This is a genomic window from Aeromonas sp. 2MA4 (genome assembly GCF_029237305.1).
Taxonomy (GTDB): domain Bacteria; phylum Pseudomonadota; class Gammaproteobacteria; order Enterobacterales; family Aeromonadaceae; genus Aeromonas; species Aeromonas salmonicida.
In genome coordinates this window covers 114,221-344,906 of sequence record NZ_JAACFY010000001.1, presented here as the reverse complement: position 1 = coordinate 344,906, position 230,686 = coordinate 114,221, and the positions used below count along the sequence as shown (strand labels likewise).

The 230,686-nt window shown below is 56.4% G+C and carries 203 protein-coding genes, 2 tRNA genes and 1 riboswitch (1 of these 206 only partly in view); of the genes, 138 read left to right on the top strand and 67 right to left on the bottom strand.

Annotation, left to right across the window (positions count from 1 at the left end):
- Window positions 1-15: 15 nt before the first annotated feature.
- Both rssA and GWQ31_RS01575 read right to left on the bottom strand, forming a co-directional pair.
- Window positions 16-882, bottom strand: a complete 867-nt coding sequence (gene rssA / locus GWQ31_RS01580; RefSeq protein ID WP_011898481.1) for a patatin-like phospholipase RssA — start codon at window positions 880-882, stop codon at window positions 16-18.
- Window positions 883-915: 33 nt separating this feature from the next.
- Window positions 916-2,469: a sensor domain-containing diguanylate cyclase gene (locus GWQ31_RS01575; RefSeq protein ID WP_099994736.1), complete on the bottom strand. Its 1,554-nt coding sequence runs from the start codon at window positions 2,467-2,469 to the stop codon at window positions 916-918.
- Between the two features lie 209 nt (window positions 2,470-2,678).
- Here GWQ31_RS01575 and GWQ31_RS01570 point away from each other — a divergent pair, with 209 nt between their 5' ends.
- The 4 genes from GWQ31_RS01570 to GWQ31_RS01555 all read left to right on the top strand — a co-directional run bounded on the left by GWQ31_RS01570 (window position 2,679) and on the right by GWQ31_RS01555 (window position 9,851).
- The gene (locus tag GWQ31_RS01570; protein ID WP_275908485.1) at window positions 2,679-3,728 is read left to right on the top strand and encodes an efflux RND transporter periplasmic adaptor subunit; all 1,050 of its coding nucleotides are present in this window, start codon (window positions 2,679-2,681) and stop codon (window positions 3,726-3,728) included.
- On the top strand, window positions 3,728-6,847 hold the full coding sequence (locus GWQ31_RS01565) for an efflux RND transporter permease subunit (RefSeq protein ID WP_111587447.1): 3,120 nt from the start codon (window positions 3,728-3,730) through the stop codon (window positions 6,845-6,847). The genes GWQ31_RS01570 and GWQ31_RS01565 overlap by 1 nt, the downstream gene beginning before the upstream one ends.
- A gap of 94 nt (window positions 6,848-6,941) precedes the next feature.
- A complete protein-coding gene (locus tag GWQ31_RS01560) occupies window positions 6,942-7,313 on the top strand; it encodes a hypothetical protein (RefSeq protein WP_021138812.1) in 372 nt (123 codons plus the stop codon).
- Window positions 7,314-7,451: 138 nt separating this feature from the next.
- A complete protein-coding gene (locus GWQ31_RS01555) occupies window positions 7,452-9,851 on the top strand; it encodes a YgiQ family radical SAM protein (protein WP_275908484.1) in 2,400 nt (799 codons plus the stop codon).
- Between the two features lie 109 nt (window positions 9,852-9,960).
- On the opposite strand, the gene GWQ31_RS01550 is transcribed toward GWQ31_RS01555, so the two are convergent.
- Both GWQ31_RS01550 and GWQ31_RS01545 read right to left on the bottom strand, forming a co-directional pair.
- A complete protein-coding gene (locus GWQ31_RS01550) occupies window positions 9,961-10,686 on the bottom strand; it encodes a hypothetical protein (RefSeq protein ID WP_275908483.1) in 726 nt (241 codons plus the stop codon).
- A gap of 251 nt (window positions 10,687-10,937) precedes the next feature.
- Window positions 10,938-12,104, bottom strand: coding sequence for a hypothetical protein (locus GWQ31_RS01545; RefSeq protein WP_275908482.1), 1,167 nt, complete (start codon window positions 12,102-12,104; stop codon window positions 10,938-10,940).
- A gap of 624 nt (window positions 12,105-12,728) precedes the next feature.
- Between GWQ31_RS01545 and GWQ31_RS01540 the strand changes: the two genes are divergently transcribed.
- Window positions 12,729-12,872 (top strand): hypothetical protein, encoded by a 144-nt coding sequence (locus GWQ31_RS01540; protein ID WP_212539084.1) that lies wholly within the window; start codon window positions 12,729-12,731, stop codon window positions 12,870-12,872.
- A gap of 268 nt (window positions 12,873-13,140) precedes the next feature.
- Here the strand turns inward: GWQ31_RS01540 and GWQ31_RS01535 are convergent, their stop codons facing one another.
- The 3 genes from GWQ31_RS01535 to alaE are packed head-to-tail and all read right to left on the bottom strand — an operon-like array spanning window position 13,141 to window position 15,764.
- Window positions 13,141-14,298, bottom strand: coding sequence for a cysteine desulfurase family protein (locus GWQ31_RS01535; RefSeq protein ID WP_212539032.1), 1,158 nt, complete (start codon window positions 14,296-14,298; stop codon window positions 13,141-13,143).
- A gap of 6 nt (window positions 14,299-14,304) precedes the next feature.
- A complete protein-coding gene (locus GWQ31_RS01530) occupies window positions 14,305-15,291 on the bottom strand; it encodes a hypothetical protein (protein ID WP_275908481.1) in 987 nt (328 codons plus the stop codon).
- A gap of 11 nt (window positions 15,292-15,302) precedes the next feature.
- Window positions 15,303-15,764, bottom strand: a complete 462-nt coding sequence (gene alaE / locus GWQ31_RS01525) for an L-alanine exporter AlaE (RefSeq protein WP_169045663.1) — start codon at window positions 15,762-15,764, stop codon at window positions 15,303-15,305.
- A 542-nt stretch (window positions 15,765-16,306) separates the two neighbouring features.
- Between alaE and GWQ31_RS01520 the strand changes: the two genes are divergently transcribed.
- From GWQ31_RS01520 to aqpZ, 4 genes are all read left to right on the top strand, one after another.
- A complete protein-coding gene (locus GWQ31_RS01520) occupies window positions 16,307-16,453 on the top strand; it encodes a hypothetical protein (protein WP_212539085.1) in 147 nt (48 codons plus the stop codon).
- Window positions 16,454-16,505: 52 nt separating this feature from the next.
- Entirely contained in the window at window positions 16,506-17,417 is a 912-nt protein-coding gene (locus tag GWQ31_RS01515; protein WP_275908480.1) for a Gfo/Idh/MocA family oxidoreductase, read from the top strand.
- A 182-nt stretch (window positions 17,418-17,599) separates the two neighbouring features.
- On the top strand, window positions 17,600-18,121 hold the full coding sequence (ruvC, locus tag GWQ31_RS01510) for a crossover junction endodeoxyribonuclease RuvC (protein WP_017412842.1): 522 nt from the start codon (window positions 17,600-17,602) through the stop codon (window positions 18,119-18,121).
- A 346-nt stretch (window positions 18,122-18,467) separates the two neighbouring features.
- A complete protein-coding gene (gene aqpZ, locus GWQ31_RS01505) occupies window positions 18,468-19,154 on the top strand; it encodes an aquaporin Z (protein ID WP_265421108.1) in 687 nt (228 codons plus the stop codon).
- A gap of 67 nt (window positions 19,155-19,221) precedes the next feature.
- Here aqpZ and GWQ31_RS01500 read toward each other — a convergent pair whose 3' ends face one another.
- The 3 genes from GWQ31_RS01500 to GWQ31_RS01490 all read right to left on the bottom strand — a co-directional run bounded on the left by GWQ31_RS01500 (window position 19,222) and on the right by GWQ31_RS01490 (window position 22,892).
- Window positions 19,222-19,983, bottom strand: coding sequence for a lytic transglycosylase domain-containing protein (locus GWQ31_RS01500; RefSeq protein WP_265421224.1), 762 nt, complete (start codon window positions 19,981-19,983; stop codon window positions 19,222-19,224).
- Window positions 19,984-20,138: 155 nt separating this feature from the next.
- Window positions 20,139-21,536: an alpha-amylase family protein gene (locus GWQ31_RS01495; protein ID WP_275908479.1), complete on the bottom strand. Its 1,398-nt coding sequence runs from the start codon at window positions 21,534-21,536 to the stop codon at window positions 20,139-20,141.
- A gap of 192 nt (window positions 21,537-21,728) precedes the next feature.
- On the bottom strand, window positions 21,729-22,892 hold the full coding sequence (locus GWQ31_RS01490) for a M23 family metallopeptidase (protein ID WP_275908478.1): 1,164 nt from the start codon (window positions 22,890-22,892) through the stop codon (window positions 21,729-21,731).
- 473 nt (window positions 22,893-23,365) lie between these two features.
- Here GWQ31_RS01490 and GWQ31_RS01485 point away from each other — a divergent pair, with 473 nt between their 5' ends.
- The gene (locus GWQ31_RS01485; RefSeq protein ID WP_159166855.1) at window positions 23,366-23,806 is read left to right on the top strand and encodes a GNAT family N-acetyltransferase; all 441 of its coding nucleotides are present in this window, start codon (window positions 23,366-23,368) and stop codon (window positions 23,804-23,806) included.
- 4 nt (window positions 23,807-23,810) lie between these two features.
- Here GWQ31_RS01485 and GWQ31_RS01480 read toward each other — a convergent pair whose 3' ends face one another.
- Complete coding sequence (locus GWQ31_RS01480; protein ID WP_005316771.1) at window positions 23,811-24,353, bottom strand: DUF1439 domain-containing protein; 543 nt, start codon at window positions 24,351-24,353, stop codon at window positions 23,811-23,813.
- A gap of 96 nt (window positions 24,354-24,449) precedes the next feature.
- Here GWQ31_RS01480 and cls point away from each other — a divergent pair, with 96 nt between their 5' ends.
- Window positions 24,450-25,931: a cardiolipin synthase gene (cls, locus tag GWQ31_RS01475; protein ID WP_265421111.1), complete on the top strand. Its 1,482-nt coding sequence runs from the start codon at window positions 24,450-24,452 to the stop codon at window positions 25,929-25,931.
- Between the two features lie 95 nt (window positions 25,932-26,026).
- Complete coding sequence (locus GWQ31_RS01470) at window positions 26,027-27,289, top strand: DUF945 family protein (RefSeq protein WP_058393397.1); 1,263 nt, start codon at window positions 26,027-26,029, stop codon at window positions 27,287-27,289.
- 69 nt (window positions 27,290-27,358) lie between these two features.
- Here GWQ31_RS01470 and purU read toward each other — a convergent pair whose 3' ends face one another.
- Window positions 27,359-28,195: a formyltetrahydrofolate deformylase gene (gene purU, locus GWQ31_RS01465; protein ID WP_059113012.1), complete on the bottom strand. Its 837-nt coding sequence runs from the start codon at window positions 28,193-28,195 to the stop codon at window positions 27,359-27,361.
- A gap of 209 nt (window positions 28,196-28,404) precedes the next feature.
- Window positions 28,405-28,564, top strand: a riboswitch (FMN riboswitch).
- A 104-nt stretch (window positions 28,565-28,668) separates the two neighbouring features.
- On the opposite strand from purU, the gene ribB reads away from it, so the two are divergent.
- Both ribB and GWQ31_RS01455 read left to right on the top strand, forming a co-directional pair.
- The gene (ribB, locus tag GWQ31_RS01460; RefSeq protein ID WP_005316761.1) at window positions 28,669-29,322 is read left to right on the top strand and encodes a 3,4-dihydroxy-2-butanone-4-phosphate synthase; all 654 of its coding nucleotides are present in this window, start codon (window positions 28,669-28,671) and stop codon (window positions 29,320-29,322) included.
- Between the two features lie 225 nt (window positions 29,323-29,547).
- Window positions 29,548-29,790 carry an Lpp/OprI family alanine-zipper lipoprotein gene (locus tag GWQ31_RS01455; RefSeq protein ID WP_005334342.1) on the top strand — a complete coding sequence of 81 codons (243 nt, stop codon included), beginning with the start codon at window positions 29,548-29,550 and terminating at the stop codon, window positions 29,788-29,790.
- A gap of 152 nt (window positions 29,791-29,942) precedes the next feature.
- On the opposite strand, the gene GWQ31_RS01450 is transcribed toward GWQ31_RS01455, so the two are convergent.
- Window positions 29,943-30,791: a tetratricopeptide repeat protein gene (locus tag GWQ31_RS01450; RefSeq protein ID WP_275908477.1), complete on the bottom strand. Its 849-nt coding sequence runs from the start codon at window positions 30,789-30,791 to the stop codon at window positions 29,943-29,945.
- Window positions 30,788-31,510: a 4'-phosphopantetheinyl transferase superfamily protein gene (locus GWQ31_RS01445; protein ID WP_275908476.1), complete on the bottom strand. Its 723-nt coding sequence runs from the start codon at window positions 31,508-31,510 to the stop codon at window positions 30,788-30,790. Before GWQ31_RS01445 ends, GWQ31_RS01450 begins: the two co-directional genes overlap by 4 nt.
- Window positions 31,511-31,808: 298 nt before the next feature.
- On the opposite strand from GWQ31_RS01445, the gene GWQ31_RS01440 reads away from it, so the two are divergent.
- The 3 genes from GWQ31_RS01440 to GWQ31_RS01430 all read left to right on the top strand — a co-directional run bounded on the left by GWQ31_RS01440 (window position 31,809) and on the right by GWQ31_RS01430 (window position 34,333).
- Window positions 31,809-32,273 carry an NlpC/P60 family protein gene (locus GWQ31_RS01440; RefSeq protein WP_059113016.1) on the top strand — a complete coding sequence of 155 codons (465 nt, stop codon included), beginning with the start codon at window positions 31,809-31,811 and terminating at the stop codon, window positions 32,271-32,273.
- A gap of 150 nt (window positions 32,274-32,423) precedes the next feature.
- Entirely contained in the window at window positions 32,424-33,380 is a 957-nt protein-coding gene (gene rlmF, locus GWQ31_RS01435; protein WP_275908475.1) for a 23S rRNA (adenine(1618)-N(6))-methyltransferase RlmF, read from the top strand.
- A gap of 245 nt (window positions 33,381-33,625) precedes the next feature.
- The gene (locus GWQ31_RS01430) at window positions 33,626-34,333 is read left to right on the top strand and encodes a MaoC family dehydratase (RefSeq protein ID WP_275908474.1); all 708 of its coding nucleotides are present in this window, start codon (window positions 33,626-33,628) and stop codon (window positions 34,331-34,333) included.
- A 136-nt stretch (window positions 34,334-34,469) separates the two neighbouring features.
- On the opposite strand, the gene GWQ31_RS01425 is transcribed toward GWQ31_RS01430, so the two are convergent.
- On the bottom strand, window positions 34,470-35,468 hold the full coding sequence (locus GWQ31_RS01425) for a DUF481 domain-containing protein (protein WP_275908473.1): 999 nt from the start codon (window positions 35,466-35,468) through the stop codon (window positions 34,470-34,472).
- 30 nt (window positions 35,469-35,498) lie between these two features.
- Window positions 35,499-36,416 carry a L,D-transpeptidase family protein gene (locus tag GWQ31_RS01420; RefSeq protein ID WP_275908472.1) on the bottom strand — a complete coding sequence of 306 codons (918 nt, stop codon included), beginning with the start codon at window positions 36,414-36,416 and terminating at the stop codon, window positions 35,499-35,501.
- A 453-nt stretch (window positions 36,417-36,869) separates the two neighbouring features.
- Here GWQ31_RS01420 and GWQ31_RS01415 point away from each other — a divergent pair.
- Window positions 36,870-36,959: transfer RNA gene (locus GWQ31_RS01415), tRNA-Ser, on the top strand.
- Between the two features lie 231 nt (window positions 36,960-37,190).
- Here GWQ31_RS01415 and GWQ31_RS01410 read toward each other — a convergent pair.
- Together GWQ31_RS01410 and GWQ31_RS01405 are read right to left on the bottom strand one after the other, a co-directional pair.
- A tRNA-Thr gene (locus tag GWQ31_RS01410) sits at window positions 37,191-37,266 on the bottom strand.
- A gap of 87 nt (window positions 37,267-37,353) precedes the next feature.
- The gene (locus tag GWQ31_RS01405; protein WP_021138408.1) at window positions 37,354-38,094 is read right to left on the bottom strand and encodes a phosphatase; all 741 of its coding nucleotides are present in this window, start codon (window positions 38,092-38,094) and stop codon (window positions 37,354-37,356) included.
- Between the two features lie 466 nt (window positions 38,095-38,560).
- On the opposite strand from GWQ31_RS01405, the gene GWQ31_RS01400 reads away from it, so the two are divergent.
- From GWQ31_RS01400 to GWQ31_RS01385, 4 genes are all read left to right on the top strand, one after another.
- Complete coding sequence (locus GWQ31_RS01400; RefSeq protein WP_021138409.1) at window positions 38,561-39,214, top strand: TetR/AcrR family transcriptional regulator; 654 nt, start codon at window positions 38,561-38,563, stop codon at window positions 39,212-39,214.
- 48 nt (window positions 39,215-39,262) lie between these two features.
- Window positions 39,263-41,587, top strand: coding sequence for an acyl-CoA dehydrogenase (locus tag GWQ31_RS01395; RefSeq protein WP_275908471.1), 2,325 nt, complete (start codon window positions 39,263-39,265; stop codon window positions 41,585-41,587).
- 173 nt (window positions 41,588-41,760) lie between these two features.
- Window positions 41,761-44,826, top strand: coding sequence for an efflux RND transporter permease subunit (locus GWQ31_RS01390; RefSeq protein WP_275908470.1), 3,066 nt, complete (start codon window positions 41,761-41,763; stop codon window positions 44,824-44,826).
- A 15-nt stretch (window positions 44,827-44,841) separates the two neighbouring features.
- The gene (locus GWQ31_RS01385) at window positions 44,842-45,888 is read left to right on the top strand and encodes an efflux RND transporter periplasmic adaptor subunit (RefSeq protein WP_275908469.1); all 1,047 of its coding nucleotides are present in this window, start codon (window positions 44,842-44,844) and stop codon (window positions 45,886-45,888) included.
- A gap of 60 nt (window positions 45,889-45,948) precedes the next feature.
- On the opposite strand, the gene pyk is transcribed toward GWQ31_RS01385, so the two are convergent.
- A complete protein-coding gene (gene pyk, locus GWQ31_RS01380) occupies window positions 45,949-47,388 on the bottom strand; it encodes a pyruvate kinase (protein WP_017412636.1) in 1,440 nt (479 codons plus the stop codon).
- Window positions 47,389-47,551: 163 nt separating this feature from the next.
- Complete coding sequence (locus tag GWQ31_RS01375; protein ID WP_165484139.1) at window positions 47,552-48,406, bottom strand: MurR/RpiR family transcriptional regulator; 855 nt, start codon at window positions 48,404-48,406, stop codon at window positions 47,552-47,554.
- Window positions 48,407-48,755: 349 nt separating this feature from the next.
- On the opposite strand from GWQ31_RS01375, the gene glk reads away from it, so the two are divergent.
- Complete coding sequence (glk, locus tag GWQ31_RS01370) at window positions 48,756-49,724, top strand: glucokinase (protein WP_005319365.1); 969 nt, start codon at window positions 48,756-48,758, stop codon at window positions 49,722-49,724.
- A gap of 362 nt (window positions 49,725-50,086) precedes the next feature.
- Here the strand turns inward: glk and GWQ31_RS01365 are convergent, their stop codons facing one another.
- The 5 genes from GWQ31_RS01365 to GWQ31_RS01345 all read right to left on the bottom strand — a co-directional run bounded on the left by GWQ31_RS01365 (window position 50,087) and on the right by GWQ31_RS01345 (window position 57,904).
- Window positions 50,087-51,472: an ATP-binding protein gene (locus GWQ31_RS01365; protein ID WP_275908468.1), complete on the bottom strand. Its 1,386-nt coding sequence runs from the start codon at window positions 51,470-51,472 to the stop codon at window positions 50,087-50,089.
- Window positions 51,472-52,146: a response regulator gene (locus GWQ31_RS01360; protein ID WP_169045685.1), complete on the bottom strand. Its 675-nt coding sequence runs from the start codon at window positions 52,144-52,146 to the stop codon at window positions 51,472-51,474. The genes GWQ31_RS01365 and GWQ31_RS01360 overlap by 1 nt, the downstream gene beginning before the upstream one ends.
- Window positions 52,147-52,275: 129 nt before the next feature.
- Window positions 52,276-54,453, bottom strand: coding sequence for a type I secretion system permease/ATPase (locus tag GWQ31_RS01355; RefSeq protein WP_275908467.1), 2,178 nt, complete (start codon window positions 54,451-54,453; stop codon window positions 52,276-52,278).
- A 2-nt stretch (window positions 54,454-54,455) separates the two neighbouring features.
- Entirely contained in the window at window positions 54,456-55,820 is a 1,365-nt protein-coding gene (locus tag GWQ31_RS01350) for an HlyD family type I secretion periplasmic adaptor subunit (RefSeq protein WP_275908466.1), read from the bottom strand.
- Complete coding sequence (locus GWQ31_RS01345) at window positions 55,817-57,904, bottom strand: peptidase domain-containing ABC transporter (RefSeq protein WP_275908465.1); 2,088 nt, start codon at window positions 57,902-57,904, stop codon at window positions 55,817-55,819. The genes GWQ31_RS01350 and GWQ31_RS01345 overlap by 4 nt, the downstream gene beginning before the upstream one ends.
- Window positions 57,905-58,213: 309 nt before the next feature.
- On the opposite strand from GWQ31_RS01345, the gene GWQ31_RS01340 reads away from it, so the two are divergent.
- The 4 genes from GWQ31_RS01340 (at window position 58,214) to GWQ31_RS01325 (ending at window position 74,484) form a co-directional block, all read left to right on the top strand.
- Window positions 58,214-58,612 (top strand): peptide chain release factor 1, encoded by a 399-nt coding sequence (locus GWQ31_RS01340; RefSeq protein WP_275908464.1) that lies wholly within the window; start codon window positions 58,214-58,216, stop codon window positions 58,610-58,612.
- A gap of 85 nt (window positions 58,613-58,697) precedes the next feature.
- The gene (locus GWQ31_RS01335; protein WP_275906663.1) at window positions 58,698-59,093 is read left to right on the top strand and encodes a toxin-activating lysine-acyltransferase; all 396 of its coding nucleotides are present in this window, start codon (window positions 58,698-58,700) and stop codon (window positions 59,091-59,093) included.
- 17 nt (window positions 59,094-59,110) lie between these two features.
- Entirely contained in the window at window positions 59,111-73,636 is a 14,526-nt protein-coding gene (gene rtxA, locus GWQ31_RS01330; protein WP_275908463.1) for an MARTX multifunctional-autoprocessing repeats-in-toxin holotoxin RtxA, read from the top strand.
- A gap of 380 nt (window positions 73,637-74,016) precedes the next feature.
- Complete coding sequence (locus GWQ31_RS01325; RefSeq protein ID WP_275908462.1) at window positions 74,017-74,484, top strand: GNAT family N-acetyltransferase; 468 nt, start codon at window positions 74,017-74,019, stop codon at window positions 74,482-74,484.
- Between the two features lie 148 nt (window positions 74,485-74,632).
- Here GWQ31_RS01325 and rimO read toward each other — a convergent pair whose 3' ends face one another.
- A complete protein-coding gene (gene rimO, locus GWQ31_RS01320; RefSeq protein ID WP_275908461.1) occupies window positions 74,633-75,961 on the bottom strand; it encodes a 30S ribosomal protein S12 methylthiotransferase RimO in 1,329 nt (442 codons plus the stop codon).
- Between the two features lie 292 nt (window positions 75,962-76,253).
- Here rimO and GWQ31_RS01315 point away from each other — a divergent pair, with 292 nt between their 5' ends.
- The gene (locus tag GWQ31_RS01315; RefSeq protein WP_275908460.1) at window positions 76,254-77,390 is read left to right on the top strand and encodes an HD domain-containing phosphohydrolase; all 1,137 of its coding nucleotides are present in this window, start codon (window positions 76,254-76,256) and stop codon (window positions 77,388-77,390) included.
- 39 nt (window positions 77,391-77,429) lie between these two features.
- On the opposite strand, the gene GWQ31_RS01310 is transcribed toward GWQ31_RS01315, so the two are convergent.
- Genes GWQ31_RS01310 through GWQ31_RS01300 form a run of 3 tightly spaced genes read right to left on the bottom strand, consistent with a single transcriptional unit; the run spans window position 77,430 to window position 78,426 of the window.
- Window positions 77,430-77,612, bottom strand: a complete 183-nt coding sequence (locus tag GWQ31_RS01310; RefSeq protein ID WP_275908459.1) for a hypothetical protein — start codon at window positions 77,610-77,612, stop codon at window positions 77,430-77,432.
- Window positions 77,597-78,121, bottom strand: coding sequence for a NifB/NifX family molybdenum-iron cluster-binding protein (locus GWQ31_RS01305; protein WP_212539053.1), 525 nt, complete (start codon window positions 78,119-78,121; stop codon window positions 77,597-77,599). The genes GWQ31_RS01310 and GWQ31_RS01305 overlap by 16 nt, the downstream gene beginning before the upstream one ends.
- On the bottom strand, window positions 78,118-78,426 hold the full coding sequence (locus GWQ31_RS01300) for a DUF134 domain-containing protein (RefSeq protein WP_275908458.1): 309 nt from the start codon (window positions 78,424-78,426) through the stop codon (window positions 78,118-78,120). Before GWQ31_RS01300 ends, GWQ31_RS01305 begins: the two co-directional genes overlap by 4 nt.
- A gap of 251 nt (window positions 78,427-78,677) precedes the next feature.
- On the opposite strand from GWQ31_RS01300, the gene GWQ31_RS01295 reads away from it, so the two are divergent.
- The 31 genes from GWQ31_RS01295 (at window position 78,678) to GWQ31_RS01145 (ending at window position 107,886) form a co-directional block, all read left to right on the top strand.
- Window positions 78,678-79,046, top strand: a complete 369-nt coding sequence (locus GWQ31_RS01295) for a helix-turn-helix domain-containing protein (RefSeq protein WP_021138432.1) — start codon at window positions 78,678-78,680, stop codon at window positions 79,044-79,046.
- A 198-nt stretch (window positions 79,047-79,244) separates the two neighbouring features.
- Window positions 79,245-80,021 (top strand): hypothetical protein, encoded by a 777-nt coding sequence (locus GWQ31_RS01290; RefSeq protein WP_021138433.1) that lies wholly within the window; start codon window positions 79,245-79,247, stop codon window positions 80,019-80,021.
- A 194-nt stretch (window positions 80,022-80,215) separates the two neighbouring features.
- Window positions 80,216-80,533, top strand: a complete 318-nt coding sequence (gene fliE, locus GWQ31_RS01285) for a flagellar hook-basal body complex protein FliE (protein WP_011898507.1) — start codon at window positions 80,216-80,218, stop codon at window positions 80,531-80,533.
- A 46-nt stretch (window positions 80,534-80,579) separates the two neighbouring features.
- Window positions 80,580-82,289, top strand: coding sequence for a flagellar basal-body MS-ring/collar protein FliF (fliF, locus tag GWQ31_RS01280; RefSeq protein WP_005319335.1), 1,710 nt, complete (start codon window positions 80,580-80,582; stop codon window positions 82,287-82,289).
- On the top strand, window positions 82,282-83,343 hold the full coding sequence (fliG, locus tag GWQ31_RS01275; protein WP_017412370.1) for a flagellar motor switch protein FliG: 1,062 nt from the start codon (window positions 82,282-82,284) through the stop codon (window positions 83,341-83,343). Before fliF ends, fliG begins: the two co-directional genes overlap by 8 nt.
- Window positions 83,344-83,411: 68 nt before the next feature.
- Window positions 83,412-84,218, top strand: a complete 807-nt coding sequence (gene fliH, locus GWQ31_RS01270; RefSeq protein ID WP_111587482.1) for a flagellar assembly protein FliH — start codon at window positions 83,412-83,414, stop codon at window positions 84,216-84,218.
- A gap of 52 nt (window positions 84,219-84,270) precedes the next feature.
- Window positions 84,271-85,602, top strand: coding sequence for a flagellar protein export ATPase FliI (gene fliI, locus GWQ31_RS01265; protein ID WP_005319328.1), 1,332 nt, complete (start codon window positions 84,271-84,273; stop codon window positions 85,600-85,602).
- A 26-nt stretch (window positions 85,603-85,628) separates the two neighbouring features.
- Window positions 85,629-86,069, top strand: coding sequence for a flagellar export protein FliJ (gene fliJ / locus GWQ31_RS01260; RefSeq protein WP_005319326.1), 441 nt, complete (start codon window positions 85,629-85,631; stop codon window positions 86,067-86,069).
- Between the two features lie 93 nt (window positions 86,070-86,162).
- Window positions 86,163-88,082 carry a flagellar hook-length control protein FliK gene (locus GWQ31_RS01255; protein WP_275908457.1) on the top strand — a complete coding sequence of 640 codons (1,920 nt, stop codon included), beginning with the start codon at window positions 86,163-86,165 and terminating at the stop codon, window positions 88,080-88,082.
- 57 nt (window positions 88,083-88,139) lie between these two features.
- A complete protein-coding gene (fliL, locus tag GWQ31_RS01250) occupies window positions 88,140-88,658 on the top strand; it encodes a flagellar basal body-associated protein FliL (protein WP_021138437.1) in 519 nt (172 codons plus the stop codon).
- 9 nt (window positions 88,659-88,667) lie between these two features.
- Entirely contained in the window at window positions 88,668-89,738 is a 1,071-nt protein-coding gene (gene fliM / locus GWQ31_RS01245; RefSeq protein ID WP_005319319.1) for a flagellar motor switch protein FliM, read from the top strand.
- A gap of 49 nt (window positions 89,739-89,787) precedes the next feature.
- Window positions 89,788-90,180: a flagellar motor switch protein FliN gene (gene fliN, locus GWQ31_RS01240; RefSeq protein ID WP_017412373.1), complete on the top strand. Its 393-nt coding sequence runs from the start codon at window positions 89,788-89,790 to the stop codon at window positions 90,178-90,180.
- Window positions 90,181-90,241: 61 nt separating this feature from the next.
- Window positions 90,242-90,625, top strand: coding sequence for a flagellar biosynthetic protein FliO (gene fliO, locus GWQ31_RS01235; RefSeq protein WP_005319315.1), 384 nt, complete (start codon window positions 90,242-90,244; stop codon window positions 90,623-90,625).
- The gene (gene fliP, locus GWQ31_RS01230; RefSeq protein ID WP_034523503.1) at window positions 90,612-91,391 is read left to right on the top strand and encodes a flagellar type III secretion system pore protein FliP; all 780 of its coding nucleotides are present in this window, start codon (window positions 90,612-90,614) and stop codon (window positions 91,389-91,391) included. The genes fliO and fliP overlap by 14 nt, the downstream gene beginning before the upstream one ends.
- 27 nt (window positions 91,392-91,418) lie before the next feature.
- Window positions 91,419-91,688, top strand: a complete 270-nt coding sequence (gene fliQ / locus GWQ31_RS01225; RefSeq protein ID WP_021138440.1) for a flagellar biosynthesis protein FliQ — start codon at window positions 91,419-91,421, stop codon at window positions 91,686-91,688.
- Window positions 91,689-91,770: 82 nt separating this feature from the next.
- Window positions 91,771-92,568 carry a flagellar biosynthetic protein FliR gene (gene fliR, locus GWQ31_RS01220; RefSeq protein WP_275908456.1) on the top strand — a complete coding sequence of 266 codons (798 nt, stop codon included), beginning with the start codon at window positions 91,771-91,773 and terminating at the stop codon, window positions 92,566-92,568.
- Between the two features lie 86 nt (window positions 92,569-92,654).
- Window positions 92,655-93,785, top strand: coding sequence for a flagellar biosynthesis protein FlhB (gene flhB, locus GWQ31_RS01215; protein ID WP_265462458.1), 1,131 nt, complete (start codon window positions 92,655-92,657; stop codon window positions 93,783-93,785).
- A 107-nt stretch (window positions 93,786-93,892) separates the two neighbouring features.
- The gene (gene flhA, locus GWQ31_RS01210; RefSeq protein WP_275908455.1) at window positions 93,893-95,995 is read left to right on the top strand and encodes a flagellar biosynthesis protein FlhA; all 2,103 of its coding nucleotides are present in this window, start codon (window positions 93,893-93,895) and stop codon (window positions 95,993-95,995) included.
- 16 nt (window positions 95,996-96,011) lie between these two features.
- The gene (flhF, locus tag GWQ31_RS01205; protein ID WP_021138444.1) at window positions 96,012-97,430 is read left to right on the top strand and encodes a flagellar biosynthesis protein FlhF; all 1,419 of its coding nucleotides are present in this window, start codon (window positions 96,012-96,014) and stop codon (window positions 97,428-97,430) included.
- The gene (locus GWQ31_RS01200; protein WP_034523505.1) at window positions 97,423-98,307 is read left to right on the top strand and encodes a MinD/ParA family protein; all 885 of its coding nucleotides are present in this window, start codon (window positions 97,423-97,425) and stop codon (window positions 98,305-98,307) included. Before flhF ends, GWQ31_RS01200 begins: the two co-directional genes overlap by 8 nt.
- Window positions 98,300-99,019: an RNA polymerase sigma factor FliA gene (locus tag GWQ31_RS01195; protein WP_021138445.1), complete on the top strand. Its 720-nt coding sequence runs from the start codon at window positions 98,300-98,302 to the stop codon at window positions 99,017-99,019. Before GWQ31_RS01200 ends, GWQ31_RS01195 begins: the two co-directional genes overlap by 8 nt.
- A 111-nt stretch (window positions 99,020-99,130) precedes the next feature.
- Window positions 99,131-99,514, top strand: a complete 384-nt coding sequence (cheY, locus tag GWQ31_RS01190) for a chemotaxis response regulator CheY (RefSeq protein ID WP_005319295.1) — start codon at window positions 99,131-99,133, stop codon at window positions 99,512-99,514.
- Between the two features lie 12 nt (window positions 99,515-99,526).
- On the top strand, window positions 99,527-100,267 hold the full coding sequence (locus tag GWQ31_RS01185; protein WP_005319293.1) for a protein phosphatase CheZ: 741 nt from the start codon (window positions 99,527-99,529) through the stop codon (window positions 100,265-100,267).
- Window positions 100,268-100,278: 11 nt separating this feature from the next.
- Complete coding sequence (locus GWQ31_RS01180; RefSeq protein ID WP_265421138.1) at window positions 100,279-102,447, top strand: chemotaxis protein CheA; 2,169 nt, start codon at window positions 100,279-100,281, stop codon at window positions 102,445-102,447.
- A 32-nt stretch (window positions 102,448-102,479) separates the two neighbouring features.
- Window positions 102,480-103,595, top strand: coding sequence for a chemotaxis response regulator protein-glutamate methylesterase (locus GWQ31_RS01175; protein WP_125596671.1), 1,116 nt, complete (start codon window positions 102,480-102,482; stop codon window positions 103,593-103,595).
- Between the two features lie 2 nt (window positions 103,596-103,597).
- A complete protein-coding gene (locus GWQ31_RS01170) occupies window positions 103,598-104,335 on the top strand; it encodes a flagellar motor protein (RefSeq protein ID WP_034524367.1) in 738 nt (245 codons plus the stop codon).
- A 2-nt stretch (window positions 104,336-104,337) separates the two neighbouring features.
- The gene (locus GWQ31_RS01165) at window positions 104,338-105,255 is read left to right on the top strand and encodes a flagellar motor protein MotB (RefSeq protein WP_265462460.1); all 918 of its coding nucleotides are present in this window, start codon (window positions 104,338-104,340) and stop codon (window positions 105,253-105,255) included.
- Window positions 105,256-105,259: 4 nt separating this feature from the next.
- Entirely contained in the window at window positions 105,260-106,054 is a 795-nt protein-coding gene (locus GWQ31_RS01160; protein WP_275906674.1) for a ParA family protein, read from the top strand.
- On the top strand, window positions 106,051-106,923 hold the full coding sequence (locus tag GWQ31_RS01155; RefSeq protein ID WP_275906675.1) for a chemotaxis protein CheW: 873 nt from the start codon (window positions 106,051-106,053) through the stop codon (window positions 106,921-106,923). The genes GWQ31_RS01160 and GWQ31_RS01155 overlap by 4 nt, the downstream gene beginning before the upstream one ends.
- A 69-nt stretch (window positions 106,924-106,992) precedes the next feature.
- Window positions 106,993-107,481: a chemotaxis protein CheW gene (locus GWQ31_RS01150; RefSeq protein ID WP_005298836.1), complete on the top strand. Its 489-nt coding sequence runs from the start codon at window positions 106,993-106,995 to the stop codon at window positions 107,479-107,481.
- A gap of 18 nt (window positions 107,482-107,499) precedes the next feature.
- On the top strand, window positions 107,500-107,886 hold the full coding sequence (locus GWQ31_RS01145; protein WP_043134707.1) for a DUF2802 domain-containing protein: 387 nt from the start codon (window positions 107,500-107,502) through the stop codon (window positions 107,884-107,886).
- Here GWQ31_RS01145 and GWQ31_RS01140 read toward each other — a convergent pair.
- Window positions 107,881-108,036: a hypothetical protein gene (locus GWQ31_RS01140; RefSeq protein WP_155601922.1), complete on the bottom strand. Its 156-nt coding sequence runs from the start codon at window positions 108,034-108,036 to the stop codon at window positions 107,881-107,883. The two genes, GWQ31_RS01145 and GWQ31_RS01140, sit on opposite strands and share 6 nt — an antisense overlap.
- A 14-nt stretch (window positions 108,037-108,050) precedes the next feature.
- On the opposite strand from GWQ31_RS01140, the gene ccmA reads away from it, so the two are divergent.
- The 10 genes from ccmA (at window position 108,051) to GWQ31_RS01090 (ending at window position 116,171) form a co-directional block, all read left to right on the top strand.
- Window positions 108,051-108,686, top strand: a complete 636-nt coding sequence (gene ccmA / locus GWQ31_RS01135) for a cytochrome c biogenesis heme-transporting ATPase CcmA (RefSeq protein ID WP_275908454.1) — start codon at window positions 108,051-108,053, stop codon at window positions 108,684-108,686.
- Window positions 108,687-108,690: 4 nt separating this feature from the next.
- Window positions 108,691-109,359, top strand: a complete 669-nt coding sequence (ccmB, locus tag GWQ31_RS01130; RefSeq protein WP_021140844.1) for a heme exporter protein CcmB — start codon at window positions 108,691-108,693, stop codon at window positions 109,357-109,359.
- A 163-nt stretch (window positions 109,360-109,522) separates the two neighbouring features.
- The gene (locus GWQ31_RS01125; RefSeq protein ID WP_275908453.1) at window positions 109,523-110,263 is read left to right on the top strand and encodes a heme ABC transporter permease; all 741 of its coding nucleotides are present in this window, start codon (window positions 109,523-109,525) and stop codon (window positions 110,261-110,263) included.
- A gap of 2 nt (window positions 110,264-110,265) precedes the next feature.
- On the top strand, window positions 110,266-110,472 hold the full coding sequence (ccmD, locus tag GWQ31_RS01120) for a heme exporter protein CcmD (protein ID WP_005319258.1): 207 nt from the start codon (window positions 110,266-110,268) through the stop codon (window positions 110,470-110,472).
- Window positions 110,469-110,960, top strand: coding sequence for a cytochrome c maturation protein CcmE (ccmE, locus tag GWQ31_RS01115; protein WP_005319256.1), 492 nt, complete (start codon window positions 110,469-110,471; stop codon window positions 110,958-110,960). Before ccmD ends, ccmE begins: the two co-directional genes overlap by 4 nt.
- Window positions 110,961-111,042: 82 nt before the next feature.
- Window positions 111,043-112,998 (top strand): heme lyase CcmF/NrfE family subunit, encoded by a 1,956-nt coding sequence (locus GWQ31_RS01110; RefSeq protein ID WP_275908452.1) that lies wholly within the window; start codon window positions 111,043-111,045, stop codon window positions 112,996-112,998.
- Window positions 112,995-113,525: a DsbE family thiol:disulfide interchange protein gene (locus GWQ31_RS01105; RefSeq protein ID WP_275908451.1), complete on the top strand. Its 531-nt coding sequence runs from the start codon at window positions 112,995-112,997 to the stop codon at window positions 113,523-113,525. The genes GWQ31_RS01110 and GWQ31_RS01105 overlap by 4 nt, the downstream gene beginning before the upstream one ends.
- An 11-nt stretch (window positions 113,526-113,536) precedes the next feature.
- Entirely contained in the window at window positions 113,537-114,016 is a 480-nt protein-coding gene (locus GWQ31_RS01100; protein WP_275908450.1) for a cytochrome c-type biogenesis protein, read from the top strand.
- Window positions 114,013-115,281: a c-type cytochrome biogenesis protein CcmI gene (gene ccmI, locus GWQ31_RS01095; RefSeq protein WP_275908449.1), complete on the top strand. Its 1,269-nt coding sequence runs from the start codon at window positions 114,013-114,015 to the stop codon at window positions 115,279-115,281. Before GWQ31_RS01100 ends, ccmI begins: the two co-directional genes overlap by 4 nt.
- A 77-nt stretch (window positions 115,282-115,358) precedes the next feature.
- On the top strand, window positions 115,359-116,171 hold the full coding sequence (locus GWQ31_RS01090) for an MlaA family lipoprotein (protein ID WP_005319235.1): 813 nt from the start codon (window positions 115,359-115,361) through the stop codon (window positions 116,169-116,171).
- Between the two features lie 116 nt (window positions 116,172-116,287).
- Here the strand turns inward: GWQ31_RS01090 and sodB are convergent, their stop codons facing one another.
- Window positions 116,288-116,872, bottom strand: coding sequence for a superoxide dismutase [Fe] (gene sodB / locus GWQ31_RS01085; protein WP_005319233.1), 585 nt, complete (start codon window positions 116,870-116,872; stop codon window positions 116,288-116,290).
- A gap of 286 nt (window positions 116,873-117,158) precedes the next feature.
- Here sodB and GWQ31_RS01080 point away from each other — a divergent pair, with 286 nt between their 5' ends.
- Window positions 117,159-117,503, top strand: a complete 345-nt coding sequence (locus GWQ31_RS01080) for a Grx4 family monothiol glutaredoxin (protein WP_005319230.1) — start codon at window positions 117,159-117,161, stop codon at window positions 117,501-117,503.
- A gap of 66 nt (window positions 117,504-117,569) precedes the next feature.
- Here the strand turns inward: GWQ31_RS01080 and GWQ31_RS01075 are convergent, their stop codons facing one another.
- Window positions 117,570-118,781: an RsmB/NOP family class I SAM-dependent RNA methyltransferase gene (locus tag GWQ31_RS01075; protein WP_058395689.1), complete on the bottom strand. Its 1,212-nt coding sequence runs from the start codon at window positions 118,779-118,781 to the stop codon at window positions 117,570-117,572.
- A gap of 210 nt (window positions 118,782-118,991) precedes the next feature.
- On the opposite strand from GWQ31_RS01075, the gene GWQ31_RS01070 reads away from it, so the two are divergent.
- From GWQ31_RS01070 to GWQ31_RS01040, 7 genes are all read left to right on the top strand, one after another.
- Window positions 118,992-120,968, top strand: a complete 1,977-nt coding sequence (locus GWQ31_RS01070) for a reprolysin-like metallopeptidase (protein ID WP_275908448.1) — start codon at window positions 118,992-118,994, stop codon at window positions 120,966-120,968.
- Window positions 120,965-121,288 carry a hypothetical protein gene (locus GWQ31_RS01065; protein ID WP_059113936.1) on the top strand — a complete coding sequence of 108 codons (324 nt, stop codon included), beginning with the start codon at window positions 120,965-120,967 and terminating at the stop codon, window positions 121,286-121,288. The genes GWQ31_RS01070 and GWQ31_RS01065 overlap by 4 nt, the downstream gene beginning before the upstream one ends.
- Window positions 121,289-121,449: 161 nt before the next feature.
- The gene (pdxH, locus tag GWQ31_RS01060) at window positions 121,450-122,088 is read left to right on the top strand and encodes a pyridoxamine 5'-phosphate oxidase (protein WP_275906682.1); all 639 of its coding nucleotides are present in this window, start codon (window positions 121,450-121,452) and stop codon (window positions 122,086-122,088) included.
- 47 nt (window positions 122,089-122,135) lie between these two features.
- On the top strand, window positions 122,136-122,750 hold the full coding sequence (locus GWQ31_RS01055) for a glutathione S-transferase family protein (RefSeq protein WP_275908447.1): 615 nt from the start codon (window positions 122,136-122,138) through the stop codon (window positions 122,748-122,750).
- The gene (locus GWQ31_RS01050) at window positions 122,750-124,384 is read left to right on the top strand and encodes a GNAT family N-acetyltransferase (protein ID WP_275906684.1); all 1,635 of its coding nucleotides are present in this window, start codon (window positions 122,750-122,752) and stop codon (window positions 124,382-124,384) included. The genes GWQ31_RS01055 and GWQ31_RS01050 overlap by 1 nt, the downstream gene beginning before the upstream one ends.
- A gap of 32 nt (window positions 124,385-124,416) precedes the next feature.
- Window positions 124,417-124,926, top strand: a complete 510-nt coding sequence (locus GWQ31_RS01045) for an N-acetyltransferase (protein ID WP_265421151.1) — start codon at window positions 124,417-124,419, stop codon at window positions 124,924-124,926.
- Window positions 124,927-125,558: 632 nt separating this feature from the next.
- Complete coding sequence (locus GWQ31_RS01040) at window positions 125,559-128,426, top strand: hypothetical protein (RefSeq protein ID WP_275908446.1); 2,868 nt, start codon at window positions 125,559-125,561, stop codon at window positions 128,424-128,426.
- A gap of 134 nt (window positions 128,427-128,560) precedes the next feature.
- On the opposite strand, the gene GWQ31_RS01035 is transcribed toward GWQ31_RS01040, so the two are convergent.
- The 10 genes from GWQ31_RS01035 to GWQ31_RS00990 all read right to left on the bottom strand — a co-directional run bounded on the left by GWQ31_RS01035 (window position 128,561) and on the right by GWQ31_RS00990 (window position 140,238).
- Window positions 128,561-129,691 carry a cupin domain-containing protein gene (locus GWQ31_RS01035; protein ID WP_059113931.1) on the bottom strand — a complete coding sequence of 377 codons (1,131 nt, stop codon included), beginning with the start codon at window positions 129,689-129,691 and terminating at the stop codon, window positions 128,561-128,563.
- 164 nt (window positions 129,692-129,855) lie between these two features.
- Window positions 129,856-131,226, bottom strand: a complete 1,371-nt coding sequence (purB, locus tag GWQ31_RS01030) for an adenylosuccinate lyase (RefSeq protein WP_021140595.1) — start codon at window positions 131,224-131,226, stop codon at window positions 129,856-129,858.
- A gap of 175 nt (window positions 131,227-131,401) precedes the next feature.
- Window positions 131,402-132,013 carry a high frequency lysogenization protein HflD gene (gene hflD / locus GWQ31_RS01025; RefSeq protein ID WP_017412872.1) on the bottom strand — a complete coding sequence of 204 codons (612 nt, stop codon included), beginning with the start codon at window positions 132,011-132,013 and terminating at the stop codon, window positions 131,402-131,404.
- A gap of 198 nt (window positions 132,014-132,211) precedes the next feature.
- A complete protein-coding gene (gene mnmA / locus GWQ31_RS01020) occupies window positions 132,212-133,318 on the bottom strand; it encodes a tRNA 2-thiouridine(34) synthase MnmA (RefSeq protein WP_275908445.1) in 1,107 nt (368 codons plus the stop codon).
- Between the two features lie 318 nt (window positions 133,319-133,636).
- Entirely contained in the window at window positions 133,637-134,116 is a 480-nt protein-coding gene (locus GWQ31_RS01015) for an NUDIX hydrolase (RefSeq protein ID WP_034524276.1), read from the bottom strand.
- Entirely contained in the window at window positions 134,113-135,087 is a 975-nt protein-coding gene (locus GWQ31_RS01010; RefSeq protein WP_275908444.1) for a pseudouridine synthase, read from the bottom strand. The genes GWQ31_RS01015 and GWQ31_RS01010 overlap by 4 nt, the downstream gene beginning before the upstream one ends.
- 70 nt (window positions 135,088-135,157) lie before the next feature.
- Window positions 135,158-135,925: a PTS sugar transporter subunit IIA gene (locus GWQ31_RS01005; RefSeq protein ID WP_265421156.1), complete on the bottom strand. Its 768-nt coding sequence runs from the start codon at window positions 135,923-135,925 to the stop codon at window positions 135,158-135,160.
- Window positions 135,926-136,231, bottom strand: a complete 306-nt coding sequence (locus GWQ31_RS01000; protein ID WP_058394255.1) for a PTS fructose transporter subunit IIB — start codon at window positions 136,229-136,231, stop codon at window positions 135,926-135,928.
- A gap of 213 nt (window positions 136,232-136,444) precedes the next feature.
- Window positions 136,445-137,851, bottom strand: a complete 1,407-nt coding sequence (gene uhpT / locus GWQ31_RS00995) for a hexose-6-phosphate:phosphate antiporter (protein ID WP_169045718.1) — start codon at window positions 137,849-137,851, stop codon at window positions 136,445-136,447.
- A gap of 479 nt (window positions 137,852-138,330) precedes the next feature.
- Entirely contained in the window at window positions 138,331-140,238 is a 1,908-nt protein-coding gene (locus tag GWQ31_RS00990) for a fructose-specific PTS transporter subunit EIIC (RefSeq protein ID WP_275908443.1), read from the bottom strand.
- Between the two features lie 782 nt (window positions 140,239-141,020).
- Between GWQ31_RS00990 and GWQ31_RS00985 the strand changes: the two genes are divergently transcribed.
- From GWQ31_RS00985 to GWQ31_RS00965, 5 genes are read left to right on the top strand one after another with little or no spacing between them, the layout of a single operon-like run.
- Window positions 141,021-141,539, top strand: a complete 519-nt coding sequence (locus GWQ31_RS00985; protein WP_265421159.1) for a NifB/NifX family molybdenum-iron cluster-binding protein — start codon at window positions 141,021-141,023, stop codon at window positions 141,537-141,539.
- A 30-nt stretch (window positions 141,540-141,569) separates the two neighbouring features.
- A complete protein-coding gene (locus GWQ31_RS00980) occupies window positions 141,570-142,562 on the top strand; it encodes an SLAC1 anion channel family protein (protein WP_265421160.1) in 993 nt (330 codons plus the stop codon).
- Window positions 142,563-142,568: 6 nt separating this feature from the next.
- Window positions 142,569-142,910 carry a carboxymuconolactone decarboxylase family protein gene (locus GWQ31_RS00975; RefSeq protein ID WP_265421161.1) on the top strand — a complete coding sequence of 114 codons (342 nt, stop codon included), beginning with the start codon at window positions 142,569-142,571 and terminating at the stop codon, window positions 142,908-142,910.
- The gene (locus GWQ31_RS00970; protein ID WP_265421162.1) at window positions 142,910-143,347 is read left to right on the top strand and encodes a PaaI family thioesterase; all 438 of its coding nucleotides are present in this window, start codon (window positions 142,910-142,912) and stop codon (window positions 143,345-143,347) included. The genes GWQ31_RS00975 and GWQ31_RS00970 overlap by 1 nt, the downstream gene beginning before the upstream one ends.
- Window positions 143,337-143,828, top strand: coding sequence for a Dps family protein (locus GWQ31_RS00965; protein ID WP_058394249.1), 492 nt, complete (start codon window positions 143,337-143,339; stop codon window positions 143,826-143,828). Before GWQ31_RS00970 ends, GWQ31_RS00965 begins: the two co-directional genes overlap by 11 nt.
- A gap of 184 nt (window positions 143,829-144,012) precedes the next feature.
- Here the strand turns inward: GWQ31_RS00965 and GWQ31_RS00960 are convergent, their stop codons facing one another.
- Entirely contained in the window at window positions 144,013-146,112 is a 2,100-nt protein-coding gene (locus tag GWQ31_RS00960) for a hypothetical protein (RefSeq protein ID WP_275908442.1), read from the bottom strand.
- Between the two features lie 607 nt (window positions 146,113-146,719).
- Here GWQ31_RS00960 and GWQ31_RS00955 point away from each other — a divergent pair.
- On the top strand, window positions 146,720-147,262 hold the full coding sequence (locus GWQ31_RS00955; RefSeq protein WP_275908441.1) for a metal-dependent hydrolase: 543 nt from the start codon (window positions 146,720-146,722) through the stop codon (window positions 147,260-147,262).
- A 629-nt stretch (window positions 147,263-147,891) separates the two neighbouring features.
- On the opposite strand, the gene GWQ31_RS00950 is transcribed toward GWQ31_RS00955, so the two are convergent.
- From GWQ31_RS00950 to GWQ31_RS00895, 12 genes are all read right to left on the bottom strand, one after another.
- Complete coding sequence (locus tag GWQ31_RS00950; RefSeq protein WP_275908440.1) at window positions 147,892-148,257, bottom strand: hypothetical protein; 366 nt, start codon at window positions 148,255-148,257, stop codon at window positions 147,892-147,894.
- A gap of 313 nt (window positions 148,258-148,570) precedes the next feature.
- Complete coding sequence (locus tag GWQ31_RS00945; protein ID WP_275908439.1) at window positions 148,571-148,918, bottom strand: hypothetical protein; 348 nt, start codon at window positions 148,916-148,918, stop codon at window positions 148,571-148,573.
- A gap of 364 nt (window positions 148,919-149,282) precedes the next feature.
- The gene (locus GWQ31_RS00940) at window positions 149,283-149,669 is read right to left on the bottom strand and encodes a hypothetical protein (RefSeq protein WP_275908438.1); all 387 of its coding nucleotides are present in this window, start codon (window positions 149,667-149,669) and stop codon (window positions 149,283-149,285) included.
- Window positions 149,670-149,859: 190 nt separating this feature from the next.
- Entirely contained in the window at window positions 149,860-150,141 is a 282-nt protein-coding gene (locus tag GWQ31_RS00935) for a CPCC family cysteine-rich protein (RefSeq protein WP_275908437.1), read from the bottom strand.
- Window positions 150,142-150,205: 64 nt separating this feature from the next.
- Window positions 150,206-150,619: a hypothetical protein gene (locus GWQ31_RS00930; RefSeq protein ID WP_275908436.1), complete on the bottom strand. Its 414-nt coding sequence runs from the start codon at window positions 150,617-150,619 to the stop codon at window positions 150,206-150,208.
- 73 nt (window positions 150,620-150,692) lie between these two features.
- Window positions 150,693-151,172 (bottom strand): DMP19 family protein, encoded by a 480-nt coding sequence (locus GWQ31_RS00925; protein WP_275908435.1) that lies wholly within the window; start codon window positions 151,170-151,172, stop codon window positions 150,693-150,695.
- Window positions 151,173-152,266: 1,094 nt separating this feature from the next.
- The gene (trpA, locus tag GWQ31_RS00920) at window positions 152,267-153,073 is read right to left on the bottom strand and encodes a tryptophan synthase subunit alpha (RefSeq protein WP_219597536.1); all 807 of its coding nucleotides are present in this window, start codon (window positions 153,071-153,073) and stop codon (window positions 152,267-152,269) included.
- Entirely contained in the window at window positions 153,070-154,263 is a 1,194-nt protein-coding gene (gene trpB / locus GWQ31_RS00915; RefSeq protein ID WP_131729796.1) for a tryptophan synthase subunit beta, read from the bottom strand. The genes trpA and trpB overlap by 4 nt, the downstream gene beginning before the upstream one ends.
- Before the next feature lie 85 nt (window positions 154,264-154,348).
- A complete protein-coding gene (trpCF, locus tag GWQ31_RS00910) occupies window positions 154,349-155,857 on the bottom strand; it encodes a bifunctional indole-3-glycerol-phosphate synthase TrpC/phosphoribosylanthranilate isomerase TrpF (protein WP_275908434.1) in 1,509 nt (502 codons plus the stop codon).
- Window positions 155,857-156,870 (bottom strand): anthranilate phosphoribosyltransferase, encoded by a 1,014-nt coding sequence (gene trpD / locus GWQ31_RS00905; protein ID WP_275908433.1) that lies wholly within the window; start codon window positions 156,868-156,870, stop codon window positions 155,857-155,859. The genes trpCF and trpD overlap by 1 nt, the downstream gene beginning before the upstream one ends.
- A 10-nt stretch (window positions 156,871-156,880) precedes the next feature.
- Complete coding sequence (locus tag GWQ31_RS00900) at window positions 156,881-157,495, bottom strand: aminodeoxychorismate/anthranilate synthase component II (protein WP_275908432.1); 615 nt, start codon at window positions 157,493-157,495, stop codon at window positions 156,881-156,883.
- Window positions 157,488-159,146, bottom strand: coding sequence for an anthranilate synthase component 1 (locus tag GWQ31_RS00895; RefSeq protein WP_275908431.1), 1,659 nt, complete (start codon window positions 159,144-159,146; stop codon window positions 157,488-157,490). Before GWQ31_RS00895 ends, GWQ31_RS00900 begins: the two co-directional genes overlap by 8 nt.
- Window positions 159,147-159,569: 423 nt before the next feature.
- Between GWQ31_RS00895 and GWQ31_RS00890 the strand changes: the two genes are divergently transcribed.
- The 6 genes from GWQ31_RS00890 (at window position 159,570) to tesB (ending at window position 164,886) form a co-directional block, all read left to right on the top strand.
- Entirely contained in the window at window positions 159,570-160,451 is an 882-nt protein-coding gene (locus GWQ31_RS00890; protein ID WP_087755304.1) for a PHP domain-containing protein, read from the top strand.
- Window positions 160,452-160,587: 136 nt separating this feature from the next.
- Window positions 160,588-161,208 (top strand): L-threonylcarbamoyladenylate synthase, encoded by a 621-nt coding sequence (locus GWQ31_RS00885; protein ID WP_275908430.1) that lies wholly within the window; start codon window positions 160,588-160,590, stop codon window positions 161,206-161,208.
- Complete coding sequence (locus tag GWQ31_RS00880; protein ID WP_170946482.1) at window positions 161,201-162,085, top strand: ScpA family protein; 885 nt, start codon at window positions 161,201-161,203, stop codon at window positions 162,083-162,085. Before GWQ31_RS00885 ends, GWQ31_RS00880 begins: the two co-directional genes overlap by 8 nt.
- 98 nt (window positions 162,086-162,183) lie before the next feature.
- Window positions 162,184-162,753 (top strand): SMC-Scp complex subunit ScpB, encoded by a 570-nt coding sequence (scpB, locus tag GWQ31_RS00875; protein ID WP_219590219.1) that lies wholly within the window; start codon window positions 162,184-162,186, stop codon window positions 162,751-162,753.
- Window positions 162,754-162,895: 142 nt separating this feature from the next.
- A complete protein-coding gene (gene rluB, locus GWQ31_RS00870; RefSeq protein ID WP_021139995.1) occupies window positions 162,896-163,819 on the top strand; it encodes a 23S rRNA pseudouridine(2605) synthase RluB in 924 nt (307 codons plus the stop codon).
- Between the two features lie 203 nt (window positions 163,820-164,022).
- Window positions 164,023-164,886, top strand: coding sequence for an acyl-CoA thioesterase II (tesB, locus tag GWQ31_RS00865; protein WP_275908429.1), 864 nt, complete (start codon window positions 164,023-164,025; stop codon window positions 164,884-164,886).
- A 63-nt stretch (window positions 164,887-164,949) separates the two neighbouring features.
- On the opposite strand, the gene GWQ31_RS00860 is transcribed toward tesB, so the two are convergent.
- The 3 genes from GWQ31_RS00860 to GWQ31_RS00850 all read right to left on the bottom strand — a co-directional run bounded on the left by GWQ31_RS00860 (window position 164,950) and on the right by GWQ31_RS00850 (window position 167,759).
- Window positions 164,950-166,128, bottom strand: coding sequence for a dicarboxylate/amino acid:cation symporter (locus GWQ31_RS00860; RefSeq protein ID WP_275908428.1), 1,179 nt, complete (start codon window positions 166,126-166,128; stop codon window positions 164,950-164,952).
- A gap of 117 nt (window positions 166,129-166,245) precedes the next feature.
- Window positions 166,246-166,914: a class I SAM-dependent methyltransferase gene (locus GWQ31_RS00855; RefSeq protein WP_275908427.1), complete on the bottom strand. Its 669-nt coding sequence runs from the start codon at window positions 166,912-166,914 to the stop codon at window positions 166,246-166,248.
- A gap of 203 nt (window positions 166,915-167,117) precedes the next feature.
- Window positions 167,118-167,759, bottom strand: a complete 642-nt coding sequence (locus tag GWQ31_RS00850; RefSeq protein ID WP_275908426.1) for a TetR family transcriptional regulator — start codon at window positions 167,757-167,759, stop codon at window positions 167,118-167,120.
- A gap of 143 nt (window positions 167,760-167,902) precedes the next feature.
- Here GWQ31_RS00850 and GWQ31_RS00845 point away from each other — a divergent pair, with 143 nt between their 5' ends.
- The 29 genes from GWQ31_RS00845 (at window position 167,903) to GWQ31_RS00705 (ending at window position 205,375) form a co-directional block, all read left to right on the top strand.
- Window positions 167,903-169,084 carry an efflux RND transporter periplasmic adaptor subunit gene (locus tag GWQ31_RS00845; RefSeq protein WP_058394242.1) on the top strand — a complete coding sequence of 394 codons (1,182 nt, stop codon included), beginning with the start codon at window positions 167,903-167,905 and terminating at the stop codon, window positions 169,082-169,084.
- Between the two features lie 17 nt (window positions 169,085-169,101).
- Window positions 169,102-172,251: an efflux RND transporter permease subunit gene (locus GWQ31_RS00840; RefSeq protein WP_275908425.1), complete on the top strand. Its 3,150-nt coding sequence runs from the start codon at window positions 169,102-169,104 to the stop codon at window positions 172,249-172,251.
- Complete coding sequence (locus GWQ31_RS00835) at window positions 172,244-173,650, top strand: efflux transporter outer membrane subunit (RefSeq protein WP_275908424.1); 1,407 nt, start codon at window positions 172,244-172,246, stop codon at window positions 173,648-173,650. Before GWQ31_RS00840 ends, GWQ31_RS00835 begins: the two co-directional genes overlap by 8 nt.
- A gap of 768 nt (window positions 173,651-174,418) precedes the next feature.
- Window positions 174,419-175,519 (top strand): dTDP-glucose 4,6-dehydratase, encoded by a 1,101-nt coding sequence (rfbB, locus tag GWQ31_RS00830; RefSeq protein WP_265421175.1) that lies wholly within the window; start codon window positions 174,419-174,421, stop codon window positions 175,517-175,519.
- Window positions 175,519-176,463 carry a dTDP-4-dehydrorhamnose reductase gene (gene rfbD / locus GWQ31_RS00825; RefSeq protein WP_265421176.1) on the top strand — a complete coding sequence of 315 codons (945 nt, stop codon included), beginning with the start codon at window positions 175,519-175,521 and terminating at the stop codon, window positions 176,461-176,463. The genes rfbB and rfbD overlap by 1 nt, the downstream gene beginning before the upstream one ends.
- Window positions 176,464-176,527: 64 nt before the next feature.
- Window positions 176,528-177,409, top strand: a complete 882-nt coding sequence (gene rfbA / locus GWQ31_RS00820; protein ID WP_265421177.1) for a glucose-1-phosphate thymidylyltransferase RfbA — start codon at window positions 176,528-176,530, stop codon at window positions 177,407-177,409.
- A 178-nt stretch (window positions 177,410-177,587) separates the two neighbouring features.
- The gene (locus GWQ31_RS00815) at window positions 177,588-178,877 is read left to right on the top strand and encodes a nucleotide sugar dehydrogenase (protein WP_265421179.1); all 1,290 of its coding nucleotides are present in this window, start codon (window positions 177,588-177,590) and stop codon (window positions 178,875-178,877) included.
- Window positions 178,878-179,174: 297 nt separating this feature from the next.
- A complete protein-coding gene (locus GWQ31_RS00810) occupies window positions 179,175-180,236 on the top strand; it encodes a Gfo/Idh/MocA family oxidoreductase (RefSeq protein WP_271774549.1) in 1,062 nt (353 codons plus the stop codon).
- A gap of 2 nt (window positions 180,237-180,238) precedes the next feature.
- A complete protein-coding gene (locus GWQ31_RS00805; RefSeq protein ID WP_265421180.1) occupies window positions 180,239-180,820 on the top strand; it encodes an acyltransferase in 582 nt (193 codons plus the stop codon).
- A gap of 2 nt (window positions 180,821-180,822) precedes the next feature.
- A complete protein-coding gene (locus GWQ31_RS00800; RefSeq protein ID WP_275908423.1) occupies window positions 180,823-181,887 on the top strand; it encodes a DegT/DnrJ/EryC1/StrS aminotransferase family protein in 1,065 nt (354 codons plus the stop codon).
- A gap of 158 nt (window positions 181,888-182,045) precedes the next feature.
- Entirely contained in the window at window positions 182,046-183,092 is a 1,047-nt protein-coding gene (locus GWQ31_RS00795) for a TDP-N-acetylfucosamine:lipid II N-acetylfucosaminyltransferase (protein WP_265421182.1), read from the top strand.
- Between the two features lie 125 nt (window positions 183,093-183,217).
- Entirely contained in the window at window positions 183,218-184,105 is an 888-nt protein-coding gene (locus tag GWQ31_RS00790) for a formyltransferase family protein (protein WP_265421183.1), read from the top strand.
- Between the two features lie 2 nt (window positions 184,106-184,107).
- Window positions 184,108-185,238, top strand: a complete 1,131-nt coding sequence (rffA, locus tag GWQ31_RS00785) for a dTDP-4-amino-4,6-dideoxygalactose transaminase (RefSeq protein WP_265421184.1) — start codon at window positions 184,108-184,110, stop codon at window positions 185,236-185,238.
- Window positions 185,235-186,635 (top strand): oligosaccharide flippase family protein, encoded by a 1,401-nt coding sequence (locus tag GWQ31_RS00780; protein ID WP_275908422.1) that lies wholly within the window; start codon window positions 185,235-185,237, stop codon window positions 186,633-186,635. The genes rffA and GWQ31_RS00780 overlap by 4 nt, the downstream gene beginning before the upstream one ends.
- Window positions 186,636-186,686: 51 nt before the next feature.
- A complete protein-coding gene (locus tag GWQ31_RS00775; protein WP_345893579.1) occupies window positions 186,687-188,123 on the top strand; it encodes an O-antigen polymerase in 1,437 nt (478 codons plus the stop codon).
- Between the two features lie 66 nt (window positions 188,124-188,189).
- Complete coding sequence (wecB, locus tag GWQ31_RS00770) at window positions 188,190-189,248, top strand: UDP-N-acetylglucosamine 2-epimerase (non-hydrolyzing) (protein WP_271774553.1); 1,059 nt, start codon at window positions 188,190-188,192, stop codon at window positions 189,246-189,248.
- A 65-nt stretch (window positions 189,249-189,313) separates the two neighbouring features.
- Entirely contained in the window at window positions 189,314-190,429 is a 1,116-nt protein-coding gene (locus GWQ31_RS00765; protein WP_271774554.1) for a glycosyltransferase family 4 protein, read from the top strand.
- Between the two features lie 4 nt (window positions 190,430-190,433).
- On the top strand, window positions 190,434-191,237 hold the full coding sequence (locus tag GWQ31_RS00760; protein WP_271774555.1) for a glycosyltransferase: 804 nt from the start codon (window positions 190,434-190,436) through the stop codon (window positions 191,235-191,237).
- Window positions 191,238-191,272: 35 nt separating this feature from the next.
- The gene (locus tag GWQ31_RS00755) at window positions 191,273-191,692 is read left to right on the top strand and encodes an FdtA/QdtA family cupin domain-containing protein (protein WP_271774556.1); all 420 of its coding nucleotides are present in this window, start codon (window positions 191,273-191,275) and stop codon (window positions 191,690-191,692) included.
- On the top strand, window positions 191,670-192,134 hold the full coding sequence (locus GWQ31_RS00750) for an acyltransferase (RefSeq protein ID WP_275908420.1): 465 nt from the start codon (window positions 191,670-191,672) through the stop codon (window positions 192,132-192,134). The genes GWQ31_RS00755 and GWQ31_RS00750 overlap by 23 nt, the downstream gene beginning before the upstream one ends.
- Window positions 192,135-192,165: 31 nt before the next feature.
- The gene (locus GWQ31_RS00745; protein ID WP_275908419.1) at window positions 192,166-193,272 is read left to right on the top strand and encodes a DegT/DnrJ/EryC1/StrS family aminotransferase; all 1,107 of its coding nucleotides are present in this window, start codon (window positions 192,166-192,168) and stop codon (window positions 193,270-193,272) included.
- Window positions 193,273-193,310: 38 nt separating this feature from the next.
- Window positions 193,311-194,267 (top strand): SDR family oxidoreductase, encoded by a 957-nt coding sequence (locus tag GWQ31_RS00740; protein WP_275908418.1) that lies wholly within the window; start codon window positions 193,311-193,313, stop codon window positions 194,265-194,267.
- Window positions 194,268-194,270: 3 nt separating this feature from the next.
- A complete protein-coding gene (locus GWQ31_RS00735; RefSeq protein ID WP_275908417.1) occupies window positions 194,271-194,834 on the top strand; it encodes a sugar transferase in 564 nt (187 codons plus the stop codon).
- Window positions 194,835-194,882: 48 nt separating this feature from the next.
- On the top strand, window positions 194,883-196,844 hold the full coding sequence (locus GWQ31_RS00730; RefSeq protein WP_275908416.1) for a nucleoside-diphosphate sugar epimerase/dehydratase: 1,962 nt from the start codon (window positions 194,883-194,885) through the stop codon (window positions 196,842-196,844).
- Between the two features lie 189 nt (window positions 196,845-197,033).
- Complete coding sequence (gene rfbC / locus GWQ31_RS00725; RefSeq protein ID WP_275908415.1) at window positions 197,034-197,585, top strand: dTDP-4-dehydrorhamnose 3,5-epimerase; 552 nt, start codon at window positions 197,034-197,036, stop codon at window positions 197,583-197,585.
- A gap of 51 nt (window positions 197,586-197,636) precedes the next feature.
- Entirely contained in the window at window positions 197,637-198,695 is a 1,059-nt protein-coding gene (locus tag GWQ31_RS00720; protein ID WP_275908414.1) for a Wzz/FepE/Etk N-terminal domain-containing protein, read from the top strand.
- Between the two features lie 96 nt (window positions 198,696-198,791).
- On the top strand, window positions 198,792-200,501 hold the full coding sequence (locus GWQ31_RS00715) for a Wzy polymerase domain-containing protein (protein WP_275908413.1): 1,710 nt from the start codon (window positions 198,792-198,794) through the stop codon (window positions 200,499-200,501).
- Window positions 200,502-200,654: 153 nt separating this feature from the next.
- Window positions 200,655-201,308, top strand: a complete 654-nt coding sequence (locus tag GWQ31_RS00710) for a DUF480 domain-containing protein (RefSeq protein ID WP_059112648.1) — start codon at window positions 200,655-200,657, stop codon at window positions 201,306-201,308.
- A 224-nt stretch (window positions 201,309-201,532) separates the two neighbouring features.
- Window positions 201,533-205,375, top strand: coding sequence for a DEAD/DEAH box helicase (locus GWQ31_RS00705; protein ID WP_275908412.1), 3,843 nt, complete (start codon window positions 201,533-201,535; stop codon window positions 205,373-205,375).
- A 173-nt stretch (window positions 205,376-205,548) separates the two neighbouring features.
- Here GWQ31_RS00705 and GWQ31_RS00700 read toward each other — a convergent pair whose 3' ends face one another.
- Window positions 205,549-206,442 carry a DNA replication terminus site-binding protein gene (locus GWQ31_RS00700; RefSeq protein ID WP_275908411.1) on the bottom strand — a complete coding sequence of 298 codons (894 nt, stop codon included), beginning with the start codon at window positions 206,440-206,442 and terminating at the stop codon, window positions 205,549-205,551.
- 521 nt (window positions 206,443-206,963) lie between these two features.
- Here GWQ31_RS00700 and GWQ31_RS00695 point away from each other — a divergent pair.
- From GWQ31_RS00695 to GWQ31_RS00665, 7 genes are all read left to right on the top strand, one after another.
- Window positions 206,964-207,173: a DUF1127 domain-containing protein gene (locus GWQ31_RS00695; RefSeq protein ID WP_042870650.1), complete on the top strand. Its 210-nt coding sequence runs from the start codon at window positions 206,964-206,966 to the stop codon at window positions 207,171-207,173.
- 280 nt (window positions 207,174-207,453) lie between these two features.
- Entirely contained in the window at window positions 207,454-208,479 is a 1,026-nt protein-coding gene (gene astE / locus GWQ31_RS00690) for a succinylglutamate desuccinylase (RefSeq protein WP_275908410.1), read from the top strand.
- A 274-nt stretch (window positions 208,480-208,753) separates the two neighbouring features.
- Window positions 208,754-209,848 carry a pyruvate dehydrogenase (acetyl-transferring) E1 component subunit alpha gene (gene pdhA / locus GWQ31_RS00685; RefSeq protein ID WP_275908409.1) on the top strand — a complete coding sequence of 365 codons (1,095 nt, stop codon included), beginning with the start codon at window positions 208,754-208,756 and terminating at the stop codon, window positions 209,846-209,848.
- Window positions 209,849-209,950: 102 nt separating this feature from the next.
- A complete protein-coding gene (locus tag GWQ31_RS00680) occupies window positions 209,951-210,937 on the top strand; it encodes an alpha-ketoacid dehydrogenase subunit beta (protein ID WP_265421201.1) in 987 nt (328 codons plus the stop codon).
- Window positions 210,938-211,031: 94 nt separating this feature from the next.
- Window positions 211,032-212,132 carry a dihydrolipoamide acetyltransferase family protein gene (locus GWQ31_RS00675; protein ID WP_275908408.1) on the top strand — a complete coding sequence of 367 codons (1,101 nt, stop codon included), beginning with the start codon at window positions 211,032-211,034 and terminating at the stop codon, window positions 212,130-212,132.
- Between the two features lie 205 nt (window positions 212,133-212,337).
- Window positions 212,338-212,547: a cold-shock protein gene (locus tag GWQ31_RS00670; RefSeq protein WP_005331438.1), complete on the top strand. Its 210-nt coding sequence runs from the start codon at window positions 212,338-212,340 to the stop codon at window positions 212,545-212,547.
- A 104-nt stretch (window positions 212,548-212,651) separates the two neighbouring features.
- Window positions 212,652-212,957, top strand: a complete 306-nt coding sequence (locus GWQ31_RS00665) for a hypothetical protein (protein ID WP_265421203.1) — start codon at window positions 212,652-212,654, stop codon at window positions 212,955-212,957.
- Here GWQ31_RS00665 and GWQ31_RS00660 read toward each other — a convergent pair.
- A complete protein-coding gene (locus tag GWQ31_RS00660; RefSeq protein WP_005320240.1) occupies window positions 212,944-213,192 on the bottom strand; it encodes a TIGR02647 family protein in 249 nt (82 codons plus the stop codon). The genes GWQ31_RS00665 and GWQ31_RS00660 overlap by 14 nt on opposite strands.
- Window positions 213,193-213,443: 251 nt before the next feature.
- Between GWQ31_RS00660 and GWQ31_RS00655 the strand changes: the two genes are divergently transcribed.
- Together GWQ31_RS00655 and GWQ31_RS00650 are read left to right on the top strand one after the other, a co-directional pair.
- Complete coding sequence (locus GWQ31_RS00655) at window positions 213,444-214,001, top strand: hypothetical protein (RefSeq protein ID WP_125607448.1); 558 nt, start codon at window positions 213,444-213,446, stop codon at window positions 213,999-214,001.
- 94 nt (window positions 214,002-214,095) lie between these two features.
- Window positions 214,096-214,488, top strand: a complete 393-nt coding sequence (locus GWQ31_RS00650; protein WP_005320236.1) for a DUF2750 domain-containing protein — start codon at window positions 214,096-214,098, stop codon at window positions 214,486-214,488.
- A 94-nt stretch (window positions 214,489-214,582) separates the two neighbouring features.
- Here GWQ31_RS00650 and GWQ31_RS00645 read toward each other — a convergent pair whose 3' ends face one another.
- Window positions 214,583-216,451 carry an extracellular solute-binding protein gene (locus GWQ31_RS00645; RefSeq protein WP_275908407.1) on the bottom strand — a complete coding sequence of 623 codons (1,869 nt, stop codon included), beginning with the start codon at window positions 216,449-216,451 and terminating at the stop codon, window positions 214,583-214,585.
- Between the two features lie 131 nt (window positions 216,452-216,582).
- Window positions 216,583-217,476 (bottom strand): EamA family transporter, encoded by an 894-nt coding sequence (locus GWQ31_RS00640; protein WP_275908406.1) that lies wholly within the window; start codon window positions 217,474-217,476, stop codon window positions 216,583-216,585.
- 354 nt (window positions 217,477-217,830) lie between these two features.
- Here GWQ31_RS00640 and GWQ31_RS00635 point away from each other — a divergent pair, with 354 nt between their 5' ends.
- Window positions 217,831-218,013: a hypothetical protein gene (locus GWQ31_RS00635; protein ID WP_275908405.1), complete on the top strand. Its 183-nt coding sequence runs from the start codon at window positions 217,831-217,833 to the stop codon at window positions 218,011-218,013.
- On the opposite strand, the gene GWQ31_RS00630 is transcribed toward GWQ31_RS00635, so the two are convergent.
- Complete coding sequence (locus tag GWQ31_RS00630) at window positions 218,010-219,206, bottom strand: HD-GYP domain-containing protein (RefSeq protein ID WP_265421208.1); 1,197 nt, start codon at window positions 219,204-219,206, stop codon at window positions 218,010-218,012. The genes GWQ31_RS00635 and GWQ31_RS00630 overlap by 4 nt on opposite strands.
- 173 nt (window positions 219,207-219,379) lie before the next feature.
- On the opposite strand from GWQ31_RS00630, the gene rsuA reads away from it, so the two are divergent.
- A complete protein-coding gene (gene rsuA / locus GWQ31_RS00625) occupies window positions 219,380-220,072 on the top strand; it encodes a 16S rRNA pseudouridine(516) synthase RsuA (RefSeq protein ID WP_275908404.1) in 693 nt (230 codons plus the stop codon).
- 35 nt (window positions 220,073-220,107) lie between these two features.
- Here rsuA and GWQ31_RS00620 read toward each other — a convergent pair whose 3' ends face one another.
- Window positions 220,108-221,013: a DMT family transporter gene (locus GWQ31_RS00620; protein ID WP_275908403.1), complete on the bottom strand. Its 906-nt coding sequence runs from the start codon at window positions 221,011-221,013 to the stop codon at window positions 220,108-220,110.
- 240 nt (window positions 221,014-221,253) lie between these two features.
- Here GWQ31_RS00620 and GWQ31_RS00615 point away from each other — a divergent pair, with 240 nt between their 5' ends.
- Both GWQ31_RS00615 and yfcE read left to right on the top strand, forming a co-directional pair.
- Window positions 221,254-222,906 (top strand): peptide ABC transporter substrate-binding protein, encoded by a 1,653-nt coding sequence (locus GWQ31_RS00615; RefSeq protein ID WP_275908402.1) that lies wholly within the window; start codon window positions 221,254-221,256, stop codon window positions 222,904-222,906.
- A gap of 11 nt (window positions 222,907-222,917) precedes the next feature.
- The gene (yfcE, locus tag GWQ31_RS00610) at window positions 222,918-223,460 is read left to right on the top strand and encodes a phosphodiesterase (RefSeq protein ID WP_021139252.1); all 543 of its coding nucleotides are present in this window, start codon (window positions 222,918-222,920) and stop codon (window positions 223,458-223,460) included.
- Between the two features lie 43 nt (window positions 223,461-223,503).
- On the opposite strand, the gene GWQ31_RS00605 is transcribed toward yfcE, so the two are convergent.
- From GWQ31_RS00605 to flgA, 3 genes are all read right to left on the bottom strand, one after another.
- Complete coding sequence (locus GWQ31_RS00605) at window positions 223,504-223,920, bottom strand: flagellar protein FlgN (RefSeq protein ID WP_059168701.1); 417 nt, start codon at window positions 223,918-223,920, stop codon at window positions 223,504-223,506.
- A complete protein-coding gene (flgM, locus tag GWQ31_RS00600) occupies window positions 223,917-224,237 on the bottom strand; it encodes a flagellar biosynthesis anti-sigma factor FlgM (RefSeq protein WP_275908401.1) in 321 nt (106 codons plus the stop codon). Before flgM ends, GWQ31_RS00605 begins: the two co-directional genes overlap by 4 nt.
- A gap of 90 nt (window positions 224,238-224,327) precedes the next feature.
- Window positions 224,328-224,933: a flagellar basal body P-ring formation chaperone FlgA gene (flgA, locus tag GWQ31_RS00595; protein WP_265421228.1), complete on the bottom strand. Its 606-nt coding sequence runs from the start codon at window positions 224,931-224,933 to the stop codon at window positions 224,328-224,330.
- A 222-nt stretch (window positions 224,934-225,155) separates the two neighbouring features.
- On the opposite strand from flgA, the gene GWQ31_RS00590 reads away from it, so the two are divergent.
- The 7 genes from GWQ31_RS00590 to flgF all read left to right on the top strand — a co-directional run.
- Window positions 225,156-226,067, top strand: coding sequence for a chemotaxis protein CheV (locus GWQ31_RS00590; RefSeq protein ID WP_021139249.1), 912 nt, complete (start codon window positions 225,156-225,158; stop codon window positions 226,065-226,067).
- An 18-nt stretch (window positions 226,068-226,085) separates the two neighbouring features.
- On the top strand, window positions 226,086-226,910 hold the full coding sequence (locus GWQ31_RS00585; protein WP_265421213.1) for a protein-glutamate O-methyltransferase: 825 nt from the start codon (window positions 226,086-226,088) through the stop codon (window positions 226,908-226,910).
- A gap of 63 nt (window positions 226,911-226,973) precedes the next feature.
- Complete coding sequence (gene flgB, locus GWQ31_RS00580) at window positions 226,974-227,372, top strand: flagellar basal body rod protein FlgB (protein WP_005320212.1); 399 nt, start codon at window positions 226,974-226,976, stop codon at window positions 227,370-227,372.
- On the top strand, window positions 227,372-227,791 hold the full coding sequence (flgC, locus tag GWQ31_RS00575; RefSeq protein ID WP_005320210.1) for a flagellar basal body rod protein FlgC: 420 nt from the start codon (window positions 227,372-227,374) through the stop codon (window positions 227,789-227,791). Before flgB ends, flgC begins: the two co-directional genes overlap by 1 nt.
- Window positions 227,792-227,806: 15 nt before the next feature.
- On the top strand, window positions 227,807-228,535 hold the full coding sequence (locus GWQ31_RS00570) for a flagellar hook assembly protein FlgD (RefSeq protein WP_111587566.1): 729 nt from the start codon (window positions 227,807-227,809) through the stop codon (window positions 228,533-228,535).
- Between the two features lie 10 nt (window positions 228,536-228,545).
- A complete protein-coding gene (flgE, locus tag GWQ31_RS00565; protein ID WP_159166758.1) occupies window positions 228,546-229,874 on the top strand; it encodes a flagellar hook protein FlgE in 1,329 nt (442 codons plus the stop codon).
- Between the two features lie 144 nt (window positions 229,875-230,018).
- A protein-coding gene (gene flgF, locus GWQ31_RS00560; RefSeq protein ID WP_005320205.1) for a flagellar basal-body rod protein FlgF crosses the window boundary here: on the top strand, window positions 230,019-230,686 show its 5' portion. 79 nt of this gene lie beyond the right edge of the window; only the first 668 of its 747 coding nucleotides appear in the window; its start codon is at window positions 230,019-230,021; the stop codon falls past the right edge of the window.

Here is a 230,686-nt window from a genome sequence, read left to right as displayed (position 1 = left end):
GGTTGGCACCTGGCGTCAAATCAAGCCGAGGCGGGAAAGCTCATCCTTGAGTTGCTCCATGTTGCGTTCGACACAGGCTTCCCCTTCGTTGATGGCATCGGAGGCCCGGTGGAAGTCCATGATGGAGAAGCTGCCAAGGCGCGGGCAGAGCTGGATTTCGGGAGGATCCCCCGCCATACGGGCGCGGGTGATGCGTTCCTGCATTATGTTGATGGAACCCGTCATTACGCTCCACATCCCAGGGGTATTGGGGCCATCACCCCGGTTCAGCCACTGACTGAAGCGGTTGCCGGTGACGGGCTCGTCCGGTTCATCTGTCCAGGGCTGGTGCATGTCGGCGTTGAGGTTGACGGCGATCACCACCTCGGCACCCATGGCGCGGGCCAGCGAAATGGGCACGGGGTTGACCACGGCGCCATCTACCAGCCAGCGATCCTCGACCAGGGTGGGGGTGAGTATGCCAGGCATGCCGCAGGAGGCGCGCACACACTGGCGCAGCGGCCCCTCTTTCAACCAGATCTCGCGGCCGGTATCAAGCTCGGTGGCAACGCAGGCGAAAGGAAGGGGCAGGCTCTCGATGACGGGGTCGCCCAGGTGATTGGCGGCGATGCCAAATACCTTTTCCCCGCGAAACAGCCCGCCGGAGAGGGCGGGGTCGAGCAGGCTGACCACCTGCAACCGGCTGAAGCCGCGCACCCAGGACTCCAGCTTGTCCAGCTCGCCAGCAGCATAGGCGGCACCGACAAAGCTGCCGATGGAGCAACCTGCCACCAGATCCGGTTTGACGCCCAGGCGCTCCAGCGCCCGTATGATGCCGATATGGGCCCATCCTCGGGCAGCACCACTGCCCAGAGCCAATCCCACGCGGGGTTTTCGTGACACTTTGTCTCTCCTGAGGTGAGTGAGGCTCCCAGCTTACCCCGTGTTTTTGGCGCCGTCATCCTGCCAGCCTTCGCTTCGATTGCGTCCATTGGCTTTGGCTTGATAGAGGGCGAGATCCGCCCGGTGGATAGCCTCCTTCAGTGGAGTCCCGGCACGGCAATGGTGATAGCCCAGACTGATGGTGACCGCAAGATCTGGCGCTATCTCCTCCCATGGATGTTCTGCTATTTGCAGGCGCAGCCGCTCGGCCAGTTGTTCGAGGGGCTCGCTCCCTCTGGCGAGCAGCAGAAATTCCTCGCCACCCCAGCGGATCAGGGCATCCTCTTTCTTCAGCAGCGGCTGGCAGAGTGTGACCAGCCGGATCAGCACCTGATCGCCAACCTCGTGACCGAAGCGGTCGTTGACCTGTTTGAAGTGATCGCAATCGAACATGACCACTCCGACTTCACGGGCTTTGGCTCGCAGATGAAGGCGCTCGAATTCATCGAAATAGTGGCGATTGTAGGTGCCGGTCAGGGCATCGTGACTGGATAAATAGTCGAGCTGCCGGTTCAGACGACGGGCCTTGAGGCTGGAGAGCGCCGCCCACATCATGAAGAGGATGGTGATCAGGGAAGGGAGTGAATGCCAGAACAGGGCCTGGGTGAGTGCGGTCAGCGAGATACGGTGGATCAGGGTGAGTTGCGTATCAGGAATAGTCTGGACCAGTTGGAGGGCTCCTTGCCGCCACTGGTAACCATGCCTGTCAGTCTGGAACTTTGGGACAAAGTCAGCCCCCTGCGCGCTGCTGGCCAGGATCTGCTGGTATTGGTTGACCAAAAACAGGCTGCCAATGGCGGGGGTGGATTCATGCAGCAGCCGATCGAGTCGCGTGAGCAGCACATCTATGCTGATGACCCCCACCAGCGTTTGATCCTTCACTATGGGTTGTGACAGAGAAATCATCTGCCCCATACCGGCAAAATCTTCGTAGGGGCGCGATACGATGGCGCGCTGGCTGGGGTTTTGCTGTTTCAGGGCATCCTGCCAGTAAGATTTCAGATAGATGGCGCGATGAAAGCGAAACTCGCTTGAGGGGATCCAGGGGTAGAGATAGATAAAGTCATCTACCCCGGTGAAATAGACCCAGGCGACTTTGTCCCCCAGCAGCTTGCTGGCGGTGGAGAGCAGGGGTGACAGACTGAGCGCCAGATGCAGTCTGGCTTCTCGCTCGCTGCCAGGGGCAGGCAGTCGGCCCAGCCCGGTCAGATTGCCGCTGAGCCCGGCGGGCAGGTTGGCGGGAACCTTGTCCAGTGAGAATCCCTGCTCAGGATCTGTGTGCAGGGCTTGATAAAGCTGGCGAGTCAGCGCCGATTGCGGATTGCTGCGCAGCCGCTCCTCGGCCTGGCCACGCATGGCCTCGAGCACGGTTTCCATCTGCTGGAATTGGGATCGCAAACGGGCCGCGATGTTGAGGGTATCGCGCTCGTTGAGTTCGGTGACCTGTTTCAGAGTCTGATGGAGGGTGAGGGCAAGCAGCAGTATGACGAGGGAGCCCAGCAGCCATTGCAGGCGGCGTGTGACGATATGGATGCGTTTCTCTGGCATAGGCGGCCTGGCCTGATCTGGACTGGTTCGGTTCATCAGTTTAGGGCAGAACCATCAAGAACGTCTCCTGTGGCGACGATTTCGGTGATCTTCCACCGCTTCTGTTACGTTTTGTCACATTTATACATAGTCACGGCATAGTCAGGGGGTAACATGATGCCCATCATTGATGAAGTGCCTCCTTTTTCCCTAATTTCATGGATTGCTTGATGAAAATGCGTATGTGGCTGTCGATCGCCTGTCTCTCCCTGCTGATGCTGGGTGTCTGGTATTACCGTAACGGTGAAGCTGTCAGCAAACCCCAGCCCAAGCAGGTCAATATCAGGGCGCAAACGGTCAAGCAGAGTCTGGCTGAACCCTCCATCAAGCTGGTGAGCAAGCTGGCCGCCAATCGCTCCGTGGTGATAAGCCCCGAGGTGACAGGGCGTATCGTCAAGATAGCGGTGCGCTCCGGTCAGCAGGTCAAGCAGGGCGATACCCTGATAGCGCTGGATGCAGGCAAGCAGCAGGCGGAGCTCGCCGAGCAGAGTGCCAGTGCGCGCGATGAGGCTCGCAAGCTGCGGGACATGCGCCGGCTGGTGGCGCGCGGCGCCGTGACCCAGTCTGAGCTGGAGGGGCAGGAGGCTGTGGTTGCACAGGTACAGGCAAGGGTGGATGCCGCACGTTACGAGCTCTCCTTGCGCACCCTGCAAGCGCCGTTTGACGGCTCCGTCAGCCTCATCGACTTGAGTGAAGGGGCCCTGGTCAACAGTGGTGACACCCTGCTCCATCTGGATGAGCTTGCCAGGCTGCGGCTCGATCTGGCGGTGCCCGAGCGCTACCTCTCCCTGCTGCGCCCCGGCATGGCGGTGACAGCCACCAGCTCGGCCTGGCCGGAACAATCGTTTCATGGCGTGCTGGAGACCCTCGACAGCCGGGTGTCCAACGATACCCAGAACATCAAGGCCCGAGTCATCATTCCCAATCCTGACGGTCAGTTGCGGCCCGGCATGCTGCTCAATGTGGAGCTCTCCCTGCCGCCCCAGAAGATGACCCTGATCCCCGCCCAGTCGGTGGAGTACGCCGGTGAACAGCGCTTCGTCTATCGCCTCGAGCCCGATGGTCGGGTCAAGCGGGTGGCAGTGGTGCTGGGGGATACCCATGGTGAAGAGGTGTGGGTCACGGAGGGCTTGAAGGTCGGCGATCGCATAGTGGTAGAGGGGTTGGTCAATCTGCGTGACGGCATCAGTGTGCACGATCTGGCGGAGGTCAAAGGCTGATGTGGCTCTCCGATGTATCTGTCCGTCGCCCCTTGGTGGCTGTGGTATTGAGTGCCCTCTTGACCGTGTTCGGTCTGGTGGCTTTCAGCAAATTGACGGTGCGCGAGATGCCGGATGTGCAGACGCCATCCGTCTCCATCACCACCATGTACGAGGGGGCGGCACCCGCCGTCATGGAGAGCCAGGTCACCAAGCCCATCGAGGATCAGCTCTCCGGCATCAGCGGTATCAAGAACATCAACTCGGTGACCCGCAAGGGGCGTTCCGTCATCACGGTGGAGTTCAAGCTCGGCTGGAACATGGTGGAGGGCACCTCGGATGTGCGCGATGCCCTCTCCCGTGCCCGGCCCAGGCTGCCGGACGACGTGGATGAACCCATGGTCACCAAGGACAACGGCAACGGCGATGTCGCTGTCTGGCTGAACTTCAGCAGCACCCAGATGGACCGTACCGCCATGACCGACTACGCCAACCGCGTGCTGGTCGACCCCTTGAGTCTGGTGGACGGGGTGAGCGAGGTGGCCCTCTCCGGCGATCTGACCCAGGTGATGTACGTGCGGCTGCGCCCGGCGGACATGGCGGCCCGTGGCATCACGGTGGCGGACGTGCAGGATGCCCTCAAGCGGGAGAATATCGAGCTGCCGGGCGGCGAAATTCGCAACAACAGCATGACGATGGCGGTGCAGATTGCCCGCCTCTACCACACAGCCGCCGATTTCCAGGCCTTGCAGGTGCGCAGTGCCGACAACGGTCAGAGCATCTATCTGGCGGACATCGCCGATGTGGAGGTGGGCGCCAAGAACGAAGACAGCGCCTATCAGCGCAATGGTCGCGAGAGTCTGGGGATCGGCATAGTCGCCCAGTCCACCGCCAACCCCCTGGCGGTGGCCCAGGGCATCGAGCTGAAGGTCGCCGAGATGCAGCGCTTCCTGCCGGAAGGGGCCAAGCTCGAGGTCGACTATGACTCCACCATCTTCATCAAGCAGGCCATCGACGAGGTGTACGAGACGCTGGCCATCAGCGCCGTGCTGGTGGTGGCCGTGCTCTATCTGTTCCTGGGGCAGGGGCGCACTACCCTGATCCCGGCCATTACGGTCCCTGTGTCGCTGATCTCCGCCTTTATCGGTGCCTGGTATCTCGGTTTTTCCATCAACCTCATTACACTGCTCGCCCTTATTCTCGCCATCGGTCTGGTGGTGGATGACGCCATAGTGGTGGTGGAGAACATTCACCATCACCTGCAACGGGGTGAGCCACCGTTGATGGCGGCCTGGCACGGCACCCGTGAGGTGGGCTTTGCCGTGGTGGCGACCACGGCCGTGCTGGTGATGGTGTTTGTACCCATCGCCTTCATGGATGGCATGGTGGGGCGGCTCTTTACCGAGTTCGCCATCCTGCTCTCCCTGGCCGTGCTCTTCTCCTCCCTGGTGGCACTGACCCTGACGCCGGCCATGGGCTCCTGGCTGATGCGCTCCGTAGACAAACCCAATGTGCTGACGGCGGCGCTCGATCGCGGCCTCGGCTGGGTGGAGAAACACTACCGACGCCTGCTGGGCTGGGTGCTGCGTCGTTCGGCCTGGACGCCGCTGGTGCTCTTGCTCTGCCTTGGCGGCATCGGCGCCCTGTTTGGCCAGTTGCCCACCAGTCTGACCCCCACCGAAGACAGGGGTGTGCTCTATGTGTTCGTGAAGGGGGCCGAGGGCACCAGCATAGAGCGGATGAAGCGCAACATGCAGCAAGTGGAGGCCGCCATCATGCCGCTGCTGGGCAAGGGCGTGGTGCAGGCCATGAGCTTCAGTACCCCGGCCTTCGGTCGTGGCGGCGATCAGACCGGGATGGCGATCATTCAGCTCACCGACTGGGCCGAGCGGGACGAAACCGCCACCCAGTTTGCCCAGTCCCTGAGTGGACGACTGGCGGGGATCCCTGATGTGATGATCCGCACCTTCCAGCCGGGCTTTCGGGGCGGCTCCACCGCGGCCGTCCAGTTCGTGCTGCAGGGCTCCGACTATGCCGAGCTCTACCAGCAGGGGCTGGCTTTGAAAGAGGCGGCGGCCCAGAGCGGCCTGATGTCGATGCCGGATCTCGACTACGCCGAGAAGACCCCCGAGCTGCAAGTGACCATAGAGCGTGACAGGGCCAGCCAGCTCGGCATTCCAGTGTCGACCGTGGCCAGTTCGTTGCAGGCCCTGCTTGGCGGCGTGAGCCAGACCACTTATGTGGACAGGGGCGAGGAGTATGACGTCTATCTGCGCGCCAATCAGCACGACTTCAACGGCGTGTCCGATCTCAGCCGTATCTATCTCAAGGCTGCCAGTGGCGAGATGGTGAGTCTCTCCACCCTGGCCACCGTCAAACAGGTGGCAAGCCCGCAGCGGCTCAACCACTACCAGCGGCAGAAGGCAGTGACCCTCACCGCCGATCTGGCGCCGGATCGCACCCTGGGCGAGGCGCTGGACTTCCTCGATGGCTGGGCCAATGCCAATCTGCCGAGCGGCATGACGGTGGATTACGCCGGTGAGTCCAAGGATTATCGCGATAACCAGGGCGAGATGGTGATGGTGTTCGGTCTGGCCCTGCTGGTGGTCTATCTGGTGCTGGTGGCTCAGTTCGAGAGCATGCTGACCCCGGCTGTGGTCATGGTGACGGTTCCCCTTGGCATCTTCGGTGGTCTGCTCGGCCTCTGGCTGACAGGACAGGAGCTGAGCATCTACAGCCAGATCGGCATGATCATGCTGATCGGCATGGTGACCAAGAACGGCATCTTGATCGTGGAGTTCATCAACCAGCTTCGCCAGCGTGGGGAAGCGTTCGATGAGGCCATCATTGCCGGCTCGGTGCGCCGCCTGCGGCCCATTCTGATGACGTCGCTGACCGCCATCATAGGGGCAGTGCCGCTGATGCTCTCCATGGGGGCGGGTTACGAGAGCCGGATGGCGGTGGGGACAGTGGTGTTCTTCGGGCTGTCTCTCGCGACCCTGGTGACCCTGCTGATGGTGCCTGCCATCTATCATCTGCTGGCCAAACGGGCGGGCATGACAGGGGCGCGGGATCTGCTGGTGGACGAGGCGCTGGCAGCCGAGTTGGCGGTGAAAGCCGAGGATAAACCGGCTGCCTGATACCTACACCCATATAGGTGCAAGCCGCAGAAAGCGGATGGTATCACTGCAGCCGACGGTTAATATGTAACCAGTTTTAACCTTGAGGTGAGCTATGTTGCCATCTGCTATCTATGAGCCGCTGCCTTTTGCCTATATGGGCAGCGGTTTGCTGTTGCTGGGGGTTGCCGAGCAACCGGGTCTGCTGCTGGCCGGACTGGCGTTCTATCTGGCCGGTTCCCTGGCCTGGTTCAGACGCAGTGCCCATAGGCGCATTGACAAGCCACTCCCTGCCCGCAAGCAGGGCTGGCCGCTGTGGCTCTACGAGATCCGCCCGTTCGCGCTGATCCTGCTGGGGTTGCTGATGCTGCGCCTCGCGACCCACCCCATCTTCCTGGCGCCGGCCCTGGTCTGGTGTCTGCTCGGGGGTTATCAGCTGCTGCAGCGCCACTACAGCCGCATAGTGCTGGCCCGCGTCCTGGCCTGATCCCGTTCAACCCCGCGTTATTGAGGCGAGCCAGTCACTGGCTCACCTTTCCCCCTTGCTCTGTAGGGGTAAAAAGCCATCGCTCCCGCTCTGCTCTGCCGGTATAATGCGCGACCCGAATTGTTCCAGGTGTTCAAAATGCAGCCGGTTACCCACCTTTTCTCCTATCCCCGCTACTGGGCTGAGTGCTACGGCACTGCGCCCTTCCTGCCCATGTCCAGAGCGGAGATGGACAAACTCGGCTGGGACAGCTGTGACATAGTCCTGGTGACCGGTGACGCCTATGTGGATCACCCGAGTTTCGGCATGGCGGTCATAGGCCGCATGCTGGAATCCCAGGGTTTTCGGGTCGGCATCATAGCCCAGCCGGACTGGTCATCGAAGGATGACTTCATGCGTCTGGGCAAACCCAACCTCTTCTACGGGGTGACGGCGGGCAACATGGACTCCATGATCAACCGCTACACCTCCGACAAGAAGCTGCGCCACGATGATGCCTACACACCGGGAGACATAGGCGGCAAGCGGCCCGACCGCGCCACTCTGGTCTATACCCAGCGCTGTAAAGAAGCTTTCAAAGAGGTGCCGGTTGTCATAGGTGGCATAGAGGCGTCGCTGCGCCGCATTGCCCACTACGACTACTGGTCCGAGACCATACGTCGCTCCATCCTGCTCGATGCCAAGGCTGACATCCTCATTTATGGCAACGCCGAGCGGCCGCTGATCGAGGTGGCGCACCGCATCGCCAACGGCGAGACCATGGAGACCATGCAGGACATTCGCGGCACCGCCGTGATCCGCAAGGAGCCGCTGCCCGAGTGGCGCGGGGTGGATTCGAGCAAGCTGGATCAGATCGGCCGCATCGACCCCATCATGAACCCCTATATGGAAGGGGCGCCTTGCTCGGATGACGAGGGCACGGCGCCGGTGGAGCAAGAAGCCAAGCCGGTATTGGTGCAGCCGCCCAAGCAGAAGCCATGGGAGAAAACCTATGTGAAGCTGCCGGCGTTCGAGCGGGTGAAGGAAGACAAGGTGCTCTACGCCCACGCGTCGCGCATCCTGCACCACGAGACCAACCCGGGCTGCGCCCGCGCGCTCTCCCAGGCCCACGGCGATCGCATCATCTGGGTCAACCCGCCCGCCTTCCCGCTGGAAACCGACGAGATGGACGGCGTGTTCGGCCTGCCGTACCAGCGGGTGCCGCACCCGGCTTATGGCAAGGAGAAGATCCCGGCCTACGAGATGATCAAGACCTCGGTCAACATCATGCGTGGCTGCTTCGGCGGCTGCTCCTTCTGCTCCATCACGGAGCACGAGGGGCGCATCATCCAGAGCCGCTCGGAAGAGTCGATCATCAAAGAAATCGAAGAGATCCGCGACAAGGTGCCGGGCTTTACCGGCGTCATCTCGGATCTCGGCGGCCCTACCGCCAACATGTACAAGCTGCGCTGCAAGAGCCCCAGGGCCGAGCAGACCTGTCGCCGCGCCTCCTGCGTCTGGCCTACCATATGCCCGCACATGGATACCGACCATACCCCGACCATCAACCTCTATCGCAAGGCGCGGGATGTGAAGGGGATCAAGAAGATACTGATCGCCTCCGGGGTGCGTTACGACATAGCGGTGGAAGATCCGCGCTACATCAAGGAGCTGGCCAAGTACCATGTCGGCGGCTACCTCAAGATTGCCCCCGAGCACACCGAGGAGGGCCCGCTCTCCAAGATGATGAAGCCGGGCATGGGCAGCTACTACAGCTTCAAGGAGCTGTTCGACAAGTATTCCAAAGAGGCGGGCAAGCAGCAGTACCTGATCCCCTACTTCATCTCGGCCCACCCGGGCACCACGGATGAAGACATGGTGAACATGGCGCTCTGGGTCAAGACCAACAACTTCAAGCTCGATCAGGTGCAGAACTTCTACCCGTCGCCGCTCGCCAACGCCACCACCATGTATTACACCGAGAAAAACCCGCTCAACAAGGTGAGCCGCCAGGGCGGGGACGTGTTCGTGGTGAAAGGGGAACGTCGTCGCCGTCTGCACAAGGCGCTGCTGCGCTATCACGATCCGGCCGGCTGGCCCATGATCCGCGAGGCGCTGCTCGAGATGGGCAAGGGTCACCTGATTGGCAACGGTCCCAACTGCCTGGTGCCGCCGGAAGGTCGCGGTGAGGCGGTGGCCTCGCGCAGCATCAACAAGGGGCTGAAACCAGCCCTGACCCGCCACAGCAATATCGTTCATCAGCGTGGCAATGGGGCTGGCAAGGGTGCCTCTGCCGGTAAGGGCGCAGTGGCTGTCGCCTCGCAAGGCAAGGCTCGCAACGACACCCCTGCCGCCAGCAAGGGCGGCAAGGCGGGCAATGGCAAGCCAGTAGGCTCCCAGCTCCCTAAAGGGGCGGGCGGCAACGGCAAGCCAGCTTCCCAAGGCGCAGGTCAGGGCAAACCGGCCGGGAAACCCGCCCATAAGGGCAAGACCCCAACCCGCGCTGGCTCTGCCAAACCTGCCGCCAAAGGCGGAGCAGCCAAGCGACCGGCTCGGTGATATTTCCTGATTGGGAAAGTGATAGAAAATAAAAAGGCGACCGGATGGTCGCCTTTTTTTAATCTCTCGATACTTCCAATATCGGATCAGCTAGGTCCGATAGTTAAATTTATAATTGTGACAGCCATAATGTAATTATAATCATCAGACATATAGTAAACCAAAGAAAAGTATTACTTCGATCGATACGAGCCAAAAAGCGCGCAAATTGAATAGGAAGCAACACTGCGAATACTGAAACTAAAAACACAGGAGCTGTGACGGCCCAAGTGACCAAATAATAAATACTGAAGAATGCAATAAGTACCAGTGATATAGTACCACCTATAGCAAGAGGGTTTGATATCTCCGCAGTTTGAATATTGAATACCACAGCAATATCTTTAACAATTGTAAACAGAATTCTCGTTAATGGTGTATTAAAAACTAAATCAAACACCCCCATAATAAGAGGGCCAAAAACTATTAATAGATTATCTCTTACAAATTCAGTGACTGTTTTTTTGTGGTCAACAACCCATTTGATAGAGAACCATCCCATAAAGGCAAACACAAACAACCAAAATATAGGTTGATAGTTTGCTGAGTTTGGTTGAGATAATCTTTGAAGGATAAAAAGGGAGGCGAAAATCAGAATACTTAGCCAACCATATGCACGACGAAGATAGCGTAAACCATTTATAATACTGGAGTCCTCAAGATGATTATTTAGTTTTGAATAATTTTCTTCTAGTGCTGTTATAAATGCATCAATTTTTTTATTTTTCCTGACTTTTTCGCCAATCCAATAAATAGTTATCATTATAAGCAGCAGAGTGAGTGTTATTTTTAACATTAACCTAACGCCTCTTTTAAGTTATTAATGGATCGACAATGTAAATTTATTTAAGCTCATTTCTCACAGTGTAAATTAACCCTCATATGGTGGCATCTCTCTTCCATAAATTACACTTCCATCAAACATCTAATCACAAGGTCGTGAAGCAAATTGTTCAAATTGCTATAGCTATTGCTCACTCTGAAAGGCGAGATCCGACACTTCCTTTTTGAGATAGATGAATCCACTTGCTGAATTACGAATTTTATTTACCAAAGTAGCATCTTATTTAATGCATAAAAAGAGTATATAAAAGAGAAAATTAATGGAATTATAAATCTATTTAGATTGAGAACTTTAGTGACAGTAATAAAATCCTGCAATCTATGTGGGGTCTCGTTAGGGTGCTTTTCAAAAAATGCATTTAGTATTTTTCTCCTAAAAAACCTAATCACTATCCTTGACAAAAATAGAACAATAAAAACCCCTGGTAAAGCTTTAGATAAAAAAAGTGTTAGATTGTCTAGCGATTCCGAAAAGCAAATCACTGATATAGATGTAAACGTGATGATATATATTAGTGAAGATAATACCATTATTGATATAGCATCTTTCCTTGAACTTTCATCAGCCATCCTCTCCATAATTACTTGATATTTTTCAGGATCACTTTTTTTAATTTCTTCTAATTTAAAGAGATTGTTATTGTCTACTTCAGGCATTGGAAGTTGTATGATTATTATCAACCAAGAGAGCAGAATCGATGAAATTGAAACTAACAGCACAAACATGTTGAAATATTTTGATGATGATGGATTAACAGCTATATCATAAATTACAGCGAGTTGAATGAAAAACGAGCCTGCCAACAGGGTGAAAAAAAGCAACATTAATATTATAACAAAAGAAATCATTAAGAATAATGTAAAACTGTGCCAATATACATTCTTTTCCCTAGGATGGTTTGGCAGCCATTCAAAATACCCATCTACAAATTGAATGGAATAATACTTTCGGGTTGCTGCATCTGGGTACAGTTTTTTAATGCACTCATTTACCAAGGCATTCAAGTAATTTTGATATGCGCTATAGATCGCGGATATGGGAGAGGTAATAGCAGCCAGCAGCAGTAAAACTTCTTTGTAATTACTTAAATTTTTAAAACCATACCCAAAAAACTCAAATTCAGAATCATTAATGTTTTGAGCAGCATATAATGAAAACATCAATAATGTATATATTAATCCCAATTTAAAAATCAACTGGGTAATAGCTTTTGATCTAACCGTCAATTCATTTATGTACTTTTCACCAAAGTACTGATGAAATACCTCATCAGCGCTTATTAATTTTGAAAAATCTTCAATCTTTCGAGATAATGGTGACTTCCATCTAACCTGACGTACTTTTAGGATTTCGCCATCGTTCAGATTCATATTATAAATAGCTCTCTTGTGCTTTTTGCCATTACCTTGGTGATAAGGCTGTTGATGTCCATGCTGAAAACATATGTTCTTTTTATGCTATAAATAATGAAGTTTTTGAAGCATGGTCGAAATAATTTCCATCTTATATCTATATAATCCTATTTGGTTCACACAAAAAGTATCCCTTTCATCCGGAAATAGTTCACAGGCATCTTAACTCCCTTCTGCAGACAAAATAGTTACCGCACGGGGTTAGCTCCCAGCATGGAATCTGGGACACCCACAGTTCTGAGCAAGTTATAGCGCTACAGAATCGTACGCTACCGCCCATGGATTACAGCTTCCAATATGCTCCCTTGACCCGCGCTAGCAGCAACCCATCGCAGCTCAACAGGTTCTGGATGGCTATGGTAGGCCAAACGAAATTGTCTAGGCGAGCCTTTAAATGACACACCCGTCAGAATCTCATCGTTTTTTGAACTGGATCAGCAAATGGATATGAAAGGAGCATATGTGGCTATTTCTATCGCCCCAAAAGATGGCTGTCCCTATCGGGGGAGGCTTTGTTATCTTGCCGGGTAGACCGGCTGGGGCGATAGGTACCCCTTATCTCATCTCAACAGGAGCAATCAGATGGCGTTAAAGGTGCGATCCCGCAGGGAGAAGGTGGGCAGCGGCCTTGGGCTGCTGCTCGGGATCATCGGTTTCAATCTGCTGGTGCCTTTTTTCTTTGAAATGTCCCGTCCTGAATATGGTTTACACCTTTCTCCCACATAAATGGAGAGCCCGATGGGACAAGGTGTGAAACGGATACAGCGTGATTACTCGCTGACTTTTAAACTGGGACGGAAATCTGGGACACCCACCTTTTGGGGTTATACGCCTTTCTCTCGGAGCGTTTCTGCTATGGAGATCTGGGAATAGGTCTGGGAAATCTATTCAAAGCCTTCTCTGCGGTAAGTCCACCGCGCAAGGTTCCGGTCATGGTGAACTGGTGGATAAACTATCCCATAAGAGCAATTCCTGGACCTGCGCGGTGATTATTCTAATTGGATTCAGATTTCACTGAAATATTATTTGTTGCTACATTATACTCAATAATATGTGTGCAGAACATATTTACATCATCTACAGTATTGTAAGGTGAAAATGAAAGTCTGATTGTGGAGTTTATGGTCTTACGATCAAGCATCATCGAACTCAATACTCTAGACGGTTTTTCGGATGTACTACTGCATGCAGAACCTCTTGAAATGCATACCCCCTTGTTTGCCAGATAGTTTGCTAAGTGACCTGCATCTTGACCTGGAAACGCAAGTGACAGTATATAGTCAGAAGTTAGGGCATTTAGTGTATTTAATTGATAATTAACACCGGTATCTTCAAGACTATTAAGAAGGTGTTTTTTTAAAAGGTGAACGTGTCTCTGATACGTACTACTTTTCAGTGAGTGTTCTTTTAGGGCTCTTGACAATGACTCAATACCATAAAGGTTTTCTGTTCCTGGTCGTAAGCCACTTTCTTGACCACCACCTATAAATAAAGGGGCGATCATGACCTTTTCATTTAAATATAAAAAGCCGATCCCTTTAGCTGCACCAAGTTTGTGGCCTGAAGCAAAAAAACAGTCAATATTGTCTAGGTCAAGTTCTGTATTTACTTTCGTCAGATATTGAACCATATCACATATGGTTACTATGCCAATATCGATGTCTTTGACACACTGGAAAGCATCATTGATGGGTTGAATCACGCCTGTCTCATTATTAACACCCATTATGCACACCAAAGCGGTCTTGTTATTTATTAGGCTTTTTAGCTCAGGAATGTTAATTACGCCGGTTTTATCAACATTTAATACATGAACTGTAAATCCTTGTTTCCCCATTTCGTGTACAGTATTGAACACAGCTGGATGCTCCACTGCGGAAACTATAATTTCATCACGAGTTGAGGCGATTTTTCTCAAGAATCGACAATATCCTTGAATGGCTAGATTGGCTGACTCGGTTGCGCCTGAAGTGAAATAATAGCTTCCAGTATCGCCACCAAAAATATCAGAAAGTAATTGTCTGGCGTTATTAACTATTTGATGGCTATCATTGCCTGCTTTATGGTTGCTTGAGGGGTTACCATACTGAGGAATAAAATTTACAGCGCTTGAGAGTGGGAGCGCGGATGCTGCATTGTCAAAATATATCATGTTAAATTACATCACTACCATATTATTAAAAGAAATTTTTTTTGAAATTTTTGAAGTGAATGTTTCATATTCACATTTGCAATGTTTTATTTCATTCTCACGTATGATTGATACTTCTAGCTTCCCAGTTTTTGAAACAATAACTTGAATACAGTTTCTTGAAAATTCATCAGAAAGAATATTTGATGCAATAACACCTCGAATTATTTTTTCTCCAATGAATTCATCATCACCGCGTGCATAGATCGCAATGTGATCAACATTGTTATCAAAGTGACTAAGTAATCCGCTATATGTGGCTGGACATAATACTTTTCCACCTGATTCATATAGGTTAATAATAGGGTTTTTCTTAAGTCTAATGAATGGGAGAGTGCTTAACACGCTATCTTTAATTTTGTTATCTTCATCTTTCCACCAGTCTCCCTGAAAATATTGATCCTCAATGTTTGTATTAGCCAAAAATGGGGTGGATAAAGAAAAAATATCGTTATTACCTGAGGTCAAGAATAAAGCATTGTATTTTTTGTAAAAATTTTTACTGTTAGCTGGTTCTTCAGATGTTTTAATAATATTTGAGCGAACCCTACGAATGATTTTTTTAAACTTCTCATTGCCCTTAGATTGCAAGTTTAGGATCACATCATCTACAGTTAGGCTATTTTCTTCTAGGGCTTTTTTATATTCTTCTGGTAAATATGGATTCTTAATACCATCTTTGAAGTCGTTAAGAATAGAGCTTCTTTCTTGGTTCCCCCCGGTGATCCCAGCCAAGTCTGATAAACAGATACTTAGTGTAGCTTTGTGACCACTTTTTCTCAGATGGAGCAATAATTCAATTCCTATAGTTAGAGTATTCATTTCTTGAGTGCTGGGCTCTCCAAATCTCCCAAATGAATAACCGTTATCTTTTGAAAAAATAGCAATATGACCACAATCAATAATAACATTTTCCTTGAGGTTGACACTGGAAATAAGAGGTTTTATATTCATTTATAGCTACCTTAATTATAGTTGTTTTTTATTTTGAAGATTTTTTTTCTGAGAAAGGAACGATAAATTCCGTATGGCCGTCCGACAACACCAGAGATCAAGCAAAATATAAGGGCACTCCTGAGCATCTGCTCGGAGGAAGCACCGCTTACTGATAGGTTGATCAAATATAATGGCATTTCAAATGATAGATAGGCAAATGTGTCAACTAAATAAGGAAGCATGCCTTTATTTTGTTCTGTTAATCTACACTTCCTGAAAATCCAATCGCGCCAAATACCGAAGGGTCTTGCTGTTGATGTTATTATAAACAGTCCAATGAGTCTAGCATGCAGGTGAGTTGCTAAACTCATCTGTGCAAAACCTAGTTCTATTGGTATGGATATAAAATAACAAAAAGTATTTAGTGCAAAAACATCAGCGGCGAAATTGACGTATCTTTGTTTTTTATTTGATGGGAGAACTGCTTCCATAATACATAGGCTTTTGAATTATTTTTAGGAAGTGGGAAGATACTCTGCTGATTAATAGGCGTCAATGTAACATATCGCAGTAGCATTGCTGTGAAAGATTGTGTATGGAGTAAGGTAATGTTCCTATCTGGCTTTATGCTACTGCTTATAAGTAAATCTGCAAAATATTGAATTAAATTCTTAGAGGTTGGGTTTTTTATGAGCATGTAGCTAAGTTATTTAGTTTGATCCATTTTTAATGCGATACAGCCTGGAGCTAGAGGGTAATTTAGGTTTGGCATTTTCCATATCTGATGTTCACGCTACTTTCAATACATGAAGTCTATAAAGGATTGAATTAAATTTTGTGATTATGGGAAATTTTTGTGGACTATGTGATGAGAATCTGTGGTTGGAAAATATAGTATGCCCACCTTTTCGAGCAATGTGTGACTTTGTGATAAATATTGGATATCTATCGTTCTCTTGTCTAATACATTTTTCATTTTTAATTCAGTAAATGTGTAAAGTGTAGGATTTAATTTCCAGGCCAGTGAGTTTTCTTGAATTATGGGCAGGCGGACTTTGATGGCAACCAGCTGCTCTGGGCCGCCGTAACGGCGCTGCTCTGCTCCGGGCTGGGGGCCAGAGTGGGCAAATGGTTGGATGCCAGAGAGCAGACCAAGGGGCTGGGGAAAGAGCTCGAATAGAAAGCACCGGATGTTATCCTGTCTGCCATCGCACTCATGAAAAGGAGTTCCCATGCGCATTGCCCTGATTGGCCTTGGTGATATCGCCCAGAAGGCCTATCTGCCGCTGCTGGCCAGCGACGAGCGGGTCACCCCGCTGCTCTGTACCCGCAATCCGGCAGTGCTGGGCAAGCTGGCCTGCCAGTACCGGATCCCCGAATGCTTTACCGAGGTGGATGGGCTGCTAGGGAGCCGCCCGGATGCCGTGATGATCCACGCAGCTACTGCCGTTCACCGCGAGATTGCCGAGCAGTGCCTGCGTGCTGGCATCCCTACCTTTGTCGACAAGCCGCTCTGTGACAACGCAGCCGAGGTGGAGGCGCTCGCCAACCTCGCCCTGGCGCAGGATTGCCCGCTGTTTGTCGGCTTCAACCGACGCTATCTGCCCGCCATGAGCGCCGTCCGTACAGATAATCAGCCGCTCACCGAGCTTAACTGGCAAAAACACAGACACGCCTTGCCGGGGCTGCCGCGCCAGTTCCTGTTCGACGACTTTATCCATGTGCTCGACAGCCTCTGTTTCTATGGCGGCGCGCCTACCGGGGATCTGCATGCTGTGCTGCGGCGCAGCAGTCAGCAGCCCGAATTGCTGGCCGGAGTGAGTGTGGCCTGGCAAAGCGGGCAGGTGGCGGTGAGCGGTAGCATGAACCGCAGCGCCGGTATCACGGAGGAGCGTGTCGACGCTTACGGCGACAATCTCTCCCTGCACCTGGAAAACAGCACCCGGGGCACGATTGCCCGGGACAAGGCGTTGCAGACCCTGGCACCGGACGACTGGCAGCCGGTACTGGCCCAGCGGGGCTTCGTGGCTATGCTCGATCACTGGTATCGGCAAATCGAGGTGGGCAAGGCCGATGGGACTCTGATTGAGAGCTATCTGCACGGCCATCGACTGGCCGAGCGGCTGGTGGCGCTGGCGTGCTGACCCTTCCCTGCGCCTGCCGTGCCTGATTTGGCGGGCCCGCACGGGTGAAGGAACAGGCAGACCACTGTACAAGATGACGGATCCCTGCGCAGTCAGCCGGCGAGGGCGCCGCCGCGCGAGCCAAGCGGACGCTTGTTTGCTATCTTGGCGCCCATGAACTGCTTTCAGAGCAACAGAGTGTCATGAGCATTATTTTGGGCATAGACCCGGGTTCCCGGATCACAGGTTACGGCGTTATCCGCATAGTCGCAGGCAAGGCGGAATACCTGGGCTCCGGCTGCATCCGCACCGACCTGGGCGAGCTGCCGTCGCGCCTCAAGCAGGTGTATGACGGGGTGAGCGAGATCATCACCCAGTTCAAGCCCGACGAGTTCGCCATAGAGCGGGTCTTCATGGCCCGCAACGCCGATTCGGCCTTGAAGCTGGGTCAGGCCCGTGGCAGTGCCATAGTCGCGGCGGTCAACGCCCTGCTGCCGGTCAGCGAATACTCGGCGACCCAGATCAAGCAGGCGGTGGTGGGCACGGGTGGGGCGGCCAAGGAGCAGGTGCAGCACATGGTGACCCATCTGCTCAAGCTGTCGGCCACGCCTCAGGCGGATGCGGCGGATGCGCTGGGGGTGGCTATCTGCCACTTCCATACCCGCCAGAGCCTGATCAAGATGGCGGGGCGGGCCACCAGCTCGGTGCGCGGTCGCTATCGCTGAATCCAGCCGACGCTGACTGCGTCTGAGGACCAATGTGAGAGGAGGGCGCCCGTGCGCCCTCCTCGTTTATCCGCGCCATTTATACACTCGCATGCTGGCTTGTTGTCAAAAGAGTCAGCAGGGTCACAAGTTGTCGCATGGCATGGATAAGCTCCGTCTGGTGCAGTTTGCATCTTGGCGGCAATCCCCCCAATTAATCAATAACTTGTGACTCTTATCACATTTCAGGAATAAGGCAGGCCCACTTCGCCTTGCTATTTCACACTCCCATAATGTGTCGCCCGTTTAATAACGGCGACCTCATGAGCCTAGGCTCATGTTCCATCCATCATTGGGAGATATAAATGTGAAACCTTTTGCAGCTGAGTTTATGGGCACCTTCTGGCTGGTGTTGGGGGGCTGTGGCAGTGCCGTCTTGGCCGCCGCCTTCCCGAACGTGGGGATTGGCCTGCTGGGCGTAGCGCTGGCATTTGGCCTGACTGTACTGACCATGGCCTATGCCATCGGCCATATTTCAGGTTGTCACCTGAACCCGGCCGTGACACTGGGGCTGTGGGCCGGTGGCCGCTTCCCGGCATCCGGCGTCTTGTCTTACATAGTCGCTCAGGTATTGGGCGGGATTGCTGCCGCGGCCGTGCTCTATGTGATTGCCAGCGGTCAGGCTGGCTTTGATGTGAGTACCGGTTTTGCCTCCAACGGCTATGGCGAGCACTCACCGGGCGGTTACAGCCTGCTGGCGGCGCTGGTGTGTGAAGTGGTGATGACCGGCTTCTTCCTGTTCGTCATCATGGGTGCCACCGACAGCCGTGCACCGGCCGGTTTTGCCCCCATTGCCATCGGCTTGTGCCTGACGCTTGTCCACCTCATCAGCATTCCGGTGACCAATACCTCGGTCAACCCGGCGCGCAGCACTGGGGTCGCCCTGTTTGTGGGGGATTGGGCCGTCAGCCAGCTGTGGCTGTTCTGGGTTGCTCCGATCGTCGGTGCCATTCTGGGTGCGTTGGCCTATCGCGTGATTGCAACGAAAGCGTGATCCGTGACAAAAAAGTGTGGTATCGACACGCCCCCGGGCGTGTTTTTTCGTTTCAGGGGGGAGGCATTCAAAGACCCCGAGCGCTCAGCATCTCTTTGTAGCGCAGGTGCAGCAGTTGCACCCGTTCCACATAAGCGCGGGTTTCGGCGTAAGGGGGGATGCCCCCATGCTTTTGTACCGCACCGGCCCCGGCGTTGTAGGCGGCGGTCGCCAGCGCTACGTTGCCGCCATATTGCTTGAGCAGACCTGCCAGGTATTTCACCCCGCCAAAGATATTCTGCTCCGCCATCAGGGCATCACCGACCCCCAGCTCACGGGCCGTGGCGGGCATCAGCTGGGTCAATCCCATGGCCCCCTTGCGGGAGATGGCTTGCGGGTTGAAAGCCGACTCTGCGTGGATCAGCGCCCGTATGAGTGCGGGCTCGACCTGATAGGCCTTGGCCGCCGCCTGTATGGTGCTGGCATAGTCATAGAGAAAGAGACCCGTGGTGTGCCAGTTGACCTTTGAGGCCGGGTTGCAGGCGTAGCAGTCGTTGAACAGCAGCAACTCATAGTGACCCTGATCCGGCATCATGTCGGAATAGCGCACCACGCCATTTTTTTGCACCGATTTGTAGACCTGGATCTGGCGAGTGCCGGATGGCTGCGTGATTTTTGCAGGCGCTGGGGCCGGTGCAGAAACAGGGGAGGGCGACACGCCGGGGGCAGGCGCTGCCTTGGGAATGTGAAGGGGAGCCTGGGTCTCGGCGGTCAGGATCACCACCTCCGCCGGCGGTGGCGTCCGGCTCCAGCCGGGCGGGGAAAACAGCGGGATCAGCCCCATCAACATCCATGCTTTCAACGGCTTGCTCCTTCAGCCTGATTGGCCTTGTGAGTAAAGCATCCTGATGGTGGCAGAACAAGCCGCCGATGAGCGCCGGGTTGAAATAGGCAGAGTAAACAAGCGGGGCCGCGCAGTGGCGGCCCCTGGCAGGGTGATACTCCTTATTCTTGCAGCCAGAGCCGGGCGCTGCGGGCGGGAATGGCGACCCGCACCCACTGGCTCTGCACATTGATGACTGCGTTTTGATCGACCACATCCCGGTAGTTGCGATACCAGTTCATCTCGAATTTGGCGGTATCGAGCCAGTACTCCTGCTCGTACTCGCACTTGTTGACACCAACCAGCCCCTGCTTGCCGCGTTTGAACAGCACGAAGCAGTCGCCGCTGCCGACCAGTTGCATGGGCTGCCCCTGTACGGCGTTATGGAAGCGGATCATGCCTTTGAGATCCGCGCGCTGGTAATAATCCTGCCAGCGCAGCCCATCCTTGGCCTGGGTCTCGCCATGATCGGAATAGACCAGCGGCGAGCCACCATCGCGACCGAGCAGGTAGGCATAGGCCAGCTTCTCGTCGGTCTGGTTCAGGATCTGGTAGCGAAAGCCATCGTTGGTGGGAATGTCGTGGGTGATGGCGAAGGTGACGGCGCGGCTGCCCGGCAGGGCCTGACCGTAGGCACCGGGGTCGGCCAGCAGGCTCATGCTGCCACCATAACCGAGCGCCCCGCGCAGGGAGGCAAACAGCGGAAAGTCATAGGCCCCCTGACCACTGTTGTCGAGATAGGGTTTGAGGAAGCGCTCGTAATCCGTGCTGCCGGCGCCCCCCGTGGTGATCACCTCGCCAAAGACGTGCATGCCCTGTTTTATCTCTGGGGTGAACACGGCATTGATCTGGTAATCGCTCATGTGCTTGACCGCATCGACCCGAAAGCCCTTGATCCCCATCCCCTTGAGCGCCTTGAGATAGGCCTGCTGCTGGCTTACTACCCAGTTGTTGGGATCAAGATCCGGCAGCCCCTTGTCACCGGCGCCGCCACACAGGCGCCAGTACTGGACGTGACCCGGATCGCTCCAGTCGGTGATGCAGCCTTCGGGGTGAAAATCCGATCCGGCCAGCAAGTTCTGGCCCAGATCGCCGAACAGCTTCTGGCGCTCGAAGTAGGCGGGGTTGGCCGCATACTGGCCGAGCAGCTCGCTGCCGGGGTAGTTGAGGTCCTGGCGCTTCCAGCTCTCGTTGGCCATGTGGTTGAGCACAATATCGGCATAGACGGCTATGCCTCGTGCCTGCATGGCGGCAATCAGCTGCTCGAGATCCTGCTTGTTGCCAAGGGGGGTATCGATGAGGCGCAGATCCTGCGGTTGATAGCGTGCCCACCACTCGTTGCCCGATGATTTGAGGGGCGGCGAGATGAGCACCTGCTTGTAGCCGGCGGCCTTGATGAGATCGGCCTTGGCGGTGACTTCGCTGTATTGCCAGTTGAAGGCGTGCAGTATGACGTCGGCGTGTGCCAGAGGGGCGATCAGTATGCCTGCGATCACCCAGATTCCCGCTGTTTTTTTCATTATTGTCTGTCCTTGTTTGGGTGCCCATGTGGGCACCCAGAGCCTCACACCGGCCCTTCGGGCCGGCAATCTCCTTTTGACTGTTTTGTGAGCGTTTTCAAAGCAGACTGTGCGGATCTGTGACGGCTTGCATAAAACCGCCTGGCCACGTCATTACTGACTTTCCCATCACTGCAGCGGTTGGCCAGCAACTCAGTCGAGGCCGTTGTTGTAGAGTTGCTGCCAGGCACAGAAGCGCTGGCCGTTGCGGCTGTTTTGCAGCCAGAAGCGGTTGCAGTTGTCGTCGTAGTTGCTGGCGCCGACGTTGACGGCATAGCTGCTCAGGCGTTGCCCCTGCAGGGACTGGAACACGCCGTTGTAGAGCAGGGAGAAGTGCAGGTGCGGACCAGTGGAGGAACCTCCCTCGCACAGGGCCTCGTTGCGGTTGCTGGCATAGGTGCCGATGGGGGTATCCGCCGCCACGTAGTCGCCGCTGCGTACCGAGATGCCGCTCATGTGGTAGTAGTTGGTGGCCCAGCCGTTGGGGGCCGTGATCCGCACCTGGCAGCGGGAGAAGACGGTGACAGTGCCGCTGTTGGCGGCGGTGACAGTGTAGGTGGCACCGCCCCAGCCCGGCCAGTCGTAGGAGACGTCGATGGAGGAGTAGGGGTAGCCCGAACCGGTATGGGAGTGGGCGCCGTTCACCTTCCAGCTGTAGCCCTGGCGCCAGGGCAGCTGGAACTGGCCACCGGCCAGCCGGGCCGAGGGAACCGCAGCAGGGGCTTTGGGCGACGTCATGGCCTCCTTGCCAAACAGGGTTTGCCACTGTTCGCTCAACTGCTGCTGGTCGTGGGGAGTGAGCAGACTGCCCAAGGCGGCCTGGTGTGCCGCCAGCGGGGGTAGGGCAGGGACGCTGCGCTGGCTCAGTCGCAACTGGGCTTTGGCCTGGTAGAAGCGCTCGGAGAGCTGGCGAGCCATCTGTTCGAGCTGGTTATCGAATCCCCGGGCCTTGACCAGCTTGGCGAAGGGAGCCGCCATGGCTGGATCCGAGGGGGCCGAGATGAGCTGGCTGCTTGCCTCCATCAGGGCCAGCAGCAGCTGGGGGTTGAGGCTGGTAATGCCGCTCCAGTGCAGGATCACCTCCTCCTTGGGCAGTAGGTGAGGCGCCTGTTGCAGCAAAAAATCGTGCAGATCGAACGCCATGGCTGCCTCGCCAAACACGAAGTGGGCCTCGTCCAGTGGCACAGTGGCGCCGCCGGTGGCGTTGAGCTGCTGCTGGGTGAAGTGGTAGGGAGCAATCGGGATGTGGATGTCGCCGGCCCAGCTTGCGGTGGGCAGCAGTGCCAGCATCAGCAGTGAGGGGATGGGTTTGAACATGGTATCTCCTTGGCAAAGTGGTGAGGTGACAGCGTGGGGGTTGTCCCACTCAGGCAACGACAGCGCTATGCTATGCCAAGGCTTCACCATAGGGTGAAACACTAGGATTGCTATTCGATTGAGGCTTTTTATGGCTGGGTGTAACTCATCAGGCTTGTTAACAAATGTTTACGAAGTGATTTTGATATTTTAAATCATAGTTTTACGTGCGATTAAATAGTCCCTTGCCGTAAAATTAATCGCCGCGAGCAAGCCGTGCCCACATTGGGATACCGTGGTAGCATTGCCTGTGATTTATGCGGTCAGCTGTGTGTTAAAAAGTGTACAAACAGGCGCGGTTACTGGCTTTTTTGTTACTAAAAGGCGTGATATCTTGCTGACTTGTCTGGTCGGATCTCTTTCCGGGCAGCCACTGACATTTGAAGACTGGCCGAGCGGCCAAGGATGGAACGGGTGTGATAAGCAAGCGGGCGATGGAACTCACGTTCGAAGAGTACTGTGATGCGGATCTTTCCCTGATCAGGGACTACTACGAAACGACTTTCTCCCATTACGTGCCGGATTTGGCTGAGCGTATCTTCGTGGTGCGCGATGCGAACTGGCTGGTGGGCGCCGTACGCCTGCGCGACGAGCAGGATTACTACCACCTGTGCGGTTTTCGGTTGCTGCCCCACTATCAGTCACTGGGGCTGGGCTCCCGTTTGTTGCAACATGCCTGCAGTGATCTGGTGGACAAGCCAGTGGTGTGTCAGGCATTGCCATTCGAGAAGCCGTTTTACCTCAAGGCCGGTTTTGCTGACCTGCCCCTGCATGAGCTCGATGGCCCCCTCTTTTCTCTCTATGACCAGCAGCGCGAACAGGGTTACCAGATCGAGCTGCTGGTGCGTCAGGCAAACACTCCCGTCTACAACTGAAGACTCACTGCGGCTTGGTCAGCAGGTGGATCTTGCCCGGTGACAACTCAAGCCCCAGCAGATTCTCTTTCAGCCAGGCCTGGTTCGGGTCTTTGTCGTTCAGCCGATAGACGGGCTGGGTCTCCAGCCGTTTCTCCATGCTTTGCAACAGCATGCCCAGCATAAAGCCGAACTTCTGCTGCGCCGCTTCCGGTTCCAGCTTGTACTCAATCAACTTGATGTTGTCGAGGAAGAGGGCGCTCTGAGCCTTGTCATAGCGTGGTCTGGCCTCGTAGGTCATGTTCAGACGCGCATCGTATTCGGTCTGGTCCGGCAGGGCGATCCTCAGTTTTCCCTTGCCATAGACACGGGCGGTATCCGGGCTCTGACGCCCGATCTGGACGTCGCTCTGCTCGAGCTGTACGTGGGCCTTGATGATGCCGGGTAATTCCAGCTGTTTGTTCACTTGTACCTGGGATTGCAGGTACTGATTTATCTGTTGCTCATTGATGTCATATGAGCCTTGACCTAGCATGGCCAGACTGAGCAGCATAGATTGCAGGATCATGCTAACGACCTGATAGAATGGATGTGTTTCACAGCATACCATCCTGGCCCCGTGGGGTCTGCCCACTGCATTTACCCTGATGTAAAAGGAGTCCTCTTGATCAACGGTTTGGAGTACGACATCCAGCTGCTGTTTTCCCAGTTTCTTGGTTGGCTGCTGCTGCTATTTCACACCGTGATCGTGGCAGGGATCTCCTTGCGGGTGGTGATGAAGCGGCGTCCCATCGGCGTCTCGCTTGCCTGGCTGGCGCTCATTTATGCCATCCCGTTTGCCGGGGTCGGCTTCTATGTGCTGTTTGGCGAGATCCGGCTCGGTCGCCGCCGCGCAGAACGGGCAAAGGCCATGTACCGCCCCTATGCTATCTGGATCCGGCAGCTGGCCAGGCTCTTTCCCCAGCACTGCTGCGAGGTGGGCAGCAAGGCTCAGCCATTGCACGATCTGATCCAGGGGCGGCTGGCCATGCCCATGCTCTCAGGCAACCGCATGACCCTGCTGAGCCAACCCGAATCGATACTGCGCGAGATAGCGCGCGACATCCGCCAATCCTCCCAGTCCTGCTATCTGGAGTACTACATCTGGCACCCGGGCGGCGATACCGACGATGTGTGCGACGCCTTGATGGAAGTGGCGGCGCGCGGCGTGGATTGTCGTCTGCTGCTCGATTCCATGGGCAGCAAGACGTTTTTCCGCTCGCACTGGCCCAAAAAGCTGCGCAAGGCCGGGGTCAAACTGGTGGAGGTGCTGCCGGTCGGTGCCTGGCGCATCCCGTTCCAGCGCCAGGATCTGCGCATGCACCGCAAGCTGGTGGTGATCGATGACAGGGTGGGTTACACCGGCTCCATGAACATGGTGGATCCCCGCTTCTTCAAGCAGAACGCCGGGGTAGGCCAGTGGGTCGATATCATGATCCGGGTGCAGGGGCCCGTGGTGCCGCTGATGTGGTCCATCTTCGTCTGGGATTGGGAGATGGAGACCGGCGAGCGGTTGCTCGACAGCCTGCAGCATGATCCGGAAGCCTGGCTCCAGAGCAACTACCGGGCCCAGCTGATCCCGTCCGGCCCCTTTGTTGGCGGTGACTGCATCCAGCAGAGCCTGTTGCTGGCCATCTACCAGGCCCGTCACCACCTGGTGCTGACCACCCCCTATTTCGTGCCGGACGATCCCCTGGCGGCGGCGCTCTCCTCGGCGGCGGCGCGAGGGGTGCAGGTGCAACTGGTGTTGCCCGCGCGCAATGACTCCATCATGGCCAACCATGCCTGCAATGCCTTCATGGAGGAGCTGCTGGAGGCCGGGGTTGAAGTCTATCGCTACGATGCCGGACTGCTCCACACCAAGAGCGTGCTGGTGGATGACGACTTCGCACTGGTGGGCACGGTAAACCTGGACAGACGCAGCCTCTGGCTCAACTTCGAGGTGACCCTGCTCATCGACAACCCGCTGTTTGTCGCCGAGATGACCCATCTGGTACAGGGTTATATGACGGAGGCGACACCCATGTCCCTGGCCAAGTGGCGCGATCGCCCCAGGTACAAGAAGGTAATGGAGAACATCTTCTATCTGTTCAGTCCCTTGCTGTGACATTACATAATTGCGGTCGATGCTGAATTGGACTTGCCTAGCCCCGATATCGCCCCGTAGAGTGCGGCAATGAGCCTTTGGAGAATCATATAAAAATGCAGAAGCGAGTAACGCTGGCCGTGTGTGCGGCCTTGGTAGTGGGTGGGCTGGGTGCCTGCTGGTACACGGGCAATACGTTTGACCGCATCATGGACGAGCAGATCGCCAAGGTGAAGCAGGAGAGCGGCGTCGAGCTGAGCTGGGTGCCTGGCGCCAGCAACCTGTTCACCCGTGATGGCATCTTGAAGGTGGTGGTCACGCCGCAAACGCTGGCCAGCCTGGATGGTCAGCTGGAAGGGAGTGAGCCGGTCGAGGCGCAGTTCATCGTCAACAGTCGCATTCTGCCGCTCTATATCAAGAGCAACATGCTACTCGACACCAAGCAGGGAACGCTGGCCACTGTGTTCAGCGCCCTCAAGCTGGAGCAGTGGCAGTTTGGCATAGAGTCGGTCAGCAGCCTCTGGACCATGAGCAACAGCAGCCGCTTCTGGGCCAACGAGTTCAAGGTCAAGCAGGGGCTCGACGAGTTCAGCTTCCTGCCGATGACGGGCGACTACCGCGGCGATATGGATGGCAACGGTCACGTTACCTTCCACTGGCAGGGCATGACACTGCATGAAGAGCAGAGCAAGATGGACATGGTGCTGGCCGAGCTCAAGGGCAGCGCCGACATGGCCGAGATCAGCGGGATCTGGCTCTCTCCCCGTAGCGACATGACCCTCTCTGCGCTGTCGGTGCAACTGCCAGACAGCGTCAAGGTGTCACTGCAGGGGCTGACCACGGAAACCCAACTGGAAGGCGATGATGCCCAGACCCTCTCCAGCAGCTATCAGATGAAGGTGGATACTCTCAATCTGGAGAACGAGACCGATAATCTGGCGCTGACCCAGAGCAAGCTGGCCCTGAATCTGAAAGGGCTGGATCTGGAAGGTTATCAGGCACTGCAAGCCTCCAGCGGGCAAGGGGTGGAAGATGAAGCCATCCAGCAAGCCCTGGACAAGCTGCTCAAGCGCGGCGCGACCCTGGAGCTGGTGGACTTGAGCGCCCAGCTCAACGGCGAGCCTGTCTCCATGAAGGGGGACGTCAAGCTGGCATCGACTTCTCTGGAACAGCTGTTCAATAGCGAACAGGGAATGCATGCCCTCTCCGGCCTGATGCATGCCAATCTCAGTGACAAACTGGGCAAGGCGGTGCCGCAGCTGGCCCCCATGCTGGAACAGTTCGCCGCCATGGGGTATCTCAAAGCGGACAAGGCCCGGCTGACCGCCGAGCTGAAGCTCGACAAGGGTGCCATGACCATCAATGGCCTGCCGCTGTAAGTCGGTGGCAGAAACAACAAAGGCTCCCTCGGGAGCCTTTGTTGTTTCTGGCGTGGTGCCAAAGGTGGGTTACTTGAACACCACCGTTTTGTTGCCGTAGACGAACACCCGTTCGTTGAGCACCAGCTCCAGCGCGCGGCTCAGCACGGATTTCTCCACGTCACGACCGGCCTTGGCCATGTCATCGGCACTGAAGGCGTGACCGACATGGATCACGTCCTGCTCGACGATGGGACCCTCATCCAGATCGTCGGTGACGAAGTGGGCGGTGGCGCCAATCAGCTTGACCCCGCGATCGAAGGCCTGACGGTAGGGACGGGCACCGATGAAGGCGGGCAGGAAGGAGTGGTGGATATTGAGGATCTTGCGCGGATAGGCTTCGACGAAGCTCGGGGTCAGCACTCGCATGTACTTGGCCAGGATCACATAGTCGGGCTGGTAGCCGTCTATGATGGCACGTACCTGCTCCTCGTGTTCGGTGCGGCTCAGATCCTCATGGCTGACGGTGTGGAACGGAATGTCGAACTTGCCCGTCAATTCGGCGAGCGTATCGTAGTTGCCGATCACCGCCACTATGTCCATGTCCAGCGCACCAGCATAGTTCTTCATCAATATGTCGCCGAGGCAGTGGGTCTCCTTGGTCACCAGGATGACGATGCGCTTCTTGCCCGCCTTGACCAGGCGGCGCTGGGCGCCGGCGGGCAGGGCATCATCCAGATCCGCCAGCAGGGTCTCGTCGTTGAAACGCCCCTCCAGCTCGGTGCGCATGAAGAAGCGACCGTTTTCATGATCCACGAACTCGTCGTTCTTGTTGATGTTGAGCTGGTGCTTGTAGCAGATATTGGTGATCTTGGCGATGAGGCCCTTGGCGTCCGGACAGTCCGTCAGCAGTATTTTCTTTTCCATCTCTGTCATGATTCCGTTTGTGGTATTGGCGCCTGAGTCTGCGCAGGCAGCGCGTTTTTTCAGGCACTATGCCATAAACAAAATCAGAAAAGACAGCGCGCCGTGCGTCCTTGGGTCAAGTCGTTGTCTGCGGGCGCTGGTCGGTTCCATATTCATCTTTGATGGGTTTTGGGCTGGTATCCTGTGTTTTTTTTCTTTAGGCTGTCTGCGCTTATTCTCAGGGCGGGGTGCAATTCCCCACCGGCGGTATCCCGATCTGACTCGGGGAGCCCGCGAGCGCCCGACTTTGGTGTCACACCTGAGTCGGGGTCAGCAGATCCGGTGAGATGCCGGAGCCGACGGTCATAGTCCGGATGAAAGAGGATAAGACAGATATTGCAGGCATGCCCCCGTTGGGCCGGCCGCTGCATACCTATCTCTGTCTGCCTTTCCATGCCCTGATTCTGGTCCTTGTCTTATTTAGGAGTCTTACCATGAATCAGTCTCTACTCAGTGAATTTGGTGATCCCCTTGCGCGTGTCGAAGCGGCGCTCGCGGCCTTGCGCGCCGGTCGCGGCGTTTTGGTAGCCGATGATGAAGATCGGGAGAACGAGGGTGATCTCATTTTCGCCGCACAAACCATGACCAATGAACAGATGGCCATGATGATCCGCGAGTGTTCTGGCATCGTTTGCCTCTGTCTGACCGATGAGCGCGTTCGCCAGCTGGCGTTGCCCATGATGGTGGAGGCAAACTCCAGCCACTATCAGACCGCTTTCACCGTCACCATAGAGGCGGCGCAAGGGGTTACCACGGGCGTTTCAGCGGCCGATCGCATCACGACCATTCGCGCGGCCATCGCCGATGGTGCCAAACCGTCCGACCTGCATCGTCCAGGCCATGTCTTCCCGTTGCGGGCTCGTACCGGTGGTGTGCTGACGCGCCGCGGCCATACCGAAGCAACGGTCGATCTGATGCAGCTTGCCGGCCTCAAACCGTTCGGGGTTTTGTGTGAGCTGACCAAAGAAGATGGCTCCATGGCTCGCCTGCCAGACCTGGTTGCCTTCGGCCGCCTGCATCAGATGCCGGTACTGACCATCGAAGACCTGGTGCAGTATCGTCAATTGCTGTCAGAACGTTCTGCCTGAGCCTCATACGAAATTGTAATAAGTACAAAATTTGGTTACGCTCTGTGCGAACCTCATCCAGAGGCACTCGTTTTTGCTTAAAGTTTGCACATAAAGTGTGCGGCTAAAAAAAAATGAGGGTTTTAATGCATTTATCTGTGATGAGGCCTATCCAAAGTATGATTCTTTTGTGCCATAATCACGCCGCTTGCTAAACGTCTGGCGAGTTAAAGGGAGCTTTTAAAAATGAAAAAATTGTTGTTGGTAGGTGTTGTTGGTCTGTCCGCTCTGCTGGGCGGTTGTGCAAACACCAGCGAACTGGAAACCTCCGTTCAGAATCTGTCTAACAAAGTTGACCAACTGGCTCAAGATGTTAGCGCAGTTCGTGCTGATCAATCCAAGATTGCTGCTGATGTTGCAGAAGCCAAGCAAGAAGCTATGCGTGCTAACCAGCGCATCGACAACATGGCTACTTCCTACAAGAAGTAATCCATGCGAAAAAATGGCGCATTCATGCGCCATTTTTTTTTGCCTGAAATTCGTCAATTCCCCCGCTTTTCTTCCATATCTTCCATATGCGCTCGCCTTGCCAGAGCAATGCCGATCTCTCGGCATCACCCTCACTTATATCCCTTCATTACTCAGTAGAGCAGGCTGTATAGCTTGCGACGGTAACTCTGCGCGGCCGGATGGGCGCCCATGGTGGTCAGAATGTCCAGATAGGTCTTCTTGGCATCGCCAAAGGCCAGATCGCGTTTGAGAATGGTGAACAGTAGCGCCAGTGCTTCCTCCTGACGGCCCGCCTGGCTGTATTGCACCGCCAGCTCCTGGGTCAGGGTGAAATTGTCCGGCTCCTGCTCGTAACGGGCTTCCAGCGCACGCAGCTCAGGGCTGTCTGCGGCTTGCAGCGCCAGCGCCAGACGAGAGCTGAGGGTCTGGTAGTGGTCATCCTGCGAAGCCATGGGGATCTTGCCGAGCCGCTCCTGGGCTTCATCCAGCAGATTGATGTCCAGCGCCGCCTGAATGAGCCACAGGCTGATGTCGTGGCGATCCGGCGCCAGCTGGTGGGCCTTGGTGAGATGGGCATAGGCCACATCTGCCTGACCATCTGCCAGTGCCTGCTGTCCCTTCTCGAACAGCAGCTCCTCTTCCTTGGGCGCGAAGGCGGCAAAGTAGTGGCGCAAGGTGGCTTCATCCTGCGGCCCTTCCAGAATGGCTTGTTCATCCGGGCGCCCCTGATGGAACAGTACCAGAGCGGGCAGGGCACGCAGGCCAAGCTGGCTGGCCAATGATTGCAGCTGCGGATCGTTCATGTCGACCTTGGCCAGGGTTACCTGGGGGTTGTCCGGGCCAACCAGTGACTCCACCAGCGGGGTCATGCCCTGACATTCCGGCATCTGGGGTGCATGAAAATAGATGACGACCGGCTTTTTCATGGAAGCATCGATCAGTGCGGCTTGAAAATTCTGGGGATTGATGTCGACGATCATGAGGCTGACTCTTGGAAAATGGTGTGAGTTAACATGGGGTTGATAGCGGTGGATTTCAAGTTTTCATCCAGCAGGTAACCGTTGACGGCCCGGGTCGGGGCGGCGAGGCTGAGCCAGCCGCTGCCAATAGGCCAATCCTGCACTTGGTATTCGTGCTCATCGAGCCGGTTATCAAGGCGCCACCCCTCTTGCGGCACAAAGCAAACTTTGTCGAGCCCCGCGGCAATGCCGCCGCCATGGGCCTTCAGTACCGCCTCCTTGCGTGACCAGAGCCGATAGAAGGCGCTGTCCTGCTCTTCTGCCGGCAGGGCGGCGAGCCATTTATACTCGCTGGTGGCATAGAAGCGTCTGGCCAGTGGCAACGTCTGCCGGCGGCGCCTGCCCATTTCTATGTCTACCCCGAGCGGTCCCGTGGCACACAGTGCGATCACCAGCCAGTCGCCGCTGTGGCTCTGGTTGAACTGCCAGCGCGAGCCACTCAGCGCCGGCTTGCTGTGGAGATGGGTACAAAAAAGCAGTTCGCTGGCCTGGCATTGAAGGCGAGCGGCCAGCAGGCACCTTAGCAGTGACCGACTGACCAGAAATTCCTGGCGCCGATCCGGATGCTGGATCTCCTGCCACTGTTGCAGCTCTGTTGGTGAAAGCGTTTCTGGCAGCAGGGCCAACTGAGCGGCGCTGACCCAGGCGGGTTTTAACAAATAGAGATCCACAGAGATCATGATTTTTCACTTTAAAAGAGGACTGAAACAGCGATAAAAGTCAGTTTGATCGAGTCTGCACGGGCGCTTTCGAGATTGTATATTGTTTGGCCATGATCACATTAATCATGAAAAATAATGCATTTCCTTGCGAAAATGTGATGTCGATAGGGATTTTCGCTTGCCTCGATAGAATTCTTGGATATAGTCGGGTGCTGTTGCCTTATAAATTGCCCTTCTGGGCCGTATTTTAACAAGTTTTACTCATTGCGGGGATAAAGGATTGCGCCACCTGATACTACTACTGGTCGCGCTCGGAATGGTGGGTTGTGCATCTGCACCCCAGCCCGAGGTTGCGAGCAAGATTGAAGTTTCCATGATGGAACCCGTGATTGAACCGGAAGCTTCGCAAACCCCAGATGTGAATGAAATCCTGACAGTGTTCCAAGAGTGGCGCGGTACCCCTTATCGCTTTGGCGGTACCAGTGAACGCGGCATAGATTGTTCCGCTTTTGCCCGTGAAGTGTTCCGCAATGCCGTCGGCATCGAATTACCCCGTGATACCCGCTCCCAAGTCCATGAAGGCACTCGCGTCTCCAAACAAGACCTGGTCGAAGGTGATCTGGTTTTCTTCAAGATCAATCGTCGTCTCAATCATGTGGGCATCTATGTGGGCAATGGTGAATTCATCCATGCCTCTACCCGTGCTGGTGTGACGCGCTCCAAGCTGGACAATTCCTACTGGCGCAGCAGATTCTGGCAAGCACGCCGGATCGATATCTGAGTCAGGCTGGACAAACTGCTCGCAGTACGGACTGTTTTTCCAACCTCACTTGAACCGGGCTCCTGAAGCCCGGTTTTTTGTGGCTGCTATTTAGACTTTCTGGGGCCAAATCACTATAGTGTGGGCCCGTTTTCCCTCGGCAGGCCCAGCATGAAGACCCACTCCGACCGCAAATCCGGATTGCACCCACGCAATCGCCATCAGGCTCCCTATGATTTCGATGCGCTCTGCCAGCGTACCCCCGAGCTGCGGCCCTTGGTATTCGTCAACGAGCACGGTACCCAGACCCTGGATTTTGCCGATCCTGCTGCCGTCAAGGCGCTGAACAAGGCCTTGCTGGCACTGCACTACGGCATTGCGCACTGGGATCTGCCGGCGGGTTATCTCTGCCCGCCCATTCCAGGACGGGTGGATTATCTGCATCGGGCGGCGGATCTGCTGGCCGAGAGTGCGGGCAGCGTCCCGACCGGCAAGGGCGTGCGGGTACTGGATATAGGGGTGGGGGCGAACTGCATCTACCCGCTGCTGGGAGCTCGCGAGTATGGCTGGCGTTTTGTTGGGTCCGATATCGACCCCGTGTCCGTCAAGGCGGCGGCTCTGCTGGCCAAAAGCAACGGTCTGGGCGGGCAGATAGAGTGCCGCCATCAGGGTAATGCCAAACACGTCTTTCGCGGCATCATAAGCCCGCAGGAGCGCTTCACCCTGACCCTGTGCAACCCGCCGTTCCATGGATCGCTCGATGAGGCCAGCAAGGGCAGTGAGCGCAAGCTGCGCAATCTTGGTAAAACCGTGCAGGGGCAGCCAGTGCTCAATTTCGGCGGCCAGAAGGCCGAGCTCTGGTGTGAAGGGGGAGAAGCCGGGTTTCTTGCCACCATGATCGTCCAGAGCAAGGCGTTTGCTGCCCAGTGCCTCTGGTTCAGCTCGCTGGTGTCGAAGAAGGAGAACCTGCCGGCGGCGAAGAAGGCACTGGCCCAGGTCGGGGCCCGTCAGGTGCGGGTGATCGACATGGCGCAAGGCAACAAGGTGAGCCGGATCCTCGCCTGGTCTTTCCTGGATGAGGTCGCCTGTGGGCAATGGTGGCAACCCGCGCCTCGTGGCGATGTTTGACGGGGGGAGGGGCTGCCTCCTGTCGGTATCCCCCTCTTTCGATATCTGTACTCATGGTAGCAAGCACCTGCCATGATAATCGTTTTCCTCCTTGTTCCATAAGGCTTGCCGTACTTGTGTTAGTGACCACTTCTTTGCTTGGTACAGCTGTACGCTGAGATTTTTTTGCACTTGCAGTTGAAACTTTCATAAAATAGGACTGGTTAGACCTCTTTACAGGCTTTGAATTGAATAGGGATCGGTAGATGAAGGTTGTCGATTTTCTGAAGCGCAAGCGCGAAATCCTGGCGCAGCACCCCTTTGAGCTCAAGGATTGGCTCTCTCCGGCGATCCGTGACTACTGGCGTGAGTTTCAGCAAAAGGCACACCTCCACCCTCTGTTGGGGCGTGTGCTGGACCTGCAAGCTGACAGCCAGTCAGTACGGCAAGTGCAGACCGCCAATGGTCAGCCAGTGCAGACTGACGAGACTGCGGTTGAACTGAGTGGTGAGGCGGCGGCCCTGTTTGCTGCGCTGCAGCCGAGCATTGGTGAAGAGACCCATGTGGGAGAGTGGTTGCTGGTCAGTCAGCAGATGATCAATGAGTTTGCCGCCGTGACCGGCGACAACCAGTGGATCCACACAAACCCGGAGCGTGCTGCTGCCGAGTCACCGTTTAAGACCACCATAGCCCACGGGTTTCTGACCCTGGCGCTGTTGCCACGTCTGACGGGCAGTATCAATGAAGCGACCTCCGAGTTTCCGGCTGCCCGCATGGTGGTGAACTTCGGGTTGGATCAGGTGCGTTTTCCGTATCCAATCAAGGTAGACAGTAACATCCGCGCACGTACCAAGCTGCTGAGGGTGACACCGATAAAGGGCGGTCTTGAGCTACTCAAAGAGATCAAGGTCGAGATTGAGGGCATTCGTCGTCCCGGCTGCGTCATTGAATCCGTCACCCGGATCTACTTCTGATGTCGTGACGGCTGTCATCGCCGTGGCGTAAATCGTATTGAAATAAAACAGGCTCACCTCGGTGAGCCTGTTTTATTTCTGGCGTTGTGCCACCTGTCTGTGGCTCATCCACTCGTCGAATGGTTTGCCCTGATGACTAGAAGCTGGCCCCCAGGCTGATGAGGTGGCGCCACTCCTTGCCTGCCAGTTGTTGGTGAGTACCCAGGTAGTCCAACCAGACATCATCCCAGTCCAACTCGCTCGACCAGGAGAGTCGCAAGTGATCGTTGAAGTAGTAACGTAGCCCCAGGCTTCCTTGCATGGATTGCTTCTGGGTCACATAAGGAGAGGGCTGGGCCAGGTAGCGCTTGTAGCCCCCCTTGCTGAACAGCTCTATGTTCTCCGACCACAAGGAGACAGGCTGGCGGTAGTCCCAGCCCAAGTTGAGGAGAGGGTAGTTGATGATCCTTTCATCAAAGATGTTTACAATGCCGGGCTCATCGAAGACTGCAGGTCTGAGGTAGGAGCGTTCCAGACCGACCTGGGTGATGAGTTCCAGCCGTCGCCGTTTGTCGTTCCAGAACCTGTACCCCGGGCCTGAGGCATAACCCAGATTCATGTAGTCTGGATCAAGCATCTGGTATTGATAGTCGACGGTTGAGCGCACAAACCAGTTCTGGTCGAAGAAGAAGTCCAGCATGGGTTTGAGCCGATACTCATGGCTATTGGTGACGTTGTTGGCGGTTTCGTAGATGTACTCCCCATCCAGGCTGTATCGCCAGTCGAGATTGGCAACCTCGGTTGTGGCCTTCAGGTTGACGTTGTTGGTTTTCTTCTCGCTGTGCTTCAGCTTCACGTTCAGATCGCTGCTGCCTGTCCAGAGCCAGGCGCGCGTGTCATCCGGGGTGAGCGCAAGCAGGGTGATGCCTGTCTTCAGCGTCGGTTTTGGTTTGTCCTGTTTTTCGAGGCGCCAGCGTTTGACCGCCTCGCGTTTGACCGTGACCGGCGAGCTGTAGGGCAGCGCTATGCGCACCTGTTCATCCGTGAGCTCCTCTATGGTGCCGGTCAGTCGATCGCCGTTGTGCATCCAGAGGATATCGGCCAGCGCCATCGGGCTGAGCAACAGAGAGAGCAAGAACCAGAAGCGGTATCTCATGGAAAGTCCTTCATGAACACAGGGTTGCCGTTAGCCGCTGACGGGGCGTGGAATGCCGTTCTTATTGTTCAGCACGGCAGCCACCTTGTCACCGTCTATCTCGGACGCTGCGATAAAGGCCTCTACCTCGGGTGAGAGGATCAGGGGGGCGCCCTGCTCCAGCTCCAGTTCGGTGCGGGAGAGGGGGGAGTGAACTTCCAGCCAATGAGTGCCATCGGGTTCGATGGCGGTCTTGACCGGCTGATTGATCACCCGCACTGTCGTGCCGACAGGAACCAGCTTGAACAGTGCCTCTATATCGTCAGGACGCAAGCGAATGCAGCCTGCACTGACTCGCAGCCCGACACCAAACTCCTTGTTGGTACCGTGAATGAGGTAATCCCGCTTGCCATAACCGAGGCGCATGGCGAATTTGCCGAGAGGGTTGTCCGGACCCGGCGGCACGACGGCAGGCAGGGAGATCCCCTTTTGCTCCAGCCAGGACTTGCGCACCATGGGGCCGGGGACCCATGTCGGGTTGGGGTTCTTGGCGATCACTGTCGTGGTCATTTCTGGCGTCTCTCTCCCGATATCGCCAATCCCGATGGGCAGCACTATCACCTCATTTTTCCCCTTGGGAAAATAGTAGAGGCGCAGTTCTGGCAGGTTGATGACTATGCCCTCCCGGGGCACATCCGGCAGCAGCATCTGGGTCGGCAGGGTCAGGCGTGTGCCAGGTTTGGGTAAATAGGGGTCAACCCCGGGATTTGCCTCGAGCAGTGCCAAAAAACCAATCTGGGTGTGCTTGCCGATAAGCTCAAGGTGTTCATCTGGCTGGACTATGTAGTCCTCCAGTTCACCGATCAGGCTGCTGCCAGCCGGTGGCAAGGGATAGGTTGTAGCCCAGCTTGGCGCTGTCCAGAGGCTGGCTGCCACCAGCAGCAGTGAGACGATTCGAGCATTGAACATGGTACTTCCTATCAGATCGCGTGAAGGCGGGTCACTACCCACCCAGAAAAAAGAAGTGAAATTGTTAACCAATCCACTCGTGATTACCAGCCTGTCCCGCAAGGGGGGACAGAGGAGTCCGCTCTGGATAAGTCACTATTTTGAGGAATTTTCGCACTTTATTATGTCAGTGCCGGATAATGCGACGAATGGGGTCATGTGCAGAGCAGGGCGGTGAACAAGCCAGTATCTGTCATAACCTGTGTCTGGCGACGTGGGGGTCAGGAAGGTACCAGGAGCGTGGGATCACCAGTGCTCGGGCTCCTGGGCTGTGCCTGCGTGTTGTGCCCCGGACCATAGCAGCAATCATGGTCACAAGCGCAGTAGCATTGTCTTTTTTATCGACAGTCATTTGATCTTTAAAGAGATTCAAGTTGATTTATCAGGTCTGGTCCGGTAAAAGTTAAGCCCCGTGGAGAGATGCCGGAGTGGCCGAACGGGATTGACTCGAAATCAATTGTGGCAGCAATGCCACCCAGGGTTCGAATCCCTGTCTCTCCGCCATTCAGCTGCCTCGTGCAAGCCGACAAATATAAAAAGCCCGCATCGCTTCAAGCATTGCGGGCTTTTTGTTGCCTGTGTTGATCGGTGTTAGAGCTCTCTAGACTGACCTGATGGCATCAGATAGTCATCTTGTTCCCAATGGAGCAGCCGGCGTCAACTGTGATGACACATCTTGTGTGTCAGCCAAAAGATATAAAGGGTTAACCTCATATGTGGTTAACCCTTTATGTCTGGTGCCGGTAAGAGGAGTCGAACCCCCGACCTTCGCATTACGAATGCGCTGCTCTACCAACTGAGCTATACCGGCGTGTGGCCAGATTCCCGAAAATGCAGGTTCAAGTCAATGAGCCTGTCTCACTTTTATGAGTGGGCTCATTGTGTTACGGCCAAACGATCAGAGATCTGCAAACTCCGGGATATGGGCTCGGCCGCGGCTCTCGAGAAAATCGAGCAGGGCGCGGGGAGAGCGCGCCAGGATCCTGTCCTCGGGGAAGTGTGCCTCGGTCACCAGTCGGTGGCAGTGTTCGAAATTCCCAAGGCTGAACGCAACGTGGGAGTCGGAGCCGAAGGTGAGATAGGCACCGAGGTCGCGCGCCGCTTCAACGATGGCGCGGCAGTTACTCTCGCTACCCGGACGGGAATGGCTGAACGAGGAGTTGTTAAGTTCGAGCGCCACTCTGTATTGCGCGGCGGCCTTGACCACGGCCTGGATGTCGATGGGGAAGGCGGGATTGCCAGGGTGGCTTATCATGTCGACCCGACCGCTCCTGATGGCGTTGATCATGGCTTGGGTATGAGTTGCTTGATCGCAGGGGGGAAACACCGGTTCGTGGAAGCCTGCCATTATCATGTCTAGCCGTGACTCGTAACGTTCGGGGAAGTCGATCTCGCCATCAATGTTCTTGATGTTGGCTTCTATGCCGCGCAGTATGCCGACCCCGTCGACCACCCGTGGCAACACATGCAGATTGACGAAGTGCCAGAAGTGAGGTGCATCGGCCATGTCGGGACCGTGATCAGTGGTGGCAAACAGCTTGATCCCCCTCGCGCGAGCGATGGGCAGATAGTCGTGAATGGTGCTGTAAGCGTGGGTGCTGGCGACGGTATGGGTGTGGGTATCGACCGTATACTTCATCTTCTCTCCCCTTCTGGCGTGAGGCGCCAGCATAACAAAGGTGGTGGGTCGAGACCATGTTGTGGCTTGTCATACTTTGTCACAAATTGCGGGGGCGCTGACAAAGTTTGAACACGCTTGGCCGCCATGATGGGCAAATCGATGAAAGCCTGAACTCGCATCGATGGGTTGGATCAGGATGGTGCAACCTCTTTTCCCCGCCGTCGCTCCCAGCGACGGTTTTTTTTGCCCGCGTATCGGCACCAATAGCAACAGGGCAAAAAAATGCCCAACTAGCATGGAGCAGGTTGGGCGAGACTTAATGTTTAATTGCAGTGGCATAGATATAGAGTGCTGTTTGCCAGCTAAGTTCCCGCCTTGTTCCCCCTTTTTAGCAAAAACATTTCACTAACACATGTTCACATTCTCTTGACACAAATGGTTGTGAAACGTACTTTTTAAACATTCGTTTTAAGTGGGGTGTCCTGTGAGTAAAATCGATACCAAAAACCGTATTCTTGATGCCGCCGAGGTGTTGTTTGCCGAGCGGGGATTCGCCGATACCTCTTTGCGTCTGATCACCAGTGAAGCCAATGTCAACCTCGCCTCGGTCAACTATCACTTCGGCTCCAAAAAGGAGCTGATCCAGGCTGTGCTTGATCGCTATCTGAGCCTGTTTATGCCGGATCTGGATGCACGACTGCATACCCTGATGGAGCAGGAGCAGTTGACCCTGCTGCAGGTATTTGAAAGCTTTGTCGATCCCTTGATGAAGCTGGTTGCAGTGCGAGCCAATGGCCCCGCCATCTTCATGCAGCTGCTGGGACGTGGCTATATCGACAGCCAAGGTCACCTGCGCCGCTTCATTACGGCTCACTATGGCCCCATCTTGTTGCGGATCACTCAGGCGATTTCCAAGGCCAATCCGGCTCTGTCACCGGCAGACCTCTTCTGGCGGCTGCATTTCACTCTGGGCACAGTGGTGTTCACCATGGCCTCCGCCGATGCCCTGCGCGACATCGCCCTGGCCGACTTTGGCCAGCAGCTCGATGTGGAAGGGCTGGTGCGCAATGTAATTCCTTATCTGGCGTCTGGTGTCGGGGCGCCCGTGGAGTCGACCAGGCTCTCCCTGGCCGTGTAAAAACCAACAATAAATCAACGGAAACAGTGAAATAGAAGGAACTTCGGTATGATCACATTGCTTATCCTGCTGGTGCTGGCGATAGCCGTCGTGCTCGGCGTGCCCTCCATCCGTAAAAAGGTGGTAACCCGTCCTGTGTTCGGCATCTTCAAGAAGATATTGCCGCCCTTGTCGGCCACCGAGCGGGAGGCCATGGAGGCCGGCTCCGTCTGGTGGGATGGCGAGTTGTTTCGCGGCAACCCCGACTGGAAAAAACTGCACGGTTACGGCAAGGCCGAACTGAGCGCCGAAGAGCAGGCCTTTATCGACAATCAGGTCGAGACCCTGCTCGCCATGGTGGATGACTTCAAGATCGTCAACGAAACCAAAGATCTGCCGGAGCCGGTGTGGGACTATCTGAAGAAGGAGGGCTTCTTCTCCCTGATCATCCCGAAATCCTATGGCGGTCGCGAGTTTTCGGCCATTGCCAACTCCACCATAGTGACTCGCATTGCCACCAAGAGTCTGAGCGTGGCGGTCACCGTCATGGTGCCGAACTCCCTCGGCCCGGGCGAGCTGCTGATGCACTACGGCACCCAGGCCCAGAAAGATTTCTGGCTGCCGGGGCTGGCCAATGGCAAGGAAGTACCCTGTTTTGCCCTGACCGGCCCGGAAGCCGGTTCTGACGCTGGCGCCATCCCTGACAAGGGGATCGTCTGCAAGGGTCAGTACAAGGGTGAGGAAGTGCTTGGCATCCGCCTGAACTGGAACAAGCGTTACATCACGCTGGCGCCGCGCGCTACCGTGCTGGGGTTGGCGTTCAAGCTGTTTGACCCGGAAAAACTGCTGGGTGACAAGGAAGATCTCGGCATCACCTGCGCGCTCATCCCGACCAGTCACCCTGGGGTGCGGGTTGGCGATCGTCACTATCCAATGGGGCTGGCATTCCTTAACGGCCCGACCTTCGGCAAGGATGTGTTCATTCCGCTCGACTGGATCATCGGTGGTCCGGATTACGCCGGCCGTGGCTGGCGCATGCTGGTGGAGTGCCTCTCCGCCGGTCGCGGCATCTCGCTGCCCGCTCTTGGCACCGCCTGTGGTCACATGGCGAGCCGCACAGTGGGGGCTTACTCCTACGTGCGCAAGCAGTTCGGCATGTCCATCGGCAAGTTTGAAGGGGTGCAGGAAGCGCTGGCCCGCATCGGTGGTCTTACCTATCAGCTGGAAGGGGCCCGTCGCATGACCGCAGGTTCGCTGGATCTCGGTCAGGCTCCGGCCATCGTCACTGCCATTTCCAAGTACCACATGACCGAAATGGCGCGCCAGATCATGGATGACTCCATGGACATCCACGCCGGTCGCGCCATTCAGCTGGGTCCGAAAAACTACACTGGCTATGCCTACATGGGCATTCCGGTGGCCATCACTGTGGAGGGGGCCAACATACTGACCCGCAACCTGATGATCTTCGGGCAAGGGGCTACCCGCTGCCACCCTTATGTGTTTGGCGAGATGGAGGCGGCGGCCGATCCTGATTTTGAGCGTGGCCTCGAGAAGTTCGACGACCTGCTTCTCAAACATATCGCGTTTGGTGCCGGTAACTTCTTCGGGGCCCTGTTCCAGGGGCTGACCCTGGGTCAGTTCAATGGCTCCCCGGTAGGGGGCGAGACCGCCCGTTACTACAAGCAGCTCGCTCGCATGAGTAAAGGGCTGGCCCTGTGCGCCGACGTCTCCATGCTGATGCTGGGTGGCGATCTCAAGCGCAAGGAGATGATCTCCGCCCGCCTGGGTGACGTGCTGAGCCACCTCTATCTGGCTTCTGCCACCCTCAAGCATTACGAAGATCAGGGCCGCATGGTCTCCGATCTGCCGTTCGTGCAGTATGCGGTGGAGCGTAACCTCTACCTGATTGGCAAGGCGTTCGATGGTTTCTTCCAGAACTTCCCGAACAAGGTAGTGGGTGTCGTGCTCAAGCGGGTCGTCTTCCCGTTCGGCGTCGGCTACCAGATGCCGGCCGATGATCGTTGCCATGCCATCTGTCTGGCCATGATGAAGCCGGGTGAATTCCGCGATCGTCTGACGGCACTGTGCTACGTGGGCAAGGATGACGCGGATCCCGTCGGTCTGATGGAGCGTGCCTTCCTGGCCATGGTGGCGGTGCAGCCCTACGAGAAGAAGCTGGTACAGGCCCAGAAAGAGGGCAAGCTGCCCCGCAAGATGGCGTTGCCCGAGCTGGTCGATGCTGCCTTGTCCCAGTCCATCCTGAGCAAGGATGAGGCCGACAAGCTGCTGGCCGCCGATGCCTTGCGTTACGAAGCCATCCAGGTGGACAACTTTGCTCCTGGCGAGCTGGAAGGTCTGTCTCAGCCGAACCCTGTGGTGCACGCCGCCTGACCGCGTCGCTGGCACTGAACCTGACGAGAAACCGGCCAATCTGGCCGGTTTTTTTGTTTGTTAACCATGCATTTACAACCTGGATTAATTCCAGTTTAATGCAATGGCCCCCACCCTTGGGGCAGGAAGCAAGGCCAGCGGAATGGCCGATAACAACAACTCAGGAAGAGTGAATGAACCTCGCCAAAACGGCGATCGAACGTCCCATCTGGGTGGCGGTGTCGATCGTGCTGATTTTTCTGCTGGGCCTGCTCAGCATTCGGGGGCTGCCCATCCAGCTGTTCCCCGACATAGACCGCCCGCACCTCAATATCTCGGTGGATTGGCGCTCGGCCTCCCCTCAGGAGATGGAGTCGGAAATCACCGACCCCATCGAGCAGGAGATGCAGGGTGTGCAGGGGCTCAAGAGTCTCACCAGCAACAGCTTTCCCGGCTTTACCGAGATTGATCTGGAGTTCGCGCTGGGCACCGACATGCAGCGGGCCCAGCTCGATGTCATCTCTCGCCTGAACAGGGTGTCCGGGTTGCCGGACAACATAGGTGGCCCCTACGTCAACAATTACAGCAGCAACGACACCCTCACCTTCTTTTTTATCCAGCAACTGCCCGGTGCCAAGGGACAGATTGACGATCATCAGGCGCTGATCGAGGCGCGGGTCAAGCCTGAGCTTGAGCGGATCCCCGGGGTATCGACCGTGGAGGTGGAGGGGATCAACGAGCGCCAGATCCAGATACGTTTCGACCCCTATCGCGCCGCCGAGCTGGGGGTGGAGATCCCTGTGCTCGCCAGCCGGGCCAGTACCGGCTGGGATGTGTCTGCGGGCACCCTCGACATAGGCCGTTGGGAATACAAGCTGCGCTTCGCCGGGCGTTATGACGTCGATACCCTGGGGGACAAGGTGGTGGACTGGCGCGATGGTCTGCCCATCTATCTGCGTGATGTGGCAGAAATCAGGCTGTCCCGGGAAGAGAACCCGGTACTGCGCATCCAGAATGGCAATACCGCCATCGCGGCGCAGATCTTCAAGGAGAGCGGTGCCAATGCCCTGGCGGCGCTGGAGGCGATCAAGGTCAAAGTGAGCGATCTCAACCGCGACGTGCTGGAGCCGGTCGGGCTGCACATGGAGCAGTCGTTCGATGCCTCCCTCTACATCAACCGGGCGGTGGGCATGGTGACGGCCAACCTGGGGCTCGGCGTGCTGCTCTCCTGCGCCATCCTCTGGCTGTTTCTGCGCCAGCTCAAGGCGACCCTGATGATAGCGCTCGCCATTCCCATCAGCATCATGCTCACCTTCTGTCTGCTCAAGGTACTGGGCAGGACCCTCAACGTCATCTCGCTGGCAGGCATCGCCTTTGCGGTCGGCATGGTGCTGGATGCTGCCATAGTGGTGCTGGAAAGTATCTACCGGCGCCATGAGCGGGGTGATTTGAGCAAGGCCGAGGCGGCGCTGGAGGGTACCCGACAGGTGTGGACGGCGCTGGTGGCGTCCACCCTGACCACGGTGGCCATCTTTTTGCCGGTGCTGCTGCTCAACGATGTAGAAGGTCAACTGTTTGCCGATCTGGCGCTGACCATCGCCTGCGCCGTGACCGTCTCCATGCTGGTGGCGGTCACAGTACTGCCTGCGGTAGCGGCGCGCTGGATGGGGCGCGAGCGACTGGTCGATCCCTATGACTCACTGTGGCAGCGTACGACCCGCCATGTGATCCGCTGGACTGGCACGGCGCCTCGCCGCTGGAGCATCATCATCTTGATGATGAGTCTGCCAGCCCTGGCGACCTGGGCCCTGCTGCCCAAGATGGATTACCTGCCGGATGTAAAACGCGATGCGGTGGATGTCTGGATGAGCTTCACCCCGGGTTTTAATCTCAAGGCCCAGCGGGAAGAAGTGATCGACACCCTGATCGCCCGGCTCGCTCCCTACATGAAGGGGGAGAAGGAGCCGGCCCTCAAGAACTACTACATAATGCGCTACCCGGGCGGTGCCCAGATTGGGGTGAGGCCCAAGGATGAGAACCGCATCAAGGAGCTGGAAAGCCTGCTGATGAAGCAACTGCTGGTGGGCATTCCCGATACCCAGACGTTCGGTGGCCAGGGCTCCTTGTTCGGTGGTTTTGACAGCGAAAACGGTATTTCTCTCTTGCTGCAGGGAGGCAATCTGCCCGAGCTCTATCAGGCGGCCCGGGAGAGCATGGCCATAGTGAAGCGGGATTTGCCGGGAGCCCAGGTCCGGCCCGAGCCGGATCTCGACTTCACCGCCCCCGAGCTGCGGCTGGTGCCCCAAGACCGGCGCCTCGCCGAGGTGGGTTGGGATCGCACCCCCATGCCTGCCATCATCCAGACCTTCGGCGATGGCCTGCGGGTCGGGGAGTATTTTGATGGGGAGGAGCGGCTCGACATCATGTTGATGGGGCAGACATCCGCCAACCCCGATGAGCTCAAGGCGGTGCCGCTGGCGACGCCGTCCGGCCGGATCGTTCCCCTTGGTGAGTTGCTGCGGGTGGAACACGACATGGGGCCGGCCAGCATACTGCGGGTCGATGGACGGCGCAGCATCAGCCTGCAGATCACCCCGCCTGAGGGGATGAGCATGGAGCAGGTGCTCGACACCCTTCAAGGCAAGAGCTTCGCCGCCATCCGCCCGCTGCTGCCCGTTGGTGGGGAGTTGCGGATTGCTGGCAACGCCGACAGTCTGCAACAGGCGCTGGACAATCTGGGTGCCATTTTCCTGTTCGCCGTGGTCATACTGCTGATCCTGCTGTGGGGCGTGTTTGCCTCTCTCAAGGATGCCGTTCTGGTGTTGCTGACCTTGCCGCTCGCCTCTGTCGGCGGTGTGCTGACGCTGCAGCTGAGCGGCCTGCTGGTGCCGCTGCCGATGGATCTCTTGACCATCATCGGCTTCGTCATTCTGCTGGGATTGGTAGTCAATAACGCCATCTTGCTGGTGCACCAGACCCGCTCGGCCGAGCGGGACGGCATGAGTCGTCAATGTGCGGTAGCCGATGCGCTGCAAAGCCGGATGCGGCCCATCGCCATGACCAGCCTCACCAGCATCTTTGGCATGTTGCCGCTGATGCTGAGCCCGAGCGAGGGCAGCGAAATCTACCGGGGACTGGCCACCGTCATCGTCGGCGGCATGAGTTGCAGCGCCCTGTTTACCCTGATCCTGTTACCCGCCTTTCTGCGGCTGGGGGAGCAGACTGAACAGCCACCGCTCGCCCTGCGGCAGCGGGCTTGAGCAAGGAGCTCATCAATGAAACGAATTTTCACAAGGATGGTACTGGGTGCGGCCCTGCTGGCGGGGGGGGGACTTCCCGCCCTGGCACAAGGCAAGATGGTGACCCTTGCCGACGTGACCCAAGGGGATGCGGCGGCCAGCATCTGGGTCAGTGGCACTGTAGCAAGCCGTCAGCAGGCGGCATTGAGTGCCGAGGTGAGCGGACGGGTGGAGTGGATTGCCGAGTTCGGCAGCCGGGTCAAGGCGGGGGACGAGCTGCTGCGTCTCGACAGCGCTGCGTTGCAGCTATCGCTGGAACAGGCGCGGGCCGAGCAGGCCAAGTGGGCCAGCAATGTGCGTTATGCCAAGGCCGAGTTTGTGCGTCTCGACCGACTGCACCAACAGAAGAGTGCCTCAGCCAGCCAGTATGACAAGGCCGGTTACGAGGTGGAGCAGGCAGCGCTTGCCGAGCGGCTGGCGAGGGTGCAGGTACGCCAGATTGAGGAGCAGTTGCGTCGTAGCCATATCTTCGCCCCGTTCGATGGGGTGGTGAACAACCACTTCATCCAGCCGGGGGAGCATGTGGATGCCGGCGAGCAGGCGCTGGAGCTGGTCAACCCGGATCAGCCGGATATCCGCCTGCAGGCCCCCATCGTCTGGGCTCAGCGCCTGGAGCCCCGGACCCGATTGCGGGTTGAGGGTGATCAGCTCAGCGGCCATGGCATTTATTACCAAAGGGCGGCGAGTGCCGATCCCAAATCCCGTCTCATCGAGCTGCGCCTCAAGCCAGAATCGGCCAGCTTCATCATAGGGTCGCCGGTGCGGGTGGCGTTGCCGCTGGGTGAGCAGCACACCATGCTGCTGCCGCGGGATGCCCTTGTGCTCAACACCGAGGGGAGTGTTGTCTATCAGGTGGAGCAGAGCGGCAAGGGGCTCAAGGTCAACCGGGTGCCGGTGACAGTGCTGTTTGGTGACAGTCAGCAGGTGGCGGTGAGCGGGGCGCTCAAGCAGGGAGACAGGGTGGTGGTGCGCGGTGCAGGTAGCCTGCGCCATGGTGACAAGGTCGAACTGTTTCGCGGATGAGGTCCAGACCCGTCCATTAAAAACGGCTCCCGCGGGAGCCGTTTTTGTTGACGGGGGGAGTTACTCGACCATCATCACCTTGCAGGTGTTGGTACTGCCCACGGTTTCCATCTTGTCGCCGTGGGTCAGCAACACCATGTCGCCGCTCTGGACCAGCCCCTTGGCTTTAAGCACATCCAGCGCGTCGCGGCACACTTCGTAGACCGGCTTGGTCTCGTCGCCGTCAAACAGCACAGGGGTGACGCCGCGGTAGAGATTGGTCCAGGCCAGAGTCTTGTTGTGGGGAGACATGGCGAAGATAGGCAGGCCCGAACTGATGCGGGACATCAGCAGCGGTGTGGTGCCGGATTCGGTCAACGCCACGATTGCCTTGACCCCTTCCAGGTGGTTGGCGGCATACATGGTGGACATGGCGACTGCCTCTTCCACCGAGGTGAAGGTGTAGCTCATGCGGTGGTTGGAAACGTTCAGGCTTGGGTGCTTCTCGGCGCCCACACAGACGCTGGCCATGGACATGACAGTCTCGATGGGGAACTGGCCGGCGGCGGTCTCGGCGGAGAGCATCACAGCGTCTGTGCCATCCAGCACGGCGTTGGCCACGTCCATCACTTCGGCACGGGTCGGCAACGGGGCGTTGATCATGGACTCCATCATCTGGGTCGCCGTGATGACGACGCGGTTCAGACGGCGGGAGTGACGAATGAGCTTCTTCTGCACGCCAACCAGCTCGGGATCGCCGATCTCGACGCCCAGATCGCCACGGGCCACCATGACGGCATCGGAGCCGAGGATAATGTCTTCCATCGCCTCGTCGGTGGCGACGGTTTCGGCGCGCTCGACCTTGGCGACAATCTTGGCGTTGGAGCCGGCTTCGCGGGCCAGTTCACGGGCATAGCGCAGGTCATCGCCACAACGGGGGAAGGAGACGGCCAGGTAATCCACGTTCATCAGGGCAGCAGTCTTGATGTCTTCCTTGTCTTTCTCGGTCAGGGCCGGGGCGGAGAGACCGCCGCCTTTCTTGTTGATGCCCTTGTTGTTGGAGAGCGGGCCCGCCACTGTCACTGTGGTGTGGATGCGGGTGCCTTCGACCAGCTCGACTCTCAACTGCACGCGGCCATCGTCCAGCAGCAGTATGTCACCGGCGATCACGTCGTCGGGCAGGCTCTTGTAGTCGATCCCGACCTGTTCCTGGCAGCCTTCACCCTTGCCGAGCGCCGCATCGAGAATGAACTTGTCACCGATGGCCAGGTAGACCTTGCCATCCTTGAAGGTAGAAACGCGGATCTTGGGGCCTTGCAGGTCACCCATGATGGCGACGTGGCGGCCCAGCCTGGCGGCAATGTCACGCACCTGATTGGCGCGCAAGATATGGTCTTCAGCGGTGCCGTGGGAGAAGTTCATCCGCACCATGTCGGCGCCGGCACGAATGATCGCCTCTAGGATCCCTTCGCGATCGGTCGCCGGACCGAGTGTGGTTACAATCTTTGTACGTCTTGGCATGAAAGACTCCAGTTTGAAGTTGATATGACTTGAGATACTGCCCCGGCAAGCGCATGACCCATAGCACCCGCTTGCAAGCCATCTGGGTGGCTTCTGTTACTAAATTACAATACTACACCAAGGTGGGTGGCATAGACAGCCGGGGGCCAGGGCCCCCGTTGCTTCAGGAGGAGTGGGGAGTATCAAAGCGGGATTCGCGCAAACCTTCTTTGACTTTCTTCAGGTTTTCGCGAAATTTCATGCCACGGCGCAGGGTAAAACCGGTCGCCAGCACATCCACCAGCGCCAGCTGGGCGATGCGTGATGCCATCGGCATGTAGACATCGGTATCTTCCGGCACATCCATGGAGAGCACCAGATTGCACTCGCGGGCCAGCGGCGAGTCTTTGGCGGTGATGCCTATCACTGTGCCATCGTTCTCGCGGGCCAGCGCGGCTATCTCCACCAGCGCCTTGGTGCGGCCGGTATGGGAAATCAGCACCACCACATCCCCTTCGCTGCTGTTGATGCAGCTCATGCGCATCATGACGATGTCATCGAAGCTCACTACCGGAATATTGAAGCGGAAGAACTTGTTCTGGGCGTCGCGCGCCACGGCGGAGGAGGCGCCCAGGCCAAAGAAGCTGATCTTGTTGGCCTGGGTCAGGATATCGACGCAGCGATTGATGGCGGAGATATCCAGGCTGTTCTTGGCGGCATCCAGACAGGCCATGGTGGATTCGAAGATCTTGGCGGTATAGGTCTCGGGACCGTCTTCCGCTTCCACGTGGCGATTCACGTAAGGCGTGCCATTGGCCAGACTCTGGGCCAGATGCAGTTTGAAATCGGGAAAGCCTTTGGTATCGAGACGGCGGCAGAAACGGTTGACGGTCGGCTCGCTGACGTCAGCCATCTTGGCGAGGGTGGCGATACTGGAGTGGATGGCCGTCTGTGGTGAGGCCAGAATGACCTCGGCCACTTTACGCTCTGATTTACTGAAACTTTCCAAATTGTTAGTAATTTTATCAAGGGTATTCATCATCACCACCAGGCATTTTTGTAATTTAGCTTCAGTGTCTTTGCACTAAATTCACGGCTAAGCATGTTTCCAATCAACTGGATGACTATACAAGACAAGCTCTTATTGAAACTAATCTCGGCCCTGCAAAGTATGACTCATGTCTAATTATTTCGTCTTTTTGGTTACAAACTTCCATCCACTCCATGAAAACGCTTACAAATGTTGCAAAGCAACAACACTGTGAGCGGGCGCACAGTTGCATTGATCAAACACGCCGCCGGGGGAGGGGCTCGGGTAGAATTGCTGCCAAATAATAATTGCGGGACGGTAAGCGCCGCCCCGACCCAAGTAACGAAGGAGTTATGTTATGCAGCATACCCATGCGCTGGTCGGTGACGTCGGTGGCACCAATGCACGGCTGGCCCTGTGCGAGCTGGCGACCGGCACCATTTCCCGGGCCAAGACCTATTCCGGGCTGGCTCATCCCAGCCTCGAAGCCGTGGTTCGCCTCTATCTGGACGAACACGCTGCGCAGGTGAGCCAGGCTTGCATCGCCATCGCCTGCCCCATCAACGGCGACTGGGTCGCCATGACCAACCACAGCTGGGAGTTTTCCATCGGCGAGATGCAGGCCAATCTGGGCCTGACCCGCTTGCAGGTGATCAATGACTTTACCGCTGTCTCAATGGCGGTGCCCGTGCTGGCAGAAGCCGATCGCATCCAGCTGGGGGGCGGGGCCCCTGTGGCGGACAAACCCATCGCCATTTATGGGGCGGGGACCGGCCTTGGTGTCGCCCACCTGGTGCAGGCGGGTGAGCAATGGCTGAGCCTGCCGGGCGAAGGCGGTCACGTGGACTTTTCCGCCAACAGCGAAGAAGAGGATGCGGTGCTGCAGGTCATGCGCGCCGAGCTTGGTCATGTCTCGGCCGAGCGGCTGCTCTCCGGCCCTGGTCTGGTGAACATCTATCGCGGTCTGGTGAAGTCCGATGGGCGCGAGCCAGAGGCATTGGCCCCCAAAGACATCACTGAGCGGGCGCTGGCGGGGGATTGCCTGGATTGCCGCCGTACCTTGAGCCTGTTTTGTGTGCTGATGGGTCGCTTTGCCGGCAACCTGGCGCTTAACATGGGCACCTTCGGCGGCGTCTATATCGCAGGCGGCATCGTACCGCGTTTTCAGGAGTTCTTTATTGGCTCGGGCTTTCGGGTGGCGTTTGAAGACAAGGGGCGTTTCAAATCCTATCTGAAGGATATCCCCGTCTTCCTCATTACTCACGAGGGGCCGGGTCTGCTCGGCGCCGGTGCCTATCTGCGCCAGTCGCTCGGCATCAAGTTGTAAGCAGAAACAGGGAAGGAATGCCAACTGCGTCATGGTTCAGCCTTGATTCAGTGACCATGGCATAAAGTGACTGCACGTACTCAAGAGGCCAGGGCTCCACAGGGAGTTGGAACTTGTCTTCATCCGCTGGGTACGTTTGTCACCTGACAAGCCTGAACTGTTTCACCGGCCCTTGAGGCCGGTTTTTTTTATCTTCTGATCTTCATCCTGCTTTTGTGTGTCGCTTCCTTGCTGATATGTGATCGATATGACGAGGGTTGCGGGTGTTTATCTGGGCATCAAGAGGAAGGCAACAGCAAGCACGCCTGCGAAGGGGCAGGCGTGCTGAATGGGCTGGCGTGAGGCGGCATGAGCCGAGTGGCTTAAGGCAGGTCCAGGGTAAAGCGGGCGCCCCCCAGCTGGGACTCATCCACCATGATCTGGCCGCCATAGCTGTGCACTATCTCGGTGACCACAGCCAGGCCAATGCCCTGGCCGGGTGAGCTGTCTGCTCTCACCCCGCGCTGGAAGATCTGTTGCGATCTGTCCGGGTCTATGCCGGGGCCATCGTCCTCAATCTCTATGCGCAGCCGATCCAGGCGGCGACTCACAGTGACCTGGATTTCGCTGATGGCGAACTTGAAGGCGTTATCCAGCAGGTTGCCCATCAGCTCCATCAGATCCCCCTGTTCACCGGCAAAGAAGACGTCGTCATCGAACTTGAAGCGGGTTTGCAATTTCTTGTGGCGATAGACCTTGGCGAGGCTGGCCAGCAGCTTTTCGATGAGCGGCACCGGCTCTGTACCCTTGCTGGCGAGGCGCTGGCGGCCGGTGACGGCGCGGCGCAGCTGGTACTGGATGATCTGATCCATGGTCAGGATCTGCTCATTGATGTTGTCGTGGATGTCGTGCCCCAGCTTGACCTCCTGCGCCGTTATCTGGATCAGGGCCAGCCGGGTTTTCAGGCTGTGGGCCAGATCGTTCAAGGCGTGCTGATAGCGCTGGCTTTGCTGGCGTTCGTTCTCCAGCAGCTGGTTGACCGACTCGGTCAGTGGCGTCAGCTCCCGCTCGTAGTCATTGGAGAGGGCCTCCCGCTTGCCCGCCCTGATCTCGTCTATCTGGCGCGCCATGGTGCGCAAGGAAGTGAGGCTCCAGAAGCTGGTGAGCAGCAAGAGGGCACCGAGCAGTGAGTAGGCCAGCAGTGCCTGACGAATGCATTGGTAGAGGTAGTTGCGGGTCTGGGCCAGATAGCGCTTGGCCGAATCGACCATCACCACATAGTAGGTGGTGGGGCCATCGCCGTGGTTGCGCAGAAAACGCAGGCTGTAGATGAAGTAGCTCTCGCCGTTCTTGATGGTGTGGCGCTTGAAGAAGTAGTCCTGATCCAGTCCACCCAGGTAATTCATCAGATCCTGACAGATGGTGTCCCTGGCCTGGACCACCTCTGGCATGTGCAGGCTGGACCAGCTCAGCTGGCCATCCGCCCGGCAGATCAGGGTATCCAGATTGGGGTCGATGGCATCCGGCGTTATCTTGCCAAGATCGGTTGTGGAGTGGGGTTCCGGCAACTTGGAAGAGAACAGCTTGGAGAGGTTCTCCTGCATGCGGGTGCTGGCCTTCTGGGCCTGCTCTTCGGTGTGACCCAGATAGAGGATATAGACGGAGAAGGCCATGATGAGCGCTATGACCAGCATGGCGCTCAGCATCAGCTTGATGTGGAGCGAGCGCTGCAGCAGCTGCATGGGGCGTGACAACAAGCGAAGACCCATCAGTTGCACGAGAGGTTGAAGATGTAACCCTGGCGCCGGATGGTGGAGATGGGCTGTATGTTCCCCTCCGGGTCCAGCTTCTTGCGCAGTCGGCTCACCATCACCTCTATGGTGTTGGGATCACCCTCGCCATCGCCGTAGAGCTGATCCAGCAGTTGCTGCTTGGAGACCACCTGGCGGGCGTTGCGCATCAGGTATTCGAGGATCAGGTACTCAAAGCTGGTGAGCACCACCGGCGTACCGGCGATGGTCAGCTCCTTGCGGGAGAGATCCAGTTCATAGTCACCCGCTTTGACCCTGGGGGAGATGAAACCGGCGCTGCGGCGAACCAGGGCATTGAGGCGAGCCAGCAACTCATCCTTCTGGAAGGGCTTGACCAGATAGTCGTCCGCACCGGCCTCCAGTCCTTCCACCTTGTCCTGCCAGTTGCCACGGGCGGTCAACACTATGATGGGGAAGGGGATCTGCCGCTCGCGCAACTGCCTGATGAGTTGCAGGCCGTCCATGTCAGGCAGCCCCAAGTCTATGATGGCTACGTCTATGGGGTAATCGGTGGCGTAATGCAGGGCCACCTGGGCGTTGTCCGTGCTGTGGACCTGATTCTGGGCCTCGGTCAGCAGGGTAGCAAGGTGGTGATTGAGCAGCTTGTCGTCTTCGACCAACAATATTTTCATTAGGTGCGCGATCATGGGAATCCAGGCTGTCAATTAGAGGGTTTATGCCAGGGCGAGTCAATCCGGATCCTAGCAGGCGCGCCTGTATCGGGACTGAATCGGAGGGAGCCTTTATTAACTTTTGAGTCATTAGCAGGGCTGGACTGCGGCTGACTCGGCCTGGTCTCCGGTTTGCTGACGCCACAATCGGGCATAGAGACCCTGCTGTGCCAGCAGCTCATCATGGCTGCCGGACTCCACTATCTGCCCCTCATCCATTACCAGGATGCGGTCAGCATGGCGGAGTGTATTGAGGCGATGAGCGATGCTGATCAGGGTGCGGCCACGGCGAATGGCAGCCATGTTGGCCATGATGGCAGCCTCGGATTCGTAATCGAGGGCCGAGGTGGCCTCGTCGAGCAGCAGTATCCTGGGGTTGGCCAGCAGGGCCCGGGCCAGGGCGATCCGCTGGCGTTGTCCGCCAGACAGGCGGGCACCCTTCTCGCCCACCTGTTGCTCAAAGCCCTGGGGCAGCTCGCGAATAAAGCCGAGTGCGCCGGCCAGCTGCGCCGCCTGCTCCACCTCGGCCTGGCTGGCATCGGGGCGACAGATACGGATGTTGTCGACGATCGAGCCACAAAACAGAATGCTCTCCTGCAGCACCACGCTCATGTTGCGGCGCAAGGAGACAGGGTCGGCGATGGCGAGATCCATGTTGTCGACCAGCACCTGGCCGTGCTGGGGCACGTAGAGCCGTTGCAGCAAGCGGGTGAGGGTGCTCTTGCCACAACCCGATGGGCCCGTGATGCCGATGAACTGCCCGGGCTCGATGGAGAGGGAGAGATTGGCCAGCACCTCGGGGGCATCCGGTTGGTAGCGAAAGCGGATGTGACGAAACTCGATGGCCCCCTTGAGAGCGGGGACGGAGGCGAGCCCGCCATTGCCGTGCTCGGGCGCCTCGTCGAGTATGTCCCCCACCCGGCGCAGGGCGATCAGGGTGTGCTGGAAGTCCTGCCACACCTGGGCCAGCCGCAGCACCGGCTGGGTGACATGACCCGCCAGCATGTTGAAGGCCACCAGCTCCCCCGGACTTAGCCGGCCGTTCAGCACTTCGCCGACGCCGAGCCAGAGCAGCAGGGCGGCGGTGAGCTTTTGCACCAGATCTATTCCCTGTCCCGCGGCAAGTCCCACCTTTCTGGCCTGAAACCCCCGCCGCAACTGGCGCGCCAGCAGACGCTGCCACTCCCGATAAAAGCGTGGCTCAGTGGCCGTGGTCTTGATGGTTTCGATGCCGGTGACTGCCTCCGTCAGGAAGCTGGTAGCATCGGCATCTGCCTGATACTCGGCCTCGACCCGCTTGCGCACCAGGGGGCCAATCAGCAGCCACAGCAGAAAATAGATGAGCAAGGAACCCAGCACGCAGCCGGTCAGCACGGGGGCGTAATGGAACATGACGCCGACAAACAGCAGGATGAACACCAGGTCCAGCACCAGCATCAGGGTGGAACCGGTGAGGAACTGGCGGATCTGGGCCATCTCTTTGACCCGTGCGATGATCTGGCCGGTCTGGCGCGCCTTGAAATAGTCGATGGGCAGGCCGACCAGATGGCGATAGAGCTTGCCGGACAGCTCGGCGTTGACCTGGTTGGCCAGATGGCCGAACACCTGGCCGCGCAGAAAGCTGTAGAGCGGCTCGGCGCAGGCCAGCGCCAGCATGGCCAGGGCCAGCACCTGCAGGCTGCCGAGGCTGCGCCCTACCAGCACCTTGTCGATGATGTTTTCAAAAAGTAGCGGGCTGGCAAGGGCTATGAGCTGCAGCACGATGGCGAAGCAGAAGACGTCTCGTACCTGCTTCTGCTGGCGCAGTACCGCCGGGCTGAACCAGCCCAGCCCGAACTTGACCTCGGCCGGGGTGAGATCCTGCTGGGCCAGCAATAGATAGTGCCACTGTGCCGCCTGTGTGGGGTTCGGCAGCGGTTGCAGGCTGCTGGTGCCGGTCGCCGGATCAAACAGCTGCCAGCCCTCAGGCTCGATGGCTGTGATGGTGTACCAGCGCCCCTCCCGCTTGAGCAGGGCCGGCAGTGGCAGCGCCGCCAGCGGGCAGCCTGGCCCCTGTGACAGGGCGCTGCGCAGGCCGAGCCGGGCAGCGGCCTCGCGCACTGTCAGATCTTCCGGCGCCAGATCGCAACCCATGGCGTGGGCCAGTTGCCCGGCATCCGCGGCCATCATCAGCTGATGGGCCGCGTGGGCGAGGGCGGCGAGGGCGCCATTGGCGATGGGGGCTGGCTCGTTCACGGGGGCCTCTAAGGCCGGTAAAGCCTGTGTCATTGTCATCGCTCCCGCAGTGCCTCGGCCTGGTATTCACGGATCGGGCTCAGCAGGTAGTCGATCACCCGGCGCCTGTCCGTCTTGACCTCGGCCACCACCGACATGCCCGGGGTGAGCCGTACCGGCTGATTGTCTATCTGCATCTCGCCCCGGCTCAGCTTGACCCTGGCGGGAAAGACCAGCCCCAGTTGCTCATCCGTGGTGGCATCGCGCGACACGCTGACCAGCTCGCCGTCTATGGTGCCGTAACGGGTATAAGGAAAGGCATCCACCTTGATGCTGACCATCTGCCCTTCGTGCACGAAGCCTATGTCCTTGTTGAGGATCTTCACCTCGGCGTACTGGACTCCCTCGTTGGGCACTATGACCAGCAACTGCTGGGCCGGTTGCACCACGGCGCCCTGGGTGTGGATGGCCAGCTGCTGCACTGTGCCCGCCACCGGGGCGCGAATGACTTCCAGGTGCTCCCGCTCGCTCAGCTTGGCGAGCTCCTGCTCGATGGCGGTCAGTTGCAGCTGGGCCTGCTGGCGTTTCTCGACCCACTCCCGCTGTTTCTGCGCCTTGAAGCCGGCCAGCCGCTCCTGCAAGCTCTGCTGCTGGGATTGCAGCACCTCGAGCTCGGCCCGCTGCTGGGCGAGCTGGCGCTGGGTTTCCAGCAGCTCCTTCTCCTGCTCCAGATACTCCACCCGTGAGATGGCCTGGGACTGGCTCAGGGTCTGGCGCGCCTGCAGGCGGGGCCGGATGTTGGCCAGCAGGATAGTGAGGGAGGCCATGTCCCCCCGTCGGGCGGCCTGATTGGCCTGATTGACCCCAAGCTCGGCCTGCAGGTTGTTGAGGGTGCTCCGGTATTCGTGCAGCTCGCTCTGGTGGTTCTCCGCCAGCGCCTGTTGCTGCGCCGGTGTGAGCCTGGCGTAGTCGGGGTGCTGGGTGACGGTTTCGTTGCCATAGAGCGCCTGATAACGGATCAGGGTCTGGTACTGGAATGCCTGTTGCTCGCGCAACCGGCTCAGATCCTGGCTGACCCCCAGGGTGTTGAGGGTCAGCAGCGGCGCGTTGGCGGCGACCGCCTGGCCATCTTCCACGTGAATGGTGATCACCCTGGCCTGCTCGTAGGACTGGATCATCTGGCTGCGGCCAAATACCAGCAGGCGCCCGCTGGCGGTGGCCTGGATGTCGAGCTGGCCCCAGCAGGCCCAGAGCAGGGTGAGCAGCACACCGGCGCTCAGGGTGAGCGCCGTGATGCGGGCAAAGGGGGAGGGCGGCGTCTCGGCCAGCGCCAGATGGGCGGGCAGGAAGCCGTAGTGGGTCTCCTGCTGCCGGGCTGGACCGGGTCGGCGCCAGCGGTTCAGCCAGGTGCGCAGATTCATGGGGTCTCCTCGTGCAAGTCTTGTTGCAGATGCCACAGGCGGGCGTAGTGCTGCCCCAGTGCCAGCAGGCTGGCGTGGTCGCCCTGCTCCACTATCTTGCCGCGCTGCAGGACTATGATGCGGTCGCAGTGGCGCACTGTGGAGAGGCGGTGGGCTATGGTGATGACGGTGCGGCCGCTGGCGATGTGGCGCATGTTGTGCTGGATCAGCGCCTGGGATCCGTCATCCAGGGCGCTGGTGGCCTCGTCAAAGATGAGGATCCTGGGGTCGGCCAGCAGGGTGCGGGCTATGGCCAGCCGTTGGCGCTGACCGCCGGAGAGCGAACTGCCCCCTTCCGCCAGCACAGTGTCGTAGCCAAGGGGCAGTCGCAAAATGAAGTCGTGAGCGCCAGCCAGGGTAGCGGCTCGGATGATGTCGTCCAGGCTGGCGTGGGGCACTGACTGGGCTATGTTGTCGCGCACCGACTTGTTGAACAGATGGTTTTCCTGCAACACCACCCCCATTTGCTGGCGCAGGTGGTGGAGGGGGATCTGCTGGATGGGCTGGCCATCGATGAGGATCTGCCCCCGCTCCGGCTGATAGAGCCGCAGCAGCAGACGGGCCAGGGTACTCTTGCCCGAGCCCGAGCCGCCGACAATCCCCAGCGTCTCGCCGGGCGCCAGGGCGAGGGAGAGATCGTCGATGATGAGAGGGGCATCCGGTTGATAGCGAAAATGCACCCGCTCGAGCACTATGGCGCCGGCGTGGATGCGGCCATCCCCATCGCGCTGATGTTCCGGGGGGAGGTTGAGCATGTCGCCGAGTTTGTCTACCGCGATCCGGGTCTGGATGAACTGGCCCCACAACTCGACCAGGCGCGATAGCGGCTGCGCCACGTGACTGGCCATCATATTGAAGGCGATGAGCTGGCCTATGGTCAGCTGCAGCGCGATCACCTCGCTGGCACCGAGCCAGAGCACTATGACTGTCACCAGTTTTTGCAGCCACATGACCCCGTGCTGGGAGGCATTGTTGAGTTGCTGCACCTGGTAGCCGGCCTCCACCATCTGGCGGGTCTGCTCATCCCAGCGCCGCACGAAACGCGGTTCCAGCGCCAGGCTCTTGAGGGTCTCGGCCCCGGCGACCGTCTCGTTCAAGAAAGCGGTATTGGTGGCCGCATGGCCGAACTGCTGCTCGACCGCCTGTTGCATGCGCGGCGTGATCCACCAAGCGATCAGCACATAGGCGGGAATGGAAAGCAGGATCACCAGGGTCAGCATGCCGGAGAGGCTGGCCATGACGGCCAGGAAGACAAACATGAACAGCACGTCCACCGTCAGGGTGAACAGGGTGCCGGTCAGAAATTCGCGTATGGTGTTGAGCTCCTGCACCCGGGTCACAATGGCGCCCACCTGGCGACTCTTGAAATAGAGCAGAGGCAGTGCAAACAGGTGCTGCACCATGCGCAGCCCGAGCTGGATATCGATCCGGTTGGCGGTATGGGCATACTGGTATTCCCGCAGCCCCCGCAGACAGACCTCCACCAGGGCCGTGATCAGCAGCCCGAACACCAGCACATCCAGGGTTGCCCAGGCCTGATGCACCAGCACCTTGTCCATCACCACCTGAAAGAAGAGCGGTGAGATGAGCGCCAGGATCTGCAACACCAGCGAGAACAGCAGTATCTCGCCGAGCAGGCGTTTTTGCTGCAAGAAGGCGGGGATGAACCAGCGGATGTCGAAGCGACTCTGCCGTTTGCCGACCTCGAGCAAGCGGCCATCCCAGCGTGCCAGCAGTTCGTCTTGTGCTATGACTTGCGGCTTGCCCACGGCTGGATCCAGGATCAGCGCCTGTTCACCCTGGCGCTGGGCCAGCACGAGCGCCTTGCCAGAGGGGCTCAGCAGTACCGCTGGCAGAGTCAGTTTATCGAGTTTTCGAGATGGGATATGACGCTGACGAATGCGGGTTCCTGTCTGTTGCTGCAGCGTATCGATAATATTGTCAAAGGTGTCGTCTGGCGTGGGTGCTATATCTTTAGAGGGACAACCCAGCATCCCGATAATAATATTGATACACGCTAAAACAGACTCTTCACTCGCCGTCATAATAATATCCGTTTGCCGCTGTGACACCCCTCCTGTTTATATGGGGCAAGGTGGCCTGTTGCAGGCAGGGCGCGCATACTAGCGAGCCATTATTTTACTGTCAAATATTATGTTGGCTGACAAATCTCATAATAGAAGGGCCGGGTTGAGTACTGCATCAGGCTAATCTTTAGATATGGATGTATTAACCTTGACGATTGAGTTGATATCTCTATTGACGTATTTGCTCTATTTTTAGGTCATTGTTTAATTGAACATGATAATAATTTCAAATATGGTAAATATAGTGAAATGCGAAATGTTAAGCCCATGTTGTATTGCTTGTGGTGTTATTTTTCATTTTTGTTTTTCTTTATATTTATTGATAATGGAATTTATATGACAGAGCAGTTTGTACAGACAGTATCCAGCGTCAACTATAACAAGGGGATCTTCTCCCTCTATTTCGTCGGACAAGATCCGCTGAAGATGGCGCAAGGGGTCATGGCAGAAAGTGACAACGAGTTGGCACTGAAACAGACGGTCCATATGCCTGCCGCTGGCTTTATGTATATGGTTTCAATGATAAAAAATATGCTTGAAGATCCGCGAATGGCCGCCGAGTTTGACAAGTTGATCGCCGCAGGCCTGATCCCGTCAGCCCCTTCTGACGAGCAACAAGCCGCACCGGCTGCCACAGCACAGGCCGCGCCGCGCAAGAAAAAATAATGTTCCGGTTGGGGATCCAATGAGCTTGGTATTGCAATCAACGGAACCGAACTGGCAACAAAATCAACATATTCTGGGGGGAGTCATGCTGCTGAGTCAGCACTCCTCCCTGCATCGGCGTTATTCCGTCGCCGAGTGGCAGCAGCGAATATTGCCTGCCTTCGAATTGAACCAGTTCAGCTATTATGAAGACTCACACGGGCGCCCGGTTGCATTTTGCAACTGGGCGTTTGTCTCTTTATCCATTCGTGACACCTTGCTGGCCGCCGAGCGGGAGCTGATCCGTGAGGATTGGCAATCCGGCGACCATATTTTTATTCCGGAGATGATAGCGCCATACGGACATGCCCGCACCGTGGTGAGCGATCTGCGTCGCCGGATATTTCTGCCATGGAAAGGGCAGCGGGTCTGTACCGTGCGTGGTCATGTTCATGCCGAACTTGGCCATTGTGTGCGCAGGGTGCAGTGGTTTTCCATTTAATCATAATGAGTTAATACATGGGAAAGAGTGTATGGAGAAGTATTGAGTACTTCTTTACCGGTAATTACACGGCAGATGATGGCAATAATGACATCAATGCCTTTGGCTTCGGTGGCGTCATCCGTGCCTATGGCGGTGACGACACCATCAAGGTCGGCTCCATTGGCGCCACTGTTTATACCGGCACGGGCAATGACAGCGTGTACGGCGGCGCCGCCTACCTCAAGGTGGTCGACGACTCCGGCAACCTGACCGTCAAGGGGGCGGCGGGCTACGCGGACATCAGCAAGTCCGAGTCAGGCAATATCCACTTTGCCGGCGCCAGTGGCGGCACCAATATCGATCACCGAGGGCGCGAGGGAGACATCCGCTATCAGGGGGCGGCTCTTGCCAACTTCCTGACCCGCAAGGGGATCAGTGGCAACGTCAGCTTCGAGGGGGCCGGGGGTTACAACAAGCTCTGGCACCAGACCGACAGGGGCGATCTGACCTTCAGCGGTGCCGGTGCGGCCAACAAGATAGATCGTACCTGGCACAGCCAGTATCAGGGATCGCACGGCAACATCAGCTTCTATGGCGCTGGTGCGGCCAACATCATCAGCTCCCAGCTGGAATCCGGCAACATATCCCTGAACGGGGCCGGCGCCTACAACAAGGTGTTCCGCAAGGGACGCGAGGGGGATGTCGCCTTCAACGGCGCCGGTGGCTGGAACGAGATCTCCCGTTTGCGCCATGAGGATGATGCCTATCTGCAGACCCGTGGCGACATCCGTTTCAACGGCGCCGGGGGTTACAACCGCCTGTTGTCCGATGTGGCCGAGGGCAACATTCACTTCAAGGGAGCCGGGGGATACAACCACCTTTCCCGCAAGGGGTCTGGCAGCGACAGCTCGCCCTTTGCGGGTGCCAGTGCCGACGAGATAGTGCTGACCACGGCCACCATGGGCGGTAGCTGGATTCAAAAGTCCCAGGCGGTCACGGCCATCAAGTCGACCCTGCAACCCAATACCTACCTGTTTGCCTTCTTCGATGGCATGTACACCAAGATCAACCGGGTCGAACTCTCCAACGAGGGCGAGCAGGGTCCCCTGCGTTACCTCTCCACCTCCTGGTACAAGGAAGGCGATCACCTCGCCAGCCTGGCCAGCCGCCAGATCAATGAACAGCAAGGGTTTACCTCGACCCGGACCGACGGAGCTTATCGCCTGACGGATCTGGTGTTTGAACGGCGCCAGCGCATCAAGCTGGAGGCGGTGGAAGCGGATCTGACCGAAAACAGCTGGATCAACTACGGTGGCGGCGTGAACGTGGCGGCGGCCGACGTGACGCTCTCCAGCGCCAAGATGAGCGGTTACGCCATTTTTGAGGATGGCACCAAGGTCGCTGTCAGCGCGGTGAAATCCCGGGTACAGGCCAACACCTATGTGTTTGCCAAGCAGCTTGGCCCCTACACCAAGATAGTGGTGGTGGAGCTGGCCAACGACAGGGAAACCGGTGCGCTCAAGTACCTGGCCAGGGCCTGGTACAAGGAGGGCAACCACATTGCCAGCCTGGCCGATCAGGTCATCTCGGAGCAGACGGGTTTCAGCGCCATGGGCACGGGGGGCTACTCCCTGAGCGAGGTGCACTACCAGCTCGACACCGTGACCGCTGTGTCGGATCGGCTGCCTGCCACCCGGGAGTTTGACTCCCAGCCGTTGCTCCCCCGCCAGCAAGGCGGCGGCAAGAGCAAGGGCGACATCTTCTTCGATGGCGCCGGTGGCGGCAACGTCATCGAGTCTGACGTGACCGAGGGCAACATCCACTTCAATGGCGCCGGGGCCGCCAACGTGCTGATCAAGCGCGGTCAGCGCGGCGATCTGGTGTTCCGTGGCGCGGGTCTTGCCAACGTGCTGGTGCATCAGGGCGCGCAGGGAAAGATGGATGTCTATGCCGTTGGTGCGGCCAACGTGCTGGTACGCAGCGGGGATGGGGAGTATCTGGCCCGCCTGCTGGCCTATGGCAACATCTCGGTGCAGCAGGGGCGTGGCGACAGCCAGGTCGTGATGCTGGGCGGTTACAACACTCACACCCAGATCGGCGATGGCAATGGTCTCTGGCTGGCTGGCGGTGGGGCAAACGTGTTGACCCAGGCCGGTGAGGGACAGCTTGATGCCATGCTGGTCGGCGGAGCCAACGTGCTGACCAAGCTGGGTGCCGGCCAGCTGACCGCCGGACTGCTGGGGGGCGCCAACGTGCTGACCCACATCAGCCAGGGGGACGAGGCTGCCGATACCCGCGCCGTGCTGCTGGGGGGCGCCAACGTGCTCACCAAGAAGGGCAACGGCAAGGTGCAGGCCATCCTGGGGGGGGGCGTGAATGTGCTGACCCAGATTGGCCGGGGTGATACCCAGGCGCTGCTGCTGGGGGCGGCCAACGTGCTGACCCGGGTCGGTGACGGCGATCTCTCGGCCGTGATGCTGGGGGCGGGCAACGTGCTGACCCATGTCGGCGATGGCGCCATCCTGGGGGTCATGGGGGCCGTTGGCAACCTGTTCACCAAGGTGGGCGACGGCACGGCCATTGCCGCCATGATAGGCGCGGGCAACCTGTTTACCCAGATAGGTCAGGGCGACGCCTGGGCCCTGATGGGCGGGGTGGCCAACGTCTTCACCAAGGTGGGGGATGGCAATGCCTTGGCGCTGATGGTGGCCAAGGCCAACGTCTTCACCCATGTCGGTGACGGCCTGACCGTCGCCCTGATGCTGGCCCAGGGCAACCTGGCGACCAAGGTAGGCAACGGCATGACGCTGGCTGCCATGGTGGGCAATGCCAACGTCTTCACCCATGTCGGCCTTGGTGAGACCTTCGCCGCCATGCTGGGGCAGGCGAACCTGATGACCAAGGTGGGCGATGGCCTGACCGCTGCGCTGATGATTGGCAAGGCCAACGTCTACAGCCATATAGGCAACGGCACCAGCCTGGGGCTGTTCGCCGGCGAGCTGAACGTGATGACCAAGGTGGGCGATGGCACCACACTGGCAGCCCTGTTTGGCAAGGCCAACATAGTGACCCATGTGGGCAGCGGTCTGACCGGGGTACTGGCGTTGGGCAAAGCCAACATCATCACCAAGGTCGGAGATGACTTCCTCGGCGCCATTGCCAAGGCCGATGCCAACGTGCTGACCCACGTGGGCAATGGCACCACGGCCGCCGTGCTGTGGGGCAAGGGCAATCTGCTGACCAAGATAGGTGACGGCACCACAGTGGGCCTGCTTATCTCCGAGGTGGGCAACGTCATGACCCATGTCGGTGGTGGCAGCACTATAGGCCTGGCCAAGGGCCGCGCCAACCTGATCACCAAGGTGGGCGACGGCCTGGTGGTGCAAGGGGCCTGGGGGGATGTCAACCTGCTGACCCAGGTCGGTGACGGTGACCGTTACAGCTTCGCCAAGGGCCGCGCCAACGTGCTGACCAAGGTCGGCGATGGCCGCGAGCTGGCGGTGCTGCAAGGGGAGGCCAACCTGGTCACTCAGGTTGGTGACGGTGACAGTTACACAGGTGCCTGGGGTCGCGCCAACATCATCACCAAGGTGGGGGATGGCCGTCAGGTCGTGCTGGCCAAGGGGGATGCGAACATAGTCACCCAGGTGGGGGATGGCGAGAGCTACCAGGCCCTGCTCGGCAAGGCCAACGTCGTCACCCGGGTGGGAGACGGCATCCAGGTCACCCTCGCCAAGGGGGAGATCAACCAGACCACCACTGTGGGGGATGGCCTGAGCGTCACCGCCGCCTACGGCAAGTTCAACAACAACATCAAGGTCGGCGATGGCACCTCCATCAACCTGGCCTGGGGTGATTACAACCTCAACACCAAGGTGGGGGATGGGCTCAACGTCGCCGTCATGAAGGGCAAGGGCAATGCCAATGTCCAGATCGGCGACGGGCTCGACGTCACTGCGGCCTATGCCCGCCACAACGTGGCCATCAAGATAGGCAACGGCGACTTCTACAGCCTGGCCATCGCCAGCAGCAACACCAGCAGCAACAAGCTCGGCACCCTGTTTGACAACATCAAGCAGACCCTGTTCGGTGCGGCAGGCAACCAGGCGATCAACTACCTGGTACAGGGCGATGAAGAGGGCCCGGTCAAGACGCCACAAGCGGCCAGTCTGGGGGATGTACAGACCCTGAGCGGCTTCGGTCTGGACGAGATTGGCGAGGTGAAATCCTCGCTGGCGAGCGGCCTGACCGGCCAGGTGAGCCAGACCGGCGAGCGGGACGAGCAAGCCATGGACAAGGCGTTGCAGCTCGATGAGCAAGGCCTGGTCAGGGGCGGCGAAAACCTCATCGTCAACGGCGATTTCGAACGGGGCGCCCACGGCTGGCAGCATGCCGGTGACGGGATCGAGGCAGACTTTTCTGCCGCCACCTACGGGCTGGCTGACGAAGGTCATGGCCAGCGTGTCAGCGAACTCTCCACCGACAGAAACACCCAGATTTCCCAGGATCTTGCCGGCCTCCAGGCAGGCGAGACTGTCACTCTGAACTTCGATTTTGCCCGTCGGGCCAACATCTCGCTGCAGCACGGCATCGAGGTGCGGTGGAACGGCGAGCGCGTCTTTGCCAGCGAGGGTGACGCAGCCAGCTGGCAGACCAAACGGCTGACCCTGACCGCTCGCGCGGGGAGCAATACCCTGGCGTTCCGGGGCACGGGGGAGAGCAACGGCCTTGGTTATCTGCTCGACAACGTGGTCGCCACGGCGGCTGGCAAGGCCGAGATTGGCCAGGTCAGCGCGCAACTGGCGGAAGACGGCAACGCCGCCCAGGCCCAAGCCGATCGGGCCAGTGCCGATGCCGACAAACAGCGACTGGAGCAGGAAAAGGCACAGCAGCTGGCCGCCATCTCGGGCGCTCAGTCCCAGCTGGAAGCCACCGACGAGGGCAAGTTGGCCGAGAATGGTCAGGATCAGCGCGGCGTCATCGAGGCGGAAGCGCGCGACATGACGACTCAGCTCGACACCCTGGCCCGCCAGTTTGAACAACTCAAGCAGCCCGAAGCGGCCACCATCCCGTCCGGCCAGCACTGGCGCAATGGTTTTGCCGACCGCTTGTTGACCGATACACAGGAAGATCTGGAAGAGGCCAGCGGCACGGCAGGCGAGGCGATTGCGGATGCCAAAACCCGCCGCGAGCAGCAGAGCCAGCAGGTCGATGCCGCCCTGACCCAGTCCAAATCTGGTCAGCAGCGCAGCGAACAGTTGCAGGGCGAGGCCCTGGCGCAGGGGCAGAGCCGGACCGAGCAGGCCGAGCAGCGCCGTCTCGATGCCCTGACCCGCGAGGCCGATGCCCGGCAGCGTCAGCAAGAGGGCGAGTCGAGTGCCAGCCAGGCCCAGGCCGCAGGCGAGCAGGCCAGCAGCCAGGCCAGCCAGCAGGCAACACAGGCCAGACAGAATGCGGCGAGCCTGAAACAAAGCGGTGACAAGCCGAGCCGTCAGGACGCGCATGACGGCCAGAGCCCGGTTGCGGTACCCCGGCTGCCGCAGGCCGGTGAGCTGGCTGTGCCGGATGCCGCAGGTCTGTCGACCTATGCTGCGGCTGGCGCCCAGCCATCGGCCATCGATGCCGCCAATGGCTTGAGTGAACAGGAACAGTCCGCCCTCGATGGCGCCCTGGCTGCGGTCAATCGCCTGCAGATCAATGCCGGGAGCCGTGTTCATGGCACGCCCGCCATCACCCTGCCCGGTATGGTCGGTGAGCGCGAGTCTGGCGCCGCTGTGCCGGCGAGCCATGCGTCTTCGCGCCGCAGCGCCGAGCTGGGTCTGTCCGGTGTCTCCCTGGCCGGGCTGGGGAGCCCGGTGCGAGGCCCGGCCGTCGCCGTGCCCGAGACCGCCGGTTTTGCCTTCCAACTGCTCAGGCGCGAAGACAATGGCTTCATTGACTCCACTCGCCGCCAGCTGGGCAAGCTCTCGACCGACTTGCCAAGCGAGCGGCTCAAGGCGGTACGCGAGGCCGTGGTTCGGGTGCAGCAGCAGCCATCGGAGGCGAATCTGGGGCTGCTGGAGCAAAGCCTGTCCCAGTGGCAGGCTCGCGCCCCCAAAGAGTTTGCCCAGCGCGGTGAACAGGTGAAGGCGCTGCGCTTCGAGGCCGCCTCCTTGCTGAGCCACACCTTCGCCTTCAGGGCCAAGGCTGCCGGTGTGCATGGTCTGGCCCTGCCGCCTGAACAGACAGCCCGCTTCGAACATCAGCTGGTGTTCGACGGCATAGGCCGGATCACGGGAGTGGTGGGTGAGTTGAGTGCCACCGACATAGCCAGGGTGACCGAGCTCGGCATTCGTCCGCTCACCGACACCAACTCCAATGCCGAGCGGCAGGCGCCCCGTACCGAGCATGACAGTCTGATCGCGTTTGCCCATCAGCTGGGTCAGTTCGACACGTCGCAAACCCGCCAGCTGGCCGCAGCGGTCAAGGCACTCTGGCTCTCTGGCGAGGTGAATGGGCCTCGTACCATCGCCCTGTTTGAGACTGCCAGCAAGACGCTGGGGGATCAGCCGCAGCTGCAGGTGCTGGCGCAAGCCTTGCTTGCCGATGCGCACAAGAGCAAGGCGACCGGCCAGTACATAGACAACCTGTTTGGCCGTCGTTTCGACTCCGAGATTGCCCATGCGCTGGTGACCTCACCGTCGCAGGCGGCGATCGATACCTCGGCGCAACTGGGCGCCAGCCTGGTGAAGGAGTTTGGCGACTGGATCCAGACACTGCAGCTGGACGAGGCCACCCAGAGCCAGCGTATCGACAAGAAGATGGCGGCATTCGCCGAGGCCATCAAGAAGGACACCCGTCCCTGGTTCAGCCGGGTGCCCAGCCTGACCGATTTTCTGGCCGAGCCGAATCTGGCCAACTTCAAGCAGATGATGACCCGGGTCGACAACGGCTTCGATGTCATAAAGGTGCCCTTCCTTGCGGTGAAGATGGCCACCCATCCCGAGCTCGGCATGGACACGGCCGACTGGAAGAGAGAGGGGGATCGCTTCTATGGCAGCGTCATCACCAAGGCGCGCTCGACCAGCACCGAGATCGCCTCTGCCAAGGACGGTCTGCTGCAAGTCGACTTGCCGGGTCGTACCACCAGTGACTACGGCACGGGTCTGCACTATCAGCCCGGCGGCGACAAGTACGACGACTTCCTGAGCGGGCGCAGCGTGGCCGATGGCCGCATACTGACGCCGGGCAAGGAGACCACCTTTGAGCGCAACGCGCTGGACAAGGGCTTGCCCGTGGTGACCGGAGCCTCCGGCTCCACCAACATCATGGTGCACCTGAACAACTACCTGGCGGCGAAGGAGCCTGGCTACTCCCCGAGTCAGGCCTACCTCAACACCCTTGCCTTCCTGGTGTTCGATGGCGGCCACTCGGTGAACGAGAGTCTGGCGGTCTATCAGGCCTTGCAGGCGAGCGGGGATGCGCGCAAGCAGGTGCTGGAGAGCTACACCGCCAACTACCGGGATCTGGTGGATCTGGCGGGTGATGCCGGCAAGGCGGCGGTGCAGGATGCCCTCGATCGTGCCTTCGGCCGCACCCTCGATTTTTATCAGCAACACGCCCACTCGGCGCAGCTGGCTGAGCTGGCCGCACTCGGATCGCCGCGCAAGGTCAGTGCCCCTGTCGAGGTGGTTGACCCCGCCTCATCCGGCAAGCCCGTCTCCATGGAGAACGACGGCTCGGCACCGCTAGACAGGCAGTCGCTCAACCCCCTGACCCGTTTCCTCAACGACAACCTCTATGGCACCCGTGATGAGCGGCGCCAGGTGGGCGACATCACCCGGCAGTTGCTCGACCATGCGGTGAGCAAAGGGGAGGCTGCACAAGTGACCCTGCAAGGGGACGCCGGCCGCCTGTCCGGTTACCTGCACAAGGGGACCGAACGGCAAGGGACGCAGGAGGATGGCAAGCCCGAGGTTGTGCTGTTCCTGCATGGCTCAGGTTCTTCTGCCGAGGAGCAAGCCGATGCCGTTCGCAGTCATTACCAGAAGCAGGGCATCGACATGCTGGCGGTCAACCTGCGTGGCTACGGTGCCAGCGATGGTGGCCCAAGCGAACAGGGGGTCTATCAGGATGCCCGCACCATGTTCCGCTATCTGGTGGAAGAGCGCGGTGTGGCGCCCGGCAAGATCCTGATCCACGGCTACTCCATGGGTGGCCCCATCGCTGCCGATCTGGCCCGTTATGCCGCCGAGCAGGGCAAGCCGGTGGGCGCCCTTTTGCTCGATCGCCCCATGCCCAGCATGAGCAAGGCGATCACGGCCCATGAGCTGCCCAATCCGGGCGGTCTGGTCGGGGCGATCGCCAAGGCGGTCAACGGCCGTTTCTCGGTAGAGAAAAACCTCGACGGCCTGCCCAAAAGCACGCCAATTATGCTGCTGACCGACAACGAAGGGCTCGGCAGCGAGGGTGAAAAACTGCGGGCCAAGCTGGCCGTGGCCGGGTATCAGGTCAGCGGTGAGCAGACCTTCTATGGCCATCTGGCCAGCAACCGCTTGATGGGCCAATATGCCGAGCAGATAGTCGGCGATCTGTTCAACCGCAGTCAGTCAGAGGCGGGTGCCGAGGCGCCGCTCAAGGGCATCGAGGGCATCAAGCGCGATCTCAAGCGCTACCAGGAGGCGCTCGCCCCGCAGGTGGGCAGCAACGGTGTGGCCAAGGACATACGTACCACCAGGGCCTTCCTCGCGGGTTACCAGCAGGGGCTGGCCGGCAAGGTGGTTGACGGCTTCCAGCCCGACATGAGCATGACCCAGCTGGTTGATCTGTTCACCCAGCCGACCCTGACGCCACAGCAGCAGGGGGCACTCGCCTGGGAGATCGAGAACCGGGCGCTCAAGAGCACCATCAAACCCAAGGTTGAACAGTTCAACCGCCTGTTCCGTGACGTGGCCTCGCAAGGGGGCGCAGATCCGCTGGCAAGGGAACACCTGGCACCCCAGTTGCTGTTGCTGAATCTGGCGGATGACGGTTTTGGTGGCCGCTGCGATCCCCTCTCCAAGCTGGTGCTGGTCGCCAAGCAGCTGGAGAGCGAGGGGCAGCCGGATCTGGCGCGACGCATGATGGAGAAGCTCTACTCTGCGGCCGCCGTCATCAACAATCCGGATCGCTACTCGGCCGCCGAGCTGGACAATGCCCGCAAGCTGGTGGGCAGTCTGGCCGAGATCCACAACAACACGCCGGCGTCCTACAACTACGACAGCCTGCGCAGCATCAAGTACGACATCGTCAAGGATAAGTGGGAGGGCAAGAGCGCCATCTCGCTCGATAGCGTGCTCGGCAAGCTGACCGCCAAGGGGAACGCCGCCCCCGTCTTGCTGGAGCTGGACGCGCCGGGCCACGCCATGGCCGCTTGGTCCAAGCAGGGTGAGTCGGGCCGAGTCTACGGTTTCTACGATCCCAATGTGGGCATAGTCGAGTTCTCCTCCGCCGAGAAATTCAGTCGTTACATGACCCGTTTCTTTGGCAAGGAGGGGCTCGACATGGCGAACGGCTACCACCTGACGCCGGGAGCGGATGGCAAGCCGCTGTTCTTCCGGGTGACCGAGATGAACGGGGACGCGCTTGCCCGCTTCAAGCCGTCCAAGGATCTTGCCAACAAGGTCACGCTGCAGGAGATCCTGCAGTTGCCGGTGTTTGACGAGAGCCCGATGACAGGGCTGCCGGGCAAAGTGGTGACGCAGGAGCGGGCAACCAGCCTGTTTGCCGATGCCTACAGCCCGGATGAGCTGAAAAAAGCCGCCCAGGTATTTGCCAAGCCCATTGGCGAGTCTTATCAGGGGATCCTGGATCAGCTCGCCGTGCTGCACGGCGCCACCGGGCAGGCGCAGGTGGAGGCCGCATTGCGGCTGAACAAGCTGATCGACGACTACCAGACCAGGCACGAAGGCTCCGGCAGAAATCCGGCGCTGAGCAAGCTGCAGAGCCAGCTCAACGGCGGGCTCTATCGCGGTGAGCTGGCGTCGCTGCAAGCCGATGTCGCGACACTGGCCAAGCGTCGCCCCGATCTGGCAGCGCTCGTCATCGGCAAGGCTGCCGAGGAGGCGAATGGCAAGCACCCGGGTCTTACCCAGATGTTGCTGCGCTGGGTGTCACAAGATCCCTATCTGGCGGCCAAGGAGGGATACCAGGGGCAAGCGCCTGCGGATCTGCCGTTTGATGCCAGCTTCCATGTCGCGCTCGGCGAGCAGTATGGCGAGCTGAAGACGTGGCTGGCAGATGCCCAGTCGAAGGGGCTGCTGAGCAAGGCAGTGCTGGACGAGACTGGCAAGGTGCTGCACCTGGGCTACTCCTACCAGGAGTTGCAGGACATGACGGGGGATCAGTCTGCCCAGATGACTGTCTACTTCATCAAGGAGGCAGCCAAGCAGGCGGCGCCCGGCTCCGAGCTCTCTGCCGAGATGATCATGCTGGACAAGTTTGCCGACCGCCGCTATCTCGGCGAGCTGGAGTCACGCCGCCTCGAGCAGGTTGAGAATATCTATAACAGCAGCAAGCAGACAGACGTGGCGGCCTGGGATGCCCGCTATGCCGGGAACGCCCTGCGGGATCTGAACGCTCAGGTGACGCAGGAGAGCACGCTGGCGGGACAATTGTCACGCCTGCTGGAGAACCGTAACGGCCTGCTGATCGGGGAAACCCATGGCAGCGATGTGAATGGTCTGCGCTTCGTCAACGAGCAGATGGATGTCCTCAAGGCGCAGGGGGTGACCGTCATCGGTCTGGAACACCTGCGCGGCGAGCTGGCGCAGCCGCTGATAGACCGCTATCTGGCGGGGGGAGACATGTCTCCCGAGCTGGCAACCATGCTCAAGAGCAAGCACCTGGAGCCCTCCCTGTTCGAGCGAGCGCGTGAGAAAGGGCTGCGGATTGTGGCGCTGGACGATGGCAGCACCGCCAGACCCGTCATCGCCGGCACCGAGCACGGCCTGATGTATCGCGCCGGAGCAGCCAACAACGTCGCCGTCGACGTGTTGGGCAAGTTGCCGGCTGGCGAGAAGTTCGTCGCCATCTACGGCAGTGCGCACCTGGCGTCCCACAAAGGGATCGAAGGCTTCGTGCCGGGCATTACCCACCGTCTGGGGCTGCCGGCCCTGAAGGTGGATGGGGACAATCGCTTCCACCTGCAGGCGGACGATGTCAGTCAGCGGGTCGAGTACTCCGATGTCGCCAAGAAGTGGACTCCGGTGGCGGCGCTGGATGGCGATGACCTGCCGGTTCGCAACCAGCGGGTCAACCAATGGCAGCAACCTGACGTGACGCCGGGCAACCAGGGGGGCGAGACCCGCTTCGATGGCCAGATCATCATCCAGACCGAAGATGATCCGGTTGCCGCCAAAGCGGCGGCCAGTCTGGCGGGCAAGCACCCCGATCGCAGCCTGGTGGTGCAGCTGGATGCGGATGGCAACTATCGGGTGGTGTATGGCGATCCTGCTCAGCTGGCTGGCAATATTCGCTGGCAGGTGGTGGGTCACGGTCGTGACGGTGACGAGCAGAACAACAGCCGACTCAGTGGCTACAGTGCCGATGAGCTGGCCGGGCGTCTGCGCCGGTTCGGCGAGCGTCTGCAAGAGGCGGGTGTGGCGAGCAAGCCGAGCTACGTCAGCCTGGTGGGTTGCTCCCTGGTGAGCGACGACCAGCAGACAGGGTTTGCGAGCCGCTTCATCAAGGCATTGAAAAACGAGGGGATCAGTGCCCAGGTATCGGCCCGCAGCAGCGAGGTGGCGGTCGATCTGGCTGGTCGCAAGCACACCCGTGGTGAAGATGATGTCTGGGCCCGCAAGGTGGCCGGCAACAAGGTGGTGCTGACCCTCAACGAAGCCGGCGAGCCTGTGGCGCACACCGAGCTGGTGCGCGGCGGCGTGGCCGAAGGGGATATCGATCTGGCCAACGTGGGCCGGGGTGACGGCGAGAGTCGTGCCCGCGGCGCCATCGCCGACAATGACGAGACCTTTGTCGCCCCCGAAAAACAGCGTCAGTCCGAGCCTGCCGCCGGAGAGGCCGACAATGCCGTCAGCTACTCCGGCAACATTCAGGTCAACGTGGGGGATGGCGAATTTACCGCCATCAACTGGGGTACCAGCAACCTGGGTGTCAAAGTGGGTACAGGGGGCATGAAGTCACTGGCCTTCGGCGACAACAACGTCATGGTGCACATCGGGGATGGCGACAGCAAACACAGCCTGGACATCGCCGGCTACCGGGCGTTGGAGGGGGCCCAGCTGTTCGTGGGCCAACGCAACGTCAGCTTCAACCAGGGGCGCAGCAACGATCTCATCGTGATGCTGGAGAAATCCATCCCCACGCCACCCATGGTCAACCCCTTTGGCGGGGCGGCCCGTATCGCCGGTGCCCTGCAGCAGATAGCCGGAGACGGTTCGCAGCCGAACTGGTTTGCCAGCCAGTGGGAGCAGTGGACCCTGGCCGGGGCCAACAAGTTCGTGGCGGACATGGCCGGGCTGGATCAGACCAGCAGCGTCAAGTACGGCTCGCTCACGGCTCTGGACAGCGACCATGAGCGCAGCAGTCGCGGCCTCAAGAGCGATCTGGAGGCGACTCTCAACAAGGCGTTCAACCAGCACGTCTTGGGCGGCGGCCAGGGTGAAAAGGGGCCTCTGAGCCGGGCGGACAAGCTGCGCCAGGCCAACGAGAAGCTGGCGTTCAACTTCGCGGTTGCCGGGCAGGGGGCCGATATCCAGGTCACCACGGGCAACTGGAACTTTGTGTTTGGTGACAACATCCAGGCGATGCTGGACACCAACCTGGGTTCCCTGTTCGGGATCCTGACCCAGGAGTTCACGTCGACCGGGCAGGCCAAGACCACCTTTACCTTCACTCCGACCGATCTGCCGCGCCAGCTGCAAAACCGGCTGCTGGGACGACTGGCCGGGGTGGGGGCCGATACCACGCTGGCAGATATCTTCGGCGTGGATTACAACGCCCGGGGTCAGCTGGTGGCGCGCGATGGCGCGGCCATCGATGCGCCGGCCCTGTTGCAGGAGATGCTGGGGGTCATCGCCGAGTTTGGCGGCGATCAGCTCAAGAGCCTGACCGATCCGGCCAAGTGGCGCGATCAGCTCAAGGCCGGGCTGGATCTGGGCACAGATGCCCTCGGCGATTTTGCCCGCACCCACGGCTTGCAGGAGGCGGCCCCCGAAGAGGCCAAACCCGGTGAGGTGTCGGTGCAGCAGGGGGAAGGCTCTGCCAAGGCCGCTGCCCAGCCGGCCACCGCACAGGAGAAGGCGTTCGGTTTCAACGCCCTGAGCCTGCCCAACCTGTTTGCGACCCTGTTCAACGGGGACAAGCAGGCGGAGCTCAAGACGCTGGCCAGCAACCTCAAGCAGAACCTGACGGCCGATCTGCTCAACATGAAGGAGCAGACCTTCGACTTCCTGCGCAACAGTGGTCACCTGCAAGGGGATGGCGACATGCACGTCTCCCTTGGCAACTACAACTTCAACTGGGGGGGAGACGGCAAGGATCTGGGGGCCTACCTCGGCGACAACAACAACTTCTGGGGTGGTCGCGGGGACGATGTCTTCTATGCTACCGGCACCTCCAACATCTTCACCGGCGGCGCCGGTCAGGACACTGGCATCATGATGGGACGGGAGAACATGATGTTCGGCGGACAGGGTGACGACGTCGCCGTGCTGGCCGGCCGTGTCAACCGCGCCTTCATGGGCGAGGGCAACGATCAGGCCTTCATCTTCGGGGAAGAGGGCATAGTGGAAGGGGGCGCCGGCCAGGATTATCTGGTGACCTCCGGCAACTACAACCAGATCGATGCCGGTGCGGATCAGGACTTTGCGGTGACCATAGGTCATCACAACCAGATCCGGCTGGGTGAGGGGGATGACGTTGCCATGGTGTTCGGCAATCACAACCGCTTGCTGGCCGAGCATGGCAACAATCAGGTCAAGCTGATGGGTTATCACGCCAGTATCCGGGGCGGTGACGGCCGGGATCGGCTGATCGCCGACCGGGTCGCCAAGTTCAGCCAGCTTGATGGCGGGGACGGCGATGATCTGCTGGTGCTGGGGGGTTATCAGAACCGCTTCAGTGGCGGCACTGGCGTCGACAGCTTCGTGTTCAGTGGCGAGGTGATAGAGAACCTGGTGCAGGACATCGGCAAGGAGGACTTCATCGTCTTCAACGACGTCAGCTGGCGGGATCTCTGGTTCAAGCGCAGCGGCTACGATTTGCAACTGCTGGTCAACCGTCACACCGACGGGGCGAGCGAGCAGGGCAAGTTCGAGCAACTGGGCAGCGCCACCTTCAGCAACTACTTTGCCGACAACCGGGCCCAGCTGGTCATAGGTCTTGGCGAGCAGCAGGCAGAGGGCGAGCGCGCCTACACGGCGCTCTCTCACCATGCGGTCGACAGCCTGATCCAGGCCATGAGCAGCTTCGCCCCCGAAGCGGGCGACATGGGACTGATCAATCGCCTCGACAGTCAGGCCAACAGCCTGGTGCAGTCTGCCTGGGGGGATGTGATACAGGGTCGGGCGCACGTCGCCTGAGCGACCTGAAGCCAACCCAATGACATGCAAAACCTGCTCTTCGGAGCAGGTTTTTTTATGGGAAAACGGTGGGCGTGAGCTTCCTTGCCGGTGTGTAACGGCGGGAGAGCGCGCCTTGGCTACCGGCTCCTTAGTACAGCCTGCTCGCCGCCCATCACAGGCTCTGCCAATGGATGGGGCTGCGCCTGCCTTTCCAGCCATAGGCGCCTTCCACTCTCAGGCTGGTTATGATATCCATTCGATAACCTGGTCTGGGGCAAGCGGGTCCATGGGGACGCGCTGCCAGCGGCCAGGGTGCCGCCTGTCGGCGCTACCCGGGGCTTCGCCTCGCCGTGTTCATTCCTCCCTGCAGGTCATGGGTTATACGCAAAAGAGGCTTTATGGAGTTGTTGTTACTGGCGGATGCGCCATCTGCCGCAGGCGTGGTTGCCTCATGGTATTTTGACGAATGGTGCCGCGACAGTGGTCGCTTTACTCAAGAGCAGGTGCTGGCCAAGGTCATGGCGGCCACCCAGGTTGACCGGGCTCCGCTGATGGTACTGGCCCGCCAGGCCGGTGAATGGGTGGGGGCTGCCGAGCTCAAGATCCGTGAAATGGCGATATTTCCCGAGTACGAATATTGGTTGGGTGGGGTATATGTCGTTGAAAAAGCGCGTGGGCAGGGTGTTGCCTCCTTGCTGGTAACAGAGATCCTCAGCCGTGCTCGCAGGGCGGGGATCAGCAAGCTGTACTTGCAAACCGAAAACCTGAGCGGTGGCGTTTATTGCCGTCATGGTTTCAAGGCCGTTGAGGAGGTCAATGATAAAGGCGTTCATGTTCTGGTGATGGTGGCGGATACCGGCATCTAACCCTCGTCAGAAGCGCTGATCTGCAGCAGCTTGCTCCCCGCTTCAGCGCGCATAATCATTTAGTGCGATCAATAAAAAAGCCAGTCAGGGTCACTGACTGGCTTTTTTATTGGCGCCTGCCGGGCAGGCGCCATTGTGGACTGCGGACTTAGCCTATCAGGCTGGCCCAGAGGTCGTACTCGTCCGCCTCGTCGATGCGGACCTTGACCAGATCACCGGGCTTCAGATCGGTTTCGCCGTTCAGGTAGACCAGGCCGTCGATCTCGGGGGCGTCGGCGAAGGATCGGCCAGTGGCGCCCTCTTCGTCCACTTCGTCGATCAGCACTGTCATCTCCTGGCCGACCTTGCGGGCCAGCTTGCGAACGGAGACCTGCTGCTGCAGCTCCATAAAGCGCTGGAAGCGCTCTTCCTGAACCTCTTCCGGTACCGGATCCGGCAGCTCGTTGGCTTTGGCGCCTTCGACCGGGCTGTATTTGAAGCAGCCGACCCTGTCCAGTTCCGCCTTGTCGATGAAGTCCAGCAGCATCTGGAACTCTTCTTCGGTCTCGCCGGGGAAGCCGACGATGAAGGTGGAGCGCAGGGTGATCTCGGGGCAGATCTCGCGCCACTTCTGGATCCGCTCCAGGGTACGCTCGACGGTACCCGGGCGCTTCATCAATTTGAGGATGCGCGGGCTGGCGTGTTGCAGCGGTATGTCTAGGTAGGGCAGCACCTTGCCGTCGCGCATCAGCGGTATGATGTCATCCACGTGCGGGTAGGGGTAGACGTAGTGCAGGCGTACCCAGATGTCGAGCTTGGCCAGCTCTTCGCACAGGGCGACCATGCTGGTCTTGACCGGCATGCCGTCGTAGAAACCGGTGCGGTGCTTCACATCGACGCCATAGGCGGAGGTGTCCTGGGAGATCACCAGGATTTCCTTCACACCGGCCTCTTTCAGGCGCTTGGCTTCCGCCAGTACTTCGCCGATGGGGCGGCTCACCAGATCCCCGCGCATGGAGGGGATGATGCAGAAGGTGCAGCGGTGGTTGCAGCCTTCGGAAATCTTCAGATAGGCGTAGTGGCGCGGAGTCAGTTTGACGCCGTGGGCCGGCACCAGGCTGGTGAAGGGGTTGTGGGTCGGCTTGGCCACGTATTTGTGGACGTGACCCAGTACCTCTTCATAGGCGTGGGGGCCGGTGATCTCGAGCACCTTGGGGTGGATCTCGCGGATCTGGTTCTCTTTGGCGCCGAGGCAGCCGGTGACTATCACCTTGCCGTTCTCGGCAAGGGCTTCGCCGATGGCTTCCAGCGACTCTTGCACCGCGCTGTCGATAAAGCCGCAGGTGTTGACCACCACCAGCTCCGCATCATCATAGCTGGGCACCACATCGTACCCTTCGGTACGCAGCTGGGTCAGGATGCGCTCGGAATCGACCAGATTTTTGGGGCAACCCAAGGAGACGAATCCTACTTTGGGGGCCTGTTTTGTGTTGGACATCGCTCAATCACTCTTAGGTGGCTCTCTTATAAGGGCGCGGATTTTACCGGAATGGCTAACCAAAAACTATACAGCCAGCACGGTAGAACGGAACAATATCTCTGGCGGAGGCAGATTCCCCTACACAGCACCCAAGCACTGCGCCAGCCAGGCTACCCCTTTTGGGTGCATCTCGACTGGGCCAGCCGAATCGTCGACCCGCTCACATCTTGTTGAGTTTTCAGTTAACGAGATGGGGGCTGCTGATGGGCGTCACTATACTCCCAACAGGCACACCAGCAGGGAGGACGGGATGGAGAGCTCATTTGGCGAGAGAATGCAGCATCTGCATGCCACGCTCAGGCAGCGCTTTGACAAGTTGAGCCGGGTGGCCATCGCTATCTATGACCCGCATACGGACAGGCTCAAGACCTTTGCCCACAGCACCGAGGGGAGCTCTCCTCTGGTGCAGTACGAGGTCAAACTGAGCGAGGTGCCCTCCCTGCGCTATCTGGCGGAACACAAACAGCCCAGGGTGCTCGACAGTCTGGACTCCCTGCTGGGGTCGAGCTCGGAGCACAGCCGCAAGCTGCTGGAAGCGGGGTATGCCTCCAGCTACACGGAGCCGCTGCTGTTCAACAGCAAGTTGTTCGGTTTTCTGTTTTGCGATGCCAGGGAGCCCGGTTATTTCGATGCACCCATTCGCACCGAGCTGGCGACCTATGCCCAGATGCTGGCAGCCATCATAGCCGTTGAGTTTTTCTCCATTCAGACCCTGAGTGGCGCCCTCACCACGGCGCGGGAGTTCAGCCGTTATCGGGATGAGGAGACCGCCAACCACCTGCGCCGGATGTCGGCCTACTCCCGGCTGATCGCCCGCTCTGTGGCGACGCGCCATTCGCTGAGCGACGAGGAGGTGGAGTTTATCTACCTCTTTTCCGAGCTGCACGACATCGGCAAGATTGCGGTGCCCGATGCCATTCTGCTCAAGCCGGGCAAGCTGACACCGGAGGAGTTCGAGATCATGAAGATCCACCCCGGCAAGGGGCGGGAGATGATTGCCCTGATGATCAGTGAATTTGGCCTCGATGGCATTTATCACACCGACATGTTGAAAAACATCATCGCCTGCCATCATGAGCGTTTTGACGGCACAGGTTACCCGCAGGGGCTGGCGGGGGAGGCTATTCCTCTGGCGGCGCGCATCGTTGCGGTGGCAGATGTGTTCGATGCTCTCACCAGCGAGCGTCCTTACAAACAGGCCTGGCCGTTTGACAGGGCGTTTGCCTATCTGGAGGAGCATGCCGGCAGCCAGTTTGACCCCGTCTGCGTGGAAGCCGCGCTTCGCAACAAGGAGGCGTTTCGCACCATACATCAGCAGTATCAGGAGCCCGCCACCAGCCAGGTCGGCAGCGATATTTCGAGACCTGGCCGTGGTTCAAGCCACTGATGTCAGCAATTTGCCCCAGTCTTGCCGGTTCTCACCTTTCTACTTGGGTTCAGGTTCGCTTATCTGGTAGAGGTGATCGGCGCAGGCGTTCGCGCAGCCACAGGGGCGCACCGCTTTATCCGCGCGCTTTTGCGCCAGCCTGTACTGGCGCCACCAGAGCAGGGAGCCCATGGCGACGATCAGCACAAAGGCGGCCAGTATGGTGATCAGCAGCAGTGACATGAGTTTGCCTCCTTGGTGTTGTGGCACCCTGTGTTCCCTTCGCCGCAGCAGCCTCCCTGACAAGGGGGACGCTCAGCACCGTCATGGCCATCGCGTTTGATGGCGTGGATGACGGGTTTGCCAGCATGGTGCTGTGACCTGCGGCCCTGGCTTGGCTCGGTCAGAGGTTGCAAATTTCCCTCAGCCAGCAGTGCCGGCCACGGCAGTCGCGCCGAGCGACACTGCACCACCTGCATGCCGCCGGTCAACAAGCGTCCCAGCATTCGCTCACCGATATTGCGTACTACTACCTGGTTGACCTGATGAGCCTTGAGGGTGACCAGCAGCGCCTGTTTGCCGCCACAACCCTCACCGGCTGCCGGGTTGGGCAGGGTGGCGAGCACAGTGCCCTCGGGGCTGACTATTTGCAGCTGTTCGGCGCGGGTAAAGTGACTGGCCAGCTGGCCCCGGGTCAGCATGACGGCGCGGTTGGCTGCTGGCGCCATCATCAGGCCATGTTCTGTATTCATTGGGATATGTCTCCACTGGTGTCGGGCTCGCTCGCCTGCATCATCAAGGCTTTGCCCTGGCTCAGACAGTCCACCACCTTGTAGCGGGCTTTTTTAAGGATGTTGGCCAGGGTCTGACGAGATATCCCCATCACGACGGCGGCCTCCTGTTGCTGCATGCCTTCCAGATCCACCAGGCGCAGTGCCTCGAATTCGTCGGCAGCGAGGGCGACCTGTTCCAGCTGGTGCATGGGGCGGCCATTGGGTTTGAAGCAACTGTTGGCGGGGCGGCCACAGATCTGGCGGGCAATCTTGGGTCTGGGCATAAGCACTCCTATTTGGCATATGCCATTTATACGCCGGGCAATCAGGGTATGCAAATGAATAAAACATGTGTTTTCATTGCATATCAGGGACGAAGGCCCTGTTACAGTGCGCTGGTCGCAAGATGGTTGGGTCTGGCTGTGCAACGATCAGTGCTCGTTCCCGGGAGGGACGAGCTGCTTGTCTCACGCATGTTAATCGTACGTATCTTGCTGAAATAATGAGTTATTGATGAAAATTCAAGGTGAATGACATGAACAAAGCGATGGCCACCAAGGTGTTTGAATCCCTCTCCTCCGGCATTCGGCTCGATGTCTGGCGTCTGCTGGTGAAAGCGGGCCTGGAGGGACGGGTGGCCGGGGAGCTTTCCAGCAGTCTCGATATCGCCCCCAACACACTGTCATTTCACCTCAAGGCCATGTTGCACGCCGGCTTGCTGTCGGTGGAACAAGAGGGTCGCTTCCTGCGTTATCGCGCCAACATCCCTCTCATGCTGGCATTGATAGGCTACCTCACGGAGGAGTGCTGCGCCGGTCACCCCGAGGCATGCGGCATGATGCGTGCCGAGTCCAGTTGTTCCCCTCATGTTCTGCCTGCCAACGCCTGCTGCGACAAGGGATAACGCCAGCGCCGTCATGGGGGAACTGACCCTTTCAACCAAGCTTGCCGGGCATCTCGGATACCGGATTGGGTGCTCAGGTGTTCATATGAGGTCAGGCCGTGCGTCATCCACTGACTGGTGTTGTGGGCCTCACACTTATCCGGCGGTCCCTTATTCTGCTACTGTGAGGGTCAGCTCATCACAGATGATGGAGAACCCATGAAGATTCGATTCCTGGTATTGGCAACGACATTGGCGCTGGCCTCGACCCCCATCCTGGCCGATTGGGCCAAGGTAAAGGAGGCCGCCGCCGACCTCGGCACGGCTGTGAGCGACACCAGCAAGGAGGCGTGGCGGAGCGTGACCGATTTCTCCAAGGCGACCTGGGCGTCCGTCTCCCAGTGGGGCTCGGAGGCGTTCAATACCGCCGGGGCCTGGACCGACAAGAGCATAGCAACCGGCAAGGAGTGGCTGGTGGTAGCCGACAAGAAGCTCGACGAGATGCGTGAGCCCAAGACGGCCGACGAGGCGCGGCTTGCCCTCGATACCATGGCCGATACCGCGCTGGTGCGACTGTTCAACGAACAACCCTCTGCCAAGTTGTTGTTTGACCGGGCGTATGGCTATGCGGTGTTCGATTCACGCAAGTTCTCCCTGATGTTGCAAACCAATCAGGGGGCAGGGGTGGCGATCAATCGCGGCAGCGGCCAGCACACCTACATGAAAATGCTGGGCGCAGGCCTCTCGGCCGGCCTTGGCGGCAAGTTCTACCAGCAGGTGATCCTGTTTGAAGACAAGGCCAGGTTCGATGCCTTCGTGACCAAGGGCTGGGAGGCGACCTCAGAGGTGGGGGCGGTCGCGGGCAAGGAGAGCGCCGGACTCACCGCCAAGTACAATGGCGGCATGGCCATCTATCAGATCGGCGAGACGGGGCTGCTGCTCGATGCCAGCATCTCGGGATCCAAATACTGGGTGGACAAGGATCTGACCCGGTAGGCCCCTATTTCCTTCACAACATGGCTCGCATTATGCGGGCCATTTTATTGCCTTCATTCCGCACTGATGACCACATCGACTCTCGTCTACCCATGTTTTTTCGCCGTCATCTCCTGATACTGGTAGCTTGCAACGCATTGGCACTCTAATTGCTTGTTGGATGCCAGCGTCAATGATTTGTCTGGGGATGAGATATGGAAATTAGTGCAAGCAGCCTGATGCAAGAGATGCAGGCTCTCAAGGTTGAAGCTGGTGCCACGCCGCTGACTCAGCCCGGTCGTCAGGTCACCTCTGACTTTGGTCAGTTGCTGCAGCAGGCGCTCGGCAACGTCAACGAACTGCAAGGCGCCGCCAATGATCTGCGCACCCGTTTCGATATGGGTGACAAGTCAGTCGATCTGTCCGATGTGATGATCGCCGGCCAGAAATCCTCTATCGCCTTCGAGGCAACGGTGCAGGTGCGCAACAAGATGGTCGATGCCTACAAGACCATCATGAACATGCCGGTATAAGAGATTACTGAATATCATGCACATGTCAGCAATAAGGACATAAATCGTGGCTACTGACCAAAATGGCGAACTGCTGATCAACGAGGAGAGCTCCGCTGCCCTCGATGAGAACGAGCAAAAGAGTTCAGCTCTCGGCTTCCTGTCCAACACGGATGTGCTGCGGCAAATTACCCTGATCCTGGGGCTGGCCATCTGTCTGGCGATCGCCGTTTTCATCCTGTTGTGGGGCAAGGAGCCGGACATGCGTCCCCTTGGCACCTACAGCACCCAGGAGCTGGTCAAGACCCTGGACTACCTTGACGCCCAGAAGATCCCCTATGAGGTGGATGGCAAGAGCGTGCTGGTCAGCGCCGAAAAATATGCCGATATCCGCCTGCGCCTGACCCGCGCCGGCCTTGCCACCAATACCGATGCCAGCAACGATGGCGAGTCCATCCTGCTCAAGGATTCCAGCTTTGGCGTCAGCCAGCGCATGGAGACGGAGCGTCTCAAGTTAAGCCGCGAGCGCCAGTTGGCGAGCGCCATCGAGCAGTTCCAGAACGTGGCCAAGGCCCAGGTGCTGCTGGCCATTCCCAAGGACAACGTGTTCGCCCGCAACGAGCGCAAACCCAGTGCGACCGTGGTGCTGAGCCTCAAGGGCAATGCTCTTGGTCAGGGGGAAGTGGATTCCATCGTCGACATGGTCGCCTCCGCCGTACATGGCCTGGAGCCGACCCGTGTCACTGTGACCGATCAGAACGGTCGCCTGCTCAATTCCGGTTCGCAAGATCCTGTCTCTGCCCAGACCCGCAAGGAGTTTGCGATGCAGCAGAAGCAGGAAGTGGAATACAAACAAAAAATTGACGCCATCCTGATACCCGTACTGGGCGCCGACAATTATACGGCGGAGGTTGACCTCTCCCTCGACTTCTCCCAGCAGGAGCAGACCCGCAAGACCTATAACCCGGACCTGCCTGCCGTGCGTTCCGAGATGACGCTGGAAGAGAACAGTGCAAGTGGCAGCAACGGCGGTGTGCCGGGTGCTCTCACCAATCAGCCACCCGCAGCCTCGAATATTCCCGAGGAAGCCGCAGGCGGAGATGGCGGAGCCGCCTCTTCCTCCGGTCGTTCCCGCAAGGAAGCAACCCGCAACTTCGAACTGGATACCACCGTCAGCCATATTCGCCGCCAGATGGGGGGTATTCGCCGCATGACAGTCTCGGTAGCCGTGGATTACAAGTCCATCGCCGGTGCCGATGGCGCCGTCACCCGTGAGGCCCGTTCCCAGGCCGAACTCGATACCCTGCGTCGTCTGTTGAGCGGCGGGCTTGGCTTTGATGTGACCCGCGGTGATACTCTGGAAGTGGTCGCCATTCCGTTCAACCGTCCCGAGCTTGAAAATGTGGCCGACGCGCCCATCTACGAGCAACCCTGGTTCTGGCGTGCGGTGCGCATAGCGGCCTCAGTGCTGGTCATCATAGTGTTGATCGTCACAGTGGTACGCCCCATGCTCAAGCGTCTGCTTTACCCGGATGCACGACCGGAAGGGGATCTGGATCTGGACAACAGCATAGTGCTGGGTGGGGATGACGAGCTCAGTCTGCTGGCCGCTCAGGCCGAGTCCGAGCCGGTATTCGGCGTACGTGACGGCCATTTGAAACTGCCGGATCTGCACCGTGACGAGGATCTGCTCAAGGCGGTACGTGCGCTGGTGGCGAACGAACCGGATCTGGCCGCACAGGTCATTAAAGAATGGGTAAGCAACAAAGATGCCTGAAGAAATTAAGACCCAAGTCACCGGTAATGACATTACCGAGGGACAGCGCCTGATCCTGGATCAGATGAGCGGGATGGAGATGGCGGCCGTATTGATGCTGAGCCTCAATGAAGAGGATGCCGCCCAGATCTTCCGTCACCTTGAGCCCAAGCAGGTACAGCGACTCGGTATGTCGATGGCCTCCATGTCTGACTTCAGCCACGATCGGGTGGCGGCGGTGCATCGTCAATTCATCGACGATATCCAGAAGTACACCAACATCGGCATCGGCAGCGAAGACTTCGTGCGCAAGGCGCTGGTGGCGGCCCTTGGCGAAGACAAAGCCAGCAACCTGGTGGATCAAATCATATTGGGTTCGGGCTCCCGCGGCCTCGACTCCCTCAAGTGGATGGATGCACGCCAGGTGGCCAGCATCATCCTGAACGAACACCCGCAGATCCAGACAATCGTATTGTCCTATCTGGAGCCTGAGCAGTCGGCCGAGATCCTGAGCCAGTTCCCGGAGCAGGTGCGCCTGGATCTGGTGATGCGGATCGCCAACCTGGAAGAGGTGCAACCGGCGGCGTTACAAGAGTTGAATGACATCATGGAGAAACAGTTCGCCGGTGCGGCGGGTGCCCAGGCAGCCAAGATGGGCGGCTTGAAGGCGGCAGCCAACATCATGAACTACCTGGATACCAACATCGAAGGCCAGCTGATGGACTCCATCCGCGAGTCGGACGAAGAGATGAGCCAGCAGATCCAGGATTTGATGTTCGTGTTCGAGAACCTCATCGACGTGGACGACCGCGGTATCCAGACCATGCTGCGGGAAGTGCCGGGCGAGCTGCTGCAACGGGCGCTCAAGGGCTCGGACGATCAGATGCGCGAGAAGATTTTCAAGAACATGTCCAAGCGGGCCGCCGAGATGCTGGCGGACGATCTGGAGGCCATGGGGCCAATACGGGTCTCCGAGGTGGAAGCTGCCCAGAAAGAGATCCTCTCCATCGCCCGCCGTCTGGCGGATGCCGGCGAGATTATGCTGGGCGCCGGTGGCGGCGAGGAGTTCCTCTAAACCATGAACCATCAAGTGTTCGGTTTCGTTGGCCCGCAAATGACCGTGGCGAGGGGCGCATTTAAAGCATGAACAACAAGCTGCGTGGTTATGTTCGCCCTGACGGGGATGATACCCGGGTCGAGGCGTGGGGTTGGCCGGAGATGGAAGTCGAGGCCGCTGTCGAGACCAATGCCCTGGGTTATTCTCCCGACTGGTATCAGCAGGAAGAAGAAGTGCCGGTGGAAGAACCGGTTCCCGAACCTACCCCCAGCATAACGGCAGAAGAGCTGGAAGCCATCCGTCAGGCCGCCTGGGATGAAGGCATGGCCGAAGGTCAGGCCAGCGGATTCGCCAAGGGACTGGAGGAGGGCAAGCTGGAAGGCTTGCAACAAGGCCACCAGGCCGGGCTCGAGCAGGGCAAGGAGGAGGGGCTGGCTCTGGCCCGCGAGCAGGTGGAACAGCAGATGGCCCATTGGCAGTCGCTGATCGACCGCCTTGCCAATCCTCTCCATGAGCTGGATCAGGCGGTGGAGCAGCAGCTCATCTCGCTGGTGATGCAACTGGCCCGCACCCTCATGCGGCACGAGGCAGAGACCTCGCCCCGTATCCTGCTGGAAGCGCTCAAGCAGGGGCTGGCCTTGTTGCCGGCCGCCGAGCAGGGCGTCACCCTGATGCTGCATCCTGATGACATTGCCCGAGTCGAGCAGGCGTTTGGGGTGGAAGAGTGCGCCAAGCGTCACTGGCGGTTGCAAAGCGATCCCACTCTCTCCCCCGGTGATCTGCAACTGGCGACCGAGCTTTCCAGCGTCGATTTGACCCTGCAGGGGCGTATCGATCAGCTGCTGCGCAGTTTCTTGCGAGACAATGCGTCTCGGGACTTGCCGAATAATTGACACCGGGCTGGCGCCAGCGGGCCCGGTTGACTTTTCTCTCTCAGGAGGCCAGATGAGCGGCTCGTTACTCACTCGGTTGCAAGGGTATCGGGTCCGCGATACCGCGCCCAAGCCGCCCGTCGCCGGTAAATTGACCCGGGTGGTGGGACTCACGCTGGAGGCCATTGGCTGCCGCGCGGCCATCGGTGCCCTCTGTCGCATCGATACCCAGGATGGCGAGTTGGAGGCCGAGGTGGTGGGCTTTTCTGGCGATCGCCTGTTCCTGATGCCAAGCGAACAGCTCAAGGGGGTCATTCCTGGTGCCCGTGTGGTACCCATGACCGAAGAGCACGGCATTCCGGTCGGCATGAACCTGCTCGGGCGGGTCATCGACGGTATAGGCCAGCCGCTGGACGGGCTTGGTCCCATTCTCTCGTCCCAGACGGTGCAATTTGCCCAGCACCGTATCAATCCGCTCTCCCGTCGCCCCATCCATCAGCCGATGGACGTAGGGGTGCGCGCCATCAATGCCGTGCTGACGGTAGGGCAGGGCCAGCGGATGGGACTGTTTGCCGGCTCCGGCGTCGGCAAATCCGTGTTGCTCGGCATGATGACACGCGGCTCGGTGGCGGATGTGGTGGTGGTGGGCCTCATCGGTGAACGGGGCCGGGAAGTGAAAGAGTTTATCGAAGACATATTGGGGGAGGAGGGGCGTGCCCGCTCCGTGGTGGTGGCGGCGCCGGCCGATGCCTCACCCCTGATGCGCCTCAAGGGGTGCGAGACGGCGCTCGCCATCGCCGAGTATTTTCGCGATCAGGGCCTCAATGTGCTGCTGCTGATGGACTCCCTTACCCGCTATGCCCAGGCCCAGCGTGAAATCGCACTGGCGGTGGGTGAGCCGCCGGCGACCAAGGGCTATCCGCCATCGGTCTTTGCCAAATTACCGGCGCTGGTGGAGCGAGCGGGCAACGGTAGCGACGGTCAGGGCTCCATTACGGCGTTTTTCACCGTCTTGACCGAGGGGGATGACTTGCAAGATCCCATCGCCGATGCGGCGCGGGCCATCCTAGACGGCCACATAGTCCTGTCGCGGGAGCTGGCCGATGCAGGCCACTATCCGGCCATCGATATCGAAAAATCCATCAGTCGTGTCATGCCCATGGTCACCTCACCCGAGCACATGGATTTGGCGCGCACCCTCAAGCAGTTTTACTCCCTCTATCAGCAGAACCGGGATCTCATCACCATAGGTGCTTACAGCCAAGGATCTGACCCTCGCATCGACCGTGCCATCGTTCACAAACCTTACCTGGATCAGTTCTTGCAACAGGGTATGCGCGAGGTCATTCACTATGATGAGGGCCTGCAATCCCTGCAACTGGTGGCCATGCCACTGATGCGTTGACGATGTAGTAAGGGTGGAGCGCGCTCATGAGTAAAGGGTTGGTGATGTTGTCCGAGCGGTTGCTTGAGGCCGAACAGCAGGCGGGGTTGGCACTGGCCAAGGCCCAGCAGGATCTGAAAATCTTCATGGAGCAGCAGGAAGCGCTCAATCAGTACCGCCAGATTTACCATCAACAGTGGACCGACCGTGGCTTGCAGGGCATAGGTGCCCAGCAGAATGCCCAGTATCACGCTTTTATCAGCAAGCTCGAACAGGCGGCCACCCAGCAGTATGAAGGGGTGAGGCAAGTGCGTCAGGCGCTGGAACTGCGACGGCAAGAGTGGCTGTCAGCCCAGCAGAGGCGCAAGGCGGTGGAGTTGTTGCTGGCCAAGCAGGCCGGGCGTGAGCAGCAGAAGGCTCAGCGTCAGGAGCAGAAGATGCTGGATGAGTACGCCATGCTGCGCCGTTTTCATCATTCTGGCCTGTAACTTGCTTTATTCTGACCATCCAGTGTGCGCCTCACCCCCTCTCTTTCGCGTGAGGGCTGCCCCCGAACCCGATTGCCGTCAGGGACCTTCATCATGATGCAGACATTGTTAACCAATACCCCCTCCGCTTCGGCTGCGCCCTCTGCCGATAAAAACGCGTCGCTCATCTCATCGTCCGATAAAGGTGATCAGTCCTCGCAGAGCGATCTGAAGGGGGGCTTTTCCGATGAGATGGTCAAGGCTCAGCAGGCGGATAAGGCAACAGGTGCCAGGCAGGGCAGCAAAGTGGCTGCCGGTGAGCAAGTCGCCTCCGATCCGCTGGTCAAGGAGACGGTCGTCACTGACAAGGGGGAAGGTCGCAAGCATGGTGATGCCAAATCTTTGGCGGATACCACAGGGGAGACGGCCGCCACGGACGACAAGGAGAAAAAAATGGACGAGGCTGAGAGCAGTGCCTCTCCCATTGATTTCTTGCAGCGTCTGCAAGACGCCCTCAAGCAGGATACCAGTCTCGTCTCCCCCGCCGTTCTCAACCTTGCCCCGGCTGTGGAAGGTGACGGCAATATGTTGCCGCAAGAAGGTGAGGCCACCGCATCTGCCGATGCGCTGGCGCTTGAGGGCAAACAAGGTGATGGCAAGCAGGCCGCGGCCGGTGAGGCCGCCTTGCTGGCGCAACAGGCAGCCAGCCTGCTCAAGGGGGCGGATGCAGGGGCCGCGGCTGCAAACGATGAAACGCCTGCTACCGAAACCGTGAATGGGGATACGTCCGCTGCCATGGCGGCTGAGCTGAGGGGTGATGAAAAGGGCAAAGACACGGCGAGTGCCGACAAGGGCGGCAAGGCCGCACTTTCCGATGCTGAACGGACCGCCTTGCTGAGCAAGATGTTGCCGACCGAAGCGGTGGATAAAGCCCCTAAAGGCGAGGGGAAAAATCCTGTCGAAGCTGATGGCAACCCCAAACCCGCCATCCCCCCTATGGGTCACAAGGAGGGGGCTGAAAAGCCATCTCCTCTGTACGCCATGAATCAGGCCGTGCCTGCTCAGGCGGGCGCCACCAGGTCGTTTGAAGAGGGATTGGGCCGGGCCGACAGTGGCACCACAACCTCGACCGATGCCGCACAGACCCAGGTTGTCACTGAAGAGGGTGAGCAAGCCAAGGCTGCCCCTGCCGCCAAATCAGATAGCCAGGCTGTTGCATCCAGCATGGCGACAGCCGCTCAGACGACACCGGTTGCACACGCTGCCGAGCCTGTATTGACGGCGCCGCAACAGGCGCTGGCCAGCAGTGAATCACAAGGGCCGCAAGCATCACTGAACGCCTTGTCGGCCGGTCTCAAGCAGATGGAAGCCAGCGATGCGCCCAAGACCAAGACGGACGTCAAACTCGATGTGAAGCAGAAGGTGGCCGAGCTTGGTAGAAACAGCGCTCTGGGCACAGAGTCCACTACCCAGGACAACAACCACAGCCAGCAGGTGCAGCAAAACAGTCAGCCCCAGGCCGTGAACAATGACAGCAAGTCGACCACAGACATATCGGCGCGGCGGGATCCCCAGCATTTGGCTCACCTCAAGCTGGCCAGTCCGGAGACCCCTGTCCAGTTGCATCAGAAGGTCAACCTGATGCTGACGGACAAGTTGCAGCAGGCAGAGATCCAGCTCGATCCTCTGGGTCTTGGCAAGATGAAAATCCAGATCCAGATGGGGGCCGACAACCAAGCCAATGTGCACTTTGTGGTACAGCATGGACAGACCCGCGAAATGCTGGAGCAAGCCATGCCCCGCCTGCGTGATATGCTGGCTGGACAGGGCATCCAGCTTGGTCAGACTCTGGTGCAACAACAGCCACAGCAGCAGTCTCAGGGACAGTCCGCTTTTTCCGGCCAGGGCCAGTCAGGTCAACATGGCAGCGGATCGTTTTCCGAAACAGGCCAAACTGAGGCAGAGGTCACGGCGGCAGGCAGTCGTTTGTCGATGGAATCGACAAACGACGTCGGAATTGATTTCTATGCTTGATGCCAGCCTGAGTAAGTTTATGATATCGAACAAGTTTGAGACTAGGGTGGACAAGGGATGGCAGATGACAACGAACTGACGCTTAAAGATCCGGCGGCAGGCAAGAAAAAGAAGCTGATCATAATCATCGCCCTGGCCGTGATAGTGCTGGCGGGCGGCGGTGCTGGTGCCTGGTTCATGCTCTCCGGCTCCGACAAGCCGGCGGCTGACGCTGCGGCCGAAGGGGCAGATGCCAAGCCGAAAGACGCGGCACCGAAACCTTCGCTCTATGTGGGCATGCCGCGTCCCTTCGTGTTCAACGTCTCGGGCGCACAGCGGGATCGATTGGTGCAGATCAAGGTGCAGTTGATGGTGCGTGGCACCGCCGACGAGAACCTGGCCAAGCAAAATATCCCCCTGATTGAAGGCACCTTGCTGCGGATCTTCAGTGCCGCCACCAGCGAGCAGCTGATGACTTTCGAAGGCAAGGAGAAGCTGCGCAAGGATTCACTGGAAGAGTGCCGTCGGGTGCTGGGTGACCTGGTCTCTTCCCCCGTTATCGAACAAGTGCTGTTTACCGGCTTTGTAATGCAATAAGGGTGAAGCGTGAGCGATCTGTTAAGTCAGGACGAAATTGATGCCCTCTTGCACGGTGTCGATGATGTCGAAGAGGAAGAGATAGGCGCAGCGGGGGATCCCGGTGTTGCCCAGTTTGACTTCTCCTCCCAGGACCGCATCGTCCGTGGCCGCATGCCGACCCTGGAGCTGGTGAACGAGCGCTTTGCCCGTCACATGCGGATCAGCCTGTTCAACATGATGCGCCGCACCGCCGAGGTTTCCATCAACGGCGTGCAGATGCTCAAATTCGGCGAATATGTACATACACTGTTCGTACCGACCAGCCTGAACATGGTGCGTTTTCGTCCGCTCAAGGGCACGGCACTCATCACCATGGAGGCCCGACTGGTCTTCATCCTGGTGGAAAACTTCTTTGGCGGCGATGGTCGCTACCACGCCAAGATCGAGGGTCGCGAGTTCACACCCACCGAGCGCCGCATCATACAGATGCTGCTCAAGCTGGTGTTCGAGGATTACAAGGACGCCTGGGCCCCCGTCATGGACGTGGGCTTCGAATACCTCGACTCCGAGGTGAACCCTGCCATGGCCAACATCGTCAGTCCCACCGAGGTGATAGTGGTGAGCTCCTTCCACATCGAGCTTGATGGGGGCGGCGGTGACTTTCACGTGGCCATGCCTTACTCCATGCTGGAGCCCATCCGCGAACTGCTGGATGCTGGTGTGCAGAGCGACAAGGGTGACACGGACGTACGCTGGAGCAAGGCGCTGCGCGACGAGATCATGGACGTCAAGGTCGAGCTCAGAGCCAAACTGCTGGAGACGGACTTGACACTGCGCGAGCTGATGGAGCTCAAGCCCGGTGACATAATCCCGGTGGAGATGCCTGAGAACCTGCTGGTCTATGTGGAAGATTTGCCCACCTTCCATGCCAAGATGGGGCGGACCAAGGATAACGTGGCCCTCAAGATTACCGACAAACTCAAGCGCCCTGAAGGGGTCAAGACAGAAATGCATCTGGTGACCCGGGGCGGCATACGTATCGATGGTGAGGCCGAGCTGGAAGAGCTCGAGCGCAGCATCGAAGATCAACAGCGATAATCGACAGTCTGTCACGACAGATGGTCACGAATGAGCATAAGGAAGCAAGATGAGCGGAACTGATGAAGAGGATCTGATGGCGGACGCCTGGGCAGCCGCACTGGAAGAGCAGGTGATTGCCGAAGCCAAACCCGCTCCCCTCGAGGAGCTCACCGATGACGCCCCCATCAGTGCCGAGGAGCGGCGCAAACTCGACACCATTCTGGATATTCCGGTCACCATCGCCATGGAAGTGGGCCGCAGCCAGATCAGCATCCGCAACTTGCTGCAACTGAACCAGGGATCTGTGGTGGAGCTGGATCGGGTGGCGGGTGAGCCGCTGGACGTGCTGGTCAACGGCACCCTGATCGCCCACGGCGAGGTGGTGGTAGTGAACGACAAGTTCGGTATCCGTCTGACCGATGTCATCAGCCAGATTGAAAGGATCAAGAAACTCAAATGACCTGCACCATTGCGCTGACCGATGTCATCATCACTCAGGCCGACAGGATCCAGAAACTCACATGATCCGCGCGCTCCCGTTACTCTTGTTATCCTGCCCTGTACTGGCCAATCCGGGGGCGGGAGCCAATCCTCCCAGCCTCACCTCCTGGTTGCTCTCCAGCCTGATGGTGATCGGCCTCATCCTGGTGCTGGGCTTTCTGCTCAAGAAGAGCAAGATAGCCAACGCCATGGGGGGCGGTCAGATGCGTGTCATCGCCAGCCTGCCGGTGGGTTATAAAGAGAAGCTGCTGGTGGTCAAGGTGGGTGAACAGCAGTTGTTGATCGGGGTGACACCGCAGCAGGTCAATTTTCTCTATCGCCTGGATACGCCGCTGGACGAGAGCCAGCCCCAGGCGTTTTCCCAGCAACTTGGCAAACTGATGGGCAAACATGAAAAAAGCTGACGGCTTGAGGTTACCAATGGGGCTGCTGGTCGGCCTGTTATCAACGCTGGCGCTGTTCTCGCCGCTGGCGTTGGCCCAGGATGGCATGTCGGCCGTGACCATCAAGACCCTGGCGGATGGCAGTCAGGAATACAGCCTGACCCTGCAAGTGCTGGCGCTGATGACGGCGCTATCTTTCTTGCCTGCGGTTGTCATCATGATGACCTCGTTTACCCGCATCATCATAGTGCTTGGCATATTGCGCCAGGCGATCGGTTTGCAGCAGAGCCCCTCCAACCAGGTGTTGATCGGCATTGCCCTCTTCATGTCGTTTTTCATCATGTCCCCCGTGCTGGATCGGATCAACGACGAGGCGCTGCAACCCTATCTGGCCGAGACCATTCAGGCCAGGGAGGCGCTGGAGAGGGCCGAACTGCCCATCCATCAGTTCATGCTCTCCCAGACCCGGATCAAGGATCTTAATACCTTCATGGAAATCGCCGACGTGCAGGTGGATAAACCCGCCGAGGTGCCACTGCGCGTGCTGATCCCGGCGTTTGTGACCAGCGAGCTGAAGACGGCATTCCAGATAGGCTTCATGTTGTTTTTGCCCTTCCTGGTGATCGATCTGGTGGTGGCCAGTATCCTGATGGCCATGGGTATGATGATGCTGTCACCCATGCTGGTTTCCCTGCCATTCAAATTGATGCTGTTCGTCATGGTGGATGGCTGGAACCTGATACTGGGCTCTCTGGCCAACAGTTTCGGCCTGGGCGCCGGTGGTTAAGTCGGACAAACGCAAGGAGCAAGGAGCATGAGTCCGGAAACCTTTGTCGACGTATTCCGTGAGGCACTCTGGCTGGTGACCATCATGGTGTGCGCCGTGATTTTACCGAGTTTGATGATAGGTCTGGTGGTGGCCATCTTTCAGGCCGCTACCTCCATCAACGAACAGACCTTGAGCTTCCTGCCGCGTCTCATCGTCACCCTGTTTGCACTGGGGGCGGGGGCGCACTGGGGCTTGCAGAGCCTGATGGATTTCTTCCTGCTGATGGTGAGTCAAATTCCCCAGGTGGTGGGATGATGCACTCCACGGCGTTGCCAGGATTACCGTCTGACAGCCTGCTGCTGATGGCGGTACCTTGCGATAGTCCCAAGGTGGCGGTATGACCTACACGACCGCTCTTATCATGGAGTGGTTGTCTTCCATCCTCTGGCCGTTGGCGCGGGTGAGCGGCCTCTTGATGGTGATGGCGGTGTTCGGCAGCCGCCTGACGCCGGCCCGGATCCGTATCGGGCTGGCGCTGGCACTGACCTTCATGATCGCCCCCTTGTTGCCTCCCATGCCCAAGGTTGAGTTGTTCTCCGTCGGCAGTTTTCTGGTATTGACCCAGCAGCTGCTCATCGGCATTGCCCTCGGCCTCATGACCCAGTTTCTGATGGAGAGTTTCGTGATGGCCGGTCAGGTCATCGCCATGCAGACCAGTCTGGGTTTTGCGACCCTGTTGGACCCCATGAATGGCCAGTCGGCCCCTGTGGTAGGTCAGTTCTACCTGATGCTGGCAACCCTGGTGTTTCTGGCGGTGGATGGTCACCTCATCATGTTGCGCATGGTCGTGCTGAGTTTCGAGACCTTGCCGGTCTCAGAGACCGGGCTCACCCTGCCTGCCATCCGCAGTCTGGTCGGTTTTTTGGGGGTCATGTACCAGGCCTCTCTGGTGATGGCGCTGTCGGCCATAGTCGCGCTGCTGCTCATCAACTTTTCGTTCGGTGTCATGACCCGGGCGGCACCCCAGCTCAACATCTTCAGTATCGGTTTTGCGGTCAGCATGATGTCCGGCCTCTTCATCCTCTGGCTCACCATAGGCGGTTTTCTCGGTCACTTCGATTCCATGTGGGAGCGGGTGCAGGAGACCAGCTGCGAGCTGATTAATGTCCAGTGCTTCGGTGATCAGAATGGTTGATTGCGCGTGGCTTGGTACCAAACTGCTTCACTTCCTCTGGAGGCGATTGCTGCTGAGCCGCGTCCGGTGTTGCGGAGGTCAGCAAGATGGCTGATACCGATCAGGAACGTACCGAACAACCCACGGGCAAACGACTGCAACAGGCCCGGGAAAAAGGGCAGATTGCACGCTCCAAGGAGCTGGGTACCGCCAGCGTCCTGCTGGCAGCTGTTTTCGGTCTGCTGATGGTCAAGGAGAGTCTGGCCGGCGCCATGGTCAAGATCCTCACCATTGGCTTTACTCTGGACCGGGATCAGGCTTTCGATCCTAACGCCATGGGCGCCATGTTGCCGGCCTTGCTAAGGGAGCTTGTCTATCCGCTTGGCTTGCTGTTCATGCTGGTGGCCATAGCGGCTTTCGTCGGCAATACCCTGCTGGGGGGGATGAACTTCTCCTCCGAGGCCATGATGCCAAAGTGGAGCAAGCTGAGCCCGCTCAGCGGCATCAAGCGGATGTTCGGGGTGCAGTCACTGATCGAACTGGTCAAGTCCATTGCCAAGGTGGTTTTCATCAGTTTGTTTGCCTGGTGGATGTTGTCGAGCCAGTTCACCCATCTGCTTAATCTCTCCATGGAGGGGTTTCCCGGTGGCATCATAGATGCGCTGGACCTGCTGCTGTGGATGTTGATCATCCTCTGTTGTGCCCTCATCCCCATAGTGGCCATAGATGTACCCTTCCAGACCTGGAACCACACACGCCAGCTCAAGATGACCAAGCAGGAAGTGAAAGACGAATTCAAGGACAGCGAAGGTAAACCCGAGGTGAAGGGACGGATACGGCAGTTGCAGATGCAGATGGCGATGCGACGCATGATGGGAGATGTGCCAAAGGCTGACGTCATCATCACCAACCCGACCCACTACTCGGTGGCGCTCAAATACGACATTGCCAAGCCGGGTGCCGCGCCCAAGGTCGTCGCCAAGGGCACAGACGAAATCGCAATGAAGATCAGGGAGATAGCCAGGGAGTACGAGATCCCCATCATGCCGTCCCCGGCACTCACCCGCGCCATTTTTCACTCCACCGAGATTGGGCACGAGATCCCGGAAGGCCTGTTTGCCGCCGTGGCCCAGGTGTTGGCTTATATTTATCAGCTCAAAAAATTCCGTCGTGGCAGCGGCCGGCGCCCCAATCCGATCGCCCGTGATCTGCCCATTCCGCCTGAATTTCGCAAATGACAAACTTCTGACGCAGTCAAAATAAAATCATTTAAAATCAATGCATTGAATTGTTGGCTTGATGTTTGCTTTAATCGGACACCAGCGGTTTAAGATTGAGAAAAACGATGAAATTCCAGGCATCATTGGGCCGATTGAAAGAGCACAGGGGATTGCTGACCAAGGGGGTGGGGACACCGCTGCTGGTGCTTGGCTCCCTTGGCATGGTCGTGCTGCCCATACCGCCAATGCTGCTGGATGTCCTCTTCTCCTTCAATATTGCCCTATCCATCGTGGTCTTGCTGGTGGCCATCTATACCCGCCGCCCCCTTGAATTCGCCGCCTTCCCGACCGTCCTGCTGATTGCAACCCTGCTGCGGCTGGCGCTCAACGTGGCGTCAACCCGGGTGGTCTTGCTGGAAGGCCATAATGGCAGCGCGGCGGCCGGTCATGTGATCGAGGCCTTTGGTAACGTGGTGATCGGCGGCAACTATGCGGTCGGTATCATCGTCTTCACGATCCTGATGATCATCAACTTTGTGGTCATCACCAAGGGCGCCGGACGTATTGCTGAGGTGAGCGCCCGTTTCACCCTGGATGCCATGCCCGGCAAACAGATGGCCATCGACGCGGACTTGAACGCTGGTCTCATCAACCAGGAAGATGCCAAAAAACGTCGGCAAGATGTGACTCAGGAAGCCGACTTCTACGGCTCCATGGACGGTGCCTCCAAATTTGTGAAAGGGGATGCGATAGCAGGCATCATGATCCTCTTCATCAACATCATCGGCGGCTTCATCATTGGCATGATGCAGCATCAGCTCACATTCGGTGAGTCGGCCGAAATATATACCCTGCTCGCCATCGGTGACGGTCTGGTTGCCCAGATCCCCTCCCTGCTGCTCTCCATCGCCGCTGCCATCATAGTGACCCGGCAGAATACGGAACAGGACATGGGCACGGCGGTGCTGGGTCAGTTGTTTGACAATCCCAAGGCGCTGATTATTTCGGCAGGTATTCTGCTGTTGATGGGGATAGTGCCAGGCATGCCGCACTTTGCCTTCCTGAGCCTGGGAGCCATTTCAGCCACCGGTGCCTGGTGGCTGCTGCGCCGTGAGAAGCGTGCTGCGGCCAAGGCCGCCAAGGGCGAGCTGATGCCTGCTACCTCAGAGCAGCCTCATGAGCAGAAAGAGCTGAGTTGGGACGATGTGATGCCGGTAGATATTATCGGGTTGGAGGTGGGCTATCAGCTCATCCCTCTGGTGGATCGCAATCAGGGCGGGGAACTGCTCAACCGGATCAAAGGGGTGCGCAAGAAACTTTCCCAGGAGCTCGGCTTTTTGGTCCCTGCCGTCCACATTCGGGACAATCTGGATCTGGCGCCCAATCAATACCGCATCACCTTGATGGGGGTCAGTACCGGCGAGGCCAATGTCTACCATGATAAAGAGATGGCCATCAACCCGGGCCAGGTGTTCGGCCAGATCCAGGGCATTGCCACCCGGGATCCCGCTTTCGGGCTGGAGGCGGTGTGGGTCGCCAAGGAGCAGGTCTCCCAGGCGCAGACCCTGGGTTACACAGTGGTGGATACCGCCACCGTGGTCGCTACTCACTTGAGCCAGACCCTCTCCAACCATGCTGCCTTGCTGCTGGGGCATGACGAGGTGCAGCAACTGCTCGACATGATAGGGAAGCACCAGAGCAAACTGGTGGAAGGATTGGTTCCCGAGGTCATCAGCATGGGTAACCTGGTGAAGGTATTGCAGAATTTGCTCAATGAAGGCGTGCCAATCCGCGATATGCGCACTATCCTGCAGACCCTGGTGGAATATGCCCCGCGCAGCCCGGACCCGGAAGTGCTCACGGCCGCCTGCCGTATCGCCCTGCGCCGCCTGATAGTGCAGGAGATTGCCGGCCCGGATCCCGAGTTACCGGTGATCACATTGTCGCCAGAATTGGAACGTATATTGCATCAATCCCTGCAGGCAGGGGGTGGTGATGGCGCTGGCATAGAGCCGGGCCTGGCGGAGCGGATGCAGCGCTCGCTGGTGGAAGCCACTCAACGACAAGAACTGGAAGGCCAACCGGCCGTGCTTCTGACATCAGGGATACTGCGCAATACCCTGGCGAAATTTGTCAAGAATGCCATTCCTGGATTACGCGTTCTGTCTTATCAGGAAGTGCCTGATGACAAGCAAATCCGTATCGTCAGTGCGGTAGGACAGAACTAGTTAGCGGAGATGACGGGTGAAGATTAAGCGGTTTTTTGCCAAGGATATGAGAACGGCGCTGGCTGAGGTCAAGGAGACTCTCGGGCCCGATGCCGTCATCATGTCCAACAAGAAAGTCACGGGAGGGGTGGAGATAGTCGCTGCTGTCGATTATCAATCCCAGGTTCCGGGACCCAAAGATGCGCCGGTTCGCCGTCAGTTGAACGATGAGAGCGTCAATATCTCGTCTGCCGGACGGCAGATGACGCGCCCTGTGCCCACCCCGGCCAAGGAACAGAACGAACACTATGCCGATACCCTGGCCGCGCTGCTGGCACGCCAGCAGAAGCTGAATCCATCCAACCCGGCCGGTCTAAACGGTGGGGCCCCGATGGCGGCTGCCGGATCCGCGCCTCGCACCCTGGCCGAACAGGGCCAGTGGGGAGCGGCGCCCGAGCCTGCCAAGCCCAAAGCCAGAGTGGCGACCCCGGGTCGTGCTCCCCAGCCTGCGCCGCGAGAGCAGGAGATGGAAGGGATGCGCAAGGAGATGGCCAGCATTCGCAAGCTGCTGGAGCACCAAATCTCCGGACTGATGTGGCAGGAAGTGGAACGCCGTGAACCTATGCGGGCCCTGCTCATCAAGGAACTCAAGAAGATAGGCTTTGACGATGCGTTTGCCGATCAGCTGGCGGGCCTTATCCCTGAGGATATGTCCATCCATCAGGCCATGGCCCAATTGGCCGAGGTGCTGACCGCCCAGCTCAAGATCAGCGAAGACGACATTTTACGACAGGGTGGGGCCGTTGCCCTGCTCGGACCGACCGGGGTGGGCAAAACCACCACCATCGCCAAATTGGCGGCGCGGTTTGCCATGAAGTATGGCGCCGAGCAGGTGGCGCTCATCACCACGGACAACTACCGGATTGGTGCCCATGAACAGTTGCAGACCTATGGTCGCATCATGGGGTGCCCGGTTCGGCAGGTTCGGGATGCAGAAGAGCTGGCCAATGCCCTCTATCAGTTCCGCCATCGTCGGCTGGTACTCATCGATACCGCAGGGGTCGGGCAGCGGGATATACGGTTGACCGAGCAGCTCGATACCCTGGTGAAAAATGCCAAGGTTCGCATCCGCAGCTACCTGGTGATGTCAGCCACTTCCCAGCGTCGGGTGATGCAGGAGGCGGTGGACCATTTCCGGCGTATTCCATTAAGCGGCTGCATACTTACCAAATTGGATGAGAGTCTGAATCTGGGCGAAGTGATTAACGTGTGTATCCAGAATGCATTACCTATCAGCTATATCACTGATGGACAAAGGGTTCCGGAAGATATTCAAGTTGCCAATGCGGCGCAGCTCGTCGGGGCTGCCATGGGCTCGCTGGAGCAGGAAACAGAAGAACCCTATTTCTGGGGGGCAGGCTTTGGCGAGGCCGAAGATTCGGAGTTTTATGAGTAACATACATATGGATCAGGCGAGTGGTCTGCGCAAAATGCGTCAAAACAATCGAGTAAAAGTGATCGCCGTTTCCGGTGGCAAGGGTGGCGTGGGCAAGACCAACGTGACCCTGAACGTGGCGGGTGCCATGGCTGCCCAAGGCAAACGCGTGATGGTGCTGGACGCCGACCTTGGCCTTGCTAACGTTGACGTCATGCTGGGGCTGCGGGTACACCGCAACCTCTCCCATGTGCTGGCCGGCGAGTGCACCATAGACGACATCATAGTCGAGGGGCCCTACGGCATGATGATAGTGCCGGCGACATCCGGTACCCAGTCCATGGTGGAGCTCTCTCCGGTGCAGCATGCCGAACTTATCCGCGCCTTCAGCGAGATGAAGACCCAGGTCGACATCCTGATGGTGGATACGGCGGCGGGCATTTCCGAGATGGTGCTGAGTTTCACTCGCGCCGCTCAGGACATCATGATAGTGGTGTGCGACGAGCCAACCTCCATCACGGATGCCTACGCCCTCATCAAGATCCTCTCCAAGGATCACGGTGTTTTTCGCTTCAAGGTGGTGGCCAATATGGTGCGCAGCCTGCGCGAAGGGCAGGAGCTCTATGCCAAGCTGACCCGGGTAACCGACCGGTTTCTGGACACCTCGCTGGAGCTGGTGGCCTGCGTGCCTTACGACACCAACCTGCGGGCTGCCGTGCGCAAGCAGAAGCTGATCGTCGAAGCCTTCCCCAAGTCGCCTGCAGCGCTGGCGTTTCGCGCCCTCGCCAACAAGGCGGCAAGCTGGCCCATTCCTAACCAACCCGGCGGGCATCTCGAATTTTTCCTGGAAAATTTGCTGCAAAAGCCGGTCATAGCACAGGAAGGTTCCCGTGAATAAAGCCCAAGCGTACTTGCGTCATCAGGATTCCTATGTGCTGGTCGAGCGTCATGCTCCACTGGTGAAGCGGATTGCCCAGCATTTATTGGCTCGCCTGCCAAGCAGTGTCTTGCTGGATGACCTGATCCAGGCAGGTATGATTGGGCTGCTCGAAGCTTCCCGCAACTTTGACGGCAGCAAGGGCGCCAGCTTTGAAACCTACGCCGGGATCCGCATCCGTGGCTCCATGCTAGATGAGATACGGCGGGGCGACTGGGTGCCGCGTTCCGTGCACCGCAACAGCCGTGCCATCGCCGAAGCCATCGAAAATGTTGAACAAGCGCACGGCCGTGATGCCCGCGATACCGAGGTGGCGGTCCAGATGGGGGTCAGTCTCGGCGAGTATCACACCATGCTGCAGGATGTCTCCTGCGGCAAGATAATCGGCATCGAGGACCTGGGGGTCAGCGAGGATGTGATTGGTCATCCCGACGATGCTGGAAGCAACAGTGGTTTTGACGAACTGGCAGCCGAGCGTTTTCAAGGTGCTCTGGCCGAACACATTGGACGCTTGCCGGAACGGGAAGCGTTGGTACTCTCCCTTTACTACGATGAAGAACTGAACTTGCGTGAAATAGGCGAGGTATTGAACGTAAGCGAGTCTCGTGTGAGCCAGATACACAGTCAGGCAATGCACAGATTACGCGCTCGTTTAAGAGATTGGCATGTATAAGTGTTTGTACTAGCTACACTGAAACAAAACTCTAAGGCATAATCCGCAAAACAAAACCTGCGATCTGCATCATGTAAGTGAGCCGCTATGGCGGCTATTTAGGAGGGAATTTTGGACAAGAACATGAAAATCCTCATTGTTGACGATTTTTCAACGATGCGCCGGATTATCAAGAACTTGCTGCGTGACTTGGGATTTAACAATACCCACGAAGCAGATGACGGCAACACGGCCTTGCCAATGTTGAAAAATGGTGATTATCAGTTCGTGGTCACCGACTGGAACATGCCCGGTATGCAAGGTATCGACTTGCTCAAGGCAATTCGCGTCGATGACAAACTCAAGCATCTGCCGGTGCTGATGGTAACGGCTGAAGCCAAGCGCGAACAGATCATTGAAGCCGCCCAAGCGGGCGTCAATGGCTATATCGTCAAGCCTTTCACCGCTGCAACGCTCAAAGAGAAACTCGACAAAATCTTTGAACGAATCGGCTAAGGAGCAGCAGGGATGAAGGCCAAAACGAGTGCAATGATTTCGCTCGATCAGGCAAGGATGCTTGTTGCCCATCTTGAGCAAGGCGAATTTGAACAGGCTGATACCATCATTGCTGATGCATGTGCCCCCAATGCCGCCGCTCTGTTTGACAAAGTGGGTCAACTGACCCGACAACTGCACGATTCCCTACAGGATTTCCGGCTGGATCCGCGGATCCCCGACCTGGCGACCCATGATATTCCCGATGCCCGGGAGCGTCTCAGCTACGTTATCGACATGACTGACAAGGCAGCCAACCGCACCATGGATGCGGTGGAAGCCAGCCTGCCGATTGCTGACCGACTCAATGACAACATTCAGCTGGTACTGCCTAACTGGAATGCCCTGATGAGCAGGGACATGAATGTCGGACAATTTAAGTCTTTATGTCACCAACTGGATGATTTTATTAAGGCTTCTGAATCTGATGCCGATAAATTACGTCAACTGCTGACAGAAATCCTGATGGCGCAAGATTTTCAGGATTTGACTGGCCAGATGATCCGCAAGGTCATCAAGCTGGTTCAGGAAGTTGAAACAAAATTAATAGAAATGCTGACTATGTTTGGTGAGGCTGCGGCTGAGCATTCATCTCAACGCCTTCCTGTAAGCGGGATTGAAGCCGAAGGCCCCATCATGAACCCTGAGACGCGTTCCGATGTGGTCAATGGTCAGGATGATGTGGACGATCTGCTGTCTAGCCTGGGATTCTAATGGAGTGACGCATGGCCTTCGAAGTTGATGAAGACATACTGCAAGACTTTTTGGTCGAAGCATCCGAAATATTGGAACAGTTGTCCGAACAACTGGTCGACTTGGAAAAGCGACCCGATGACAAGAATCTGTTGAATGCCATATTTCGAGGCTTTCATACCGTTAAAGGCGGCGCCGGTTTTCTCTCTCTGGGGGAATTGGTAGACGTCTGTCACGGTGCCGAAAACGTGTTCGACATCTTGCGCAATGGCAAGCGAACCGTCACTGCCGAGTTGATGGATGTCATTTTGCAGGCACTGGACGCCATCAATGTGATGTTCGCCCAGGTGCAGAATCGCGAACCACCAAGCCCTGCATCCGCCGAAATCCTGCATGATCTGCATGAGCTCTGCAAGCCCGAGGGGCAAGAGCAGCTGCTGACTGCCTCCGCTGGTAATAATGCCCCTGCCCAGGGGGAAGAACCGGTTGAGACTGCTGCCGTGGCTTCCGAACCCGAGACGGTTGCTACACCATTGCCCGTCAATGGTGGCGGCTCCATCGATGAAATCTCTGCCGATGAGTTTGAGCGTTTGCTCGATGAATTACATGGTGCTGGCGGCGCGCCGACCCCGGTTGCCAATTCCATATTGACCGGCACCGGTGACATCACCGATGACGAATTCGAAGCCTTGCTCGACCAGTTGCATGGTCAGGGTCAGCATAGCGGTGCCCTCGAGGTCAACCCCTTGACGTCGGTACAAAAAGAAGTCGACGAACTTATCGATGACGATGAGTTCGAACGTCTGCTTGATGAGCTGCATGGTCGTGGCCAGGGACCGAAAACCAGTATCACGCCACCTGCAGCACCGGTAGCAACCGCCCCAACACCAGCAGCTCCGGTGAGCGCTGCCCCCGCGGCCAAGCCGATGCCTGCGCCGGCACCAAAACCCGCCGCCGCGCCGGCTGCTGCCGCAAAACCGGCACCAGCCCCCGTCAAACAACCGTCAGCACCGGCAGAAAATGCAGTGCAAAGCGATACCACGGTTCGAGTAGATACCAAGACATTGGACGTCATCATGAACATGGTGGGTGAGCTGGTGCTGGTTCGTAATCGTCTGGTGAGCCTCGGCATCGCCAGCAACGATGAAGACATGTCAAAAGCGGTTGCCAATCTGGACGTGGTGACGGCCGATCTGCAAGGCGCGGTAATGAAAACCCGCATGCAGCCCATCAAAAAAGTATTTGGTCGCTTCCCGCGCGTCGTGCGCGATCTGGCCCGTACTCTCAAGAAAGACATTGAGCTGGTGATGGTCGGGGAAGAAACTGACCTGGATAAAAACCTGGTCGAGGCCCTGGCCGATCCGCTGGTTCACCTGGTGCGCAACTCCTGTGACCATGGGGTCGAGATGCCGGATGTTCGTGAAAAAGCGGGCAAGCCACGTCAGGGCACCATTACCCTGAGTGCCTCCCAGCAGGGTGACCACATCCTGCTTTGTATCGAGGATGATGGTGCCGGCATGGATCCGGAGAAGCTCAAGTCCATCGCCATCAGCCGTGGTGTGCTGGATGCAGACAGTGCGGCTCGTATGAGTGACAACGATGCATACAACCTGATTTTTGCGCCTGGTTTCTCTACCAAGTCAGAGATATCCGATATCTCAGGCCGTGGTGTCGGTATGGATGTGGTGAAAACCAGTATTGTGAGCCTGAATGGCTCCGTCTATATCGATTCAACCTGGGGTAAAGGGACCCGCCTCGAGATCAAGGTGCCTTTGACGCTTGCTATCTTGCCGACGCTGATGGTGGAAGTGGGTGAACAGACGTTTGCCTTGCCGCTGGGGTGTGTGAACGAGATTTTCCATCTGGACCTCAAAAAGGCCAACGTGGTGGATGGTCAGCTCACTATCATAGTGCGTGACAAGGCCATTCCGCTCTTTTACCTGCACAAGTGGCTGGTGAAAGGGACGAACAAGAAATCACGGCAGGATACGGGCCATGTGGTGATAGTGCAGATTGGCACCCAGCAGATAGGTTTTGTCGTGGATAACCTGATTGGCCAGGAAGAGGTGGTGATCAAGCCGCTGGACAACCTGTTGCAAGGAACCCCTGGCATGGCCGGGGCCACCATCACCAGTGATGGTGGTATCGCACTCATTCTGGATGTGCCGAGTCTGCTCAAAGCGTATGCGCGTAGACATTGATAGCTCAGGCCCAAGGAGTTAGAAAAATAACAATGGCAGTCAAGGTACTAGTTGTCGACGATTCGAGCTTCTTCCGCCGCCGGGTCAGTGAAATCATCAATCAGGATCCCATGCTGACGGTGATAGACACGGCCCAGAATGGACGGGAGGCAGTAGACAAAGCGCTGGCTCTGCGGCCTGATGTGATCACCATGGACATAGAGATGCCCGTGATGGATGGCATCAGCGCCGTACGCGAGATCATGGCCAAGTGTCCCACTCCGATCCTGATGTTCTCCTCTCTGACCCATGAAGGGGCCAAGGCCACGCTCGATGCGCTGGATGCTGGTGCCCTCGACTTTCTGCCCAAGAAATTTGAAGACATTGCCCGTGACAAGGACGAGGCGATCAGGCTGTTGCAACAGCGGGTCAAGGATATTTCGCGCAAGCGCTTCCTGATGGCGGCGCCGGCTCGAGCCAAAGCGCCGGAACCTGCGGCTCGCAGCCCATTGGGCAGTTCGCTGTCACGTCCTGGTGATCGTCAGGCCGAGCCACAGCGGAGTGTGCCGGCGGCGGCGTTCAAGCGCAGTGGCAAGACTTATCAGTTGGTGGCTATCGGTACCTCCACCGGCGGTCCGGTTGCGTTGCAAAATGTGTTGACCAAGCTGCCCGGTGATTTTCCTCACCCCATATTGCTGATCCAGCATATGCCGGCGACCTTTACCGCCGCCTTTGCCGCTCGTCTCAATGGCCTGTGCCAGATCGGGGTCAAGGAGGCGGAAGATGGTGATGTACTCAAACCCGGTCATGCCTATCTGGCGCCCGGTGGCAAACAGATGCTGCTGGAAGGGCGTGGTGTCGGTGCCCGTATCCGGATTGTCGAGGGTAACGACAAGGTCAACTACAAGCCTTGTGTCGATATTACCTTTGCTTCAGCGGCCAAAACCTATGCCGACAAGGTGCTTGCCATCGTGTTGACCGGCATGGGGGCCGATGGCCGGGATGGCGCTCGCCTGCTCAAGGAGCAGGGGTCAACCATCTGGGCTCAGGATGAAGCGTCCTGTGTCGTATATGGTATGCCGCAAGCCGTTGCCAAGGCGGGTATCGCCACTGAGTCACTGCCGCTGGATCGGGTGGCACAGCGTATCCTGGTTGAGCTGGGTCGCTAAAGATGGGCATGTTCGGCCTGATCCTGGCGTTGGGAGCGATTGCCATTGCCCAGTTGTGGCATGGCGGCACCCTGCTCACCCTGCTCGATGGCCCTGCCTTTGTCATCGTAGTGGGTGGCACCTGGGGCGCGGTCATTTTGCAGACACCGCGCAAGTATCTGCTCGAAGCAATCAGGCAGTTGCGCTGGATGTTGATTCCTCCTGCTTGGGATCTGCTCAATCAAGCCGAGCGGCTGCAGGGATGGGCGGTATTCGCCCGCCAGCAGGGACTGCTGGCACTGGAAAATCAGGCCGATCAGGAGAGTGACGAGTTCACCCGTCAGGGCCTCACCATGATAGTGGACGGGGTATCGATAGAGGATATCCGCATGTTGCTGGAAGCGGACATCGATATCGAGCAGGAGCGCAACGAGCACTCCGCCCGTGTCTTTGAGGCGATGGGGGGATATAGTCCGACCATTGGCATCATAGGTGCCGTGATAGGTCTGATCCAGGCCATGTTCAATCTGGAAGATCCCGCTGCTCTTGGTGCCGGAATTGCCGTTGCCTTTGTTGCCACCATCTATGGGGTCGGCTTTGCCAACCTCTTTTATCTACCGATTGCCAATCGTCTGCGCGCCTTTCACTATCATTACGCTCTGTTTCAGGAGATGACGCTGGAAGGTTTGATGGCGATTGCTCACGGCGAAAATGGCCCGCAGGTTGAACGGCGGTTGAAGGCTTATCTGAAAGGAGAGTAGCCATGCGCAAGCGCTATCGTTTGCACCTGCAAGGTCGAGAGCACCTCGATCGATGGCTGGTTTCCTATGCCGACTATATGACGCTGATCTTTGCCTTGTTCGTGGTGCTCTACTCGGTGGCGCAGGTCAACAAGGACAAGTATCGCGCCGTCATTGATGGCATGACTCAGGCTTTCAGCGTCATGCCGCCACGCAGCGATGGCTTGCTGGAAGGGCAGGGGACATCCCTGTTGAACGGCGAGGTCTCTGCCACATCTGCAGTGCTGGAGAGTGCCAGACAAGACTCCCCTTCGATTGCTCCCATCTCTGGTGTCCCCATCAAGCAAGATGGTACGACTCTTGCGACGATAGATACCCAATTGCAGGAAAACATGGGCTCACTGGTGGAGGCGGGGGTAGTCAAGCTCACGCTGGATGACAACTGGTTGACGATAGAGCTGAGCTCTGGACTCTTGTTTGGCAGTGGCAGTGCCTTTATGAGTACTAATGCCGAGCCTGTGCTCAATACTCTTTCAAGTATTCTCAAACCGGTCGATAACTATGTGAGAGTGCGAGGCTACACAGATAACCAGCAGATAAATAATGAAATTTTCCGTTCCAACTGGACGTTGTCAGCGGCAAGAGCGGAGGCCGTGCTCACGGCTCTCATCGCCAAGGGGGTTGCCCCCCAGCGGCTTGCTTACGAGGCCTACGGCGAGTTTTCTCCCTTTGCCGGGAATGACAGCGAGCAGGGGCGTTTACAGAATCGCAAGGTGGTGGTCGCTATTTCCAAGTTCGCCTGGGTGCCACCCGCCCCCGCTCCCGTCAAGCCTGTGACGGTGGAGCCGGTTCCCGCAGTACAACAGGCAGTCGAGGCAGGCGAGGTCAAGGTGATCACTCTGCCAGGTGGTGGCATACGTATAACAACAAGGCAGGATTGATACAGTGATTGTTTGGACGGTTGCCAACCAAAAAGGTGGGGTCGGTAAAACCACCACAGTGGTCTCGTTAGCCGGTATTCTGGCTCAGCGCGGACAGCGTGTGCTATTGATTGACACTGACCCCCATGCTTCCTTGACTGCATATCTCGACTTTGATTCAGACCGGCTGGACGGCACTCTCTATGAGTTGTTTCAGGCTGCCAAACCTACTGCCGAGCTGGTCAATAAACTGACGCTGAGAACCAAATTCGACAATATCCATCTTCTGCCGGCTTCCATCACATTGGCTACTCTGGATCGGGTGATGGGAAACCGGGAAGGGATGGGATTGGTGATCAAGCGTGCCCTGCTGCGTATTCAGGATCAGTATGACTATGTGCTCATCGATTGCCCGCCGGTGTTGGGCGTCATGATGGTCAACGCTCTGGCGGCCTGTGATCGGATACTGGTACCGGTACAAACCGAATTCCTGGCTCTCAAGGGGCTGGAGCGGATGATGAAAACTTTCGAAATCATGCAACGCTCCAAGCGGGAGAAGTTCCGCTTCACCGTGATCCCTACCATGTTTGACAAGCGAACCCGCGCCTCCCTGATGACCCTGAAGTCCATCAAGGAACAACATGGCGATGCCGTATGGAACGCCGTCATCCCCATCGATACCAAGTTTCGGGATGCCAGCTTGCTCCACATTCCCCCTTCTATTTATTCGCCGAGCAGCCGCGGCACTTATGCCTATGAGACTTTGCTCAACTATCTTGATGCCCAGGAGCGTCAACGTGCTCATGAGGTGACATCATGAGAGACACTACTCAAGTGAGGGCAATGGATGATTACTTTCATTCCCTGTTGCTGGATGAGGTCCTGCAGACGGAGCCGTCAGAAGCGCTTGAACCTGCTCCTGTGATCTTGTTGCAACGCCAGCCTCTGGCTGCTCCCGAGGTAGTCGTTCAACCCTATCTGGAAGCGGATGAACGGCTCGAACAGCTGAGCGAGTTGCTCGCCCAAGTGGGTCAGGTGCAGTTTGAAATGGATGCCCTGAGCCATGAAGAGGTCGTCAGCGAGCCCTTGCAGATCGAGGCTGAAGATGCCTTGTTGCCGGTTGAGCCCGTCTGGCCAGAGGAGATGCCGGCCCCGGTGGTGGCCGAACCGTCAACGCTGGTGATGACAGAAACGATGGTAGAGCTGGCGCCTCAAGAAGAGGTGGCACCATCGACCTGGGAAAACATCGATACCGGCAAGGAATTTCAGGCGCTCTTCTTCGAAGTTGCCGGCGTCACCTTTGCAGTGCCCCTGACCGAGCTTGGCGGGATCCATCAGATGGGCGAAGTCTCGTCACTGTTTGGTCAGCCCGACTGGTATCGTGGCATCATGACTTCCCGCGAGCAGAAGATGAACGTGGTGGATACCGCACAGTGGGTGATGCCGGGTCAGCATCTGGAGATACCGGATTACAAGTATCTGATCATGTTGGGTGAATCTCCCTGGGGGCTCGCCTGCCATCATCTGAAAGGCACGGAGTTATTGCATCGTGATCAGGTCAAATGGCGCCATCAGGAGGGTAAACGTCCCTGGCTGGCTGGCATGGTCAAGGAGAAGATGTGCGCCCTGCTGCATGTCAGGGAGTTGCTCCTGTTGCTGGAGCGCGGGGTCAACATAGAAGGTCGCTGATAACTTCTGCATTTGTGCTGTTTTATTGCTAGTTTTACCAGTAGACGTTTTCATAAAAGGAATAAAAACATGACAGAAAAGCGCAATATTGCACAGAATCTGGCCGAAGATGAAGTGCTGCAATGGGTCACCTTCCAGCTGGAAAATGAAACCTACGGCATCAACGTGATGCAGGTGCAGGAGGTGTTGCGCTACACCGAAATCGCCCCTGTGCCGGGTGCGCCCGAGTATGTGCTAGGTATCATCAACCTGCGCGGCAATGTGGTGACTGTCATCGACACCCGTTCCCGTTTCGGTCTGCCTTCCGGCGATGTGAGCGAGAACTCGCGCATCGTCATCATCGAGGCGGAGAAGCAGGTGATTGGTATCATGGTCGACAGCGTGGCCGAGGTGGTCTATCTGCGTTCCTCCGAGATTGATGCCGCCCCTGCAGTGGGTACCGAAGAGAGCGCCAAGTTCATTCAGGGTGTCAGCAACCGTGATGGTCAACTGCTGATCCTGGTCGATCTGAACAAGCTGCTCTCCGATGAAGAGTGGGAAGATATTGGTTCCCTCTGATAGAAAGGTGATGTTTTGATTATTGAAATAGCTGCCTTGGGGGTGTCCTTGTTGGCGTTGGTGCTGGCCCTGTACGGGGTGATCAGTAGTCGACGTGGTCAACGAGAGTCCGAGGCCAGGGTGGAGACGCTGCAAGGCCAGCTCGAGAGTCTACGCAAGCAGATGATGGAACTGCACACGGGGGCCATCGGCATGGGCCAGCGTTTGCAGTCGGTCGAAGGGGCCATGCAGCAGGTCAACGATCGCCAGCAGGAGCTGACCCTGCAGGATCCGGAACGCCGCCTTTACAGCCGTGCCGCCAAGATGGTCGAGCTGGGTGCCGACCTCGACGAGGTCATGAACGAGTGCGAATTGCCAAAGGCCGAGGCTGAACTCTTGATTTCATTGCGAAAAGGCCGCTCATAAATCATCGGGAAGGCGCTCGCCTTCCTGATTTTCATCTCCCGCTTTGCGCGCCGAAAAGGCGGGATCTTCCCCACAAATCCTGCTGATAATTGGCATCTTTGAAAAGACGCATTCTAATACTGTGTTAATATGCAGGCCGCCTCTTTTCATCTGATTACATCCTCATGCTGCTTCAAGTTAACAATCTGAGCTGCGTGCGTGAAGATCGCACTCTGTTTGAACACCTCTCCTTTGTGGTGGCTCCCGGCGATCTGGTGCAGATTGAAGGTCCCAACGGTGTGGGCAAGACCAGCCTGTTGCGCCTCTTGACGGGTCTGTCCCAGCCGTTTGCCGGTGAAATATGCTGGAATGGCGAAAATATCCGCCACTGTCGCGATGAATATCATGCCAACCTGCTCTATCTGGGCCATCAGCCCGGTGTCAAGGCGGCGCTGACACCGCTCGAAAATCTCGCCTTCTATCAGAAACTGCATCATCCGACCCAAACCGGGGTGGATCTGTGGCGAGTGCTGGCCCAGGTCGGGCTTGCCGGTTTCGAGGACAATCCTAGCGGGCAACTCTCCGCCGGTCAGCAGCGCCGGGTGGCACTGGCAAGGCTTTGGCTCAGTGATAAACCGGCGCTCTGGATCCTGGATGAGCCCTTTACCGCCATCGACAAGCAGGGGGTCAAGGTACTGGAACGCCTCTTCCTGGCCCACGCCGAGCGGGGAGGCATGGTGATCCTCACCACCCACCAGGACATGACTCTGATGCAGGGACGGTTACAGACCCTGTCGCTGACCCCTTTGCTGCAGGAGTAGCTTGATGTTGCGCGCCGTAATCCAGCTTATTCACCGCGAGTTGCTGATGGCTCTGCGCCAGCGCTCCGACATTTTAAACCCGCTCTGGTTTTTCCTGATCGTCATTACCCTGTTTCCCCTCGGCATAGGCCCCGAGCCCAAGCTGCTGGCTCGCATTGCCCCTGGCATCATATGGGTAGCCGCCTTGCTGGCGGCCATGCTCTCCCTTGAGCGACTGTTTCGGGATGATTTCAGCGATGGGGCGCTTGAGCAGATGATGCTGATGCCTCATCCCCTCGGGCTGCTGGCGCTGGCAAAAGTGATCGCTCACTGGTTGCTGACCGGACTGCCACTGTTGCTGATCTCACCGCTGCTTGCCATCCTGTTGTCGCTGGACATGAACTCCTATCTGGCCGTGGTCGCGACCCTGGCGCTGGGAACCCCTGTGCTGAGTCTGCTCGGGGCCGTCGGCGTCGCCCTGACGGTGGGGCTGCGCAAGGGCGGTGTCTTGCTGAGCCTGTTGATCCTGCCGCTCTATATTCCGGTACTGATTTTTGCCACCTCCGCCATCGATGCGGCGGGGATGGGCTTGCCCTATGCTGGCCAGCTCGCTATTTTGGCCGCCATGCTGGTGGGGGCTTTGACCCTGACTCCGCTGGCAGTATCGGCGGCGCTCAGGGTCAGCCTGAACTGACGATGGACATGAGCACAGGGCTCCTGATGGGTCATTGTGGAAAAATAATGTTGCGATGGATCAAGAAGAGGGTCGCTTATTGCTTTCGGGGTATTTGATGTCACCCTGAGGTCAGTATGGTAGGCCTCGCCAAACAATTAATAACAAAAAGGTTTTGTGAGCTATGTGGAAATGGTTGCACCCTTACGCTAAACCCGAGCGAGCCTATGGGCTGGCAGGGACCTTGCTGCCCTGGTTTGCCGTGACAAGTCTGCTGTCATTTATCATCGGTACTGTCTGGGGGCTGGCCTTTGCACCGGCCGACTATCAGCAGGGCGACTCCTTCCGGATCATCTATATCCATGTGCCCTCCGCCATTCTCTCCATGGGGGCCTACTCCACCATGGCAGTGGCCGCCTTTATCGGGCTGGTGTGGCAACTGCGAATGGCCGACATGACGGTGGCGGCCATTGCGCCGGTCGGCGCCGTGTTCACCTTTATTGCGCTGTTTACCGGTGCTGCCTGGGGCAAACCCATGTGGGGCACCTGGTGGGTATGGGATGCGCGCCTCACCTCGGAGCTGATCCTGCTGTTTCTCTATCTTGGTGTGATCGCGCTTTACAATGCTTTCAGCGACAAGGTGGCGGCGGGCCGCGCCGCTGGCATTCTGGCACTGGTGGGGGTGATCAACCTGCCCATCATTCACTACTCGGTGGAGTGGTGGAACACCTTGCACCAGGGTGCCAGCATCACCAAGTTTGACAAACCCTCCATTTCCCCCGAGATGCTGTGGCCGCTGCTCATCATGATACTGGCGTTTGCCGCCTTCCTCGGAGCCCTGACCCTGATGCGTTTTCGAAACGAGCTCTTGATGCGGGAGTGGCATCGCCCCTGGGTCAAAGATATTGCCGAGCAGGAGAAGTAAGCATGCACTTTGCCTCTTTCAGTGACTTCATGGCGATGGGCGGTTATGCCTTCTATGTCTGGCTCTCTTTTGGTCTGACCCTGATCTGCCTGGTTGGCATCGTCATTTCCACCCGTATAAAAACCCGCAGCCTGCTTGGCGAGTTGCGTAGCAAACAGGCGCGAGAGGCCCGCCGCAAGGCGGCCCAGCAGATGGAGAACACCCTATGAACCCGAGACGCAAGAAACGCCTCACCATCATACTGGCGATCAGTGCCGGTTTGGCCGCCGTGATCGGCCTGGTGCTCTACGCCCTCAGCCAGAACATCGATCTCTTCTACACCCCGAGTGAGCTGGTAGAAGGCAAGGGACCGGACAAGATCAAGCCCGAAGAGGGGCAGCGTCTGCGTATTGGTGGGCTGGTGGTACCGGGTTCAGTGCTGCGAGATCAGCAAAGCCTCAAGGTAGCCTTCAAGCTGGTGGATAATGGCGGACATCTGGTGACCGTCGAGTTTGACGGCATACTGCCGGACTTGTTCCGGGAAGGGCAGGGCATAGTGGCCCAGGGTACTCTCAAGAACGCCACTACGGTGGAGGCATTCGAGGTGCTGGCCAAGCACGATGAAAACTACATGCCGCCGGAAGTGGCCGATGCCACCAATGGTATGCATTTCAAGCCGGAATATACCGAGGCGCAGTTGAAAGGAGCCAAACAATGAGTCTGGCTACCCGCTCACCGTTTTCATCGTTTCTTACCCGCGCACAGGTGTGTGCTGTCACTCAACCTGAAGGAACTCTGAAATGATCCCGGAATTAGGGCAGTTTTCACTGATCCTGGCCTTTGCCACCGCCATCTTGCTGGGGGTTTATCCCTTGCTCGGTGCCCAGTGGGGGCGCCTTGGCATGATGTCGACCGCCCGCCCGCTGGCTTATGCCCAGTTTTTGCTTCTGTTGCTGTCGTTTCTGTGCCTGACCTGGGCCTTTATCGACCACGACTTTACCGTGCAGTATGTGGCCACCAACTCCAATACCCTCTTGCCACTGGCGTATCGGATCTCTGCCGTCTGGGGGGCCCATGAGGGCTCCTTGCTGCTTTGGGTACTGACGCTGGCAGGCTGGACGGCGGCGGTGGCCCTGTTCAGCCGCAGCCTGCCGCTCGATGCGGTGGCGCGGGTGCTCGGGGTTCTGGGGCTTATCTCGGTTGGTTTCACTGCCTTCGTGCTGTTTACCTCCGACCCTTTCACCCGGACCCTGCCTTACTTCCCTGTGGATGGCCGCGATCTCAACCCCTTGTTGCAGGATCCGGGTCTTATCTTCCATCCGCCCATGCTCTACATGGGGTATGTGGGCTTCTCGGTCGCCTTTGCCTTTGCCATCGCCTCCCTGATGACGGGGCGTCTCGACGCCACCTGGGCGCGCTGGTCCCGTCCCTGGACCATGGCGGCCTGGGTCTTCCTGACCTTGGGCATAGTGCTTGGCTCCTGGTGGGCTTATTACGAGCTCGGCTGGGGTGGCTGGTGGTTTTGGGATCCGGTAGAAAACGCCTCCTTCATGCCCTGGCTGGCAGGTACTGCCCTGCTGCACTCGCTGGCGGTAAGCGAGAAGCGGGCCACTTTCAAGGCCTGGACAGTGCTGCTGGCACTCTCCGCCTTCTCCCTGAGCCTGCTCGGCACCTTCTTGGTGCGTTCCGGCGTATTGGTGTCGGTGCATGCGTTTGCCTCCGACCCGACCCGCGGCCTGTTCATTCTGGGCTTCTTGCTGGCGGTGATCGGCAGCTCGCTCTTGTTGTTCGCCTTCAAGGGCTCGCAGGTGAAGAGTCACGGCAAGCATGAGCTGTGGAGTCGCGAGACCCTGCTGCTCGGCAACAACATCATGCTGGTGGCGGGTCTGTTGACCGTGTTGCTCGGCACCCTGTTGCCGCTGGTGCACAAGGAGCTGGGACTTGGCAGCATCTCCATCGGTACTCCCTTCTTCAACCACATCTACAGCTGGCTGATTATTCCGTTTGCCCTGCTGATGGGGGTTGGCCCGCTGTTTCGCTGGCGCCGTCAGGGGCTGGGCGAACTCAAGGGCAAGGTGATCCTCGCCCTGGTTCTGAGTCTGGTCTCCGCCATCTTGCTGCCACTGTGGCTGGCCGAGGAGTTCAAGCCTTGGGCTGCTGTGGGAATTGGGCTGGGGACCTGGATCATCATCACCAGCATCCAGGAGACCTGGGTACGCGCCACCCACAAGCACTCCTTCGCTACCGGGGTGCGCAAGCTGGGCAACAGCCATTGGGCCATGATCCTGGGTCACGTGGGGCTGGCCGTCAGCATCATAGGTATCGCCTGTACCCAGAACTACAGCATCGAAAAAGATCTGCGCATGCAGGCCGGTGACAGGGTGCAGTTTGCCGATTACGAGTTTGTTTTCACCGGCATTCGGGAAAAGAATGGCCCCAACTACGACGGCTTCAAAGGTGTGCTGGAAGTTCACAAAGATGGCAAGCAGGTGGCCCTGCTCAAACCCGAGAAGCGGATGTACACAGTGAGCCGGATGCCGATGACGGAAGCGGCGATTGACGCCGGTTTTACCCGGGATCTCTATGCAGCGCTCGGCGAGCAGCTGGACAACGGCGCCTGGGCTGTGCGGATTTATTACAAACCCTTCGTGCGCTGGATCTGGTTCGGTGGCGTCTTCATGGCTATTGGCGGCGTGCTGGCCATGCTGGACAAGCGTTACCGTTTTGGCCGTCGTGAAGAGGAGGCCAAGGAATGAACAAGAAAACCTGGCTGTTTCTGATCCCCTTCATTATTTTTCTGTTGGGTGCTGTCTTCCTGTTCAAAGGGCTCTATTCCGACCCCACCAAGCTCGAGTCAGTGATGGTGGACAAGGAAGTGCCCGTGTTCACCCTGCAGGACATCTATGACCTGAACAAGCAGCATGATCGCAGCATCCTCAAGGGGCGCCCCATGCTGCTCAACGTCTGGGCTACCTGGTGCCCGACCTGTTACGGCGAACACACCTACCTCAAGCAACTGGCGGAGCAGGGCATCCCCATCGTCGGCATGAACTACAAGGATGAGCGGGGCAAGGCCATCCGCTGGTTGACCGAGCTTGGCAATCCCTATCAGGTCAATCTTTATGACCCGGATGGCATGCTGGGGCTGGATTTGGGGGTCTATGGGGCACCCGAGACCTTCTTTATCGACAGTCAGGGCATCATTCGCTATCGCCATGTGGGGGATGTGAATCCACAAGTCTGGGCCACTACCCTCAAGCCCATCTTCGAGTCCATGAAATGAGAAGGCGCCTGATGAAAACACTGATTGCCTCCCTGCTGTTGCTGGCAGGATTGGGTGGCGCAGGACCGGCTCTGGCTGCGATTGATGTCTATACCTTTGACACTCCCGCGCAAGAGCAGACTTTTCGCGAGCTGACCCGCGAGTTGCGCTGTCCCAAGTGTCAGAACCAGGACATCGCCGATTCCAATGCAGGGCTTGCCAAGGACTTGCGGGACAAGACCTACCAGATGGTACGTGAGGGCAAGGAGAAGCAGGAAGTGGTGGACTACATGGTCGCCCGCTACGGCAACTTCATTTTGTATAATCCGCCGCTGATGGCGTCGACCCTGATCCTCTGGTTCGGCCCGCTGTTGGTCATCGTCATTGGCGCCGTCACTGTGGTGGTGCGCAGTCGCCGTCGTCCCGTCATGGCCAAACAGGCGGATGGCGCCCTGAGCGCACAGGAGCAGGAACGTCTGGCTGCCCTGCTCAAAGAGGAAGAGAAACAATGACCGCATTTTTGATTGTGATCGCGGCCTTGCTGGTGTTGGTGAGTCTGACCCTGGCGATGCCGTTGTGGCGTGGTGAGGGCAAGCAGAGCATCAGCCGTTCGGCTCTCAACAAGCAGCTTTATCGTCAGCGTTTGCTCGAAATAGGCGAAGAGCGCGAGCAAGGAATATTGGCGGAGGAGCCCGAATCCCTGGTCGAGCTGCAACGCAGCCTGCTGGATGACATCCCCGATGTGGAGCAGAGCGCCCGTGGCGGCAAGAGCCTGATCTGGATCCCGGGTGTGCTGGTGCTGGTGGTGGTGAGTCTGGGGCTCTATTACAAGCTGGGCGCCTGGCAGGAAGTCCAGCGCTGGCAGGATGCCAGCAGTCGACTGGGTGAACTGAGCAACCGCATTCTGGTCGAACGGGATGCCCAGGTGACCGAGCAGGACCTGCTGGACTTCATGCTGGCGTTGCGCACCCGGCTGAAAGACGAGCCGAATGATTACCGTGGCTGGCTGCTGCTGGGTCGTTTGTCGCTGGATGGCAATGATCCTGACATGGCCCGCGAGGCCCTTGAGCGCGCCTATGATCTGGCGCCGCAGAAGACCATGGTAGCCGTGCCCTACGCCCAGGCGCTGATGATGACGGGGGATGACGCCCAGGCCGATGAGCTGCTGCGTAGCGCCATCGCGCTGGATCCGGCCAACATAGAGGCCCGCTCCGTCTATGCCTTCATGGCGCTGCAAAAAGAGGACTTCAAGACAGCGCTGATGCGCTGGCGCGAGATGCTGCCGCTGATGGAGAAGGGCTCGACCCGCTATGCCATGGTGGAGCGCTCCATCGACTATGCCGAGCAGCAGTTGAAACAGCGTGGCATAGCGGTGACGACCCCTGGTGCAGCCCACAAGAGTGATGAGCAGGGGCAACAGCTGGAGGTGAAGAAAGGGGAGTTTCCGATCCATGTCACCCTGGCTGCCGGCATTCAGATGCCGGAAGATGCTCATCTGTTCGTTTTTGCCGTGGTGCCCAATGGACCGCCCATGCCCATCGCCGTGAAGCGCATCGCAGGACCCACTTTGCCTGTCACCCTTTCCCTGGGGGATGGCGATGCCATGATGGAGGGCAGCAAGCTTTCCGCCTATCCGCAACTGCAGTTCAAGGCACGGCTTTCTCGCGGCGGCAACGTGATGAACAAGGAAGGGGCGTTCGAAGGGGTATCGACATCTATCCCGACGGATGCGATTCCTTCAGCGCCGATTGACATCCGTATCGATCACGCCCTCTAATACCCCTTTGCCCCGCCCCTCTATGGGGCGGGTGCCTATAATTCGGATTAATCACAATAAGAAACTAGGACTTCCATATGTATGTGCGTTCAGTGGCATTGATGGCGGCATTGTTGTTGGGAGGCTGTGCGGGTGGCCCACCCAAGCCGGGCCCCGAGAGTCTTGATCTCAATGAAGCACCGGGTCGGCCCGAGGCGACCAGTACTGCCAGCGATGGCCGCGATCCCTTCCAGGGGGCAAACCGGGCCATGTGGGTGGTCAACTACGATGTGCTGGAGCCCTATGTGGCCCGCCCCGTGGTGCATGGCTATGCCCGCTATATTCCGCAAGGCATGAAGGATGGCATCGAGAACCTGGTTGAGAACTTCAACGAGCCGAGCAGCATGGTCAACCACCTGATCACCGGTGACTTGCAAGGCGCGGGGACCAACCTCGGCCGCTTTACCCTCAACACTACTATCGGTTTGCTGGGTATCTTCGATGTGGCCAAGCATGCCGGGCTCGAACGCGACAAGCTGGAACTCAATACAGTACTGGGTCGTGCCGATATCGGCGATGGTGCCTATCTGATGGTGCCCGTCTACGGTCCTACCACGACGCGCAAGCTGGTGGGGGATACCATAGATACCATCTACTTCCCCTACGCCCTGTTGACGCTGCCGCTGCGAGTCACCCACTGGATGCTGGATGGATTGGGTACTCGATCCAAGCTAATCGATCAGGAGAGGATCATCGACAACGCGCTCGATCCTTATGCCCTGACCAAGGATTTCTATCTGCAGCACAACCAGAACAAAGTGACCGGTCGTCAGACCGAGTTCAGGCAGACGCCGGCGGAGAAAGCCGACGATGCCAATCTGGATGACTATCTGGACGAGATAGACCAGTGATGCCACTGGCTATCGATAACAGGCGCCTTCGGGCGCCTTTTTCATATCTGCTGCCGGCTCATTTCTGCCATAAAAAAACGCCCCGCAGTGCGGGGCGTTTTGGCAAGAAGCGGCTATCAAGCAGCCAGGTTCTTGGCCACGAATTCCCAGTTCACCAGGGTCCAGAAGGTTTCCATGTACTTCGGACGCAGGTTGCGGAAATCGATGTAGTAGGCGTGTTCCCACAGGTCGACGGTCAGCAGCGGCGTAGTACCGGCTTCGGTCAGCGGGCAACCGGCGTTGGAAGTGTTGACGATGGCCAGGGAGCCGTCGGCTTTTTTCACCAGCCAAGTCCAGCTGGAACCGAAGTTGCCGATGGCAGACTTGGTGAAGGCATCCTTGAACTCGGCGAAGGAGCCAAACGCCTTGTTGATGGCATCAGCCAGGGCACCGGTCGGCTCGTTGCCACCGTTCGGGGAGAGGCAATGCCAGTAGAAGGTGTGGTTCCAGATCTGGGCGGCGTTGTTGAAGATGCCGCCAGTGGAGGTCTTGATGATCTCTTCCAGAGACTTGCCTTCAAACTCGGTACCTGGCACCAGGTTGTTCAGGTTGACCACGTAGGTGTTGTGGTGCTTGCCGTGATGATATTCCAGAGTTTCCTGGGAGATGTGCGGTTCCAGGGCATTGATTGCGTAGGGCAGAGCGGGAAGTTCGAAAGCCATTTTCTACTCTCCATTGGCTGGCCGTGCGAAGGCGACGGTTGCAAGACATTGCGTACTCTTTTCTATTTTGAAAAGAATTGTTCTTGAAATGATGGGGCCAGATGGCCCAAAGCCCGTCGATTGTACCAGCATCAAAGATGGGCTAACAACTCTTGATTCTCGCCATGATCCGGATCAAGCTACGGCGTATTGATTCATCACTTCTTGCATCCAGGACGGTTTGTCAGTTTGTGGTCTGCAAGGATTGCAGTAGAATGACCGCCGAAATCGCTCTAGTGAGGCACCTATGGAAACTATTGAAAAGATCAAACAGCAGCTGGCTGACAATCCCATCATCCTGTACATGAAGGGTTCCCCCAAGCTACCCAGCTGCGGTTTCTCTGCCCAGGCCTCCCAGGCTCTGATGTCCTGTGGCGAGCCGTTTGCTTATGTCGACATACTGCAAAATCCGGACATCCGTGCCGAGTTGCCTAAGTTCGCCAACTGGCCCACCTTCCCGCAACTGTGGGTAGAGGGTGAGCTGGTCGGTGGCTGCGACATCCTGATCGAGATGTTCCAGGCCGGCGAGCTGCAGACCCTGATCAAGGAAACTGCCGCCAAGCACAAGCAGGATGACGTTGCTGCCGAATAAGGTCGCATCTGCATCATGCAAAAAGGGGAGCCAATGGCTCCCCTTTTTTTATCACGGCAGACAGGATCAGCTGATGCGCTCGATCCGCGCCATATAGAAGCCGTCAAAGCCGGTCGCTGACGGGCTGACGGTGTGGTCATCCCGCAGACGATAGTTGTCGTTGGCAGCCAGGAACTTGTCCACTTGCTGACGGTTCTCCTGGGGCAGGATGGAGCAGGTTGCATAGACCAGCAGACCCCCCACCTTCACCATCTGGCTGTAACGCTGCAGTATCTCCTCTTGCAAGGCTACCAGCACCGGTAGTCGCTCGGCGGTGTCGCGCCATTTGGCATCCGGATTGCGCTTGAGCACGCCAAGACCGGAGCAGGGCACGTCCAGCAGTACGCGATCGGCGGTGCCTTTGAGGCGCTTGACAGTCTTGCTGCTCTCGATGACGCGGGTTTCCACGTTGTGGGCACCGGCACGGCGGGCGCGCTGCTTGAGGTTTTCCAGCTTCCACTCTTCCACATCCATTGCCAGCAGACGGCCCTTGCCTTCCATCATGGCAGCGATGTGCAGGGTCTTGCCGCCGGCACCGGCGCAGGCATCGATGACTCGCATGCCAGGGGTGACTTCCAGCGCCGCTGCAACAAGCTGGGAGCCTGCGTCCTGCTGCTCGAACCAGCCATCGGCAAACGCCTTGGTGCGAAACAGGGCCGCATCAGAGGTGACCTGCAGGGCGGTGGCGACCCCTTCAACCGGAATGGTGTTGACCTGCTCCTTGGCCAGCGCGGCTTGCAGCTGCTCCCGTGTGCATTTGAGGGTGTTGACCCTCAGGTAACGCTTGGGCATCCAGGCAAGGGCGGCGCGCTCTGCAGGCCAGGCCTCGCCCAACTGCTCGCTGCCCAGTTTTTCCAGCCAGGCAGGGCAACCATCCATCAGCACCGGATTTTTCTTCGCTTCTGTCAGGCGGCGACGGAATGCCTCTTCGTTGAAGCGATCCAGGGTCGGGTGGTTGGACTGAACTATCTTGTGGAAGGCGTGCCAACTGTGCAGCAGTGGCCAGACGTTTTTTTCGGCCTGACGCACCTGAATACCTGTCAGGGCGCAGTAGAGGCTGAGGCGACGCAGCAGGTCGCCGGTGACCAGGGCAATCCTTGCCTGTTCTTGTGGTTTGATTTCGATGCCGGAGAAGTGGCGTGCATAGGCTCTGTCCAGGGTGAGACCCTGGCCTAATACATCGTCAACTATGGCAACGACCAGATCCCCGGAACGGGGCAACAGTGGGGACTTGAGCATGAGATTAACCTTGGCCAGATAAAGATGAACCGCCTCCCTATCGAGCGCGGTTCTAAAACTGATAAATCCGCGCAATGATAGGGGTTAGACAGGGTTGGCGCAACACTCCCCATTCGGGGAATGCATAGACGATGGCGCTGGACTAATCGGACCAGCAGGAAAATGATGCCAGCTAGAGTTCAGATGAGTGCATTTAAAAGGACTGAAAAGATGCAGCTGATGAAATATTCGCCCCTGGCGCTGGTTGTGGCCAGCCTGATGAGCTCTGGCGGCCTTGCGGCCAAGGAGTGGAGTACGGTGGCGGCGCGCGCCACGGCGGCCGACGGTTATGATGTGCGGGCGAACCAGTTTCGGGTGGCCAAGGTGCCCCTCGATTACTTTGCCGGCCTGCAGGCCGAGGGGCGCCAGCTGACCTTGCCCCTGCCTGACGGGGGGGAAGTGACCTTCGCGCTGCAGGCCTATGACCTGCTGCCTGCCGATCTTGCCGCCAAGTACCCCGATATCCTGACCTTCAAGGGCCATAATCCGGCGGCGCCGGTGGAGACGGGCCGTTTCGATCTCGGTCCGCAGGGCTTCCACGCCATGTTCAGCCATCAGGGCAAGATGGTGTTTGTCGACCCGCTGCCCAATGCCGAAGGCTATGCCGTCTACTACCAGCAGGATGCCTACAGCCGGCTGGAAGAGGAGGCCGACAAGGTGATCGGTCATGACGCCAACACCCGGGCCCGCAAGGTGCAGGTGGATGGCAACGAGCGCAAGCGCTATACCATCGCTATCTCGGCAGCCGGAGAGTATACCCAGTTCCACGGTGGCTCCAAGGTGCTGACCATGGGGGCGATTGCCACCCTGCTCAACCGGGTGAACGAGGTATATCAGCGCGACGTGGGGGCCGAGTTCAAGCTGGCCAGTGGCAATGACGCCATCATCTTTACCGATCCGGCGAGCGATCCGTTCAGCAATGACGACACGGACTTCAATGTCAACGGCCTGGTACAGGCCACTGCGCAGACCTTGCCTAGCGGGGCGCTGGGGCCATTCGACATAGGTCATGTGGTCAATACCGGCGGTGGTGGTCTGGCCGGATTGGGGGTGCTCTGTACTGCCACCAAATCGAACGGCATGACAGGCTCATCCAACCCAGTGGGAGATGCTTTCTTTATCGACTATGTGGCACACGAAATCGGCCACCAGTTCGGTGCCGACCACACCTTCAACGGTACCACCAACAGTTGCGGCGGTGGCAACCGGGTAGCCAGTCAGGCCTGGGAACCGGGCAGCGGCACTTCCATCATGGCCTATGCCGGTATCTGTGGGGATGAAAACATCCAGCGGCAAGGTGATCCCTATTTCCACAGCAAATCAATCGAGCAGATGCGGGCGCACATGGCCACTGTGCCGACCTGTGGCACCACACTGAGCCTCAGCAACAACGCACCTCAGGCCGCAGCGGGTGCCAATTACGCCATTCCTGCCAATGTCCCTTTTGTGCTCAGAGGGGCAGGGGCGGATCTGGACAAGGATCCCCTGACCTACACTTGGGAGCAGATCGATCTGGGCACAGAGTCCAGCAGTACCCTCGACATGATCGACGATGGTACCCGCCCGCTGTTCCGGTTCGTCTCGCCCACCAGCTCGCCAGAGCGGATCCTGCCCAGCTTGCCCTCCCTGCTGACCGGTACACTGGCCAAGGGCGAGGCCTGGCCCACCACCAACCGGGAGCTCAACTTCCGGCTCACTGTGCGTGATGGCCAGGGCGGCGTCGCCAGCGATGATATGAAGGTGCAGGTGGTCAACACCGGCAGCGCCTTCCGCCTGACCAGCCCGTTGGGTGTGACGGTGGCGCCGGGGGCCAGCCAGGCCGTCAGTTGGGATGTGGCAGGCACCAATGCTGCGCCAATCAACTGCAGCAAGGTAAACCTGTTCGTGACTCAGAATGAGGGGGCAAACTGGTCGACCCTGGCCACCAGCCAGCCCAACAGTGGCTCAGCCACAGTGACGCTGCCGACCAACCTCACCAGCAGCGTCAGGCTGAAGGTGGCCTGTAGCGACAACATCTTCTTCGCCATCAGCCCGCTCAAGTTGCCGGTCGCGCAAAGTGGCGGCAGCTCGGGTGGTGGTGGCGGTGGTGCTCTTGGCTTCTGGGCACTGGCGCTGGCGCTGTTCGGCTGGCAACGGAGGCGGGCATGAGAGCCACCGGCTTGCTGCTGCTTGCTCTGCTTGGCGGGTGTCAGGCGGATGCCGACACCCTGGAGCAGACGGTCAGCGCCAGCCTTGCCAGGCAGGATTACCGGCTGATAGTGCGGGCCGGGCGCGGCGAAGTGGCGCCCGGCATTGCGGCAAGTGAGCAGGAAGCCGCCAAGGCGCGTTGTGGCGTGCGCTACCTCGATGGACTGGGGGATGTCATCAGACCCGGTCAGGAAGAGGCTCAGGCCAGGCTGAGGGCCTATGCGGCCGAGTATAACCAGCGCATGCTGGCCCATTGTCCACCGGCTGCCGGCAAGCAATAAGCCCGCCGCCGGGTGTGGGCAGAAAAGGGGAGGCGCAAGCCTCCCTTTCTTTTTTGGCGCTGGCATTTGACCGCCCCGAGGCTTGTACCCATGGCGTGCTCGTCGCACAATGCCTGCACGCATGGCCGCATCGGCGGCAAAAAGAAAGAAGGAAAATCAAGATGATGGATGTGGCTGATCTGCGCCGTGAATACACCCGGGGCGGATTGCACCGGGCCGATCTGCCGGCCGACCCCCTGGCCCTGTTCGAGAAGTGGCTGGCCCAGGCCTGTGAGGCCAAGTTGACCGATCCCACCGCCATGGTGGTGGCGACCGTGGATGCCGAGGGGCAACCCTGGCAGCGCACCGTGCTGCTCAAGCACTACGACACCCAGGGTATGGTGTTCTACACCAACATGGGCAGCCGCAAGGCACACCAGCTGGAAGGCAACCCCCGCATCAGTCTGCTCTTCCCCTGGCACACTCTGGACCGCCAGGTGCACGTCACCGGCCGGGTGGAGAAGATGAGCACCTTCGAGGTGATGAAGTACTTCCATAGTCGCCCCAAGGATAGCCAGATAGCTGCCTGGGTCTCCAAGCAGTCGACCCGCATCTCGGCCCGCGGCGTGCTGGAGGCCAAGTTCCTCGAGCTCAAGCAGAAGTTTGCCAATGGCGAAGTGCCGCTGCCGAGCTTCTGGGGCGGCTATCGGGTGGTGATCGACACGGTAGAGTTCTGGCAGGGGGGCGAGCATCGCCTGCACGATCGCTTCTACTACACCCGCGAGGTGAATGGCTGGCACATAGAGCGGCTGGCACCCTGAGAGTCTGTTTTATCCCGTTCAATCTCCTGCGCTGACAAGGAGTCTGTATGCGTCTGTATGGCGACCTGAGATCCGGCAACTGTTACAAGGTGTGGCTGCTGGCCCGTTGGCTCGAGCTGCCTCTGACCTGGGTACCGGTGGATATCCAGGCAGGTGACACCCAAACCCCGGCCTTTCTGGCCATGAATCCCAACGGCAAGATCCCCGTGCTGGCGATCGATGAAGGGGATACGTTGGCGGAATCCAATGCCATCCTCTTCTATCTGGCACAGGGTTCGGCGCTCTGGCCGGCGGATCCCCGCCAGCAGGCCGAGGTGCTCAAGTGGCTGTTCTTCGAGCAGTACAGCCACGAGCCCTACATAGCCGTGGCGCGCTTCATCGTCCACTATCTGGGCCGGCCGGAATCCCAGGAGGCACGGCTCGATGGCCTCAAGGCCGGTGGTGAGCAGGCGTTGGCGGTGATGGAGCAGCAGCTGAAACAGAGTCCCTACTTGTGCGGGCAAACACCAACCATCGCCGACATGGCTCTCTATGCCTACACCCATGTGGCAGAGGAGGGGATCTTCTCCTTGCAGGGCTGGCCTGCCATCCGGGCCTGGATCGCCCGCATTGAGGCTCACCCCCGCCATCTGAGCCTGCCTGCAGCCTGTCAGGCAAGCTGATGGAGCTGCTTATCGAGCGGGCGCTGTGGCAACCCCATTGGTCTCCTGTGCTGCAAGCCTGGCAGCAGCAGGGTCATTGCTGGAAACTGCTGTTGTGCAAAGAGAGCGCACCCCATCTGGGGCAGGGGGCTGACCTCTGGTCTGGCTGTCCCCCTGATGGCATCTTGTCCGCCAGCGGGCTGCTGGCGGCATGGCTCGATGGCGATCTGAGCGCGGATCCTCATGTTGACCCCAGCCGTCAGATCCTGATCAGCGCGTCCCCCTCTCTGCTGACCCTGGCCAAGGAGAGCGGCTTGCTCACCCTGGGGCCGCTCGGGGCCGATCTGGTGTTGACCGCGGATGACGACATGGGCGCCGTGCTCAAGCGCCTGCTTGCCCGCCGCTTGACCGTGCCCCTGCTGCGTGAATCCGGTCTGGCGTCACCCTCTGGCAGCCCCCTAGTGTTGCGGCCATTGCTGGCCGACGATGAGGCCGAGGTGGTGCGCTACTGCGCCGACGAGGCGCTCTCCCGCTATACCCTCAATATTCCTCACCCTTACCCGCCGGAAGGTGCCCGTGACTGGCTCGCCAGCAGTGGGCGCAAGGGCGCGCTGGGGCTGGGCTGGAGCTGGGCCATGACGCTGCTGCAGGGGGCTGAAGTGGCCCCGCTGGTCGGGGTGATTTCGCTGCACTGGAACGGCGAGCTGGCCTGGTGGGTCGGCGTCCCCTGGCAGAACCGGGGGCTGGCTACCCGGGCTGCGCAGCTGGTCAAGTCATTTGCGTTCGACACCTTGCAACTGCCGGCGTTGACCGCCCGTCACATGCCGGGCAACCTCGCCTCCGGTCGGGTGATGGCCAAACTCGGCATGCACTATCGCGGGCTGCGCGCCCGAACTGTCCAGCAGCCGTGCGAGGTAAGCTATTGGCGACTGGACAGGGCCATCCCCCTGCCCGAGCCAGTGACGCAGCAACTGGCGCCCTGGCTGGCGAACGAGCGGGTGGCCGTGGCTATTTTACATGGTGCCGATGCACAGGCCGGGTTGGATCATGACGGCTCGTTGCAGCTCACCCTGTTTCTGGATGACAAGTGCATACCCACCTTGCCAGGTGCAGCCCCCTATGATGGGGCCCAGTTCGACATTGTGTGCCATCCGCTCAGTCAGCTGGAGCAGGTCGAGCCCGATCAGTTGCATCTGCTGGGTGGCTTGCTGCTAAAAGACAGGGACGAGCAGGGGCTTGCCTGCCTGCTGCAACTGACCAGTCTGCTGCGCCAGGGGCCCGTCCTGCTCACCCGCACGCAGCGGCAACAGCGGCTCGCTTGGATTGACAAGATGGCGCGCCGCACAGGGCTGCCCGCGGCAGGGCGCCTTGATGGGGCTAAGGTCGCGGGGCGTTATCATCAGCTCTGGCTGCTGGTGGAGCTGCCAGAGCTCATCGATGAGCTGGCCGGGCGCTGGCATCAGGGACCCGAGCTTGCTTTGGCAAGGTTGGAACAGGACGATGCCGAGCTATTCGCGGCCTACGGTGAGGCCATCACGGCCATGACGCCGGTGGCCTTGCAAGGGGTACTGCGGCTGCTTGCGGCTCGCTTTCCTGAGCCCACCCTCCCATTTCTGGACAAAGGTACTCAGGCCGACCGGCACTTTGTGGAATAATGCCCGCTCTGCTGTACGAGGAGTAACGCTGTATGCTGAGAACCGAGCGCCCCGGCGACATGCTGCCGGTCTATGAACTGGTGAGCGCCGCCTTTGGCCGTTCCGATGAGGCCGAACTGGTCAACCGCCTGCGCGAATGTGGCGCTGCCGTGGTGACCATGGTCGAAGAGGAAGAGTACGAGTTCATGGGGCACCTGATGCTGAGCCCGATCACCATTAACGGCATGGAAGGGCCCTGGCTCGGTCTGGCGCCTGTTGCCGTCCATCCGGACTGGCAGGGGCAGGGTATCGGCTCGGATCTGGTGCGTGAGGGGCTGGATACGGCGCTGGAGATGGACTGGAAGGCGGTGGTGGTGCTCGGCGATCCGACCTACTACGGTCGCTTCGGTTTTCGTCCCGCCAGCGAGTTCGGTCTGCACTGCATCTATGAAGTTCCCGCCGACTGCTTTCTGGCGATGGAGCTGCAGGAAGGTGGCCTGGCTGGCGTGGCCGGCGAAGTGCTCTACCACCCCCTGTTTGACGAGATCCCCGAAGAACAATGAGCAAAGAACGGCAGCCTTCAGGCTGCCGTTTTGTTATCAAGACAGGGCACGCAATCTTTCTTCTTTATATCTGGCTTCCTCTCTTCCTTTTCCTTCCCCTTCATTGTCATCAGAGGCTGAGCTCCGCGTCCTTGCAACCGGATGGGTGAAGGCGTGCCCGGGAGCCTTTGGTCTCGGGGAAACGCTACGCTGATTTTTCACGCAATGCCGCAGCGTTGACCCAATACCGGACCTGGGGGGGAGTCCTGTTTTCAAGCGGTTTTTCCTTCGCAATATCTTGTTACAAATTTTCCCGCAATATAGTCTGTTTTTGTCTAACGGGTAGCATTTTTTGGTTTGACCTCATTATTGATGTTTGACTCAAATGAGAATATGAAGGTAGGTTGTAAAATATACAAACAAGGATGCGTGGCTGGATTGCTGTAGCTCTAATTATCTATATTTTCTTTTTTTATAAATATCATTAGGGTAGTTGTTACTTACGTATTAATTATGCTGATGTGGTCACCTATTTTTACCTGTCACCCTAAAAATACTCATATGCTCAGTCATTATGATATGACCTGCCCGGCTATTGTATGAAGAGACTGAGCAATCTGGAAAACCATAGAGCACGGATAGAGATATATTATATGAAAAAAATTTCAGAGATTATTCATCGTGAAGTTTCACAGGGTCGTCGCGACTTCCTCACTTTCTCTTCCATGTCATTGCTTGGTTTGGCGGCGAGCAGTGTTTTTCCTGCCCCCGTGAAGGCCGCTATTTCTATCCTGAATAGTGGCACTTTCGCTGAACTGGATGAGATCGACTTTTACGTGATGGCGTCTAACCAGCCCACCGTTGATTCGAATCGGGTCAACTTTGTACAAGAAACTGATGAAGCTCAATATCTTGCCCAGGTGATGTTTCAAGAGTTAATGAAGTTCGAATTCCAGTATCAGAACGGCACATTAAGTGCAGACTTGGGCGCTGGCATGAAGCCTAATGATAAGGTGCTGACAATGAGTGATGGCATCAACTCGGTTAACGCCATTTTCACCAGCAATCGACGCTATTTTACTGACAACATGGTTGAATATGTAAGTGGCTTGTTGCAACACTCATATAGCAAGCAAACTAATGTCACTGTGGCTGACCGGAAGCTTTATAACTCTTGGGATATGGTGAAGGTAAATGCGAATATTAAGCAAGCAGAAAAGGGGGCACAATTTAAAGAGATTATCGATCAGCTATACTCTGTCGCCACCCATTATTGTCAAAATGGAAAGTTAACCACCTACAAAGCAGGGGGGGAAAGTTGGGCTCGTCAACTTATCGAACACTACTCCAATAATGAGGTGCTAGACGAACTTATCAGTTCTTTTAAAGTTCAGGAGTATCTGGGATCGGGCTCATCGTTTGAAAAAGCGATGTGGAAAGTGTATAACACCATCAATAAAGTAAGGGCACTCAATATTTCATCCGGTCGTCGCATCACCGAGGATGAGCTGAAAACATTTGAACGCACCATGGCGGGTTCTGTTTACAGCGGGTTTGCCATGAACATGAGCTGGGGTCACCAAAGCGAGAAATACACAGTTCTGGCCAACAGGAGAAATTTCGATGATGTGGTAACCTTGCTGAGAAATGAAAGCGGTACTCAGCGCACCTTCTGGAACAATTTCTTCAACCAAAATAGTCCGGATAGCTTCTGGAATGAACTGAATAATATGAGCTTGAGAACGAGCACCTTGCAGGATGGGGATGCCCAGCGGCGTATTCTTAATAAGTACCCCAGTCTGGCAGGGGCGACGGGCAGTGTGGCTCCCACAGCCTTCTCCGGTGTGGCTCCCGCTGCCTTCTCCACAGATTCATTCCTTTCCGTGTTCACCTTGTTGCTGGGGGTAGGCAACTTTACCTGGTTGACGGCGACCGAGCGGGAGGAGTGGAGCAACCCTGTTCCTTTGATGGAGTTGGGGGCGGCCCTTTTTGATACGGTACTGAATGTGATCCAGCTCGGTCGGTTCCTTGATAAAGTGACCATGTTTATTTATGGCAATGGTGAAGGGATCATAAATAGCATAGCCATTAATATGGGGAAATTCAGTCAATTCTTGAGCAACCTTGCAGCCAAAGGCGAGCATCTCACGAATGTGATAGAGCGGCAGATAGCCAGCAAGATGTTTCTCGCCACTCAAAATATCGCTCGGGTTATCAATATATGTTTTGTTGGATTGGCTGCGCTGGGGGCGGCCTTGGCAGCGTATAACCTATATCAGGCTGTCGAGGGCGGTGATATTGGGGATATTATATTTGCTGCAATCAACATGCTGGTCGCCACAGTAGCGTTGGGCGTCGCCATTGCCTCTTTTATGGGGCTTGCAATTGCCGGCCCCTTGGGGATTATTATTGCGGTGATAGGCATAGTGGTAGCCATCGCCCAGTGGCTCTACACGTTACTAAAAAAAGAAGATATCAAACCTACCCCGATCGCGAGATATACCAATGAATATATTAAACCACGGGGGCTTGAGTATGAAGACCTTGGTGCATATATTTGCCGGGTATCCAGTTACTGGAAGCGAACTCTGGTATGTGCATTCGATGCAAAGACCATGAATACCGATTGGGATTACGTCCCAAGTATCGCTGATCATGACAAGCCTATTTATACTCAACCAGGGGCATTGGTAACCTCTCCAAGAAATGGCAAGATTTATAACTTTGCCAATATTCAGAAGCCAGGTTACGGAAATATATCGAATTTCTTCACTGCGGGCGCCACAACACCAATCAGTAACTGGTGGCCGGGGAGTGATTTGCAGACCTGCTTACATGCCGTTGAGAGTCAGGCAAGCAATAATAGTCGCGCTGCAATATTTGTGGTGCTGAGTAACAACTCAAGCTTTTCACGCGCCTTCTTGACGTCTCATCTGGAAGATGCCCCGACAAGTAGCAATGAACTGACGAGTCAATTAAATCTAGAATGGCAAGAATATCCGCTGGATGTGGTTGCCATCAATGGCCTTGATGAGACCATGTTCCTTATCTTTACTACCCGACATATCTATCAAGTGAAAGGTGGTGTAGCACGCAGGATAATATCTGACTTTGTCGGTCAGCGCGATGCACCGATAACCTATGGCCTTAATGCACTGGCACTCGGTACTAACGTGAATTTGATCTATCGATTAGGTGGTCTGCAGGCTCCCGAGACTCGCTACCATTATCTGCTGACCCGGGATGACAATGGTGATTATACCAGTATGAAATTACTGCGGACCATCAATAATCCCATGTCCTCAGACTCGCCGATTGTCGGCAGGTTGTTCAAGAAAACCAATGATCTGGTTTCGCGGATGGACTTTATGTATCACGATGGCAAAAGTGGTTATGCGCGCTATGGCGCAATTATGAATAAGACTGGCGATGCCTCATTGTCATTGCACAATGGGGTTGAGTTTCAGGTGCCGGATAATGGATTCCGATCCTTCTACAAGAATGCATTTATTCCGAAGTAGCGGATGATGCCCTTGTCCATCGCTTGACATGAGTAGTCACCATGACACGGGTCCATGCTGCAAATAAGGGGGAATCAACTTCCTGCAATAAGAAAGGCGCCATCAAGGCGCCTTATTCGTCTTTGTCAGCCAGATTAGCTGAAGAACCAGTAGCCGCGGTTGACCAGACGGGTCAGCAGTTGCAGGAAGCCGGCCTGATCGGCCAGTTCCACCATGTCGGCCTGGGTGATGATGTCCTTGTCACACAACAGGGAGATGGCGGCCGCATCGTCGCTCGGCAGGGTCCAGGCTTCGCCGTCGATGTAGCAGGTACGGCTCTCGCCGCTGAACCAGACGGAGCGCAGGCCCGGCACCTTGATGGCGGGTTCGCCCTGGGTCAGCAGGTCGGCCACTTCCTCGGCGCTGTAGTCAGGTTCCATGGGGCTGACGTCCAGATCGTGCTTGGCCTCGGAAATCATGGTGCCAAACCACTCCTTGAACAGGGTCTCGTCGTCCAGAGCCTGCTGCATCAGTTCGCGCAGGCGGTGCAGCTCATGGGGCTGGATCTCGCCGTGACGGACGCGAGGCTTGAGATCCCCATCGCCGTAGCGCTCGGTACGCATTTCGTTGTCGATCAGGTGATCGGCAAAGGAGGAGATGAGTGCCTTGGCATCCGGCGCGCGGAAGCCTACCGAGAAATTCATGGAGGGCTCGATGGCGTAGCCTTCGTGCGGGAATCCGGGCGGAATGTAGAGGATGTCGCCCGGCTCCATGATGACGTCGATGATCGCCTCGAACGGCTCGCAATGCAGCAGGGCGGCGTGGGCGGCAAACTCGTTGAGCGGCTTGGCATCGCCCACTCGCCAGTGACGCTTGCCCTGGCCCTGGGTGATGAATACGTCGTAGTTGTCGATGTGGGGGCCGACACCACCATGAGGGGTGGAGAAGCTCACCATCACATCGTCAAAGCGCCAGCCCGGAATGAACTGGAACGGCAGTGCCAGCTCGTGTACCTCGGGGGCCCAGTGGTTGCAAGCCTGCACCAGCACAGTCCAGTTCTCTTCCCCCAGGTGATCGTAAGATTCGAAGGGGCCGTGAGCCGCTTCCCACTTGCCGTCGAAGCGGGTTACCAGACGGGATTCGATGACCTCTTCCATGGCCAGACCCGCCAGCTCGTCCGGGCTGATGGGATCCTGAAAGTCGGTGAAGCCGCCTTTTATAAGGAGGGGGCGTTTCTGCCAGTAGTGCTCGAGGAAGTGAGCGATATCCAGATTGAGTTCGTACATAGTGCTTCTCGTCAAAAAATCAGAAAGAGTCAGGAAAGGTCTTGCCCAAGATGGCTGCGGGCCTTGGGCAAGGCCTCTTGTATGGCAAAACGTATGGCCGTCAAAAATAACAGGGGCCCTGTTGCGCAATGTGCACAGGGCCCCTGATGTATCAGGTTATCGGCTTATTTCAGCAGATCCACCAGACGCTGGGCCTGACCGATATAGTTGGCCGGGGTCAGCTTCTTCAGCTCGACTTTCACGTGCTCGGGGAGCTCGAGGGTGTCGATAAAGGTACGCATGCCTTCGGCATCGACGCGGCGACCACGGGTCAGCTCTTTGAGCTTCTCGTAGGGCTTCTCGATGCCGTAGCGACGCATCACAGTCTGGATGGGCTCGGCCAGTACTTCCCAGTTGGCATCCAGATCGGCTGCCATGGCACCGGCGTTGGCTTCCAGCTTGGAGATCCCCTTCAGGGTCGCCTGATAGGCAATCAGGGAGTAACCGACGGCCACACCCAGGTTACGCAGCACGGTCGAGTCGGTGAGGTCTCGCTGCCAGCGGGAGATCGGCAGCTTGGAGGCCAGGTGCTGGAACACGGCGTTTGCCAGGCCCAGATTGCCTTCGGAGTTCTCGAAGTCGATGGGGTTGACTTTGTGCGGCATGGTGGAGGAGCCGATTTCGCCTGCCACAGTGCGCTGCTTGAAGTGACCCAGGGAGATATAACCCCACACATCGCGATCGAAGTCGATGAGGATGGTGTTGAAGCGGGCCATGGCGTCGAACAGCTCGGCAATATAGTCGTGGGGCTCGATCTGGGTGGTGTAGGGGTTCCAGTTCAGGCCGAGGGAAGTGACGAACTCCTCGGAGAACTGGTGCCAGTCCACTTCTGGGTAGGCGCTGACGTGGGCGTTGTAGTTGCCCACGGCACCGTTGATCTTGCCGAGGATTTCGACCGCCATGATCTGCTTGAACTGGCGCTCCAGGCGATAGGCGACGTTGGCCATCTCCTTGCCCATTGTGCTCGGGGTGGCCGGCTGACCGTGGGTGCGCGACAGCAGCGGCATGTCACGGTACTCATGAGCCAGACGCTTGAGCTCGCTGATCAGCTTCTCGCAGTAAGGCTTGATGACCTCGTCACGGGCTGTTTTCAGCATCAGGCCATGGGAGTTGTTGTTGATGTCTTCCGAGGTGCAGGCGAAGTGAATGAATTCGCTGACGGCGGCCAGCTCAGGGTTCACTTCCACCTTCTCTTTGAGGAAGTACTCCACCGCTTTCACATCATGGTTGGTGGTGCGCTCTATCTGTTTGATACGGGCGGCGTCACTCTCGTTGAAGTTGCTGACAATACCGTCGAGCAGGGCGTTGGCGGCCGCGCTCAGGGCAGGGACTTCCGGGATCCCGACGTGGCTGGCCAGTTTTTGCAACCAGCGCACCTCAACTTCGACGCGAAAACGCAGCAGACCGAATTCGGAGAAGATAGGGCGCAGGGCATCGGCCTTGTCGCCATAACGACCGTCAATCGGGGAAACAGCAGTCAGCGCGGACAGCTCCATGGGGTGAACTCCTGATGATTGGTGTGGGGGATTCTCATCAACTCGCGCTCCTGTTATGAGACCGTTATCAAGGCTCATGTGCTGCTCGGCATCCTCATTTATCGACATAAACTCCGGTACCTGTGCTGCTCTTCACCTTGCTTCCGGCCTCTCACGACGGAGCTCGAGCCGATTCTTAGAAACGTTTTGCCAGTTCGACCATTTTCTTGCGAGCGAAAATGATCTGGGTACGGCTGCCGCCAAGCTGGCGCCACAGCACGCAGGCACGGATGCCTGCCAGCAGCAGAGCGCGCACCTTGTGCTGCACCAGGGGCTGCTGCAGGAACAGTGGGGTACCCGCTATCTGGATGCGCGGCCCTATGGGGCTGATGAGATCGCTGTAGATGCTCGCCATGTTGGCCAGGATCTGCTCGTCGAGCAGATCGAAATGCTGTTGCTGGCGGCCGATCTGGCTGATCCGCTCCCCCAGCATGTTGAGAATGTCCTTGCGCTTGGCCAGCTTGCGCTCCAGCGCAATCAGGCTCACCACGTAACGGGTCAGCTCGGCATTTTTCTGGCTGCCGTCGGATCCCAGTTGCTCGACCAGGGCGCGGTAGCCATCGCGAATGGCCAGATGGTTGCCAAACACCTCCAGCGGCTGCTTGGGATCGGTCACCAGCACGCTTTGCAGGCTCTCGCGCAGGGACGCTTCATCGCAAGTGCCATCACGGGCCACTTTTTGTACCAGATAGGCCGCCTGGCAGATGCCGGCAAAGGCCATGGTTCTGTCTTGAAATTTGTCGCTCATCGTTTCACAGCCCTGTTATGTTGGTTCACCGGCTGATGCCGCAGCAGGCCATGATCCGGCCTTGGAATTGGTCGCTCATGTTCGCTGCCTTCTGTTGTTGGCCCAAACCGCATGGCTGACGCACTGTTTCAGCGTGCTTGCAAAGGCCATGGTTCAGCCCTGGTATTTGTCGATCATCGATGTCACCGCCGTCAGGATTTACACCGGATGGCTGAAACGCTGCTCGATGATGCCGCCGCCCAGGCACACTTCCCCGTCATAAAAGACGGCGGATTGACCCGGGGTCACGGCTGCCTGTTTCTCGTCGAAGATGACCCGTATGGTCTCGTCATCGATGGGCTGAATGAGGCAGGGGATATCCTGCTGGCGATAGCGTGTCTTGACGGTACAGCGAAGCGGCGCCCGGATCGGGGTGCGATCCACCCAGTGCAGCTGGCTGGCAATCAGGCCGTCTGAGTAGAGACGCGGGTGCTCGCCCTGCGCCACCACCAGCGTGTTGCGCTCCACCTCTTTGTCCACCACGTACCAGGCCTCTTCGGTGGCGTCTTTGCGGCCACCAATGCCGAGTCCCTTGCGCTGACCCAGGGTGTGATACATCAAGCCCTGGTGCTCGCCGATCACCTTGCCGTCCACGGTTTCGATGGGGCCGGGCTGGGCGGGCAGGAACTTGGCCAGGAAATCCTTGAATTTGCGCTCACCGATGAAGCAGATACCGGTGGAGTCTTTCTTCTTGGCGGTGATGAGATCCAGTTGCTCGGCGATGCGGCGCACCTCCGGCTTCTCCAGATCGCCGACCGGGAACAGGCTCTGACCCACTTGCTTTTCGCTCAGGGTGTAGAGGAAGTAGCTCTGATCCTTGTTGCTGTCGAGACCGCGCAGCAGGCGCGGGTGGCCTGTGCTGTCGTCACGGCGCACATAGTGGCCGGTGGCGATGTAGGTGGCACCCAGCTCTTCGGCGGCAAATTCGAGGAACGCCTTGAACTTGATCTCCTTGTTGCACAGGATATCCGGGTTCGGCGTGCGGCCTGCCTTGTACTCTTCCAGGAAGTGCTCGAACACATTGTCCCAGTACTCGGCAGCGAAGTTGATGGTATGCAGCTTCATGCCCAGCTTGTCGCAGACGGCCTTGGCATCAGCCAAATCCTGGGAGGCAGAGCAGTACTCGTCCGTGTCGTCTTCTTCCCAGTTCTTCATGAACAAGCCTTCGACCTGATAACCCTGCTGCTGCAGCAGGTAGGCCGAGACGGAAGAATCCACGCCGCCGGACATGCCGACGATCACCTTGATTTGGCTGTTGTCTGTCATTAGTCGAAGTTACCAGTTCGTTTAAACGGGGCGTATTCTACCAGAGTTTTGCGCCCTCGGTCACATCTCCCTGTCCGCTTCCCCTTGAGGGGTAGCAAGGCAGGAAATCGTTTTTCTGTTTGTCGGCACCATGATGAAAAAATGGTGCCAAACGACCTCATATGGCCTGTTCACGATCTGTCACGAGAGGCCGGAAGCTCGGTAAAGAGCAGCGCAGGAACCGGAGTGTGTAAATACACATGAGCTTTCCTGATTACAAACAAGCGAGCAGCACATGAGCCTTGATCACGGCCTCGCAGTAAGATCGTGGGCAGGTTCTCAAATAAAGGCCTTGAGCGCCGACAGTGGCAAGCGGGTGCCCCCCAGATAATCCTGAATGCACTGCCACACCAGGGGACTGCGCAGGGCCGGTTTGCACTCGGCTATCTCCTCCAGGGTGAGCCAGTGGCAGGCCAGCACATCGCCGTCAGGATCCTCTGGATGGTGCTGACCCGGCGCCTTTTCAAGGTCGAAGATGACGGCGGTGCGCACAAAGGTTGCCTCGCTGTCGGCCGGTTTGTAGAGATAGACCCCAAGCCAGGCGCTGGGCGTGGCAGTCAGTCCCGTCTCTTCTTTGAGCTCGCGGCAGGCCGCTTCAATCAGGTTTTCACCCGGTTCCACATGGCCGGCGGGCTGATTGAAACGGCGCTGGCCCTTGATCTCTTCTTCCACCAGCAGGAAACGACCCTGCCAGTGCACCAGCGCCGCCACCGTCAATCTGGCCGGCATTCTCTCTTCCATCGGCGGGCGATCCATCATGATGACTCCTTGTCTGTGGTGTGACGGGCAGGACGGCGGGCCGTGCCACGACCGCTGCTGCGGGGCTTGCTCTCGGCAGGGGGACGAGAGCCAGCCTGGTCGATGGCTGGCTTGCCTGCGCTGCGTGGCGGGTTTTTCCGATTGGACTGGGCCGTTCTGCGTGGTCTGTCGTTCGCAGGTTTGGCGGTGCTACTGCCGGTTTGAGGCTTGCGCGGACGAGCAGGTGATACCGGCGCCAGCTCGGGGGCAGGCAGGCTGCGGCTTTCGCCGGGGGCCAGCCCGTCTTCTTGCCAGTTACCCAAGGTCCAGTCGCCGATGGCGTAGCGGATCAGGCGCAGTGTGGGGTGGCCGATATGGGCCGTCATGCGCCGCACCTGACGGTTGCGCCCCTCTACTATCTTGATCTCGAGCCAGCGGGTGGGGATCTCCTTGCGCTCGCGGATCGGCGGATTGCGTGGCCACACATCGGGCTCATCCATGAGCCTTGCCTCGGCGGGCAGTGTCATGCCGTCGTTGAGTTCAACCCCGGCGCGCAGGGCGGCCAGTTTCTCTTCGCTCGGTATGCCTTCCACCTGCACCCAGTAAGTCTTGGGCGTCTTCTCTCCCGGCTGGGTGAGGCAAGCCTGCAACTTGCCGTCGTTGGTGAGCAGCAAGAGCCCCTCGCTGTCACGGTCCAGCCTGCCGGCGGCATAGATGCCGGGCTCCTTGATGTAATCCTTGAGGGTCTCCCGTCCCGCCTCGTCGGTGAACTGGCAGAGCACCATGTAGGGCTTGTTCAAGAGCAGCAACTTGCGATCGGCGGGTGCCACCTGCGGTTTCTGCCCGGCCTGTTCAGCGGCCTGTGCATGCCGGGTGCCGGCCCGTGAGCGTGTCAGACCAGGCTGGTTGGCGTCATCTTGTGGCGTGCGGCCAGCGGCGGTCGTGCGGCCTTGGAGGGAGAGACGGGGGCGGGCAGATTTCATCGCATGCATACCAAAAACAGGGGATGCCGGAGTGTATCACAGGGGGCCGCCGTCATGGGGCATGGTCGGGCTTGTTCGCCTAACTCAACAGCCCTTCGATGACGATGGCCTGACGGGCGGGGGCCGAGCTTGCGTGCAAGAGCGCCGTGCTGATCACCTCGTCCATCATGGCGCGAGCCAGCCGGGTGAGGGGGCGCAATTGCTCGGGGGCGAGCCCGGCCGGGATCGCCAGCAATATGATGGTCCGTACCGGCCCGAGCGCCGATCCCCACTCGATGGGCTCGGCGCAACTGAGCAGCGAGAGGGCGGGCTGGCGGATGGCGGGGCAGATCACGTGGGGCATGGCGAGGCCGGGCCGTATGATGGTGGCGGCGATCTGCTCGCGCTTGGCGATGGCCTGCTCAAGCGCTGGCCTGTCGCGTACCAGCTCGGCGGGCAAGAGATCGATCAGCACCCTCAGGGCCAGGGATTTGTCCAGCGATGCCGCCGTGTGCCCCAGCTGGGCGAGGGAAAAACAGTAGTCGGGCTGGGCGAGGCCAAGCCGTTGCTCGGCGGGGGCGGCGCTCCCCGGTCGGCCAAGGGGCTGGCCCAGCTCCACACACCAGCAGGTGAAGGCCATGTGGGCCAGCTCCGCATCCAGCCCTTCGATAAGCAGCAGACAGAGATCGCCGGGCTGGGTGGCCAGGGTGAGCAGAGAAAGCTGGCTGGTCGCCTCCACGCGTTGGCGGCGGGTGACATTGATAAGCTGGATATGGGATTTGAACAGCCCGGCCAGTCGGCTCAGCTGCTTGGCCTGGGTGATGGTCAGCCCCAGCCGGCAGAAGAAGGTGAGCTCGCGGGTGAGCATTCAGACGCCTACGGTGGCGGTTTTGAGTACGGCGCTGGCATTGAGCAGCACGGATTCCAGCGACACCTGGCGAACCGTGCAACCGAGGAAGCGATCCTTCTGCTCTATCTCGATGTCGGAGGCGATCAGCACCAGATCGGCGCAGGCGATGTCCCGCGCGGTGAGAATGTTCTCCAGCCCCATGGCGCCCTGGGTTTCAACCTTGATCTTCAGCCCCAGCTTGTCGGCGGCTTTTTGCAGCGCCTCTGCGGCCATATAGGTATGGGCTATGCCGGTGGGGCAGGCGGTGACGGCGAGGATCTTCATCGGTTCTCGAAGCAAATGGCGGTGGGGCAACAAGATAGCGCCAAGGAGCGGCTTTTGCCAAAGGCGTGGGGCAAAAATGGGATCTTGGCGGCGCACTGGTGCTGGCTTGCACAGGGATGGCGAGAATCTGGATTCATCTGCTGACGGCGGGCGTGGCAATAAAAAACCGGCCCTGCCAGAAGGCGGGGCCGGTTGTATTCAGTTAACGCGGGTTCAGACGGATTGGGTAGCCAGGGTGGCGGCTTTCAGTTCACGCTTGATACGGCGGATCTTGCGCTCCTCTGCCACAGCCACGCAGGCCATCAACACCAGACAGGCGGCGGCTGCGATGTCCAGCGCCGCGAAGGTACCGGCCCAGCCGGTCAGACCGAAGATGGGGGTGCCATCAGCGATCATGCCCAGACCCAGTTTGGCGAAGCTGTCACCTATGAGGTAGGCGAAGGTGCCCTTGACGCCATCGGCCACGCTGATGCCCTGCTTGGGTACGAAGCCCACGGCGGCGACGCCGATCAGCAGTTGCGGGCCAAACACCAGGAAGCCCAGCAGGAACAGGGAGCCCAGGAACATGAACTGGGTGGTGGCATGCTGGTAGAGACCCAGAGTGGCGATAATCAGCGCCAGTGCCACACAGGCCACCAGACCGCGACGACCGTTCGCCAGATCCGAGAGGTAGCCCCACATCAGGGTGCCGACCAGGGCGCCCACTTCGAAGAAGGTAAAGCCCTGGATGGCGATCTCCTTGGAGAAGCCCAGCTCCTGGTGAGCGTACACGGTGGACCACTGGTCGATACCGATGCGTACCACGTAGAGGAAGATGTTGGCAAAGCAGAGCAGCCAGATCACCTTGTTCATCAGCACGTACTTCACGAAGATCTGACCCTTGGTCAGCTTCTGCTCTTCGGTGGCGATGTCTTCTTCACTGGCCACTTCGTCAAACAGCTCTTCCACCTTGCCCAGACCATAGGCTTCCGGTGAATCGCTGCCAAAACGCAGGCCGATAAAGCCGACCACCAGCGCGATCATGGACGGGAAGATGAACATGCCGAGCACATTGCCATCGAACAGGTAGTTGGCACCGAACAGCGCCACACCGGCCGCACCGGCACCGCCCACGTTGTGGGAGAGGTTCCACATACCGAGGTAGGTGCCGCGCTTGTTGCGAGGTGTCCATTTGGTGATGGTGGAGTAGCTGCAGGAGCCACCACAGCTCTGGAAGAAGCCGCTCAGGGCATAGAAGAAGATCATGAAGTAGAGGCTGAAACCCGTTCCGCCCATGCTGGCACTGAAGCCGAGCATGCACAGGGCGGAGAGGATCAGCATCAGCGGCAGGAACTGCTTGGTGTTCTTGCCATCGGCATAGTAGGAGACGACCGTCTTGCCCACCCCGTAGGTGATGGAGAAGCCAAGGCCAATCATGCCAAGCTCGGTCATGGAAAGACCGTACTCCTGGATCATGTCGTTCTGCGCAATGTTGAAGTTCTTGCGGATCAGGTACATGGTCAGATAGCCAATAAATACAACCAGATAAGATTGCATAAACGGCTTGAACCAGAGCTTGCGCCGGGCTTCGACCGGCAGTTCCAGGGTCGGCACCCGGACCTGTTGGAGAAATTTCAACATCTTCGTTCATCCTCTGCGAGATAGACGGTATTTCCGCCGCGCCCCTCATTTTTTGGTTGGTGTCAGAGGTCACGCCACGGAAAGGACAACAGAAAGAGGTTGGACTGTGCACCTCGCTCCCCTGTCGATTGAACCCATGCCCGAACCTGCGCCACTGCGGGGATCGGGTCACTACATCAGGTAGCGTGACTTTAATGAGGCGCGGCGCAAATGGCGTGAGAGCCATCCCTAGTGGCATTAGGAAAATTTCCTAGTTTGACGGGATCCGGCCATGAAGCGTGAAGAGGATCACACAGTGACGGCCCACGGCGGGGCCATGCTACGAGAAGAGGGTGTCTGCCTGGCAGCCAGACAGGGCTGGCGGGCGTGATGTTTGCTATGGGGTGAGCAGGCTATCGTCAGCAGTATTGGCGGATATCTGATGCCATAAAAGAGGCCACCCGCAGGTGGCCTCTTGTCGTATCAGGGCAAGAAGGAGATCAGGCCGCCTTGGCGAGTTCCACCTCGTCGGTTTTCTTCACCCGCAGTTTTTTCAGGGCAACCGCCACCACGCCGGTGACGATGGCGCCACAGATCATGCAGAGCAGGGCCAGCAGCGGCTTGTTGACCGAACCCAGCAGGGCAACGATGGGGCCACCGTGGGCCACGCTGTTGGTGATGCCAAACAGGAAGGCCATCACCGCAGCTGTCATGCTGCCCAGCACGTTGGCGGGGATGACGGCGAGCGGGTCACGGGCGGCGAACGGGATCGCCCCTTCCGAGATACCCACCAGGCCCATGGCACCGGCGGCTTTGCCCGCCTCGATCTCGGAGGCATCGAAGATACCCAGCTTGCGACCGAGCACGGTCGCCAGCGACATGCCGAGCGGCGCCGCTGGTATGGCGCAAGCCATGGCCCCCATAAACTGGGTCTGACCGGAAGCTATCATGCCCACCGAGAACAGGAAGGCCACCTTGTTGACCGGGCCGCCCATATCAAAGCCCGCCATACCACCGAGCACTATGCCCAGCAGCACCAGACTGCCACCGCTCATGGAGAGCAGCATGGCGTTCAGGCCTGTCATCATGTCGGCAATGGGGGCGCCAATGATGAAGATGAAGACGGCGGCGATAAACAGCGACCCGACGATGGGGGCGATCAGGATAGGCACCAGCGGTTGCACCATCTTGTGGTAGTGACGGGTGGCAATCCAGCGCACCAGATAGCCGACCAGCAGGCCCGCTATGATGGCACCGATAAAGCCGGTACCGGCGTCGGCGCCGTAGAAGCTGCCGTTGTTGGCGATCCAGCCGCCGATAAAGCCCGGGGCCAGTGCCGGACGGTCACCGATGGCGTAGGCGATATAGCCCGCCAGTATGGGGATCATCAGGGTGAAGGCGGCCACGCCCACGTTGAGGATCTGGTTCCACATGCTCCCTTCCGGGATCTGCATGCCGCTCGGGGTCGGGTTGCCGCCGATGGCCAGTGCCAGCGCGATCAGCAGACCACCGGTCACCACAAACGGGATCATGTGGGAGACGCCGTTCATCAGGTAGCGATAGAGATCTGAACTGCCGCCCGTGCTCTTATCCTCTCCCTTCTTGTCCTCTTTGCCAGCCACATAGGCTGGCGCCTTCAGCGCTTGCTCGATCAGACCCTTGCCATCCTTGATGGGGGCTTTTACCCCAGTCTTGATGAGCGGTTTGCCGGCAAAGCGTGCCATGTCCACCTGCTTGTCACAGGCCACGACGATGGCGCTGGCACGGGCAATCTCGGCCGTGGTCGGGCTGTTCTTGACACCGATGGAGCCGTTGGTCTCCACCTTCACCTCATAACCCAGCTCCTTGGCGGCACGCTCCAGCGACTCTGCCGCCAGATAGGTGTGGGCGATGCCGGCCGGACAACCGGTGACACCTATGATGAAGCCCTTGCTGGTGGTCGGGGCAGCGGTTTGCTCCTCCTTGCGCTCCAGCAGCAGCGCCAGCGCGGCAGCCGGGCTCTTGGCAGCCAGCAACTTGGCAATGAAACCCTCTTCAATCAGCTTGGCGGAGAGCTCTGCCAGCACCTCGATATGGTGGTTGGCGCCACCGGCCGGGGAGGCAATCATGAAGAACAGCCGGGACGGCTTGCCATCCTCGGCGCCGTAGTCGATGCCGCTGCGGCTGATGCCGATGGCCACCGCCGGTGTGCTCACAGCCGCACTCTTGGCGTGGGGCAGGGCAACGCCCTCCTCGAAGCCAGTGTTGTCCAGCTCTTCCCGGGCCCACAAGTCCTTGATGAACTGCTGCTCATCGCTGACCTTGCCCTGCGCGACCAGCAAGCGAGCCATCTCGCTGAAGACCTCCTCCTTGCTCGTCGCGTTCAAATCAAGATTGATCAGATGTTCGTTGATCAGTGTGGTGATCATGGCGCTCTCCCGCTCCCGTGAGGGAGCCTGTTGGCATGTCGTGCAACACGGCATGCAGACAAAATTGACCTCACTATTATCGCGCCGGTGAGCAAGCCACCCTATCGGACAAATGTGCGGATGACTGGATTTTTGTGCGGTATCGTCCCGAGTGTGATCCCGATCTCACAGCAGACCCGCTGAAAAAACAGATCTGAATGGAATCGAAATATGGTTTTATATTGTTAAAAATCAAATAGTTATGATTTTGCGCGCCAACGCACATCAGCCATGGTACGGGCCTTCTCTTGGACGAGAGCCGCCGCCAAACTATAAATTTGTGAGGTGAAAACGAGCTACAGGGTGTGAGCCAACGCACACAAATGGCAGTGCCTGGGGAAGAAATGAGAGGGGATCAAGAGAAGGAAAACACTGGAGAAATGGGTTTGGCACCTGGTCTGGATGCCGCTGGGCTGTGCCTTTTGCGGCTGAGTGTTGCCCCCTGAGGGAGCTAGCCAGGCGTAAATCAACGGCAATAGTTTATTGCATATGCCACAAACAAGGCGTATACATGGCATATGCTACTTACTTGGCCACCAATTAAAGCACCGCATCAGCGGATGTGCTGCGAGTAAAACAGCCAGCAAGCGTTCATTCGACACTTTCGATGGGTGGTAGCAAGGGGTAGAAAGCAGGGTCATGTCAATCTGGATCCTCCGGTGTTGTTACCGGATGGGGAATCGGACTCACAAGTGGTGATAAATGGCATGGTCTGACAATTAACCGTAATAGCAGGAGATTTTATGACCACCATCATCATCACCGCCATTCCCATGAAGGATGACCATATCGCAGGGCATTTTGCCAAGGCAGAACGCTTCGTTTTCATTGATGAGCAAGGCACCACACTAAAGGAGATTTCCAATCCGATAGCACCCAATGAGTGCAAGGGCATGTTGGCTGATCTATTCCAGACCCATGGCGCAAACCGTGTGGTATTGAAAAATATTGGCAAGAAGATGCTCAAGAAGCTGCTGGATAACGGCTTGTCCGTCTATCAGGCAGTGCAGGGACGCCTTGCCATATCAGAGATGCTGAAAAATGATTCCACCAGCCTGATCCAGCTTGTCTCTGCAGATCAGGGTCAGGAATCTGCCTGTTCCCATGGCCAGCGCCATCAGAGAGAGGGCGCCAATAGCTGTGGCGAGCATGAACATGGCCACTCAGGAAAAAAAGGGTGTGGCAAAGTCGGTTCAGCCCAACGACACCAGTGTCAGGGCGCTGCTCAACCCCATGCACATAAAAGATGCTGTGAAGAATAAACGCGATAAATAAGTAAAGTTGGAGGGTATATGTCTAATGAAAGCCTGAACATGGAGGGGGCGACATTACCCTCTATCAGCAGGATTGCCTATATGCCGGTGACGCTCTTTTCGATCATCATGGGGCTGACGGGGGCCGCCATTGCGTGTAGAAAAGCCTTTCCTGATTCGGTGATGATGCACTCTGCGGGTTTCTTTTTGGGCGTCATGTCTTCAGTCTTGCTGACTGTGTTTGTGGCAATGTATGTCTTCAAAATGCTCAAATACAGGGATGAGTTTCTGCATGAATCGAGGCATATGGTCAGGATTAATTTCTTTCCGACCATCTCGATCAGCCTGTTATTGCAGTCAGCATATTGGTCTGGGTGGCATGATATCTCGCTATATCTCTGGTCTGCCGGCGCCATACTACAGCTGATGTTTACCTTGTTCATCATGAGCAGCTGGATCCATAGAGAGCATTTTAATATTGCCCATACCAACCCTGCGTGGTTTATTCCTGTCGTGGGGAATATTGTCGTGCCACTTGCAGGAGTAGGGCTGGGTTTTCATGAAACCAGTCTGTTCTTTTTCAGTATCGGCTTGATATTCTGGTTCTGTTTGTTGACCATAGTATTATACCGGTTGTTCTTTCATGAAAATCTGCCTGACAAGCTGATGCCCACCATGTTTATATTGCTGGCACCCCCCTCGATAGGATTTATTGCTTACACTGATATCATAGGCTCGACAGACTTGTTTGCACACATCATCTATTATTTTGCACTGTTTGTATTTATTTTGTTGATGTACAACACACTCACCTTTCTGAAGCTGAAATTTTATCTCTCTTCATGGGCTTATTCGTTCCCGCTGGCCGCATTTTCAGCTGCGTCGGCCAAGTTTGCCGATAGCACAGGTAGCGTCATTCCGTACTTTCTGGCCAAAATAGTGGTCTGTGCCCTGATCGGATTGATAGTGTGGTTAATCAGCATGACGGTGCTCTCGTTCTACAAAGGTGAATTATTCATCCCGGAGAAATAGCTATCCATGAAACATTACAAAGAGATCAACAAGGAGCAGCATCAGCTTGGGTCTGCCTATAGAAAGAGCAGCCCGGATACCATGAATGCGTTTATTGCCCTGCACAAATCGGTGATGAAAGACGATAAGGTGTTGGCGCTGAAATACAGAGAGATGATCGCCCTGGGGATCGGCATTGTATCAAGATGCGACGGCTGCATTGCAGCCCATGTTGCTGGCGCCTTGCAGGCCGGGGCCTCCAGAGAGGAACTGGTCGCAACCATAGACGTGGCCGTACTCATGGGGGGCGGGCCATCCATCATCTATGGCACCCAGGCCCATGCCGCCATTGAAGAGCTGTTGTCGTAATGGACCGTTATCAGCAGGTCATGAGATCACATGCCAACTGCATGGTATGTGGCATCGACAACCAGAGCGCTCTGGGCATCGGCTTTCACCAAACGGGAGAGCACTCGACAGAGGGTGTCTTCTTGACTGATGAAAGATACCAGGGTTATACCGGCATACTCCATGGTGGCATGACCAGCACACTGCTTGATGCTGTCATGACGCACTGCCTGTTGCAGCAAGGCATCAAGGGCTTGACTGCCGAATTGACCATTCGTTTTGTTGTACCGATTAATATCGGAAGCAAAATATATCTTTCGGCACAAATAGTAGACCAACGTCACGGTATTCACCGGTTGAATGCCGTAGCGTCGGTCGATGGGGTTGTTGTTGCAAAAGCGTCAGCAAAATTCATTGAGAAAAAAGTGAATGACAGGAGTTTTATTAATGAAGAATGACATCATGGTTTTACCAGAAATGGATATAGGCATCTCAACCGCCGATCGCCAAAAAATTGCAGATGGTCTGTCAGCACTGCTTGCAGACAGTTATACCCTGTATCTGATGACGCATAATTTCCACTGGAACGTGACCGGCCCCCAGTTCAATAGTCTGCACAATATGTTTATGGACCAGTACACGGAGCAGTGGAACGCACTGGATATTATCGCAGAGCGGATCCGCGCCCTGGGATTTCCGGCACCGGGTACCTACAAGGAATTTGTACGGCTCTCCTCCATCAAAGAAGTGGAAGGGGTGCCTTGTGCCAATGAAATGATCAAGCATCTGGTGCTGGCACAAGAGGCCACGGCCAGAACCGCCAGAAAGTTGTTCAATCTGGTGGATGAGGCCAACGATCAGCCCACCGCCGATGTGCTCACCCAGCGCCTTGATGTGCATGAGAAGACGGCCTGGATGCTGAGAAGCATGCTCTCCTGATACCTGTGCGCCTTGGCCTTGTGTGGTCAGCTGCCACGAGATCAATAAAAAGGAGCCCATTGGGCTCCTTCGTTTTTGGGGGCGGTAATTTTCCTGTCAGCTGTTTCTTGGTCCATCCCTCTCAAGCTGGCGGTTAGCTTACCGCCACAGGTCAGGCGGTGAGCCTCGCGGAACTGCCATGGGGCTACCCTGGCCCTGTCTCCCCGAGTCTGGGATTGAGGGAGAGGATGCGGGTCTTGCTGACTCTGTGGCGATAGATCTCCCGCAGATAAAGCAGGGCCTTTTTCACCGATTCGCGACTGAGGCGAATGTCGTTGATGGAGACGAACTTCTCTTTTTCGCGGATGAGCTCCCGGTACTTCTTCTCGTACATGGGCTTGATTGCGTACCAGTTGGTATCGAGGATCTTGGCCGGGTTCTCGAACTCGTTGAGCATGCTGTCGAGCAGCTCTTCGTTCCACTCCTCGTTGCAGATCATCTCGATCACCACCTTGTCGAGGTGATCGTCGAAGCGATAGTGATCCTTGGCAAAGCAGCGCTTGATAAAGGCCACTATCAGGGTCAGGAAGTCATCGCTCAGACAGGGGCTCTTGACGATCAGGGTGGTGAGGGAGATGTTGGCCGACGCACCTATGACCAGGGCATAACGCTTGAGAGTGGTATTGGGAAAGAGCCCGTTGAGGTGTGACTTGAGCCGGTTGAGATCCATATAGGAGAGCTTGTACTCCTTGGGCAGTGAGATGATCGACACCACAGAGGAGCAGTTCTTGAAGAAGTGCAGCTCGTTGAGGTGGGCCGGGTCATGGCCGCTTTTCACATAGTCGTCCAGATACTCCCGATAGTTGCCCGCCTCGATGGGCAGCAGGCTGATACCCTCTATGGCCTGGGTCATCTTGTTGAAGTGGGGCAGCTCGATGGAGCGGATAAAGAGGTCGTCCACATTGAGCCCACCCTCCTTGTCAAACATGCCGCCGGGGGGCGAGATGGACTCGGCATAAGCCACCGCCACCGGCCCCGCCAGACTCATAAAGAGGTCGTTGGCATCGAGACGAATGGTCTCGCTGATGTCGATGCCCGCCCGGCGAAAGTAGTTCTCGTCGTAGTCGGTGGTGACGGCCTGGGCGGTGAGAATGTTGAAGATCTGCTGGGAGATGTACTGGTTGGCGTACTTCTCCATGGTGTTGACGTCAATGTGCTGGATCTCGCCATCGTCGCTCTCTTCGGCGTAGCGCATGATGTCGTTGGAGATCAGCATCATGGCATTCCAGGGCCTGATCCGCTTGAGCATGCTGGCATCGCACGCCTGCTCGTTGTCGAAGTGATAGGAGAAGTCCCACTCCTCGGCCAGGTATTTGCACAGCAGGCGCCCGGCGTTGATGTGCAGTGCTTCTGAAATCTCGATGCCCCGATCACAGATATTGGGCAGTATGCAGATGCCGCTGGTGAAGATGGGATCGAACATGAAGTGCTCCCCGAGGGAGAGGTGCTCCTCCTCTTCTGACGGGGGCGAGAAGGTCTTGCTCATGTAGGAGTACTGCTGGGCCAGCCCGAATTCGGAGGCCATGCCGGAGCCGGTGCCGCCCCCGGCACTGAAGATGTAGAAATAGAGGCGGGACTGGTTGGCCTTGATGCCGCAGGAGTCCACCAGATAGGTATGGATCGCCTGCCACTCGGAGTTGGCGAAGTAGTGGGGGCTCTTGTTGAGAATGATCTTGGCCAGATACTGACCCAGAATGGGGGCGTTCCCCGCGCCCCCGGCATGGATCTCCGACAAGTCCATCACCCGCATCTTGGCGTAGTCGCGCAAGGAGCCACCTTCGCCGCTGCGATTGGAGTGGCGGATGCGGCCATCTATGTCCTTGTCCAGGTCCCCCAGCATCACCATGGGTTCGATCAGAAAGACAGGGCGGGCGCCATTGCTGGGCAGTCGCAGGTTGCGGCGGATCCAGCTCAAGGGGCCAAACTCCTTCTCCCGCTTGCGCTGCTCCTCGCTGTTGAACTCGTTCATGTAAAAGCTGCGGGCGTTGTAAACCAGCGAGGCCACATCCTGGGCGATGTTGGAGCCGCAGCGCCCCAGCCCCACCAGGCAGACGGACGGAAAATTGTGCGGCACTGTGGTGCCGGTTTCGTTATCCCCCGGGGCGGTGGGGAATACAGCACTGCGAAGCTGCTCAAGATTGTCGAGAATGCGGGCCAAGTCCCCCTCTGTGTAGTAGAGATAGCGGTTGCCGGCGCTTTGCTCATCATCCGTGCTGGTGGGCAGCAGATCAGTATGCTCTGTCATGAAACAAGATCCCTCTTTGGCGGCGAATGTATATAAATCAGCAGCTTTTGCACTGCCTGGTAACTCTAGATGATAAAAAGCGAGGGGGCGGTGCGAGGGTCGTGAGAGTTGTCACTGTGTGATCATGGGCACAGCAACTGGCCGCAAATCCGTCAGTTCGTTTGCCAAGCGTGCAGCAAGGGTTGGGCTGGCTGGGAGAGTGACCTGCCTCCATTGGCTGGTTACAACTGCTGATTGGGCCACGGTGCAGCCTGTGCCTGGCAATGGTGGCAAGGGCGCTTAAGCTCGCGCCGGCAGCGCCCCAGATAATCCAGCGCGGCGGGGTTGGCCGTCTCACCATGACGATGGCGGCATCTGAATACTGTTTTAACTCGCTGTAAAGTCCCACATTGGCCAGATCGTACCGAACAACCAAACGTGTACGAAGTTGTACTTTTGATGCTCTTGGTGCTGGCTGCTAGAGAAAGGTGTAGAGGGGCTCACTTTTTTAGAAAAGGAAGGGGGTGAGGAATGGATTGGTCTGGCTTGCAGAGTCGTGCGGCACTTCATGTTCACTTCACCGAGCGGGGGTAGGGTAGGCGCCAGTTTTCAGTTGGAGCTTTTCGTTATGCCCACCATCGTCACTCACGCCGCCGTGCCCCTCTGCCTTGGGCTCGGGCTTGGCTGCCGGATTATCCCGCCGCGCCTGCTGCTGGCTGGGGTTGCCATCGCCATGCTGCCCGATGCCGATGTGCTCGCCTTCAAGCTGGGGGTCGCCTACGGCCATGTTTTCGGCCACCGTGGCTTTACCCACTCCCTGCTGTTCGCCTTTGCCCTGCCCACTCTGGCCATGCTGTTTCACCGCCAGCTTAAGGCGAGCGCTGCCACTGTCTGGTCGTTTCTGCTGGTCTCTCTGCTTTCCCACAGCCTGCTCGATTCACTTACCACCGGCGGCAAGGGGGTGGGCTGGCTCTGGCCGTGGCGTGACGAGCGCTTCTTCGCCCCCTGGCAGGTGATCCGGGTTGCCCCCTTCAAGCTGGAGGCCTACCTCACCGCCCGAGGTGAAGCGGTGATCCTCTCCGAGCTCTACTGGGTATGGCTGCCGGGGGTTGTATTGATGCTGGTGTTGATGGGATGGCGGGCGTGGAGCAGGGGTCCTAGGGGATGCTGAGACTGGCGGCAAGGTGATGAAGATAGTCATAGCTGTGCCACTGGGCGGCACAGAGAGCTAGCAGGGCTGATGCCTCCAAGGCACCTTGTTCCCAGTGCCGGAGCATTATCCACAGGGCATGCAGTATGCAGAGACCCAGACTCGCCAGATAAATGATGGCCAATGCCACTTCAATCAAATCCGATATGCCAGAGGGGTTATTTGGATTGTGATAAAACAGGTCATAGCCAAAGGCGCGAAATCCGAGTCTGATCAGAAACAGGAAGGTGCAGAGAATGGCCAATCATTTTGTTTTTCGGTTGATATTTATCACACAACTTCTCAAATATCCTAACGCTAACTTTTGGGGCTGAGATGCAGCAGAGCTGGGACACCCATCATTTTGAATGTTGGCTATGCCATGTCTGCTTCAGAAAGGTGGGTGTCCCAGGTTTGTGTTCTGACAAAGAGCCCAAATAAAAATAAGGACGAAGTGTCAGTAATGCTTCAGCAACTGACCTCAAATAAGCGCTATCATTTCAATAAATGAGCTTTCATATTTCCTAGATAATAAATAACGTCCGCATTTGCTGCTGGTTTAGATCGCAGCGGAACACCAGTCCGGCAACATGCGCTTGTTTAGTGCTACCCTAATTAAACTCCGTTTCAATATTTTCATTTGACCATGACGTCTTTGTTTTATGTTCGGTAACAGTCCATGAGCTAAAAATGCAGCCATAAGAAAGAGCCACATCGTGCATGAACTCTACCCAGCCTAAATGTTGCTCAGTGGATAAATTCACAGCATATGGTCGAGAGGTGCCTGAAATTTTCGAGTATTCGCCATCCTGATACATCGACATTTCATAGTTTTCACTAAGCTGCTCTTTTATACCTTTGGCACCTTCTTTATCTTGAGTGAATAAATTGAAGTCTAGTATTAGAACGGTTTCTGCAGTGATGCCATTGCTGCCAAGTTCAGAATTTATAATTTTCGCTTCTGCAAGGCGGCGCATTTTTATTCTTTCATGGTACTCGTCCCAAGTTTTTTGGCTTCTTCTTGAACCATTGATTTGTCCTCTGCATTTAGGTTGCAGCAAATCATCAGTAATAGAGCAATGATGCTGACGATTCTCATAGGCGCTTAACGCCGTCAACAGCGGCCGAGCATAGCGAGGTCCAGCCCCAAGGGGGCGATGCTGCTTGGCCTTGTTAAGTGTTTTATTCTGAAGCCCATTGCTCTAAATTCTCAACTGTGTTTGGCAATCGACCAATTAACCACTCTGCACAAGTGCCGAGCCTAAAATCTGGATTATGACACTCTGTTACCTAGGATAAATATTCATCTGGGCCACCATTCATATAAGGAGGTGGAGATACAGGATGAAAAGATGTTGGCAATCGTTCGTTGACAGACATGTAATTTAAAACATGCCCAAATTCTTGGACTGTATGCCAAGCAAACTGGTGATGAATGTCGATTTCAAACTTCACCCACCAGCGACCATCCTCATCAACCCCCTTTCCGATGGCACCATTAATCGCTGGAACTTTTTCAGAAATTAAATTAACTTCGTAAATGCTCGTTCGTCCATAATTACACTTAACGTTTGAATTCAGTGGGCCAGCTAACGCAGCTCCACTTCGATGAAGGGTTATGCCGCTTGGCTCAGCCATTCATGGAACCATTCCGTCGAAATCCGCACTTGCTCAAAATTACCGGATCTTAATTCGTAAATTGAATAGGTATTGGCCAAATACAAGTCCCACTGTGTTTCGACCTCGGTGAGGCTCGGAAGTAGCTTCTCAATTTCAGGCTCCGCATCGACCTCAACCGATCACACCACTCCGCGATTGCCTTATGAGAGTAAGGAGACGACTCGGGCATCGCTCCCCACTTCAGCATTTGAATCGCGGCCTCCCTAGTGAAAGGCATCTCCGCTGGCTGGCTCACGTTCACTTCGCTTGTCCTCTATTCATACGGCATAACGTTTGGTTAAGGGGCGGGCTTTAGCCCGTCCCAAGCGATTTGAACCATTTGTTATAGGACTTGCCCCTCAAGCGCCATTTTTATGAAGCACTGGAGCAAACCTTCATCTTCATAAAGCTCTCGATACTCTGCGAAAGGCAGGTTTCCTTCGTTGTATTGTTTTTCAAAGAATACTCGTAGGTGCCATTCATCTGGATCTATTTTATTGAAATCGAAATCAATTCCGCCTGCATCTGCGGTTCGATATATGTCTACGCCAACTCCATGAGTTCGATACATCCAGTTCGTCCCGGGGATTGGGTTATTTCCTCGGTTTTCTGGTTTTAGTATTTCCTCAGCGGATTTCAAATAAAATGCACGGACAAGAAGCTCCTCGGCCCATTTTCTTTGGGCATGCCACAGCGTTATGAGTTTTCGGATCTTGTCGAGGTTATCCATGTTTGCCCTATAACGTTTGGTTAAGGGGCGGGCTTTAGCCCGCCCCAGCGAGCGATTTGAACCATTTGTTATGCCTCTTGTGCTCTGGGTCAATGTATTATTTAGCCGTATTAAAAACGCATAAAACCACTCTTTATGAACAGATGAATCGTTAGTTTCTGTTTATGCATTTTTTACTTCCCCGTTACTATTAACGGTAGGATTTTTTTGCAGATTTTGAGTGTGATTGTTTTGATAGTGGTTCTAATATCTCCCAAGCAGAATCTTTAATAAATTCTTGGGAATCTATAGCTTTATTTATAAAAGCATGTTGCGCTTCACGTAAGCAGCTAACATTAGCTCCACCTTCATAATCAGGCTCTGAGTTTTGTACCAAGTCATCTTCCCAGCCACAAAGCTCACAAATATCGAACGTACCTATAGCAGGCTCATCCAAAGTCTTATAGCCACAGCAAGGGCAGGTATATTTCAACAGTCTCTCCATAATGTATAACGCTCAAAGCAGCTGCGCGGTACGCGTCGGCTGCCTTTGCTTGTTATGTTTTTAATACCACCCCAACGTTGAGGTAGTATTGGTTAATTAATTTCCAGCGTTGTTCAGCTGCTTGCGAAAACTCTTCGCGCCAGTCAGCACATTCACTAAAATATTTATCCGATGCAAAACACAAAAACTTGTCTATTTCAGTCGCTTCGAAGTCGACGCCAAAGCTTTCAAAGTGCTTTCGATAATTATCAATAATTTTCAGCGAGTTGAAATCACCTGCAAGCTTTAGAGCCCTTAAGACTAAAGGATACCATTCCATACTGTGTGTAAAAAAGTGATCCCAGCCTTCCATATCAGCTATTGATTCTAAGTACGCCACCGCGAAAATGGGCCACTCTTGTTCCGAAAGTTTGGTTTCATCGCTAATCCCTTTATCAAGAACTTCGTCAATAGTTAGAGATTTCATAGCACCTCAAACATAATGTCCGCATTTGCGGAAAATAGAAGCGAAGCGGAAATTTGTCCGAAACATGCGCTTGTTATACATTTAAAGACGCTGCCTTATTTTCCCTAACGATCTTATGTAAGAGCTCAGCAAGATTGTCTTCATATTTGTAGAATTCGGTATCTAAATTTTCTAAATCTGCTTCATAGTTTTCATCATCTTTATAACGTGCAAGTTGCTTCCATCTCGTCTCTCGGTCTAACGAGGGTTTAGACTCTGGAAACCAGCGCATTGCCTTTTCAAGTAGTCCATAAGACTTGATGGCATTGACTTTTTTGAGCCCCGCTAAAATCTCCAAACAATGATCGCCAAGTGAATTAAAAAAGAGCTGGTCAAAGCCGCCGTTATGGACTTCACCATCAAAACACCACAGCAAATAAACTAACCTTGCTTCTGGGCTGATTCGTTCTAGATATTCAGTATTTCCATCACTGCCCGCAAAAACTATTTCATGGCAGGCATTGAAGACATCAAATGCTGGTTCTTCATTATCTGAAAAGTCTGAGAAGTGCATTCATTTCCTCACTTATGCATAACAGTGATTAGATAGAAGGCTGCACTAATCCGATAGCAGTGCCTTCCATATAACTCCACTTTGCCTCTGACACTGAACGTATTCGCTTGGCTTCTTCGTCGGTGATGGCAAGTGTCGGCATGGCTACCGCCCCTGAGTTTCAGCCCCCCAGTCCGCTGCTTTTCACCTGTGAGATAGCAACAATCGCTACCACTGCGCTCTCCCGAGAGCTGGATTGTCGTTTGGCTATTTTAAGGGGTCTGATTGAGACATTGAAAGAAGATGTTGATAGAAATCTGAGCTGGTTCAATCAATTAGGGAAAACTGTTGCTCAAGTGAGCTGCCGGATTCGCAGAGAGTGCGGAAATACCCTCACCCCAACCCCTTCCAGAGGGAGCTTGTTTGCGGTTAGACGGGAGCTGAGGGCTGGCACTGTCTTGATCCCCCTCCAAGCCGCCGAGTCGAGCTCAATGGGTCAGGGGCGCCGTCAGGGATGACGGCGCAGCCGCAGTTGGTACAGGGATGTGCCATCTGCGACGTACCGTCCGACCCAGAGAGCGAGATGAGGGAAACCGCCGAAGGCGGGCGGCTTGGCGGGGGTGGCCTTTCTTTTGGTGACTTTTCTTTGGGCACACAAAGAAAAGTCACTCGCCCAGGCCCGAAGGGCGGGCGAAACTCCGTCGAGGGCAGAGCCCTCGTGTTCCATGGGGCGAAGCCACATCAAGGGGTTCCCTGCCGGTTCTGGGCCGGAACCGTCGCCGTGGAAAGGGAATTTGCTGCGGTGCAATGCGCTGTGCTTATTGCACCCTACAGTGTTCCACTACGTGGCAAAACCACGCCATCACAGCCAATCCATGAACGTCCGAATACGCTTCGCTATTCGAACCTACGATTCGATAACGCCGGGGGATTATGGGTTCCCTCACCCTGACCCTCTCCCAAGGGAAGAAGGGACAAAGATGCCGGGAGCGACAACAAGCAGGGAAGAGAAAGGGAGCCGGTCAGGCTCCCTTTGATGTAGTGATGCAACTATGCGTGATCTGGATACACCAGCGGACCACTCACGGCCAATGGCATTTGACCAATGCCACCCCCTATCGATTGGTCGCGGCTTTCATCCCTTCCACAAACTCCTTCAGACGAGTGAGCATATGCTCCGGGTTCTTGTGATGGGTCTCGATGATCTTCACCACGGCGGAGCCGGAGATGGCACCGGCGGCGCCTGCGGCGATCGCTTCACGCACCTGGGCCGGTTCGCTGATGCCAAAGCCGAGCAGGGCGGGGGGCGCCTTGAACTCGCGCAGTGTGTTAATGAGGCCATCCACCGGCATGCCGGCCTTGGTCTCTGCGCCGGTCACACCGGCGCGGCTCACCAGATAGGTGTAACCACTGCCAAGCTCCGCCACCTGTTTCAGGGTCTCGGCGTCGCCGTTGGGCGGGGCGATAAAGATGCTGTCGATGCCAAACTTGTCGGCGGCCGCCTTGTAGGGGGCGCACATCTGCACCGGCACGTCGGCCACCAGCACCGAATCCACGCCCGCCTGCTGGCACTTCTCATAGAAGCCATCGATGTGGCGCACATAGACCAGGTTGGCGTAGACCAAGAGGCCAATGGGCAGTTGCGGGTACTTGGCTCGGATGCGAGCGAGCAGATCGAAGCAGTCATCCGGGGTGGTGTGGCTCTCGAAGGCGCGCAGGGCGGCGCCCTGAATGGTGGGGCCGTCCGCTACCGGATCGGAGAAGGGAATGCCGAGCTCGAGGGCATCGGCGCCCCCTTCGACCAGCGCATCGACGATGGCCAGGGAGAGTTCGGGGGTGGGGTCACCCAGCATCACGAACGGCACGAAGGCGCCCTGATTGACCGCATCCAGACGGGAGAAAAGTTGTGCGTAACGGTTCATGACAAGGTTCCTTCTTTTTCAAAGATGTCGGCAACGGTGAAGATATCTTTGTCGCCACGGCCGGAGAGATTGACGATGAGCACCTGCTCTTTTTCCGGTTCACTGCGGGCCATCTTGAGGGCATGGGCCAGGGCGTGGGAGGACTCCAGCGCCGGGATAATCCCTTCGGATTTGGCCAGCTCCTGGAAGGCGTCCAGCGCCTCCTTGTCGGTGATGGAGACATACTCGGCGCGGCCGATGGAGGCCAAATGGGCGTGCTGCGGGCCGACGGAGGGGAAATCCAGCCCCGCCGAGACGGAGTAGGACTCCTGAATTTGCCCCTGCTTGTCCTGCATCAGGTAGGAGTGCATGCCAAAGAAGACCCCCTTGCTGCCGTGACCCAGCGGCGCACCGTGCTCGCCACTCTCGATGCCGTGACCACCCGGCTCGACCCCGATCAGGCGCACCTCCTTGTTGTCGATAAAGTCGGCAAACATGCCTATGGCGTTGGAACCGCCGCCGACGCAGGCGATCACCGCATCGGGCAGCCGCTCCTCCTTCTTGAAGCACTGGGCCTTGGCCTCTTCGCCGATCATCTTCTGGAACTCCCGCACGATAGTGGGGAAGGGGTGCGGACCAGCGGCGGTGCCGAGCAGGTAGTGGGCGGAGTCGTAGTTGGCAGCCCAGTCACGCAGCGCCTCGTTGCAGGCATCTTTCAGGGTGGATGAGCCGGAGTGCACCGGAATGACGGTGGCCCCCATCAACTTCATGCGAAACACGTTTGGCTTCTGGCGCTCGCAATCCTTGGCACCCATATAGACCCGGCACTTGAGGCCGAGCAGGGCACAGGCCAGTGCAGTGGCGACGCCGTGTTGACCGGCGCCGGTCTCGGCGATGATCTCGCTCTTGCCCATCCGCTTGGCCAGCAGCGCCTGACCCAGCACCTGGTTGGTCTTGTGGGCGCCGCCGTGCAGCAGGTCTTCACGCTTCAGGTAGAGGCGGGTCTTGGTGCCCTTGGTCAGGTTGCGAGTCAGGGTGAGCGGGGTCGGGCGACCGGCATACTCGGTCAGCAGCTCCTGAAATTCGGCGATAAAGGCCGGATCCTCCTTGGCATCGACGAAGGCTTTTTCCAGCTGGAGCAGGGCGGGGATGAGGATCTGGGGCACATACATGCCACCAAATTCACCAAAAAACGGGTTGAGCAGGGTCATGGTTTCTTCCTTATACCTTGAATCAAAAAGACAATATTAAATTCGGTGTTATCGCTCTGCGCTTTCAAAGAGGCGAAGGGCATTGTTACAAGCCGCGCAGGGCGCTAAAGGCCGCAGCTAGCTTGTGTGGATCTTTCTGGCCCGGGGCGCTTTCCACCCCGGAGTTGAAATCAAGGCCGAGGCAACCGACCTCTGCCGCCTGCAGGGCGTTGTCGGGGTTCAGGCCGCCTGCCAGCATCAGCTTGGCTTTGTCGAGATTGGCCAGCATGGTCCAGTCGAACGCCTGACCTGTGCCGCCGCTCTGGCTGCCGACTTTTGTATCCAGCAGCAGGCGATCCGCCGGATAGTCGAGGGCGGGCAGCGGCTCGCCACTCGTGATGCCGACTGCCTTCCAGACTTGGCAGGTCGCCGGCAACAGCGGACGCAGGTTGTCGATATAGGCGGCGTCTTCATCCCCATGCAGTTGCACCGCGGCCAGTCCCAGCGCTTCTACCGTTTTGGCGATGGTCTCTTGCTGGGCGTTGCGAAACACCCCCACATAGGCGAGCGGCGCACCCGCCATCACGGTACGGGCGGTGGGAATGTCCACATAGCGCGGGCTTTTGGAAACAAAGATGAGGCCGCCGAACACGGCGCCCGCCTGATGGGCGGCGGCGGCATCCTCGGCGCGGGTCAGGCCGCATACCTTGTTCTGGCCCAGAACAAGTTTACGTACCGCGGCCTCCAGAGCGGCTTCCTCCATCAGGGAGGAGCCCACCAGGAAGCCCTTGGCATGGTGGCGAAGGTCGGCTACCTGGGTGCGATCCTTGATGCCCGATTCGCTGATCACGACCCGGTCGCTCGGAGCTTTTTGTGACAGGATGGCCGCCAGCTGCTTGGTGCGGTTGAGATCCACGCTCAAGTCCCGCAGATCCCGGTTGTTGATGCCAATCACGGGCGCGCCAAGGGCGATGGCGCGGGTCAGCTCCTCTTCATTGCTCACTTCGGTCAGCACGCCGAGGCCGAGCTCCTTGGCTACCGCGAACAGGGCGCGATAGCCCTCGTCGGTGAGTACGGAGAGCATCAGCAGGATGGCGTCCGCCTGATAGTGGCGGGCCAGATAGAGCTGATAGGGGTCAATCATGAAATCCTTGCACAGCACCGGTTGCTGAACGCTGCTGCGCACTCGCGGCAAAAAGGCGAAATCCCCTTGAAAGAACTTCTCGTCGGTCAGCACAGAGATGGCGGTGGCGTATTTGCCATAGATATCGGCGATGGCCTCCGGGCTGAAATCATCGCGGATCAGCCCCTTGGAGGGGGATGCCTTCTTGCACTCCAGAATAAAGCGGGTGGAGCCCGCCTTGAGCGCACCGACAAAATCCCGATCGCTTGGGGTCAGCATGCTCTGGAAGCTCTCCAGCGGCTGGGCCAGCTTGCGGGTGGCAACCCACTCCTGCTTGGCCGCCACGATTTTGCCGAGAATGGTCTGGTTGATGGAGGCCATATTCAGAAAGGCATGGGGGGCAATGGGGTCTGACATCTCGTTATCCTTGCGAAGCTGGGTATTGCCGGTCGGGCGTTCTGAATGAGTGCTGTGCGAAGTAGTGGCTGACATCATGCCTCCTGATGGCTCAGGGTGGCCAGCCTGGCGGCGAGCTCGGCCGCCTTGCCGCTCGCCAGCACTGCCAGCACCTCGGCCGCTGCACTCTTGAGATCGGCGGCCTTGCCCGCCATCAACAGCAGCGGGGCCACGTTGGCGGCGATGGCGGCGTTGTGGGCCGGGGTGCCACGCCCTTCCAGAATGGCGGCGGTGATGGCGCGGTTCTCTTCGGGCTCGCCCCCCTGAATGGCGCTGACCGGATAGGTTTCCAGGCCAAAGTCAGCCGGGGTGATCATGAATTCGCGGATCTCGCCGTCACGGATCTGGGCCACCTGGGTCGGGCCGTGGATGGCAATCTCGTCGAGCCCGGCGCCGTGAACCACCATACCGGTTTTCAGCCCCAGTGCCAGCAGGGTTTCTGCGATGGGGCGCACCAGCTCGGGGGCATAGACCCCCATCAGCTGATAGGTGGGGCGAGCGGGGTTGATGAGCGGCCCCAGCACGTTGAACAGGGTGCGGGTCTTGAGGGCCTGACGCACCGGCATGGCGTGGCGCACGCCAGCGTGGTACTGGGGGGCGAACAGGAAGCAGATGCCAAGCTCGTCCAGGCAATGGCGTGCCTGCGCCGGGCTCATGTCGAGCTTGATGCCCATCTTGTCGAGCAGATCGCTTGAACCCGACTTGCTCGATACCGAACGGTTGCCGTGCTTGGCCACTTTCAGGCCGCAGGCGGCTGCGACCAGCGCCGAGGTGGTGGAAACGTTGATGGTGTTGAGGCCATCGCCACCGGTACCGACTATGTCGCAAAACTCATAATCCGGACGCGGGAAGTCGCGCGCCTCCGCCAGCAGGGCTTCGGCGGCGCCGGCGATCTCCTCCGGTGTCTCCCCCTTGATCTTGAGGGCGGTCAATAAACTGGCGAGCACTATGGGATCCACTTCGCCACGTACCACTTGCCCGAAGGCGTCACGGGTACTTTCACGGCTCAGAGACTGACCCTGATAGAGGGTGTTGAGATGATGATGCATAGGGTCTTCCTTACCGCGCGTCGCTTCGTGAAAAAAGGCTATCTGGACGACAGATATGGGCGAGCGCCTGGGTCAGCAGACGGGCCCCTTCCGAGGTCATGATGGATTCCGGGTGGAACTGGAAGCCCAGCACCCGCTCATCCTGCTGCTCTATGGCCATGGGCATGCCTTGATAGTGGGCAATCACCGTCAGCTCTTCCGGTACATAGGTGGCGACCAGCGAGTGGTAGCGGGCCACCGGCAGCGGGCTCGGCAGACCGGCGAAGGCGCCGTGGCCGTTGTGCTCAATCAGGGAGCGCTTGCCGTGGACGATTTCACCCGCCGCGCCGACGGTGCCGCCGTAGGCTTCGCACAGGGCCTGATGACCGAGGCAGATGCCGAGGATGGGCACCTGACCACGGGCCAGCTTGATCAGATCAATCAGGCAACCTGCTTCATGGGGGGCGCCCGGCCCAGGGGAGAGCACCAGCACTGCATCCCCTTCGCAGGCGGCAATTTCGCTCATGATGCGGCTCGCGGGCAGGCTGTTGCGGTAGATCCGTACCGGATAGCCGAGGGAGCGGAACTGGTCGACGAGGTTGTAAGTAAACGAGTCGAAGTTATCGAGCAGGAAGATATCAGTCATGGCTCACGTCCTTATGTTGCTCCTGCTGGGCGCTCAGGGCTTGCAGTGAGGTGCCATGGCTGGCGGCGATAGCGGCCAGCACGGCGGCCGCCTTGGCGCGGGTTTCATCCGCTTCGGCCTGGGGTTTGGAGTCATAGACCACACCGGCACCGGCCTGCACATGGGCCATCCCATCTTTGACAAACGCCGAGCGAATGACGATGCAGGTATCCATTTCCCCTGCGCCGTTGATGTAGCCGACGGCGCCGCCGTAGCTGCCACGACGCTTGCCTTCCACCATGCGAATGAGCTCGCTGGCGCGGATCTTGGGGGCGCCGGTGAGGGTGCCCATGTTCATGCAGGCCTGATAGGCGTGCAGGGCGTCAAGGTCGGAGCGCAATGTGCCCACTACCTTGGAGACCAGGTGCATCACGTGGCTGTAGCGATCCACCTTGAGCAGCTCCTTGACGTAGCGGGTGCCCGGCTCCGAGATGCGGGCTATGTCGTTGCGGCCCAGATCCACCAGCATCAGGTGTTCGGCCACCTCTTTTTCATCCTGGCGCAGCTCCAGCTCGATGCGACCATCGAGATCCCGGTTGATGCTGCCATCCGGGTTGAAGCCGCGGCGGCGGGTACCGGCGATGGGGTACATCTCGACGTCGCGGCTGGCGGCGCAGAATTTCACCGCGCTCTCCGGCGAGGCGCCAAACAGGGTGAAATCCTCATCCTGTACATAGAACATGTAGGGGCTGGGGTTGGTCTGCTTGAGGCGGCGATAGGCGGCCAGCGGGCTCGGGCAGGGCAGCGAGAAGCAGCGCGACGGCACCACCTGGAAGATGTCACCCCGGCGGATGAAGCCCTTGAGCTTCTCCACCTCGGCGCAGAACTGCTTGTCACCCTTGTCCACGCTCATGCCGCCGGTCAGGGGCTGGGTGGTCAGCTCGGCGCTCAGGGGTTGCTGGCAAATCTGTTTGAAGTCGGTGAGTCGTTCAGTCAGGCGGGTATATCTGTCATCCACATGGCTCTCGTTACTGTCGCCGCCAAAGATGCAGGCGAGCAGTTGAGTGGTGCGCTCGATATGGTCGATGGTGATCAGGGTTTCTGCCACATAGAAGCAGTAGTCGGGGCAGTTGTTGCTCCCCTCCGGCACCTCTGGCAGATCCTCGAAGGAGGCGATCAGGTCGTAGGCGAAGCTGCCCGCCATAAACAGTGCCTCGCTGTTCGCGCTAGCGTCAAGAGAGCCCAGCTGGCACTGCAGCTCTTGTTGCAGGGTGCGCAGCACGTCCAGCACGCTGGTTCCCTTGAGGCGGCTGTCTTCATCCAGTGCCCGATCGGAGGCGGGGAAGTCGAGCTGCAACTCGCCATCCACCAGCGTCTGGCTGATGACGGCGGGCAGACGCTCGGCCAGCAGGCTCTGCAACTGGGCGCCGTTGTCGTTCAGAGTGCGAACCCGCACAGTGCGCCCCCGGCACTCGATGCGCAGGCAGGCATCGACCAGCAGCAGGCTCTGCTTGCCGGCCTTGGAGTCGATCTCGACCGATTCCAGCAGCAGGTTGTTGGGGCGCCCCTGGCAGAGCTGGGTATAGAGTGCCAGCGGGTCGGCCACATAGGGGGCATTGAGCTTGAGGGTATCGAATTCACCCAGGGGCAAGCGAGTCGTATTGACGGTCATAGTGCGTTCCCTTGCGTGTGATGTGTTTTACCGATGTTCATGACATTGAATTCCTTGGAAATTAAATTGGTTTAGGCGGTTTCAGTAGGGTCGCCATCGCCATGTCAGTGTTCTTGTCTGAATTCTCGGTTTCATCACAGGTCCATTTGCCGGATAATAAAAAAGCCCGCTGGGGTCAGCGGGCTTTTTCTTTGGGTTCTTAATTTGCTGTCAGATTACAGATACAGCAACGACCACACGCCCGCATGTCAGGGAGTGTGCCACCACCAGATGGTCAGGATGGAAGTCGTTTGCATGATAAAGTCCTGTAAAAAGATGTTTGCAATGAAGTGCCTACAGAAAACGATAAAGCCGCGGCCAAGTCAAGTCGCTTTTTGCCTATCTATCCCGATGGGGACCTGACCATGAGAGCGGAATAACCTGATGAGATTCGATCTTCACTGCCATACCACTGCCTCCGACGGCGTGCTGAGCCCCGCCGATCTGGTGCGCCGCGCCGCCGAAAAACAGGTCGAGGTGTTAGCAGTCACTGACCACGACACCCTTGACGGGCTTGATGAAGTACGCCGTACCATCGAAGCCGAGCAGCTGCCGCTGCGACTGGTAAGCGGGGTCGAGATCTCCACCGGCTGGGAGCACCACGAGATCCATGTGGTGGCGCTGGGGGTGGATGAAAAAAATCCGCAGCTGGTGGCGTTTTTGGCGGGCCAACGGGCTCGCCGCGAGACGCGCGCACTGGAAATAGGGCGCCGTCTGGAGAAGTGCCTCATCCCCGGCACCTATGAAGAGGCCAAGGCGCTGGCCGGTGATGCTGCCGTGACCCGGGCCCATTTTGCCCGTGTGCTGGTGGCGCGCGGTGTGGCTGACAACATGCAGAAGGTATTCAAAAAGTACCTGAGCCGTGGCAATAAAGGGTATGCCCCGGCCGAATGGCCCGAGATGAGCGAGGCCATCACCGCCATTCACGCCGCCGGTGGGTTGGCGGTACTGGCTCACCCCAGCCGTTACGATCTCACCGCCAAGTGGATCAAGCGGCTGCTGGTGGCCTTCAAGGCGGCCGGTGGCGATGCCATGGAGGTGTCACTTCCCCAGCAGAGTCCGCAGGAGCGGGCCAATCTGGGCCAGTGGGCCAAGGATCACGACCTCTATATTTCGGTGGGGTCTGATTTTCATTTTCCGTCCAGCTGGACCGAGCTGGGCCGCCACCTCTGGCTGCCAAAAGAAGGCATGCCGCTCTGGCTGGCCTATCCGGACCACTTTGGTCTCACCACCGAGCAGCACGCTACCCTGCTGGCCAGTCGCTAGCACAGGGTCTGCCGGTTGGCCCTCTGTTGCATGGGAGGGTAAACCGGCGTCAAACAGGTTAAGGTAGCGTCATGGGTCTGGAACCCGTGACCATACGAGCGGGCAGGCATTGCTGCCCCCATTGCGAGAACGAGCTATGAGTCAGCATTTTTACGTACACCCGGAAAACCCCCAGGCCCGCCTGATCGGTCAGGTGGTGCAGATCATCCAGAACGGCGGCGTCATTGCCTATCCGACTGATTCCGGCTATGCGCTCGGTTGCCAGATGGGTGACAAGGGCGCGCTGGAGCGCATCTGCCGCATCCGTCGCATTGACCCCACCCACGACTTCACCCTGGTGTGCCGGGATCTCTCCGAGATCTCTACCTATGCCAAGGTGGACAACACTGCGTTTCGTCTGGTCAAGGGCAATACACCCGGGCCCTACACCTTCATCTTCAAGGCGACCAAGGAAGTGCCGCGCCGCCTGATGAACGAGAAGAAGAAGACCATCGGCATCCGGGTGCCGGCCAACAACATAGCACTGGCCCTGCTGGAAGCGCTCGGTGAGCCGCTGCTCTCCACCACCCTGATCCTGCCGGGTTCAGAGATGGCGGAGTTTGATCCGGAAGAGATCTTCGACAAGCTGGGCAAACAGCTGGATCTGGTGGTCAACGGTGGCTATCTGGGCGAGCAGCCCACAACCGTGGTGGATTTCTCCGACGACGAGACAGTGCTGCGTCGTCGCGGTGCCGGGGATCCCACGCCGTTTGAGTGATACTGCCGACCCGGCACCTGTGATGGCCACGCCAGCACAGGTCACCATGGGGGAGGGGCTTGCCCCATCCCCCATCGCGAAAGTGCTGGGGCAGCCCTATCATGAGCTGCCCCAGGATCTGTTTATTCCGCCCGATGCGCTGGAAGTGTTTCTCGATACCTTCGAGGGGCCCCTCGATCTGCTGCTCTATCTCATTCGGCGTCAGCAGCTGGATATCCTGAACCTGCCGATCCTGCAGATCACCGCCCAATACATGGAGTACGTGGAGCTGATGCAGGGGCTCAACCTTGAGCTGGCGGCTGAATATCTGCTGATGGCAGCCTGGCTCGCGGAGATCAAATCCCGTCTTTTGCTGCCCAAAGCCCCCGAGCTTGAGGACGAAGAGGAGGGAGAAGATCCCCGCGTCACCCTTATTCGTCGACTGCAGGAATATGAGCGCTTCAAGGTGGGGGGCGAGCGCCTCAATGCCTTGCCACGAGTGGAGCGGGAGATTTATATCGCCGCCGCCCTGCCGCCGGATTTCGGCTCTCTCAAGCCACTGACCCCCGATGTTTCACTGGTTGAGCTCGCCCTTTACATGCAAAGTGTGGTAAAACGCGCGACTCATTTCGAACATCACCAGATCCGCCGTGAGCAGATCCCGACCCGGGTGCGCATGGCGGAGATCTTGGCCATGCTCTCTCTGGGCCAGACATTGCGGCTGGAACAGGTACTCAAAATGGAGGAGGGACGCATGGGGGTGCTGGTGACGTTTCTGGCGCTGCTGGAGCTGTGCAAGGAGTCCCTGATCTGGATCCTGCAGGCTGAACCCCTGGGTCCGATCCATTTTGCCCTGGCGAGCCAAGAGGAGACCGGGGAGCGTGAACATGCGCACTGAGTTGTTTTCTTTGTCATTTCCTCGCAGCCAACTTGTCGGGGGGTGCGTGCATTTCCCGTTGCCCAGCCAGCCCGACGTCATGAGCAAGGAGGGCAACCGTGGCGCTGCCTGCTGAACGACTCAAGACACTGGTCGAAGCCGCGATTTTTATTGCCGGGCGCCCCTTGACCGTGAGCGAGCTGAAAAGCGGTGTGCTGGCGGATTACCCCGTCACCGGCCGCTATATTCAGCTGCTGCTGGCTGAATTGCGGCAGGATTACAGCGAGCGGGGAGTGGAGCTTAAAGAAGTTGCCTCCGGCTGGCGCTTTCAGGCGCGCCAGGAGTATGCCGAGGAGCTTTCAAGGCTCTGGAGCGAACGGGCCCCCCGTTATTCGCGCGCCGTGATGGAGACGCTGACGCTGATTGCGTATCGGCAGCCTATCACCCGGGCCGAGATCGAAGCCATCCGCGGGGTGGCGGTGTCGAGCCAGATAGTGAATACCCTGAAAGACCGTGGCTGGGTGCGCAGCGTCGGTCACAAGGAGGTGGTGGGTCGCCCGGAGTTGCTCGCCACCACCCGGGAATTTCTGGATTATTTCAATCTGCAGAGCCTGGATCAGCTCCCCGAGCTGGATCCTGAACTGCAAACCCCCCTGGCCGTTATGCCGGCTGAGGGCCGTGAAATCTGATCCATGTCGTTGGCATTTGCCAAGGCGGGGGCCAGGTCTCTTAATGATCAAAGTGGTGCCGGATTGCCCCGACGGGATCTGGCACAGTAGTCAACGTTGCCCGTTATGCTGGCGGGCAGCGATCAACAATCAGGTAACCCCGATGAGTGAAAAACTGCAAAAAGTGTTGGCCCGCGCGGGTCACGGCTCCCGTCGTGAGATGGAGGCCCTGATCACCGCAGGTCGGGTCAGTGTGGATGGCAAGGTCGCCACACTGGGAGATCGCGTCGAAGTGAACGCCGTGATCCGTGTCGATGGCCATACGGTCAAGACCCGTGCCGAGGAAGAGATGATCTGCCGTGTGCTGGCGTATCACAAGCCCGAAGGGGAGATGTGTACCCGTCACGATCCGGAAGGTCGTCCGACCGTGTTCGATCGTCTGCCCAAGCTGGACAGCGCCCGCTGGATCGCGGTAGGCCGTCTCGACGTCAATACCTCAGGCCTGTTGCTGTTCACCACAGACGGTGAACTGGCCAACCGCCTGATGCACCCGAGCCACGAAGTGGAGCGCGAATACGCGGTGCGCGTGTTTGGCGAGATCACCGAAGCCATGTTGCAGCGCCTGCGCAAAGGCGTGCAGCTGGAAGATGGCATGGCCAAGTTCAACAAGATCAAACCGGCCGGCGGTGAAGGTCTGAACCAGTGGTTCAACGTCACCCTGACCGAAGGTCGCAACCGTGAAGTGCGCCGCCTGTGGGAATCCCAGGAAGTGCAGGTGAGCCGCCTGATGCGGGTGCGCTACGGTGATGTCACCCTGGATCGTGGCATCCCCCGCGGTGGCTGGCAGGAGCTGAAACTGCCGGAAGTGAACTACCTGCGCGGCCTGGTCAACATGCCGCCGGAGACCGAATCCAAGGTCGACCTGCAGCAGGATGGCAAGAGCACCCGTCACAAGCAGGCTGCCCAGATCCGTCGTGCCGTCAAGCGTCATAAGGACATGCAGGGTATGGAGCCGCGCGCCCGCAGCACCACGGCCCGTCGCAAGCCGACTTCCTCTACCCGCAACTCGGGTACCGGCAGCAAGTAAGCATTGCGCTGAGCCTCATGGGTTCATGCAAGGAAAGGCCCGCCTCTCAGGCGGGCCTTTTTGTTGCTGCTGTTTGCCGCTTATTATTCCAATCCCCTCCTTGCTGAATTAAACCACCCGGCGGACCCGCTGGGGGAGAGGGGCAAGGTTGCTCTGCCAGAGCGGGCTTGTTAGCCTTTGCGGCACTGATACAGGAGATAATAATGAGCAAGGTATTGGATGAGCTGCTGGCACTGCTGGCGCTTGAAAAAATCGAGGAGGGCCTGTTTCGGGGCCAGAGCCAGGATCTCGGTCTGCGGGCCGTGTTTGGCGGACAGGTAATGGGGCAGGCTTTGTCAGCCGCCAAACAGACGGTGGCCGCCGATCGTCAGGTGCACAGTTTTCACTCCTACTTCTTGCGCCCCGGTGATGCCAATCGTCCCATCATCTACGACGTGGAGAATATCCGCGACGGTCAGACCGTTTCTACCCGCCGGGTCAAGGCCATCCAGGGTGGCAAGCCCATCTTCTATCTCAACGCCTCGTTTCAGGTCGAGGCCGAAGGGTTCGAGCATCAGATCAGCATGCCGGCGGGGATCACCCCCCCCGAGCAGCTCAAGAGCGAGCTGGAGCTGGTGCGCCCCTACGAGCAGCAGATCCCGCCTGCCCTGCGTGACAAGATCATGTGCGAGAAGCCCATCGAAATTCGCCCTGTGACCCTGGTCGACCCGATCCGGCCGGATGTGCACGAGCCGCTGCGCCACGTCTGGTTCAGGGCCAACGGTCAGATGCCGGACGATCAGCGGGTCCACAAGTACCTGCTGGCCTATGCCTCCGATTTCCACTTCCTGTTTACCGCCCTGCAGCCCCATGGTGTCTCTTACTGGGAGCCGGACATGCAGGTAGCCACCATAGATCACTCCATGTGGTTCCACCGGGACTTCAGGCTGGATGACTGGCTGCTCTACGTGGTGGACAGCCCGAGCGCCAGCGCAGGTCGCGGTCTGGTGCGCGGCCAGTTCTTTACCCGCGATGGGGTGCTGGTGGCGAGCACGGCGCAGGAAGGGGTGATCCGCCGACGCGGTTGACCTCAGATGCCAGCCATAAAAAACGGGAGCCAGTGGCTCCCGTTTTGTTTTCCGAACCGGCAATCAGGCCGTTTCACGCTCGGGGGCGAGCTGTACTTCCCCACTCTGGGCGAAACGGTCGGCCCAGAGGGCGATGACGCCGTCACCTGTGACGTTGCAGGCGGTGCCAAAGCTGTCCTGCGCCAGGTAGAGGGCGATCATCAGGGCGATGGAGGCTTCCCCGAAACCCAGCATGGAGGTGAGCAGACCCAGGGCCGACATGACGCCGCCACCCGGTGCACCCGGTGCGGCTATCATGATGACGCCCAGCATCATGATGAAGGGCAGCATGGTGCCATAGCCGGGAATGGCCAGGTGCTCGGAGAGGAACATGACGGCGGTGGCACAGGTCACCAGCGTGATGGTGGAGCCACACAGGTGGATGGTGGCGCACAGGGGCACTGTGAAGTTGGCGATGCCATGGCTCACGCCGTTGTTCTTGCTGGCCTGCAGGGCAACCGGAATGGTGGCGGCGCTGGACATGGTGCCGAGAGCGGTGAAGTAGGCGGGCAGCATGTTCTTGATGAGCATGGCGGGTGAGCGACCGAGCGCCAGACCCGTGCCGACGAACAGCACGCTGAGCCAGAACCAGTGCATGACAATGGCCATCACCAGCACCACGCCGAAGGTCTTCAGGGTGGCGAAGACGGTGCCCTCCACCGTCATCTCGACGAAGACACCGGCGATGTAGAACGGCAGCAACGGAATGATCACGCGGGCCAGCAGGCGGTCTATGATGTCACGGCCCTGATCGGCGACGCGGCGCAGGTCGGTGGCCTGGGTGGCGCTGATGCCGATGCCGAACACGAAGGCGGCGGCCAGGGCAGACATGACCCCGAACAGCGGCGGTATCTCCAGATTGATGTAGGAGGCAAGCTTTACGGCGGTTTCCGTGGTGGGCTCGGCGGCTGTGGTCAGCAGCGGGATCAGATGGCTTGCCACCGTGAAGGCGAACAGACCTGCCAGTATGGTGGAGCAATAAGAGAGCGCCACTGTCTTGCCCAGCAGCTTGCCGGAGTTTTTCGGCAGGCTGGCGATACCGCTCATGATGAAGAACAGAATGATGAGCGGAATGGTGAAGGTGATCAGCTGACCTATGACTGTCTTGGCCGTAAACAGCAGGCGTGCAACCCATTCCGGGGCGTAGAGACCGAGCAAGAGACCGGCAAGAATACCGGCAACCAGTTTGAGGACAAGTTTCATAAGGAAATCCAGGTGTTAGTGTCTGATTTGTTATTTAATTCTGATTTTAATGCCGCTTTTTAACACAAGTGCCGCATCTTGTCTTCCAACACCTGGTTAACTCAGAGTTAAATATTGTTAGCTGGATGATGAATTGCGAGGGATGGGCCCTTTGAAGCGACGGCGGCGATATTGATTCGTGGTGGGGGCGAGATCGGGTAGCCGGATCAGCAGGGCATGCAGCCAGCGGCCGTGCTCGGCATCCTCGCTGCACCAGCTCTGATGCAGCTCAAACGGCAGGGGGGCGATCAGTTGTTGCAGGCGGGCCTCATCGAGCCGGGTCTGCAGCGGGTATTCGTCCTGTGAAGATGCCACTGGGTTGCCGGATTTTCCCTCGTCATAAGGGAAGGAGCAGTAGAGCGGCGCCCGGGGTTTGAGCAGGCTGGCGAGATGCATCAGGGTGGGTGCAAGCTCCTCCTCGACCAGGCAGGGCAGGGAGCCGCTGGCCCAGATGCCGTCAAAGGGCAGGACGTTGTGCATCTGCTCGAAGCGGCAGACACGCACCGGCTGGCTGCAGCGGCGCGAGGCCAGCTTCGCCTGGGCCAGGCTGGCATCAAAGGCGGTGACCATGAACCCCTGCTGCCGGAAAAAGAGCAGATCCTCGCCCGCTCCGCAGCCCGCTTCCAGCAGATGGGCGCCTGCTGCCAGCGGTTTCAGAAAACGCTGACGGGCTGACAGTGTGCCTGGATCCGCCACAGATGGCAGACTGGGGGAAGCATCATGGTTGGGCAGTGGCGATATGGACATGGCAGGCACCTTCTTTCGGGGGCGCTACTCTAGCAAATTTGGCGGCGGGCTACCAAAGGCTCAGGTAAGCGAAATAATACCGCCTGGGTGGACACTGACCCGTGACGCTGTGACGACCTCCTGGCTGAGCAAGAAGCTGGGCAAGATCCCATTGCGCCTTGCCAGCAAGGAATGCGGGCCAGCTCGGGGCTGGCCCAGGCAGATCAGGGGCGGCGGGTGGCCGGGCCGTTTGGCAGGGCTATCAGGGTAAACAGGCTGTCGAGCAGGAAATCGGCCTCGCGGGTCAGGTTGATACGCTCAGGGAAGTGCAGCCAGTTGATGATGTAGCCATCCAGGGTGCAGTGCAGCAGGGTGGCGGCGCGCTGGGTATCCAGCGTCTTGGGGAGTTGACCCTGGCGGATGGCATTGGTCAGGGTGATCTCAAGATCCCGGAAAAAGTTGGCGGCCTGGCAGCGCTTATGTTCGCGAAGGGAGATGGCTTCCCCTTCCAATGATTCCAGATTGAACATGATGGTGAACATCTGCTGATGAGCCGGATTGGTACTGATCTTCACCAGCACCTCCTTGAGGAAGCTGCGCAGCTTGCCGAGAGGATCCGGTTCCTGTTCATCGACACAGGCTCCCAACTGGTGGGAGAGCGGCTGGCACAACTCTTCCCACAAGGAGACGAACAGCTCTTCTTTATTCTTGAAGTGCCAGTAGATAGCGCCACGGGTCAGATCGGCGGCCCTGGCAATATCGGTCAGGCTGGTCTTGGCCAAGCCGTGTGAACAGAACAGATTCAGGGCCGTACTCATGATGTGGCAGCGGGTCTGCTGCGCCTCTTCTTTGGTTCTTCTGGCCATCGATATCTGCGCCTTGTAAAAGTAAAAAAAGTCACTTACATACATTCATGAATGTATGTATATTGCCTCATCTTTCCGATTTTACCAACAGGGACCTGTAAACCCTGTGGTTATTCATTGACTGACAAAGGTTAAGGTTCTCCATGCATAAACATATTCTCGCACGTTCGGTTGGCCTTGCCCTGCTGGCAGGTGGTCTGCTGGCAGCTTGTGGCGAACAGGGCGGTGCCCAGCAAGGGCCGGGTGACATGCCACCCGCCGCCGTGGATGTGGTGACCCTGCACACGGCACCGCTGCAACTCACCTCTGAGCTGACCGGTCGCAGCGCGCCGCTGCGGGTCGCCGAGGTGCGTCCCCAGGTGAGTGGCATCATTCTCAAGCGTCTGTTTACCGAAGGCAGCGACGTCAAGGCCGGGCAACTGCTCTATCAGATCGACCCTGCGGTTTATCAGGCCAACGTGGCCAGTGCCAAGGCCAATCTGGCCAAGGCGCAGGCCAACGAGCAGAGCGCTCGCCTCAAGGCCAAGCGTTATGCCGAACTGGTGAAGGTGAAAGCCATCAGCAGCCAGGAGTATGACGACGCCGATGCCGCCTGGAAGCAGCAACTGGCCGAGATAGGCGCTGCCAAGGCGGCCTTGCAGAGTGCCAACATCAATCTGGCCTATACCCGCATCACGGCCCCCATCAGCGGTCGCATCGGCAAGTCAGCTGTGACCGAGGGTGCTCTGGTGACAGCCCAGCAGGCTGACAGCCTTACCTCCATCCAGCAGCTCGATCCCATGTATGTGGATGTGCGCCAGTCCACCGCCGACCTGCTGCGCCTCAAGCGCCAGATCGCCGATGGCAAGCTCGTTCAGGACGAGAACAAGGGCGCCAAGGTGCGCTTCCAGCTGGAAGATGGCAGCAGCTACAGCGAAGAGGGCTCATTGCAGTTCTCCGACGTGACCGTGGATGAGACCACCGGCATGGTGACTCTTCGGGTGATAGTGCCGAACCCGCATCAACTGTTGCTGCCCGGCATGTTCATGCGCGCCACTCTGCAAGAGGGCGAGCGTGCAAAAGGGCTGCTGGTGCCGCAAACAGCCGTGACCCGCACCCCCAAGGGGGGCGCTACCGTCATGGTGGTGACGGCGGACAACAAGGTCGAGCTGCGCGAGGTGCAGGTGAGCCGCATCGTTGGCAGTGACTGGGTGGTGGAATCCGGTCTCAAGACGGGTGAGCGGGTGATCGTCGCCGGTCTGCAAAAGGTACAACCTGGGGCTGTCGTCGCGCCCACTGAACAGGCGGCCACCGCGCCGTCTGAACAGACCCCGGCCAACAAGTAGGATGGAGTAGTCGCCTCATGGCACGATTTTTCATAGACAGACCCATTTTCGCCTGGGTAATTGCCCTGGTGATCATGCTGGCAGGGAGCCTGGCCATCATAGGCCTGCCGATCGCCCAGTATCCCAGCATTGCACCGCCCGCCGTGGGCATCTCTGCAAGCTATCCGGGAGCTTCTGCCAAGACGGTAGAAGACTCTGTGACCCAGATCATCGAGCAGAACATGACGGGGCTGGATCACCTGCTCTATATGTCTTCTCAATCTGATTCCTCCGGCAATGTGTCGGTGACCCTTACCTTCCAGGCGGGGACAGATCCCGATATCGCCCAGGTGCAGGTGCAGAACAAGCTGCAGCAGGCGATGTCGCTGTTGCCGCAAGAGGTTCAGCAGCAGGGGATCCGGGTTCAGAAGACCTCCAGCAGCTTCCTGATGGTGGCGGCCTTCATCTCCGGTGACGGCAGCATGAACAACGATGACCTGGCCGACTATGTGGTGGCCAACATCAAAGAGCCGCTGAGCCGTCTGGACGGGGTAGGGGACATCACACTGTTCGGCAGCCAGTACTCCATGCGTGTCTGGCTCGATCCGAACAAGCTCACCCGGGTACAGATGACCCCGATGGACGTGCAGAACGCCATCAAGGCGCAGAATGCCCAGGTGGCGTTTGGCAAGGTGGGGGGCACGCCCTCGGTCGAAAGTCAGCAGTTTACTGCCACCATCATGGGGCAGACCCGTCTTTCCACCGTGGAGGAGTTCAACAATATCCTGCTGCGGGTGAATCAGGACGGCTCCAAGGTACGCTTGCAGGATGTGGCACGGGTTGAGCTGGCGGGTGAAAACTACGACGCCGATGCGCTCTACAACGGCCAGTCTACCGCGGCGGTTGCCATCAAGCTGGCGACCGGTGCCAACGCGCTGGATACCGCAGAGAAGATCCGCGGCAAGCTGGACGAGCTCTCCGCCTACTTCCCAGCCAACATGAAGGTGGTCTATCCGTACGACACTACCCCCTTCGTGCAGATCTCCATCGAGGAGGTGGTACAGACCCTGATCGAGGCGATCTTCCTGGTGTTCTGCGTCATGTATCTGTTCTTGCAGAACTTCCGTGCCACCCTGATCCCGACCATAGCCGTGCCGGTTGTGTTGCTTGGGACCTTTGGCGTCATGTCAGCGTTCGGCTTCTCCATCAACACCCTGACCATGTTTGGTCTGGTGCTGGCCATAGGCCTGCTGGTGGATGATGCCATCGTGGTGGTGGAGAACGTGGAGCGGCTGATGAGCGAGGAGGGGCTCTCCCCGCTGGAGGCGACCCGCAAGTCCATGACCCAGATCACCGGTGCCCTGGTGGGGATCGCTCTGGTGCTCTCTGCGGTCTTTGTGCCCATGGCCTTCTTTGGTGGTTCGACCGGTGCCATCTATCGCCAGTTCTCTCTCACCATCGTCTCGGCCATGGTGTTGTCTGTGCTGGTGGCCCTGATCCTGACGCCTGCTTTGTGTGCCACCTTGCTCAAACCGATCAAGCATGGCGAGCATGGTGTCAAACGCGGCTTTTTTGGCTGGTTTAACCGCGTCTTTGATTCAGGCGCAAACCGTTATCAAAGCGGTGTGCGCAAAGTGCTCAAGCAGGGGGTTCGCTACGGCATCATCTATGCGGCCATGTTGGCAGTGCTGGCAGTGCTGTTTATGCGCATGCCCACCTCCTTCCTGCCGGAAGAGGATCAGGGGGTCATCATGTCCATGGTGCAACTGCCGGTCGGTGCCACCAAACAACGTACCGAAGTAGTACTGGCTGATATGCGTGACTACTTCCTGAAAAATGAAAAGGACAACGTTGAAGCCGTGCTGACGGTGGCGGGCTTCAGCTTCGCCGGTAGCGGCCAGAACAGCGGCATGGCGTTTATCAAGCTGAAAGACTGGAAAGAGCGCAGCAGCCCGGATCGCAGCGCCAATGCCATCATAGGCCGCGCCATGGGTTATCTGTTCAGCATCAAGGAAGCCCAGGTGTTCGCCTTCAACCTGCCTCCCATTCCTGAACTGGGCACGGCCACCGGCTTTGACTTCTACCTGCAAGATCGCGCAGGGCTGGGTCACGAGAAGCTGATGGATGCCCGTAACCAGTTGCTCGGCATGGCGGCGCAGGACCCCAATCTGGTGCGGGTGCGCCCGAACGGGATGGAAGACACGCCCCAGCTCGACGTCAAGATCGACTACGAGAAGGCGCTGGCGCAGGGCCTCTCCATCAGCGACATCAACAGCACCCTCTCTACGGCCTGGGGTTCTTCTTACGTGAATGACTTCGTCGATCGGGGTCGGGTCAAGAAGGTCTACCTGCAGGCGGATGCCCCCTTCCGGATGAACCCGGAAGATCTCAAGCTGTGGTATGTACGCAACAGCACAGGCCAGATGGTGCCCTTCTCTGCCTTTGCCAGTACCGAGTGGAGCTTTGGTTCGCCCCGTCTGGAACGCTACAACGGCGTCTCGGCGATGGAGATAGTAGGTGAGGCCGCACCTGGCAAGAGTACCGGTGATGCCATGGCCGCCATCGAACAGATGGTGAAGCAGTTGCCGGAAGGGATAGGTATCGAGTGGACCGGCCTCTCCCTGCAGGAGCGGCAAGCGGGATCCCAGGCACCGGCCTTGTACGCCATCTCCCTGCTGGTGGTGTTCCTCTGTCTGGCGGCGCTGTACGAGAGCTGGAGCATTCCCTTCTCCGTCATGCTGGTGGTGCCGCTTGGCATCCTGGGCGCCGTGTTGGCGGCGACCATGCGGGGCTTGGAGAACGACGTCTACTTCCAGGTGGGCTTGCTCACCACCATAGGGCTGTCGGCCAAGAACGCGATACTTATCGTCGAGTTTGCCAAGGAGCTGTACGACAAGGGAATGGGCTTGGGTGAAGCCGTGGTTGAAGCTGCGCGTCTGCGTCTGCGTCCCATCCTGATGACCTCTCTCGCCTTTATCCTGGGTGTACTGCCGCTGGTGATCAGCTCGGGTGCCGGTGCCAGTAGCCGTAACGCCATCGGGACCGGCGTGATGGGGGGGATGATCAGTGCGACCGTGCTGGCCATCTTCTTCGTGCCGCTGTTCTTCGTGCTGGTGACTCGCTATTTCACCAAACACAATTCACGGGAAGAGCGGGCCGCCCTTGCCAAGGAGACCCATCATGACTAAGACACTGGTCGCCTTGAGCGTGACGCTGCTGCTGGGGGCCTGTTCCATGGCCCCTGATTATCAAAGACCCGAATTGCCCCAAGGCGCCTCATGGCAGAGCAATCAGACAGCAGGGGAGGCGGCCGTCTCCCCCTGGCAGCAACAGTTTCTCGACCCGACGCTGCAAAGGCTCATCGACACCGCACTGGAGAATAACCGGGATCTGCGGATCGCGGCGCTCAACGTCGAGGCGTATGAAGCCAGGTACCGTATTCAGCGGGCGGCACAACTGCCGACCCTGGCAGCGAACGGCTCGGGCACCCGCCAGCAGGGATCCGACGATCTCAGCAGCACGGGGCAGGGGACTATCAGCAGCCAGTACGATGCCAATCTCGGCATCACCGCCTATGAGCTGGACCTGTTTGGCCGGATCCAGAGCCTCAAAGATCAGGCTCTGGAGACCTACCTTGCCGAGATTGAGACCCGGCGCAGCACCCAGATTGCACTGATAGCGTCGGTGGCCAATGCCTATCTCACCTTGCTGGCGGATCAGGAGTTGCTGGCGCTGAGCGAGGCGACTCTGTCGACCGAGCAGGAGAGTTATGGCCTGACCGAGCACAAGTATCGCTTGGGCGCCGCCTCAGAGATGGAGCTTGCCCAAGGGCGTACCGCACTGGAAAGCGCCCGTGTCAGCCTGGCCCAGTACCAACGCCAGGTGAAGCAGGATCGCAATGGTCTGGCACTGCTCCTTGGCACCCAGGTTCCTGTGCTGGACAGCCAGCCAGTGACCCTGGCCGAGGTAAAACTGGCTGCGATCCCGGTGGGCGCGCCTTCGAGCTTGCTGCAACAGCGCCCGGATATTCTGGCCGCCGAGCACAGTCTGAAGGCGGCCAATGCCAATATAGGCGCGGCGCGCGCCGCCTTCTTCCCCTCCATCTCGCTCACCGCGACGGCTGGGACGGCCAGCAACCAGCTGAGCGGCCTGTTTGACGGAGGAACCGGCACCTGGTCGTTTATCCCCCAGATCAACCTGCCCATCTTCGACGGTGGGAAACGTATCGCCGATCTTGATGTGGCTGAAGTGAGTACCCGGCAGGCGGTGGCGAGCTACGAGAAGAGCATCCAGACCGCCTTCAAGGAGGTTGCGGATACCCTCGGTGCCCAGGCGGACTATCAGCAGCAGTTGCAGGCACAACAGGCTCTAGTCGAAGCCAACCAGACCTATTTCAAGCTGGCGGAGTTCCGTTATGAGCAAGGTGTGGACAGTTACCTGACCCGGCTCGATGCCCAGCGTTCGTTGTTCAGTGCCAAGCAGGGGCTGATCAGCACCCGTCTGGCCCAGCTGACCAACCAGGTGGCGCTCTACAAGGCCATTGGTGGTGGTTGGCAAGCCCCCGACACGACGACCGGGCAGCAGTAGCGATTACTTCCCACTTTGGGTTATCATATAGCCACAGGGCGAACCATCCGGTTCGCCCTGTTTTTTGAGCAAGATCATATGCATATGGCACCTTGATGACATAATGCGTCGTGCTTTATCGAGTTGGGCCCCCTGTTTCCGATGTCCAGCTCATTGAGTAGTATGTGAATGGGCTGCAACACCGCAAAATGGTACTTGAACAGTGTTCGGAAGATAGGTAAGACCCTTTCAGGACCATACATATTAGTGCTTGCCGCAAGACCTGGTGAGTAAAAAATTCATTTTTGCGTTTAAGATCAAAGAAATAGTAACTCAACAAGCGAAAGACTAGCCGCAACTGTCCTTGCCTTATATAAGCAAAGAGCGGGAATGGAAAGAGAGTGAGCCAGGATGACGCATTAACCAGATCAAGGGTCAGATCTGACGGTGCAACAGATCGCTAAAGGCGTTAGAATCCACCGCTATTGTTGAAATGGAATAGCTCAATAAGATAGGTTCGAACATCAACGTCTCATCGAACCTTATTAAGCAAGTAGTTGGCAAGGGTAGTAGCCGCTACGTCGCAAGCTGGAGGGCATGATGGCCAACAGCACACTCATTCTGGTTAAAATCAGCGAACTGGGAGCTGTAACTCAGGGGCGGTAGCCATTGCACTTTTCCCCTTGATAGTCAGAAATCTGCCGGTCAGACATGTTTATCCTTGTCTCCAGTCTCATTGTTGCAACTCGTTTTACCTTCATTTTTTATATTCATTTCAAGAGCATACCTATGAAAATCCTTGTCACTGGTGGCGCTGGCTTTATCGGGTCGGCGGTTGTTCGTCATATTATTCGAAACACGCAGGATGCCGTGGTCAATCTCGACAAACTCACCTATGCGGGGAATCTGGAGTCCCTGGCCGACGTGGCTGCCAGTGAGCGTTATGTTTTCGAGCAGGTGGATATCTGCAACCGTGGTGAACTGGATCGGGTGTTTGCTCTGCATCAACCGGATGCCGTGATGCATTTGGCGGCCGAGAGCCATGTCGATCGCTCCATCACGGGGCCTGCCGATTTCATCGAAACCAATATTGTTGGCACCTATACGTTGCTGGAAGCGGCGCGCGCTTACTGGAACGAATTGAACGATACACGCAAAGCGGCTTTCCGCTTCCACCACATCTCCACCGACGAGGTGTATGGCGATCTGCCCCATCCGGATGAGGTGAGTGCCGGTCATCCCTTGTGGAATAAGCCACTGCCGCTCTTTACCGAAACCACTCCTTACGCCCCCAGCAGCCCCTATTCGGCCTCCAAGGCCTCCAGCGACCATCTGGTCCGCGCCTGGCGCCGAACTTACGGCCTGCCGACCCTGGTCACCAATTGCTCCAACAACTATGGCCCCTACCACTTCCCCGAGAAGCTGATCCCGCTGGTGATCCTGAATGCGCTGGATGGCAAGCCACTGCCGGTTTATGGCAAGGGTGACCAGATCCGCGATTGGCTCTATGTGGAAGACCACGCGCGCGCGCTTTACAAGGTGGTGACCACCGGCTTGGTAGGGGAGACCTACAACATCGGCGGTCACAACGAGAAGCAGAATCTGGATGTGGTCCACACCATCTGCGATTTGCTCGACGAGATGGTCCCCAAGGCTGGTTCTTACCGCGATCAAATTACCTATGTGGCGGATCGCCCCGGTCACGATCGCCGCTATGCCATCGACGCCAGCAAGATGAGCGCCGAGCTGAACTGGCAACCGCAAGAGACCTTCGAGTCCGGCATCCGCAAGACGGTACAGTGGTACTTGGATAACCAGCTGTGGGTTAATAACGTGAAGAGCGGTGCCTATCAATCCTGGATTGAGCAGAATTACGATGGGCGTGCCTGATGCATGTCCTGTTATTTGGTAAAAATGGCCAGGTGGGCTGGGAGCTTCACCGAGCATTGGCGCCACTAGGACATATTACAGCGGTGGATTTTGACTCCACCGATTATTGCGGTGATTTCGCTAATCCTGCCGGTGTCGCCGAGACGGTACGTCTGCTCAAGCCGGATATGATTGTCAATGCTGCCGCTTACACTGCGGTTGATAAGGCCGAGAGCGAGCGGGCGCTGGCCCAATTGCTCAATGCCACCAGTGTTGCTGCGATTGCCAAAGAAGCAGAGGCACTGGGTGCTTGGTTGGTGCACTACTCCACTGACTACGTATTTGATGGCAGTGGCGAGCGCTCCTGGGTCGAGAGCGATCAGACCGCACCGCTCAACGTCTATGGTGAAACCAAGCTGGCAGGGGAACACGCAGCTGTGCTTTGCACTCGTCATCTTATCTTCCGCACCAGCTGGGTGTATGCCGCCCGTGGGGCAAACTTTGCCAGGACCATGCTGCGCTTTGGCAAAGAGCGTAGCGAAATGTCGATTATCAATGACCAGTTTGGCGCCCCGACCGGTGCAGAGTTGCTGGCCGATTGCACGGCCCATGCGATCCGTATTGCGCAGTACAAACCAGAGGTGGCGGGGCTGTATCATCTGGTCGCCTCCGGTACCACCACCTGGTTTGACTATGCCCAGCTGGTGTTTGCCAAAGCTAGAGAGGCAGGGGTTGAACTGTCGGTCATGCAACTCAATGCTGTGCCGGCCAGTGAATTTCCGACGCCTGCCAAGCGGCCTCATAACTCACGCCTGGATACGAGCAAGTTCCAGCGAACATTCAGTCTGGTGCTACCAGACTGGACTGTTGGTGTCGAGCGGATGCTGGTAGAGATCCTGAGTCAATATGAGGATGGCAAGCGAGACAAGGGGATTTCGTGTCTTGTCGATAGTAATAAAGGGTAAAAGAAGTGGCGCTTGGCCACACTTTTTCATGGTTAAATAATTCAAATATAAGAAATGAAGCATTATGACCAAACGTAAAGGTATTATTCTGGCCGGTGGGTCAGGCACTCGTCTCTACCCCGTCACCATGGCAGTCAGCAAGCAGCTGCTACCCATTTATGACAAACCAATGATTTACTACCCACTCTGTACCCTGATGCTGGCGGGAATACGGGATATCTTGATAATTAGTACGCCACAAGATACCCCACGTTTTGAACAGCTGCTGGGTGATGGCAGTCAGTGGGGGTTGAATTTGCAATACAAGGTACAACCGAGCCCGGATGGTTTGGCACAAGCGTTTATTTTGGGTGAAGAGTTTATTGGTTCAGATGCATGTGCTCTGGTCTTGGGCGATAATATATTTTACGGCCACAATTTGCAGAGACAGTTGGTGTCAGCCGCAGACACTCCCAGTGGAGCGACCGTATTTGCCTACCATGTATATGACCCAGAGCGGTATGGTGTAGTAGAGTTTGATGACGAGGGGATTGCCATTTCCCTGGAAGAGAAACCGCAAGAGCCGAAGAGCAACTATGCGGTAACGGGTCTCTATTTTTATGACAACAATGTTGTGGAAATAGCCAAGAACTTGAAGCCATCTCTTCGCGGCGAACTGGAAATTACAGACATCAATCGAATTTATCTTGAGCAAGGAAATCTGTCGGTGGCCATGATGGGTCGTGGCTATGCCTGGCTTGATACCGGTACTCACGAGAGCATGATTGAGGCGAGCAACTTTATTCAGACCATTGAAACTCGACAAGGACTAAAAGTCTCTTGTCCGGAGGAGATAGCCTACCGTCAGGGATTTATTGATGCTGCTCAAGTGAAGCTATTAGCTGCGCCATTGATAAAGAATGCTTATGGCCAATACTTGATGAGATTGGTTTCCAAGGTGAAATAACAAGTATTTTTTTAGGTTCGGGTTCACTTTTTTCATTTAAGTGTTTTAGTAACTACGCCGTATATTATGCAGATCTCCTTTTAAAGGTTTATTGGTCATTCTCAAATTAAGTCTTCAAGCCATTATCCTGACTTTGAACCATTTTATTATTTTATTTTTATATTCTTTTGGAGTAAAGATGCAAAACAAGAAAGTGGCCATTATTGGGCTAGGTTATGTTGGGTTGCCTTTAGCCGTAGAGTTTGGGAAATACCGTTCCGTACTTGGATTCGATATTAACCAATCTCGCATCAATGAACTGATGAGTTTTCAGGACAGTACTCTTGAAGTCACCCCTGAAGAACTGAAACAGGCGACAAGGCTGACCTATAGCAGTGACCAGAATGCCTTGAAAGATTGTGACATCTTCATCGTTACCGTCCCAACGCCTATTGATGGAGCTAACCGTCCTGATTTAACGCCATTGGTGAAAGCTAGCGAGACAGTGGCTAAGGCACTGAAACAGGGGGCTATCGTTATCTATGAGTCCACTGTTTATCCAGGTTGCACTGAGGAAATATGTGTACCTGTGCTGGAGAAGTTCTCAGGCCTTAAGTTCAATGAAGGCTTCTATTGCGGCTACAGCCCGGAGCGCATAAACCCTGGTGACAAGGTCAACACTCTGACGAAAATCAAGAAGATCACTAGTGGTTCAACTGCTGAAATTGCTGTAGAGGTAGATGCGCTTTACAACTCTATTATTTCAGCCGGCACCTTCCCAGCTACCAGTATCAAGGTTGCGGAAGCTGCAAAGGTGATCGAAAATAGTCAACGTGACCTCAATATTGCCTTCGTCAATGAACTCTCCATCATTTTTGATCGTATTGGCATCGACACCATAGAAGTATTAGAAGCCGCTGGTAGCAAATGGAATTTTCTTCCTTTCCGTCCTGGTATGGTTGGTGGCCATTGTATAGGTGTTGATCCTTATTATCTGACGCACAAGGCCGAAGAGTTGGGATATCACCCTCAGGTAATTCTTGCAGGTCGTCGCATCAACGATAACATGGCACGTTATGCTGCCAGAAATGTCATAAAGCTGATGCTGAAAAACGGTATTGATGTTGCTCGCAGTGTTGTTGGTGTGATGGGTATTACCTTCAAAGAGAACTGTCCCGATATTCGTAATAGCAAGGTAATTGACCTGATTACTGAACTGAAAAATTGGGGGTTGAATGTAGTCGTAATAGATCCTTGGGCTAATACTGACGAAGTGCAACATGAGTATGGTATTGAATTGGGTGTCATTAGCGAGCAATCTCCAGTCGATAGCCTCATTGTCGCCGTAGGTCATCAGGAGTTTCGAGAGCTCTCTCCACAACAGTTACGCAAGTTCTGTCGTACTGATCAACCTGTGCTGGCAGATATCAAGGCTCTCTATACACGGGAGGCCTGTGACAAGGCTGGGTTTACGCTTTTCCGTTTCTAATCTCCGGTGCAATTGTAGAGGCTGCAATAAGATACCCTCTTGCAATTTTCAATGAACTATTGGAATGACTGAATACACTAAAAATTTAGCCATTAAAACTGTGATGATGTGCCATATTGGCGACTAATTTTTTCTTGTTGGTCGTTAGTGTGAGCCATAAACGGTTTTCACAATCCTGCGAGGATATGTGATGGGGCGAGTGAATGCAGTCAACCATCGGCACTCTAGGAAAAACGAACATATAGACAAACCGAGTAAACACTCTCCGTCTGGTGTTAAACAAATAAGGGAATTATTGTGCTAATTCAAAGCTACCCTATCATCAAAGATCGCAAGATCAGAATCGCCATTGTTGGCTGTGGCCGCATTTCCAAAAACCATTTTGGTTCCATTGCCCAACATGCAGATCACTTTGAGCTAGTTGCGATTTGCGATATCAATCCGACTACGCTCGTTGAGCACCAGCAGCAATATCAGGTCCCAGCCTATCAAAAGCTGCAAGAAATGTTGGAAAAAGAGCAGATCGATATTGTAAGTCTTTGCACCCCCAGTGGCTTGCATGCTGATCAGGCAATACTCGCTGCTGAGCATGGGGTACATGTCATTACAGAAAAACCTATGGCGACTCGTTGGCAAGATGGTCAGCAAATGGTCAAGGCATGTGACAAAGCAGGAGTGCGCCTCTTCGTTGTCAAACAGAATCGTCGTAATACCACTCTACAACTGTTGAAGCGTGCCATCACTGAGAAGCGTTTTGGCAAGATCCATATGGTCAATATCAATGTGTTCTGGACTCGTCCCCAATCCTATTACGATGTTGGCGGTTGGCGCGGTAATTGGGAGTTTGATGGTGGTGCCTTCATGAATCAGGCGAGCCACTATGTCGATCTATTGCACTGGCTGATTGGTCCTGTCGAAAAAGTTCAGGCGATGATGACCACGACTCGGGATATTGAAGCCGAAGACACTGGTGTGCTGAACATCAAGTGGCGTCATGGTGCAGTAGGTTCTATGAGCGTTACCATGCTTACTTATCCGCGTAATCTGGAAGGTAGTATTACCATCCTTGGTGAGCAGGGTACGGTGCGAATTGGCGGGCTTGCAGTCAACGAAATTCAGCAATGGCAGTTTGCTGAAGAGAAAGATTACGATGCCCAGATCAGCGAGGCAAACTATGAGACCACTTCTGTCTACGGCTTTGGTCATCCTCTCTACTACAAGAATGTAGTGGATGTTATGCGTGGCGAAGCTGAGCCAGAAACTGATGGTCGTGAGGGCTTGACCTCACTGGAACTGTTGATTGCCGCCTACCTGGCAGCCCGCGATGGCCGTCAAGTTGGTTTGCCGCTGGAGTATTAAGCATGAACTATCTGGTGCATGAAACCGCGATCGTTGATGTGGGTGCGCAGATTGGGGCTGACTCCAGAGTGTGGCATTGGGCCCATGTCTGTGCAGGGGCAAAGATTGGTGCAGGAGTTTCTCTTGGTCAAAATGTCTTCGTTGGCAATAAAGTAGTTATTGGTGATCGCTGCAAGATACAGAACAATGTCTCGGTATACGATAATGTCATTTTGGAAGAGGGGGTCTTCTGTGGTCCCAGCATGGTCTTCACCAATGTCTATAACCCAAGAGCCTTGATCGAACGCAAAGCTGAATATCGTGACACCCTTGTCAAAAAAGGAGCAACCCTGGGAGCCAACTGTACCATTGTTTGTGGTGTTACCATTGGCGAGTACGCTTTCATCGGTGCCGGGACAGTAGTGAACAAAGAGGTCAAACCCTTTGCTCTTATGGTGGGCGTACCCGCCAAGCAAATAGGTTGGATGAGTGCCTACGGTGAAAAGCTCGATCTCCCTCTTTATGGCCAGGCCACAACAGTTTGCCCTTTCACTCAAGAAACCTATGTTCTAGAGGGTGACACCCTCAGTAGATTGGAAAGATAATCATGCAATTTATTGACTTGGCTGCCCAATACCAGCATCTGAAACAGAAGATTGACCAACGAATTCAGCAAGTGCTCGAGCATGGTCATTACATCATGGGGCCTGAGGTGGCCGAATTGGAGGCCAAGCTGGCTGACTATGTCGGTGTTAAACATGTCATTACCTGTGCCAATGGTACCGATGCTCTGACACTGGCGATGATGGCGATGGGGGTCAAACCTGGCGATGCTATTTTTTGTCCAACTTTCACCTTCTTTGCTACAGCAGAGACCATCGCTTATGAAGGTGCTACCCCTGTTTTTGTGGATTCCGATCCCGATACCTTCAACATCTCACCTCAAGACTTGGAAAAGCAGATTCAACGGGTTCTAGCCGAAGGCAAGCTCAATCTCAAAGCGATTATCACTGTTGATCTCTTCGGGTTGCCCGCCAATTATCCAGAGCTGGAAATTATTGCAAAGAAATACAATATGACACTCCTCGAAGATTCAGCTCAGGGTTTTGGCGGTGAATTGAACGGAAAACGGGCCGGTAGCTTTGGTGATATTGCAACTACCAGTTTCTTCCCAGCCAAGCCACTGGGGTGCTATGGCGATGGTGGCGCTATCTTCACCAATAGCGATGAATATGCCGGGCTTATCAAGTCTTACAGGGTTCATGGCAAAGGAGCAGACAAATATGACAATGTTCGTATTGGTATGAACAGTCGACTTGATACTATCCAGGCGGCAATTTTATTAGAGAAACTGGCCGTCTTCCCAGAGGAGTTGATTGCTCGTAATAAAGTGGCTAAAAACTATGAGCAGGCATTGGCAGGGAAATATAAAACACCCATGGTGCCGCCTGGTTATTTAAGCTCATGGGCACAATATACCATCATTACTCAGGATCGAGACGCTACCATGGCTGAATACAAGGCCAAAGGAATACCAACCATGATCTATTACGCAACTTGTCTGCATCAGCAGAAGGCGTTTGCTTATCTTGGTTATAAAGAAGGTGATTTGCCAGTGGCTGAGAAACTATCAAAGCAAGTGGTTAGTTTGCCAATGCACCCATATATGTAGGTGTCCCACTCTGATAGTTTTTTCTATTCAGTTAGGCGATTATAATTACTTTTAGTATATTGAACGGAAATTGTTTCGATAAATTAAAGGAATTGTTCTAGGTTCGTTATTTATATGTAATAGTGCTGGGCGTCATTTTAGCTGTAAGAGGATGACATATGTCTAAAAAAATTGTGCATATAGGCCATGCATGCACGTTCATGTCTCCATTTATTGAACTTGTCAAAAGTGACTTTGATTTTGAGTCTCATCTTTTTTATTTAACATTAGGGGCCACAAAGTATAAAACGTTTCCCTCCCCAAACATTAAACTCGCAAAGCGAACATTTTTTGGTAGAGCCAAATATTATCTTGGTATCTCAATTAAAATGCATCAAGCAGAAAAAATAATGCTGCATGGACTTTTTGATTATAAAACGATTACGCTGTTATTTTTTATGCCTTGGCTGCTTAAGAAATGCTACTGGGTGATATGGGGCGGGGATCTGTATTGCTATCAGTTAAATGAAAAAAGCTGGGGCTGTAGAGTTAAAGAGTTTTTAAGAAAAAAAGTAATAAAAAAAATAGGGCATCTTGTTACTTATATTAAAGGTGATTATAAATTAGCTCAACAATGGTATGGTGCACAGGGTCAATATCATGAATGCTTTATGTATCCTAGTAATTTATATCAAGAGTATACTATCCCTGATAAAGTCCATGAAGGAATAAACATTCAAGTTGGGAACTCGGCAGATCCAAGTAATAATCACCTGGATATTTTTAAGCGACTTGAAAAATACCATAAGCATAATGTGACTATATATGTACCACTAACCTATGGTGGTGATGCTTATGCAGATGAAGTAATTAAAGAAGGTAGAAAGATATTTGGCGACAAGTTCATCCCTCTGACTGAACATGTACCATTTCACCAATACTTGGCATTTCTTGGTAGCGTCGATATTGCTATATTTAATCATAAGCGACAACAGGCCATGGGTAATACAATAACTCTGTTAGGCTTAGGAAAGAAAGTATATATGCGTAGCGATGTGACCCAATGGGATTTTTTTAAAGATCATGATATCGTAGTGTATGATATTGAAAATATAAATATCTATGATTTAGATGAAAAAATTTTGGCTGAAAACAGAGGGAAAATAAAAAACTATCTTTCTTATGAAAATTATAAAAATCAGCTTGAATGTATATTCAATCAATGATGAAACTGCGAGTATATTAATGCATGCACTTATACCAATGATCTATTGGCTAAGTTTTTCGTTCTGACTATCACGCATTCAATATAAAAGTTTATATTCGTCATTTTTTGGGAAGGAGCGTTAGAATGAAAAAAGTCGCATTCTATGTGATGAACTCTAAAGGCTTTTATGTGCTGGATGAGTTTGTTAAAAAATTTGGTAGTGAAGCTATAGAATATGTAGTCAGTGAAAAAGATGATGCGGTTAAAGATGACGCCTACAATAAAATAATGAAGCTGACATCAAGTTATAACATTAAAGCATTCAATCGAAAAGAATTAGATTTAAATAAAGAGACTGTTTTTGATGGAATAAAGTTTGCTATCGGTTGGCGATGGTTGATTGAGAATGAAAGAAATTTGATTGTTTTTCATGATTCAAAACTACCAAAATATAGGGGGTTTGCTCCTCTGGTAAATTCATTGATAAACAAAGAGAGTGAGTTGTCTGTAACAGCATTATATGCCAGCGAAAAATACGATTGTGGTGATATCATTGATCAGCTAACGGTAAGTGTTAAGTATCCCATAACAATATATGATGCAATAAAAAAAATAGAGCCATTATATTTTAAATTGATAGAGAATTTATTTATTGCATATAGTTCTAATCAAGCTTTGTCTAGAGTGCCGCAAGATGAATTTCAAGCAAGCTATAGCCTGTGGTTGGATAAAGATGACTATTATATTGACTGGGAGTGGCCGGCAGAAAAAATAAAATTATTTGTTGATGCTGTAGGATTCCCTTTTGATGGGGCAAAATGTCTTTTGAATAAAGAGATAGTGATTTTTGAAGATGTTGATATATATCATGACGTGATAGTAGAGCATCGAGAAAGGCATATTGGAAAAATAATTTTTTTTGAATGTGGTGCTCCTGTAATTGTTTGCAAGAAAGGGCTTTTGAAACTAAACAGAGTTCTAGATGCAAATAAAGAGCCAATGAAACTTAAATTCAGAAGCAGGTTTTATTAATTATGTTGGTATTTAACAAACCCCCTTATACTGGTAATGAAGAAAAATATGTTCTTCAGGCAATGCAGAGCCCCAAAATGTGTGGCGATGGCGCTTTCTCAAAGCGTTGCCAGCAATGGTTTGAACAGCAGTTTCATTGTCCGAAAACACTCCTGACTCCTTCATGTACAGCCGCTCTGGAAATGGCCGCTATCCTGATTGATATTAAGCCTGGCGATGAGGTGATCATGCCAAGCTTTACTTTCGTTAGTACAGCTAATGCATTTGTGTTACGCGGTGCCAAAATAGTTTTTGTTGATATTCGTCCAGATACAATGAATATTGATGAGACCTTGATCCAAGCAGCGATCACCCCTAAAACGAAAGCCATTGTTCCGGTACATTACGCGGGCGTCAGTTGTGAGATGGATTCCATCATGGAAATTGCCAACAAGCATAACCTGTATGTGATCGAAGATGCAGCTCAAGGTGTAATGTCTACTTATAAAGGCAAGGCATTAGGTACAATTGGTCATCTATCTGCATTTAGCTTTCATGAGACCAAAAATTATACTAGTGGTGGTGAGGGAGGGCTATTGCTGATTAATGATCCCAAATTTATGGAACGCGCGGAAATAATTCGTGAAAAAGGGACTAATCGTAGTCTATTTTTCCGCGGTATGGTGGATAAATACAGCTGGGTTGATTTGGGGAGCAGCTATTTACCTTCTGATATACAAGCTGCGTATCTTTGGGGTCAGCTAGAAAAAGCTAAAGAAATAAATAGCAATCGTTTGCAAACATGGTTGAGTTACAAAGATGGATTAAAAAAATTGGCCGAAGATGGAAAAATTAAACTGCCAATAATTCCAGATGGGTGTGTTCACAATGCTCATATGTTTTATATAAAATTATCAGATATAGATGAACGTACAGCTATGTTAGAGCATTTAAAGAAAAAAGGGATAATGGCGGTGTTTCATTACATCCCGCTCCATTCATCTATTGCAGGTAAAGAGTTTGGTTGCTTTCATGGGGAGGATAATTACACCACCAAGGAAAGTGAATGCCTGATTCGTCTTCCACTCTATTACGGTATGACTAGTTCGGAAATAGAAGCTGTCAAAATAGGTATTTATGAGTTCTTTGCATGAATATAAAAAAAATTATGGGATTTGCTATCGGTCCTATTGGCGCGGCTGCTCTTGGATTTATAACTCTTCCAATCACGACTTGGTTTTATAGCCAAGAGGATATTGGAAAGATCTCAATGCTCCAAGTTGCAGCTAGCTTCTGCGTGCTAATTTTCAGTCTGGGTCTAGATCAGTCGTATGTTCGAGAATATCATGAGTCTGAAAATAAAACGGCATTATTAAAGATGGCTGTACTCCCAGGGTTGGTGTTATTGATATTGTCAATAGCTGTGATAATGATAACCCCTACTTTTTTTTCAGAATTACTTTTTAATCTTCCCAGTGAGCATCTTAGTATTTTAGTTGTGGTATGCATCCTGGCTGCTTTCCTATCGCGCTTCCTTTCGTTGATTTTACGTATGCAGGAAAAAGGATTTGCTTATTCAATCAGCATGATTTTGCCTAAACTGATTTTTTTATTGGTAATAGGTTTTTATTACTTAATATCGATTGGTTTTAACCTGCCAGACTTGATTCTTGCACACACTATTTCAATGCTATCAGTTACTTTAATATATGGATGGAATACGAGAACTGAGTGGCTAGGAGCACTAAAAGAAAACATTGATTTAGAAAAACTGAAGGTTATGGTGAAATTTGGAGCCCCGTTGATAGTTGGTGGTGCAACGTTTTGGGGGCTGACTGCTATGGATAAAATATTTCTAAGAAATTTATCTACATTTGAAGAGTTAGGCATTTATTCTGTTTCGGTGAGTTTTGCTGGTGCGGCTGTTATTTTTCAAAGTATCTTTTCAACGGTCTGGGCGCCAACCGTATATAAGTGGGCGGCAGAGGGAATTAATGCGGAAAAGATAGATCAGGTTACAGAACATACACTTGCTATAGTTGTGTTCTGTTTCATATTTATTGGTTTATTTTCTTGGGCGGTAACATACATATTGCCTGCTGAATATTCGCGCATTCAATACATCATTTCTGCCTGTATGGCCTATCCACTTTTTTACACACTATCAGAAACTACGGTCGTCGGATTAGGTGTCACTCGGAAGAGTAATTATGCAATGCTCTCTGCTATTGTGGCTGCGTTAATTAATCTGGTTGGTAATTACTTGTTAGTGCCAGAGTATGGTGCTACCGGTGCAGCGGTATCTACTGCATTATCTTTTTGGTTTTTCTTGTTTTTACGGACAGAGAGTTCGTGTGTTGCTTGGCGGAAGCTAAAAAGAACCAAGATGTATTGTATGACTTTGAGTTGCTTATTCTTATCGATAGTGAGCGCATTTCTTGGTGATTTGATATATCAATATCTCGTGATTACATGGTCTATATTAGGTATTTTTAGTATCTTCATATTTAAACGGTCATTAATGGCAGCAGTGAATTTTATATTTCCATAGCGAAGCATATTCATCTGTTATGATGAGGTTTTAGTTTTTTCTTGTTTCTATATGTATTTCACAGAGATAACATCAATGAGGTACTGTTCTTGTTCTGGCTTTATAGTGTGGATTATATGTTCTATTATGTCTTTAGGACTTATGTTCTATTTTCCTGGTAGACCACTAGAGTTCATGTTCATATATATGTCATTTATATCTGTTTTGTTTTTTTTAATAACAAATAAAGATATATTTGAACCATTTTACTTGTTTTCTCTTTACTATCTATCTCTCATTGCTTCCTCTTTTATTTTGAGACTGTATGGGTTTGAGAATAATAACTTCATGTCCACTGTCTATTTTTACAATGATGTGGATGATTTGTATTTTATTGGGGTCGTTTCAGTATTTATATCTTATCTGTCAGCCTGGGCTGGTTATTCTATTTTTAATAGTAAAAATGAAATGCCTAAACCTATAGAAGTAAAAGCTATAGGGTCAAATTATGTATTCTTTATCGCTGTGGCATTTTATGCTATTGGAGTGTGTAACTTCGTTTTGAATATAGTGATACTATACGATGGAGATCTTCTTGCATACTATAAGAACATATCAATGCGTGCTTATGATTTTCAAAAATCAGTTACCACACTGGGCTATCAGTTTATGTATGTAGGGACCTACATATTTTTCATTTCCTCTCTACAGAAGAATAAAACAAGTGTGTTGGTCTTTTTGGCAATCATAATCTCATTCTTAATCTCTATATCTAACGGTAGAATCTCTCAATCTATTTTCTATATGGCAACATTTTTTATAATAAATTACTACTATAATGGAAAATCAAAACTTAATAGAAAATATGTACTCTTTGGTGCTATTGGTGTGCTGGTTGGAATATCCATGTACATTGTTAGGTTTGCCAGTAGTTTGTATGTCAATGCGGTGAATGACGACTTCTTGCTGTCTGAATTTATCAATAATGCAATCAATGTGGACTTTTTAATTGGTGCCCTGTTTGAAAGAGGAAATTTACCTAATTTCCCAGTTTTTCTGAAAGTCATTGATTCTTGGTCCAAGGATATCGGCCATATGTATGGGGTGACAATATTGCATCCTCTATTTAGTTTTATTAGTCCAAATGTTTTTGGCTTGGTTGAAATGCCAGCGAACTTGGCAAAGGAACAGTGGTATCTACATTTACCAACGGGCAGTTTGCCGGTAACTGGGCTAGGTGAAATGTTTGTAAATTTTTCATATGCCGGTTTTATATTTGGTATGTTTTTATTCGGTGCATTGGGTGCATTTATCAGAAATCTAACTATTAAATCAAGAAGCGGCATCTTCTTGATATTTTATGCAAAGTTTTCAATTGGATTTTACATGCTCTATCCAAAAGGAGAGCTAAATAATCTGTCTCTTTTTTGGATGTTATTTGCAAGCCTGGTCATATATATAATTATTAATTTAAAGTCGCTGCTAAGCTCTAGGCATCCTCATAGTTGATTCGATCTCTCAGGGTAAATTATCACTAATTTTTGAATGTAAAATTAACTAAAGTTGGAATGATATATGAAACGTATCCTTACGATTATTGGTGCTAGACCTCAGTTTATCAAAGCAAGTGTTGTCTCCAAAGCTATTAAAGAAAGTAATACACTGAGCGAAATCGTACTACATACTGGTCAGCACTTTGATGCAAATATGTCAGATGTATTTTTTGAACAACTAGGTATTCCACGCCCGGATATTCAGTTAAATATTCATGGTGGTATTCATGGTGAAATGACTGGGCGTATGCTGATTGAAATTGAAAAAGCTTTATTGAGCTATAAACCTGATATGGTGATGGTGTATGGCGATACAAATTCAACCTTGGCGGGCGCCTTGGCTGCTGCAAAATTACATATTCCAGTGGTGCATATTGAGGCGGGACTACGTAGTTTTAATATGAAAATGCCTGAAGAGATAAACCGTATTCTTACTGATCAAATCAGTGACTGGCTTTTCTGCCCTACGGAGACTGCGGTGACAAATCTCACGAGGGAAGGTTTTTCAGATAAACCGGTCAAAATGATGCAGGTCGGCGATGTAATGCAAGATGCGGCACTGCTATTTGCTAAAAACGCTATTGCTCCCGTGGCAGTACTACCAGAAAAGTATGTTCTTGCGACGTTACACCGTGCTGAGAATACTGATGACCCCCAGCGCCTTGCTGCAATTGTGCTGGCATTAAACGAATTACATAAAAATGTTTCTCCAATAGTTCTGCCTCTGCATCCACGGACTCGTAAATTAATTGCTCAGCTAGGCCTGCAGCTAAATGTTAAAGTGATCGATCCTGTTGGGTATTTTGAAATGCTCTGGTTGTTAGATCATTGCCAGTTGGTATTAACGGATAGCGGTGGGGTGCAAAAAGAGGCATTCTTTTTTGGAAAAGCCTGTGTCACTATGCGTGATCAAACCGAGTGGGTAGAGCTTGTTGAAATTGGCGCAAATGAACTTGTCGGTGCTAATACAGATATAATAATCGATGCTGTAAAGAGAAATATTAATCGTAAAGTGAGCGATCCGGATAAATTATATGGCGGTGGTATTGCTGCTATAAAAATAATTGAGCAACTAAGTTAACAAATATTTTAATAGTTTTCTTAAAAACCCACTCTAGAATAGATATAAATTAATTTAGGTATGATATGAAGCATATTGTTCACATGACATCTGTTCATCAGCGGTATGATGTCAGAATTTTTCTAAAAGAATGTACGTCTTTAGCTGAAGCTGGCTATAAAGTAACGCTCATTGTAGCGGATGGTCTTGGTGATGAAGTTAAAAATAACGTCAATATTATTGATGTTGGGGGTAAGCAACAACATGGCCGGATTTGGCGAATGTTGAACTCTACAAAGCTTATATATAAAGCCGCTGTTGATTGTAATGCCGATGCTTATCATTTTCATGATCCAGAGTTAATCCCTATTGCTTTAAAAATTAAAAATTCAGGTAAGGTTGTTTTCTTTGACTCTCATGAGAACTTTGCTGATGATATAAAGGATAAGCCATATCTTCATCCATTTATCAGTGGCGCCGTATCTTGGGCATATAGACGTTATGAAAAGTACGCCGTTAATAACTTCGATGGTGTTATAGCAGCCACACCATCTATTCGGGATTACTTTAGAGGGATGCAAGTTAACTCTATTGATATAAATAATTATCCATTTCAAGAGGAGTTTTGTTTTGATTCATCCCAAGAGGATATCGATTATAAGTATGATGTGGCATATATAGGCGCTATTTCTAGAATTAGAGGCGTTCATGAATTAGTTGATTCCTTATCTTATTCTACCAAGTACTCAATGGTAATGGCTGGCTCTGTCAATGAGCCTAATTTTATGACACTCCTTGAGTCATCACCAGGATGGCGTCAGGTTGATTTTAAAGGACAAGTGAGTCGCCAAGAGATAAAAGAGATTCTTTCAACATCAAAGGTTGGCGTTGTTACATTTCTACCTGCTCCAAATCATATTGAGTCACAGCCCAATAAAATGTTTGAGTATATGAGTGCTGGATTACCCATCGTAGGCTCTCATTTTCCTTTGTGGAAAATAATTATTGAAGGGAATGAGTGTGGTATCTGTGTTGATCCATCCTCACCCAAAAGCATCTATGATGCTATTGATTTTATTTTATCCAATCCAGAAAAGGCCAAGGTTATGGGTGAGAATGGTCGAAGAGCGATCATTGCAAAATATAATTGGTCTGCGGAATCAAAGAAATTAATTGACCTTTATAATTCTCTGACGTGGTAATAAAATGCAATTTCACCCGTTGATTACTGTTGTTATTCCTTCATATAATCACGCGCACTATATTGAAAAAGCAATCAATAGTGTCTTTTCTCAAACATATAAAAATCTAGAAATAATAGTAGTGGATGATGGTTCTAGTGATACCTCCGTTGAATTAATTAAGAAGCTCTCATCAGAGGTTGGATTTACTTTTATTGAGCAGTCTAATGCCGGGATATCAAAGACTCTGAATAAGGCTATCCGGGACTATTCCCATGGGGAGTATATATGTATCTTGGCATCAGATGACTATTTTCATCCAGAAAAAATAGAAAAACAGATAAAAGCCATTGCACAGCATCCAGGCTCCGAGTTTTGTTATACCAAGGCGAGAGAGTTTGACTCTGAAAGTGGGGCGGCTATACGCGAGTTTCCTAAAAAAATTATTCAGGGTAAAGTTCTTGGAAGTGTTTTTTTTCATCAGCCTTATGCTGCCGGAACAATCATGTTTACTCGGTCGCTATTTGATCGGGTGGGTGGTTTTGATGAGGGATTGAAAATAGAGGACTGGGACTTTTCTATCCGATGCGCAGCTGAAACTAGCTTTAGCGTTGTGGATGAACCTCTGTTTTTTTATCGTTCACATCAGAATAATACGATTAAAAAATTGGATAGACGTATTGTTTTTAAAAATAAAATGCAAACATTAACCAAAAATTATATGCTTATATCCCCTTCTCGTTGGATATGGATTGTTATTGTTCACTTTGTTTTTGATCACTATTTATTTAACTTTAAAAGAGCTATTCAGTCTATAATGAAAAAGTAAGATTGATGTATTTTTGATACAGTTGGGGTAGTCTTATGAGTTTAATAAAAACTATTGATTTTGATATTCTTGGTGATGCAAGAGGATCCCTGGTTAGCTTAGAAGGCAGTAAGAATATCCCTTTTGACATTAGGCGAGTGTACTACATATTTGGTACGCAAAAGGATGTGGCACGAGGTTTTCATGCACACAAGCAACTGAAGCAGGTTGCTGTTTGTGTTAAAGGTAATTGCCGTTTTATATTAGATGATGGGTATCATAGGATGTCTGTATTGCTAGAGTCACCCAGTAAAGGATTGTATATAGATGGAGTGACTTGGCGAGAAATGCATGATTTCAGTGAAGACTGCGTGCTAATGGTCCTTGCTAGTGAAAATTATGATGAAAGTGACTATATTCGGGATTATCAGGAATTTTTAGAGGTTACTCGCAATGTTTCTTCATCCCCTCAGTGATGTGCAAACGTCTGACATCGGTAAAGATACTCGAGTTTGGCAATTCTCGGTTATTTTAAAACAGGCTAAAATTGGTTCGGATTGTAATATCTGCGCACATACTTTGATCGAAAATGATGTCATTATTGGAAGTCGTGTTACGGTAAAGTCAGGTGTTTATCTTTGGGATGGTATAACTGTCGAAGATGATGTTTTCATCGGGCCTTGTGCAGCATTCACCAATGACAAACATCCTCGTTCAAAAATATATCCTGACTGCTTCTTGAGAACTGTATTAAAAAAAGGCTGTTCTATCGGTGCCAATGCGACGATATTACCTGGTATTATATTGGGTGAGTACTGCATGGTTGGCGCTGGTGCCGTAGTTACAAAAAACGTCCCTCCTTATGCTGTGGTCATAGGGAATCCGGCAAAAGTAGTAAAGTTTGTGAATGAAGATTAAAATTCCCAATTAATTATCTGGCAATCCGGTGATGACAATGATTCCCTTTCTTGATCTAAAATCCATCAATGCACGATATCAAACTGAATTAAAGATTGCATGTGCTCGCGTTATCGATTCTGGTTGGTATGTCATGGGCAATGAGCTAGCCCAGTTTGAAAGCGAATTTGCGACCTTTTGTGGCACCAAGCATGCCATTGGTGTGGCCAATGGATTGGATGCATTGATTCTTACGCTAAGGGCCTGGAAAGAGCTTGGTATGCTGCATGCAGGTGATGAGGTCATTGTGCCGGCCAATACTTATATTGCGTCGATTCTGGCGATTACCGAAAATGATCTGGTTCCGGTATTGGTTGAACCTGACCCCTCTACTTATAACTTCGACCCCGTAACTGTGTGTGCCGCAATCAGTCACAAAACAAAGGCCATGCTGCCAGTTCATCTCTACGGTCAGCTTTCACCTATGCCAGAGTTAATGGCCATTGCCAAAAAATTCAACCTGTTGGTGTTAGAAGATTGCGCGCAGGCGCATGGTGCCGAGCTTAACGGCAAGCGTGCTGGTAACTGGGGTGATGCTGCTGGTTTCAGCTTTTACCCAGGTAAGAATTTGGGGGCATTGGGTGATGCGGGTGCAATCACGACTAATAATGATGAGTTAGCGCAGACTCTGAAAGCATTACGTAACTACGGTTCCCACCGTAAATATGAAAATTTATATGAAGGTGTCAACAGTCGTCTGGATGAGATTCAAGCGGCGATGCTGCGGGTTAAACTACAGTATCTTGAAGCTGATACTGCTCGTCGTCAGCAGATAGCTGCTCGTTATTTATCAGAAATAAATAATGAAGCCATTTATCTTCCAAACCTGACAGAAACCAAGGCGCATGTATGGCATCTTTTTGTCATTCGTAGTGAAAATAGGACTACACTGCAGTCATATCTAACAGAACATGGTATTCAGACTCTTATCCACTATCCTATCCCTCCCCATAAGCAGCAAGCATACTCTGAGTGGGGTGAGCTCTCATTGCCTCTAACCGAAGAAATTCATGAGCAGGTACTCTCGCTGCCTTTAGATCCAACAATGTCAGAAGAGGCCATCAGCAAGGTCATTTCAGTAATTAATGAATTTAAATAGCCCATCTAATGGGGATTATAAATAGCCAGAGGGCGTCTATGAGCAAGGTGATTTTAACCGGTTCCAATGGTTTTGTCGGTCGTGCGCTGTTAGGCCAGTTATTGGCCCAAAGTCATCGGGTGACGGCACTGGTTAGAAATGATAATTATGTCCCTGTGGGTAGTGAACAAGTCATATTCGGAGAGCTATCAGCATTGTCAGTTGACACTGCAGCATTTGAACATGTTGATGTCATTATCCATTGTGCGGCAAGGGCCCATATTTTAAAAGATGACCAGCAAGATCCTCCCGCTGCTTTTAGGCAAGTTAACGTCGATGGTACCTTGGGTCTTGCAAAAATGGCAGCGGCCAATGGGGTAAAGAGGTTCATATTCATCAGTTCGATAGGAGTTAATGGAAATTTAACACAGTCCCCTTTTACCATCGAAGATCAACCGGCCCCTTGGGATGATTACTCTCGTTCCAAGCTGGAGGCCGAAGAGGGATTGAAGGCTCTCTGTTCAGCCACTGGCATGGAGTATGTGATACTCCGCCCTCCATTGGTTTATGGTGCTAATGCACCAGGGAACTTTGGCAAATTGGTAAAGGCAATAATGAAAGGCTTACCTCTACCCCTGGGAGCCATTCACAATCAGCGGAGTCTGGTTGCGTTGGATAACCTGATTGATTTGATAATGAATTGTCTCGAGCACCCCAAGGCTGCAAACCAAACATTTCTGGTTAGCGATGATCAGGATGTGTCGACAACTGAGTTGTTGCAAAAGGTCGCCCATGCCTTTGGTAAGAAAACAAAACTGCTGCCAATACCTATGAGCTGGATCCAGAGAGTGGCAAGTCTGCTAGGTAAAAAGGCGGTGGCGGATAGGCTATGTGGTTCATTGCAAGTGGATATTACCCACACCAAGGAGATGCTTGGATGGAAGCCACCGGTGACGATGGATCAGCAATTGGCTAAGATAGCCGCCTCAATGCAATCATCAGTACGGGATGTATAGAATATGACCACGTTTCTCATTCGCACACTTGACATTATTTTTTCTCTATTAGGATTGGTGTGTGCATCACCTGTGATCTTGGTGCTGATTTTGATCGGTTTATTTGAAACAGGCTCACCGATTTTTTGTCAAGTGAGGGTCGGACGACATAAAAAGCCTTTCACTCTCGTTAAACTACGTACCATGAAAGTAGGTACGGCTTCCGTTGCCAGCCATTTAGCCAGTGCGTCAGCCATTACCCCTTTTGGCAATTTCCTACGTAAAAGTAAACTTGATGAGCTCCCACAACTCTGGAATGTTTTGAAAGGCGAAATGAGCTTGGTAGGGCCGCGTCCCTGTCTGTTTAATCAGGAGGTGCTGATTTCTGAGCGTGAAAAGCACAACGTATTTGACGTTAGGCCAGGGATTACCGGTTTGGCTCAGGTTAATTCTATTGATATGTCAACCCCTCAGTTACTTGCGGAAACAGATGCAAAGATGATTGAGTCTTTAACTCTGAACAGTTATTTTACATATATTCTACAAACAGTAACTGGTAAAGGGAGCGGTGATAGAGTGAAACACTGACTATTACTTTATGGTTATCCCTCATGATTTCTGCATGGATATTATTATATGCTGACATTTTTTCTTGGATTATCTCGGCCATTCAAGCGCATTATTTCTGTTATTATAGATGCGGTTTTGCTTAGTATTGCTTTTTGGGGAGGGTATTGGGTAAGATTGGATACGGCAATGCCTATTAAAAGTCTCCTGCACTGGGAGCTTTTGGCCATTCTCGTGCCCTTCACTGTTTTTGTTTTCGTCAAACTGGGTCTCTACCGTGCCGTATTGCGCTATGTCGGATTTAAAGTCTTATGGACTGTAGCGCTGGGTGTTTTTTGTTCAACCATATCTCTGGTCATGTTGGCATTTTTTATGGAAGTGGCCTTGCCAAGAACTGTATCTGTTATTTATTTTGCCTTTGCAGTACTGCTTGTTGGTAGTGTCAGATTATTTTTCAGAATGTTGGTGAATCAGGGTAAGCATAATCGTACACCTGTATTGATATATGGTGCTGGTTCATCAGGTCGTCAGTTACAGTTGGCCCTCAATCAGGGGCACGAGTTTTTTCCGATTGCGTTTGTAGATGACGATCCCGCGATTCGTAAAGCTGTGATCCAAGGCATAAATGTTTATAGCCCAGACTTGATTGGTGATTTGGTTTCTCGCTTTGACATCAAGAAAATTTTGTTGGCAATGCCCAGCGCGTCACGAGCTGTACGCCAAGATGTTATTCATCGTCTGGAACATTTTCCCTGTGAGGTACTATCCATTCCCGGAATGGTTGACCTTGTTGATGGTAAAGCTCATATTGACGAATTGAAAGAAGTATCTATTGAGGATTTATTAGGTAGAGATGCTGTTAACCCTATACCTGAGTTAATGAATGCCAACATTAATGGTAAGCGTGTTATGGTCACAGGCGCCGGTGGATCTATTGGTTCCGAACTTTGTCGTCAAATACTTCGTTGTAAACCAGAAACGCTAATATTGTTTGAGCTCTCCGAATATGGTCTGTATGTCATCGATAAGGAGTTAAATGAGCTCTGTCGCATGGAGGGTATCAAAGTTGAAATCATTCCATTGCTTGGATCTGCACAGCGCCAACATCGTCTTAAAGCTGTAATGAGTAATTTTAATATTCAGACTGTTTATCATGCAGCGGCTTATAAGCATGTTCCATTAGTTGAATATAATGTTGTTGAAGGTGTTCGCAATAACGTTTTTGGCACACTGTATTGTGCACAAGCTGCAATAGAATCTGGTGTTGATACGTTTGTCTTGATTTCGACTGATAAGGCTGTTCGTCCAACTAATACCATGGGGGCAAGCAAGCGCTTGGCTGAATTAGTCTTGCAGGCATTGGCTGCAGAGCAAAGCCATACTCGTTTTTGTATGGTTCGTTTTGGTAATGTGTTGGGATCTTCAGGGTCTGTTGTGCCATTATTCCGTCAGCAAATTAGAGATGGTGGACCAATTACTGTCACACATCCCGATATTATTCGTTATTTTATGACTATTCCCGAAGCATCTCAGTTAGTTATCCAGGCAGGTGCCATGGGCATGGGTGGCGATGTTTTTGTGCTTGATATGGGTAAACCGGTAAAGATTCTGGATCTCGCACATAGGATGATCAGACTAAGCGGGCTGGACTTTAAGAGTGAGCAGAACCCTGATGGCGATATTGAGGTTAAAATAACTGGTTTACGACCTGGTGAGAAGTTATATGAAGAGTTATTGATTGGTGAACAGGTAGAAGGCACTGAACATCCAAGAATCATGAAGGCTACCGAACAAATGTTGGTTTGGTCAGAACTTCGTGCCTTTTTGGTGCAATTAGACTCGGCTTGCCATGGTTTTGATCATGAGAAAATTAGACAATTACTCTTGAGTATCCCTGCTGGCTTCACTCCGACAGATGGTATATGTGATTTAGTTTGGAAAGCCAGAGTAGCCAGGCAAGGAACACCAGTATTCCCAGCTGTTACTGATATTGATTTTTTGACATCAGAGGCTGACTTTCCAATACATTGATAAGAGCCTTTTCTATACGGGAAAATAAGGGGTTTAACATTCACTGGCTTTTAAGTTGGTTGCGTTTTAGTTATCAGATTGATGGTAAATGACAGGAGGTTCTTCGTCACTCTTGCTGAAGATTTTAACCTTGTTATGGTCAGGTAGATATTAATTTCGACCCAGCTCTACGATGGGCAGGGAAAAATAATGAGCTTTTATATGCAATACCGTGCTAGTGATATAGCTGATGTGATGATCCTCACGCCACAGGTATACCGTGACCAGCGTGGCGAATTCATGGAATGTTTTCGTCAGAGTGAATTTGAACTGAATTGTGGGGCGTACGATTTTGTACAAGACAATTTGAGCCGTTCCTGTGGGGGGGCCTTGCGAGGGTTACATTATCAGAAATGTCATCCACAGGGAAAGTTGGTACAGGTTATAACGGGCACCATTTTCGATGTTGCAGTGGATATCAGGGCTGGATCTCCTACTTATGGCGCCTGGGTAGGTCATGTATTGAGTGCCGATAAAGGGGAGTTGATGTGGATCCCCCCCGGTTTTGCCCATGGTTTCTATGTGATGAGCGAGACGGCGGATGTTTTTTACAAGTGTACCGATTATTATCAGCCTGGTGATGAGCATTGCATCCGCTGGGATTCTTCCTCATTGGCAATAAATTGGCCACTGTCGGATAAGTACCCTCTGTCTTTGTCTGACAAGGATCGTCAGGCGGCAGAGTTAGTCATCATGATGTGAGCTTGGATAAGACACCAGATCTTTTGAGTTTTAATGGATAAGAGATAACACATGAAAGAAAAAACGCCAGATGTGCCAGCACAGTGGGTGCCACCCACTGGCTCTGATGAGATTGATCTGCGTGAGTTGGTCTTGGTGTTGTGGAGCCAGAAGCTGTTGATCCTCTTGGTCGCAGGTGTGTTCTCCATCGCCGGGATTGCCTATGCACTATTGGCCCCGCAGACTTGGTCAGCCAATGCAGTCATACAACCGCCTCAGAAAAGTGATCTGCTCCCCATGTTGCGGGTTGCGAGCCCGGCTAAATTGCTCGGGATAACCGATTTTCCCGATAGCAAAACCATCTATGATGAGTTTGTTCGCGAGTTTAATACATATGAAAATCGCCGCGATTTTTTGAAAGGTAGCCCATTTTTTAAAGAGCAAGTCCAAGGTGCCAAGCTGGATGAGCGAGGTCAGCGTCTATGGATCCGCGAATGGTCCAAGTTTATTACCGCCAACACTGTCGATAAAAATCGGGGCAAGCCTGACGTCACGTTATCTACCAGTGCGGATAGTGCAGGTCAGGCATTGACCATGCTGGAATCCTACATCCAGTTCATCATTGCAAAGCAACAGAAACGTTTGATCAGTGAACTGACAGAGCAACAGTCTATGCAACTTGATACCTTGATGACGAACTTGAGATTAACCAAGGAAGATGCCGAGCGTTCTTTGAAGAATGAGATCGAGAATATAGTGTTGACAATTTCCGTAGCTACTGCCGCCGGAGTTGAACGGCCCCTCGAAAATTACAACAACGGCGAACGTTTCTCGATCACTCTGGGTACCAAAGGGCTGGAAGCAAAACTGAAAGTACTCAAGGCTATCGACTTGAGTCTTTATCAGCCGAAACTTGCGGATCTGCAGGCACAGATAGATCGCCTCAAGCAAGTGAAGCTTGATGACATCAGCTTCAGACCCTTCTCGTATCTTGATGCGCCGGAAGAGCCTTTGAGTCGCGATAAACCCAAGCGCGCCATGATAGTGGTGTTGGCTACCCTGCTCGGTGGCATGCTGGGCATCGGCATCGTGCTGGTACGCCATGCTTTCCGTCGGCCTGAACAGGCATAATATGTTTACCAAGTAAGTAATGGGGGGCTTTGCCCCCTTTCTTTTTTTGGGGTTGGTGATTGTGTTCAAAAGCATGAAAGCAAGGGGTCAGGGCCGATGAGGGTGACAACAAGGGTCTTTGGGGTGGTCAGCGTGCTGTATTGGCTGCTGGCCATGCATTTTTTCATGCACAACCCCGGTGGGGCCGGGCTCTATCTGCCATTCAATGCCTGGGGCTGGGTCTTTGCCAGCCTCGTCATCGGCCTGGGGTTGTGGCAGGTCACCCTGCAACAGCGGTTGATATTCTCGTCTTTGCAGGCCTGGCTATGGCTTGGTGGATGCCTGTTGTTGCTACCCATGGCGTATCCCGGTTTTGAACTCAAGGACTATGCCATTCCCCGGCTGCTTGGGTTGTTTGCCGGTCTGCTGTTTCTGTTTTGTCTGTACCAATGGCAACTGGCTCGTCAGGCCCGTGATCAGTTGCTCTATCTGTTGTTGGGGGCGGTAGCGATAGAGGCCTTGCTCGGGCTGGTGCAGTATTACCTGCTGACCCCAGGCAACTGGCTCGGTTATGACACTCGGGCCAATCGCCCTTATGGCATCTTTCAGCAGCCCAATGTGATGGCGACCTTTATGGCGACCGGACTTTCCCTCGCCATCTGGCTTGAGCTGCGCGGCAATGCCAATGTCTGGCTACGAGGGCTGCGCTATGGGGTGCTCCTGGCGGCCAGCTTGCTGCTGGTCGTGTTGCAATCCCGGGTGGGACAACTGGGTGGCTTGCTGGCCCTGATCCTGATTGCGCCACAGTTGCATCGTCAGCATCAACTGGCCCGTATTCTGGGCCTGGTTTCGCTCGGTGTCGGCCTGGGGTTGGCGTCTCAGTACGGGATCAGCGGCGTCAAGCGTGGGCTTGAGGTGTATCAGTCCGGTGGCATGCGCTCCGTCTACTGGCCTTATGCCGCCAGGCTGATTGCGGAAGCCCCCTTGGCCGGTTGGGGCTATGGCAGCTTTGAGACCACCTTCCTGCACCACTACATGGCCGACAAGGCGCTGAACCCGGCCATGGTGCAGATTGAATACAACCTCGATCACCCCCACAACGAGTTTCTCTACTGGGCGGTGGAGGGCGGGCTGGCCCCCATGATCGGCATGGCGCTGATGGGCGGCGCTCTGTTGTGGCGAGTGACCAAGGCCGGTTGGGTCAAGGGATCGGCGCTGCTGGCACTGGTGACCCCCATACTGTTGCACACCCAGACTGAATATCCGCTCTATCACGCCATTGCCCTGTGGTGGGCTCTGCTGCTGCTGATCCATGTGCTGGATGCGGAAGTGGAGGAGGGGATGCAGACAGCCAGCTGGCGTGAATATGTCTATCGCCCCTGGTTGCTGCTGCGCTTCCTGGCTATCGCTATCCCTGTGCTGGTTGTGCCCTTCATGCTCACCGCCATTCATACCGCATGGGTGGTAACCAAGTACGAGCGCGGCGGTTACAAGGATCCAACCCTGCTGCTTGATGTCGTCAACCCCATGGCCTGGTTGACCCGGGTGGAGTTTGACGTGAACTCGGTGCGCTTGATGGTGGGCTTGCAGACTGATAACAAGGTGGAGCTGGAAGCCTATCTCGACTGGGGTCAGGCATTTGTACGCCATACCCCCAGAGCCAATATTTACGCGAATATGGTGATCGCACTCGGTGCGCTTGGGCGACAAGAGGAGGCGCAGGCGCTACGAACGCAAGCCTTGATGCTCTATCCGGGTGATCCCTTGCTAACTGGCTCGGCCGCCAAATCCGTGGCCACTGCACTGGAGGGTAAACCCTCCTCCTGATGCCGGCGGCAGGTGCAAAGCAGGACGGCAAGGTTGCGCGATGTTTCACCAACCACACTACTGCTTCGCAAAAATAGGCGCCTTTGCTGGACGGCAGAGGCGCCATGGCTAAGATAGTGGCCTCAACGTCTTGTTTTAGAAAGGGAGTATGAAATGGAGTTAGTGCTAGGCCCATTGGAAGCCCGCGTGATCGGCGCTCTGATAGAGAAAGAGATCTGCACGCCGGATCAATACCCCCTCTCCCTCAATGCCCTGGTCAATGCCTGTAACCAGAAGAGCAACCGTGAACCTGTGCTGGATCTCTCCGAGCTGGATATCCGCGCTGTTGTGGATGAGCTGATCCGCAAGCGTCTGGTCGTCAACACTGCCGGTTTCAATGCCCGGGTACCCCGTTACCAGCACCGCTTCTGCAATACCGAGTTCGGCACCCTCAAGTTCAGCGAGCAGGAGCTAGGTATCGTCTGCGAGCTGCTGCTGCGCGGCCCTCAGACTCCGGGTGAGTTGCGCTCTCGCACCAACCGCCTGTGCAGCTTCGATGATGTTACTCAGGTGGATGCTGCCTTGGCTGCTCTGATTGAGCAGGGGCCTTATGTGGTCAAGTTGCCCCGCGAACCGGGCAAGCGTGAATCCCGCTATGCCCATCTGTTTAGCGGTGAGGTGGATCTGCAGGCGCTGGCCGAGGCATCCCCTGCCAGCAGTTATGCCTCCCCGGCGGCGGACAGGTTGAGTGCGCTGGAAGAAGAGGTCGAAACCCTCAAGTCACAGTTGCAGGCTCTGGAAGCCCGTCTGGCGCAACTGGAGGGCTGACATTTCGGCACGTTTCTCTATAAAGAGGCGCTACGGCGCCTTTTTTATTGTCATTTCGCCGAGGTTCTCCCCTCTTGGCATATCTTCTTCCATCCTTTGTGATCCTCCGTGCTCCTTGGTTTATATGAGCCAGTCGGCTTTTTTTGAGTTATTTCGCGGTTAAGGGTCGAGCCGCCGCCGCTTTCCCGTTAAAATTCCGCTTTTGCACCTGCCCGTGAGTCTTGATGTCTGCGTTCACCCTCTCTTTCGATTGTTATGCCCTGCTCAGTGAGCTGCAGTTGCAGCGCACCGCCAGTACCCGCTATTTGCAAGAACAGCTGCAAGCGCAGATGCCGCTCGGGCGGGCGTTGATCGACAAGTTGGAGCAGTTGCAGCAGCAGGGACTGGTGCGCCTGCGCGGGGAGCAGCAGTGGAGTCTGACGGCTGAGGGAACCCTGGCGCTGATCCTGGCGGTTCGTTCGGGAGACTGCCCCATGCCGAACTGGGCACGGGTGCCCTCGGTCACCGGCCAGGAGATGGCGCAGGCGCTGGTACGGGAGCTCTGTCTTGGTGAGGCGGGTCAGGTGCCGACCTACTATCTTGCGGCCGATTTGCTTGGCCTGCTCGACGTGACCGATGCCCATCGCCTGCTGCCGGGCTCCAGCCTGCAATGGCAGCAACTGATGCTGATGCACTTCTCCCTGCAAACGCTGCTCGATGCCGAGCCTGGGGCGCAGTGGCCGCTCGCACCGGTTGCCAGCGCCTGTGCTCCCGAGCTGAAAAGCGTGAGCGAAGGGTTCGCCGCCGAATGGCAGTGGCTCTGTGGCGACCTTGCCGGCGAGGTCACCACACACTGGCCCGCCTTGCAGCAGTTGGCGGAGCAGGGGGGAGATCAACCCCTTGCCGAACGGCTGCTCGGTGCTTTGGGCCAGTGGCAGGCAGAGGGCGCCAAGGGTCAGTGGCCGCTGATGTTCAGTGCTCTGCTCTGGCTCGGTTGGTTGCAACAAGCTGACCCCGTGATCGCCAGCGAGCAGCGCAAGAAGTGGCAACGCAGTCTGGGTAATCAGTTTCCGTTGCTGGCGGATCTGCTGGGTCAGTGGGCCGGTGATCGTCATGGTCAGGCGGTCGGTCTGTTCGACACCCTGCAACTGCCGCTGGAAGAGTTGCACTGGGGTTACCTCTGGCTCGATCTCTGCGCCCTTGCCAGGCACGGGGAGCAGAGTCCCCAGGTTGCCATACTGCACAAGTGGGATCTCTCCCATGTGCTGGAGGCACAACCCCATCACAGGCTGATGGCCTTTTGCCAGGATCTGCTGCGACTCCTGTTGGGGCAGGGGGCGCAGCGCGTACCGCTGCAGCAACTGCGAGCCGCCAACGGGGATGACGCATCCGCAGACCAGGACGAAGACGACAAGACGCCCGCCTCGGCCAGCTGGCTCAACTGGCTGCAGGGTTTGGGGCGTTCCAGCGGTGTGCGCAAGGCGCAGGAGCGGCTGGTCTGGCTGCTGCACGCCGAAGGGCCAGAGCTTGAGTGCAAGATCCAGAAGCAGAGCACCAAGGGGGAGTGGACCGCAGGTCGCCGGGTCGATCCCGCTCTGCTCTCGACTCAATATGCCGCCCTGCTTGACGAAGAGGACTGGGCGCTGGTGCGCACCCTGCCGAGGGTCATGGGCCAGCTGCCACGAGAGGCCTGGGCGCCCCTTGCCACTCATCCGCGCCTGTTCAATGCCAAAGGGCAGAAGTTGCAACTGGCCGTCAGTGCGCCCCTGTTGCAGATTGTCGCCACCGAGCAGGGCATGAGTGCCTTGCTGAGCCCGTCCGCCGCCGCGCGCGGTGCCCATATACTGCCGCTGGCACAGGATTTGTGGCAGCTCATCCTCACCCCGCAGGCGCTGCTCGATCGCCTGCCTGCACTGGAATCTATCCCCCTGTTGCCCGCCGAGGGCTTAAGCGAATTGCAGCGCACCTTGGACGCCATCCCCGATCTGCCCTGGCACAGTCAGGTGGCAGGTCTGCAAGGCAATGCCGAACTGGCCCCCTGGCCCGGTATTCCCTCGGTACAGCTGGATTGGCAGGATGGCCAGCTGGCGGTCAAGCTGGTGACCCGGCAGGGTGAGTTGCCGCCGCTTCCCCTTGGCAAGGGGGAGGCCATAGTGCGCCAGGGGATCAAGGATTATCACTACTGGCAGCGAGATCTTCTCGCCGAGAAGGGGCAGGCCCAGCAACTGCGTAATTCGCTGCCCATCGGGCTGCCAGGGAGTGAGTGGCTACTTCAGGGGGAGCAGGCGCTGGCACTGGTCAACGCCCTGCCCGAGCTGGTGGATGCCGGCGTGGTCATTCACTGGCACCAGGACAGCGCCCGCCTCAAGAGTCTGGATGAAGCAGCCCTGAGCCTTCGTATCGAGCGGCGCCAGGATTGGTTCCAGGTGGAGGGGGCACTGGCCCTCGATGAGCACCAGATCCTCGATTTGCGTCTCATCCTGCGTCAGATGACGCCAGGTCAGCGTACCGTCCAGCTCGACGAGAAGACCAGCCTGATGTTGAGCGACAAGCTGGTGGAGCGGCTCACCATGCTGGGCGCCATGCTGGATGAAGAGCAACGCATCAACAACAAGCTGGCCTATCCGCTCACCCGCCTGCTCTCCGTCATCACCACTGAGGGGGATGACGCCTGGCACTCCCTGCAACAGGAGTGGCAGCAGGAGGTGGAATGCCCCGCCGAACTGTTGACCCCGCTGCGGGATTATCAGAAGGACGGAGTACGCTGGCTGGCGACTCTGGCCCATCATGGCTTCGGTGCCTGTCTGGCCGATGACATGGGTCTGGGCAAGACCTTGCAGGCGCTCATAGTGCTGCGCATGCGTCAGCACCTGGGTCCGGCGCTGGTGGTGGTGCCAAAGTCAGTGGTCACCAACTGGCAGGAAGAGGTCGCACGTTTCGCCCCCGAACTTGAGGTGGTGGTATTCGAGAACCCTTCCGAGCGGGAAGGGGTGATCCGCGATGCCAGGGCCGGCCAGGTGATCCTGCTCAACTACGGCATGCTCGGCAGCCTGGCGGAGGCGCTCAAGTCCCGCCGCTGGTCGAGCATGGTGCTGGATGAAGCGCAGCAGATCAAAAATGCCGGTACCCAGCGTGCCAAGCTGCTGTTCCAGCTCGAAGGGGATTTTCGCCTCGCCCTCTCCGGCACCCCCATCGAGAACCACCTGGGGGAGCTGTGGAGCCTGTTTACCTTTATCAACCCGGGTCTGCTCGGCAGCCTGGGCGAGTTCAAGCGCCGCTTCGGCAAGGCGGTAAAAGATCCCCAGCACATGGCCCTGTTGCGGGCTGTGATCAGCCCCTTTATCTTGCGTCGTCTCAAGCAGCAAGTGCTGACCGAGTTGCCGGACAAGACAGAGATCATTCATCACATCAGCCTCTCCCCCGAGGAGCGCCAGTTGTATGAAGCCACCCGGCGCGAAGTGGTGCAGCAGGTGCAAAGTGCCGATGGCCGCGCCCTGATGCATGTGTTGAGCGGCCTGACCCGGCTGCGCCGGCTCTGCTGCTCCCCCGAGCTGGTGATGCCCGAGTGGTCCCAGACCAGCAGCAAGCTGGACGAGGCGATGGCGCTGCTGGACGAGGCCATCGGCAACGGTCATCGAGTGCTGGTGTTCAGCCAGTTCGTCGATCTGCTGAGCCTGCTGCGTGCGCGCATTGAACAGAAGAAATGGGATTACTGCTATCTGGATGGCGGCTGCTCCGCCAAGTCCCGCCAGGACTCCATACTGCGCTTCCGGCACGAGCCGGTGCCGCTGTTTCTCATCAGTCTCAAGGCGGGGGGCACGGGCCTCAACCTGACCCAGGCCGATACGGTGCTGCACCTGGATCCCTGGTGGAACCCGGCTGTGGAAGATCAGGCCAGCGATCGGGCCCACCGCATGGGGCAGACCCAGCCGGTGACTGTCTATCGGCTGGTGTGCGAGCAGACGGTGGAGGAGAAGATAGTCGCCCTGCACGATGAGAAGCGGGCGCTGGCCGATGGCCTGCTGAGCGGCCAGTCCGAAGTACGTGGGCTGGATGTAGAGAGCCTGCGCGCCCTGCTGATGGGCTGATCAGGCTGACGCCATGTACAAGGGGGGATCGCCAGCAGGCGATCCCCCCTTCGTTTATGTCTGTGTCTGCAAAGGAGATCCCGTCAAAGAGGCGGCCGCTCAGCCAGGCCAGCAGAGTGGCGAATGGGCATCTTGCCGCACCATCAGGAGAGGGGGAGTCTGCCGGCTGGCGGCTACCCCTGATAGAGGTAGAGGTGCAGGCGCTCTATGATGGGCTCACCGCCAATCTTGCGATCCCGCCGCGCCTGCCGCAGCTTGGGCGGGTAGTGGCCAAGGTGGGTGACGCCGGGCTGGGTATCCGAGCAGAGCAGCAGGGGCAGGCTCGCCTTGAGCTGCTGCTTGCGGGGCTCCCTGTCCTGCCAGAGCAGGTTGATCATGGGATGGGTCTTGACCGGTCGCCGGATCCTTAGCTCGGCATCGGCAGGCAGGCGGCGAAGGTCATAGACCTCCTGATCCACCATCTTGCTCCACTCCTCACTGTTGGAGAGCGCTGGAATATAGCGGCGGCTGCGCTCCAGCATCTCCAGCACCTGCTCCCGGCTGAGGCGGTTGATGCTTTGTTTGTCGGCCCAGGTAAAGCCGAGGGAATGCAACTCACCCTCCAGCAGGGTCAGCTTGCGGTAGACCTGCAGGGTGATCACCCCGGGCAGGGCCCTGTGTACCAGCTCGAATTTCTCATCCCGCCCGCCTGCCTGTTGCACCAGCCCCTTGAAAGCGAGTTTGCGGGCGTTGATCTCCTCGAGCAGCGGGCGTAGCAGGCTGGCGCTGGCGGCAGAGAAGCGCAGCCAGCCCGGCAGGCGGTGGGTAGCCTTGGTGGAGCAGCCGGGGCGAGCGCTGTGATCCTGATAGGCCGCCAGGGTGGCCGCCAATGCTTCCTCTCCACCCAGATAACCCACTTCTATCTGCTCGATGGGCTCGTGTTCTTGCCCCTGGGGTACGGCAGGAAGGGGATAGACGTGAGCCTCCAGCAAGGGTAGCTGACCCAGCTGTCGGGCCAGGCGGGCCAGCGCCTCTTCGAGCGCGTCCATCTGTTGACGTAGGGCGGCAGTCGGAGTAAATGTGTCCATCGGCATGTCCTGTGGTCGCCCCTGTCACACCCTCTAAAGAGAGTTGGCAGGAGGGGGCTGAAATACTGTATAAATAACCATACCAGTATGCCGAAAGCGCGCCAAGTGCCTCCTTTTTGATGCTCTTGGCGAGCATCAGAAGTGATAGCCATTTGGGTGTGTTGTTTTTGTATCTCTCTGTTAAATAAGGATCAATAAAAGATCTCTTGTTTAACAACTGGATGTAAACACCAGGTTGCCCGCCTCGCCTTTAGATCCGGTGACTGCATAGCCAAGACAAGAAACTGCATAGTTAGAGGTGTGCCACGCAGGAGAATATGCTGTCGGGTTTTCATGCGGAATAAAATGGTTATTTAATAGTTAAAAATCAATTGGTTATATTTTAATGGCTGACGATATGCAGCATTAGCTTTACTAATGCGTTGTATCAAAATTCGTCAATTGAGTCGGTTGTCTCTCCTGACTAAGCTTTGCGCAACAAATTCGTACCCCGCGCAGACATCATCAAGAGGAGCCACATCATGGCCAACATGACTTATACCGAGACCGGTTACCATCATTCCAGCCAATCGAATCTGGTTGCTCGTGTCAAAATGACAGTGCTGACCTGGCTGGAACGCAGCCGCAGCCGTCGCCAGCTCTCCGAGCTGCCCGAGTACCTGCTCAAGGACATCGGCCTGAACGAATCTGATCGCTATCAAGAGACCACCAAGCCGTTCTGGCGTGGTTGATCTGCCGGGCATGGATGCCTTGTTTTTCTGCTGTTCATGATTGCTTAATCCCGACTTGGCCCGTGCCAGCGTGTGAATGATTGCCTGATATTATTGCTTCCCTGCAGTGCTGTTTTACTTCCCGTGATTTCCCCTTCCTTTACCCCATACCTTGTCGATTTGTCACTATCTGTCGCCAGCTTTGTATCCTTACTGTTTGAATTTGTTTAAAAACTGATTTTAAGCCCGCACGCCTTGCGTATAATCCGCCCATAGCGTTCCTGACAAAAGGGTGAGATGGATGATTCCCCAGCATGATTTTTTGGCCCTGACCCGCCACCACGAGTGGCAGCTTGAGCCCTTCGCGTTTGGCCTGCCCGATGGCTCCCGGGTGAGCGTCTGGGATACGGGTGTGCTCTGTCTGGAGCCTGCCAGTGGCGCGGGCGATCAGCCCGGGGGACGCAAGGACATAGTGCTTTCCTGCGGCATTCACGGCAACGAAACCGCACCCATCGAGATCTGCAACCAGCTGCTGACCCGGCTGCTCAGCGGCGAGCTTAGCGCCCGTCATCGGGTGCTGTTCCTGTTTGGCAACCCGGCCGCCATGAACCTGGGGTTGCGGGAGGTGGAGGAGAACATGAACCGGCTCTTCTCCGGTGCCCACAGCAAGGGGGAGGGGCTGTGCAATCAGGAGCGCATTCGTGCCATGCGCCTCGAGCAGTATGTGAGTCGCTTCTTTGCCAATCCTGCCCGGCCCCGTTATCACTACGACCTGCACACCGCCATTCGCGGTTCGCGTCACGAGAAGTTTGCTGTCTACCCTTTCCCCCATGAGCGGCCGCATTGCAAGGAGCAGGTGCAGTTCCTCGGTGCCTGCGGGGTGCGTACCATACTGCTCTCCAGCAGCCCCACCACCACCTTCAGCTATTACAGCTCGCACCAGCATGGTGCCCATGCCTTCACGGTAGAGTTGGGCAAGGTGCGCCCGTTTGGCGAGAACGACATGACCCGCTTCATCGAGACCCGTCAGGCGCTGCAGGAGCTGGTAACTCGGGATGAGGTGGCGCTCGAGCCTTGGCGGGCGGATGACTTCACCATTTTTGCCATCGACCGGGTGATCAACAAGCATTCGGCCCAGTTTCGCTTCCTGTTTGCCAGCGATGTGGACAATTTCACCGAGTTTCCCCAGGGATTCGTGCTGGCCGAGGATGGTGAACTGCGCTACACGGTAGAAAAGACGCGGGAAGCGGTGGTCTTTCCCAACGCCAATGTGGCCATCGGTCAGCGTACCGTGCTGCTGGTGGTGCCGACCCGCTTGTGGGAGTGAGCCGAACCCGTCTTCTGTGCCATAGACCTGCGCGTCGTCCGGCTGGTGACGCGAATCCATTGATGTGGGAGTGATCCCGCATCCACCCAAAAGGGAGCCCGAAGCGGCTCCTTTTTTCGTATCTGCTCAGCCGAAAAGTTCAGTGTCTTTCTGAAATTAAAGAAGTTTCTACTGGTCTTACCTGGTTAAATCACATTGCTCTTTAGTTAACATCTTATTTACATTCTAAGGGTCACCTCATGGTGGTGACGTTGACAACGGCAAGGAGCCAGTTATGACCCATGTCGACATCCCTTTCCTTCGTTACCTCGATGAGGAAGGGCGCCCGGTCGCGACACTACCGACCTGGCTGGACAAGGCGATACTGCACACTTTCTACCGCAACATGGTGATGGTGCGCAGCTATGACAAGAAAGCAATCGCGCTGCAGCGAACCGGCAAGCTCGGCACCTTTCCCTCCCATCTGGGAGCCGAGGCGGTCGGGATAGGCGTCGGTCTCGCCATGCAGGAGCAGGATGTCTATGTGCCCTACTACCGGGACATGCCCACCCTCTATGTGCGGGGCGTGCCCATGGAGAAAAACCTGCAATATTGGGGTGGGGACGAACGGGGTAGTGTTTTTTACAAGGCCGACGGCGAGCTGTCGGAGGACTTGCCCATCTGCGTGCCCATCGCCACCCAGATCACCCATGCCGCCGGCATAGCGGCGGCCTTCAAGTTGCGCAACCAGCCCAGAGTGGCCGTGGTCACCATAGGTGACGGCGGTACCTCCAAGGGGGACTTCCTGGAGGGGCTCAACTGCGCCGGAGTCTGGCATCTACCCATGGTGATGATCATCAACAACAACCAGTGGGCCATTTCTGTGCCGCGCAAGTTGCAGTCGAGCGCACCCACCCTGGCCCAGAAAGGAGTTGGCGCCGGGGTACGCAGCATCCAGGTTGACGGCAACGACGTGGTGGCTGTTTATGATGCCACCCGCATCGCCGTCGAGCGTGCGCGCAGTGGCAAGGGGCCGACGCTCATAGAGGCAATCAGCTATCGGCTGGGGGATCACACCACGGCCGACGATGCGACCCGCTATCGGGATGCTGCCGAGGTGGAAGCCGCCTGGGCCAAGGAGCCGGTCAAGCGGTTGCGACAATTCATGTTTGAACAGGGCTGGTGGGACGAGCATCAGGAGCAGGAGCTGCTGGCCGAGGCGAGCCGGGAGGTCGATCGCGCCGTGGCTGCCTATGAAAGCACGGCCCCGCAGGCGCCGGAAACCCTGCTCGACTATCAGTTTGCCGAGTTGCCCAGGGATTATCGCGGGCAGCGCCAGCGCATCATCGCCAAGGGCATGCAGCGTCACGCCGGGGAGGAACGCTCATGATCGATGAGATGAGACTGCAGGATGCCATCAAGCCTGCCTGGTGTGACGACATGACATGCCACGGGAATGCGGTGGCTGATGACGCCGAGTGGGGGAGGACGCATGAGTGAAATGACACTGCTCGAAGCCATCAATCTGGCACTGCACCATGAGATGGAACACGACCCTGATGTGGTTGTTCTGGGGGAGGATGTCGGGGTCAATGGCGGGGTGTTTCGGGCCACTGTTGGCCTTCGCGACAAGTTTGGTTTCAAGCGGGTGATAGATACACCGCTGGCCGAGGGGCTGATCGCCGGGGTGGCGGTGGGGATGGCAACCCAGGGGCTCAAGCCGGTGGCCGAGTTCCAGTTTCAGGGCTTCATCTTCCCCGGCATGGAGCAGATCATCTGCCAGGCGGCGCGGATGCGTAACCGCACCCGTGGCCGTCTCTCCTGCCCCATCGTCTATCGCTCTCCCTACGGCGCCGGCATTCACTCGCCGGAGCACCACAGCGAGAGCGTTGAAGCCCTGTTTGCCCATATTCCGGGCCTGCGGGTGGTCATTCCCTCCAGCCCGAGGCGCGCTTATGGCTTGCTGCTATCGGCCATTCGTGACCCGGATCCCGTCATGTTCTTCGAGCCTGATCGTATCTATCGCTCCATGAAGTCGGACGTGGTGGATGACGGTGTCGGTCTGCCGCTGGACGTCTGCTTCACCCTGCGGCCGGGGCGGGACGTCACCATGGTTGCCTGGGGGGCCTGTATTCAGGAGGTGATGCGGGCGGCGAGCCTCTTGGCGGAGCAGGATATCCAGTGCGAAGTGCTGGATTTGGCGACCATCAAGCCGCTCGACATGGAGAGCATTCTGGCGTCGGTGCGCAAGACAGGCCGTCTGCTGGTGGTGCACGAGGCGTGCGGCAGCTTCGGGGTGGGCGCCGAGATAGTGGCGCGGGTGACCGAGGAGGCGTTGGCCTCCCTCAAGGCGCCGCCCAAGCGCCTCACCGGGGTGGATGCCGCTGTACCCTATTATCGCAACGAAGAGTATTACCTCATCACAGAGCAGGATATCGCGGATGCGGCTTACCAGCTGATGGAGAACAAATGGCTATGACATTTTTCAAATTTTGGCGCTTCAGCAGCCGAGCAAAAAATAGCCATGGAATCTTCCAACGTTTGGTGATTGCCCCGCAGATGGAGAACTGGTCATGAAATTTTTCAAATTACCGGACCTGGGCGAAGGGTTGGCCGAGGCCGAGATCGTCGAATGGAAGGTGAGTACTGGCGATACAGTGAGTGTCGATCAGGTGCTGTTGTCGGTAGAAACCGCCAAGGCGCTGGTGGATGTGCCCTCGCCGGTGGCGGGGGTTATTGCCAGGCTTTGTGGTCAGGAGGGCGACATTCTCCACATCGGCGCGCCACTGGTGGAATTTGAAGGGGGTGAAGATGACGGAACTGTGGTGGGCAAGGTCAGCGCTCACCAACAGCATATCGAGGATCACTTCGTGGTGGGGGCCATAGCCCCGGGGGGTAGCCTGGTGCAAGCCATGCCTGCGGTGCGGCTGCTGGCACAGAAACTGGGTCTGGATATCGATCGGATCAAAGGCAGTGGCAGCGCCGGCATGGTGACCGAGCAGGATGTGCAGGCGGCATTCGAGGCGCAGCAGAGCAGCGGCAACGAGTTCCTCAAGGGCTCGCGCCGGGCCATGGCCAAGGCGATGGAGCTTTCTCATCAGACAGTGGTGCCGGTCAGCATCACCGACGAAGTGGATCTGCGTCACTGGCGCCCAGACGAAGATGTGACAGTACGGCTCATCAAGGCCATCGGTGTCGCCTGTCGTGCCGAACCTTCCATGAATGCCTGGTTTGACGGCGATACGCTCTCAAGGCGGCTGTTCAATGAGGTCAACGTGGCCATTGCGGTCGACTCCAAGCATGGGCTCTATGTGCCTGTGATGGAGAACGTAGCCGAGCGGGAGGGAGCCGACATCCGGCAGGGACTGGATCGGATGATCGCGGATGTGAAGGCACGAGCTGTGCCGCGGGAGATGCTGCAGGGGGCGACCATTACCCTCACCAACTTCGGTGCCATCGCGGGTCGTTATGCCAGCCCAATCGTGACGCCACCGCAGGTGGCCATCATAGGTGCGGGCAAGTTGTTCGAGAAGGTGGTGTTCATCCACGGGGAGGCTCGCCCGGTCAGAGTGCTGCCTCTGTCGATGACCTTTGATCACAGGGCCTGCACCGGTGGCGAGGCGGCTCGCTTCCTCAAGGTACTGGTTCAGGCACTGGAATCGCCCTCACTATAAACGGCTGTGCCCTGCCATTGGCAGGGCACAAATTTGTTTGCGTAATCCCCAAAGCCACGTATAATCTAAATCAGCTTGAAAGGGCCAAAGTTATGTCAATGAATATGATGTTTTACATCTTTTCCTGTTGTTCATAAGTTAATCCCGTTTTTGAGCTTTATCCGCTGAAAAGCATAAGTAATTATTTAGAATACAGGTTAAAGATATGTCTAACATGATCACCGGTACCGTTAAGTTTTTCAACGAAACCAAAGGTTTTGGCTTCATCCAGCAAGAAAACGGCCCGGACGTTTTCGTTCACTTCAGCGCTATCAGCGGTAACGGTTTCCGTACCCTGGCTGAAGGTCAGCGCGTACAGTTTTCTGTGACCCAAGGTCAGAAAGGCCCGCAGGCTGAGAACGTAACTGCTCTGTAATTCTTACAGAATTTAAGAAAGCCGTGGTGCCTCTGGTTCCACGGCTTTTTGTTTATGGGCCATCTTCACTGTTTTCAGCATCATCTTTGACCTTGAATTTCACCATGACCCCATCACTTCTTCTTGCTGCCAGCCTGCTGACCATTGCCAATCTTCAGACACAGAGTACATCCGCTACAGAAGCGAAAGCCGTATGCCGGCAGTTTGTTCAGGTACGTCTTGGGAATGGTAGTCAGCCTGATGAGATCAAGGCTCAGCCTTTGCCAAAGCGGGAAGGGGAGTGGATGGTCGATGGCAAAGTAAAAGGACCCGAAGGTCCTTTGCTGTTTGCCTGTTTGCTGCGCCAGGGCTTGCGCTGGGAGTTGATCAACTTTTCGCTCTGGGCCCCGCAGGCGATCAAAGCGGTTTGAGTGCGACTATCAGATGCTGCAGATGCTCAACCATTGTCATGCCAAAAGGAGTCAGGTAGCCGCCATCTTCTGCGCTGATGAGCCCCTGCTGATGCAGACGTACAGCCGCCTGACACAGCTCGTCGGACATGTCACTGCGCAACTTGATCCCCAGGCTCATGTTGGCCGGATCAAAGCATGCCAGTATTTTCAAGTCGTTTACAAAGTCGTTAGAAATCTGGTCGATCCCAATCATGAATGCACTCCTTACGCTAAAGATGTATGCAAACTAGCATTCCCGGATCCACTTTAGTGGGCGCTGGTTCAAACTATTGGGCTTTATCCGTGCGGGGAGTGCTTGAACGCTGTTTTTTTGGGCGCAGCTATCCGAGTTGATCTGTGAAAATGTGAGTCCGCTCGCCAGCGTTCAAACATGATAGGATAAGGCTCTCCTTTGTCTTTCTGGCCGAGCACTGAATATCGGCCTTCCAGTTCAAGGCGCCCCTCATGGTAAAGATCACGCTAGTATCACTGCTTCACACTCTCGGCCCCCGTTTCCCTGTCTATCCCGCCTCTCTGCTGCTACCTCTGCTCGACAAGCATCAGGGCGATGTCTGGCTGCCAGCCATAAAGGGGGGGGATGTGGCCGTATTGCGTCAGCATGGCAAGGGTGCGGCTGCGCAAACCCTGGCGCCGCTGACGGCTGGCTGGTGTGATTTTGCTGCCAGCGATGTCGGAGCGACGCCCGAGCTGGATGCCCTTGCCAACTACGACAGCGAGATGATGGACAATCTGCTGATGTATTGGCACAGCCCGGCCAAGATAAACAGCCCGATCACCGATAACCTGTTCGAGCTGCGCCGCGAGGTGGTGGACGAAGCCCATGGATCCAAACTGGCCAACGCCTGGGAGCAACAACAGGTGCTGCGATTCGAGCAGATCATGGGTGGCGCATTGGCTGGACGGGATCAGCTCTGCTTCGTCGAGGTGGAGTCCGCCTACTGGCTGCGCCAGCGTTGTTGCGAGACGTCGGAGATCTCCCTGGTGACGCCTGAACTGGGCTGATATTGCCGAAAAATAGGTGACCGATCTCTCATACTGGACAAGCTGTCAGCAAGATGTGAACATGGCGCCCTTTATTGAAAGAGAGACTTGGCCAATGAGCTATGAACTGAGCGAAACCGAGCGCAATGCTGCGCTGCAACTGAATGCCGACTACCGTTACGAGCACTTCATCAGCAAGCTGGTCGAGTACGAAGAGCTGTTTGTCCTGACCGACGAGCACGGCGTCATGATGCTGACCACAGACGATGAAGATTGCATCCCGGTATGGCCACACCCTGAGTACGCCCAGGCGTGGGCCGAGGGTGAATGGGCCGAATGCAAGCCGCAGTCCATCACCCTCAAGGTGTGGCTGGAGCGCTGGGTTGACGGCATGGAGCAGGACGAGCTGTGTGTCGCCGTGTTCCCGACGCCGGATCAGGAAGGCATAGTGCTGTCGCCGGCCGACGTGGCTGACGCCATTGCCGAGAAGCAGGCCAAGCGCGCTTAATCGCCCCTCGCGTCAAGGCTGCAACCACGGTTGCAAACAAAAAAGACCCCGTCACCTCTGGTGCGGGGTCTTTTGTTTGATATGTACTTTGGTCTCAAGGTTGCCGATAAGTGGTGTCTATCTTCATGACGGCAGGAAAGGTCTTGCCGTTTTTGATGGCGGCTTTTGTCTCGGTTTTTAGCTGGTCGTCGATCCAGAGCAGACCGCCGTAGCTGTAGCCGCTACTTCCGCCATCGAGTGGCCAGTAAAGCAGGTCACTTTTGGGTGTGGCGGGCAGCTTGGGCAATTTTATCCAGCGCCAGGCCCCTTCCCGGGTATAGGGCACCTGATAGGCAGGGACAAAGCTGGCCAGTTCATACAGACGCTGCTGGATCTGCCGCGACAGCGCCGCTTTTTTGGCGAAGTCGAACTCCTTGTCGTACTGCTCCACCAGGGCAGTGATGGCGTCATCATCGATGTTCATGATGTTGTTGGTCTGGGGCTTGTTGGCATTGACCTTGTGGAAAAACTCCCAATAAGCGGGATAGCGACCGCCGCTCCATGCCATCCAGGCACTCTGGTGTTTTTTCTCCAGCATGGACTTGAAACCCGAAGAGGCATCCATCAGGTTGAGCTCGAGATTGAGCCCCGCCTTCTTGGCCTCCTCCCGCAGCAAAGTGAGCCGCTGGGCATGTTCTGCCGTGGTGTAGGTGATGGTCAGCGTCAGTGGCTGCCCCTTGTCGTTTTGCAAAATGCCCTGTGGCCCCACCTTGTTGAAACCAGCCTTGGCGAAATAGCTGCGCGCAAGTTTGGGATCAAACGGGCGTGCCTTTATCTCTGTGTTGGTAAAATCCCCTTGGCCCGACCCGTAGCTGTTGAGTCGCTGGTAATCCCCTCGAAGCAAGGTGACGAGCATCTTGTCTAGGTTGAGGGAATGCTGGATGCCGAGCCGTACATTGAGCTCGCTGAGCAGCGGGTCTGCTGTATTGAGATAGAGTCCCATGGGGGATTGGGGGGTCTGGTTGTAGAACCAGAGCCGCTCGATATAACCCTTCTCGAATTCTGCGGTTTTGGTCTTGTCGTGCCACCAGTTGGGCATGACCAGCGGGAAGGTATCCAGATCGCCGCGCAAGAAGTGTTGCCAGGCGATGTTCTGATCCCGCAACACCTTGATCTCAATCCTGTCCGGGTTGAAGCGGTGCTGAAAGTAGCGCTCCTCGTCTCCCCACCAATCTTTGATCCGCTTGAAGCTAACCGACTTGCCCTTTTTTACCTCACCGAGCTGATAGGGGCCCGTGACTGGCAGTATTTTCCAGTTGTACTCCTTGACCCAGTTGGCCGTGAGCTTGATGGCGTGGCTTGGCTCCGGGGTGAATGGCAGGGATTCCAGCAGATCTTCCCGACTCTTTTCGCTGCCGCTGCCGCTGGTGATGGAGAGGGTGTGGTCATCGAAGCGAGTCACGTCTGTGATCTGGGTGCTGTAGTAGTTGTTGTACCAGGGGTCGTTTATTTCCTTGCTGCGCATCATCTTGAGAGTAAACACCCAGTCATCGGCAGTGACGGGCTTGCCATCTGACCAGCGAGCCTTGGGGTTGATGCGAAAATAGAGGGTCTTGTGATCGGCGCCAAAGGCCCATGCGTTTGCCAGCATGGGCATGGGGTTGCCTGTGACGGGATGGGTGCTCAGCAGCGGCAGGTTGCTTTCCCTGACATAGCTGGCAAAGCTGCCGTTGGAATCGGGCCCGAATTTGCGCAGGGTCAGTGGAAAGCTGGTGACAAATCCGCGAAAGGTGCCGCCACGTTTGGCGGCCGGGTCGGCGTAGACAGGGTCCGCATTGTTGCTCTCCCACTTGAGATCCGCAGGCAGGCCGGCACCCCAGCCAAACTGACTCCAGCACAGGGTCAGGGTGATGGCGGCGGTGTAAGCAGTGGTGCGAATAAGGGTCGGGACGGGGCTCACCCCGGCTGAGGCTGTCGATGGCATATCCTTGCTCTCTCCTGATGGTCTGCATCCTGCAGGCACGGTCTGGTGACGTCAGTCCCGATAGGGACTTGCTCATGATGGAAATTTTTGCCAGTTGGGTCAATGGCGATGGGCAAATAACGCCCTGGTCATCAAGGTGCCGTCTGTGGCTTGAACCAGCGCAGCCGGCCACCCAGCAGATGGACCACGAAGCCGAGCAGCACCAGACCAGAACCCAGCCACTGCAACGGAGTGGGGTGCTCATCGAGCAGGACGGCAGCCGCCACCATGCCGACGCAGGGCACCAGCAGGGAGAGCGGTGCCACCTGGGCCACCGGATAACGCATCAGCAGGCGGCCCCACAGGCCGTAACCGAGCCAAGTGGCGACAAAGGAGAGATAGAGCACGCACAAGAACCCCTGCCAGCTGAAGTTGAGCAGGCTGCTGGCAATGCGCTCCGGCCCTTCGAACAACCAGGAGAGCGCGAAGAAGGGCAGTATGGGCACCAGACCGCCCCAGGCGATAAGGCTTGGTAATGGTGTTTGATAACGCAGCCCAATCTGGCGGTTGATGACGTTGCCAAGGCCCCAGCAGGCGGCCGCGCAGAGCGTCAGCACGAAGCCGAGCAGGGTCAGGTTGCCCTCGCCATGGGTGGCGATGAGATAGAGGCCTGCCCCCGCCAGCGGCAGCGCTACCCAGTGATGGGGCTGCCAGCGCTCCCCCAGCCAGAGCATGGCGAACAGCAGGGTGAACACCACCTGGGATTGCAGTACCAGCGAGGCCATGCCCGCCGGCATGCCGAACTTCATGGCACTGAACAGGAAGGCAAACTGCCCCAGGCTGATGGCGCCACCATAGGCCAGCAGCCAGCGCCAGGGCATGGTGGGCCTGGGTACCAGCAAGATGGCAGGGAAGACCACGCCGACGAAGCGCAGCGCTCCCAGCAACAGCGGCGGTATCCCCTCCAGCCCCCACTTGATCGCCACGAAATTCAGTCCCCAGCAGAGGATGACCAGGGCGGCCAGACACTTGTCCTTGGTTTGCATTCAGCTTCCTTGTATGACTGCCTTGTAAAAGAAGTGCGGCGATCCCGCTGCCAGCGGGACGGGTCGGCAAGAGGACGAGCATACCCTTGACAGGGTGGCTGGCGTCAAGTCGCCAGACCGGCTTGCACCAAAGGACGGATCACTTGCTGGTTGCCGACCACTCTTGTGGCCAAGAAGCGGCCGGGCAGTGGTCAAGGCATCTGTGGTGGATAGGGCGTTTGCCTGCCTTGATCTCGGTTTTTTGTCTGCGGCAAGATGGAGGGGGAGATCGAGAAGGGGCGGCGAACGGTCTACGCTATACAAAGACAGCCCGACAGTGCGGCTGGTGCCAATGGCTTAACGGAGGTATCCCCCATGAGCGACCACACTCTGCTGCCCCATGGCGAAGATCTGCGCCGCGCTGTGCGCTGGCTCAGCGAGCATCATCAACACGATATCCGTGCCATTGAAGAGGCCAGCATCCGTTTCGATCTGTCACCGCTGGATGAAGAGTTTTTGATCCAGCACTGTGTCGAATGGGAAGGGGGCGCCAACTAGACGAAGTTGGCGAGACTGATGCCAAACTCTTTGGGATCGACCGTGCTTTCTATGCTCTCCTGTACCCCGGACTTCGCCAGATCCAGCCACTGCACCTCGAGGTAGTGGCGCTGGGTAGCGTGATAGATCACCTTCACCACCGGCTTGAGCGGCTCTTGCGGATTGCGCTGCATGACGATGGCCAGTCGCTGGTTGGAAAGTTGTACCAGGGTGCCCACCGGATAGACCCCCATGCATTTGATGAACTTGGTCACCAGCAGTCGATCAAAATGGTGGTCTGCCCCCTTGAGCAGGATCCGGAATGCCTGGGTCGGCTGCATTCCCTGCTTGTAGACCCGATCCGCCGTCACAGCGTCGTAGACATCGACGATGCCGCTCATGCGGGTGTAGAGAGACAGCTGGTCACCCTTGAGGTGGCGGGGATAGCCGGTGCCATCGAGCCGCTCATGGTGATTGGCGGCGACTTCCAGCATGGTGGCTGTGATGCCCGGGGTGCTGCTCAGAATGTCATGGCTATGTACCACGTGCTGGCGCATCACTGTGAACTCTTCATCGGTCAGCTTGCCCGGTTTGTTGAGCACCTCATCCGGGGTCATGATCTTGCCCACATCGTGCAGCAGCCCCCCCAGAGTCAGCTCCTTGAGCACGCTGCGCTCCAGCGCCAGATAACGGCCGAAGTTGGCCAGCAGTATGGCCACGTTCATGGAGTGTTCCATCAGGTAGGCATCCTTGGCACGAATGCGGGCCAGACAGAGCATGGCATCGCCGTGGGTGAACATGGTGTCCACCATCTCTTCGGCCACGGTTGCCAAGGGGGTAATGTCGATGGGCTCACCCGCTTTTAGCTGGCGAATGAATTTGCCTTGCAGCTCACGGGCCTCCTGATACAGGCGGCGGATCTTGAGCTCACGCCCCTCGCCGTTCGCGCTGTTTGTCGGGCGTTGTGACGCAATTGAAGAGGCTGCCGTGTCGGGAAAGATAATCTGCTCTATGCCAGCCAATTTACTGCGGGCGATATCGACGCGCACAGTGAGTACACCGCGCCGGATCAGGTCATCAATTTGCTGACGAGTCGTCACCAGCCCCATCTGGGCGATCTCCATGCCGCCGGTCTGGCTGGTGATGGCGATCACATACATGCCTGCTTGTAGCTGGTTGACGGGAATGACGGGATGAGGAGTGTGTGACTTCATACGGCTTCCTGACTTTATTATTATGCGTAATGTTAGGCCCTCAGCAGGCAGTCTAACATCCGCGCCATGCTTCGTCATTGTGGTACGGTTTACGCCAGCACTGCTTATTGCTGGAGTTGTTGGCCTTGGCCTATATAATGGCGCCCCTTTATTGATGGACTCTGAGGTTGTGCATGCGGCTCGATAAATTTCTTTGCGATTGTTCCGATTTGACCCGTTCCCTGGCGGGCAAACTGATCCGGCAGGGAGAGGTCACTGTGGATGGCATAGTGGTCAAACAACCCGCTTTTCACATCAACGAGCAGAGCCAGGTTGAATTTGACGGTGTCATGCTGACGCTGGATCAGCGCAATCGCTACTTCATGCTGCACAAACCGGAAGGTTACGTCTGCTCCAACGAGGATCCGGATCACCCGACCGTTTTCTTCCTGATGGATGAACCCGCCATGGGCAAGCTGCACGTGGTTGGTCGACTCGATCTCGATACCACGGGTCTGGTGCTGGTCACCGATGATGGCAAATGGTCCCATCGCATTACCTCGCCACGCTATGAGTGTGCCAAGACCTACCATGTCTGGTTGGCCGACCCGGTGCATCAGGATGCCATATCGCTGTTTGCCGATGGCGTGTTTCTGCGCAACGAGACCGAGAAGACCCGTCCCGCCCAGCTGGAAATTCTGGCCGAGCGCGAGGCCCGCCTTACCATCCATGAAGGCAAGTATCATCAGGTGAAACGGATGTTTGCCTCCATCGGCAACAAGGTGGTGGGGCTGCATCGGGAGCAGATCGGTACACTGGCGCTGGATGAAGCGTTGGCACCGGGCGAATACCGCGAGCTGACGGCAGAGGAAATCGCCCAGTTTTAAGCCGCTCGCCTGACACTGGGCAAGGCGCGCCTTGCTCAGTGTCCGCTGACCCCCAGCACCATGGCCGTACCCAGCGTAGCCAGCAGGGCGCCCGCCCAGGCCGCAAGGGAGGGGCGCTGACCCGAATGCCACCACAGCAGGGGGAGCAGAATGACTGGCGTGGTGGAGGAGAGGATCGCCACCATGCCGACCTCTCCCTGGCGCAGGGCGACCAGGATCAGTGTCATCCCCATGGCCATGGCCAGGAAACCGTTGATGCCAATCAAACCCAGCACCTGACGGTTGATGGGATTGTGGGGCATGGCGAGCGGCACTCTCAGCGCTCGCAAGGTGCAGTGAGCCAACAGGGCACTGCCCATGCGGATGCCGGAGGCGCTCACAGCGTCGACATTGCCACTCATCATCACTGGCTTGGCGATGATGGCACCCAGGCTCTGACAGAAGGCGGCGGTCAGCCCCAGGCCGATGCCGATGGCAAGGTGTCCACGCACCTGCTCCCACTCGTTGTGCTGATTGCCGCCACGCCGGCCGAACAGGATGGCGAGCATGACACCGGCAAACACCAGCAGCGCTCCCACCAGTCGCCAGCCGCCGAGCCGCTCACCAAACAACCAGAGACCGAGCAGGGCGGAGAAGAGTGCATGGCAGGAGAACAACAGGCCGCTGCGCCTGGGGCCCAGCCGGTTCATGCAGGCAAACAGGGCTGTATCCCCGACAAAGATACCGATCAGGCCCGACAGCGCCAGCAGGGGAAGAGCGCTTTCGCTAAGGGATTGCCAGCCTCCGGTGGCGATGCTGGCGGTGCCCAGCATCAGGCTGACCAGAAACATGCGCCAGCGACTGTAGGCAAATGCCCCCAGGTGGCGGGCCGGTTTGACCGAAATCAGGGCCGCCACTGCCCACAAACTGGCCGCTGCCAGCGCCAGCCACTCATACCCCATAACAACTCCTGAGAATGTAGCCAGATCGAAAGACGTGTCAGGCCGTTACCAGCGACAACCACTCGTATTTCATAAAAAACTACGGAAAAAAATAGCCCGAAAGACTCCATCTCTTGGGCAAGCCCGATACAATACGGGGCGTCTTCGGGGATAACAAGCGCAGCATCATGCATTCGTATTCAGGCGCGCTGCCGGCCTTCCCCCTTCTTGAAATAAAGTGAATCGAACGAGGTTTATGTCATGGTTTACCGCCCCGCTGTTTATCAGCCGGCATGCCGGCCAGTCCGTCGCTGGCTTTCTCCCTTGCTGCTGGGCCTGCTGATGGCCCCGTCGCTGCAAGCAACCACTGTTACCCAGGAGACTGTGCTGTCGGATCGCCAGACGCTGGTCAAGGGAAACGGTGATGAGCCTGAGTCCCTCGATCCGGCCCAGATCCGCTCCGGTTTTCCGGGGGAAGTGGTGCTGGTGGATTTGTTTGAAGGGCTGGTGAGCGAAGATGGTCAGGGGAAGATAGTGCCGGCTCAGGCCCAGCGCTGGGAGACCAGCGAAGATGGGCTGGTGTGGCGCTTCTTCCTGCGACCCCAGCTCAAATGGTCCAACGGCGAGCCGCTTACCGCACAGGATTTCGTCTACGCCTGGCGTCGGCTGCTGGATCCTGCGCAAGGATCCCCTTCCGCCGGATTGCTGCTGGCGACCGGTATCAACAATGCTCAATCCATCTATGCCGGGGCTCTCGAGCTCACGTCGCTGGGGGTGGAAGCCGAGAGCAGCCAGATCCTCAAGGTGACACTGGAGCGACCCGTACCCTATTTCCTGCAACTGGTCAGTCAACGCCCCTTTGTTCCCGTCAATGAGCAGGCGATCACCCGGTTTGGCAAAGAGTGGACCCAGCCCGGCAAACTGGTCAGCAATGGGGCTTACAAGCTGGTGAACTGGGCGCCCAATGAACGTATCGAGGCTGAGCGAAACATCCATTATTGGGATGACTTGCACACCCGGATCAAGCGGGTGACCTATCTGCCGCTCTCCTCCCAGCATGCTGAACGGCTGCGCTATGAGGCAGGGGAGATCCAGCTCACCAACAAGGTGGCACTTGAGTATTACCAGAAGACCAAACAGACGACGCCAGAGCGGATCTGGGGTCTGCCCCTGCTTGGCACCTATCTCTATACCTTCAATCTGCGCCGTCCCGAGCTGCAGGATGTACGGGTGCGCCAGGCACTGGCCATGACCATAGACCGTCACGTGCTGACCGAACAGGTCAGCGGTCAGGGAGAGCGACCTGCCTGGTCTCTGCTGCCTGGCATGCCAGGCTATGAGTCACTTGGCTCATCGCTGGCTCTGCAGGATCAGCCGACACGGCTGGCCAAGGCTGCTGCCTTGATGGCACAGGCAGGGTACAACAGTGCCCGTCCCTTCAAGCTGACGTTGACCTACAACACGTCTGAGAGCCACAAGAAGCTGGCGCTGGCGGTGGCCGCCATGTGGAAACCGCTGGGGGTGGAGGTGTCTCTCAACAACATGGAGTGGAGCGCCTATCAGGTGGCAAAAGACAGTGGTGATTTCATGCTGGTCCGCTCCTTCCTGTTTGGAGATTATGTGGAGCCCTCATCCATGCTCAACAGCTTCCGCTGTCAGGATCCACAGAACGAGAGCGGTTATTGCAATCCGGCCTTTGATGGCTTGCTGCAGCAAGCATCGGACACCCTGGATGGTAGTACCCGGACCGGACTCTATCGCCAGGCCGAGCAGCTGCTGATGGACGAAATGCCCGCCATTCCCGTGTATCACTACAACCAGATGCGGCTGGTGGACCCCACACTGCGCGGGTTGCCGAGCCAGAACCTCAAGGGGGCAATCGCCACCAAGGATCTCTATTTCAGCAAGCAGTAAGGGAGTTCGCGATGAAGATTGCTATCATTTCAGACCTGCACGGCAGCCTGAGCGCATTGGAACAGGTGCTGGCCCAGCTTGCTCCCTGGCAGCCCGATCACTATCTGCTGCTCGGCGATCTGCTCAACCATGGCCCGCGCAATCCGGTGCCGCCGGGTTATGCCCCCGCCGCCGTGGCTGAGCGGCTCAATCAGCTGGCGCCGCACATCATGGCGGTGCGCGGCAACTGCGATTCGGAAGTGGATCAGATGTTGCTGAACTTCCCCATGACAGCACCTTATAACCAGTTGTTGGTGGATGGACGGCGCTGGTTTGTCAGTCATGGTCATCTCTATCGCCCGGATGCGGTACCGCTGCCCCCCGGCAGCCTGTTTATCAGCGGCCACACCCATCTACCCGTGCTGCAGCGAGAAGGGGAGCTGGTGCTGATGAATCCGGGGTCCATCTGTTTTCCACGGGGAGAGCTGGCGGCAACCTATGGCCGGTATGAGACGGGCGTGTTGAGCATCCATGCCTGTGCGGACAGCGAAGAACTGTTGAGGCTGGTGTTATAGGTAGGCGACGGGCGGAGCTTGCGCGAGGGGAAGCGGAAAGGGGTCAGGCCTTGATGCCAAATGAGCGTGTGCCGGATCGGGTGTTGCCCTTGGCGTCATAAGTCAGGGAGTTGCGATCCCGCAACTGGCTCAAAAAGCTTGCCAGGCGGCGGTTGGAGACGATGCTGAGCTCGAGCAGGCGACCATTCAGATCGTTTTGTTCCTGACAGGCATCGAGTTTTTCACGCAGGGCATTCATCTGCTCTGGAAAGGCAGACAGCTGCTGTTGCAGTTCGGGCAGCCGGGCAAGGGTCTGGTCCAGCACTTCAATATCGGCAAGCAGTTTCTGCTTGCGCTCTGCCAGCTCAGGCAGCGCCAGTGCCTGGTGCTGCTTGAGCAGGTTGAATTCCTCCTCCAGCAAACCTTGCATCCGGGAGAGGTATTCGTCTTGGGTGTGCAGCAGCGAAGGTAAATCCATCATCCGAGCAGCTTGTCCAGAGTGGATTCAAAGCTGAACATTTTTTTGGCTACCGCCTCGCTGTTGACCTGGTATTCACCATTGGCCACGGCTTTCTTCAGACTCTCGACCCGGCTTTCATTGCCGGTGGAGGCTGAGTTGAGGTTTTTCTGCATCTGTTGCAATTGCTGCGCCTCATTGGTCAAGGAGACGGAGTCTGTCTTGACAGTCGCCGCACGGTTGTCGGGAGACGAGATCGCTTGTTTGGTGTTGGCACCCTGGCTGTTACCGGTGTTTTGCAACCGATTATTCGCCAAGTTGTTGATATTGTTAATAGCCATAGTGTTTACCTTCGTCTGCTTTGCTGTTCGCTTACCTGTTTATCGGTGACCGTCGTCAGAACTTTAGAAAAAAATAACCTGAAAAACGTATCAGAAGGTGACCACCACAGAGCCGACTGCGCTGACTTTCCCTTGCACTGTTTTTCCTGAACGAATATTGACGAGGCTGATCATGTCTCCGAAGCTGCCATCTTGCAAGGCTCGGGCCATGGTTTTGATTTGCATGCTGCTGTTTTCTGCACTGAGTGTGACCTGGTCGCCTTTGCAAACCACGCAGACTTGGCTGAGCCGTATGGGCTGACCCGGCTTGAGTTCCCGTTTGCTGCGTACCCCTATCAGGGGGGCCTGATCGCTCAGATAATCACCGCGGATCTGGGTCTGGTCCTGATAGGCCAGCGTCAAGACACTCTCACTGAGTATGTCGCCCTTGGCTACCGGGGTGGCCACGGTCACATAGGGTTTCTGGATGCTGACGCGCACCGGCAAATAGAGGTCCCAAGGTTTTTCTTCCTCACATTTGAGGTAGACGGTGGTGTTACGGCGCACCTCCATCCTGGCGGGAAGACTGATGGTAAGATGCTGCTCGCAGCGGCTCAAAGGTAGCCTGTCATCAATGGAGGCAGCTTGCACATGAGCCTGGGCATCGAGTGGAATATCGAGCTGGCCGAGCACAAACTCTTGCGCCATTTCTTGCAGATAACTGGTCACCTCGGATGCCGTGGCGTGAGATATGCCGCAAAACAGCAGTAAGATGAGGAAAAGTCTACTAATCATTTTCTCTCGCAGGCCGATAAGTTGTTCACGCATATCACCATATTTAACTATGCTTGCTTCAGAATTCGTTTGTAGTGATATCGATAGTCTGACGCAAGCCAATACGCATGCATGATTAATGCCAAGCGTTTTTAGGGAGTGTTTATGGCCAGTATTATGGACTCGGTCAACCAACGTACCCAGCTGGTGGGACAAAACCGGTTGGAGCTGCTGTTGTTTCGTCTCAATGGACGTCAAAGATTTGGCATCAACGTATTCAAAGTGCGTGAAGTGCTGCAATGCCCTCCCTTGACCGTCATGCCCAAGCTCAACTCCTGTATTCGTGGCGTTGCGCACATACGTGGCCAGACCATTTCGGTGATTGATCTCAGCATGGCGGTGGGCAAACGTCCCATCGAGGACCTGAGCAAGTGTTTCATTATTATTTCCGAGTACAACCGTTCAGTTCAGGGCTTCTTGGTGCATTCGGTTGAACGCATCATCAACATGAATTGGGAATCCATTCTGCCGCCACCCAAAGGGGCAGGGCGCATCAACTACATGACTGCGGTCACAGAGGTAGACGGCGAGCTGGTGGAGATCCTGGATGTTGAACGTATCCTCAACGAAATCTCCCCGGTGTCGACCGAAGTAAGTGCCGAGTTGGTGGATGCCAGTGTCGAGCACAATACCCATGGTCGTCCCGTGCTGGTAGCAGATGACTCTTCTGTTGCTCGCAAGCAGGTGCAGCGAGCCCTCGAGGCGATTGGCGTGCAATGTGTGCTGGCCAAGGATGGGCGTGAGGCACTCAACATGTTGCTGGAGATGGCCAAGAATGGCCCCATCAAGGATCAGATTGCCTTGGTGATCTCGGACATCGAGATGCCGGAAATGGACGGTTATACTTTTACCGCCGAGATCCGTAACAATCCCAATCTCAAGGACTTACATGTTATTCTGCACACATCCCTCAGTGGGGTGTTCAATCAGGCCATGGTGCAGAAAGTCGGTGCGAACAATTTCATCGCCAAATTCCAACCGGATGAGTTGGCCAAAGCCGTACAAGGCGCACTCTAATCAAGAAGAACAAACTGCATGAAGACACTTTCGGACGACTTATACAAACAATTCAGCAACTTTCTGGCAGTACAGAGCGGAATCGTGCTGGGTGACAACAAACAGTATCTGGTCAAGAGTCGGCTTTCACCCTTGATGACTCAGTTTGGTATTGAGAGTCTGTCTGATCTGGTTACTCGAGCGATGAGTGTGCGTGAGCGTGACCTGAAAATGGCAGTGGTTGATGCCATGACTACCAACGAGACCCTCTGGTTTCGCGATACTTATCCCTTTCAACTACTCAGTGACAAGCTTTTTCCCGAACTGGGCAAGAGTGGCCGTCCGATCAAGATCTGGTCGGCTGCCTCCTCGTCCGGGCAGGAGCCCTATTCCATCGCCATGACGGCGCTGGAACAGCAGGTCAAGAAGCCTGGTACCTTGCCCGGTGGCGTGCAGATTGTGGGCACAGATATTTCCAGCACCATGCTCAATCAGTGCAAGGAAGGGGTGTACGACAGCCTGGCGCTAGCCCGTGGTTTGTCACCTGAGCGCAAAAAGTTGTTCTTCGAACCTTATGGTGACAACAAGATGCGGGTGGTGGAACGTGTCAGAAAATTGACCACGTTCCGGCCACTGAACCTGCTGGAGAGCTACAGCCTGCTCGGCAAGTTTGACATCATCTTCTGCCGCAACGTGCTCATCTACTTTGCGCCGGAAGTGAAGTCGAAGATCCTCAATCAGTTCGCAGCCAGCCTCAACCCTGGCGGTTATCTGATGCTGGGGGCCTCAGAGTCACTGGCTGGTCTGACCGATCGGTTCGAAATGGTCCGTTGTAATCCTGGCATCGTCTACAAAGTCAAATAACCCCGCTTAAAATCCCTCTTTGGCACACCTCTTGCTAATAATTTATCAAGCAGGAGGTGTGCTATGGCAATTTCATTCGACAAGGCATTCGGGATTCACCAATACACGCTGGGCGTTCGTTCCAAGCGTGCTGAGGTGTTATCCAGCAACATTGCCAACGCAGATACCCCGGGTTTCAAAGCCAGGGATATCAACTTCTCAGAGGCATTGGCGCAGGCCCAGCATCAGCAAGGGTTTGGTATGGCCACCACCAGTGAGAAGCACTTTGCCTTGCAATCGGATGCCCCTGGTCTGATGCAGTACCGCAATCCCCTGCAGCCTGATACCGGTGACGGCAACACGGTTGACGTGCAGCAGGAGCGCAGCGAGTTCTTGCGCAACAGCCTTGAGTACCAGACCTCCCTTGAATTTATGAACGGCAAGATCAGTGGCCTGTTGAAGGCCTTGAAAGGAGAACAGTAATGAGTTTGTTCAAGGTCTTTGACATTGCAGGCTCGGCCATGAGTGCACAGTCTGTTCGACTCAACACTGTGGCCAGCAACATGGCCAACGCCGACAGCGTCAGCTCCAGCGTGGAAAAAACTTACCATGCCAGGCGGCCAATCTTTGCCGCTCAACTGGATCAGGCGATGTCAGACAAGCAATCATCGGTCGGGGTCGAGGTGAAAGGGATTGTCGAGAGCAAGGCCCCCTTGCTCAAGGAGTACAACCCCAACCATCCCATGGCGGACGATGATGGCTATATTTTCAAACCCAACGTCAACATGGTTGAAGAGATGGCGGACATGATCAATGCCTCGCGCAGCTATCAGACCAATGTGCAGGTTGCCGATTCTGCCAAAAAAATGTTGCAGCAGACTCTCAACCTCGGCAAGTCCTGATAGGGGTAAGCACAGATGGCAGATACAAGTAGTGTGAACGGCATCAGCCGTACCACGACCCAGACCACTGATACGACAACGGCTCCGAAGAAAGAGCTTGATCAGGCGTCTTTTCTGAAGTTGCTGACCATGCAGCTTTCCTATCAGGACCCGTTCAAGCCGGTGGATAATGCCCAGATGTTGTCCCAGATGACGTCCATGTCTACTTCGGAGGGGATCAATAGCCTGTCAACCCAGATGGGTAATCTCAATACCCTGATGACCTCCAGCCAGGCGCTGCAGGCCTCTGCGCTGGTTGGGCAAAATGTGCTGTTGCAGAGCAACGTCGGATTTTTGGAGAAAGACGGCTCCCTTGGCGGTGTTGTGGCTGTCGGCGTCGAGAACAAGTACAAGAATGTCAAAATTACCGTAGAAGATGAGAACGGACAGGTTATCAGAGAGTTCCCTCTGGAAGGTGATCAGCGCGGTAATGTTGAATTCACCTGGGATGGTAAAGACAAGAACGGTAATCCCGTCGCGTCAGGCAAATATGTCCTGAAAGCCAACGGTAACAATGTGGAAGGTAAACCAGAGAGCATCGCTACGTTTGCTTATGGGAAGGTTGATAGTGTGGTTTTGGGTAATGGAACCAATCCGACACAGCTCAATCTGAAAGGCCTTGGCACAACAACCCTGAACAGTATCCTGCAGATTGCAGGAGCGACAACCACACCACCAACCACCACGCCTACAGCATCGATCTAAGGAGCTGGATATGTCATTTAACAATGCCTTGAGCGGTGTCAACGCGGCACAAAAAGATTTGAACGTTACCGCCAACAACATTGCCAACGTCAATACCATGGGCTTTAAAGAGTCCCGTGCCGAGTTTGCGGATGTTTATGCCAACTCGATCTTTGTCAATGCCAAGACGCAGGTCGGTAATGGTGTGGCCACCGGGGCTGTTGCCCAGCAGTTTCATCAGGGAGCGTTGCAATTTACCAACAACGCACTGGATCTGGCGATTCAGGGCAATGGTTTTTTCGTCACCTCGGACGGTCTGACCAATCTTGACCGTACCTACACCCGGGCCGGCGCCTTCAAGCTCAATGAAAACAGCTATATGGTCAATAATCAGGGCCACTATCTGCAAGGTTATGAAATTAACACGGATGGGACGCCCAAGGCGGTCAGCATCAACGCCACCAAGCCGATTCAAATACCGGATCGGGCGGGCGAGCCAAAAATGACCGAGCTGGTGGAAGCAAGTTTTAACTTGAGTATTGAGTCGAAAACAACGCCAACGGCACCTGCCGCGTTTGATCCCACCAACTCAGCCACCTTTGCACACTCAACCTCAGTGACGATCTATGATTCGCTTGGCGCCCCCCATGTGATCACCAAATATTTTGTCCGCCATGAGGATCCGCTTGTTCCAGGGACGCCAATGACACCTGGGACCTGGAGCATGTACATGTATGAGGGGGACAAGCCCATTGATATCGCTAGTGGTGCACCCAGCCCGGGCCCGGGCATCCCCACTGGCGTTCAGATGACGTTTACCTCCGGTGGCAAATTGGATACAACTATTCCACCTGCCCCGATCAAAACCGTCACGCTGGGCACAGCGGCCGGTATTATTAACAACGGTGCAGATCCCACCCAGGAACTGGAAATTCGTCTCAGTGATGTGACTCAATACAACTCTCCTTTCAACGTCACCAAGCTGACCCAGGATGGCGCCACTGTGGGTAATCTGACCAAGGTGGAGATTACGCCGGACGGTATTGTTTCTGCCACCTACAGCAATGCGACGACGTTAAAGGTTGCCATGGTTGCGCTGGCCAAGTTTGCCAACTCGCAAGGACTGACTCAGGTTGGCGATACCTCCTGGCGCCAGTCTCTGCTTTCTGGAGATGCGCTGCCCGGCACACCTAATTCGGGCACCTTGGGCAGTATCAAGTCTTCGGCGGTGGAGCAATCCAACGTGGACTTGACCTCCCAACTGGTGAATCTCATCACGGCCCAGCGTAACTTCCAGGCCAACTCCCGTTCGCTGGAAGTGAACAGTTCGTTGCAGCAGACCATACTGCAGATCCGTTAATAATGACGGTGGTACAGGGGGCGCTTCGGCGCCCCTTTTTATTTTCCACACCTTCAGTTTTTCTTCCGTGCGTATTTCTTCAACAGACGTTGGCACCTAAATTGCAGTTATCTGATCAGAGTCATCGGTTTGACGGAGGATCTCATGGATCACATGCTTTACATCGCCATGTCAGGGGCCAAGGAAAACATGAATAGCCTGGCTGTTCGTGGCAACAACCTGGCCAATGCCAATACAGTCGGTTTCAAGTCTGACTTCGAGCAGGCGCGCAGTATGCAGGCGTTCGGTGAAGGGCTGCCATCCCGGGTGTTTGCCATGACGGAACGGCCTGGTCAGAACTTGCAGCACGGCATGTTGATGACGACAGGGCGAGATCTTGACGTGGCCGTTGACGGTCAGGGCTGGATTGCGGTGCAGGATCCCAAGGGTGGCGAAGCCTATACCCGCATGGGCAACCTGCAATTGAGCGCGACCGGCAACCTGCAGACCTCAACCGGTCTGAACGTGGTGGACGATGGTGGCCAACCCATAGTGCTGCCGTTGCCGATGGAAAAGATCGAGATCAATCGGGATGGCACCATCAGTGGTCGTCCTGAAGGGGCTGCCGCCAACCTGCCGGAAGACTTCCAGCGCATCAAGCTGGTAAAACCTGCGGCTGACGCCGTGGAGAAGGGCCAGGACGGACTGTTTCGTCGCAAGGATGGCCAGAATGAGGCGGCCTCGGCCACTGTGGGCCTGATCGCAGGCTCTCTGGAGGGGAGCAACGTCAACGTGGTCGACGAGATGACCAATCTAATCCGGTTGCAACGTCA

Excerpts from the sequence above, each read along its gene's own strand:
- trpCF (WP_275908434.1), bottom strand. The coding sequence starts at position 155,857 with ATGTCAGCCACTACTTCGCACAGCACTCATTCAGAACGCCCGACCGGC.
- GWQ31_RS00765 (WP_271774554.1), top strand. The coding sequence starts at position 189,314 with ATGAAGCATATTGTTCACATGACATCTGTTCATCAGCGGTATGATGTC.
- ccmA (WP_275908454.1), top strand. The coding sequence starts at position 108,051 with ATGCTGCTTCAAGTTAACAATCTGAGCTGCGTGCGTGAAGATCGCACT.
- alaE (WP_169045663.1), bottom strand. The coding sequence starts at position 15,764 with ATGGAAGCAGTTCTCCCATCAAATAAAAAACAAAGATACGTCAATTTC.
- rfbD (WP_265421176.1), top strand. The coding sequence starts at position 175,519 with ATGCATGTCCTGTTATTTGGTAAAAATGGCCAGGTGGGCTGGGAGCTT.
- GWQ31_RS01105 (WP_275908451.1), top strand. The coding sequence starts at position 112,995 with ATGAACAAGAAAACCTGGCTGTTTCTGATCCCCTTCATTATTTTTCTG.
- GWQ31_RS00930 (WP_275908436.1), bottom strand. The coding sequence starts at position 150,619 with ATGAAATCTCTAACTATTGACGAAGTTCTTGATAAAGGGATTAGCGAT.
- GWQ31_RS01090 (WP_005319235.1), top strand. The coding sequence starts at position 115,359 with ATGTATGTGCGTTCAGTGGCATTGATGGCGGCATTGTTGTTGGGAGGC.
- trpD (WP_275908433.1), bottom strand. The coding sequence starts at position 156,870 with ATGCATCATCATCTCAACACCCTCTATCAGGGTCAGTCTCTGAGCCGT.
- GWQ31_RS01355 (WP_275908467.1), bottom strand. The coding sequence starts at position 54,453 with ATGACACAGGCTTTACCGGCCTTAGAGGCCCCCGTGAACGAGCCAGCC.
- GWQ31_RS01295 (WP_021138432.1), top strand. The coding sequence starts at position 78,678 with ATGAACAAAGCGATGGCCACCAAGGTGTTTGAATCCCTCTCCTCCGGC.
- ccmD (WP_005319258.1), top strand. The coding sequence starts at position 110,266 with ATGCACTTTGCCTCTTTCAGTGACTTCATGGCGATGGGCGGTTATGCC.
- hflD (WP_017412872.1), bottom strand. The coding sequence starts at position 132,013 with ATGAGCGACAAATTTCAAGACAGAACCATGGCCTTTGCCGGCATCTGC.
- mnmA (WP_275908445.1), bottom strand. The coding sequence starts at position 133,318 with ATGACAGACAACAGCCAAATCAAGGTGATCGTCGGCATGTCCGGCGGC.
- GWQ31_RS01315 (WP_275908460.1), top strand. The coding sequence starts at position 76,254 with ATGGAGAGCTCATTTGGCGAGAGAATGCAGCATCTGCATGCCACGCTC.
- GWQ31_RS01545 (WP_275908482.1), bottom strand. The coding sequence starts at position 12,104 with ATGAATCTGAACGATGGCGAAATCCTAAAAGTACGTCAGGTTAGATGG.
- GWQ31_RS01500 (WP_265421224.1), bottom strand. The coding sequence starts at position 19,983 with ATGTTGATGGGGCTGATCCCGCTGTTTTCCCCGCCCGGCTGGAGCCGG.
- fliP (WP_034523503.1), top strand. The coding sequence starts at position 90,612 with ATGAAAAAAGCTGACGGCTTGAGGTTACCAATGGGGCTGCTGGTCGGC.
- GWQ31_RS01255 (WP_275908457.1), top strand. The coding sequence starts at position 86,163 with ATGATGCAGACATTGTTAACCAATACCCCCTCCGCTTCGGCTGCGCCC.
- GWQ31_RS00895 (WP_275908431.1), bottom strand. The coding sequence starts at position 159,146 with ATGACCGTCAATACGACTCGCTTGCCCCTGGGTGAATTCGATACCCTC.
- GWQ31_RS01040 (WP_275908446.1), top strand. The coding sequence starts at position 125,559 with ATGAAAAAAATTTCAGAGATTATTCATCGTGAAGTTTCACAGGGTCGT.
- GWQ31_RS01480 (WP_005316771.1), bottom strand. The coding sequence starts at position 24,353 with ATGATCCTGCAATCTATGCTGCTCAGTCTGGCCATGCTAGGTCAAGGC.
- rffA (WP_265421184.1), top strand. The coding sequence starts at position 184,108 with ATGTTGGTATTTAACAAACCCCCTTATACTGGTAATGAAGAAAAATAT.
- flgE (WP_159166758.1), top strand. The coding sequence starts at position 228,546 with ATGTCATTTAACAATGCCTTGAGCGGTGTCAACGCGGCACAAAAAGAT.
- GWQ31_RS00650 (WP_005320236.1), top strand. The coding sequence starts at position 214,096 with ATGAGCTATGAACTGAGCGAAACCGAGCGCAATGCTGCGCTGCAACTG.
- GWQ31_RS00815 (WP_265421179.1), top strand. The coding sequence starts at position 177,588 with ATGCAAAACAAGAAAGTGGCCATTATTGGGCTAGGTTATGTTGGGTTG.
- pdxH (WP_275906682.1), top strand. The coding sequence starts at position 121,450 with ATGATGGATGTGGCTGATCTGCGCCGTGAATACACCCGGGGCGGATTG.
- GWQ31_RS01515 (WP_275908480.1), top strand. The coding sequence starts at position 16,506 with ATGCGCATTGCCCTGATTGGCCTTGGTGATATCGCCCAGAAGGCCTAT.
- GWQ31_RS00570 (WP_111587566.1), top strand. The coding sequence starts at position 227,807 with ATGGCAGATACAAGTAGTGTGAACGGCATCAGCCGTACCACGACCCAG.
- uhpT (WP_169045718.1), bottom strand. The coding sequence starts at position 137,851 with ATGTTGAAATTTCTCCAACAGGTCCGGGTGCCGACCCTGGAACTGCCG.
- GWQ31_RS01565 (WP_111587447.1), top strand. The coding sequence starts at position 3,728 with ATGTGGCTCTCCGATGTATCTGTCCGTCGCCCCTTGGTGGCTGTGGTA.
- fliE (WP_011898507.1), top strand. The coding sequence starts at position 80,216 with ATGGAAATTAGTGCAAGCAGCCTGATGCAAGAGATGCAGGCTCTCAAG.
- purB (WP_021140595.1), bottom strand. The coding sequence starts at position 131,226 with ATGGAGCTGTCCGCGCTGACTGCTGTTTCCCCGATTGACGGTCGTTAT.
- pyk (WP_017412636.1), bottom strand. The coding sequence starts at position 47,388 with ATGCCAAGACGTACAAAGATTGTAACCACACTCGGTCCGGCGACCGAT.
- GWQ31_RS01430 (WP_275908474.1), top strand. The coding sequence starts at position 33,626 with ATGAAGGTTGTCGATTTTCTGAAGCGCAAGCGCGAAATCCTGGCGCAG.
- GWQ31_RS01395 (WP_275908471.1), top strand. The coding sequence starts at position 39,263 with ATGATCACATTGCTTATCCTGCTGGTGCTGGCGATAGCCGTCGTGCTC.
- GWQ31_RS00640 (WP_275908406.1), bottom strand. The coding sequence starts at position 217,476 with ATGCAAACCAAGGACAAGTGTCTGGCCGCCCTGGTCATCCTCTGCTGG.
- GWQ31_RS01550 (WP_275908483.1), bottom strand. The coding sequence starts at position 10,686 with ATGTTAAAAATAACACTCACTCTGCTGCTTATAATGATAACTATTTAT.
- GWQ31_RS01340 (WP_275908464.1), top strand. The coding sequence starts at position 58,214 with ATGTTGTATTGCTTGTGGTGTTATTTTTCATTTTTGTTTTTCTTTATA.
- GWQ31_RS00835 (WP_275908424.1), top strand. The coding sequence starts at position 172,244 with ATGACTAAGACACTGGTCGCCTTGAGCGTGACGCTGCTGCTGGGGGCC.
- sodB (WP_005319233.1), bottom strand. The coding sequence starts at position 116,872 with ATGGCTTTCGAACTTCCCGCTCTGCCCTACGCAATCAATGCCCTGGAA.
- GWQ31_RS01570 (WP_275908485.1), top strand. The coding sequence starts at position 2,679 with ATGAAAATGCGTATGTGGCTGTCGATCGCCTGTCTCTCCCTGCTGATG.
- GWQ31_RS01305 (WP_212539053.1), bottom strand. The coding sequence starts at position 78,121 with ATGAATACAGAACATGGCCTGATGATGGCGCCAGCAGCCAACCGCGCC.
- GWQ31_RS01165 (WP_265462460.1), top strand. The coding sequence starts at position 104,338 with ATGCGCAAGCGCTATCGTTTGCACCTGCAAGGTCGAGAGCACCTCGAT.
- GWQ31_RS00775 (WP_345893579.1), top strand. The coding sequence starts at position 186,687 with ATGTATTTCACAGAGATAACATCAATGAGGTACTGTTCTTGTTCTGGC.
- flgM (WP_275908401.1), bottom strand. The coding sequence starts at position 224,237 with ATGGCTATTAACAATATCAACAACTTGGCGAATAATCGGTTGCAAAAC.
- GWQ31_RS01345 (WP_275908465.1), bottom strand. The coding sequence starts at position 57,904 with ATGACGGCGAGTGAAGAGTCTGTTTTAGCGTGTATCAATATTATTATC.
- GWQ31_RS01535 (WP_212539032.1), bottom strand. The coding sequence starts at position 14,298 with ATGATATATTTTGACAATGCAGCATCCGCGCTCCCACTCTCAAGCGCT.
- GWQ31_RS00885 (WP_275908430.1), top strand. The coding sequence starts at position 160,588 with ATGAGTCAGCATTTTTACGTACACCCGGAAAACCCCCAGGCCCGCCTG.
- fliO (WP_005319315.1), top strand. The coding sequence starts at position 90,242 with ATGATCCGCGCGCTCCCGTTACTCTTGTTATCCTGCCCTGTACTGGCC.
- GWQ31_RS01000 (WP_058394255.1), bottom strand. The coding sequence starts at position 136,231 with ATGAAGATCCTCGCCGTCACCGCCTGCCCCACCGGCATAGCCCATACC.
- astE (WP_275908410.1), top strand. The coding sequence starts at position 207,454 with ATGATTCCCCAGCATGATTTTTTGGCCCTGACCCGCCACCACGAGTGG.
- wecB (WP_271774553.1), top strand. The coding sequence starts at position 188,190 with ATGAAACGTATCCTTACGATTATTGGTGCTAGACCTCAGTTTATCAAA.
- GWQ31_RS01200 (WP_034523505.1), top strand. The coding sequence starts at position 97,423 with ATGAGTAACATACATATGGATCAGGCGAGTGGTCTGCGCAAAATGCGT.
- fliI (WP_005319328.1), top strand. The coding sequence starts at position 84,271 with ATGAGCGGCTCGTTACTCACTCGGTTGCAAGGGTATCGGGTCCGCGAT.
- GWQ31_RS00695 (WP_042870650.1), top strand. The coding sequence starts at position 206,964 with ATGGCCAACATGACTTATACCGAGACCGGTTACCATCATTCCAGCCAA.
- GWQ31_RS00655 (WP_125607448.1), top strand. The coding sequence starts at position 213,444 with ATGGTAAAGATCACGCTAGTATCACTGCTTCACACTCTCGGCCCCCGT.
- GWQ31_RS00740 (WP_275908418.1), top strand. The coding sequence starts at position 193,311 with ATGAGCAAGGTGATTTTAACCGGTTCCAATGGTTTTGTCGGTCGTGCG.
- GWQ31_RS00850 (WP_275908426.1), bottom strand. The coding sequence starts at position 167,759 with ATGGCCAGAAGAACCAAAGAAGAGGCGCAGCAGACCCGCTGCCACATC.
- GWQ31_RS00635 (WP_275908405.1), top strand. The coding sequence starts at position 217,831 with ATGAGCGACCACACTCTGCTGCCCCATGGCGAAGATCTGCGCCGCGCT.
- GWQ31_RS01470 (WP_058393397.1), top strand. The coding sequence starts at position 26,027 with ATGCAGAAGCGAGTAACGCTGGCCGTGTGTGCGGCCTTGGTAGTGGGT.
- fliL (WP_021138437.1), top strand. The coding sequence starts at position 88,140 with ATGGCAGATGACAACGAACTGACGCTTAAAGATCCGGCGGCAGGCAAG.
- GWQ31_RS00970 (WP_265421162.1), top strand. The coding sequence starts at position 142,910 with ATGGACCGTTATCAGCAGGTCATGAGATCACATGCCAACTGCATGGTA.
- GWQ31_RS00730 (WP_275908416.1), top strand. The coding sequence starts at position 194,883 with ATGCTGACATTTTTTCTTGGATTATCTCGGCCATTCAAGCGCATTATT.
- rluB (WP_021139995.1), top strand. The coding sequence starts at position 162,896 with ATGAGTGAAAAACTGCAAAAAGTGTTGGCCCGCGCGGGTCACGGCTCC.
- GWQ31_RS01335 (WP_275906663.1), top strand. The coding sequence starts at position 58,698 with ATGCTGCTGAGTCAGCACTCCTCCCTGCATCGGCGTTATTCCGTCGCC.
- GWQ31_RS00735 (WP_275908417.1), top strand. The coding sequence starts at position 194,271 with ATGACCACGTTTCTCATTCGCACACTTGACATTATTTTTTCTCTATTA.
- GWQ31_RS01180 (WP_265421138.1), top strand. The coding sequence starts at position 100,279 with ATGGCCTTCGAAGTTGATGAAGACATACTGCAAGACTTTTTGGTCGAA.
- GWQ31_RS01390 (WP_275908470.1), top strand. The coding sequence starts at position 41,761 with ATGAACCTCGCCAAAACGGCGATCGAACGTCCCATCTGGGTGGCGGTG.
- GWQ31_RS00645 (WP_275908407.1), bottom strand. The coding sequence starts at position 216,451 with ATGCCATCGACAGCCTCAGCCGGGGTGAGCCCCGTCCCGACCCTTATT.
- GWQ31_RS00960 (WP_275908442.1), bottom strand. The coding sequence starts at position 146,112 with ATGACAGAGCATACTGATCTGCTGCCCACCAGCACGGATGATGAGCAA.
- GWQ31_RS00720 (WP_275908414.1), top strand. The coding sequence starts at position 197,637 with ATGAAAGAAAAAACGCCAGATGTGCCAGCACAGTGGGTGCCACCCACT.
- GWQ31_RS00680 (WP_265421201.1), top strand. The coding sequence starts at position 209,951 with ATGAGTGAAATGACACTGCTCGAAGCCATCAATCTGGCACTGCACCAT.
- GWQ31_RS01405 (WP_021138408.1), bottom strand. The coding sequence starts at position 38,094 with ATGAAGTATACGGTCGATACCCACACCCATACCGTCGCCAGCACCCAC.
- GWQ31_RS01100 (WP_275908450.1), top strand. The coding sequence starts at position 113,537 with ATGAAAACACTGATTGCCTCCCTGCTGTTGCTGGCAGGATTGGGTGGC.
- GWQ31_RS01150 (WP_005298836.1), top strand. The coding sequence starts at position 106,993 with ATGACAGAAAAGCGCAATATTGCACAGAATCTGGCCGAAGATGAAGTG.
- GWQ31_RS01420 (WP_275908472.1), bottom strand. The coding sequence starts at position 36,416 with ATGTTCAATGCTCGAATCGTCTCACTGCTGCTGGTGGCAGCCAGCCTC.
- GWQ31_RS00780 (WP_275908422.1), top strand. The coding sequence starts at position 185,235 with ATGAATATAAAAAAAATTATGGGATTTGCTATCGGTCCTATTGGCGCG.
- GWQ31_RS00950 (WP_275908440.1), bottom strand. The coding sequence starts at position 148,257 with ATGCGCCGCCTTGCAGAAGCGAAAATTATAAATTCTGAACTTGGCAGC.
- GWQ31_RS01185 (WP_005319293.1), top strand. The coding sequence starts at position 99,527 with ATGAAGGCCAAAACGAGTGCAATGATTTCGCTCGATCAGGCAAGGATG.
- fliG (WP_017412370.1), top strand. The coding sequence starts at position 82,282 with ATGCCTGAAGAAATTAAGACCCAAGTCACCGGTAATGACATTACCGAG.
- GWQ31_RS00700 (WP_275908411.1), bottom strand. The coding sequence starts at position 206,442 with ATGGACACATTTACTCCGACTGCCGCCCTACGTCAACAGATGGACGCG.
- GWQ31_RS01045 (WP_265421151.1), top strand. The coding sequence starts at position 124,417 with ATGCTGAGAACCGAGCGCCCCGGCGACATGCTGCCGGTCTATGAACTG.
- ruvC (WP_017412842.1), top strand. The coding sequence starts at position 17,600 with ATGAGCATTATTTTGGGCATAGACCCGGGTTCCCGGATCACAGGTTAC.
- flgB (WP_005320212.1), top strand. The coding sequence starts at position 226,974 with ATGGCAATTTCATTCGACAAGGCATTCGGGATTCACCAATACACGCTG.
- GWQ31_RS01555 (WP_275908484.1), top strand. The coding sequence starts at position 7,452 with ATGCAGCCGGTTACCCACCTTTTCTCCTATCCCCGCTACTGGGCTGAG.
- GWQ31_RS01350 (WP_275908466.1), bottom strand. The coding sequence starts at position 55,820 with ATGAATCTGCGCACCTGGCTGAACCGCTGGCGCCGACCCGGTCCAGCC.
- GWQ31_RS01070 (WP_275908448.1), top strand. The coding sequence starts at position 118,992 with ATGCAGCTGATGAAATATTCGCCCCTGGCGCTGGTTGTGGCCAGCCTG.
- fliH (WP_111587482.1), top strand. The coding sequence starts at position 83,412 with ATGAACAACAAGCTGCGTGGTTATGTTCGCCCTGACGGGGATGATACC.
- GWQ31_RS00840 (WP_275908425.1), top strand. The coding sequence starts at position 169,102 with ATGGCACGATTTTTCATAGACAGACCCATTTTCGCCTGGGTAATTGCC.
- GWQ31_RS01065 (WP_059113936.1), top strand. The coding sequence starts at position 120,965 with ATGAGAGCCACCGGCTTGCTGCTGCTTGCTCTGCTTGGCGGGTGTCAG.
- rimO (WP_275908461.1), bottom strand. The coding sequence starts at position 75,961 with ATGTCCAACACAAAACAGGCCCCCAAAGTAGGATTCGTCTCCTTGGGT.
- GWQ31_RS01010 (WP_275908444.1), bottom strand. The coding sequence starts at position 135,087 with ATGCATGCGATGAAATCTGCCCGCCCCCGTCTCTCCCTCCAAGGCCGC.
- fliR (WP_275908456.1), top strand. The coding sequence starts at position 91,771 with ATGACCTACACGACCGCTCTTATCATGGAGTGGTTGTCTTCCATCCTC.
- GWQ31_RS00790 (WP_265421183.1), top strand. The coding sequence starts at position 183,218 with ATGAAAAAAGTCGCATTCTATGTGATGAACTCTAAAGGCTTTTATGTG.
- fliQ (WP_021138440.1), top strand. The coding sequence starts at position 91,419 with ATGAGTCCGGAAACCTTTGTCGACGTATTCCGTGAGGCACTCTGGCTG.
- GWQ31_RS01050 (WP_275906684.1), top strand. The coding sequence starts at position 122,750 with ATGGAGCTGCTTATCGAGCGGGCGCTGTGGCAACCCCATTGGTCTCCT.
- GWQ31_RS00965 (WP_058394249.1), top strand. The coding sequence starts at position 143,337 with ATGAAGAATGACATCATGGTTTTACCAGAAATGGATATAGGCATCTCA.
- GWQ31_RS00660 (WP_005320240.1), bottom strand. The coding sequence starts at position 213,192 with ATGATTGGGATCGACCAGATTTCTAACGACTTTGTAAACGACTTGAAA.
- GWQ31_RS00860 (WP_275908428.1), bottom strand. The coding sequence starts at position 166,128 with ATGAAACTTGTCCTCAAACTGGTTGCCGGTATTCTTGCCGGTCTCTTG.
- GWQ31_RS01540 (WP_212539084.1), top strand. The coding sequence starts at position 12,729 with ATGGCGTTAAAGGTGCGATCCCGCAGGGAGAAGGTGGGCAGCGGCCTT.
- GWQ31_RS01300 (WP_275908458.1), bottom strand. The coding sequence starts at position 78,426 with ATGCCCAGACCCAAGATTGCCCGCCAGATCTGTGGCCGCCCCGCCAAC.
- trpB (WP_131729796.1), bottom strand. The coding sequence starts at position 154,263 with ATGACCCTGCTCAACCCGTTTTTTGGTGAATTTGGTGGCATGTATGTG.
- GWQ31_RS00590 (WP_021139249.1), top strand. The coding sequence starts at position 225,156 with ATGGCCAGTATTATGGACTCGGTCAACCAACGTACCCAGCTGGTGGGA.
- GWQ31_RS00665 (WP_265421203.1), top strand. The coding sequence starts at position 212,652 with ATGACCCCATCACTTCTTCTTGCTGCCAGCCTGCTGACCATTGCCAAT.
- GWQ31_RS01075 (WP_058395689.1), bottom strand. The coding sequence starts at position 118,781 with ATGCTCAAGTCCCCACTGTTGCCCCGTTCCGGGGATCTGGTCGTTGCC.
- GWQ31_RS01290 (WP_021138433.1), top strand. The coding sequence starts at position 79,245 with ATGAAGATTCGATTCCTGGTATTGGCAACGACATTGGCGCTGGCCTCG.
- ccmI (WP_275908449.1), top strand. The coding sequence starts at position 114,013 with ATGACCGCATTTTTGATTGTGATCGCGGCCTTGCTGGTGTTGGTGAGT.
- ribB (WP_005316761.1), top strand. The coding sequence starts at position 28,669 with ATGAATCAGTCTCTACTCAGTGAATTTGGTGATCCCCTTGCGCGTGTC.
- GWQ31_RS01110 (WP_275908452.1), top strand. The coding sequence starts at position 111,043 with ATGATCCCGGAATTAGGGCAGTTTTCACTGATCCTGGCCTTTGCCACC.
- GWQ31_RS01485 (WP_159166855.1), top strand. The coding sequence starts at position 23,366 with ATGGAACTCACGTTCGAAGAGTACTGTGATGCGGATCTTTCCCTGATC.
- ccmE (WP_005319256.1), top strand. The coding sequence starts at position 110,469 with ATGAACCCGAGACGCAAGAAACGCCTCACCATCATACTGGCGATCAGT.
- GWQ31_RS01080 (WP_005319230.1), top strand. The coding sequence starts at position 117,159 with ATGGAAACTATTGAAAAGATCAAACAGCAGCTGGCTGACAATCCCATC.
- rsuA (WP_275908404.1), top strand. The coding sequence starts at position 219,380 with ATGCGGCTCGATAAATTTCTTTGCGATTGTTCCGATTTGACCCGTTCC.
- GWQ31_RS01440 (WP_059113016.1), top strand. The coding sequence starts at position 31,809 with ATGGTGGGTTGTGCATCTGCACCCCAGCCCGAGGTTGCGAGCAAGATT.
- flgC (WP_005320210.1), top strand. The coding sequence starts at position 227,372 with ATGAGTTTGTTCAAGGTCTTTGACATTGCAGGCTCGGCCATGAGTGCA.
- GWQ31_RS01015 (WP_034524276.1), bottom strand. The coding sequence starts at position 134,116 with ATGATGGATCGCCCGCCGATGGAAGAGAGAATGCCGGCCAGATTGACG.
- GWQ31_RS00605 (WP_059168701.1), bottom strand. The coding sequence starts at position 223,920 with ATGATGGATTTACCTTCGCTGCTGCACACCCAAGACGAATACCTCTCC.
- GWQ31_RS00805 (WP_265421180.1), top strand. The coding sequence starts at position 180,239 with ATGAACTATCTGGTGCATGAAACCGCGATCGTTGATGTGGGTGCGCAG.
- GWQ31_RS00900 (WP_275908432.1), bottom strand. The coding sequence starts at position 157,495 with ATGACTGATATCTTCCTGCTCGATAACTTCGACTCGTTTACTTACAAC.
- fliN (WP_017412373.1), top strand. The coding sequence starts at position 89,788 with ATGAGCGGAACTGATGAAGAGGATCTGATGGCGGACGCCTGGGCAGCC.
- GWQ31_RS00745 (WP_275908419.1), top strand. The coding sequence starts at position 192,166 with ATGACAATGATTCCCTTTCTTGATCTAAAATCCATCAATGCACGATAT.
- GWQ31_RS01155 (WP_275906675.1), top strand. The coding sequence starts at position 106,051 with ATGAGAGACACTACTCAAGTGAGGGCAATGGATGATTACTTTCATTCC.
- pdhA (WP_275908409.1), top strand. The coding sequence starts at position 208,754 with ATGACCCATGTCGACATCCCTTTCCTTCGTTACCTCGATGAGGAAGGG.
- GWQ31_RS01310 (WP_275908459.1), bottom strand. The coding sequence starts at position 77,612 with ATGTCACTGCTGCTGATCACCATACTGGCCGCCTTTGTGCTGATCGTC.
- GWQ31_RS00940 (WP_275908438.1), bottom strand. The coding sequence starts at position 149,669 with ATGGATAACCTCGACAAGATCCGAAAACTCATAACGCTGTGGCATGCC.
- GWQ31_RS00845 (WP_058394242.1), top strand. The coding sequence starts at position 167,903 with ATGCATAAACATATTCTCGCACGTTCGGTTGGCCTTGCCCTGCTGGCA.
- GWQ31_RS01375 (WP_165484139.1), bottom strand. The coding sequence starts at position 48,406 with ATGAATACCCTTGATAAAATTACTAACAATTTGGAAAGTTTCAGTAAA.
- fliJ (WP_005319326.1), top strand. The coding sequence starts at position 85,629 with ATGAGTAAAGGGTTGGTGATGTTGTCCGAGCGGTTGCTTGAGGCCGAA.
- rfbB (WP_265421175.1), top strand. The coding sequence starts at position 174,419 with ATGAAAATCCTTGTCACTGGTGGCGCTGGCTTTATCGGGTCGGCGGTT.
- GWQ31_RS01365 (WP_275908468.1), bottom strand. The coding sequence starts at position 51,472 with ATGGGTCTTCGCTTGTTGTCACGCCCCATGCAGCTGCTGCAGCGCTCG.
- GWQ31_RS00760 (WP_271774555.1), top strand. The coding sequence starts at position 190,434 with ATGCAATTTCACCCGTTGATTACTGTTGTTATTCCTTCATATAATCAC.
- GWQ31_RS00750 (WP_275908420.1), top strand. The coding sequence starts at position 191,670 with ATGTTTCTTCATCCCCTCAGTGATGTGCAAACGTCTGACATCGGTAAA.
- rlmF (WP_275908475.1), top strand. The coding sequence starts at position 32,424 with ATGAAGACCCACTCCGACCGCAAATCCGGATTGCACCCACGCAATCGC.
- GWQ31_RS01530 (WP_275908481.1), bottom strand. The coding sequence starts at position 15,291 with ATGAATATAAAACCTCTTATTTCCAGTGTCAACCTCAAGGAAAATGTT.
- GWQ31_RS00985 (WP_265421159.1), top strand. The coding sequence starts at position 141,021 with ATGACCACCATCATCATCACCGCCATTCCCATGAAGGATGACCATATC.
- GWQ31_RS00955 (WP_275908441.1), top strand. The coding sequence starts at position 146,720 with ATGCCCACCATCGTCACTCACGCCGCCGTGCCCCTCTGCCTTGGGCTC.
- GWQ31_RS01560 (WP_021138812.1), top strand. The coding sequence starts at position 6,942 with ATGTTGCCATCTGCTATCTATGAGCCGCTGCCTTTTGCCTATATGGGC.
- GWQ31_RS00705 (WP_275908412.1), top strand. The coding sequence starts at position 201,533 with ATGTCTGCGTTCACCCTCTCTTTCGATTGTTATGCCCTGCTCAGTGAG.
- GWQ31_RS01005 (WP_265421156.1), bottom strand. The coding sequence starts at position 135,925 with ATGCTCACCCGCGAGCTCACCTTCTTCTGCCGGCTGGGGCTGACCATC.
- purU (WP_059113012.1), bottom strand. The coding sequence starts at position 28,195 with ATGGAAAAGAAAATACTGCTGACGGACTGTCCGGACGCCAAGGGCCTC.
- GWQ31_RS00990 (WP_275908443.1), bottom strand. The coding sequence starts at position 140,238 with ATGATCACCACACTGATCAACGAACATCTGATCAATCTTGATTTGAAC.
- glk (WP_005319365.1), top strand. The coding sequence starts at position 48,756 with ATGCAGCATACCCATGCGCTGGTCGGTGACGTCGGTGGCACCAATGCA.
- GWQ31_RS00585 (WP_265421213.1), top strand. The coding sequence starts at position 226,086 with ATGAAGACACTTTCGGACGACTTATACAAACAATTCAGCAACTTTCTG.
- GWQ31_RS01325 (WP_275908462.1), top strand. The coding sequence starts at position 74,017 with ATGGAGTTGTTGTTACTGGCGGATGCGCCATCTGCCGCAGGCGTGGTT.
- GWQ31_RS00980 (WP_265421160.1), top strand. The coding sequence starts at position 141,570 with ATGTCTAATGAAAGCCTGAACATGGAGGGGGCGACATTACCCTCTATC.
- GWQ31_RS00615 (WP_275908402.1), top strand. The coding sequence starts at position 221,254 with ATGGTTTACCGCCCCGCTGTTTATCAGCCGGCATGCCGGCCAGTCCGT.
- GWQ31_RS01175 (WP_125596671.1), top strand. The coding sequence starts at position 102,480 with ATGGCAGTCAAGGTACTAGTTGTCGACGATTCGAGCTTCTTCCGCCGC.
- GWQ31_RS00855 (WP_275908427.1), bottom strand. The coding sequence starts at position 166,914 with ATGTCCATATCGCCACTGCCCAACCATGATGCTTCCCCCAGTCTGCCA.
- GWQ31_RS00800 (WP_275908423.1), top strand. The coding sequence starts at position 180,823 with ATGCAATTTATTGACTTGGCTGCCCAATACCAGCATCTGAAACAGAAG.
- GWQ31_RS00620 (WP_275908403.1), bottom strand. The coding sequence starts at position 221,013 with ATGGGGTATGAGTGGCTGGCGCTGGCAGCGGCCAGTTTGTGGGCAGTG.
- GWQ31_RS01445 (WP_275908476.1), bottom strand. The coding sequence starts at position 31,510 with ATGATCTCTGTGGATCTCTATTTGTTAAAACCCGCCTGGGTCAGCGCC.
- GWQ31_RS00945 (WP_275908439.1), bottom strand. The coding sequence starts at position 148,918 with ATGGCTGAGCCAAGCGGCATAACCCTTCATCGAAGTGGAGCTGCGTTA.
- GWQ31_RS01170 (WP_034524367.1), top strand. The coding sequence starts at position 103,598 with ATGGGCATGTTCGGCCTGATCCTGGCGTTGGGAGCGATTGCCATTGCC.
- GWQ31_RS01140 (WP_155601922.1), bottom strand. The coding sequence starts at position 108,036 with ATGAAAAGAGGCGGCCTGCATATTAACACAGTATTAGAATGCGTCTTT.
- GWQ31_RS01125 (WP_275908453.1), top strand. The coding sequence starts at position 109,523 with ATGTGGAAATGGTTGCACCCTTACGCTAAACCCGAGCGAGCCTATGGG.
- GWQ31_RS01455 (WP_005334342.1), top strand. The coding sequence starts at position 29,548 with ATGAAAAAATTGTTGTTGGTAGGTGTTGTTGGTCTGTCCGCTCTGCTG.
- GWQ31_RS01035 (WP_059113931.1), bottom strand. The coding sequence starts at position 129,691 with ATGTACGAACTCAATCTGGATATCGCTCACTTCCTCGAGCACTACTGG.
- GWQ31_RS01490 (WP_275908478.1), bottom strand. The coding sequence starts at position 22,892 with ATGTTCAAACCCATCCCCTCACTGCTGATGCTGGCACTGCTGCCCACC.
- flhA (WP_275908455.1), top strand. The coding sequence starts at position 93,893 with ATGAAATTCCAGGCATCATTGGGCCGATTGAAAGAGCACAGGGGATTG.
- GWQ31_RS00630 (WP_265421208.1), bottom strand. The coding sequence starts at position 219,206 with ATGAAGTCACACACTCCTCATCCCGTCATTCCCGTCAACCAGCTACAA.
- GWQ31_RS00675 (WP_275908408.1), top strand. The coding sequence starts at position 211,032 with ATGAAATTTTTCAAATTACCGGACCTGGGCGAAGGGTTGGCCGAGGCC.
- yfcE (WP_021139252.1), top strand. The coding sequence starts at position 222,918 with ATGAAGATTGCTATCATTTCAGACCTGCACGGCAGCCTGAGCGCATTG.
- trpA (WP_219597536.1), bottom strand. The coding sequence starts at position 153,073 with ATGAACCGTTACGCACAACTTTTCTCCCGTCTGGATGCGGTCAATCAG.
- GWQ31_RS01385 (WP_275908469.1), top strand. The coding sequence starts at position 44,842 with ATGAAACGAATTTTCACAAGGATGGTACTGGGTGCGGCCCTGCTGGCG.
- GWQ31_RS01450 (WP_275908477.1), bottom strand. The coding sequence starts at position 30,791 with ATGATCGTCGACATCAATCCCCAGAATTTTCAAGCCGCACTGATCGAT.
- GWQ31_RS01360 (WP_169045685.1), bottom strand. The coding sequence starts at position 52,146 with ATGAAAATATTGTTGGTCGAAGACGACAAGCTGCTCAATCACCACCTT.
- GWQ31_RS00795 (WP_265421182.1), top strand. The coding sequence starts at position 182,046 with ATGTCTAAAAAAATTGTGCATATAGGCCATGCATGCACGTTCATGTCT.
- GWQ31_RS01425 (WP_275908473.1), bottom strand. The coding sequence starts at position 35,468 with ATGAGATACCGCTTCTGGTTCTTGCTCTCTCTGTTGCTCAGCCCGATG.
- GWQ31_RS00670 (WP_005331438.1), top strand. The coding sequence starts at position 212,338 with ATGTCTAACATGATCACCGGTACCGTTAAGTTTTTCAACGAAACCAAA.
- GWQ31_RS00755 (WP_271774556.1), top strand. The coding sequence starts at position 191,273 with ATGAGTTTAATAAAAACTATTGATTTTGATATTCTTGGTGATGCAAGA.
- ccmB (WP_021140844.1), top strand. The coding sequence starts at position 108,691 with ATGTTGCGCGCCGTAATCCAGCTTATTCACCGCGAGTTGCTGATGGCT.
- rfbA (WP_265421177.1), top strand. The coding sequence starts at position 176,528 with ATGACCAAACGTAAAGGTATTATTCTGGCCGGTGGGTCAGGCACTCGT.
- GWQ31_RS01055 (WP_275908447.1), top strand. The coding sequence starts at position 122,136 with ATGCGTCTGTATGGCGACCTGAGATCCGGCAACTGTTACAAGGTGTGG.
- flhB (WP_265462458.1), top strand. The coding sequence starts at position 92,655 with ATGGCTGATACCGATCAGGAACGTACCGAACAACCCACGGGCAAACGA.
- rtxA (WP_275908463.1), top strand. The coding sequence starts at position 59,111 with ATGGGAAAGAGTGTATGGAGAAGTATTGAGTACTTCTTTACCGGTAAT.
- GWQ31_RS01575 (WP_099994736.1), bottom strand. The coding sequence starts at position 2,469 with ATGCCAGAGAAACGCATCCATATCGTCACACGCCGCCTGCAATGGCTG.
- GWQ31_RS00710 (WP_059112648.1), top strand. The coding sequence starts at position 200,655 with ATGGAGTTAGTGCTAGGCCCATTGGAAGCCCGCGTGATCGGCGCTCTG.
- GWQ31_RS01495 (WP_275908479.1), bottom strand. The coding sequence starts at position 21,536 with ATGAAAAAAACAGCGGGAATCTGGGTGATCGCAGGCATACTGATCGCC.
- GWQ31_RS00975 (WP_265421161.1), top strand. The coding sequence starts at position 142,569 with ATGAAACATTACAAAGAGATCAACAAGGAGCAGCATCAGCTTGGGTCT.
- tesB (WP_275908429.1), top strand. The coding sequence starts at position 164,023 with ATGAGCAAGGTATTGGATGAGCTGCTGGCACTGCTGGCGCTTGAAAAA.
- GWQ31_RS00925 (WP_275908435.1), bottom strand. The coding sequence starts at position 151,172 with ATGCACTTCTCAGACTTTTCAGATAATGAAGAACCAGCATTTGATGTC.
- GWQ31_RS00715 (WP_275908413.1), top strand. The coding sequence starts at position 198,792 with ATGAGGGTGACAACAAGGGTCTTTGGGGTGGTCAGCGTGCTGTATTGG.
- rfbC (WP_275908415.1), top strand. The coding sequence starts at position 197,034 with ATGAGCTTTTATATGCAATACCGTGCTAGTGATATAGCTGATGTGATG.
- GWQ31_RS00890 (WP_087755304.1), top strand. The coding sequence starts at position 159,570 with ATGAGATTCGATCTTCACTGCCATACCACTGCCTCCGACGGCGTGCTG.